At 52.5% G+C, this 230,686-nt stretch carries 213 protein-coding genes, 1 tRNA gene, 1 other RNA gene, 1 pseudogene and 1 other annotated feature (1 of these 217 running past the window's edge); of the genes and pseudogenes, 130 read left to right on the plus strand and 86 right to left on the minus strand.

Features of this window, described 5'->3' with window-relative positions:
- Positions 1-34 precede the first annotated feature (34 nt).
- On the plus strand, positions 35-751 hold the full coding sequence (locus FDW96_RS18455; protein ID WP_042310255.1) for a YebC/PmpR family DNA-binding transcriptional regulator: 717 nt from the start codon (positions 35-37) through the stop codon (positions 749-751).
- A 111-nt stretch (positions 752-862) separates the two neighbouring features.
- On the opposite strand, the gene FDW96_RS18460 is transcribed toward FDW96_RS18455, so the two are convergent.
- The gene (locus FDW96_RS18460; RefSeq protein WP_137366107.1) at positions 863-1,720 is read right to left on the minus strand and encodes an alpha/beta fold hydrolase; all 858 of its coding nucleotides are present in this window, start codon (positions 1,718-1,720) and stop codon (positions 863-865) included.
- A gap of 526 nt (positions 1,721-2,246) precedes the next feature.
- On the opposite strand from FDW96_RS18460, the gene FDW96_RS18465 reads away from it, so the two are divergent.
- Complete coding sequence (locus FDW96_RS18465) at positions 2,247-2,969, plus strand: hypothetical protein (protein ID WP_137366108.1); 723 nt, start codon at positions 2,247-2,249, stop codon at positions 2,967-2,969.
- Positions 2,970-3,090: 121 nt separating this feature from the next.
- Entirely contained in the window at positions 3,091-4,107 is a 1,017-nt protein-coding gene (locus tag FDW96_RS18470) for a hypothetical protein (protein WP_137366109.1), read from the plus strand.
- A gap of 166 nt (positions 4,108-4,273) precedes the next feature.
- Here the strand turns inward: FDW96_RS18470 and FDW96_RS18475 are convergent, their stop codons facing one another.
- Positions 4,274-5,086: a DNA-binding transcriptional regulator gene (locus FDW96_RS18475; protein ID WP_061381692.1), complete on the minus strand. Its 813-nt coding sequence runs from the start codon at positions 5,084-5,086 to the stop codon at positions 4,274-4,276.
- Positions 5,087-5,276: 190 nt separating this feature from the next.
- Here FDW96_RS18475 and FDW96_RS18480 point away from each other — a divergent pair, with 190 nt between their 5' ends.
- From FDW96_RS18480 to mmuM, 8 genes are all read left to right on the plus strand, one after another.
- The gene (locus FDW96_RS18480; RefSeq protein ID WP_137366110.1) at positions 5,277-6,941 is read left to right on the plus strand and encodes a bifunctional 3-(3-hydroxy-phenyl)propionate/3-hydroxycinnamic acid hydroxylase; all 1,665 of its coding nucleotides are present in this window, start codon (positions 5,277-5,279) and stop codon (positions 6,939-6,941) included.
- A gap of 1 nt (position 6,942) precedes the next feature.
- Complete coding sequence (mhpB, locus tag FDW96_RS18485; protein WP_038638031.1) at positions 6,943-7,887, plus strand: 2,3-dihydroxyphenylpropionate/2,3-dihydroxicinnamic acid 1,2-dioxygenase; 945 nt, start codon at positions 6,943-6,945, stop codon at positions 7,885-7,887.
- A gap of 28 nt (positions 7,888-7,915) precedes the next feature.
- Positions 7,916-8,782 carry a 2-hydroxy-6-oxonona-2,4-dienedioate hydrolase gene (gene mhpC / locus FDW96_RS18490; RefSeq protein ID WP_079225288.1) on the plus strand — a complete coding sequence of 289 codons (867 nt, stop codon included), beginning with the start codon at positions 7,916-7,918 and terminating at the stop codon, positions 8,780-8,782.
- A 9-nt stretch (positions 8,783-8,791) separates the two neighbouring features.
- On the plus strand, positions 8,792-9,601 hold the full coding sequence (gene mhpD, locus FDW96_RS18495; protein WP_137360360.1) for a 2-keto-4-pentenoate hydratase: 810 nt from the start codon (positions 8,792-8,794) through the stop codon (positions 9,599-9,601).
- On the plus strand, positions 9,598-10,548 hold the full coding sequence (gene mhpF, locus FDW96_RS18500; protein WP_137349040.1) for an acetaldehyde dehydrogenase: 951 nt from the start codon (positions 9,598-9,600) through the stop codon (positions 10,546-10,548). Before mhpD ends, mhpF begins: the two co-directional genes overlap by 4 nt.
- Positions 10,545-11,558: a 4-hydroxy-2-oxovalerate aldolase gene (gene mhpE / locus FDW96_RS18505; RefSeq protein ID WP_137366111.1), complete on the plus strand. Its 1,014-nt coding sequence runs from the start codon at positions 10,545-10,547 to the stop codon at positions 11,556-11,558. The genes mhpF and mhpE overlap by 4 nt, the downstream gene beginning before the upstream one ends.
- A gap of 68 nt (positions 11,559-11,626) precedes the next feature.
- On the plus strand, positions 11,627-12,838 hold the full coding sequence (mhpT, locus tag FDW96_RS18510; protein WP_137366112.1) for a 3-(3-hydroxy-phenyl)propionate transporter MhpT: 1,212 nt from the start codon (positions 11,627-11,629) through the stop codon (positions 12,836-12,838).
- Between the two features lie 147 nt (positions 12,839-12,985).
- Positions 12,986-13,918, plus strand: coding sequence for a homocysteine S-methyltransferase (gene mmuM / locus FDW96_RS18515; protein ID WP_137366113.1), 933 nt, complete (start codon positions 12,986-12,988; stop codon positions 13,916-13,918).
- Positions 13,919-14,026: 108 nt separating this feature from the next.
- Here the strand turns inward: mmuM and fbpC are convergent, their stop codons facing one another.
- The 6 genes from fbpC to FDW96_RS18545 form a co-directional block, all read right to left on the minus strand.
- Positions 14,027-15,073, minus strand: a complete 1,047-nt coding sequence (fbpC, locus tag FDW96_RS18520; RefSeq protein WP_042310230.1) for a ferric ABC transporter ATP-binding protein — start codon at positions 15,071-15,073, stop codon at positions 14,027-14,029.
- Positions 15,074-15,084: 11 nt separating this feature from the next.
- A complete protein-coding gene (locus FDW96_RS18525; protein ID WP_137366114.1) occupies positions 15,085-17,163 on the minus strand; it encodes an iron ABC transporter permease in 2,079 nt (692 codons plus the stop codon).
- A 67-nt stretch (positions 17,164-17,230) separates the two neighbouring features.
- Positions 17,231-18,262, minus strand: coding sequence for an ABC transporter substrate-binding protein (locus FDW96_RS18530; protein WP_137366115.1), 1,032 nt, complete (start codon positions 18,260-18,262; stop codon positions 17,231-17,233).
- Complete coding sequence (uhpC, locus tag FDW96_RS18535) at positions 18,259-19,554, minus strand: MFS transporter family glucose-6-phosphate receptor UhpC (protein ID WP_042310226.1); 1,296 nt, start codon at positions 19,552-19,554, stop codon at positions 18,259-18,261. Before uhpC ends, FDW96_RS18530 begins: the two co-directional genes overlap by 4 nt.
- A gap of 85 nt (positions 19,555-19,639) precedes the next feature.
- The gene (locus FDW96_RS18540) at positions 19,640-21,181 is read right to left on the minus strand and encodes an MASE1 domain-containing protein (RefSeq protein ID WP_042310225.1); all 1,542 of its coding nucleotides are present in this window, start codon (positions 21,179-21,181) and stop codon (positions 19,640-19,642) included.
- The gene (locus tag FDW96_RS18545; protein WP_042310514.1) at positions 21,181-21,810 is read right to left on the minus strand and encodes a response regulator transcription factor; all 630 of its coding nucleotides are present in this window, start codon (positions 21,808-21,810) and stop codon (positions 21,181-21,183) included. The genes FDW96_RS18540 and FDW96_RS18545 overlap by 1 nt, the downstream gene beginning before the upstream one ends.
- Positions 21,811-22,154: 344 nt before the next feature.
- Here FDW96_RS18545 and tauA point away from each other — a divergent pair, with 344 nt between their 5' ends.
- The 4 genes from tauA to tauD are packed head-to-tail and all read left to right on the plus strand — an operon-like array spanning position 22,155 to position 25,571.
- Positions 22,155-23,117, plus strand: a complete 963-nt coding sequence (gene tauA / locus FDW96_RS18550; RefSeq protein WP_042310224.1) for a taurine ABC transporter substrate-binding protein — start codon at positions 22,155-22,157, stop codon at positions 23,115-23,117.
- Positions 23,118-23,128: 11 nt separating this feature from the next.
- On the plus strand, positions 23,129-23,896 hold the full coding sequence (gene tauB, locus FDW96_RS18555) for a taurine ABC transporter ATP-binding subunit (RefSeq protein ID WP_069323927.1): 768 nt from the start codon (positions 23,129-23,131) through the stop codon (positions 23,894-23,896).
- The gene (tauC, locus tag FDW96_RS18560) at positions 23,893-24,723 is read left to right on the plus strand and encodes a taurine ABC transporter permease TauC (RefSeq protein ID WP_042310221.1); all 831 of its coding nucleotides are present in this window, start codon (positions 23,893-23,895) and stop codon (positions 24,721-24,723) included. Before tauB ends, tauC begins: the two co-directional genes overlap by 4 nt.
- Positions 24,720-25,571 (plus strand): taurine dioxygenase, encoded by an 852-nt coding sequence (gene tauD / locus FDW96_RS18565; protein WP_137366116.1) that lies wholly within the window; start codon positions 24,720-24,722, stop codon positions 25,569-25,571. Before tauC ends, tauD begins: the two co-directional genes overlap by 4 nt.
- Positions 25,572-25,650: 79 nt before the next feature.
- Here tauD and hemB read toward each other — a convergent pair whose 3' ends face one another.
- Positions 25,651-26,625 carry a porphobilinogen synthase gene (gene hemB, locus FDW96_RS18570; protein WP_137366117.1) on the minus strand — a complete coding sequence of 325 codons (975 nt, stop codon included), beginning with the start codon at positions 26,623-26,625 and terminating at the stop codon, positions 25,651-25,653.
- A gap of 505 nt (positions 26,626-27,130) precedes the next feature.
- Between hemB and ehaB the strand changes: the two genes are divergently transcribed.
- The gene (ehaB, locus tag FDW96_RS18575; RefSeq protein ID WP_137366118.1) at positions 27,131-30,052 is read left to right on the plus strand and encodes an autotransporter adhesin EhaB; all 2,922 of its coding nucleotides are present in this window, start codon (positions 27,131-27,133) and stop codon (positions 30,050-30,052) included.
- A gap of 87 nt (positions 30,053-30,139) precedes the next feature.
- Positions 30,140-30,763, plus strand: coding sequence for a hydrogen peroxide resistance inhibitor IprA (gene iprA, locus FDW96_RS18580; RefSeq protein ID WP_042310211.1), 624 nt, complete (start codon positions 30,140-30,142; stop codon positions 30,761-30,763).
- A 1-nt stretch (position 30,764) separates the two neighbouring features.
- Here the strand turns inward: iprA and ampH are convergent, their stop codons facing one another.
- Positions 30,765-31,922 (minus strand): D-alanyl-D-alanine-carboxypeptidase/endopeptidase AmpH, encoded by a 1,158-nt coding sequence (gene ampH / locus FDW96_RS18585; protein ID WP_042310210.1) that lies wholly within the window; start codon positions 31,920-31,922, stop codon positions 30,765-30,767.
- Between the two features lie 384 nt (positions 31,923-32,306).
- On the opposite strand from ampH, the gene sbmA reads away from it, so the two are divergent.
- Both sbmA and FDW96_RS18595 read left to right on the plus strand, forming a co-directional pair.
- On the plus strand, positions 32,307-33,527 hold the full coding sequence (sbmA, locus tag FDW96_RS18590; protein WP_042310208.1) for a peptide antibiotic transporter SbmA: 1,221 nt from the start codon (positions 32,307-32,309) through the stop codon (positions 33,525-33,527).
- A 14-nt stretch (positions 33,528-33,541) separates the two neighbouring features.
- Positions 33,542-34,645 (plus strand): DUF1615 domain-containing protein, encoded by a 1,104-nt coding sequence (locus tag FDW96_RS18595; protein WP_061381535.1) that lies wholly within the window; start codon positions 33,542-33,544, stop codon positions 34,643-34,645.
- On the opposite strand, the gene FDW96_RS18600 is transcribed toward FDW96_RS18595, so the two are convergent.
- Positions 34,630-34,953, minus strand: a complete 324-nt coding sequence (locus FDW96_RS18600) for a YaiY family protein (protein WP_061381536.1) — start codon at positions 34,951-34,953, stop codon at positions 34,630-34,632. The two genes, FDW96_RS18595 and FDW96_RS18600, sit on opposite strands and share 16 nt — an antisense overlap.
- Positions 34,954-35,215: 262 nt before the next feature.
- Here FDW96_RS18600 and FDW96_RS18605 point away from each other — a divergent pair, with 262 nt between their 5' ends.
- Positions 35,216-35,440, plus strand: coding sequence for a DUF2754 domain-containing protein (locus tag FDW96_RS18605; protein WP_038638102.1), 225 nt, complete (start codon positions 35,216-35,218; stop codon positions 35,438-35,440).
- A 21-nt stretch (positions 35,441-35,461) separates the two neighbouring features.
- On the opposite strand, the gene ddlA is transcribed toward FDW96_RS18605, so the two are convergent.
- Positions 35,462-36,556 (minus strand): D-alanine--D-alanine ligase, encoded by a 1,095-nt coding sequence (gene ddlA / locus FDW96_RS18610; RefSeq protein WP_042310511.1) that lies wholly within the window; start codon positions 36,554-36,556, stop codon positions 35,462-35,464.
- 301 nt (positions 36,557-36,857) lie between these two features.
- On the opposite strand from ddlA, the gene FDW96_RS18615 reads away from it, so the two are divergent.
- The 5 genes from FDW96_RS18615 to adrA all read left to right on the plus strand — a co-directional run bounded on the left by FDW96_RS18615 (position 36,858) and on the right by adrA (position 41,690).
- On the plus strand, positions 36,858-38,054 hold the full coding sequence (locus FDW96_RS18615) for a multidrug efflux MFS transporter (RefSeq protein WP_042310202.1): 1,197 nt from the start codon (positions 36,858-36,860) through the stop codon (positions 38,052-38,054).
- A 249-nt stretch (positions 38,055-38,303) separates the two neighbouring features.
- Positions 38,304-38,546 carry a sigma-S stabilization anti-adapter protein IraP gene (locus FDW96_RS18620; protein ID WP_079225264.1) on the plus strand — a complete coding sequence of 81 codons (243 nt, stop codon included), beginning with the start codon at positions 38,304-38,306 and terminating at the stop codon, positions 38,544-38,546.
- Between the two features lie 102 nt (positions 38,547-38,648).
- Positions 38,649-40,064 carry an alkaline phosphatase gene (phoA, locus tag FDW96_RS18625; RefSeq protein WP_137366119.1) on the plus strand — a complete coding sequence of 472 codons (1,416 nt, stop codon included), beginning with the start codon at positions 38,649-38,651 and terminating at the stop codon, positions 40,062-40,064.
- A gap of 98 nt (positions 40,065-40,162) precedes the next feature.
- Positions 40,163-40,483: a phosphate starvation-inducible protein PsiF gene (gene psiF / locus FDW96_RS18630; protein WP_038638114.1), complete on the plus strand. Its 321-nt coding sequence runs from the start codon at positions 40,163-40,165 to the stop codon at positions 40,481-40,483.
- 91 nt (positions 40,484-40,574) lie between these two features.
- Positions 40,575-41,690 carry a diguanylate cyclase AdrA gene (gene adrA / locus FDW96_RS18635; protein ID WP_061381538.1) on the plus strand — a complete coding sequence of 372 codons (1,116 nt, stop codon included), beginning with the start codon at positions 40,575-40,577 and terminating at the stop codon, positions 41,688-41,690.
- Between the two features lie 17 nt (positions 41,691-41,707).
- Here adrA and proC read toward each other — a convergent pair whose 3' ends face one another.
- Positions 41,708-42,517 carry a pyrroline-5-carboxylate reductase gene (proC, locus tag FDW96_RS18640; protein WP_038638118.1) on the minus strand — a complete coding sequence of 270 codons (810 nt, stop codon included), beginning with the start codon at positions 42,515-42,517 and terminating at the stop codon, positions 41,708-41,710.
- A 273-nt stretch (positions 42,518-42,790) separates the two neighbouring features.
- On the opposite strand from proC, the gene FDW96_RS18645 reads away from it, so the two are divergent.
- From FDW96_RS18645 to ppnP, 5 genes are all read left to right on the plus strand, one after another.
- Positions 42,791-43,246 (plus strand): YaiI/YqxD family protein, encoded by a 456-nt coding sequence (locus tag FDW96_RS18645; protein WP_137349013.1) that lies wholly within the window; start codon positions 42,791-42,793, stop codon positions 43,244-43,246.
- 185 nt (positions 43,247-43,431) lie between these two features.
- On the plus strand, positions 43,432-43,977 hold the full coding sequence (gene aroL, locus FDW96_RS18650; RefSeq protein WP_042310192.1) for a shikimate kinase AroL: 546 nt from the start codon (positions 43,432-43,434) through the stop codon (positions 43,975-43,977).
- A gap of 26 nt (positions 43,978-44,003) precedes the next feature.
- Complete coding sequence (gene yaiA / locus FDW96_RS18655; protein WP_042310190.1) at positions 44,004-44,195, plus strand: protein YaiA; 192 nt, start codon at positions 44,004-44,006, stop codon at positions 44,193-44,195.
- Between the two features lie 247 nt (positions 44,196-44,442).
- On the plus strand, positions 44,443-45,120 hold the full coding sequence (locus FDW96_RS18660; protein WP_061381539.1) for an AroM family protein: 678 nt from the start codon (positions 44,443-44,445) through the stop codon (positions 45,118-45,120).
- Positions 45,121-45,191: 71 nt separating this feature from the next.
- On the plus strand, positions 45,192-45,476 hold the full coding sequence (ppnP, locus tag FDW96_RS18665; RefSeq protein ID WP_038638136.1) for a pyrimidine/purine nucleoside phosphorylase: 285 nt from the start codon (positions 45,192-45,194) through the stop codon (positions 45,474-45,476).
- A gap of 50 nt (positions 45,477-45,526) precedes the next feature.
- Here ppnP and rdgC read toward each other — a convergent pair whose 3' ends face one another.
- Positions 45,527-46,438: a recombination-associated protein RdgC gene (gene rdgC / locus FDW96_RS18670; protein WP_003021479.1), complete on the minus strand. Its 912-nt coding sequence runs from the start codon at positions 46,436-46,438 to the stop codon at positions 45,527-45,529.
- A 91-nt stretch (positions 46,439-46,529) separates the two neighbouring features.
- Between rdgC and mak the strand changes: the two genes are divergently transcribed.
- Positions 46,530-47,438 (plus strand): fructokinase, encoded by a 909-nt coding sequence (gene mak, locus FDW96_RS18675; protein WP_061381540.1) that lies wholly within the window; start codon positions 46,530-46,532, stop codon positions 47,436-47,438.
- Between the two features lie 6 nt (positions 47,439-47,444).
- Here the strand turns inward: mak and araJ are convergent, their stop codons facing one another.
- The 3 genes from araJ to sbcD all read right to left on the minus strand — a co-directional run bounded on the left by araJ (position 47,445) and on the right by sbcD (position 53,133).
- A complete protein-coding gene (gene araJ, locus FDW96_RS18680; protein ID WP_137366120.1) occupies positions 47,445-48,614 on the minus strand; it encodes an MFS transporter AraJ in 1,170 nt (389 codons plus the stop codon).
- Positions 48,615-48,787: 173 nt separating this feature from the next.
- Complete coding sequence (gene sbcC, locus FDW96_RS18685; RefSeq protein WP_137366121.1) at positions 48,788-51,934, minus strand: exonuclease subunit SbcC; 3,147 nt, start codon at positions 51,932-51,934, stop codon at positions 48,788-48,790.
- Positions 51,931-53,133, minus strand: a complete 1,203-nt coding sequence (sbcD, locus tag FDW96_RS18690) for an exonuclease subunit SbcD (protein WP_137349009.1) — start codon at positions 53,131-53,133, stop codon at positions 51,931-51,933. The genes sbcC and sbcD overlap by 4 nt, the downstream gene beginning before the upstream one ends.
- A gap of 190 nt (positions 53,134-53,323) precedes the next feature.
- On the opposite strand from sbcD, the gene phoB reads away from it, so the two are divergent.
- The 5 genes from phoB (at position 53,324) to malZ (ending at position 60,750) form a co-directional block, all read left to right on the plus strand.
- Positions 53,324-54,013 carry a phosphate response regulator transcription factor PhoB gene (phoB, locus tag FDW96_RS18695; RefSeq protein WP_003021496.1) on the plus strand — a complete coding sequence of 230 codons (690 nt, stop codon included), beginning with the start codon at positions 53,324-53,326 and terminating at the stop codon, positions 54,011-54,013.
- Positions 54,014-54,063: 50 nt separating this feature from the next.
- Complete coding sequence (gene phoR, locus FDW96_RS18700) at positions 54,064-55,359, plus strand: phosphate regulon sensor histidine kinase PhoR (protein WP_137366122.1); 1,296 nt, start codon at positions 54,064-54,066, stop codon at positions 55,357-55,359.
- Between the two features lie 664 nt (positions 55,360-56,023).
- On the plus strand, positions 56,024-57,343 hold the full coding sequence (gene brnQ / locus FDW96_RS18710; protein WP_038638153.1) for a branched-chain amino acid transporter carrier protein BrnQ: 1,320 nt from the start codon (positions 56,024-56,026) through the stop codon (positions 57,341-57,343).
- A gap of 79 nt (positions 57,344-57,422) precedes the next feature.
- Positions 57,423-58,796: a proline-specific permease ProY gene (gene proY, locus FDW96_RS18715; protein WP_042310145.1), complete on the plus strand. Its 1,374-nt coding sequence runs from the start codon at positions 57,423-57,425 to the stop codon at positions 58,794-58,796.
- 139 nt (positions 58,797-58,935) lie between these two features.
- Positions 58,936-60,750 (plus strand): maltodextrin glucosidase, encoded by a 1,815-nt coding sequence (gene malZ / locus FDW96_RS18720; protein WP_042310143.1) that lies wholly within the window; start codon positions 58,936-58,938, stop codon positions 60,748-60,750.
- Here malZ and FDW96_RS18725 read toward each other — a convergent pair.
- On the minus strand, positions 60,744-61,646 hold the full coding sequence (locus tag FDW96_RS18725; RefSeq protein ID WP_137366123.1) for a LysR family transcriptional regulator: 903 nt from the start codon (positions 61,644-61,646) through the stop codon (positions 60,744-60,746). The genes malZ and FDW96_RS18725 overlap by 7 nt on opposite strands.
- A gap of 273 nt (positions 61,647-61,919) precedes the next feature.
- On the opposite strand from FDW96_RS18725, the gene FDW96_RS18730 reads away from it, so the two are divergent.
- From FDW96_RS18730 to FDW96_RS18750, 5 genes are all read left to right on the plus strand, one after another.
- Positions 61,920-62,561, plus strand: coding sequence for a hydrolase (locus FDW96_RS18730; protein WP_042310138.1), 642 nt, complete (start codon positions 61,920-61,922; stop codon positions 62,559-62,561).
- Positions 62,562-62,664: 103 nt separating this feature from the next.
- On the plus strand, positions 62,665-63,210 hold the full coding sequence (locus tag FDW96_RS18735; RefSeq protein WP_079225253.1) for an antibiotic biosynthesis monooxygenase: 546 nt from the start codon (positions 62,665-62,667) through the stop codon (positions 63,208-63,210).
- 21 nt (positions 63,211-63,231) lie between these two features.
- Positions 63,232-65,100: an amidohydrolase gene (locus tag FDW96_RS18740; RefSeq protein WP_137366124.1), complete on the plus strand. Its 1,869-nt coding sequence runs from the start codon at positions 63,232-63,234 to the stop codon at positions 65,098-65,100.
- Between the two features lie 136 nt (positions 65,101-65,236).
- Positions 65,237-67,894 carry a DUF2339 domain-containing protein gene (locus FDW96_RS18745; RefSeq protein WP_137366125.1) on the plus strand — a complete coding sequence of 886 codons (2,658 nt, stop codon included), beginning with the start codon at positions 65,237-65,239 and terminating at the stop codon, positions 67,892-67,894.
- Positions 67,891-69,288 carry a DUF3999 domain-containing protein gene (locus tag FDW96_RS18750; protein ID WP_137366126.1) on the plus strand — a complete coding sequence of 466 codons (1,398 nt, stop codon included), beginning with the start codon at positions 67,891-67,893 and terminating at the stop codon, positions 69,286-69,288. The genes FDW96_RS18745 and FDW96_RS18750 overlap by 4 nt, the downstream gene beginning before the upstream one ends.
- A 52-nt stretch (positions 69,289-69,340) precedes the next feature.
- Here the strand turns inward: FDW96_RS18750 and FDW96_RS18755 are convergent, their stop codons facing one another.
- Positions 69,341-69,943 carry a peroxiredoxin gene (locus tag FDW96_RS18755; protein ID WP_003021524.1) on the minus strand — a complete coding sequence of 201 codons (603 nt, stop codon included), beginning with the start codon at positions 69,941-69,943 and terminating at the stop codon, positions 69,341-69,343.
- A 168-nt stretch (positions 69,944-70,111) separates the two neighbouring features.
- Positions 70,112-70,693, minus strand: a complete 582-nt coding sequence (gene acpH / locus FDW96_RS18760; protein WP_042310128.1) for an ACP phosphodiesterase — start codon at positions 70,691-70,693, stop codon at positions 70,112-70,114.
- Positions 70,694-70,783: 90 nt separating this feature from the next.
- Here acpH and queA point away from each other — a divergent pair, with 90 nt between their 5' ends.
- The 7 genes from queA to FDW96_RS18795 all read left to right on the plus strand — a co-directional run bounded on the left by queA (position 70,784) and on the right by FDW96_RS18795 (position 77,507).
- On the plus strand, positions 70,784-71,854 hold the full coding sequence (gene queA, locus FDW96_RS18765; protein ID WP_038638182.1) for a tRNA preQ1(34) S-adenosylmethionine ribosyltransferase-isomerase QueA: 1,071 nt from the start codon (positions 70,784-70,786) through the stop codon (positions 71,852-71,854).
- Positions 71,855-71,907: 53 nt separating this feature from the next.
- On the plus strand, positions 71,908-73,035 hold the full coding sequence (tgt, locus tag FDW96_RS18770; protein ID WP_003021535.1) for a tRNA guanosine(34) transglycosylase Tgt: 1,128 nt from the start codon (positions 71,908-71,910) through the stop codon (positions 73,033-73,035).
- A gap of 22 nt (positions 73,036-73,057) precedes the next feature.
- Complete coding sequence (gene yajC / locus FDW96_RS18775; RefSeq protein WP_003021544.1) at positions 73,058-73,390, plus strand: preprotein translocase subunit YajC; 333 nt, start codon at positions 73,058-73,060, stop codon at positions 73,388-73,390.
- A 27-nt stretch (positions 73,391-73,417) separates the two neighbouring features.
- A complete protein-coding gene (gene secD / locus FDW96_RS18780) occupies positions 73,418-75,265 on the plus strand; it encodes a protein translocase subunit SecD (RefSeq protein WP_071888113.1) in 1,848 nt (615 codons plus the stop codon).
- Positions 75,266-75,275: 10 nt separating this feature from the next.
- Positions 75,276-76,247: a protein translocase subunit SecF gene (gene secF, locus FDW96_RS18785; RefSeq protein WP_038638190.1), complete on the plus strand. Its 972-nt coding sequence runs from the start codon at positions 75,276-75,278 to the stop codon at positions 76,245-76,247.
- A gap of 178 nt (positions 76,248-76,425) precedes the next feature.
- On the plus strand, positions 76,426-76,791 hold the full coding sequence (locus tag FDW96_RS18790; protein WP_079225242.1) for a VOC family protein: 366 nt from the start codon (positions 76,426-76,428) through the stop codon (positions 76,789-76,791).
- Positions 76,792-76,814: 23 nt separating this feature from the next.
- Positions 76,815-77,507, plus strand: a complete 693-nt coding sequence (locus FDW96_RS18795; RefSeq protein ID WP_061381554.1) for a YafY family protein — start codon at positions 76,815-76,817, stop codon at positions 77,505-77,507.
- A gap of 45 nt (positions 77,508-77,552) precedes the next feature.
- Here the strand turns inward: FDW96_RS18795 and FDW96_RS18800 are convergent, their stop codons facing one another.
- Together FDW96_RS18800 and FDW96_RS18805 are read right to left on the minus strand one after the other, a co-directional pair.
- The gene (locus FDW96_RS18800) at positions 77,553-78,416 is read right to left on the minus strand and encodes a nucleoside-specific channel-forming protein Tsx (protein ID WP_003021561.1); all 864 of its coding nucleotides are present in this window, start codon (positions 78,414-78,416) and stop codon (positions 77,553-77,555) included.
- A 298-nt stretch (positions 78,417-78,714) separates the two neighbouring features.
- Positions 78,715-79,254 carry a DUF3251 domain-containing protein gene (locus FDW96_RS18805; protein ID WP_042310122.1) on the minus strand — a complete coding sequence of 180 codons (540 nt, stop codon included), beginning with the start codon at positions 79,252-79,254 and terminating at the stop codon, positions 78,715-78,717.
- Positions 79,255-79,408: 154 nt separating this feature from the next.
- Between FDW96_RS18805 and nrdR the strand changes: the two genes are divergently transcribed.
- The 6 genes from nrdR (at position 79,409) to pgpA (ending at position 83,514) form a co-directional block, all read left to right on the plus strand.
- Complete coding sequence (gene nrdR / locus FDW96_RS18810) at positions 79,409-79,858, plus strand: transcriptional regulator NrdR (protein WP_016152032.1); 450 nt, start codon at positions 79,409-79,411, stop codon at positions 79,856-79,858.
- A 3-nt stretch (positions 79,859-79,861) separates the two neighbouring features.
- Positions 79,862-80,965 carry a bifunctional diaminohydroxyphosphoribosylaminopyrimidine deaminase/5-amino-6-(5-phosphoribosylamino)uracil reductase RibD gene (gene ribD / locus FDW96_RS18815; RefSeq protein ID WP_061381555.1) on the plus strand — a complete coding sequence of 368 codons (1,104 nt, stop codon included), beginning with the start codon at positions 79,862-79,864 and terminating at the stop codon, positions 80,963-80,965.
- Between the two features lie 90 nt (positions 80,966-81,055).
- Positions 81,056-81,526, plus strand: coding sequence for a 6,7-dimethyl-8-ribityllumazine synthase (gene ribE, locus FDW96_RS18820; RefSeq protein ID WP_003021575.1), 471 nt, complete (start codon positions 81,056-81,058; stop codon positions 81,524-81,526).
- 19 nt (positions 81,527-81,545) lie between these two features.
- Positions 81,546-81,965, plus strand: a complete 420-nt coding sequence (gene nusB / locus FDW96_RS18825) for a transcription antitermination factor NusB (RefSeq protein ID WP_000801129.1) — start codon at positions 81,546-81,548, stop codon at positions 81,963-81,965.
- 75 nt (positions 81,966-82,040) lie between these two features.
- On the plus strand, positions 82,041-83,018 hold the full coding sequence (gene thiL / locus FDW96_RS18830; protein ID WP_061381556.1) for a thiamine-phosphate kinase: 978 nt from the start codon (positions 82,041-82,043) through the stop codon (positions 83,016-83,018).
- Entirely contained in the window at positions 82,996-83,514 is a 519-nt protein-coding gene (gene pgpA, locus FDW96_RS18835; protein ID WP_042310116.1) for a phosphatidylglycerophosphatase A, read from the plus strand. Before thiL ends, pgpA begins: the two co-directional genes overlap by 23 nt.
- Positions 83,515-83,571: 57 nt before the next feature.
- Here the strand turns inward: pgpA and yajO are convergent, their stop codons facing one another.
- From yajO to xseB, 4 genes are read right to left on the minus strand one after another with little or no spacing between them, the layout of a single operon-like run.
- Entirely contained in the window at positions 83,572-84,546 is a 975-nt protein-coding gene (gene yajO, locus FDW96_RS18840; protein ID WP_137349002.1) for a 1-deoxyxylulose-5-phosphate synthase YajO, read from the minus strand.
- Between the two features lie 56 nt (positions 84,547-84,602).
- Positions 84,603-86,465: a 1-deoxy-D-xylulose-5-phosphate synthase gene (gene dxs / locus FDW96_RS18845; RefSeq protein WP_137349001.1), complete on the minus strand. Its 1,863-nt coding sequence runs from the start codon at positions 86,463-86,465 to the stop codon at positions 84,603-84,605.
- A gap of 24 nt (positions 86,466-86,489) precedes the next feature.
- On the minus strand, positions 86,490-87,389 hold the full coding sequence (gene ispA, locus FDW96_RS18850; protein ID WP_137360403.1) for a (2E,6E)-farnesyl diphosphate synthase: 900 nt from the start codon (positions 87,387-87,389) through the stop codon (positions 86,490-86,492).
- Positions 87,390-87,632, minus strand: coding sequence for an exodeoxyribonuclease VII small subunit (xseB, locus tag FDW96_RS18855; protein WP_038638224.1), 243 nt, complete (start codon positions 87,630-87,632; stop codon positions 87,390-87,392).
- Positions 87,633-87,840: 208 nt separating this feature from the next.
- Here xseB and thiI point away from each other — a divergent pair, with 208 nt between their 5' ends.
- The gene (thiI, locus tag FDW96_RS18860) at positions 87,841-89,289 is read left to right on the plus strand and encodes a tRNA uracil 4-sulfurtransferase ThiI (protein ID WP_038638226.1); all 1,449 of its coding nucleotides are present in this window, start codon (positions 87,841-87,843) and stop codon (positions 89,287-89,289) included.
- 96 nt (positions 89,290-89,385) lie between these two features.
- Here the strand turns inward: thiI and yajL are convergent, their stop codons facing one another.
- Positions 89,386-89,976: a protein deglycase YajL gene (gene yajL, locus FDW96_RS18870; protein ID WP_042310107.1), complete on the minus strand. Its 591-nt coding sequence runs from the start codon at positions 89,974-89,976 to the stop codon at positions 89,386-89,388.
- A complete protein-coding gene (gene panE, locus FDW96_RS18875) occupies positions 89,939-90,850 on the minus strand; it encodes a 2-dehydropantoate 2-reductase (protein ID WP_038638233.1) in 912 nt (303 codons plus the stop codon). Before panE ends, yajL begins: the two co-directional genes overlap by 38 nt.
- Before the next feature lie 174 nt (positions 90,851-91,024).
- Between panE and FDW96_RS18880 the strand changes: the two genes are divergently transcribed.
- The gene (locus FDW96_RS18880) at positions 91,025-91,516 is read left to right on the plus strand and encodes a YajQ family cyclic di-GMP-binding protein (RefSeq protein ID WP_003831002.1); all 492 of its coding nucleotides are present in this window, start codon (positions 91,025-91,027) and stop codon (positions 91,514-91,516) included.
- A 79-nt stretch (positions 91,517-91,595) separates the two neighbouring features.
- Here the strand turns inward: FDW96_RS18880 and FDW96_RS18885 are convergent, their stop codons facing one another.
- The 8 genes from FDW96_RS18885 to FDW96_RS18920 form a co-directional block, all read right to left on the minus strand.
- Entirely contained in the window at positions 91,596-92,960 is a 1,365-nt protein-coding gene (locus FDW96_RS18885) for an MFS transporter (RefSeq protein ID WP_061381559.1), read from the minus strand.
- Between the two features lie 157 nt (positions 92,961-93,117).
- Positions 93,118-94,008, minus strand: coding sequence for a heme o synthase (gene cyoE / locus FDW96_RS18890; protein WP_003831005.1), 891 nt, complete (start codon positions 94,006-94,008; stop codon positions 93,118-93,120).
- A gap of 11 nt (positions 94,009-94,019) precedes the next feature.
- On the minus strand, positions 94,020-94,349 hold the full coding sequence (locus FDW96_RS18895; RefSeq protein WP_003831006.1) for a cytochrome o ubiquinol oxidase subunit IV: 330 nt from the start codon (positions 94,347-94,349) through the stop codon (positions 94,020-94,022).
- Positions 94,349-94,963 carry a cytochrome o ubiquinol oxidase subunit III gene (locus FDW96_RS18900; RefSeq protein WP_003831007.1) on the minus strand — a complete coding sequence of 205 codons (615 nt, stop codon included), beginning with the start codon at positions 94,961-94,963 and terminating at the stop codon, positions 94,349-94,351. Before FDW96_RS18900 ends, FDW96_RS18895 begins: the two co-directional genes overlap by 1 nt.
- A complete protein-coding gene (gene cyoB, locus FDW96_RS18905) occupies positions 94,953-96,944 on the minus strand; it encodes a cytochrome o ubiquinol oxidase subunit I (protein WP_042310102.1) in 1,992 nt (663 codons plus the stop codon). The genes FDW96_RS18900 and cyoB overlap by 11 nt, the downstream gene beginning before the upstream one ends.
- A gap of 10 nt (positions 96,945-96,954) precedes the next feature.
- Complete coding sequence (cyoA, locus tag FDW96_RS18910; protein ID WP_042310101.1) at positions 96,955-97,911, minus strand: cytochrome o ubiquinol oxidase subunit II; 957 nt, start codon at positions 97,909-97,911, stop codon at positions 96,955-96,957.
- A gap of 459 nt (positions 97,912-98,370) precedes the next feature.
- Positions 98,371-99,846 carry a muropeptide MFS transporter AmpG gene (ampG, locus tag FDW96_RS18915; RefSeq protein ID WP_061381560.1) on the minus strand — a complete coding sequence of 492 codons (1,476 nt, stop codon included), beginning with the start codon at positions 99,844-99,846 and terminating at the stop codon, positions 98,371-98,373.
- A gap of 44 nt (positions 99,847-99,890) precedes the next feature.
- Positions 99,891-100,469 (minus strand): lipoprotein, encoded by a 579-nt coding sequence (locus FDW96_RS18920; RefSeq protein WP_003021617.1) that lies wholly within the window; start codon positions 100,467-100,469, stop codon positions 99,891-99,893.
- Between the two features lie 306 nt (positions 100,470-100,775).
- Between FDW96_RS18920 and bolA the strand changes: the two genes are divergently transcribed.
- From bolA to fadM, 9 genes are all read left to right on the plus strand, one after another.
- A complete protein-coding gene (gene bolA, locus FDW96_RS18925) occupies positions 100,776-101,093 on the plus strand; it encodes a transcriptional regulator BolA (RefSeq protein ID WP_042310099.1) in 318 nt (105 codons plus the stop codon).
- A 346-nt stretch (positions 101,094-101,439) separates the two neighbouring features.
- Positions 101,440-102,738, plus strand: a complete 1,299-nt coding sequence (gene tig, locus FDW96_RS18935) for a trigger factor (RefSeq protein WP_003021622.1) — start codon at positions 101,440-101,442, stop codon at positions 102,736-102,738.
- Positions 102,739-102,984: 246 nt separating this feature from the next.
- The gene (clpP, locus tag FDW96_RS18940) at positions 102,985-103,608 is read left to right on the plus strand and encodes an ATP-dependent Clp endopeptidase proteolytic subunit ClpP (RefSeq protein ID WP_032939995.1); all 624 of its coding nucleotides are present in this window, start codon (positions 102,985-102,987) and stop codon (positions 103,606-103,608) included.
- 126 nt (positions 103,609-103,734) lie between these two features.
- On the plus strand, positions 103,735-105,009 hold the full coding sequence (gene clpX / locus FDW96_RS18945) for an ATP-dependent protease ATP-binding subunit ClpX (protein WP_003831013.1): 1,275 nt from the start codon (positions 103,735-103,737) through the stop codon (positions 105,007-105,009).
- A 184-nt stretch (positions 105,010-105,193) separates the two neighbouring features.
- Positions 105,194-107,548, plus strand: coding sequence for an endopeptidase La (lon, locus tag FDW96_RS18950; protein ID WP_038638272.1), 2,355 nt, complete (start codon positions 105,194-105,196; stop codon positions 107,546-107,548).
- 209 nt (positions 107,549-107,757) lie between these two features.
- On the plus strand, positions 107,758-108,030 hold the full coding sequence (hupB, locus tag FDW96_RS18955) for a nucleoid-associated protein HU-beta (RefSeq protein ID WP_003021629.1): 273 nt from the start codon (positions 107,758-107,760) through the stop codon (positions 108,028-108,030).
- A gap of 267 nt (positions 108,031-108,297) precedes the next feature.
- Positions 108,298-110,172, plus strand: coding sequence for a peptidylprolyl isomerase (gene ppiD, locus FDW96_RS18960; protein ID WP_137366127.1), 1,875 nt, complete (start codon positions 108,298-108,300; stop codon positions 110,170-110,172).
- Between the two features lie 146 nt (positions 110,173-110,318).
- On the plus strand, positions 110,319-110,693 hold the full coding sequence (locus tag FDW96_RS18965) for a helix-hairpin-helix domain-containing protein (RefSeq protein ID WP_042310096.1): 375 nt from the start codon (positions 110,319-110,321) through the stop codon (positions 110,691-110,693).
- 102 nt (positions 110,694-110,795) lie between these two features.
- Positions 110,796-111,194 (plus strand): long-chain acyl-CoA thioesterase FadM, encoded by a 399-nt coding sequence (gene fadM, locus FDW96_RS18970; protein ID WP_042310094.1) that lies wholly within the window; start codon positions 110,796-110,798, stop codon positions 111,192-111,194.
- 103 nt (positions 111,195-111,297) lie between these two features.
- On the opposite strand, the gene queC is transcribed toward fadM, so the two are convergent.
- Positions 111,298-111,993, minus strand: a complete 696-nt coding sequence (gene queC / locus FDW96_RS18975; protein ID WP_003021638.1) for a 7-cyano-7-deazaguanine synthase QueC — start codon at positions 111,991-111,993, stop codon at positions 111,298-111,300.
- Between the two features lie 64 nt (positions 111,994-112,057).
- Positions 112,058-113,758 (minus strand): SgrR family transcriptional regulator, encoded by a 1,701-nt coding sequence (locus FDW96_RS18980; RefSeq protein WP_137366128.1) that lies wholly within the window; start codon positions 113,756-113,758, stop codon positions 112,058-112,060.
- Positions 113,759-113,858: 100 nt separating this feature from the next.
- Here FDW96_RS18980 and cof point away from each other — a divergent pair, with 100 nt between their 5' ends.
- On the plus strand, positions 113,859-114,677 hold the full coding sequence (gene cof, locus FDW96_RS18985; protein ID WP_137366129.1) for an HMP-PP phosphatase: 819 nt from the start codon (positions 113,859-113,861) through the stop codon (positions 114,675-114,677).
- A gap of 50 nt (positions 114,678-114,727) precedes the next feature.
- Here the strand turns inward: cof and FDW96_RS18990 are convergent, their stop codons facing one another.
- Complete coding sequence (locus tag FDW96_RS18990) at positions 114,728-115,783, minus strand: PLP-dependent cysteine synthase family protein (RefSeq protein ID WP_137366130.1); 1,056 nt, start codon at positions 115,781-115,783, stop codon at positions 114,728-114,730.
- A 116-nt stretch (positions 115,784-115,899) separates the two neighbouring features.
- Here FDW96_RS18990 and decR point away from each other — a divergent pair, with 116 nt between their 5' ends.
- The 5 genes from decR to amtB all read left to right on the plus strand — a co-directional run bounded on the left by decR (position 115,900) and on the right by amtB (position 121,821).
- The gene (gene decR, locus FDW96_RS18995; RefSeq protein ID WP_003831023.1) at positions 115,900-116,358 is read left to right on the plus strand and encodes a DNA-binding transcriptional regulator DecR; all 459 of its coding nucleotides are present in this window, start codon (positions 115,900-115,902) and stop codon (positions 116,356-116,358) included.
- Positions 116,359-116,402: 44 nt separating this feature from the next.
- Positions 116,403-118,175 carry a SmdA family multidrug ABC transporter permease/ATP-binding protein gene (locus tag FDW96_RS19000; RefSeq protein WP_137366131.1) on the plus strand — a complete coding sequence of 591 codons (1,773 nt, stop codon included), beginning with the start codon at positions 116,403-116,405 and terminating at the stop codon, positions 118,173-118,175.
- The gene (locus FDW96_RS19005) at positions 118,168-119,946 is read left to right on the plus strand and encodes a SmdB family multidrug efflux ABC transporter permease/ATP-binding protein (protein ID WP_137348994.1); all 1,779 of its coding nucleotides are present in this window, start codon (positions 118,168-118,170) and stop codon (positions 119,944-119,946) included. The genes FDW96_RS19000 and FDW96_RS19005 overlap by 8 nt, the downstream gene beginning before the upstream one ends.
- 218 nt (positions 119,947-120,164) lie before the next feature.
- Complete coding sequence (glnK, locus tag FDW96_RS19015) at positions 120,165-120,503, plus strand: P-II family nitrogen regulator (RefSeq protein WP_006685697.1); 339 nt, start codon at positions 120,165-120,167, stop codon at positions 120,501-120,503.
- 31 nt (positions 120,504-120,534) lie between these two features.
- Positions 120,535-121,821 carry an ammonium transporter AmtB gene (gene amtB, locus FDW96_RS19020; protein ID WP_042310082.1) on the plus strand — a complete coding sequence of 429 codons (1,287 nt, stop codon included), beginning with the start codon at positions 120,535-120,537 and terminating at the stop codon, positions 121,819-121,821.
- Between the two features lie 72 nt (positions 121,822-121,893).
- Here amtB and tesB read toward each other — a convergent pair whose 3' ends face one another.
- Positions 121,894-122,754, minus strand: a complete 861-nt coding sequence (gene tesB, locus FDW96_RS19025) for an acyl-CoA thioesterase II (RefSeq protein WP_137366132.1) — start codon at positions 122,752-122,754, stop codon at positions 121,894-121,896.
- A 211-nt stretch (positions 122,755-122,965) separates the two neighbouring features.
- On the opposite strand from tesB, the gene FDW96_RS19030 reads away from it, so the two are divergent.
- A complete protein-coding gene (locus tag FDW96_RS19030; protein ID WP_042310078.1) occupies positions 122,966-123,535 on the plus strand; it encodes a YbaY family lipoprotein in 570 nt (189 codons plus the stop codon).
- 31 nt (positions 123,536-123,566) lie between these two features.
- Here FDW96_RS19030 and FDW96_RS19035 read toward each other — a convergent pair.
- Positions 123,567-123,956 (minus strand): annotated as a pseudogene (locus FDW96_RS19035) (MGMT family protein).
- Between the two features lie 84 nt (positions 123,957-124,040).
- Between FDW96_RS19035 and ffs the strand changes: the two are divergent.
- The 3 genes from ffs (at position 124,041) to FDW96_RS19050 (ending at position 124,758) form a co-directional block, all read left to right on the plus strand.
- An RNA gene (ffs, locus tag FDW96_RS19040) (signal recognition particle sRNA small type) lies at positions 124,041-124,137 on the plus strand.
- Positions 124,138-124,291: 154 nt separating this feature from the next.
- Positions 124,292-124,543, plus strand: coding sequence for a hypothetical protein (locus tag FDW96_RS19045; protein ID WP_038638313.1), 252 nt, complete (start codon positions 124,292-124,294; stop codon positions 124,541-124,543).
- Complete coding sequence (locus FDW96_RS19050) at positions 124,540-124,758, plus strand: hypothetical protein (RefSeq protein WP_042310063.1); 219 nt, start codon at positions 124,540-124,542, stop codon at positions 124,756-124,758. The genes FDW96_RS19045 and FDW96_RS19050 overlap by 4 nt, the downstream gene beginning before the upstream one ends.
- 59 nt (positions 124,759-124,817) lie before the next feature.
- Here the strand turns inward: FDW96_RS19050 and FDW96_RS19055 are convergent, their stop codons facing one another.
- Entirely contained in the window at positions 124,818-126,245 is a 1,428-nt protein-coding gene (locus FDW96_RS19055; RefSeq protein ID WP_042310062.1) for a PLP-dependent aminotransferase family protein, read from the minus strand.
- A gap of 87 nt (positions 126,246-126,332) precedes the next feature.
- Here FDW96_RS19055 and FDW96_RS19060 point away from each other — a divergent pair, with 87 nt between their 5' ends.
- On the plus strand, positions 126,333-126,962 hold the full coding sequence (locus tag FDW96_RS19060) for a YitT family protein (RefSeq protein ID WP_137366133.1): 630 nt from the start codon (positions 126,333-126,335) through the stop codon (positions 126,960-126,962).
- Between the two features lie 64 nt (positions 126,963-127,026).
- A complete protein-coding gene (locus FDW96_RS19065) occupies positions 127,027-127,380 on the plus strand; it encodes a DUF1428 domain-containing protein (protein WP_042310059.1) in 354 nt (117 codons plus the stop codon).
- Between the two features lie 51 nt (positions 127,381-127,431).
- Here FDW96_RS19065 and FDW96_RS19070 read toward each other — a convergent pair whose 3' ends face one another.
- On the minus strand, positions 127,432-128,985 hold the full coding sequence (locus tag FDW96_RS19070) for an EAL domain-containing protein (RefSeq protein ID WP_137366134.1): 1,554 nt from the start codon (positions 128,983-128,985) through the stop codon (positions 127,432-127,434).
- Between the two features lie 187 nt (positions 128,986-129,172).
- On the opposite strand from FDW96_RS19070, the gene FDW96_RS19075 reads away from it, so the two are divergent.
- Together FDW96_RS19075 and ykgO are read left to right on the plus strand one after the other, a co-directional pair.
- Positions 129,173-129,433 (plus strand): type B 50S ribosomal protein L31, encoded by a 261-nt coding sequence (locus tag FDW96_RS19075; RefSeq protein ID WP_038638331.1) that lies wholly within the window; start codon positions 129,173-129,175, stop codon positions 129,431-129,433.
- 1 nt (position 129,434) lies between these two features.
- A complete protein-coding gene (gene ykgO, locus FDW96_RS19080) occupies positions 129,435-129,575 on the plus strand; it encodes a type B 50S ribosomal protein L36 (RefSeq protein ID WP_005125190.1) in 141 nt (46 codons plus the stop codon).
- A gap of 73 nt (positions 129,576-129,648) precedes the next feature.
- Here ykgO and FDW96_RS19085 read toward each other — a convergent pair whose 3' ends face one another.
- From FDW96_RS19085 to acrA, 6 genes are all read right to left on the minus strand, one after another.
- The gene (locus FDW96_RS19085) at positions 129,649-130,119 is read right to left on the minus strand and encodes a YlaC family protein (RefSeq protein ID WP_042310054.1); all 471 of its coding nucleotides are present in this window, start codon (positions 130,117-130,119) and stop codon (positions 129,649-129,651) included.
- 116 nt (positions 130,120-130,235) lie between these two features.
- On the minus strand, positions 130,236-130,787 hold the full coding sequence (maa, locus tag FDW96_RS19090; protein WP_042310052.1) for a maltose O-acetyltransferase: 552 nt from the start codon (positions 130,785-130,787) through the stop codon (positions 130,236-130,238).
- Between the two features lie 181 nt (positions 130,788-130,968).
- Entirely contained in the window at positions 130,969-131,187 is a 219-nt protein-coding gene (locus FDW96_RS19095) for an HHA domain-containing protein (protein WP_002892050.1), read from the minus strand.
- Between the two features lie 27 nt (positions 131,188-131,214).
- Complete coding sequence (tomB, locus tag FDW96_RS19100; protein ID WP_003021733.1) at positions 131,215-131,589, minus strand: Hha toxicity modulator TomB; 375 nt, start codon at positions 131,587-131,589, stop codon at positions 131,215-131,217.
- Positions 131,590-132,076: 487 nt separating this feature from the next.
- On the minus strand, positions 132,077-135,226 hold the full coding sequence (gene acrB, locus FDW96_RS19105; RefSeq protein WP_038638345.1) for an efflux RND transporter permease AcrB: 3,150 nt from the start codon (positions 135,224-135,226) through the stop codon (positions 132,077-132,079).
- A 22-nt stretch (positions 135,227-135,248) separates the two neighbouring features.
- Positions 135,249-136,442: a multidrug efflux RND transporter periplasmic adaptor subunit AcrA gene (gene acrA, locus FDW96_RS19110; protein WP_038638348.1), complete on the minus strand. Its 1,194-nt coding sequence runs from the start codon at positions 136,440-136,442 to the stop codon at positions 135,249-135,251.
- Positions 136,443-136,583: 141 nt separating this feature from the next.
- Here acrA and acrR point away from each other — a divergent pair, with 141 nt between their 5' ends.
- Together acrR and mscK are read left to right on the plus strand one after the other, a co-directional pair.
- Complete coding sequence (gene acrR / locus FDW96_RS19115; RefSeq protein WP_042310049.1) at positions 136,584-137,234, plus strand: multidrug efflux transporter transcriptional repressor AcrR; 651 nt, start codon at positions 136,584-136,586, stop codon at positions 137,232-137,234.
- Positions 137,235-137,361: 127 nt separating this feature from the next.
- Positions 137,362-140,727, plus strand: coding sequence for a mechanosensitive channel MscK (mscK, locus tag FDW96_RS19120; protein ID WP_137366135.1), 3,366 nt, complete (start codon positions 137,362-137,364; stop codon positions 140,725-140,727).
- A 39-nt stretch (positions 140,728-140,766) separates the two neighbouring features.
- On the opposite strand, the gene FDW96_RS19125 is transcribed toward mscK, so the two are convergent.
- The 3 genes from FDW96_RS19125 to priC all read right to left on the minus strand — a co-directional run bounded on the left by FDW96_RS19125 (position 140,767) and on the right by priC (position 142,469).
- Positions 140,767-141,690: an Rpn family recombination-promoting nuclease/putative transposase gene (locus tag FDW96_RS19125; RefSeq protein WP_137366136.1), complete on the minus strand. Its 924-nt coding sequence runs from the start codon at positions 141,688-141,690 to the stop codon at positions 140,767-140,769.
- 69 nt (positions 141,691-141,759) lie between these two features.
- Complete coding sequence (rsmS, locus tag FDW96_RS19130; protein ID WP_137366137.1) at positions 141,760-141,927, minus strand: pleiotropic regulatory protein RsmS; 168 nt, start codon at positions 141,925-141,927, stop codon at positions 141,760-141,762.
- Positions 141,928-141,941: 14 nt separating this feature from the next.
- Positions 141,942-142,469, minus strand: a complete 528-nt coding sequence (gene priC, locus FDW96_RS19135) for a primosomal replication protein N'' (RefSeq protein ID WP_042310045.1) — start codon at positions 142,467-142,469, stop codon at positions 141,942-141,944.
- 69 nt (positions 142,470-142,538) lie between these two features.
- Here priC and FDW96_RS19140 point away from each other — a divergent pair, with 69 nt between their 5' ends.
- The 8 genes from FDW96_RS19140 (at position 142,539) to hemH (ending at position 150,706) form a co-directional block, all read left to right on the plus strand.
- The gene (locus FDW96_RS19140; RefSeq protein WP_061381574.1) at positions 142,539-142,916 is read left to right on the plus strand and encodes a DUF454 family protein; all 378 of its coding nucleotides are present in this window, start codon (positions 142,539-142,541) and stop codon (positions 142,914-142,916) included.
- 194 nt (positions 142,917-143,110) lie between these two features.
- Positions 143,111-143,662: an adenine phosphoribosyltransferase gene (gene apt / locus FDW96_RS19145; RefSeq protein WP_061381575.1), complete on the plus strand. Its 552-nt coding sequence runs from the start codon at positions 143,111-143,113 to the stop codon at positions 143,660-143,662.
- A 117-nt stretch (positions 143,663-143,779) separates the two neighbouring features.
- On the plus strand, positions 143,780-145,708 hold the full coding sequence (dnaX, locus tag FDW96_RS19150; protein WP_137366138.1) for a DNA polymerase III subunit gamma/tau: 1,929 nt from the start codon (positions 143,780-143,782) through the stop codon (positions 145,706-145,708).
- Positions 145,041-145,105, plus strand: a sequence feature (DnaX frameshifting element). (Overlaps the previous gene by 65 nt.)
- A 57-nt stretch (positions 145,709-145,765) precedes the next feature.
- Positions 145,766-146,095 carry a YbaB/EbfC family nucleoid-associated protein gene (locus FDW96_RS19155; RefSeq protein ID WP_003021764.1) on the plus strand — a complete coding sequence of 110 codons (330 nt, stop codon included), beginning with the start codon at positions 145,766-145,768 and terminating at the stop codon, positions 146,093-146,095.
- Positions 146,095-146,700, plus strand: a complete 606-nt coding sequence (gene recR, locus FDW96_RS19160) for a recombination mediator RecR (protein WP_003021767.1) — start codon at positions 146,095-146,097, stop codon at positions 146,698-146,700. The genes FDW96_RS19155 and recR overlap by 1 nt, the downstream gene beginning before the upstream one ends.
- 110 nt (positions 146,701-146,810) lie before the next feature.
- Entirely contained in the window at positions 146,811-148,685 is a 1,875-nt protein-coding gene (gene htpG, locus FDW96_RS19165; RefSeq protein ID WP_137366139.1) for a molecular chaperone HtpG, read from the plus strand.
- 232 nt (positions 148,686-148,917) lie between these two features.
- Positions 148,918-149,562, plus strand: a complete 645-nt coding sequence (gene adk, locus FDW96_RS19170) for an adenylate kinase (RefSeq protein WP_003021773.1) — start codon at positions 148,918-148,920, stop codon at positions 149,560-149,562.
- Between the two features lie 181 nt (positions 149,563-149,743).
- On the plus strand, positions 149,744-150,706 hold the full coding sequence (gene hemH / locus FDW96_RS19180) for a ferrochelatase (protein ID WP_137366140.1): 963 nt from the start codon (positions 149,744-149,746) through the stop codon (positions 150,704-150,706).
- Here hemH and aes read toward each other — a convergent pair.
- Positions 150,703-151,662: an acetyl esterase gene (gene aes / locus FDW96_RS19185; RefSeq protein ID WP_137366141.1), complete on the minus strand. Its 960-nt coding sequence runs from the start codon at positions 151,660-151,662 to the stop codon at positions 150,703-150,705. The genes hemH and aes overlap by 4 nt on opposite strands.
- 151 nt (positions 151,663-151,813) lie before the next feature.
- On the opposite strand from aes, the gene gsk reads away from it, so the two are divergent.
- Positions 151,814-153,118, plus strand: a complete 1,305-nt coding sequence (gsk, locus tag FDW96_RS19190; RefSeq protein WP_079225179.1) for an inosine/guanosine kinase — start codon at positions 151,814-151,816, stop codon at positions 153,116-153,118.
- Between the two features lie 89 nt (positions 153,119-153,207).
- On the opposite strand, the gene ybaL is transcribed toward gsk, so the two are convergent.
- Complete coding sequence (ybaL, locus tag FDW96_RS19195) at positions 153,208-154,887, minus strand: YbaL family putative K(+) efflux transporter (RefSeq protein ID WP_042310032.1); 1,680 nt, start codon at positions 154,885-154,887, stop codon at positions 153,208-153,210.
- A 225-nt stretch (positions 154,888-155,112) separates the two neighbouring features.
- Positions 155,113-156,333 carry a fosmidomycin MFS transporter gene (gene fsr, locus FDW96_RS19200; RefSeq protein ID WP_042310030.1) on the minus strand — a complete coding sequence of 407 codons (1,221 nt, stop codon included), beginning with the start codon at positions 156,331-156,333 and terminating at the stop codon, positions 155,113-155,115.
- Positions 156,334-156,507: 174 nt separating this feature from the next.
- On the opposite strand from fsr, the gene ushA reads away from it, so the two are divergent.
- Entirely contained in the window at positions 156,508-158,160 is a 1,653-nt protein-coding gene (gene ushA, locus FDW96_RS19205; RefSeq protein WP_042310029.1) for a bifunctional UDP-sugar hydrolase/5'-nucleotidase UshA, read from the plus strand.
- A gap of 113 nt (positions 158,161-158,273) precedes the next feature.
- Here ushA and ybaK read toward each other — a convergent pair whose 3' ends face one another.
- The 3 genes from ybaK to copA form a co-directional block, all read right to left on the minus strand.
- Positions 158,274-158,753: a Cys-tRNA(Pro)/Cys-tRNA(Cys) deacylase YbaK gene (gene ybaK / locus FDW96_RS19210; protein ID WP_042310028.1), complete on the minus strand. Its 480-nt coding sequence runs from the start codon at positions 158,751-158,753 to the stop codon at positions 158,274-158,276.
- Between the two features lie 201 nt (positions 158,754-158,954).
- Positions 158,955-159,749 carry a TraB/GumN family protein gene (locus FDW96_RS19215; RefSeq protein ID WP_042310027.1) on the minus strand — a complete coding sequence of 265 codons (795 nt, stop codon included), beginning with the start codon at positions 159,747-159,749 and terminating at the stop codon, positions 158,955-158,957.
- Between the two features lie 100 nt (positions 159,750-159,849).
- Positions 159,850-162,351, minus strand: coding sequence for a copper-exporting P-type ATPase CopA (gene copA / locus FDW96_RS19220; RefSeq protein ID WP_137348984.1), 2,502 nt, complete (start codon positions 162,349-162,351; stop codon positions 159,850-159,852).
- Between the two features lie 429 nt (positions 162,352-162,780).
- On the opposite strand from copA, the gene argH reads away from it, so the two are divergent.
- Both argH and FDW96_RS19230 read left to right on the plus strand, forming a co-directional pair.
- Entirely contained in the window at positions 162,781-164,157 is a 1,377-nt protein-coding gene (gene argH, locus FDW96_RS19225; RefSeq protein ID WP_042310024.1) for an argininosuccinate lyase, read from the plus strand.
- Between the two features lie 64 nt (positions 164,158-164,221).
- Positions 164,222-165,538, plus strand: a complete 1,317-nt coding sequence (locus FDW96_RS19230) for an anaerobic C4-dicarboxylate transporter family protein (RefSeq protein WP_061381577.1) — start codon at positions 164,222-164,224, stop codon at positions 165,536-165,538.
- Between the two features lie 100 nt (positions 165,539-165,638).
- On the opposite strand, the gene FDW96_RS19235 is transcribed toward FDW96_RS19230, so the two are convergent.
- Entirely contained in the window at positions 165,639-166,952 is a 1,314-nt protein-coding gene (locus tag FDW96_RS19235; protein WP_042310021.1) for an anaerobic C4-dicarboxylate transporter family protein, read from the minus strand.
- Positions 166,953-167,096: 144 nt separating this feature from the next.
- Between FDW96_RS19235 and FDW96_RS19240 the strand changes: the two genes are divergently transcribed.
- Complete coding sequence (locus tag FDW96_RS19240; protein ID WP_061381578.1) at positions 167,097-167,753, plus strand: FadR/GntR family transcriptional regulator; 657 nt, start codon at positions 167,097-167,099, stop codon at positions 167,751-167,753.
- A gap of 171 nt (positions 167,754-167,924) precedes the next feature.
- A complete protein-coding gene (gene cueR, locus FDW96_RS19245) occupies positions 167,925-168,335 on the plus strand; it encodes a Cu(I)-responsive transcriptional regulator (protein WP_006685661.1) in 411 nt (136 codons plus the stop codon).
- Here the strand turns inward: cueR and FDW96_RS19250 are convergent.
- The 4 genes from FDW96_RS19250 to FDW96_RS19265 are packed head-to-tail and all read right to left on the minus strand — an operon-like array spanning position 168,332 to position 172,555.
- Entirely contained in the window at positions 168,332-169,048 is a 717-nt protein-coding gene (locus FDW96_RS19250) for a DUF3142 domain-containing protein (protein WP_137366142.1), read from the minus strand. The genes cueR and FDW96_RS19250 overlap by 4 nt on opposite strands.
- Complete coding sequence (locus FDW96_RS19255; RefSeq protein ID WP_137366143.1) at positions 169,018-171,162, minus strand: hypothetical protein; 2,145 nt, start codon at positions 171,160-171,162, stop codon at positions 169,018-169,020. Before FDW96_RS19255 ends, FDW96_RS19250 begins: the two co-directional genes overlap by 31 nt.
- A 20-nt stretch (positions 171,163-171,182) precedes the next feature.
- Positions 171,183-171,641, minus strand: coding sequence for an NfeD family protein (locus tag FDW96_RS19260; protein ID WP_042310014.1), 459 nt, complete (start codon positions 171,639-171,641; stop codon positions 171,183-171,185).
- The gene (locus FDW96_RS19265) at positions 171,638-172,555 is read right to left on the minus strand and encodes an SPFH domain-containing protein (RefSeq protein WP_003831073.1); all 918 of its coding nucleotides are present in this window, start codon (positions 172,553-172,555) and stop codon (positions 171,638-171,640) included. Before FDW96_RS19265 ends, FDW96_RS19260 begins: the two co-directional genes overlap by 4 nt.
- 123 nt (positions 172,556-172,678) lie before the next feature.
- On the opposite strand from FDW96_RS19265, the gene fetA reads away from it, so the two are divergent.
- The gene (gene fetA, locus FDW96_RS19270) at positions 172,679-173,350 is read left to right on the plus strand and encodes an iron ABC transporter ATP-binding protein FetA (protein WP_042310012.1); all 672 of its coding nucleotides are present in this window, start codon (positions 172,679-172,681) and stop codon (positions 173,348-173,350) included.
- Positions 173,343-174,122 (plus strand): iron export ABC transporter permease subunit FetB, encoded by a 780-nt coding sequence (gene fetB / locus FDW96_RS19275; protein ID WP_137366144.1) that lies wholly within the window; start codon positions 173,343-173,345, stop codon positions 174,120-174,122. Before fetA ends, fetB begins: the two co-directional genes overlap by 8 nt.
- 78 nt (positions 174,123-174,200) lie before the next feature.
- Here fetB and FDW96_RS19280 read toward each other — a convergent pair whose 3' ends face one another.
- The 3 genes from FDW96_RS19280 to tesA are packed head-to-tail and all read right to left on the minus strand — an operon-like array spanning position 174,201 to position 176,539.
- On the minus strand, positions 174,201-175,055 hold the full coding sequence (locus FDW96_RS19280) for a co-chaperone YbbN (RefSeq protein WP_042310010.1): 855 nt from the start codon (positions 175,053-175,055) through the stop codon (positions 174,201-174,203).
- A 58-nt stretch (positions 175,056-175,113) separates the two neighbouring features.
- The gene (locus FDW96_RS19285; protein ID WP_137366145.1) at positions 175,114-175,884 is read right to left on the minus strand and encodes an SDR family oxidoreductase; all 771 of its coding nucleotides are present in this window, start codon (positions 175,882-175,884) and stop codon (positions 175,114-175,116) included.
- Between the two features lie 28 nt (positions 175,885-175,912).
- A complete protein-coding gene (gene tesA / locus FDW96_RS19290) occupies positions 175,913-176,539 on the minus strand; it encodes a multifunctional acyl-CoA thioesterase I/protease I/lysophospholipase L1 (RefSeq protein ID WP_003021850.1) in 627 nt (208 codons plus the stop codon).
- Between tesA and ybbA the strand changes: the two genes are divergently transcribed.
- The 6 genes from ybbA to FDW96_RS19320 all read left to right on the plus strand — a co-directional run bounded on the left by ybbA (position 176,507) and on the right by FDW96_RS19320 (position 183,733).
- Positions 176,507-177,193: a putative ABC transporter ATP-binding protein YbbA gene (ybbA, locus tag FDW96_RS19295; RefSeq protein WP_038638411.1), complete on the plus strand. Its 687-nt coding sequence runs from the start codon at positions 176,507-176,509 to the stop codon at positions 177,191-177,193. The genes tesA and ybbA overlap by 33 nt on opposite strands.
- Complete coding sequence (gene ybbP, locus FDW96_RS19300) at positions 177,190-179,604, plus strand: putative ABC transporter permease subunit YbbP (protein ID WP_137366146.1); 2,415 nt, start codon at positions 177,190-177,192, stop codon at positions 179,602-179,604. Before ybbA ends, ybbP begins: the two co-directional genes overlap by 4 nt.
- Positions 179,605-179,790: 186 nt before the next feature.
- Entirely contained in the window at positions 179,791-180,924 is a 1,134-nt protein-coding gene (locus tag FDW96_RS19305; RefSeq protein ID WP_042310002.1) for a porin, read from the plus strand.
- Positions 180,925-181,170: 246 nt separating this feature from the next.
- Positions 181,171-182,001 (plus strand): MetQ/NlpA family ABC transporter substrate-binding protein, encoded by an 831-nt coding sequence (locus FDW96_RS19310; protein ID WP_038638419.1) that lies wholly within the window; start codon positions 181,171-181,173, stop codon positions 181,999-182,001.
- Positions 182,002-182,064: 63 nt separating this feature from the next.
- Positions 182,065-183,081, plus strand: coding sequence for a virulence-associated ABC transporter ATP-binding protein SfbB (sfbB, locus tag FDW96_RS19315; protein ID WP_137366147.1), 1,017 nt, complete (start codon positions 182,065-182,067; stop codon positions 183,079-183,081).
- Complete coding sequence (locus FDW96_RS19320) at positions 183,074-183,733, plus strand: methionine ABC transporter permease (RefSeq protein WP_003831085.1); 660 nt, start codon at positions 183,074-183,076, stop codon at positions 183,731-183,733. The genes sfbB and FDW96_RS19320 overlap by 8 nt, the downstream gene beginning before the upstream one ends.
- Before the next feature lie 3 nt (positions 183,734-183,736).
- On the opposite strand, the gene mnmH is transcribed toward FDW96_RS19320, so the two are convergent.
- The gene (gene mnmH, locus FDW96_RS19325; protein ID WP_137366148.1) at positions 183,737-184,828 is read right to left on the minus strand and encodes a tRNA 2-selenouridine(34) synthase MnmH; all 1,092 of its coding nucleotides are present in this window, start codon (positions 184,826-184,828) and stop codon (positions 183,737-183,739) included.
- 69 nt (positions 184,829-184,897) lie between these two features.
- Positions 184,898-185,824, minus strand: a complete 927-nt coding sequence (allS, locus tag FDW96_RS19330) for an HTH-type transcriptional activator AllS (protein ID WP_042309997.1) — start codon at positions 185,822-185,824, stop codon at positions 184,898-184,900.
- Positions 185,825-186,051: 227 nt separating this feature from the next.
- On the opposite strand from allS, the gene allA reads away from it, so the two are divergent.
- The 10 genes from allA to glxK all read left to right on the plus strand — a co-directional run bounded on the left by allA (position 186,052) and on the right by glxK (position 197,903).
- Complete coding sequence (gene allA / locus FDW96_RS19335) at positions 186,052-186,534, plus strand: ureidoglycolate lyase (RefSeq protein ID WP_042309995.1); 483 nt, start codon at positions 186,052-186,054, stop codon at positions 186,532-186,534.
- A gap of 45 nt (positions 186,535-186,579) precedes the next feature.
- Positions 186,580-187,431: an HTH-type transcriptional repressor AllR gene (allR, locus tag FDW96_RS19340; RefSeq protein ID WP_042309993.1), complete on the plus strand. Its 852-nt coding sequence runs from the start codon at positions 186,580-186,582 to the stop codon at positions 187,429-187,431.
- 84 nt (positions 187,432-187,515) lie between these two features.
- Positions 187,516-189,297 carry a glyoxylate carboligase gene (gene gcl, locus FDW96_RS19345; protein WP_042309991.1) on the plus strand — a complete coding sequence of 594 codons (1,782 nt, stop codon included), beginning with the start codon at positions 187,516-187,518 and terminating at the stop codon, positions 189,295-189,297.
- A gap of 12 nt (positions 189,298-189,309) precedes the next feature.
- Positions 189,310-190,086 carry a hydroxypyruvate isomerase gene (gene hyi / locus FDW96_RS19350; RefSeq protein WP_137366149.1) on the plus strand — a complete coding sequence of 259 codons (777 nt, stop codon included), beginning with the start codon at positions 189,310-189,312 and terminating at the stop codon, positions 190,084-190,086.
- A gap of 100 nt (positions 190,087-190,186) precedes the next feature.
- A complete protein-coding gene (gene glxR, locus FDW96_RS19355) occupies positions 190,187-191,065 on the plus strand; it encodes a 2-hydroxy-3-oxopropionate reductase (protein ID WP_079225148.1) in 879 nt (292 codons plus the stop codon).
- A gap of 67 nt (positions 191,066-191,132) precedes the next feature.
- Positions 191,133-192,383, plus strand: coding sequence for an MFS transporter (locus tag FDW96_RS19360; RefSeq protein WP_042309985.1), 1,251 nt, complete (start codon positions 191,133-191,135; stop codon positions 192,381-192,383).
- A gap of 98 nt (positions 192,384-192,481) precedes the next feature.
- Positions 192,482-193,942 (plus strand): putative allantoin permease, encoded by a 1,461-nt coding sequence (locus FDW96_RS19365; RefSeq protein WP_042309984.1) that lies wholly within the window; start codon positions 192,482-192,484, stop codon positions 193,940-193,942.
- Between the two features lie 72 nt (positions 193,943-194,014).
- A complete protein-coding gene (gene allB, locus FDW96_RS19370) occupies positions 194,015-195,376 on the plus strand; it encodes an allantoinase AllB (RefSeq protein ID WP_042309982.1) in 1,362 nt (453 codons plus the stop codon).
- 58 nt (positions 195,377-195,434) lie between these two features.
- On the plus strand, positions 195,435-196,733 hold the full coding sequence (locus FDW96_RS19375) for a uracil/xanthine transporter (protein WP_137366150.1): 1,299 nt from the start codon (positions 195,435-195,437) through the stop codon (positions 196,731-196,733).
- Positions 196,734-196,754: 21 nt separating this feature from the next.
- Positions 196,755-197,903: a glycerate 3-kinase gene (gene glxK / locus FDW96_RS19380; protein ID WP_042309979.1), complete on the plus strand. Its 1,149-nt coding sequence runs from the start codon at positions 196,755-196,757 to the stop codon at positions 197,901-197,903.
- A 79-nt stretch (positions 197,904-197,982) separates the two neighbouring features.
- Here the strand turns inward: glxK and allE are convergent, their stop codons facing one another.
- From allE to allD, 3 genes are read right to left on the minus strand one after another with little or no spacing between them, the layout of a single operon-like run.
- Positions 197,983-198,768 carry a (S)-ureidoglycine aminohydrolase gene (allE, locus tag FDW96_RS19385; protein WP_042309976.1) on the minus strand — a complete coding sequence of 262 codons (786 nt, stop codon included), beginning with the start codon at positions 198,766-198,768 and terminating at the stop codon, positions 197,983-197,985.
- A 10-nt stretch (positions 198,769-198,778) separates the two neighbouring features.
- Positions 198,779-200,014: an allantoate deiminase gene (gene allC / locus FDW96_RS19390; protein WP_042309974.1), complete on the minus strand. Its 1,236-nt coding sequence runs from the start codon at positions 200,012-200,014 to the stop codon at positions 198,779-198,781.
- Between the two features lie 21 nt (positions 200,015-200,035).
- Positions 200,036-201,085 carry an ureidoglycolate dehydrogenase gene (allD, locus tag FDW96_RS19395; protein ID WP_042309971.1) on the minus strand — a complete coding sequence of 350 codons (1,050 nt, stop codon included), beginning with the start codon at positions 201,083-201,085 and terminating at the stop codon, positions 200,036-200,038.
- A gap of 316 nt (positions 201,086-201,401) precedes the next feature.
- Between allD and FDW96_RS19400 the strand changes: the two genes are divergently transcribed.
- The 4 genes from FDW96_RS19400 to FDW96_RS19415 are packed head-to-tail and all read left to right on the plus strand — an operon-like array spanning position 201,402 to position 206,056.
- Positions 201,402-203,069, plus strand: a complete 1,668-nt coding sequence (locus tag FDW96_RS19400) for an acyl-CoA synthetase FdrA (protein WP_137366151.1) — start codon at positions 201,402-201,404, stop codon at positions 203,067-203,069.
- Between the two features lie 9 nt (positions 203,070-203,078).
- Complete coding sequence (locus tag FDW96_RS19405) at positions 203,079-204,338, plus strand: DUF1116 domain-containing protein (RefSeq protein ID WP_042309967.1); 1,260 nt, start codon at positions 203,079-203,081, stop codon at positions 204,336-204,338.
- A gap of 11 nt (positions 204,339-204,349) precedes the next feature.
- Positions 204,350-205,159 carry a DUF2877 domain-containing protein gene (locus FDW96_RS19410; RefSeq protein WP_061381599.1) on the plus strand — a complete coding sequence of 270 codons (810 nt, stop codon included), beginning with the start codon at positions 204,350-204,352 and terminating at the stop codon, positions 205,157-205,159.
- 3 nt (positions 205,160-205,162) lie between these two features.
- Entirely contained in the window at positions 205,163-206,056 is an 894-nt protein-coding gene (locus FDW96_RS19415; RefSeq protein WP_137366152.1) for a carbamate kinase, read from the plus strand.
- Positions 206,057-206,097: 41 nt separating this feature from the next.
- Here the strand turns inward: FDW96_RS19415 and purK are convergent, their stop codons facing one another.
- The 4 genes from purK to ppiB form a co-directional block, all read right to left on the minus strand.
- Positions 206,098-207,165, minus strand: coding sequence for a 5-(carboxyamino)imidazole ribonucleotide synthase (purK, locus tag FDW96_RS19420; RefSeq protein WP_061381600.1), 1,068 nt, complete (start codon positions 207,163-207,165; stop codon positions 206,098-206,100).
- Complete coding sequence (gene purE, locus FDW96_RS19425; RefSeq protein WP_042309959.1) at positions 207,162-207,671, minus strand: 5-(carboxyamino)imidazole ribonucleotide mutase; 510 nt, start codon at positions 207,669-207,671, stop codon at positions 207,162-207,164. The genes purK and purE overlap by 4 nt, the downstream gene beginning before the upstream one ends.
- Before the next feature lie 118 nt (positions 207,672-207,789).
- The gene (lpxH, locus tag FDW96_RS19430; RefSeq protein ID WP_042309956.1) at positions 207,790-208,512 is read right to left on the minus strand and encodes a UDP-2,3-diacylglucosamine diphosphatase; all 723 of its coding nucleotides are present in this window, start codon (positions 208,510-208,512) and stop codon (positions 207,790-207,792) included.
- A gap of 2 nt (positions 208,513-208,514) precedes the next feature.
- Positions 208,515-209,009 (minus strand): peptidylprolyl isomerase B, encoded by a 495-nt coding sequence (gene ppiB / locus FDW96_RS19435; protein ID WP_003021875.1) that lies wholly within the window; start codon positions 209,007-209,009, stop codon positions 208,515-208,517.
- 173 nt (positions 209,010-209,182) lie between these two features.
- Here ppiB and cysS point away from each other — a divergent pair, with 173 nt between their 5' ends.
- A complete protein-coding gene (gene cysS, locus FDW96_RS19440) occupies positions 209,183-210,568 on the plus strand; it encodes a cysteine--tRNA ligase (protein WP_042309953.1) in 1,386 nt (461 codons plus the stop codon).
- An 89-nt stretch (positions 210,569-210,657) separates the two neighbouring features.
- Here cysS and FDW96_RS19445 read toward each other — a convergent pair whose 3' ends face one another.
- The 3 genes from FDW96_RS19445 to folD form a co-directional block, all read right to left on the minus strand.
- Complete coding sequence (locus FDW96_RS19445; RefSeq protein WP_042309952.1) at positions 210,658-211,182, minus strand: metal-dependent hydrolase; 525 nt, start codon at positions 211,180-211,182, stop codon at positions 210,658-210,660.
- Between the two features lie 125 nt (positions 211,183-211,307).
- Entirely contained in the window at positions 211,308-211,520 is a 213-nt protein-coding gene (gene ybcJ, locus FDW96_RS19450) for a ribosome-associated protein YbcJ (RefSeq protein WP_137366153.1), read from the minus strand.
- Position 211,521: 1 nt separating this feature from the next.
- A complete protein-coding gene (gene folD, locus FDW96_RS19455) occupies positions 211,522-212,388 on the minus strand; it encodes a bifunctional methylenetetrahydrofolate dehydrogenase/methenyltetrahydrofolate cyclohydrolase FolD (RefSeq protein WP_003021887.1) in 867 nt (288 codons plus the stop codon).
- A gap of 575 nt (positions 212,389-212,963) precedes the next feature.
- Between folD and fimA the strand changes: the two genes are divergently transcribed.
- The 6 genes from fimA (at position 212,964) to sfmF (ending at position 219,033) form a co-directional block, all read left to right on the plus strand.
- The gene (fimA, locus tag FDW96_RS19460) at positions 212,964-213,518 is read left to right on the plus strand and encodes a type 1 fimbrial major subunit FimA (protein WP_042309949.1); all 555 of its coding nucleotides are present in this window, start codon (positions 212,964-212,966) and stop codon (positions 213,516-213,518) included.
- A gap of 77 nt (positions 213,519-213,595) precedes the next feature.
- Complete coding sequence (gene fimI / locus FDW96_RS19465) at positions 213,596-214,129, plus strand: type 1 fimbrial protein subunit FimI (RefSeq protein WP_042309947.1); 534 nt, start codon at positions 213,596-213,598, stop codon at positions 214,127-214,129.
- Between the two features lie 41 nt (positions 214,130-214,170).
- Entirely contained in the window at positions 214,171-214,863 is a 693-nt protein-coding gene (gene fimC, locus FDW96_RS19470) for a type 1 fimbria chaperone FimC (RefSeq protein ID WP_079225127.1), read from the plus strand.
- Positions 214,864-214,870: 7 nt separating this feature from the next.
- Positions 214,871-217,492, plus strand: a complete 2,622-nt coding sequence (locus FDW96_RS19475) for a fimbrial biogenesis usher protein (RefSeq protein ID WP_042309942.1) — start codon at positions 214,871-214,873, stop codon at positions 217,490-217,492.
- Positions 217,493-217,496: 4 nt separating this feature from the next.
- The gene (gene fimH / locus FDW96_RS19480; RefSeq protein WP_038638504.1) at positions 217,497-218,504 is read left to right on the plus strand and encodes a type 1 fimbria D-mannose specific adhesin FimH; all 1,008 of its coding nucleotides are present in this window, start codon (positions 217,497-217,499) and stop codon (positions 218,502-218,504) included.
- Between the two features lie 37 nt (positions 218,505-218,541).
- Positions 218,542-219,033: a fimbria assembly protein gene (gene sfmF, locus FDW96_RS19485; protein ID WP_137366314.1), complete on the plus strand. Its 492-nt coding sequence runs from the start codon at positions 218,542-218,544 to the stop codon at positions 219,031-219,033.
- A gap of 49 nt (positions 219,034-219,082) precedes the next feature.
- Here sfmF and fimZ read toward each other — a convergent pair whose 3' ends face one another.
- From fimZ to fimW, 3 genes are all read right to left on the minus strand, one after another.
- Positions 219,083-219,715: a fimbria biosynthesis transcriptional regulator FimZ gene (fimZ, locus tag FDW96_RS19490; protein ID WP_038638509.1), complete on the minus strand. Its 633-nt coding sequence runs from the start codon at positions 219,713-219,715 to the stop codon at positions 219,083-219,085.
- A 586-nt stretch (positions 219,716-220,301) separates the two neighbouring features.
- On the minus strand, positions 220,302-221,024 hold the full coding sequence (locus FDW96_RS19495) for a fimbriae Y protein (RefSeq protein ID WP_137366315.1): 723 nt from the start codon (positions 221,022-221,024) through the stop codon (positions 220,302-220,304).
- 386 nt (positions 221,025-221,410) lie between these two features.
- On the minus strand, positions 221,411-222,004 hold the full coding sequence (gene fimW, locus FDW96_RS19500) for a fimbria biosynthesis transcriptional regulator FimW (RefSeq protein ID WP_061381606.1): 594 nt from the start codon (positions 222,002-222,004) through the stop codon (positions 221,411-221,413).
- A 37-nt stretch (positions 222,005-222,041) separates the two neighbouring features.
- Between fimW and FDW96_RS19505 the strand changes: the two genes are divergently transcribed.
- Together FDW96_RS19505 and FDW96_RS19510 are read left to right on the plus strand one after the other, a co-directional pair.
- Complete coding sequence (locus FDW96_RS19505; RefSeq protein WP_042309935.1) at positions 222,042-222,221, plus strand: hypothetical protein; 180 nt, start codon at positions 222,042-222,044, stop codon at positions 222,219-222,221.
- 38 nt (positions 222,222-222,259) lie between these two features.
- A tRNA-Arg gene (locus FDW96_RS19510) sits at positions 222,260-222,336 on the plus strand.
- 205 nt (positions 222,337-222,541) lie between these two features.
- Here FDW96_RS19510 and uspF read toward each other — a convergent pair.
- The 5 genes from uspF to cusR all read right to left on the minus strand — a co-directional run bounded on the left by uspF (position 222,542) and on the right by cusR (position 226,475).
- Positions 222,542-222,970 carry a universal stress protein UspF gene (gene uspF / locus FDW96_RS19515; protein ID WP_038638520.1) on the minus strand — a complete coding sequence of 143 codons (429 nt, stop codon included), beginning with the start codon at positions 222,968-222,970 and terminating at the stop codon, positions 222,542-222,544.
- Positions 222,971-223,133: 163 nt separating this feature from the next.
- Positions 223,134-223,937: an MBL fold metallo-hydrolase gene (locus FDW96_RS19520; protein WP_137366154.1), complete on the minus strand. Its 804-nt coding sequence runs from the start codon at positions 223,935-223,937 to the stop codon at positions 223,134-223,136.
- Positions 223,938-224,020: 83 nt separating this feature from the next.
- Complete coding sequence (locus FDW96_RS19525) at positions 224,021-224,230, minus strand: hypothetical protein (protein WP_137366316.1); 210 nt, start codon at positions 224,228-224,230, stop codon at positions 224,021-224,023.
- A gap of 120 nt (positions 224,231-224,350) precedes the next feature.
- Complete coding sequence (locus FDW96_RS19530; protein WP_137366155.1) at positions 224,351-225,802, minus strand: Cu(+)/Ag(+) sensor histidine kinase; 1,452 nt, start codon at positions 225,800-225,802, stop codon at positions 224,351-224,353.
- Positions 225,792-226,475, minus strand: a complete 684-nt coding sequence (gene cusR, locus FDW96_RS19535; protein WP_038638530.1) for a copper response regulator transcription factor CusR — start codon at positions 226,473-226,475, stop codon at positions 225,792-225,794. Before cusR ends, FDW96_RS19530 begins: the two co-directional genes overlap by 11 nt.
- A gap of 195 nt (positions 226,476-226,670) precedes the next feature.
- Between cusR and FDW96_RS19540 the strand changes: the two genes are divergently transcribed.
- The 4 genes from FDW96_RS19540 to FDW96_RS19555 form a co-directional block, all read left to right on the plus strand.
- Entirely contained in the window at positions 226,671-228,053 is a 1,383-nt protein-coding gene (locus FDW96_RS19540) for an efflux transporter outer membrane subunit (RefSeq protein ID WP_137366156.1), read from the plus strand.
- Between the two features lie 32 nt (positions 228,054-228,085).
- Positions 228,086-228,433: a cation efflux system protein CusF gene (cusF, locus tag FDW96_RS19545; protein ID WP_042309919.1), complete on the plus strand. Its 348-nt coding sequence runs from the start codon at positions 228,086-228,088 to the stop codon at positions 228,431-228,433.
- A gap of 76 nt (positions 228,434-228,509) precedes the next feature.
- The gene (locus FDW96_RS19550; protein ID WP_137366157.1) at positions 228,510-229,802 is read left to right on the plus strand and encodes an efflux RND transporter periplasmic adaptor subunit; all 1,293 of its coding nucleotides are present in this window, start codon (positions 228,510-228,512) and stop codon (positions 229,800-229,802) included.
- Between the two features lie 11 nt (positions 229,803-229,813).
- A protein-coding gene (locus FDW96_RS19555; protein WP_042309917.1) for a CusA/CzcA family heavy metal efflux RND transporter crosses the window boundary here: on the plus strand, positions 229,814-230,686 show its start. It continues 2,271 nt past the right edge of the window; only the first 873 of its 3,144 coding nucleotides appear in the window; it begins with the start codon at positions 229,814-229,816; the stop codon falls past the right edge of the window.

Here is a 230,686-nt window from a genome sequence, read left to right on the forward strand (position 1 = left end):
GTAATGTAAATAAATTTTCGGGGAGTGCATTCCAGTGGGACGTAAATGGGCCAATATTGTTGGTAAAAAAACGGCTAAAGACGGTGCAACGTCTAAAGTATATTCAAAATTCGGTGTGGAAATCTATGCTGCTGCTAAACAAGGTGATCCAGACCCAGAATTAAACACTGCTTTAAAATTCGTTATTGAACGTGCGAAACAAGCCCAGGTTCCCAAGCACGTTATTGATAAAGCGATTGATAAAGCCAAAGGTGGCAGCGACGAAACGTTCATGCAAGGGCGTTATGAAGGCTTTGGTCCAAGTGGTTCCATGATTATCGCTGAAACCCTGACTTCAAACGTTAACCGCACAATTGCTAATATTCGTTCAATCTTCAATAAAAAAGGCGGGAATATCGGGGCGGCAGGTTCTGTCAGCTACATGTTTGACAATACTGGTGTGATCGTATTTAAAGGCACTGATCCTGACCACATTTTTGAAACTTTGCTTGAAGCTGAAGTCGATGTTCGTGATGTCACCGAAGATGAAGGCAATATCATTATTTATACTGAGTCTACCGACCTTCATAAAGGCATTGCAGCGTTAAAAGCAGCGGGAATTACAGAGTTCTCAACAACAGAATTAGAAATGATTGCTCAATCAGAAATTGAACTGTCGGCAGAAGATTTAGAAATCTTTGCAGGGCTTGTTGATGCCCTTGAAGATGACGATGATGTTCAAAAAGTATATCATAACGTTGCAAATCTCTAATTCTAAATTAAAGAAATCTGTCATTGTGGCAGATTTTTTTAACGAATAGATTTGTTATAAAAAGTATATCTGGCCAGACAGTACGGCAGAAAAAAGTAAATATCTGCTGGCTCAATTTTGGCTCTGTCTCGCCAGCCACTGACCGACGATAGGCCATAATTTCTCCGCACTTCGCGTCCGAAAAAAGCCCATGTGTCCCACGGAAGAAAGACCAAAATCTGCGTGCCGAATTTCGCGATGTTCGATTTTTGCGTTTTGCACTGGCTCCATCAGGGATGCAATGGCTTCAGGGTTAGCCCACGGATCGTCATCAAAACCCATCACCAGTAAAGGTAAGGTTATCTTACTTGCCCGTTGACGTGCATCCCAGTCTGGATCGTCGTAGAAATAACCCGGCATTGCGCTCCAGCGTCCCCACTGAAGCATCACGGGAGCAGGCAAATCTTCGCCCAGTCCAAGGCGCCTGGCAGGCATATACCCGAAGATACGGCAAAGAACCGGGGCCAGAACACGCAGCAGGCACCAGACCCGCACCTTCTCTGCCGTTTGTTTTATTGTGCTCGTCACCCCGGCATGGGAGGCCACAATGACGGCCGCGTGCAGGGCGGAGGTGGCCGCGGAAAGCAGAACAGCATGTCCGCCGACACTGTGTCCTACCGCCAGCAGGTTAAGTCCGGGGAAATGCGTTTTAGCCCAGGCAGTAATGCAGCCTACATCCTGCTCGATCCAGTCTGACATCGAGATGCTGTAGCTACGGAGCTTCCCGGATTTTGAGCGGCCCATTCCACGGTAATCGTAAGTGATGACACTGAATCCCTGATTAAAAAGGTACTCTGCGAATCCCTTATAAAACGCCTGTACCACCGCCGTGGCTGGGTGGAGAATAACGATCGCTTTGGCATCGCTTCTTTCCCAGATCGTGGCAGACAGAAATCCGCCTTCATTGACGGGTATTAATATTGAATTCATTCGTAGAGCCTTATCTTTGTGGTCATACCAGTGAGTTCTGAATTCAATGTAGCTTTAACTACCAAATTTAGCGATTTTTTTTGTTCTGTATCCCGGCCTCGTTAAAGGAGACCGTGAATAGTGTAAGGCTATTTTAGCTTTCCTCTCAGCGCTTCATAGACCTCAAGCGCTTTCTGCACATTCGTCTCATTCAACGATATCTCCGAGATGTCGATAAACCAGGTTCCTGAGCTATTGGTGATCTATCTAAAATCTAATAATCAGGATAATCCTGTTAATTTTACAGAATATGTAGTTATATTATGTAAATGCGTTTCGTTAATCGCCAAATGATTCCAAATAACTCCAAATATTAACCATATTTAGTAGCAATCCATAGCCACTTGAAAACAACAAACTGTTGTAAAAAAATAATAGTAAAGTAACATATGACTAATCAAAGAGGATGATCATGTCTGTTACTCTGCAGTGGAAAAATACAAGCATTCATCCATCAAAACTATAATGCCGGGATGAATAAATAAAAATGGGTAGAAATAATAAACGAAAGGCTCCGCAATCTAATCCGTCAAAAAAAAAGCCAAAGGATAAGAATGTGCCTAAACCTTTTCTCAAAAAAATTAGTAGTTTTATTTTATGGCTCTCCGCTACTGGTGGACTTACATTTGCTGTTACCTATGTTTTCGATTTTTTGACTGGAGATGTAGAGGTCAGGTACGTTAAATCTTCTGGAAGAAGTTATGAATTTAACTTGACGAATAAAAGTTCTACCGACCAGATTATTGAGACTTTCAGAATAGTTCCTGATTTTGAACAAAAGGTAATATATAAAATAACAAAAGATATCACCGGTGTTTTTACTAAGGATGGTGTGTCAATTCCTGGTGGAAATATATCTTCTATGCCTGCGTATGAGTATAAAGAGATGAATGGCTATGTATTGGCAGCGAAGTCTGATGTGAATTTCTTTGTTCCACCTTTGGTTGCGAGGAATTATGTAGAGCCGGAGTATGTTGTAGTATTTGCTGAATATAGAACGAAGTCAAATAATAAATACATGGCAAAACTTGAATCTGCGTTAATAAAACTAAAGCTTAGAGATGGTGTTAAACGTCAAAAATATTTAATTGTTAATAATTTCTGGACTCCAATAAGCAATAGCAATTTTATCGATGCAGTAAAAATCGCTTGCCGAGATGATGACGTCTTTGCAAAAACGGAAGAATGTAAAAAATATATTAATAATTGATTTTTTGTTTTTTTGTGAGAAGGGTTTGGTGGTTGTTACTCTGAACTTCTGGTCTCTGTATATTATATGTATGTATTAAAGTGACATCAAAAAATAGGAAATTTTCAAGCCTGGAGGTAAGATGAAAAATTTAATATTTATTGTAGATGAAGATCTTCAAGATGAACCCTCGACCGAAGAAATAATCACGACGCTAATTTCTGATGGCGAAGAAATACCTCTCGAAAATACAGTAAAAAAAGGAAAGTCATTTACCTCTTCTAAAGGAAACTGCGAGACAGAAAATAGTGATCGTAAAATGATAAATCCTTTAGTGGCCAATATTGCGCTTGAAATGGCTGCGAGATTGTTACCATTACCTGTTGCAGTTCTTGTGAACGCAGCACCTGCCGCTTATTCTTTATATCAATTATTTTCAAAGAAAGATGAAGAAGATGTTTCTGTTGCCAGCTTGAAGCAATCTGCAAGTTCTTTTGATAAATATTTAAAGCGTATAAGTATGACTATCGATATGACCTCAAAGGAAAATTACCGTTTTCAACCTGGTCATCCTCAGATAAATCAAGCTTACATCAGACACCCTCTGTCAGAGGATAATGACTCTAAAAAGGATCTTTATATCCTCAGTGATAGCTTAGATGATATCCTGCTTCAGGAACGAGAGGCTGAGATGATAAGAGTATTTGTAAGTCTGGGGGCGACGAAAATAGAATTTCGCAAAGAAAATAAATCGAATTTATTAAGTGATGCTAAAGCAGAAATTGATACTGCATTACCTGTTAGTTCAGCTGAGACTAGCATGAAATTAAATTCCGCGACCACGGATATCGGTAGCGCTAAACGAGTTATTACTTTAGCTGGTTGTGAATGGAAAAAAGGTAGGGAACTTGATAGATCAGCATTTAGTTGGTTACCGTATGAACCATCATGGGAAAGCATTGTATTTGCAAGGGAAAAGGGTGGTTGCCTTAGTGCAGAACTGGAATTAAAAAAGAAGAGCGTATTCTCATCGACTAAAGAGGGACGCTTAGGATTTGGCATGAATGCGTTCACAGGTTCAGTAGGCGCAAGCGTGGATCTCAATCGAGAGCAAGATGAGAACTATACTGTTTATGTTGAGTTTAATCAGCCAGTGTAATATGCCATTTTAATTTCAATCTTGTTGGCAATTGTCGATTGCTTAATCGATGATTGCCATTTATGTGCGACAATATAGTGTAAACTAACCTAAATGACATGAAGTCGCTATTTGCCCCTGCCATCCTCAAGCCTGACGCTCCGATACCTAACAAATGTGATCTACTTCACCTCCCGGCAACCAAAATCTCCTGTGACTCAACGCCGTCCTCTATCTGTTTCGCCACTTTTTGTAAGGCCGGAAGATGCTTTTCCGCTGCCTGTTCAATGGTCATGGCGCTGGCTATATACACCAGGTTCAGACAACCGATAACCCGCTGTTCGCTGCGGATGGGAACGGCGATGGAGGCGATTTTTTCTTCCTGATCCCACCCGCGATAGTTCTGTCCAAAGCCGTCTTTACGTGCGCGGGCCAGAATAGCGTCGAGTTTCAGCGGTTCGCGGGCTAACTGGAACTCTTCTCCCGGTCTTGAGGCCAGCATTTCAATCAGTTCCTGACGTTCATTCTCCGGGCAAAATGCCAGCCAGGTCAGGCCGGAGGCGGTTTTCAGCAGCGGTAATCGACGTCCGACCATCGCCCGGTGAAATGACAGACGGCTGAAGCGGTGGGTGGTTTCACGTACTACCATCGCGTCAACGTCCAGTGTGGACACGTCGGTCGGCCAGATGACTTCGCGCAGCAAATCCCCCAACAGCGGGGCGGCGAGCGCAGAAATCCACTGCTCGTCACGAAATCCCTCGCTGAGCTGACGGACTTTAATGGTTAAGCGAAAGCTGTCATCGGACAGGCTGCGCCGGACGTACCCCTCATCCTGCAACGTTTCCAGCAGACGTCTGACCGTGGTGCGGTGCAGGCCGCTTAGCTCGGCAAGCAGGGCAACGCTGGCCCCACCGTCAAGCCGATTTAACATATTTAATAACATTAACCCGCGCGTTAATCCGCGCACGGTTTTGTATTCAGTACCGTTGTCACTTTTCATATTCATTGACAAATCTACATATAAAACAACGTTGTGCACTTAGTGCACATCCAGGCATGTTTTGATTGTAGCGCAAAAACTCACTTCTATACTGACCGCACAATAAAAATTATTCACATATTTTTAACAAAACAAATTGCGCCTCACCAGGGCCTGCAATTGCGTTTTGTCCGAGTAGTGAGGTTCTGAAATGACAACTATAAATCCTGATATCCAACCCGCAGTGCAGCACACCGTGCAGGTAGCGATTGCTGGAGCCGGCCCGGTAGGGCTGATGATGGCGAATTATCTTGGTCAGATGGGTATTGAGGTGCTGGTGGTAGAGAAGCTCGACACGCTGATCGACTATCCCCGCGCCATCGGTATTGACGATGAAGCGCTGCGCACCATGCAGTCCGTTGGTCTGGTCGAGAACGTTTTGCCACACACCACGCCGTGGCACGCGATGCGCTTTCTTACCCCGAAAGGCCGCTGCTTTGCCGATATCCAGCCGATGACCGACGAATTTGGCTGGTCGCGCCGCAATGCGTTCATTCAGCCGCAGGTAGATGTGGTGATGCTGGAAGGGCTGTCACGTTTTCCCAACGTGCGTTGCCTGTTTTCTCGCGAACTGGAAGCCTTCAGCCAGCAAAATGGCAAAGTGACGCTGAACCTGAAAGCGCCGGACGGTCAGCGGGAAACGGTGAAGGCCCAGTGGCTGGTGGCCTGCGACGGTGGCGCCAGCAACGTCAGGCGCTCGCTGAATGTGCCATTTGAAGGTAAAACCGCGCCGAATCAGTGGATTGTAGTGGATATCGCCAACGATCCGCTGAGTACGCCGCATGTGTACCTGTGCTGCGATCCGGTGCGCCCGTATGTTTCTGCCGCGCTGCCGCATGCGGTGCGCCGCTTTGAATTTATGGTGATGCCGGGAGAAACCGAAGCCCAGCTTAGCGAGCCGCAGAATATGCGCCAACTCTTGAGCAAAGTGCTGCCGAACCCGGATAACGTCGAGCTGATCCGCCAGCGCGTGTACACCCATAACGCCCGGCTGGCCGAACGCTTTCGTATTGACCGTGTGTTGCTGGCGGGCGACGCGGCGCACATTATGCCGGTCTGGCAGGGGCAGGGGTACAACAGCGGTATGCGCGATGCCTTCAATCTGGCGTGGAAACTGGCGCTGGTGATTAATGGCAAAGCCGGTGATGCGTTGCTGGATACCTACCAGCAGGAGCGCCGCGATCACGCCAAAGCGATGATCGATTTGTCGGTTACCGCTGGCAACGTGCTGGCGCCGCCAAAACGCTGGCACGGCGCGGTACGCGACGGAGTTTCCTGGCTGCTGAACTACATCCCACCGGTAAAACGTTACTTCCTTGAAATGCGCTTTAAGCCGATGCCGCAGTACCACATCGGGGCGTTGGTGCGTGAAGGTGACGCGAAAACCTCGCCAGTCGGCAAGATGTTTATCCAGCCGAAGGTCACGCTGGAAACCGGCGAAGTGACGTTGCTCGACAACGTCATCGGCCCGAATTTCGCGGTGATTGGCTGGGGCTGTAATCCGCTGTGGGGCATGAGTGAAGTGCAGATCCAACAGTGGCAGGCGCTGGGGACGCGGTTTATCCAGGTGGTGCCGGATACGCAGATACATACCGATCAGGATAACCATGACGGCGTTATCCGCATTGGCGATACGCAAAACCGTCTGCGCGCGTGGTTTGCCCAACACAATGCCGCACTGGTGGTGATGCGCCCGGACCGCTTCGTGGCCGCCATCGCTATTCCGCAAACCCTGGGCAACACCCTGAATAAACTGGCGTCGGTGATGACGCTTACCCGCGTAAATACCGATCTTCATGTTGAAAAGGTAGCCTGATATGCACGCTTATCTTCACTGTCTTTCCCACTCGCCGCTGGTGGGCTATGTCGACCCGGCGCAGGCCGTGCTTGATGAAGTTAACGGCGTGATCGCCAGCGCCCGCGCACGTATTGCGGCGTTCGACCCTGAGCTGGTGGTGCTGTTTGCCCCCGATCACTACAACGGTTTTTTCTACGATGTGATGCCGCCGTTCTGTTTAGGCGTAGGAGCCACCGCAATCGGCGATTTCGGCAGCGCTGCTGGGGAACTGCCGGTGCCGACCGATCTCGCTGAAGCCTGCGCCCATGCGGTGATGAAAAGCGGTATCGATCTTGCCGTGTCCTACAACATGCAGGTCGATCACGGCTTTGCGCAGCCGCTGGAGTTTTTGCTCGGTGGCCTGGATAAGGTCCCGGTGTTACCGGTGTTTATTAACGGCGTCGCCACGCCGCTGCCGGGCTTTCAGCGTACCCGCATGCTCGGTGAAGCCATTGGTCGTTTTGCCAGTTCGCTGAATAAACGCGTGCTGTTTTTAGGTTCTGGTGGACTGTCGCATCAGCCACCGGTGCCGGAGCTGGCGAAGGCCGATGCCCATATGCGCGACCGTCTGCTCGGCAGCGGCAAACAGTTACCCGAGAACGAGCGTGAATTGCGCCAGCAGCGAGTGATCAGCGCCGCCGAAAAATTTGTGCAAGACCAGCACACACTGCATCCGCTTAACCCCGTCTGGGATAACCGCTTTATGACCCTGCTTGAGCAGGGACGTTTGCAGGAACTGGACGCGGTCAGCAATGAAGAGCTATCCGCGATGGCGGGCAAATCAACGCACGAAGTGAAAACCTGGGTTGCCGCTTTCGCTGCCATTTCTGCCTTTGGCAACTGGCGCAGCGAAGGTCGTTACTATCGCCCGATCCCGGAGTGGATCGCCGGATTCGGCTCCCTGAGCGCCACCACACAGAACTGAAACAGAACTGAATATGCAGGAGAAAATCATGACTTACCAACCGCAAACCGAAGCCGCCACCAGCCGTTTTCTGGAGGTGCAGGAGGCAGGCGAAACCCTGCGCGTACATTTCAATGACTGTGGGCAGGGCGAAGAGACCGTGGTGCTACTGCACGGCTCAGGTCCTGGCGCGACGGGCTGGGCGAACTTCAGCCGCAACATCGATCCGCTGGTTGAAGCCGGATACCGGGTGATCCTGCTGGATTGCCCTGGCTGGGGGAAAAGCGATGGGATCGTTAACCGTGGTTCGCGATCCGATCTCAACGCCCGCATTCTGAAAAGCGTAGTCGATCAGTTGGATATTCAGAAAATCCACCTGCTGGGTAACTCAATGGGCGGACACAGTGCAGTGGCGTTTACTCTCACCTGGCCGGAGCGCGTGGGCAAGCTGGTACTGATGGGCGGTGGAACGGGCGGCATGAGCCTGTTTACCCCGATGCCGACCGAAGGCATCAAGCGTCTGAATCAGCTGTATCGTGAGCCGACCATCGAAAATCTGAAGCTAATGATGGAGATTTTTGTCTTCGATACCAGTGACCTGACTGAAGCGCTGTTTGAGGCGCGCCTGAATAACATGCTGTCGCGCCGCGATCACCTGGAAAACTTTGTCCAGAGCCTGGAAGCCAATCCGAAACAGTTCCCGGATTTCAGTCCGCGGCTGGGTGAAATCAAGGCGCAGACCCTGATTGTCTGGGGCCGCAACGACCGGTTCGTGCCGATGGACGCCGGTCTGCGCCTGCTCTCCGGGATTGCCGGTTCTGAACTGCACATCTACCGCGACTGCGGGCACTGGGCGCAATGGGAACATGCGGATGCATTTAACCAACTGGTGCTGAACTTCCTCGCACGCCCTTAAGGAACTGACATGACGAATCTTAATCTTGAGCAGTTAGCTGCTGATTTACGCCAGGCAGAGGAAAAAGGGGAAGCTATCGCCCCGCTGCGCGAATTGATTGGCGTGGACAATGCCGACGCGGCCTATGCCATTCAGCGCATCAACGTGCAGGACAGTGTGGCGCGCGGGCGGCGCGTGGTTGGGCGAAAAGTGGGGCTTACGCACCCGAAAGTGCAACAGCAATTGGGTGTCGATCAGCCAGACTTCGGCACGCTGTTTGCCGACATGTGCTACGGCGATAACGACACCATTCCGTTTTCGCGTGTACTGCAACCGCGTATTGAAGCGGAAATTGCGCTGGTGCTGAACCGCGATCTGCCCAATGCCGACACCACTTTTGATGAGCTGTATAACGCCATCGAGTGGGTGCTGCCCGCGCTGGAAGTGGTTGGCAGCCGTATCCGCGACTGGTCAATAAAGTTTGTCGATACCGTGGCGGATAACGCCTCCTGCGGCGTGTATGTGGTCGGCGGCCCGGCGCAGCGTCCGGCAGGGTTAGATCTGAAAAACTGCGCGATGAAAATGACGCGCAATCACGAAGAGGTCTCCAGCGGGCGCGGCAGCGAATGTCTGGGGCATCCGATCAACGCCGCCGTCTGGCTGGCGCGCAAAATGGCCAGCCTCGGCGAGCCGCTGCGTGCGGGGGACATCATTCTCACCGGGGCGTTAGGCCCGATGGTAGCAGTGAACGCGGGCGATCGTTTTGAAGCCCATATCGACGGTATTGGTTCAGTTGCCGCCACTTTTTCAGCGGCGGTTACAAAAGGAAGTCAGTCATGAGTAAGCGTAAAGTCGCCATTATCGGCTCCGGTAACATCGGCACCGATTTGATGATTAAAATTCTGCGCCACGGCGTGCATCTGGAGATGGCGGTGATGGTGGGGATTGACCCGCAATCCGATGGTCTGGCGCGCGCCGGACGTATGGGCGTTGCCACCACCCATGAAGGGGTGACCGGGCTTATCGCCATGCCGGAATTTGCCGATATCGACATAGTGTTTGACGCCACCAGCGCGGGCGCACATGTGAAGAACGACGCCCTGCTTCGCGCCGTTAAACCGGGGATCCGCCTGATCGACCTGACGCCCGCGGCGATCGGTCCATACTGCGTGCCGGTGGTGAATCTGGAGGCTAACGTTGACCAGCAGAACGTCAATATGGTGACCTGCGGCGGGCAGGCGACTATCCCGATGGTGGCGGCAGTCTCGCGCGTGGCAAAAGTCCATTACGCCGAAATTATTGCCTCGATCGCCAGTAAATCTGCGGGGCCGGGCACTCGCGCCAATATTGATGAGTTCACCGAAACCACCTCAAAGGCGATTGAAGTGGTCGGCGGCGCCGAAAAAGGTAAAGCCATCATTGTGCTTAACCCGGCCGAACCGCCGCTGATGATGCGCGACACGGTGTATGTACTGAGTGAAGCGGCCTCCGAGATTGAAGTTGAGGCGTCTATCAACGAGATGGCGGCGGCGGTACAGGCCTATGTGCCGGGTTATCGCCTGAAACAGCGCGTGCAGTTTGAAGTCATTCCACAGGATAAACCGGTGAATCTGCCGGGTATCGGCCAGTTCTCCGGGCTGAAAACCGCAGTGTATCTGGAAGTCGAAGGTGCGGCGCACTACCTGCCAGCTTATGCGGGCAACCTCGACATTATGACCTCCAGCGCGCTGGCAACCGCTGAGAAGATGGCGCAGTCACTCACCCGTCAGGCAGGAGAAGCAGCATGAACGGTAAAAAACTCTATATCTCTGACGTGACCCTGCGTGACGGTATGCACGCCATTCGTCACCAGTATTCGCTGGAAAACGTGCGCCAGATTGCGAAAGCGCTGGATGATGCGCGGGTCGATTCTATTGAAGTGGCGCATGGTGATGGTTTACAAGGTTCCAGCTTTAACTACGGCTTTGGCGCGCACAGCGATCTCGAGTGGATTGAAGCGGCGGCGGACGTGGTGCAGCACGCTAAGATCGCCACGCTGTTACTGCCGGGGATCGGTACTATTCACGACCTGAAAAATGCGTATCAGGCCGGGGCGCGGGTAGTACGCGTGGCGACCCACTGCACCGAAGCGGACGTGTCGGCCCAGCATATTCAATATGCACGCGAATTGGGTATGGATACCGTCGGCTTTCTGATGATGAGCCACATGACCACGCCGGAAAATCTGGCGCAGCAGGCGAAGCTGATGGAAACCTACGGCGCGACTTGTATCTACGTGGTCGATTCCGGCGGGGCGATGAACATGAGCGATATTCGCGCCCGCTTCCGCGCCCTGAAAGCGGTGCTGAAGCCGGAGACGGAAACCGGAATGCATGCGCACCACAACCTCAGTCTCGGCGTGGCGAACTCGATTGCCGCGGTGGAAGAGGGCTGCGATCGTATCGACGCCAGCCTGGCGGGGATGGGCGCAGGCGCGGGCAATGCGCCGCTGGAAGTGTTTATTGCTGCTGCGGATAAGCTCGGCTGGCAGCACGGCACCGATCTGTATGCGCTGATGGATGCCGCCGACGATCTGGTGCGTCCGCTGCAGGACCGCCCGGTGCGGGTGGATCGCGAAACGCTGGCGCTGGGCTACGCTGGGGTGTACTCCAGCTTCCTGCGTCATTGCGAAGTGGCGGCGGCGCGTTATGGCCTGAGCGCGGTCGATATTCTGGTTGAACTGGGCAAGCGCCGAATGGTGGGCGGCCAGGAAGATATGATCGTCGACGTGGCGCTGGATCTGCGTAACAGCAAATAAAAATGATTACGCGGCTGGCAATGTATCAGCCGCGATTCACCTGCATCGTGACCTCAGAGGTACATCTTATGACTACCCGTCCCCCCGCATCCTGGCACCTGACGTTGACCGTCGGGCTGTGTTTTTTAGTCGCGCTGATGGAAGGGCTGGATCTCCAGGCCGCCGGGATCGCTGCCGTCGGTATCGCTCATGCGTTTGCGCTGGATAAAATGCAGATGGGCTGGATCTTCAGCGCGGGCATTCTCGGCCTGCTGCCCGGCGCGTTGGTCGGCGGTATACTGGCCGATCGCTATGGCCGCAAGCGTATTCTCATTGCCTCCGTGGCGCTGTTCGGCCTGTTCTCGCTGGCGACGGCGATTTCCTGGGATTTCTCGTCGCTGGTAGTTGCCCGTCTGATGACCGGCGTGGGGCTGGGCGCGGCATTGCCGAATCTGATTGCGCTGACCTCCGAAGCGGCGGGTCCACGTTTTCGCGGCACAGCGGTTAGCCTGATGTATTGCGGCGTACCGATTGGCGCGGCGCTGGCGGCGGCGCTTGGGTTTAGCGGGCTCGCCTCCGCCTGGCAAACGGTGTTCTGGGTTGGTGGGGTGATCCCGCTGCTGCTGGTTCCGTTGTTGATGCGCTGGCTGCCGGAATCGCAGGTTTATACCCAACAAACGCAGGTGGCTGCCGCGCCGTTGCGCGCCCTGTTTGCGCCAGTGACGGCGAGCGCTACGCTGCTGCTTTGGCTGTGCTATTTCTTCACCCTGCTGGTGGTGTATATGCTGATCAACTGGCTACCGATGCTGCTGGTGGAGCAGGGATTTCAGCCCTCGCAGGCAGCAGGCGTGATGTTTGCTCTACAAATCGGCGCGGCCAGCGGGACGTTAATTCTCGGGGCGTTGATGGACAAACTGCGTCCGGTGGTGATGTCGCTGCTGATCTACACCGGGATGTTGGCTTCGCTACTGGCGCTGGGGACGGTGTCGACATTCAGCGGCATGCTGATGGCGGGATTTGTCGCGGGGATGTTTGCCACCGGTGGGCAAAGCGTGCTGTATGCGCTGGCGCCGTTATTTTACAACACGCAGATCCGCGCCACCGGCGTGGGCACCGCCGTCGCCGTCGGACGTTTGGGAGCGATGAGCGGCCCGCTGCTGGCCGGGAAAATGTTAGCGCTGGGCACCGGAACGGTGGGCGTGATGGCGGCGTCTGCGCCGGGGATTTTGCTGGCGGGCCTGGCGGTATTTATTCTGATGAGCCGTAAATCGCAGATGCCGATCCCGGCTAACGGTGCTTAAGCGATCGTCCGGAGTGGAGTGCCCGACGCGGGCATCTGCGTCTGGAGCAGGGTAGACACATCGCCATAATTGCGGGTGAGCGCGGAGCCTTGCGGGTATGTCTGTGATAGTGTGAGGGCTTATTTCCGTCAAAACAGGAGCCAGAACATGTCGCAGAATAATCCGTTAAGCGCCATCCTCGACAAACAGGATTTCCTGTTACTGGATGGTGCGATGGCGACGGAGCTGGAAGCGCGCGGTTGTGATTTAGCTGACAGCCTGTGGTCAGCCAAAGTGCTGGTCGAAAACCCGCAGCTTATCCGCGAAGTACATCTTGATTATTACCGGGCGGGGGCGCAATGCGCGATCACCGCCAGCTATCAGGCCACGCCAGCAGGTTTTGCCGCGCGCGGCCTGGATGAAGCGCAGTCGAAAGCGCTGATTGGCAAAAGCGTGGAGTTGGCACGTAAAGCGCGTGAAGCCTGGCTGGCTGAGAACCCGCAGGCGGGTACGCTGCTGGTGGCAGGATCCGTCGGGCCTTATGGCGCGTATCTGGCGGATGGATCAGAGTATCGTGGCGATTACCAACGTAGCGTTGAGGAATTTCAGGCATTTCACCGTCCGCGCGTGGAAGCGTTGCTGGATGCCGGGGCCGATCTGCTGGCCTGTGAAACCCTGCCGAATTTTACCGAGATTGGTGCGCTGGCTGAGCTGTTGACCGCGTATCCGCGGGCTCGCGCGTGGTTCTCCTTTACCCTGCGCGACAGCGAACACCTGAGCGACGGTACCCCGCTGCACGACGTGGTGGCGTTGCTGGCGGGTTATCCGCAGGTGGTGGCGTTAGGCATTAACTGTATTGCGCTGGAAAAGACCACTGCCGCATTGCAGCATCTGCACGGCTTAACGGCGCTGCCGCTGGCGGTGTATCCAAACTCAGGCGAGCATTATGATGCGGCAAGCAAAACCTGGCATCATCACGGTGAACATTGTGCGCAGTTGGCGGATTATTTGCCGCAGTGGCAGGCCGCTGGCGCACGGTTGATCGGCGGGTGCTGTCGCACCACGCCGAAGGATATTGCTGAGCTGAACGCGCAGCGCTGAGAGTTTATCGGGCCTACATCGTTCACTGTAGGCCTGATAAGCTCAGCGCATCAGGCATTGCCGGATGGCGGTACAAGCGCCTTATCCGGCCTACAAAGCAACAAAGCGTTATGCCGCATCCGCCAGCACAAACATGCCGTACGGGTGGATTTCGAGGTAATACTGCTCGCCGATGTCTGGCTGCAGGCGCGTGGCGTTGACCTGCAATAAAATCTCTTGCCCGTGCCACTCCACCGTGACCTCATATTGAGGGCCCATATAGGCGACGTGGCGGATCGCGCAGCGCTGGCTCTCCTCGCCGCGATCGCTGAGCGTGATCGCTTCGGGACGTACGCCGACCATCCCTTCCCCATGATCGTTAAAGTGCGGCGGGCGCGGCAAACGATAGCCGTAGATATCAACGTATCCTGCGCTGAAGGTGGCTGGGAACAGGTTGGCATCGCCCATAAAGCTCGCCATAAAACGTGAGGCCGGCTGACGATAAAGATCCTGCGGCGTACCGATCTGCATGATGTGTCCTTTATTCATCACCAGGACGGTATCGGAAACCGCAAAGGCTTCGCTCTGATCGTGGGTAACGTACAGCGAGGTGATATCAAACTGCTTTTGTAGCTCGCGGATCTTGTCGCGCATGCTGCGACGCAGGTTGGCATCCAGGTTGCTCAGCGGCTCATCAAACAGCAGCACCTTCGGTTTGAGGATCAACGCGCGGGCCAGCGCCACGCGCTGCTGCTGACCGCCGGAGATCTGATCGACATAGCGATCTTCGAAACCCTCCAGATCCACCATCGCCAGCGCTTCTTTCACTCGCGCCTTCACTTCGCTGCGTGACACGCCGAGCATCTTCAGGCCATAGCCGACGTTCTCCCCCAGCGACATGTGCGGAAACAGAGCATACGACTGAAACACCATGCAGATATCGCGCTGCTGAATGGAACGATGGGTGACATCTTCGCCATCAATAAAAATCTGGCCTTCACTCGGTTTTTCCAGCCCGGCGACCAGGCGCAAAATGGTGGTTTTGCCACAGCCGGAGGGGCCGAGCAGCGTCACCATTTGCCCCTGCGGAATGGTGAGGTTAATGTTGTCGATAACTGTGTTGCTGCCAAATCGTTTAGTGACGTTGCGCAGTTCAACGAAATTTTTCTGAGTCATAGTGCGCTCCATTACGCCTGGTTTTTAGCTTTTGAACGGGAGGTACGTGATTCGCCGATCAGCCAGTCAAAGATGAAAATAATCGCCAGCATCACCACGATCAGAATCGAACCGTAGGCAATCGCCACCCCGTACTCACCGTCTTCCACGCGGTTGAGGATGTAGGCCGTCGCCACGCGGGTATCCGGCGTCACAAGGAACACAATGGCGCTGACGGTGGTAATGGCGCGCACAAAGCTATAGATCAGCGCCGAGAGGATCGCCGGGCGCAGCAGCGGTAGCAGGATATGCGTAATGGTCCGCAGGGAACCGGCACGCAGGCTAAGCGAGGCTTCATCCAGCGATTTATCGATTTGGCCTAAGCCCGCGATGCCCGCCCGAATTCCGACCGGCACGTTACGCATCACCATTGAGATAATGACGATGGCGGCGGTGCCGGTGAGGTACACCGGGGCGCTGTTAAAGGCCAGAATGTACGACACGCCCGCCACGGTGCCAGGAACGGCAAAGCACAGCATGGTGGTGAACTCGATGGTTTTTTTACCTTTAAACTGCTGGCGCACCACAATCCACGCGATCAGCAGACCAAAGATCGCGGTGATCGGCGCGGCAATCCCGGCGTAGAGCAGAGTGTCGAGCAGTGAAGGCCACGCGCCGTCGCTCATCCCCTGACCGAACAGTTTGATAAAGTTCGCCAGCGTCAGGGTGTAGTCCACGCCCCAGTTAACGGTGAAACTGCCGTAGAAAATGCTGCCGTAGAGCAGGGCGTTAAAGGCAATCCACACCGCCAGCAGCACAACCACGATCCACACCAGCGTCACTGGCAGCGGCTGGACGTCGCCCCGGTAGGATTTACCGGAGACAGTCACGTAGGAGCGCTTGCCGATCCACATGTACTGCACACAGAATACCAGTAGCGAGAACAGCAGCAGGAACGCGCCCAGCGTGCTGGCGGCCTGATAATCGAGCTGCGAGCCGGTGATGTAGAAGTAAATTTGCGTTGCCAGCACGTCGAAGTTACCGCCTAGCACCAGCGGGTTACTGAAGTCGGCCAGCGACTGTACCACCACAATCAAAAAGGCGTTCGCCAGCGCCGGTTTCAGTAGCGGGACAAACACGCCGTTAAAGGTCTGCCAGCGGCTGGCGCGCAGGGTGTATGACGCTTCTTCCAAAGATGGATGAATGGTCTTGATCGCCCCGTCGAGGATCATAAACGCCATCGGCGTAAAGGCCAGCACCTGCGCCAGCCAGATGCCGGTAAAACCGTACAGCCAGTTGGTGTTGGTTAAGCCGAACCAGTCGACCATAAATTCGGTGATGTAACCGGAGCGACCCATCATCAGCGTAACGCCTAAACCGACGACAAACGGCGGGGTGACGATCGGCAGAATCGAGAAGATACGTCCGATGATGGCGCTACGTCTGGCGATACGGGTCGTGTAGATAGCCAGTACCAGGCCGAAGAAGGTACAGCCGACGCCGACGGCAATCGACAGCATAATCGAGTTGAGGATCACCTGAATGATATGCGCCTGTGACAGCACATTCATAAACGCCAGCGGAGCAAATTCCCCGGCGTCGTTGGTGAACATCGGAATGAAAATGGCGATGCTCGGCCAGACGATAAAAATACCGATCAGCGCGACAATTGCGGTCAGCGAGCCGATGACGAAACGGTCGCCACCCAGCCATTCCAGACGGGTAAGCGCCAGGGTCATAATTGCGCCCAGCGCCACAAAAAGCACGATGGTGGCATAGCCTAAGCCGCGACCTTCAAGCGTGGCGCTGGCGACGATAAAGGCCATGCAGAAGAATGCCCAGCCTGCGTCAAGATAATGGCGGCCGCGCTGTTCGCGTCTGGCTTCATGGAACGGGCGCACCAGCAGCAGGCTCGGTAGCAGATACCATAACCAACTGATATTGAATTGTGACCAGCCGTAGGCGGCGAGTATTTCCTCGCCCGTCGACTCCAGCAGACCGTAGTCCAGGCTCCAGCTTGGCAGCAGGGCAAACGCCAGCCAGCCGAGCAAAACCCAAAGAAATATCGCATCCCGTTTTTTCACGGGATGGAGTGCAAGTGTGTGTGACATAGCGGTTCCGGTATTTCAGGCCGGGCGGGCGCTTACGCCGCGCCCGGCAAATGAACGCAACGTGGGCTTATTTACCCATCTTAACTTCGCTAACCCACTTATTGATCAGGGCTTTACGTACGTCGGTCGAGCCGTACTTATCCATGTCGTAATTGATAAGCTTCAGGTCGTCGAGCTTCAGCGAGTTCGGCGAGGTCTCGGCGGTGGTGTTGGTCAGGATCTGATAGGATTTACCTTTCTTCCATGCCAGCTCCTGGGCGTCTTTCGACAGCACCCAGTCAACGAACAGTTTGGCGTTGTCGAGGTTACGCGCGCCTTTCAGGATGCTGACGCCGCCAATTTCATAGCCGGTGCCTTCGCACGGGGAGATCAGCTCCAGCGGGGCGCCCTGTTCTTTTTCCAGCGAGTAGTCGTGCAGGAAGCCAATGCCGATCGCCGTTTCGCCACGGGCGGCATTACGCGCCGGAGCAATGCCGGATTTGGTGTACTGGGAGACGTTGGCGTTGAGCTGTTTCAGGTAATCAAAAGCCTGATCCTCACCCCACAGCTGGGCGAAGGTCGCCAGCGCAGTGTAGGCGGTGCCTGAACTCTGTGGGTCAGCAATCTGGATTTCCCCTTTGTATTCTGGTTTGGTCAGATCCTTCCAGCATTTCGGCACTGGCAGGTTTTTCTCTTTCAGGCGCTGAGTATTAACGCCAAAGCCCAGAATACCGACATACACCGCCGAGGAGAGGTTACCTTTTACTTTCGCCGGATCGCGGAACTTCTCCATGATCTGCGCGAGGTTAGGCGATTTGTACGGCTGCAGCAGGCCCATTTCACCGGCCTGGGATTGTGGATCCAGCGTACCGCCGTACCACACATCCGCCTGCGGGTTTTTCTTCTCGGCATCGACCTTCGCCAGCGTGCTGCCGGAGCCGTTACGAATAAATGAGGTTTTCACATCATATTTGTCGCCGAAGGCTTTGGTTTCGGTTTCGCACATCTCGTTGGTGGCGCTGCAATACACCACCAGACGTCCTTGAGCTTGTGCCGTACTGCTGAAGGCCGCCAGCGTCAGAGCAGAGGCAATCAGGGTAGAGGTAAGCGTCAGTTTCATTGTTTTATCCTTTGACTGAGAGAAGGGGTAATGCCCGCAATGAGCAATGGCATCAGCAATAAACCCATAAAAACAGCGGCAACCGAGAGCAAACTGAACATTCCCGACCAGCCGTAGTGTTCTATGACCAGCGACAGCGGCCAACCCGCCAGCGCGGCCCCCAGATAGGCGAACAGCCCGAGAAAACCGGTGATTGAACCTGCCGCAGCTTTGTGTCCGCATTCGACAGCAGCCAGACCAATCAACATCTGCGGGCCAAACACAAAAAAGCCCACGGTAAAGAAACAGACTGCCAGCAGCGCATAGTGGTGCACCGGGGCCAGCCACAGCGCGGCGACGGAAACCATCAGCCCCAGCGTGAACAGCAGTATCATTGGCGCGCGCTGACCGCTGAACAGCAGATCCGAGCCCCATCCGGCAAACAGCGCGCCGAGCAAGCCGCCGACTTCAAACAACATCACCGTGGCATTGGCGCTGAGCAGATTCACGCCGTGGCTTTCCGTCAGCCAGATGTTGCCCCAGTCGTTGAGCGCAATGCGGATCAAATAGACCAGTACATACGACACGCCAAGCAGCCAGATCATCGGGTTCTTCAGCATGGTGGTGCGTAACATTTGCCACAGCCCCATCGGCGGGCTTTGCTGCTCCTGACGTAGCTCCAGCGGATCGTGCCGCCACTCTCCCACCGTCGGTAATCCCTCTTCCTGGGGCGTGCCTTTCAGTTGTAGGGTGAGCCAGATGCCTAACGCCATGCTGATTATCCCTGGTGCCAGCATCGCTGCCTGCCAGCCCCACCAGAGGGCGGCAAAGGCGCTAATCAGCGGGATGATGGCCCCGCCAATGTTGATTGACATATTCCAGCAGCCCCACCAGAAGCCGCGTTCGTTGCGCGAGTACCAGTGGGTCAGCAGGCGGGCGCAGGGCGGCCAGCCCCAGCCCTGAAAAAATCCGTTCAGCGTCCAGACCGCCAGCAGCAGCGTCAGCGATTCACCAAAGGCGAACACCACGTTCAAAACACCAGTGGCAAACAGGCCGATCCCCATGAATGCACGCTGCCCATGGCTGTCGTGCCACAATCCGGCAGCGAATTTCGAAAGGCCGTAGGTCAGATAAAACAGCGATCCCAGCAGACCGATATCGCCTTTATCCAGCCCCAGATCTGTTTGCAGCGCCGGGAGTACATAGTTGACGCTTTTGCGCGTCAGATAAAACGCGGCGTAGCCAATCACCATACACATCAGCAGGCGGGGACGTAACGTCCGGTATTGTTGGTCTGTTTCGCGTGCGTGCATGGCGGTCTCCGTTTGTGCTGACTATAGGAAAGTGAAAGCAAAAGGGGATGAGAGAAAGTCCGCAGTGACTAAGACTTTTTCCTGGTTAGCGGCTGGTTTGTTGCAAATTTGTGGGCAGGTTAACAATTACCCGCGTGCCGTGGTTCGATTCCAGCGTGAGTTCGCCACCGAGGGCGCTTACCCGCTCACGCATCCCCTGGATACCGAAACCGGGGATTTTTTCCGGGAGGATACCCACGCCGTTGTCATCGACCTCCAGTGACAGGCGGTGTTCCCGTTGGCGTAGCGTAATCGATACCTCGCTGGCATCGGCATGCTTACAGATGTTATTGAGCAGTTCTTGCATCAGGCGGTACAGCGTGAAGCGCACCGTTTCATTTTCTGGCGTATTTTCCAGATGGTAATTAAATCGGCAGCGGATTCCCCGTTCGGCAAAGGCAAATTCATTCACCAGATGATGCAGCGCATCTTTGAAAGACAGTTCATCGAGCGCGGGCGGGCGCAGCTGGCGCAGAAGCTGACGGGTGGAGTGGTGAATGCGCCGGGCAAGATCGTTGATCTGATTCGCCGCCTCAAGCGTTTGCTCGCGACCTGGCGCACGTTTGACCAGTTGCGTCTGAATCTGGATGGCGGTGATGTTCTGGCCTATTTCGTCATGTAGTTCGCGCGCTAAACTTTTTCGCGTGTCTTCCTCGGTACGAATCAGTTGTTCGGTCAGCGCACGGCGTGCCGTCAGTTCGGCTTCCAGACGCTGGCGATAATGGTGCAAGTTTTGCGCCAGATGCTGCTGGCGGCTGATGGCGATCCCCAGCCCTATACCCAGTAGCGCCTGGGTGGCGAGGAAAATCTCCAGTTCAAGCAGATTGCTGAACCCCACGCCTATCTGCCGGGCGATGGTGATCATCATACTGCCGAGCAATCCGGACAACACGCCGCCCTGCCAGCCAAATTTCCATGCCATCACCACGTTTGGTAAAAACACCACGATCAGCAGCAGGCGCTCGATATCCGGCGACAGCACCATCTGTGTGCCAATGCCAATAATAAAAAACAGGCTGCACCAGATGATAAGCGAGGTGCGCAGTGGGGGATTGGTAGTATCCAACCCGAGCAAATGATAACGGTGCTGCTGGCGCAGAAATTCATAGATCAGATAGACAAATGGCGTCAGCAGCACGCCGCCGGTAAACGACGCCAGGCCAATTAACGTTGCCGGGCTTGCGATAAACGGTGACAGCAGGGCGGTATTAAGCAATGACGTGACGGTGACGGCGGTCAGCAACAGCGTCAAGCGTTGCCAGTACAGTGGGAAGCGGTGCCAGTATGACTGACCGATGCTCGCTGGAAGAAGGCTTATGAATGGGGCTACCAGCAAAATATAGCCATTCAATAATTGCTCGCTGTGCAGCCAGAACAGCATCAGTACCGGCGGCAGCACCAACGCGGGCCAGTAGCGGCGAGAAAGCAGAATCAACAGTGCAAGATAGACCCCGTGTGGCAGGAATAATGCCGCCTGTTGACCGTTGTGGGTCAGGTAAAATCCCAGCGTCCACAGCATCAACCAGCCCGATCCCCAGGCCAGCAGAATAAACAGGGAGATTACCCAATGACGAAGGTTACGCGACATTAATGCCCCGTCAGTAGCTGGTGGTCGAGGGCAAAATGCACCAGCTCGATAGTGCTGTGGCATTGCAGTTTGCCCAGCACGTTCGCGCGGTGGACGTGTACTGTTTTGTGGCTAAGGTCGAGCTTAAAGGCAATTTCTTTCACGCTGTCGCCTTTGACCAATAGATCAAACACTTCGCGCTCGCGCGGGGTCAGTACCTCCAGGACCTGCGCGGGCTGTTCGCCGCCGCGTAAGGCTCGCAGCGCATCGGCGCACAGATAATGCCCGCCCATACCTACCGAACGTACCGCCTGCACCAGTTCTTCCGGTCCGCAGCGCTTGGTCAGATAGCCGCTGGCGCCAGCATCCAGTGCGCTTTGTACAAACGTTGGCGAGTCATAAATGCTAAGAATAATGGCGCGAAAACCGGGCTTCTGCGCCCGCAGTCGTTTTAGCAGGCTCAGGCCATTTTCATCCGGCATGGCGATGTCCATCACCGCAACGCTGACGTCGTCATGCAGTAATGCAGGCCAGGCCTGGGCCGCGCTGCTGAACTGGCCGATGACGTTGAGATCATCTTCGAGACTGAGTAATTGCGCAAAGCCGGAACGCACCACCACATGGTCATCCACCAGCACAACATGAATCATGATATTGCTCTCTTGCCTGACAATAGCGTCTATGATGCCTGCCAGCGCAGCGCTGGCAATCATCCAGGCGCAGTTATGTAACGAATGTAACAAAATCGCAATACACTTCATCCTTCAAGCTGCCTCTTTGTTGGCTGCACTCAGAAACCCCAGTCACATAGTTATCTATGCTCCTGGGGATTTCTTCCCTTGCCGCCTCGACGCATCTTGAATGATTTTGTGTATAAGCATTGCCGGTTTTTTTCTAAAAACGCTTTGTTCTTAGCCAGAATTTTTAATTCCTTTATCAAAGTGGGCCGCAACGAAATACTGCCTCCTATAACAAGACTGGGGAGCAGACAATCATGGCTAATTCATCGCGTAACACACTTCTTGCCGCACTGGCATTCATCGCATTTCAGGCGCAGGCGGTGAACGTCACCGTCGCGTATCAAACTTCCGCCGAACCCGCCAAAGTGGCGCAGGCGGATAATACCTTTGCTAAAGAGAGTGGAGCCACCGTTGACTGGCGCAAGTTTGACAGCGGCGCGAGTATTGTCCGCGCGTTGGCATCCGGCGACGTACAGATCGGTAACCTCGGCTCCAGCCCGCTGGCGGTAGCGGCCAGTCAGCAGGTGCCGATTGAGGTTTTCCTGCTGGCATCAAAGCTCGGCAATTCTGAAGCGCTGGTGGTGAAGAAAAACATCAGTAAACCGGAAGATTTGATTGGTAAGCGCATTGCCGTGCCGTTTATTTCCACCACCCATTACAGCCTGCTGGCAGCGCTGAAACATTGGGGGATTAAACCCGGCCAGGTAGAGATTGTGAACCTTCAGCCACCGGCGATTATTGCCGCCTGGCAGCGCGGAGATATTGACGGCGCGTACGTCTGGGCGCCTGCAGTCAATGCGCTGGAAAAAGACGGCAAGGTACTGACTGACTCGGAAAAAGTCGGTGAATGGGGGGCGCCAACGCTGGACGTGTGGGTGGTACGCAAAGATTTTGCCGAGAAATACCCTGAGGTAGTGAAAGCATTTGCGAAAAGCGCCATCGATGCGCAGCAGCCCTATATCGCCAACCCGGATGCCTGGCTCAAACAACCGGAGAATATCAGCAAGCTGGCGCGCTTAAGCGGTGTGCCAGAGGCGGATGTGCCGGGGCTGGTGAAAGGTAACACCTATCTGACTCCGCAGCAGCAAACCGCCGAGTTAACCGGGCCGGTGAACAAAGCGATTATCGACACCGCGCAGTTCCTTAAAGAGCAGGGCAAAGTGCCCGCCGTAGCGACGGATTATAGCCAGTACGTGACCGATCGTTTCGTGCAATAAAGGGGACGCTGATGCTGCAAATCTCTCATCTTAATGCCAGTTACGGCGGCAAACCGGTGCTTGAGGATATCAACCTGACGCTCGATAGCGGTGAACTGCTGGTGGTGCTGGGACCTTCCGGTTGTGGGAAAACCACATTGTTAAATCTGATTGCCGGATTTGTACCGTATCAACACGGCAGCATTATGCTGGCGGGCAGTAAGGTCGAAGGACCTGGCGCAGAACGTGGAGTGGTGTTTCAGAATGAAGGTCTGTTGCCCTGGCGCAACGTGCAGGACAACGTCACCTTCGGTCTGCAACTGACGGGCATGGAGAAGCCGCAGCGTCAGCGTATTGCTCAGGAAATGTTGCAGAAAGTGGGGCTGGAGGGCGCGGAAAAACGCTTTATCTGGCAGCTTTCCGGTGGGCAGCGTCAGCGCGTCGGCATTGCCCGGGCGCTGGCGGCCAACCCGCAGTTGTTGCTACTCGATGAGCCGTTTGGCGCGCTCGACGCCTTTACCCGCGAGCAGATGCAAACCCTGCTGCTGAAACTTTGGCATGAAACGGGGAAACAGGTGCTGTTGATTACCCATGATATCGAAGAAGCGGTGTTTATGGCCACGGAACTGGTATTGCTGTCGCCAGGCCCTGGCCGGGTGCTGGAACGACTGCCGCTTAATTTCGCCCGGCGTTTTGTGGCCGGAGAGGCGAGTCGCAGCATTAAGTCCGATCCGCAGTTTATCGCCATGCGCGAGTATGTGTTAAGTCGTGTCTTTGAACAACGGGAGGCCTTCTCATGAGCGTGGTGATTAATGACAAACCTCGCCGCCCGCGGGCACTGAACTGGCGCTGGCCGTTCTCGCGCCAGATGACTTTAAGCCTCGGTACGCTGGCCGCCATTTTGGCGCTGTGGTGGACGGTGGCGGCGCTGCAGTTAATCAGCCCGTTGTTTCTGCCGCCGCCGGGCCAGGTTTTGCAAAAACTCATCAGTATTGCCGGGCCGCAGGGGTTTATGGATGCCACGCTGTGGCAGCATCTGGCGGCCAGTTTGACGCGTATTGTTATCGCGCTGCTGGCGGCGGTGCTGTTGGGGATTCCGGTCGGTATCGCCATGGGGCTGAGTCCGACGATTCGCGGCATTCTCGATCCAATCATTGAATTGTATCGTCCGGTTCCGCCATTGGCCTATTTGCCGCTGATGGTTATCTGGTTTGGTATTGGTGAAACCTCCAAGATCCTGCTGATTTACCTGGCGATTTTCGCCCCTGTGGCGATGTCGGCGCTGGCGGGCGTAAAAAGTGCGCAGCAGGTGAGAATCCGGGCCGCGCAGTCGCTGGGGGCCAGCCGTGCGCAGGTGCTGTGGTTTGTGATTTTACCGGGTGCCTTGCCGGAGATTTTGACCGGACTACGTATTGGGCTGGGAGTGGGGTGGTCAACCCTGGTGGCGGCGGAGCTGATTGCAGCGACGAGAGGTTTAGGATTTATGGTGCAATCAGCCGGTGAGTTTCTGGCAACGGATGTGGTGCTGGCAGGGATCGCGGTAATTGCTGTTATCGCGTTTATTTTAGAGCTGGGTCTGCGCGCGCTTCAGCGCCGTCTGACACCCTGGCATGGAGAAGTACAATGAGTGAACGTTTGAGCATTACCCCGCTGGGGCCGTACATTGGTGCACAAATTACCGGCGCGGATTTAACGCGTCCATTAAGCGATAACCAGTTTGAACAGCTTTATCATGCTGTATTGCGCCACCAGGTGGTGTTCCTGCGTGAGCAGATTATTACGCCACAGCAGCAGCGCGCGCTGGCGCTACGTTTTGGCGACCTGCATATTCACCCGGTCTACCCACACGCCGAAGGGGTGGACGAAATAATCGTGCTGGATACGCACAACGATAATCCGCCCGATAACGACAATTGGCACACTGATGTGACGTTTATCGACACGCCGCCAGCGGGCGCGATTCTGGCGGCGAAAGAGCTGCCATCGACCGGGGGAGATACGCTGTGGACCAGCGGGATTGCCGCTTATGATGCTCTCTCACAGCCGTTTCGCCAGCTCCTGAGCGGCCTGCGTGCAGAGCATGATTTTCGTAAATCGTTTCAGGAATATAAATATCGCCAGACGCCAGAGGAGCATCTGCGCTGGCTGGAGGCTGTCGCCAAACATCCACCGTTGCTGCATCCGGTGGTGCGCACCCATCCGGTAACGGGTAAGCAGGCGCTGTTTGTGAATGAAGGATTTACCACACGAATTGTTGATGTAACGGAAAAAGAGAGCGAGGCGCTGCTGGGATTCCTGTTTGCACACATCACCAAACCGGAGTTCCAGGTGCGCTGGCGCTGGCAGCCTAACGATGTGGCGATTTGGGATAATCGCGTGACGCAGCACTACGCCAATGCGGATTATCTGCCGCAGAGGCGCATTATGCACCGGGCGACGATTCTGGGGGACAAACCTTTTTATCGGGCGGGATAAATGGCGCTGGCGCTTCGCTGACCGGACCTACAGTAGAGCAGGCCCGATAAGGCGAAGCCGCCATCCGGCACAAGGTAAATTAACGCAGAATTTTTTTCTCAGCCAGATCCAGCGCAAAGTAGCTGAAGATCAGATCCGCGCCCGCGCGTTTGATCGACCCTAAGCTTTCCAGCACCACTTTCTCTTCATCGATAGCACCCGCCATCGCCGCGAACTTGATCATCGCGTATTCACCGCTGACCTGATAAGCGCCAATTGGCAGTTCGGTGCGTTCGCGGATATCGCGCAGAATATCGAGGTACGCGCCGGCCGGTTTCACCATCAGGCAGTCTGCGCCCTGGGTTTCATCCAGCAGTGATTCGCGAATCGCCTCGCGGCGGTTCATCGGGTTCATCTGATAGGTTTTACGATCGCCCTTCAGCGCCGTACCTGCTGCTTCACGGAACGGGCCATAGAAAGAAGAGGCAAACTTAGTGGAGTAGGACATGATCGCGGTATCGGTGAAGCCCGCAGCATCCAGCGCCTGGCGAATCGCCTGCACCTGACCGTCCATTGCGGCGGAAGGCGCGATAAAATCTGCACCCGCAGCGGCAGCAACGACTGCCTGTTTGCCGAGGTTGGCAAGGGTTAAATCATTATCAACGCCATGATCGCACAACACACCGCAGTGACCATGCGAGGTGTATTCACAGAAGCAAGTGTCGGACATGACGATCATTTCCGGTACGGTCTGCTTACAGATACGCGACATGCGCGCCACCAGACCATCTTCTTTCCATGCGTCGCTGCCGGTGTCGTCGGTGTGGTGGGAAATACCGAAGGTCATGACCGAACGGATACCTGCATTGGCAATGCGTTCAATCTCGCGGGCCAGGTGTTTCTCTGGAATGCGCATCACGCCTGGCATGGCGTCGATAGCTTTGTAATCGTCGAGTTCTTCTTCAACAAAGATCGGCAACACCAGGTCATTTAAGCTGAGTGTTGTCTCTTCAAACATAGCGCGTAGCGCAGGAGATTTGCGCAGGCGGCGAGGGCGTTGGATTAGGTCTGTCATGGTATGCCTGATGTTTGTGGAATCGAAGGCCGTAGTATACCCGAACCTGATGGCGGGTGGTTTACGAAAGTTGGCGTTATGTGGGGATGGTGGGCTCTCTTTGCTACCTCTTAATCTATCTATTATTTGCATTTTTGTGATTGTAATTATTTTTTATATTGATAAATTTCAACGTGGATTTAGTTTTATTTAATTTTATTTTAACTAAAAGGTATTGGTTAGCTATTTATTGCTCTCATATCTGTTTTGTTTTTATTTATAATTGGAACGTATTTATTATGCAGTTTTATTAATGTTAATTGATTAAAAAATAAAGTGATTTTATAAATTACTGGCGTTTTTGTTTCGAAGCTTTTATTGCCCGTCCGGATTCGGACTTAAGACAAAGAATAATTGAACCTTTCGGCTATGACATCGCATAATCCTCCCTGCGAAACATAAAATGTTTTCTATGCATTGATAATTGATGGATCAACTATATTACGTCCCTGAGGAGGGATGACAAATGCACACTTGGAAAAAGAAACTCGTAGTCTCACAATTAGCATTAGCCTGCACTTTGGCAATCACTTCTCAGGCGAATGCTTCAACTGATATCTCTGGGACCACCTATACCACTTTTACCCATTATAATGACGCCTCCTATTCTGATGGCGTTTACTACGATGGATATGTGGGTTGGAACAACTACGACACTGATAGTATTTATAACGGTGATATTTATCCGGTAATTAATAACGCCACTGTCAACGGCGTGATTTCAACTTATTATCTGGATGATGGACTCTCTACTAACACCAATAACAACAGCCTGACGATCAAAAACAGTACCATTCACGGTATGGTGACATCCGAGTGCATGACAACGGATTGTACTAACCGTACGGGTACAGACTATTACTACGATCGCCTGGCGATGAACGTTATTAATTCAACTATCGATGACAACTACGAGCATTATACCTACAACGGTACCTATAATGACGCAGCCGATACGCACGTTGTAGACGTTTATAACCTGGGCACTGCTATCACTCTGGATCAAGAAGTTGATCTGTCTATCTCCGCCAACTCTCACGTCGCTGGCATTACCCTGACGCAGGGTTACGAGTGGGCAGATATTGACGATAATACCGTCAGCACCGGCGTAAACAGCAGTGAAGTATTTAACAACACCATCGCTGTTACTGACTCTACTCTGACCTCTGGTTCATGGACTGACGAAGGCACTACCGGCTGGTTTGGTAACACCAGCAATGCAAGCGACTACAGCGGCACTTACACTGCAGACGATATTGCATTAGCAGCTATTGCAAATCCGAATGCAGATAACGCGATGCAGACCACCGCAACGTTTAACAATTCCACGCTGATGGGTGACGTGCTGTTCTCCAGCAACTTCGATGAGAACTTCTTCCCGAACGGTGCTGACTCTTATCGTGATACCGATGCCGATCTGGATACCAACGGTTGGGACGGTACTGACCGTCTGGATCTGACCCTGAACAATGGTAGTAAGTGGGTTGGTGCGGCAATGTCTGTGCATCAGGTTGACACCGATGGTGACGGTGTTTACGACAGCTACGCTGCGGGCACTGAAGCCACCGCAACGCTGATCGATATCGCCGCTAACAGCCTGTGGCCTGATTCAACCTACGGCATCGATAGCGACACGACCTCTTATGACGAAAATGGCCACGTAGTGGGTAATGCGGTCTATCAGAGCGGTCTGTTCAACGTCACGCTGAACGGCGCGTCACAGTGGGATACCACTAAAACGTCTCTGATTGATACCCTGAGCATCAACAGCGGTTCCGTCGTCAACGTGGGTGATTCTGAGCTGGTTGCTGACTCTATCTCTCTGACCGGTGCTTCTGCACTGAACATCAACGAAGATGGTCATGTTGCAACTGATACTCTGTCTATCGACAACAGTACTGTAACGATTGCTGACGACGTATCTGCTGGTTGGAATGTGCTGGATGCTGCGCTGTATGCAAACACCATTAACGTTACTAACAACGGTGTTCTGGATGTTGGCAACAGTACTGGTGATGCGCTGCAGGTTGATACCCTGAACCTGACCAGCTACACCGATGCATACAACAATGTTAATGCAGGCGTTTTCGACATCAACAGCAGCAACTATGTGCTGAATGCTGACCTGACTAACGACCGCACTAACGACAAAACCCAGGCTAACTACGGTTATGGCGTAATCGCAATGAACTCTGATGGTCACCTGACTATCAACGGTAATGGCGATGCTGACACCTCCGGCGATCAGTCTGAAGTTGACAACTATGGCGACCATGTAGCTGCTGCAACCGGTAACTATAAAGTTCGTATTGATAACGCCACTGGCGCAGGTTCTGTTGCTGATTACAAAGGCAACGAGCTGATCTACGTTAACGATACCAACAGCAATGCGACCTTCTCTGCAGCTAACAAAGCGGACCTCGGCGCATACACCTATCAGGCGCAGCAGCAGGGTAACACTGTTGTTCTGCAGCAGATGGAGCTGACTGACTACGCGAACATGGCGCTGAGCATCCCGTCTGCTAACACCAATATCTGGAACCTGGAACAAGATACCGTTGGTACTCGTCTGACTAACGCACGTCATGGTCTGGTTGATAACGGTGGTGCATGGGTAAGCTACTTCGGTGGTAGCTTCGATGCGGATAACGGCACTATTAACTATGATCAGGATGTTAACGGCATTATGGTCGGTGTTGATTCCAAAATTGATGGTAACAACGCTAAGTGGATTGTCGGTGCCGCAGCAGGCTTCGCGAAAGGCGATATGAGCGACCGTACCGGTCAGGTGGATCAAGACAGCCAGACTGCCTACATCTACTCTTCTGCTCACTTTGCCAACAACATCTTTGTTGACGGCAACTTAAGCTACTCTCACTTCAACAACGATCTGTCTGCCAACATGAGCAACGGTCAGTATGTTGATGGCAGCACCTCTTCTGATGCCTGGGGCTTTGGCTTGAAACTGGGTTATGACCTGAAGCTGGGTGACGCAGGTTACGTAACGCCTTACGGCAGCGTATCCGGTCTGTTCCAGTCTGGTGATGACTATAAGCTGAGCAACGACATGAAAGTTGACGGTCAGTCTTATGACAGCATGCGTTATGAACTGGGTGTAGATGCAGGTTATACCTTCGCGTACAGCGATGACCAGGCTCTGACTCCTTACTTCAAACTGGCCTACGTTTACGATGACTCTAACAACGATTCTAACGTAAACGGCGATTCTATCGACAATGGCGTAGAAGGTTCTGCGGTACGTGTTGGACTGGGTACTCAGTTCAGCTTTACCAAAAACTTCAGCGCGTACACCGATGCTAATTATCTCGGTGGTGGTGATGTCGATCAAGACTGGTCTGCAAACGTGGGTGTTAAATATACCTGGTAATAATTTTCTCGCAAAGAAAGTAAAGGTAATTTAATCTGGAAAATGCCCGTCACGGATTTGACGGGCATTTATTGCAAGGAACGCGCAATGTTATCTACTAATAAACCTCTTCCTGAATTTAGTAAGCTGGATAAATGTTTATCAAAATATGGTAAACACTTTGAATGTGATAAAGATAAAGAAATTATATATTCCAGTGATATAAATAGCGATGACACCTTTATTATTTTAAGCGGTATAGTTTCCCTGAGACGCGGGGAGAATGTACTGGTCGGCATCGCGCAGGCACCATTTATTATGGGGCTTTCAGATGGTGTGATGAAAACCGATGTACAATACAGATTAATAACCGAAAGTAATTGTACGGGATATCATCTTCCTGCCTCACAAACGATTAATTTAATTGAACAATGCCAACTTTGGCGCGAAGCTTTTTGCTGGTTGGCCTGGCAGAACTGCATGCTTGAAATGCGCGATCTCCAGTTGATCGGCAATAACTCCTATGATCAGATTCGCGCGACGTTGATATCCATGACGAAATGGGACGACGTCCTGCGCTCGCGTGTCGGTGTGATGAACTATATTCACCAGCGCACACGAATTTCACGCTCAGTAGTCGCTGAGGTCCTCGCGGCATTGCGTAAAGGTGGTTACATTGAAATGAATAAAGGCAAACTGGTGAGCATTAACCGTTTGCCTTTTGAGTATTGAATCAGGATGCGGGAATAACCTGCGGTTTGTTCCCGCTCAACTCTGCGACCAAATCGTTGATACCGTCGCTCATATTGGTAAAGCGGGTCAGCGGAGAACGGGTCACCACGACAAACGCCCCGACATTTTGCTGCGGGATCATCGCCATATAGGTAATGAAACCGCCACCACCACCGGTTTTTTGAATAATTCCCGGACGACCATTCTTCGGTGCCATATACACCCAGCCCAAACCAAGCGCATCGGCTTTGCCCGGAACGTCCATCCCTATCACTTTGGTTAACTGTGTACGCTGATAAATCAGCGTCTGCATACGGTCGGCTTGCTGGCTACGATGATAAAAATCAGAAGAGAGATACTGCTGCATCCAGCGCATCATATCGCCAGGCGTTGAATAGACGCCGCCGCTGCCCATCGCCGCCAGGGTATTGTTACAAGGGCTGGCGCCTTTTTCCGCGACCATCAGGCGTCTGCACTGATCGGGGGATGGGGTAAAGGTGGTGTCTTTCATCCCCAGCGGTCGGGTAATTTTTTCTTCAAAGAGTTGCGGATAAGGCTTACCGGCAGCAGCTCCCAGCGCATCGGCCAGCAGGTCGAATGCCAGATTTGAATAAGAAGCTTGCGATCCTGGAGCTGCTTTAAGCGTAGCGGTTGAGAGATAGTTCCAGCGCTGCTCGCGGGTTGGCCAGACAAACACCGGGCGCTTTGCCGCGCCGCCAGGCTGTTCGCGCGGCAGCGCGCTGGTATGCGTCGCCAGATTCACCAGCGTGATTGGCGTTCCCTGATAAGTCGGCACGCGTGCGCCAGGTGGTGCATATTTACTCAATGGATCGTTGAGTTTAACTGTGCCCTGATCGAGTAATTTCACCAGCACTTCGCTGGTCATTAATTTGGTGATAGAGGCAATGCGAATCACGGAATCCAGTTGTGGATGAACATTATTGCCGGGGCGCGTTTCGCCGAAGCTTCGAAATACGCGTTGATTACCATCAATCACCACGAGCGCCATCCCCGTAGCACCACTGCCGTAAAATATATGGTCGGCATAACGATCGACGATATCAGAGGCGAAGACCGGATCGGTTATAGGCTGTGCCGCCTGGACAGATGTCAATGACGCCGCACACAGCGCGGCAGAAAAAAGCAGACTACGTTTCAACGGTGGTGTCCATGAGTTAGAAAAAATGAAAAAGGATGTCGTGCGTATGCGTATTTATACTACTCAACGGCGTATTGCAAAGCGCTTATCAGCCAATGATAGTGTGAAAAACGTAACGATGAGTAAACGTGAGCGTTTCCCGGATTGTGGATGTTCGCTTTTGTGATCTCACGCTGTGATAATCTGCACATGCTGGAACGTTATCGAGTGTGAAAACCACAGAAACAATTCTTCATCACCGGGGGGCGAACTATGTGCCGCGGTTCTGGTCACAATTGTCGGTTTCAGCTTGTGTTTTTGGGCGTAAGCCGTCTCGCCACCGCACTTCACGGAGGCAAATGCACAGCAGTCGTCATAACGATAAGAAGTTAGCAGGAGAGCATTATGTTTAAGTCTTTTTTCCCAAAGCCGGGACCATTCTTTATTTCGGCATTTATTTGGGCACTGGTCGCTGTTGTATTCTGGCAAGCAGGTGGGGGAGCCTGGGTTGCACGCATTACCGGCGCGTCGGGGGATGTACCGATTAGCGCAGCGCGTTTCTGGTCGCTGGATTACCTGATTTTTTATGCTTACTACATTCTTTGTGTCGGGATGTTCGCGCTATTCTGGTTTCTCTACAGCCCGCACCGCTGGCAGTATTGGTCCATTCTGGGTACCTCACTGATAATTTTTGTAACCTGGTTTCTGGTTGAGGTTGGCGTTGCCGTCAACGCCTGGTATGCGCCATTCTACGATCTCATTCAAACCGCGCTCAGCGCACCGCATAAGGTGAAAATTGAGCAGTTCTATAATGAAGTGGGTATCTTTCTCGGTATTGCGCTGATTGCCGTGGTCATTGGCGTGATGAACAATTTCTTCGTCAGCCACTATGTGTTTCGCTGGCGCACAGCGATGAACGAACACTATATGGCGCACTGGCAGCATCTGCGACATATCGAAGGCGCAGCACAGCGTGTGCAGGAAGACACCATGCGTTTTGCCTCCACGCTGGAGAATATGGGCGTTAGCTTTATCAACGCGATTATGACGCTGATTGCCTTCTTACCGGTGCTGGTTACGCTGTCGGCGCATGTTCCTGATCTGCCGATTATCGGACATGTCCCTTATGGGCTGGTGATTGCCGCGATTGTCTGGTCGCTGATGGGAACCGGCTTGCTGGCGGTAGTCGGGATCAAACTTCCGGGCCTGGAGTTTAAAAACCAGCGCGTGGAGGCGGCTTACCGTAAGGAACTGGTATACGGTGAAGATGATGCCAGTCGTGCGACGCCGCCGACGGTGCGTGAACTGTTCCATGCGGTACGGCAAAACTATTTCCGTCTCTATTTCCACTATATGTATTTTAACATCGCCCGTATTCTGTACCTGCAGGTTGATAACGTTTTCGGTTTGTTCCTGCTGTTTCCGTCGATTGTTGCCGGTACGATAACGCTCGGTTTGATGACGCAAATTACCAATGTATTTGGCCAGGTGCGCGGCTCGTTCCAGTATCTGATTAACTCCTGGACAACGTTAGTTGAACTGATGTCTATTTATAAGCGTCTGCGCAGCTTTGAACGCGAGCTTGATGGCCAGGATATTCAGCAAGTGACCCATACTCTTAGTTAACAAAAGGAGATGTTATGTCGACGGTTTCCCGTCTTTACCCCTTGTCTGGGCTGGCCGCATTGGTGTTGGTGGGATGTAGTAGCCAACCCGCGCAGCCGTTAAAAAAAGGGGAGAAAGCCGTCGATGTGGCGAGCGTGGTGCGCCAGAAAATGCCCGCCAGCGTGAAAGACCGGGATGCGTGGGCGCAGGATCTGGCGAAGACGTTTGAAAGTCAGAAGCTGGCGCCGACGGTTGAAAACATCTGTTCGGTGCTGGCGGTCGCGCAACAGGAGTCAAACTACCAGGCCGATCCGGCGGTTCCTGGCTTAAGTAAAATCGCCTGGAAAGAGATCGACCGTCGCGCCGAGCGCATGCATATTCCTCTGTTTGTGGTGCACACTGCGCTGAAGATTAACTCCCCAACGGGGAAAAGCTACAGTGAGCGTCTGGATACGGTGAAGACGGAAAAACAGCTTAGTGCCATCTTTGATGATTTCATCAATATGGTACCGATGGGGCAGACGCTGTTTGGTTCACTGAATCCGGTGCATACCGGCGGACCGATGCAGGTCAGCATTGCGTTTGCCGAGCAGCACGCCAGCGGCTATCCATGGAAAATGGCAGGGACGGTCCGTCAGGAAGTGTTCAGCCGACGTGGCGGACTGTGGTTTGGCACTTATCATCTGCTCAATTATCCGGCGAATTACAGTGCGCCAATTTTCCGCTTTGCAGATTTTAATGCCGGCTGGTACGCCAGCCGCAATGCGGCTTTTCAGAATGCAGTCAGTAAAGCCAGCGGAGTGAAGCTGGCGCTGGACGGGGATTTAATTCTCTATGGCAGCAGCGAGCCGGGCAAAACGGAGCTGGCGGTACGCAAGCTGGCCGGGAAGTTGGAGATGAGCGAGAGTGAGATCCACCGGCAACTGCAAAAGGGCGATAGCCTGGCCTTTGAAGAGACTGCGCTGTACGAGAAGGTCTATAAGCTGGCGGAAGCGAAGAGCGGTAAATCACTACCGCGTGAAATGCTGCCTGGTATTCAGTTGGAAAGCCCGAAGATCACGCGTAATCTGACGACCGCGTGGTTTGCTAAACGCGTGGACGATCGTCGGGCGAAGTGTATGGCTCAGTCATCGTTATGATGACGGCGGCGCCAGCGGATAATTATCGCGACGGCGCCAAGAATCAGGCTCCCGACCAGGAAGGGGATCAGCCCAAACAGGGTACCGACGCCTAAACCAATTTCAACCCGTGGGCGCCCTGTCTCTTGCATTTGCAACTGCATCAACTGCTCATAGATGCCGGGTGCGTGGGCCAGCAGATTTAAAATCTGCGCGCCTGCCCAAAAGCAAAACAGCACAAATACGGCATACGCAATGTTGCCGGGCAGGGAGGAGGTATCCCGATGCTTGCCCTTAAACAGGGATTTTGAGAGCGTAAAATCAGCCATAAAGACCTCCGGAAATAACCTGCTTTTTGGCGTAATGCCTGTAACTGACTGTGAGTCTGACAGGTGATTAGGATTGTCAATATCAGAATGTTGGTAATTTCAGGTGGAGATTATTCCTGGATTTCGGTTATTTGTGGTGCGTCACAATTATTTAACCTTAAGTGAAATTAAGTTACATTTCAGAAATTCCGCATATGCTACAGACGACCACGGGGAAATGTGCGAGGATGCTTTTTCATGTTGTATATCCACCGGAGCCGTTATGAACCTGCCTGTAAAAATCCGCCGAGACTGGCACTACTATGCCTTCGCTATTGGGCTTATCTTTATTCTGAATGGCGTGGTGGGGTTATTAGGTTTTGAAGCGCAGGGATGGCAAACCTATGCGGTGGGGCTGGTTACCTGGATAATTAGCTTTTGGCTGGCCGGGTTAATTATCCGTCGCCGTGTGGAAAATGAAGATGATGAAGCGAAGGATGCCCAATAGTTATCAGGCATCCTTGCGGGTTTACATACTGGTTTTCAGCGCGCTATCCGCAGCGTGGCGTTCCAACGCCAGTTCGATCAGGCGAGTGATCAAATCGGTGTAGCCTAAGCCGCTCGCCTGCCACAGTTTTGGATACATACTGATGTTAGTGAAGCCCGGCAGCGTGTTGATCTCATTGATCACAACGTCGTTTTCTGCGGTTAGGAATACATCTACGCGCGCCATGCCGGCACATCCTAACGTCTGGTACGCTTGAATGGCGATCTCGCGGATCTTGTCGTTAATTTCTGGTGCGATCGCTGCTGGAACAACGACTTTGGCACCGTTATCGTCAATGTATTTAGTGTCGTAAGCGTAAAAATCACTGTTCAACACGATCTCACCACAGGTACTGGCCTGCGGATGATCGTTGCCCAGTACTGCACATTCGATCTCGCGACCTTTGATCCCTTGCTCCACCACGACTTTATGATCGAATTCAAATGCCAGCGCGACGGCCTGGTTGTATTGCGCTTCACTGGTCACTTTGCTAACGCCAACGGACGACCCCTGGTTGGCGGGTTTTACAAACAGCGGCAGGCCCAGGCGGGATTCCACCTCAGCAAAGCTAATGTTGTTACGATTGGCGCGAGTAAGTGTAATAAATGGCGCGATATTTAATCCGGCATCGCGCAACAGACGTTTGGTCACGTCTTTATCCATACAGGCCGCAGATCCCAGGACATCAGAACCGACGAACGGCAGATTCGCCACGCGCAGCATACCCTGCAAAGAGCCATCTTCACCCAGCGTACCGTGTACGATCGGAAAAATAACATCGACCGTTGGCAGCGGCTGACCGTTTTGCGCATCGATCAACTGGTGCTCTTGTTTACCCGGAACCTGAGCCAGGCTGGTCGTGGAAGGACGCAGCGCAATGTGCGCCGGATCGTCTGAATTGAGCAGATAGTTACTGGCATCGCTAACGTGCCATTGCCCTTGTTTATCAATACCTAACAGCACAACGTCAAAGCGAGTCTTGTCGATGGCATCGACAATATTTTTTGCCGATTGCAATGACACTTCATGTTCCGCTGATTTACCACCAAATACGATTCCTACCCGCAACTTTGCCATCTTAAAAACCCATTCCTTGAATGCAAAGCACATACATTACCACGACAAAACGCAGGTTTCCTCGGCTTCTGGCAGATTGTTTCGCTGGGCAACAGGGGAAGAGATAAGCGCAAACGCGCAGATCTTGCATGAAGCATAATTCCCTGCGTGTATTGTGGGTTTGGTGTGAGGCGTATCACAAATATGATGAGCGGGAAGATAAAATTCTAAACTGTGATACATCGCACCTGTTGACCCTTATTTGGCTAAGTAATTTGTTAAGCTGCTCGCAGTTTTCAGCTACTTATCGTTATGAGTCCCTATGGAATCCTGGAGAGTAAACCTTATTTCCGTCTGGTTCGGATGCTTTTTTACCGGGCTGGCGATTAGCCAAATCCTGCCTTTTTTACCGCTCTACATCTCCCAATTGGGCGTCACCTCGCATGAAGCTCTCTCAATGTGGTCCGGATTAACGTTCAGCGTCACCTTCCTTATTTCAGCTATTGTTTCTCCGATGTGGGGCAGTTTAGCCGATCGTAAAGGACGCAAACTGATGCTGTTACGAGCCTCGCTGGGGATGGCGATTGCGATTTTACTGCAGGCATTTGCCACTAACGTCTGGCAGCTTTTTCTGCTGCGCGGGGTGATGGGGTTAACCTCAGGCTATATTCCGAACGCAATGGCGTTGGTAGCGTCACAGGTTCCGCGTGAACGCAGCGGATGGGCATTGAGCACGCTTTCTACGGCGCAAATTAGTGGCGTTATTGGCGGACCGTTAATGGGAGGCTTTATTGCCGACCATATTGGGTTACGGGCGGTATTCTGTATTACCGCGGCTTTGTTGGTGGTTAGTTTCCTTGTCACGCTGTTTTTGATCAAAGAGGGCGTGCGCCCGACCACCAAAAAAAGCGAACGCCTGAGCGGGAAGGCCGTCTTTGCCTCCTTGCCTTATCCGGCGCTGGTGATCAGCCTGTTTTTTACGACGATGGTAATTCAACTGTGTAACGGCTCTATCGGTCCTATTCTGGCGTTATTTATCAAATCAATGGTGCCAGACAGCAGCAATATTGCCTTTCTCAGCGGGTTGATTGCCTCAGTACCTGGCATCTCGGCCCTGATTTCCGCGCCGCGGCTTGGCAAATTAGGTGACCGTATTGGTACTGAGCGGATTTTAATGGCGACGTTAATCTTTGCCGTCGTGCTGTTTTTCGCTATGTCGTGGGTCACCACGCCATTGCAGTTGGGGATATTACGTTTCCTGCTCGGCTTTGCCGACGGCGCGATGTTGCCGGCGGTACAGACGCTGCTGGTGAAATACTCCAGCGATCAGATAACCGGGCGTATCTTTGGTTATAACCAGTCATTTATGTACCTTGGCAACGTCGCCGGGCCATTAATGGGAGCAACGGTATCTGCCATGGCGGGGTTCCGCTGGGTCTTCATCGCTACGGCGAGTATTGTACTGATTAACATCTGGCAGTTGGCCATCGCATTGCGACGTCGGCGTCACGCGCGCTGACTGTCTGATAAACAACGCTGCCCGTCGGCGTTGTTTATCTATAATTTTGCATTATATCTCTATGTGATTATTCATCATTTTACCTTTTTATATTGAAGGATTTTGTTTTAAGGCTCATCTCTCCCTTATTTTTTGATGTGATTGTTTTCGCAAATAGTTTAATTTCTTCTAAAAATAAAACTTTTATCACCTAGGCAGTAGTGAGCCTTAATGTTAACGTGGCTTATATTTTGTTAAGGGAATACGCAAATGAAAAATCTCGTCACTGAGTTGTTGCTTAAGCTCGCCCAAAAAGAAGAAGAGTCACAAAACCTGGCGGCGCAGGTCGAAACGTTAGAGCAGGTAATCACCGAAATGCTGCGCAATATGGCGTGGAGCGATCGGCAAATAGTGCTGCGTCAAATTGAAGGTGCTCTGGCAGGCGTAAACCGTGTGCCAACGTTTATGACGACCCTCCATAACGCTGGCGAGAGCGTGCCAAAAGCGTTTTGAGTAATCCGAGGGTGCGCCCACAAATTATCATAAAAGTGTCACATCAAATACTTATAGTCGCTTTGTTTTAATTTTACCGTATTTATACATGGAGAAAATAAAGTGAAACAAAGCGCACTCGTGATTGCCCTGTTACCTTTGCTGTTTACCCCGATTATTAATGCAGAAACATCTACCGTAGCGGTTATGGATAATCGTGCCGCTCAGGGTGATATCACCACGCCAGGCGGTGCCCGCCGATTGTCAACCGATCAAACGGCAGCGCTGCGTGAATCTCTGAACGATAAGCCTGCTAAAAATATAATTTTATTGATTGGCGATGGCATGGGTGATTCAGAAATAACGGCCGCACGAAATTATGCCGAAGGCGCGGGCGGTTTTTTTAAAGGTATTGATGCTTTACCGTTGACCGGGCAATACACGCACTATGCGTTAGATAAGAAAACGGGCAAGCCGGATTATGTGACGGACTCTGCGGCCTCAGCGACGGCATGGACCACCGGGGTTAAAACTTATAATGGTGCCCTGGGCGTTGATATCCATGAAAAAGATCATGCAACAATTTTGGAAATGGCAAAAGCGGCAGGTCTGGCGACGGGCAACGTTTCTACCGCTGAATTGCAGGATGCTACCCCAGCAGCGCTGGTTGCTCATGTCACTTCGCGTAAGTGCTATGGTCCAGGCGTGACCCGTGAAAAATGCCCAACCAATGCGCTGGAAAAAGGTGGCAAGGGGTCAATTACAGAACAGTTGCTGAATGCCCGGCCTGACGTCACGTTGGGCGGTGGGGCAAAAACGTTTGCTGAAACCGCTGCGGCAGGGGAGTGGCAGGGTAAAACGTTGCGGGAACAAGCCCAGGCGCGCGGTTATCAGATAGTAAGTGATGCCGAGACGCTGGCAGCGATTACCGAAGCTAACCAGGATAAGCCGTTGCTGGGCCTGTTCTCCGACGGTAATATGCCGGTGCGCTGGGAAGGTCCGAAAGCGTCCTATCATGGCAATCTGGATAAACCGGTGGTGACCTGTACGCCAAATCCAAAGCGTGATGACACTGTGCCGACGCTGGCGCAGATGACGGATAAAGCGATTGAGCTATTAAGCAAAAATGAGAAAGGTTTCTTCCTGCAAGTGGAAGGAGCATCCATCGATAAACAGGACCACGCCGCCAACCCGTGTGGACAGATTGGCGAAACGGTTGATCTAGACGAAGCGGTGCAGCGTGCGCTTGCCTTTGCGAAGCAAGATGGCAACACCCTGGTGGTGGTAACCGCTGACCACGCACATGCCAGCCAGATTGTCGCACCTGATACCAAAGCACCTGGTCTGACTCAGGCGTTGAACACCAAAGATGGCGCGGTGATGGTCATCAGCTACGGCAATTCTGAAGAGGAATCTCAGGAGCACACCGGTAGCCAGTTGCGCATCGCCGCTTATGGCCCGCATGCGGCGAATGTAGTCGGCCTGACCGATCAAACTGACCTGTTTTACACTATGAAAGCGGCGTTAGGTCTGAAGTAACCCTGCCCCCCGGTGACAATAGTTTTGCCGCCGGGTGGTATTTTTATTGTTAGCAGCCAAACTTACCTGTGTGTCGTCGTTCAGAAAAGGATGGTGCTATGAAAATTACATTATTAATGACGCTGCTCTTTGGACTGGTTTTTTTAACTACCGTCGGTGCTGCCGAGAAGACGTTAACCCCGCAACAACAGCGTATGACCACCTGCAATCAGCAGGCAACGGCGCAGGCCTTAAAAGGGGATGCGCGTAAGACGTATATGAGTGATTGCCTGAAAAACAGCAAATCTGCGCCTGAGGAAAAGAGTTTAACCCCACAGCAGCAGAAGATGCGTGAATGCAACGTCAAGGCGACGGAGCAGTCACTGAAAGGCGATGATCGTAACAAGTTTATGAGCGCTTGCCTGAAAAAAGCTGCGTAGCACTTACGGGTGAGCAGGTAAAAACGCTCACCCGAAATTTCATACTCCCGCCAGCAGACCCCTACCTATAATTTGGGAAATTTGTTTCAGAATGTTCCCAAATACGATGAATGATGAAAACTTTTTCCAAAAGAAGGTCGTCGCGGATGAAGCGTTTATATCACTTCATCAAAACGACCACCAACGTTCCGGTCTGCGATTTGCCCGACGGATCAGGCTGCCGCGAGCGGTGGGATTGGGGGGAATGTTTTTCCCTATCGCGTCGGTATTAGTTTCCCAGCCCATTACCGGAGGCTGGTGGCTGTTGCTGGTGGGATGGGCATTCGTCTGGCCACATCTGGCCTGGCAGTTGGCAAGTAAAGCAGACGATCCTCTGCATAGTGAATTTACCAATTTAAAAGCCGATGCCATCCTCGCCGGGATGTGGCTGGGAATTATGGGGGCAAACCTGTTGCCGTCGACGGCGCTGCTCATGATTACTTGCATCAACCTGATGGGCGCTGGGGGAATGCGAGTATTCCTCGCGGGCGTCGTGTTGATGGCGGTGTCATGTCTGGTGACGTTACAGTTAACCGATATTCCCGTCGCTGTTAGCAGCGGTCAACTGAGCGTGGTGTTATCACTGCCGGTACTGGTGATGTATCCGCTGCTGTTTGCCTGGGTCAGCTATCAGACGGTCATCAAGCTGGCGGAACATAAACGCCGCTTACAGGTGATGAGTACGCGAGATGGGATGACCGGCGTTTATAACCGACGTCACTGGGAGCTGTTGCTACGTAATGAATTTGATAATTGCCGCCGCTACCAGCGTGACGCCACGTTGCTTATTATTGATATCGACCATTTTAAGAGCATCAATGATACCTGGGGTCATGACGTCGGGGATCAGGCCATTGTCGCGCTGACCCGTCAGCTGCAGATGACTTTACGCGGCAGCGATGTGATCGGGCGCTTTGGTGGTGATGAGTTTGCGGTGATTATGTGCGGCACGCCGGCAACCAGCGCAATTGCGGCCATGTCGCGAGTGCATGAACGACTTAGTCAGTTGCGTTTATCCTGCGCTCCGCAGGTTGCCTTGCGTATTAGCGTTGGCGTAGCGCCGCTGACTTCTGAAACTGAGCATTATCGGGAATGGTTAAAATCAGCAGATATGGCGCTTTACAAAGCAAAGAATTCCGGACGTAACCGCACTGAAGCGGCGGCCTGACGTCCGGTGATATTAACTCAGGATCGGCTGAGTTTTTCTGACTGTTCCATGCACTTAACCATCGCTTCAATCACTGATGAACGGAAACCACGTTCTTCCAGGACACGCACCGCTTCGATAGTGGTTCCGCCTGGCGAGCACACCATATCCTTCAGTTCCCCTGGATGTTTACCCGTTTCCAGCACCATTTTTGCCGAGCCCATTACCGCTTGCGCTGCGAATTTATAAGCCTGCGCACGGGGCATTCCCCCCTGAACGGCAGCATCCGCCATCGCTTCGATAAACATAAAGACATAGGCCGGTGCAGAACCGCTGACGCCGACCACCGGGTGAATCATTGATTCTGCAATCACTTCGGCTTCGCCAAAGCAGCGGAAGATATTCAGTACGTCGGCCGTATCTTCCGGCGTTACTAAGGCGTTCGGCGTGACGGAGGTCATTCCGGCATTAACCAGTGACGGGGTATTTGGCATTGCGCGAATGATTTTGCGGTCATGACCCAGTGCGCGGGCGAGCTGATCGAGGGTAACGCCAGCGGCAATCGAGACAACCAGAGAGTCTTTGTTCAGGCTGGAGGTGATTTCACTCAGCACCTTAATCATGATGCCTGGTTTTACGGCACCAAAAACAATGTCGGCGATTTGGGCAACTTCTTGCGCAGACTGCGCTGCATTAATACCATACTGGTCGTGCAACGCAGCGACCTTATCAGGGGAAGGGGTATAGACCCAGATTTGTCCCGGGAGAACCTGGCCGCTGGCGATCATGCCGCCAAGAATTGCTTTGCCCATATTACCGCAGCCGATAAAACCAATTTTTTTGTCCATCTTGTCACTCCCTATGGATGATATTCATTGTTTTATACCCGTCATACTTCAAGTTGCATGTGCGTTGGCTGCGTTCGCTCACCCGAATCACTTACCAGAGTAAGCTCATCGGGAGTCACTCTCTTGCCGCCTGCCTGCAACCCGAATTATTTAGGGTAAATCTGGGAAAGCTAAGCTTAGCGCGGAATGAATATGTGCAGAAGGAGAAACAGCACTTTGCCTGCAAGTAAAAGCACGAGACAATGCGCGATTACACACGAGTGGGGAGAGATTATGACAATATGGGTGGATGCCGACGCGTGTCCGAACGTGATTAAAGAAATTTTATACCGCGCCTCTGAGCGCATGCAGATGCCGCTTATTCTGGTGGCGAACCAGAGTTTGCGCGTCCCGTCTTCGCGTTTTATCCGTACATTACGCGTTCCCGCCGGGTTTGACGTCGCTGATAACGAGATTGTGCGACAATGTAGCGCCGGTGATTTAGTGATAACGGCGGATATTCCACTGGCTGCTGAAGCCATTGGAAAAGGGGCAGCAGCGCTTAATCCACGCGGCGAACGTTATACCGAAGCGACGATCCGCGAACGTCTGATGATGCGTGATTTTATGGATACGCTACGTGCCAGCGGCATCCAGACCGGGGGACCAGATAGCCTTTCTCCCCGCGACCGGCAGCATTTTGCGGCTGAGCTGGATAAGTGGTGGCTGGAAGTTCAGCGCAGAAAATAACACCTGTAATTTATTTCTTACACTTTCATCCCTGTGAATTCTTGTTATAGTAGGGTCTAATTGACGACATCACTCTTTCTGTAATTTTTTCTTTACGTTTTGGTGGTGTACTAGTTTGATGATATGATTATATCTTTAATAGCATCAGATCCCGCTTGTCGGCGGCTCTCTGGGGAAATTCTGTGATGACGCAACCTCTTTTTCTTGTTGGCCCCCGGGGGTGTGGTAAAACGACAACCGGTATGGCGCTGGCGAAGGCTATCGATTACCAGTTTGTTGATACCGATCGCTGGTTGCAATCGCACGTGCAGATGACCGTGGCGGAAATTGTCGAAAGAGAAGGATGGGAAGGGTTTCGTGCCCAGGAAACAGCCGCTCTGCAGGCCGTCACGGCTCCGACAACGGTTGTCGCGACCGGTGGCGGTATCATTCTCACCGAATTTAATCGTCACTACATGCGTAGCCACGGTGTGGTTATCTATTTAAGCGCGCCGGTATCGGTACTGGTAGATCGCCTGGAGGCCACACCTGAAGAGGGGTTGCGCCCAACCTTAACCGGCAAGCCGTTGACCGAAGAAGTAGAGGAAGTGCTTGCCCAGCGCGATGTTCTGTACCGTGAGGCCGCGCATTATATTATTGATGCGACCAATCCGCCTTCGCAGGTGGTGGACGACATTCTTGGGATACTGTCGCAGGCAGCGCCACGGTTACAGGGTGGTGTCTATACTTAAAGCTCATTCAGACAAAAGGAAGAGCTATGCCGACAAAACCACCTTATCCGCGTCAGGCGACCATTGTAACGGTTGAAAAGGGGACGCCAGGCCAGACGGTAACCTGGTATCAACTTCGTGCCGATCACCCAGAACCGAATTCGTTGATCAGTGAGCATCCTTCCGCTCAGGAAGCCATGGATGCTAAAAAGCGCTATGAGGATCCCGACAAAACCTGATGTCGGATACCGCCCGGGCAGGTGTCTGAAAAGGCCCAGTACGGGCGTACATCACATTTTTTTAAATATCGCGATATACAGTAAAAATCGAAAATTAAACAATAACAATACAGTACTGGAATGATTTGGAATCTTTACAAAATAGACCGCCGATCTGCTGCTACGCTTTTGAGCGTTTGTAGCACAGGTCAGCGCCCGGCAATGATTCGGGAATTCACAGCAAAGTAAGAAGACGGTGGAGCAAAAAATGGGTACGTCGTTGGCTATCCTCACGATTGGCGTGGTGCCGATGAGTGAGGTGTTACCGCTCCTGACGGAATATATTGATGAGCAGCACATTACTCACCACAGTCTGCTGGGACAGATGCGGCGAGAGGATGTGATGGCTGAGTACGGGGTCTCTCCCGGTGACGAGCCGCTCTTAACGCTGCTCTGCGACCATCAACTTGCCCATGTTTCGCGCCAGAAAGTGGAACGCTCACTGCAGGGTATTGTAGAAGTGCTCGACAATCAGGGCTTTGACGTGATCCTGCTGATGAGTACGGCTTCAATTGCCCGCCTGACCGCCCGCAAGAGTATGCTGCTGGAACCTTTACGTATCATTCCTCCGCTGGTCGCCTCGATTGTGGAAGGGCATCAGGTTGGGGTTATTGTCCCCGTCACGGAATTGCTCAAAGCCCAGACGCAAAAATGGCAGGTGTTACAAACGCCGCCAGTGTATGCCGTGGCGAATCCGATTCACGGTTCCGAACAACAACTGATTGATGCCGGTAAAGAATTGCTTGAGCAAGGCGCAGATGTGATCATGCTGGATTGTCTGGGCTTTAATCAACGTCATCGCGATTTACTGCAAAAATCGCTGGATGTCCCGGTTCTGCTGTCCAATGTGCTGATCGCCCGACTGGCTTCGGAATTGCTCGCGTAATTTTGCGTGACAGGTGGAACACCTGCCCCCTATATTGGTTGTTAACTTAATCACAAGATAGGGCCAGTTGTATGCTTCAAAGTAATGAATACTTTTCCGGCAAAGTAAAATCCATCGGTTTTACCAGCAGCAGTACTGGCCGTGCCAGTGTTGGCGTGATGGCCGAAGGTGAATACACCTTTGGTACTGCGGCGCCTGAAGAGATGACGGTCGTCAGCGGCGCACTTAACGTGCTGTTGCCGGGGGAAACTGAGTGGAAAGTCTATGCCGCAGGGGACGTGTTTAACGTACCAGGCAGTAGCGAGTTTCATCTGCAGGTGGCAGAGCCAACATCCTATCTTTGCCGCTACCTGTAAGCGTAAAAATGACGAATGGCGACATTGAGCCGCCATTCGGTAAACACGGTTTAACGTTGTGCTTCGCCGCCTAATCCTTCCACCAGACTTTTAATCAGCGCCGCCAGTTCCCCCGTCATCAGGATGAAATCGGCATCAAAACGCTGAGCGTAGTCCTCGCGGTCGATATCTTCGTTTTGATCGCGCAACTCGTCGCTAAACTTCAGACGCTTAATCGAGCCGTCGTCGCACATCACGAACTGAATGCGCTGCTGCCAGTCGAGCGCCAGCTTGGTGACCAGTTTGCCCGCTTCGATATGTACGGCGATTTCGTCGCAGACCAGATCCTGTTTTTTCGCGCGGATCACGCCGCCGTCTTCAAGGATCGCTTTCAGTTCGGCTTCATCCAGCAACTGGAAGCCCTGTGCCGTTGTACCGGAGCGAACCCATTCGGTCAGCGTCAGCTCAATCGGGTTTTCCATCGTCAGCGGAACAACCGGCAGCGAGCCAAGGCTCTTACGCAGCAGCGCCAGCGTATCTTCCGCTTTCTTCGCGCTCGCACAATCAACCATGATCAGATCGTTAACGGTGTCGATCCACATCATCGTTTGGCTGAAGCGGCTAAAAGCGCGCGGCAGCAATGAGTGCAGAACTTCATCTTTCAGCGAGTCTTTTTCGGTCTTCTTAAGCTTACGACCTTGCTCAGCTTCCAGTTTGAATATTTTGGCTTCCAGCGCCTGTTTGATAACCGGCGACGGCAGAATTTTTTCTTCTTTGCGGGCACAGATAATAATTTGGCCATTGGCGGTATGCGTTAATGCATCGCTGTGCGATCCCATCGGCGGAACCCAGCCCATTTTTGCCATATCCTGGCTACCGCAGGGAGTGAACGTCATTGATGCCAGCTGTTTTTCCATCTCTTCGGCACGCAAAGAAACATCGCGGCTAAGACGGTAAACCATTAAATTTTTGAACCACAGCATGATAATTTCCACGGCCTTGTCGTTAAATCCAGCGGGCATGATAGCGAATTGTCGCTATGCTTGCATTGTTAATCGGGAAGAGGAGCAAACAGTGCGTATAGGTATCGATTTGGGCGGTACAAAAACGGAAGTTATTGCGCTTGGCGATGCAGGCGAGCAGCTTTTTCGCCATCGCCTGCCCACACCGCGTGAGGATTATCGGCAAACGATAGAAACCATTGCCGCGCTGGTGGAGATGGCGGAGCTGGCTACCGGGCAAACGGGAACCGTGGGGATGGGGATCCCCGGTTCAATTTCGCCTTACACTGGGGTAGTCAAGAATGCCAACTCAACCTGGCTTAACGGGCAACCCTTTGATAAAGACTTAAGTATGCGTTTGAAGCGTGAAGTGCGCCTGGCGAATGATGCCAATTGCCTGGCGGTTTCTGAAGCGGTGGATGGCGCGGCGGCAGGGGCGCAAACCGTGTTTGCGGTAATTATTGGCACTGGATGCGGCGCGGGTGTGGCGTTGAATGGTCGGGCGCACACGGGTGGCAACGGTACCGCGGGCGAGTGGGGGCATAATCCGCTGCCGTGGATGGACGAAGATGAGCTGCGTTATCGCCAGGAAGTACCCTGCTATTGCGGCAAGCAAGGCTGCATTGAAACCTTTATTTCCGGGACCGGTTTTGCCACCGACTACCAGCGTCTGAGCGGTAAGTCGCTCAAGGGCAGCGACATTATCGATCTGGTTAACGTGCGGGATGCTGTGGCGGAGCAGGCTTTGAGCCGCTATGAGCTGCGTCTGGCAAAATCGCTGGCGCATGTGGTGAATATTCTCGATCCGGACGTCATTGTTCTGGGTGGGGGAATGAGTAATGTCGACAGGCTATATCAAAACGTTCCAACATTGATGAAGCAGTTTGTCTTTGGCGGCGAGTGCGAAACGCCCCTACGTAAGGCGATGCACGGTGACTCCAGCGGCGTACGTGGTGCGGCCTGGCTGTGGCCGCAGGCGTAATCTGTTTTACGTCACGGGTGCAATTTGTTGCACGCCGCGCTTCAGGTAACCGTAAATCAGCAGCGATGACATGGCGGAGAAAGACAGCAACGCAGCCGGCAGCGTCACATAGTTGTAGGCAAAGCCCAGCGTCAGCATCATACCGCCGCACCAGGCGCCAATTGCGCTACCGAGGTTAAAGGCAATTTGCCCGCCTGCCGCGCCCAGTAGCTCACCTCCTTTGGCATTTTGCAGCAGCAAAATTTGTAGCGGTGCCGACAGAGCAAACAGGCCCGCGCAGCAAATAAAGGCGAAGGTCAGCGATGCGGCTTTGATACCGCCAAAGACAAAAAGCAGCAGCAGAACCAGCACAATGATGAAGTCGGTTATTACCGCAATGCGCAGCGGCGTATAGCGGCCAGATAGCCGACCGCTCAACAGATTCCCTAATACCATCCCCAATCCCACCAGCATCATGATGAAGGTCATCAGCGTTTCGGAAAAACCGGAGATGTACATCATGTACGGCTTAACGTAGCTGAACCAGGCGAAAACCCCGGCGTTGCCAAACATGGTGGCGGAAAAGATCAGCCACGGGGCGGGGCTTTTCAAAAAGTGAAATTGTTCGCGCAGATTCCCTTTCGCTTCATCGCTGATGTTGGGCACCCAAAAAGCTATCGAGACAATAACGGCGATATTAAAGACGGCTATCAACAGGAACGTATAGCGCCAGCTAAATTCCTGGCTAAGCCAGGTACCGACGGGAATGCCAATCAGATTGGCAACGGTCATCCCTGAAACCATGCCCGCGACGGCGGCGGTGACTTTTCCTGGGCGTGCCAGTTTCGACAGAATAATTGCCCCAACGCCAAAAAATGCGCCGTGCGGGAAGCCGGAAACCAGCCTGCCCACCGCCAGCATTAAATACGAGGAGGAGAGGGTGAAGATGGCGTTGCCAATCACGCATAGCGTGACCAAAAACAGCAGAATATGTTTTAGCGAAAAGCGGCTGGAAAAGAGCGCAATAATCGGCGCGCCCAGCACTACGCCAAAGGCGTAAAACGAAATCATATGACCCGCGGCCGGGATGGAAATGCCCACGTCCCGCGCCAGCTCGGTGAGTACTCCCATGATGCCGAACTCGGCCATGCCCAGCCCAAATGTCCCCAGCGCTAACGAGAAAACGACTTTTTTCATACCACCTGCCAACAAGAAAGACGCCGGATGTGCGTCATAGCGGCGAACGTTCTCCGCAAATAGGGATAGCTTGCGGATAAGCGAAGTGGAATGCCATTTCATATCCGTCTTTGAGTATGCAATATTGTGCTACATATTCGTGCCGAATGGCGCCGATCCGGCTTGTGAAGCTATCAGGCATCAACTGCAAATATTTTGTCGAGTTTGCTGTACCCCAGACCGTTGATTTTTTTAACCTTGATCTGCACCGGAATACGTTCTTTCATCGCTTCAACGTGGCTGATCACTCCAATGGTTTTGCCGGTGGCGTTCAGCGCATCGAGCGCGTCCAGCGCGGTATCGAGCGTTTCGCTGTCCAGCGTGCCGAAACCTTCATCGAGGAACAGAGAGTCAATTCGCGTTTTGTGGCTGACCAGATCGGATAACGCCAGCGCCAGCGCCAGACTCACGAGGAAACTCTCGCCGCCGGAAAGCGTACGGGTGTCGCGCACGGCATCGGCCTGCCAGGTATCAACCACTTCCAGCTCCAGCGCTTCGCTGGCCTTACGCTGTAACAGATAGCGACCATGCAGACGAGTGAGTTGGTTGTTGGCAAGCCACACCAGGTTATCCAGCGTCAGCCCCTGGGCAAACTTGCGGAATTTATCTCCCTCTTTCGAGCCGATCAACGCATTCAGATAGCCCCAGTCATCAACCTGCTGCGTGACCTTTTCAATCTCCTGCATCAGCGCCTGTTGCTGCTGACGATGTTCAGCATCCTGTTTGAGCTGCTGGCGAATTTCACCCTGGCGAGTGGTATTTTCCCGTAGCTGCTGGGTGAGCTGCGCCAGCGCGTCGCGAAGATGTTGTGCTGTGAGCGTGAGATCCGCCCCGGTTGGCAACTGCTGGTGATGGCTCGCCAGCGCCTGCTGAGCCTGATTAAGCAGCGTTTGTGCCTGCTGTTGCTGGTTTTCCAGCGATTGCTTTAACTGCTCCAGACGGCTAAAGGTCTCTTCATCCAGCAGAGCGGCAACAAAGGCGTCACGATCGGCAAAGAGGCTGGCCTGCAGTGCGGCATCAAACTGTGCCTGAATTTCTGCGGCGCGCTGTACGTCCTGCGTCTCCTGCTGTTGCAAGGTTTGCCACTGGCCCTGTAAAGACAGGCAATCGTCATGGACCTGTCGCCAGTTTTCCAGCGACAGACTCTCAGTACCTGCAGAAAGTGTATCGCTCTCAGGCAGCGTTTCCAGCAACGGCGTGAGCTGAGCTATCTGCGCCTGTAACTCGGTGAGTTCGTTCTGGCGCTGCTGCCACATTTGCGCTTCTCTCGCCCGCTCGCTCAGCCACGAAGCGACTTCATCCTCTGCCGGAAGGGATAGTCCATGGCGGGCTAGCTCGGCGGTTAACGTCGCCTGGCGCTGGTCAATTTGCTGCTGGAGCTGGGTAATCTGCTCGGTATGCGCCGTGATTTGCGCCTGCAGGGTATGACGCAAGCTTAACTGGTGAAGCTGTTGTTCGTGTTCTTCCTGGGCGGCAAGCCACGGGGCAATGTCATCCTGCGGTTGTAGCGATACGTTGAGGCTGGCGGTAACGGTCAGCCACTCTTGAGTAAGTGCTTGCTCCTCTTGAGAAAGCGTCTGTGCTTCGCGTTCATCCCGTTGAAGTTGCTGGGTTATTGCCTCAAGCTGACCGCGTAACGTTGAACCCTCATCAGCCAGGGTTTTAACCTCTTTTTCCAGCGCTTCACGTCGTGCCTGATTTACGCTCAGCTCAAGCGTCTGGTAACGCTCGATAGCCGGATGTGTAGTAGAGCCACAAAGCGGACAAGGTTTGCCGGATTCCAGTAATGCCCGATGGCTTTCCAGATCTTTGATGCGGGCTTCCTGCTCGCAAATGATCCTCACATCGGTAAGTTGCTGATTTTTATCTTTATAGCGCTGACGTTTTTCGGCAAGCACTGCGTTGCGCTGAGTCAGCTCTTGTTGACGCTGCACAAGCGTGGCGCGTAACTGCGCCAGCTGCTTTTGCTTCGGGGCGATTTGCCCATGCAGATTGCTCAGACGCTGGCGTAACGGACGGAGCTGCGCATGTTGCGCCAGCGCCGCCGTGACCTCCTGTGGCGAAAGAGTCAGCGTGGGAAGCGCCAGCGCATCCAGTTTACGCGTGTCGTTTTCCCGTAATTGCTGCCACTGGCGTAGTTGGGCGCTGGCGTCGGACTGTTGCGCCAGCAGGGCCTTCCAGCCAGCCAGTTCGCTGCCCCACAATCGGAAGCGATCGTGTTCGTTCAGCCAGTCGGTTAACGTCTGCTGTCCAGCGAGCAAGGAGGTCGACTGCGTGTGCGCCTGCTGACGGATGCGCCCGCGCAGCGCTAAGCTGCTTTGTAAGCGAGCATTCACTTCCTGAATCTTCTGCCGCGTACGCGCTATCGTAGCCGTTTGTTCCTGGATTCGCTCCCAGTGTGGGCGTAACGCTCTGGCCGGTTGCGCCAGACTCAGCGCCGCCAGCTGTGGCTGTGCGTCTTCCTGCGCTTGTTTAGCGGCCTGTAACGTCTGTTGGTGACGGTTGATTTCTGCCTGTAGCTCATTTTGCCGAATGAGCCAGTTGAGATGCTGTTGCTGAGTCTGCTGGCTGGCAAGGTATTGTTTTTCCTCGTCAGTAAGTACCTGCAAACGCTCTGTCAGGGACTGCACCTGCTCCGCAGCGAGCAGAGCCACGCCGCTGGCCTGCGCTTGCAGTTTTTCCAGCTCCGTACGCGCTGCTTTATGTTTTTCAAACACCATGGCGGAAATTTGGCCGTAGATCTCAGTCCCCGTCAGCTCTTCCAGCAGTTCGGCACGCTCTTTCGGTTTGGCATTGAGAAATGCGGCAAATTGCCCCTGAGACAGCAGCATCGAACGGGTGAAACGACCGTAATCCAGTCCGGTAAGTTCGGCGGTCATTTCCAGCTTGTCTTTGACTTTATCGGCAAGAATTTTACCGTCGGCGCAGCGGGCAAGTTCTACGCGCGGCGCCTGTAGATTGCCTTCAGGCTGATTGCGCGCGCGGTTCTGGCTCCAGAATGCGCGATAGGCTTCGCCCCGGACCTCGAACTCGACCTCGGCCAGACACTCGGCGGTGTCGCGGGTCATCAGATCGTTTTGCGACTGCGACACGGTATTGAGCCGCGGCGTTTCGTGATACAGCGCGAGACAAATGGCGTCCAGCAGGGTGGTTTTTCCCGCGCCCGTTGGACCAGTGATGGCGAACAGCCCATTGCTGGCAAAGGGCTCAGCCGTGAAATCGATTTTCCATTCTCCTTTCAGAGAATTGAGGTTTTTCAAACGCAGGCTGAGAATTTTCATGCTTCGGTCTCCCCGGCAAGCGTGTGTAAGGTGGTGCCAAACAGTTGATTCAGGCGCTCGCGTTGCGGTTCTTCGAGTTCTTCCAGCGCCAGGCGGCGGTCAAAAACGTCCGTCACGCTCAGCTCGCTTAGCGTTTCACGTCGTTCATTCGCCATAATACGTTCGCGCTGTTCCCGGCTACGGCGCACCAATAACACCTCTACCGGTAAATCTTCGGTTAATGTCTGAATCTTACGCTGCATGTCGTGCAGATAGTCATCGGTGGTGATTTCGATATCTAACCAGACTGGCGGTTCCTGCTGCACACCGCGCCACTGCTCTAGTTGGGCGGTAATCGCGGCTAAATCACCTTTCAGCACTGCCAACGGCTGGGTGACCGGTACGGTGAGGTGTTCAACAGCGCTCAGCTTGCCGTTTTCGAAGCTCACCAGATGGACGCATTTGCTTTTGCCGCACTCGTCAAAACTGAGCGCAATTGGCGAACCGCAGTAGCGAATATGCTCGGTCCCGCCGATAACCTGCGCCCGGTGAATATGTCCCAGCGCGATGTAATCGGCTGGTGGAAAGTTTTGCGCCGGAAAGGCGTCCAGCGTACCAATATAAATGTCACGTACAGCGTCACTTTTACTGGCGCCAACGGTGGTCAGATGCCCGGTCGCAATGATGGGTAGATTTTGGTTGCCACGCAGCGTACAGGCGTCCTGATATTGCTGCTGATAATAGTCGGTAATAGCTGATAGCAAATGCTGCTGTTTCTCTTGTCCGGTCAGCCCTGCCTGGCTGGTAATGATGTCGCGCGGGCGTAAAAAAGGAACCGGGCACAGGATCGCACCCGGCGTGCCGTCGCGTTGCGACAGCACCTGCGGCGCATGGCCTGCGCTGGCGATCACTGTGGTGTTGAGAAACGCCAGAATATCGCGGGATTCGTTGAGCGTGGCGACGGAGTCGTGGTTACCGGCCAGTACCACCAGATGACAGCCGGTTTGCTGCAGATTAACGACAAAACGGTTATACAGCTCACGGGCATAGCTTGGCGGTGAGCCGGTATCGAAAATATCGCCCGCCACAATAATGGCATCCACCTGCTGGGATTGTGCGGTTTCCAGCAGCCAGTCGAGAAAGGCCTGGTGTTCAGCGGCACGGCTCTTGCTGTAGAAATTTTGGCCCAGATGCCAGTCAGACGTGTGAAGGATGCGCATAAGAGTTCCATGACGATAAAACAGTGGCGGGGATTATAACCCTGCAAGGACGGTAATATCTTGTTTTAGGGCTGTCATAATTCGCGGGGCTGCGTTAAACCTGGACTATCTTTTCATAAATCTGTCATAAAACTGACGCATAATGGCACCGTATTGATGGCAAACGATTTAATTATAAACAGGGCAAATCATGGCGAGACGTATTCTGGTCGTAGAAGATGAAGCTCCAATTCGTGAAATGGTCTGCTTCGTGCTCGAGCAAAACGGTTTTCAACCCGTAGAAGCCGAAGACTATGACAGTGCTGTGAACCAACTCAATGAACCCTGGCCGGATCTCGTCCTGCTTGACTGGATGCTACCCGGCGGCTCGGGCCTACAGTTTATTAAACATCTCAAGCGCGAAGCGATGACGCGGGATATTCCCGTCATGATGCTGACGGCAAGGGGAGAAGAGGAAGATCGCGTCCGGGGTCTGGAAACGGGTGCGGATGATTATATTACTAAGCCGTTTTCTCCCAAGGAGCTGGTGGCGCGTATTAAAGCGGTTCTGCGTCGTATTTCCCCCATGGCGGTGGAAGAAGTTATTGAGATGCAGGGGCTGAGCCTTGACCCAACCTCGCATCGCGTGATGACCGGCGAGGATCCGTTGGATATGGGGCCGACAGAATTCAAACTGTTGCACTTCTTTATGACCCACCCTGAACGCGTCTATAGTCGTGAGCAATTACTCAATCATGTCTGGGGTACCAATGTGTACGTGGAAGACCGGACAGTGGATGTGCATATCCGCCGCTTGCGTAAAGCGCTGGAGCACAGTGGACACGATCGTATGGTGCAGACGGTTCGTGGGACGGGATATCGTTTTTCGACCCGCTTCTGACTGACATGAATATAGGCCTGATGGATTAGGCTGTTAATGGAGTAAGACGTTTGCTAGAACGATTGTCATGGAAAAGGCTGGTACTGGAGCTGATCCTCTGCTGCATTCCGGCGTTTATCCTTAGCGCTTTTTTTGGTTACCTGCCCTGGTTTTTGCTGGCGTCGGTAACCGGCCTGCTTGTCTGGCATTTCTGGAATTTATTACGCTTGTCCTGGTGGTTATGGGTCGACAGAAGCATGACCCCGCCGCCGGGGCGCGGAAGTTGGGAGCCGTTGCTGTACGGGCTGCACCAAATGCAGCTGCGCAACAAAAAGCGCCGCCGGGAACTGGGTAATCTGATCAAACGTTTTCGCAGTGGGGCGGAATCGCTACCCGATGCGGTGGTGTTGACGACTGAAGAGGGCGGCATTTTCTGGTGTAACGGCCTGGCCCAGCAGGTTCTGGGACTGCGCTGGCCGGACGATAGCGGGCAAAATATTCTTAACCTGCTGCGCTACCCGGAATTCACGCAATATCTGAAAACGCGTGATTTTAGTCGGCCAATCAATCTGGTGCTCAATACCGGGCGGCATCTGGAAATTCGCGTGATGCCCTATACCGATAAGCAATTGCTGATGGTCGCGCGCGATGTTACCCAGATGCACCAACTGGAAGGTTCGCGGCGTAACTTTTTTGCCAACGCCAGCCATGAGTTGCGTACGCCGCTGACGGTGCTACAAGGTTACCTGGAAATGATGCAGGAGCATCCACTGGAAGGAACGACGCGCGAAAAAGCGCTGCATACCATGCGTGAGCAAACGTACCGCATGGAAGGGCTGGTGAAGCAGTTACTGACGCTGTCGAAAATAGAGGCCGCGCCAGCGCTGCTGCTCAATGAGACGGTGGACGTGCCGATGATGCTGCGCGTGGTTGAACACGAGGCGCAAACGCTGAGTCAGAATAATCATACGTTTACTTTTGATATTGATAGCCGCCTGAGTGTGCGTGGAAATGAGGATCAACTGCGTAGCGCTATTTCGAATCTTGTGTATAACGCGGTGAATCATACCCCCGCGGGTACGCACATCACCGTGCGCTGGCAGCATATTGCCTCCGGGGCGGAATTTAGCGTCGAGGACAATGGGCCAGGTATCGCTGCGGAGCATATTCCTCGTTTGACCGAACGCTTCTATCGTGTGGACAAAGCGCGATCCCGACAAACGGGCGGGAGTGGACTGGGTCTGGCTATCGTGAAACATGCCCTGCAACATCACGATAGCCGCCTGAATATCGAAAGTATGCCGGGCAAAGGGACGCGATTTAGTTTCGTCATCCCGGAACGTTTAATGACCAAAAGTAACGATTAACCCGTATTCGTAAGATAATCTTTCCAAAAGCCAGCGCGAGTTAAATTCCGTTCCGTTAAGCATGTATGGAGAATGTTTTGCCCTGAATAAGTTTCCGTTCACCTTATGTGCATTGCTTCTCTGATATCGCTATACCTGTGAACGTGTAAAGGGCGTTCTCCGCCACGCCCTTTACACGTTCACAGGAACCGGTGTTTCAGAGAAAAGATGAACATAAGGTGAACGGAACCCTTGCTCTGAGAGTGCACAAGTTGATGCTTTCTGAAACTGAGGCGTTCACGGAGCAGCACTATGCGCGAGCTGATTTTTTTATGTGGTCAATAGTTACATCCTGAATTTTGCGACGTTTGATTGTTTTTTGTTCGAACTATTACCCATACCTTTTTCCATGAAATGGTGTTTTGTGCTAACCAGAATTTTCATATCGCTATATTGTTCTGGTTTTTGGATCCCACCTTGCTTTAAAACGTTATAAGCGTTTAAATTGCGCTCCAGATGCTGTCATACCGACTGCATTTACGCGGTAAATCGAAAAACTATTCTTCGCCGCGCCAGGTCGGGAGTGTTTCCCGCTGGAATTGAGCAAAAATGCCGCTGTATTGTCCCCCAGGGAAAGGCAAAAATTTATTGTTTTCAACACCACATCCACAGGCAGTAAGACTTTATGACCCATCAGTTAAAATCGCGCGATATTATCGCTTTGGGATTTATGACATTTGCACTGTTCGTTGGTGCAGGTAACATCATCTTCCCTCCAATGGTTGGTTTGCAGGCAGGCGAACACGTCTGGACTGCGGCTTTTGGCTTTTTGATTACCGCCGTTGGTTTGCCGGTACTTACCGTTGTCGCGCTGGCGAAAGTCGGTGGCGGTGTGGACAGCCTGAGTACGCCTATCGGTAAGGTTGCTGGGTTGCTGCTGGCTACCGTTTGCTATCTGGCGGTTGGTCCATTGTTTGCGACGCCGCGTACCGCAACGGTCTCTTTCGAAGTCGGAATTGCGCCGCTGACCGGTGATTCCGCGCTGCCGCTGTTCATCTACAGCGTGGTCTATTTTGCGATTGTTATTCTGGTGTCTCTGTATCCGGGCAAACTGCTGGATACCGTCGGCAACTTCCTTGCTCCGCTGAAAATTCTCGCGCTGGTAGTACTGTCTGTCGCCGCGATTGTCTGGCCGGCAGGCCCGATCAGCAATGCGATGGAAGCCTATCAAACCGCAGCATTTTCGAATGGTTTCGTAAATGGCTATCTGACCATGGATACGCTGGGCGCAATGGTGTTTGGTATTGTTATCGTTAACGCCGCCCGCTCGCGTGGCGTTACCGAGTCGCGTCTGCTGACCCGTTACACCGTTTGGGCAGGTTTGATGGCGGGTGTGGGCTTAACGCTGCTGTACCTTGCGTTGTTCCGTCTGGGTTCCGATAGTGCGATTCTGGTCGATCAGTCAGCTAACGGCGCGGCGATTCTGCATGCGTATGTTCAGCACACCTTTGGTGGCGCAGGAAGCTTCCTGCTGGCGGCGCTGATTTTCATCGCCTGTCTGGTGACTGCGGTTGGCCTGACCTGTGCGTGCGCAGAGTTCTTTGCCCAGTACGTTCCTCTGTCTTATCGTACGCTGGTATTTATCCTCGGCGGCTTCTCGATGGTGGTCTCTAATCTGGGGCTGAGCCATCTGATTCAGATCTCTATTCCGGTGCTGACGGCTATCTATCCGCCATGTATCGCACTGGTTGTATTAAGTTTTACCCGCTCATGGTGGCATAATTCTTCCCGCGTCATTGCACCTGCGATGTTTATCAGCCTGATTTTTGGTATCCTTGATGGCATTAAAGCTTCTGCAATTGGCGACGTGTTACCGGCCTGGACCCAGCGTTTACCGCTGGCGGAACAAGGGCTGGCGTGGTTGATGCCAACAGTCGTGATGGTGATCCTGGCAATTATCTGGGATCGCGCCGCGGGTCGACAAGTGACCTCCAGCGCGCACTAATCACTGACAATAAGTTTTAACCACGGGGCTATTAATATGGCCCCGTGGTTTTTTTATTGTGTTAACAGGTTAGGAATCGATGGAAAGTAATAACAAGCTAAAGCGTGGGCTGAGCACCCGGCACATTCGCTTTATGGCATTAGGCTCGGCAATTGGCACCGGGCTGTTTTACGGCTCGGCCGACGCGATCAAAATGGCGGGGCCGAGCGTGTTGCTGGCCTATATTATCGGCGGCGCTGCTGCATATATCATCATGCGCGCGCTGGGCGAAATGTCTGTGCATAATCCCGCAGCCAGCTCTTTCTCGCGCTACGCGCAGGAAAACCTCGGGCCGTTGGCGGGTTACATTACCGGCTGGACCTACTGTTTTGAAATCCTGATTGTCGCCATTGCCGACGTTACTGCCTTCGGCATTTACATGGGGGTCTGGTTCCCTGCCGTTCCGCACTGGATTTGGGTCCTCAGCGTGGTGCTGATTATTTGCGCCATCAACCTGATGAGTGTGAAGGTGTTTGGCGAGCTGGAGTTCTGGTTCTCGTTCTTTAAGGTTGCCACCATTATCATCATGATTGTCGCCGGGTTCGGCATCATCATTTGGGGTATTGGCAACGGCGGACAACCTACCGGTATCCATAACCTGTGGAGCAACGGCGGTTTCTTCAGCAACGGCTGGCTCGGCATGGTGATGTCGCTACAAATGGTGATGTTCGCCTACGGTGGGATTGAGATTATCGGGATTACCGCAGGTGAAGCGAAAGACCCGGAAAAATCTATTCCGCGCGCTATCAATTCCGTACCGATGCGTATCCTCGTGTTTTACGTGGGGACGCTGTTTGTCATTATGTCTATCTACCCGTGGAACCAGGTTGGCACCGACGGGAGTCCGTTCGTCCTGACGTTCCAGCATATGGGCATTACCTTTGCCGCCGGGATCCTCAACTTTGTCGTATTGACCGCATCGCTGTCGGCTATCAACTCTGACGTCTTCGGCGTGGGGCGTATGCTGCACGGTATGGCAGAGCAGGGGAGCGCACCGAAAATGTTCGCTAAGACCTCGCGCCGTGGCGTGCCGTGGGTCACGGTGATGGTGATGACTATCGCGCTGCTGTTTGCGGTTTATCTTAACTACATTATGCCGGAAAACGTTTTCCTGGTGATCGCCTCACTGGCGACCTTCGCCACGGTATGGGTGTGGATTATGATCCTGCTGTCGCAGATTGCCTTCCGCCGTCGTCTGCCGCCGGAAGAGGTCAAGGCGCTGAAATTTAAAGTACCTGGGGGGGTGACAACGACCGTTGTTGGCCTGATTTTCCTCGTCTTTATCATCGCGCTTATCGGCTACCATCCGGATACCCGCATTTCACTGTACGTTGGTTTCGCGTGGATTGCCCTGCTGCTGGTGGGCTGGGTATTTAAACGCCGCCGCGAGCGTCAACTGGCTGAAGTACAGTAATTTTTTGCCGGGTAACGCGTTGCGTCGCCCGGCAATTTTCTCCTCCCCCGAACTCCTCCCCCAATAAACGTTAAGATGATGAGTGATCCTGCTCTTTGCTATGGCAAGGTGGCTTCATTTTCATCAAAGGGGATACGTGATGTTGAACGCCTGGCACCTTCCGGTTGCCCCATTTGTTAAGCAAAACAAAGATCAACTGTCGATTACATTATGGCTGGCGGGGGAAAATCCACCTCAGCGGGTGACGCTACGTGCAGAAAACGATAACGAAGAAATTTCGCTGGGTATGCACAAGCTGCGCAGCCAGCCGCAGCCGGGCGTAACCGCGTGGCGGGCGGCGATCGATCTTGCCAGCGGCCAACCTCGTCGGCGCTATAGTTTTAAATTATTGTGGCCCGATCGTCAGCTGTGGTTTACCCCGCAGGGATTCAGTCGTTTTCCACCTGCGCGTCTGGAGCAGTTTGCTGTTGATGTGCCGGATAACGGTCCGCAGTGGGTAGCTGACCAGATTTTCTATCAGATTTTCCCGGACCGCTTTGCCCGCAGCCAGTCGAGTGAGTCGGCTCAAAACGTCTATTATCACCACGCAGCCGGGCATGACATCGTGCGTCGCGAGTGGGATGAACCACTGACCGCTCAGGCCGGAGGATCGACATTTTATGGCGGCGATTTGGACGGCATCAGCGAAAAGCTGCCGTATCTGAAAACGTTAGGGGTTACGGCGCTGTATCTGAACCCGGTGTTTACCGCGCCGAGCGTGCATAAATACGATACCGAAGATTACCGTCATGTTGATCCACAGTTTGGCGGCGACAACGCGCTGCTGCGCTTGCGCCACAACACGCAACAGCAGGGCATGCGTCTGATTCTGGACGGTGTCTTTAACCATAGCGGCGATTCACACCCCTGGTTTGATCGGCATAACCGTGGGACGGATGGGGCGTGTTACAACCCGCACTCCCCCTGGCGTGACTGGTATCATTTCTCTGCCGACGGTGTGGCGCTGGACTGGCTGGGCTATGCCAGCCTACCCAAGCTGGATTTTTGTTCGCAAAGCCTGATCAATGAAATTTATCGCGGGGAAGACAGTATCGTTCGTCACTGGCTGAAAGCGCCGTGGAGTATGGACGGCTGGCGTCTTGATGTCGTGCATATGCTGGGAGAGGGCGGCGGGGCGCGCAACAACCTGCACCATGTGGCGGGGATTACGCAGGCGGCAAAAGAAACCCAGCCTGAAGCGTATGTGGTGGGTGAACATTTTGGTGATGCGCGTCAGTGGTTGCAGGCGGATGCGGAAGATGCCGCCATGAACTATCGCGGTTTTACTTTCCCCATCTGGGGATTTCTGGCCAATACTGATATCTCGTACGACCCGCAATCTATTGATGCCCAAACCTGTATGGCGTGGATGGATAACTACCGCGCGGGTCTGTCGCATCAGCAGCAACTGCGGATGTTCAATCAACTCGACAGCCACGATACCGCCCGTTTTAAATCGTTGCTTGGCAAAGACGTGGCGCGTTTACCGCTGGCGGTGGTGTGGCTGTTTACCTGGCCTGGCGTGCCGTGTATTTATTATGGTGATGAGGTGGGGCTGGACGGCAATAACGATCCGTTCTGTCGTAAGCCGTTCCCGTGGCAAGCTGAAAAACAGGACACTACCTTGCTGGCGCTGTATCAGCGGCTGGCTAAATTACGCCATCAAAGCCAGGCGTTACGCCATGGCGGTTGTCAGGTGATTTACGCCGAGGATAACGTGGTCGTGTTTGTGCGGGTACTCAACCGCCAGCGCGTGCTGGTGGCGATTAACCGTGGCCACGCCTGCGAAGTGGTCCTGCCAGTCTCGCCACTACTGCGTGTCGCTCAATGGCAGCACCAAGAGGGTAACGGCCTGCTCGCTGACGATATCCTGACGCTGCCGGCGATCTCCGCCTCGGTGTGGATGGGTCATTGATACAAGCGTGCAATCTCCGGGCTTGCCAGCAGCGTTTCTCGCCACCAGCGCTGCGCCAGCCCATCGCGGCTGTTGCGCCATGCCATGTAGGCCACATCTTTTTGGCGAAATGAGATGACCGTTTTTTCCACCAGTTCGCCTGTGGCAAGCCACGGGCTGGCAATGTGGCGGGGAAGAAATCCGCAGCCCATGCCGGCTCGCAGTAACATCACTTTACTGTGGAAGTCATCGACGCGAATCTGCGCCTGCTCTTCCATCAGATTGGTTTGTAGCGGATGGCAAAAGCGGGCGCTGTCGCTGATAACAATGGCCCGATGCAGGCACAGCTGTTCGTTTGTCAGGCCGTCCGGCGCGGCGGCCAGCGGATGTTCGGGTGCCACGACAAATACATTATCCAGCGTGCCGAGCATTTTGTAGGACCAGGCCGCTGACGTTGGCGGTTCATTAATCGCCCCCAGAATGATGTCTGCGCCATTATGGGTCAGCTCCTCCCAGGAGCCCGCCAGCGTATGGTGGGTAAAACTCAGACGGGTTTGCTTATTCAGCGCGTGAAATTCATCAATAATGGGCAGCAGCGTGGAGAAAGGAAAAGAGTCGTCCAGCGCAATCGCCAGCTCTTTTTCCCAGCCTGAACTCAGCTGTACCGCCTGCTTTTCGAGATCTTTGGCCGCACTCAGCAGCAAACGTCCCTTTTCCAGCATCATCAGCCCGGTGTCGGTAAATTTCGCCCGGTGCCCGGAGCGGTCAAGCAGCTCGATATTCAAATCGCTTTCCAGCTTTTGAATCATATAGCTGAGTGCCGCAGGGGTTTTAAACAGCGATTCGGCTGCTGCGGCAAATGAACCCTGTTTGTCGAGTGCGTCGAGGATTAGCAAAACATCCAGATTGATGCGCATAAGCAGAAAATATCCTGAAAAATAAACTACTCTGTTGTACCTAATGAAGAAAAACAATGCCAGTGAATAAATTAGATGAGTCATGCGCATTTTTTTGATGTTGTTTAGGATATATCGCAACACAGAATTAATAGTTTCACAGGATGGTTAGTTTTCTTTAATAACTCGTTAGAAATTTCCCGCTATACTCAACAAGCTTTCTGATTCAGGATCCTGCTGCTGACGGCAGATACAGACCGTTGCCTTTTAACTCATTGATTAAGAAGGTGTGTTATGTCTATTCGGGAACTGATTGATCCTCAAAACTCTACGCTGATTTTTATTGATCATCAGCCGCAAATGTCATTTGGTGTGGCAAATATTGATCGCCAGACTTTGAAAAATAATACCGTGGCATTAGCGAAAGCCGGCAAAATATTTAATGTTCCGGTGATATATACCTCTGTGGAAACAAAAAGTTTTAGCGGCTATATCTGGCCGGAATTGTTAGCGGTTCACCCTGATGTTAAACCTATTGAACGCACGTCTATGAACTCCTGGGAAGATGCGGCGTTTGTGAAAGCCGTGGAAGCGGCCGGACGCAAGAAATTGATTATCTCCGCGCTGTGGACCGAAGTCTGCCTGACTTTCCCGGCGTTGATGGCACTGGAAGCGGGTTATGAAGTGTATGTGGTGACCGATACTTCCGGCGGCACGTCTGTGGATGCCCACGAGCGTTCCATCGACCGGATGGTGCAGGCGGGCGCAGTCCCCGTAACCTGGCAACAGGTTCTTCTTGAGTACCAGCGCGACTGGTCCCGCAAAGAAACCTACGACGCCGTAATGGATTTGGTACGCGAGCATAGCGGCGCCTACGGTATGGGCGTGGATTACGCCTATACCATGGTGCACGGCGCGCCGGAACGTAAAGCCTGAATACACGGCATCCTTCATGCTGCCTGAATGCATCGTTATAGATCTCGTGTATTGATATTGATGGCGGGCTATCCCGCCATTCTCCTTCAACAAGGAATCCTTCATGGCGCAGAACAAACATGTTACGTTGGTGATTACCCATACCCTGCAGCCTGAGCAGGCGCAGCGGTATGAGCAATGGCTGGGGAAAATCATGCCGGTGGCGGCCGAGTTTCCCGGTCATCTCGGAGCGAATGTGATTCGCCCTGCGGATGGCGAGAATCTGTGGAACATTATTATCCGCTTCGACACGCTGGAGCATCTGTACAACTGGACCCAGTCCGATACGCGTCGTGTGCTGGTGGAAGAGATAGCTCCGCTGCTGGCAGAAGGTGATAAAACCGAAATTCGTACCGAAGCGGCGTTTTGGTTTACGCCGCCCGCGCCCCATGTACGCCAGCCCAGGCGCTGGAAACAGTTCCTGATCACTCTGCTGGTGATTTTTCCCAGCACTAACCTGGTGCCGTGGTTGACCGGCATTGTGCTGCCTGCAATGAAGGGCTCGTTACTCCTGCATCTTATCAATGATGCGTGTGTGGTTGCGCTGGTGGTCTGGTTCTGGATGCCCATCGTAACCCGTCTGTTTGCCGGATGGCTGAAAAAAGCCTGACCGGTTTTTCAGGAGATTGTTATGTCGCAAACTGCCACACTGATTCTGACTCACGGAAAAATTCATACTCTCGACAAACAAAGCCCACAGGTCGAGGCGGTAGCGATCGCCAACGGGAAGATCCTGGCGACCGGTAACCACGATCGGATCATGAGCTTGGCCGCCGAAGGGACGCAGATTGTCGATCTGCAAGGACATACGGTGATCCCCGGCTTACATGATTCACACCTGCATCTGATTCGCGGTGGTCTGAATTACAACCTGGAACTGCGTTGGGAAGGTGTACCGTCGCTGGCGGATGCCCTACGCATGCTCAAAGAGCAGGCTGACAGAACACCGTCGCCACAATGGGTGCGCGTGGTGGGGGGCTGGAGCGAATTCCAGTTTGCCGAACGGCGCATGCCAACTCTGGAAGAACTGAATGAAGCCGCGCCAGATACGCCGGTATTTGTTCTGCATCTCTACGACAGAGCGTTGCTGAATCGCGCCGCATTGAAAGCCGTCGGCTACACCAAAGCGACGCCGGATCCGGCAGGTGGTGAGATTGTGCGTGATAGCAACGGCAACCCGACTGGAATGCTGATCGCCAAACCCAACGCTATGATCCTTTATTCGACGCTGGCGAAAGGGCCAAAGCTGCCGCTGGAAATGCAGGTCAATTCGACCCGCCAGTTTATGCGCGAGCTGAACCGCCTGGGACTGACCAGCGCCATCGATGCGGGTGGCGGCTTCCAGAACTACCCGGAAGATTATGAGATCATTGAGCAGTTGCACGCCAACAAGCAGATGACGGTGCGCATCGCCTATAACTTGTTTACTCAGCGTCCGAAGCAGGAGCTGGAGGACTTTGAACGCTGGACTGATATGCTCAAGCCTGGACAGGGCACCGACTTCTACCGTGCTAATGGCGCAGGGGAAATGCTGGTCTTCTCGGCCGCTGATTTTGAAGACTTCCTGCAACCACGCCCGGATCTGCCGGAAGGTATGGAAGATGAGCTGGAGCGCGTGGTTCGCCACCTGGTGGAGCACCGCTGGCCGTTCCGTCTGCATGCCACCTATGATGAATCCATTAGCCGCATGCTGGATGTGTTCGAGAAGGTGAATCGCGATATCCCGTTCAATGGTCTGCACTGGTTCTTCGATCACGCCGAAACGATTACCGAACGCAATATCGAGCGCGTAAAAGCGCTGGGCGGCGGGATAGCGGTTCAGCACCGTATGGCGTTCCAGGGCGAATATTTTGTCGATCGCTATGGCAAAGACGCGGTCAAACATACGCCGCCGGTGGCGAAAATGCTGGCGGCTGATGTTCCGGTAGGGCTGGGGACTGACGCCACACGCGTGGCCAGCTACAACCCGTGGACCGCGCTGTACTGGCTGGTTTCTGGCCGTACCGTTGGTGGTATGGCGATGTATGATGATAACAATCGCCTGCCGCGCGATGTGGCGCTGGAACTGTGGACGGCCGGTAGCGCCTGGTTCTCCAGCGAACAGGGTAAGAAAGGGCGTATCGAGAAAGATCAACTGGCCGACTTGGTGGTGCTGTCTAAAGATTACTTCAGCGTGCCGGAAGAAGAGATCAAAGGCATCGAGTCGGTGATGACTATTGTCGATGGTAAAGTCGTGTACGCAGCCGGGCATTTCACTCCGCTGGCGCCGCCAGCCATTCCGATTGTGCCGGACTGGTCGCCGGTGGTGAAGGTGCCGGGGCACTATCGCTCAGCGCCGCCTGCTGCGGCGAAAATTGGCGCAATGGTACAGATGCACCAGTGCTGCGGCAGCTGCGGTGTACACGGTCATCAGCATGATATCGCGCGTAAGTCGGGGATTCCGGTGTCAGATGATCGGGCTTTCTGGGGCGCGCTGGGGTGTTCCTGCTTCGCGTTTTAATCCCTCCTCACAGCCCCTGGCCAAACGCAGGGGCTGATTGTATTTTCTGAAAAGCGGGTCATAGTGTTAACAGATATGGCACAGCTGCAACAATTTGTGTCATTCTGGTCTGTCTTTACACAGTGAAGGTGGAAACATGGATGAGCTGCTAACCCTTGGCTGCATTGTTTTATTCTTTGCGTTGGTAGTGGTTCCTGGTCTCGCTATCGTGGCATACAAACGCAGTGCGGCGGTACGTTCTGAGCTGGCGGCCTTGCGCCGTCGGGTAGAGGAACTTGAGCTGCGCGGTGTGGCGCCGGAGTCTGTGGTACAGGCCATCGCCGATGCGCCAACGGCTGCAACAAAGAGTCTTCCTGTCGATGCGAAAACGGCTGCGATTAGCAGCGTGGCGCCGGAACCAGACACTGAACCGACCCTTGAACCCGTTAGCCCGTGGTCTTTACAGCAGACGCCGGATAAAGCGGTAATTTCCACGCCCAGCGTCGAGCGACCTTCTGCTTTTGGCGGGGTGATATCATCGCTGGTGCGCTGGTTTATGCAGGGCAACCCGTTGGCAAAGCTCGGCATATTGCTCCTGTTCCTGGGGCTTTCTTTCCTGCTGCGTTACACCGTCGAACATTCTCTGTTCCCGCTTGAGCTGCGCCTGGTGGCGACCGCGCTGTTTGCTATTGTCCTGTTGGCGCTGGGCTGGCGGTTACGGCATAAGCAACCGGTCTATGCGCTGATCCTACAGGGCGGGGCTACGGGGGCACTCTATCTCACCGTCTTTGGCGCGTTCCGGCTGTGGCAAATGCTGCCCATGACGCTGGCATTTGCGCTACTGGTGGCGATTTGCGCGGCGAGCGTGGGTCTGGCTATTTTGCAAAAGGCACTCAGCCTGGCGATGCTGGCCAGCCTTGGCGGCTATCTCGCGCCGCTGCTGCTTTCCTCCGGCGGCGGCAGTCATGTCGCGCTCTTCTCTTTCTATCTTCTGCTTTCGGTCGGTATTCTCGCTATTAGCATCTGGCAGCACTGGCGGGAGCTGAATCTGCTCGGCCTGTTGTTTACCTTTGGCGTTGGCGGTTTGTGGGGGCTGGAGGACTATCGACCTGAGTATTATCTGAGCTGCCAACTGTTCCTGATCGCCAACACCATTATTTTTGGCGTGCTGAGCGTGGCGCTGTCCCTTCGGGCGCAGGAAAAAGGCAAACAGATTATTGATGGCGTGCTGCTGTTTGCCCCTCCGCTGGTAGGTTTTGGCATGCAGTATGCCATTACCCGGCATATGGCATATGGTCCGGCGCTCAGCGCGCTGGGCTACGGTGGTTTCTATCTGGTGTTGGCGACGCTTGCGTTGCGGCGCTCATCTTCTCTGGGAAGACCGCTGGTATTGTCCGCCCTGGCGCTTGGCGGCGCATTTACCACCCTGGCTATCCCGCTGGCGCTTTCAGCCCGTTGGACGGCGATGGCCTGGTCGCTGGAGGGACTTGGGATCCTCTGGCTGGGTATCCAACAGCAGCAACGACGCATGAGTTATAGCGGTACGGCGCTGCTCGTGCTGGCCGTGGGCAGCGCGCTATGGGCGCTGGCGAACGGCATAACTGCGCTCTCAGTGATGCTGATATTTGCCGTGCTTAGCCTCAGTTGGCTGGCTGCCGCATGGCTATGGCGCAACATTCGGATACAGAGTAGTTGGGGGCTACTCGCTGGCGGTTTGCTTTTCTGGATTATTGCACTCGTTGCAGTTTCGCAGCTCATCCTGAAGCAGGAGCGGTGGGTGCTCTCTGGCGTGTTGGCATTAATGGCGGTATCGGTCTGGGGCTGGCGAACGATTGCTGGTCGCCTGGCATGGTGGGAGCTGGATGCCAGTAAATGGCTGTTGTGGCCGACGATGCTGGTGATGCTGATGTATCAGATCTCTTTGCAGCAGATTTTTGCCGCGGGCTGGCCGAATCTGGCCTGGTGTGCGGCGCTAATTGTTGCAGTGGCGCTGCTCTGGCGTGACGCACCGATATTACCGCCAACGCTTTCCCGGCTGGCACATTTGTCGTTCTTCTGGATGATTGTACTGGCGCTGGCGGTTGAGCTGTTCTGGTTCGCCCAGGCGCTACCGTGGGGGCGAACCGCGTGGGGAAGCGGCCTGATGATGGCGGCTGGCGGATTGCTGATTTTCCTGGTTTATCAAGCTGTTCAACGCAGGCTCTGGCCATTTCGTATCTGGCCGGCCTTATATTCTGTTCAGGCGATGGTTCCTGTTGCGTTGGTGCTGGTCGGTCTGCTCGTGCTGACGAATTTACAGGATGGCGTGGTTTATCGTCAGACATATCTGCCGTTGCTCAACCCGCTGGAAGAGGGCGCAGCTTTTGCCCTGCTAGGGTTGGTCGTGTTTTATCGCGTGTCTGAACGCTATTTCCCGGTGCTGCTTTCGGTGTGCCGCCCATGGCCGGTTGTGGCGCTGATGGCGCTCGGTTTTTGGTGGCTTAATGGACTGCTACTGCGCGCATTGTCCTGGTATGGCGAAGTTGCGTGGAATGTACACGCCCTGTGGGATTCGCGGCTGATTCAAACCTGTTTTGCTCTGTTCTGGATGCTGGCGGCATTGGTGGTGATGCTGCAGGCAACCCGGCGTCGCTCGCGGCAGGAATGGTTGTGTGGCGCCGTTTTGCTGGGGATAGTCATAATTAAACTGATGTTGGTGGATAGCGCGGGAGGCGGTGGTCTGGCGCGTGCGGTCGCGTTTATCGGCGTCGCCATTCTGGTGCTGATTATCGGGTATTTTTCACCTTTACCGCCCAAAGCTGGAGAAGAAAAATGAAATGGATTAAAGCGGTTCTCTGGAGTGCTCTGTTAGGAGCAACCAGCGCGGCGTGGGGCAGTAATACGGCTACGGATGCGCCAGCAGACTACGCGAAGGGCGTGAAGCTCTTAACGCCGGGTTCAGAGCAATGGTATAGCCTCCCTCTGCCATTAGAAGTATATCACGAGGCGGTCTGGCCGGACTTACGTGATATCAGAGTGTTCAACCGCCAGGGCGATGTGGTGCCTTTCACTCTACTGGCAGAAAAAGCGCAGGCAACGTCCCCGAGAACGATTCCTCTGCGCCTTTTTCCGTTTGATTCTACGGTGCAACAGGTGACGCCAAAGCAAGATGATGAAAGACCCGCGGTCCTGCTTCGTGCTAAAAATGGCATCGAAATTCGCTTCGAAAGTGAAAACCTGCAATCCATCGGGCAGAGTTATTTAATCGCCTTGCCAGACGATGTCAAAGAGACGCCATCGCTGTCCCAGTTGCGTTTAAACTGGGATGCGCCTGCGAAAAACTGGCAGGGAACGGCATCGCTTTATTACAGCCGAGATTTACGTGACTGGAGGTTGATGACAGGAAATGCGCCGCTGATGGATCTGACGCATAGCGACGACCGGTTGAAAATGGACACCTTAGGCGTCGATGATTTGCGCATGTCTGCTGATGGCGTCCCCTGGCTGTTGCTGATTCTTGATTCGCAAAGTCCTGCGTTAAATCTGACCGGAGTGAGTGCGATAACCCGTGAGGAGCCTCTGCTTACCCGGCCTGTTTCGATGGATGCTGAAGCGGAGAAAATTGTCCAAAACCAGGCGATTTGGCGCTGGTCCAGGCCGCAACCGTTGACCTCATTAAAGATTTCACTGGATAACGAAGGCGTATTGCCGGTTGAACTTGAATGGCGTAAGGGAGAAAAAGACGCCTGGCAGCCTTTAACCCGAACGGTTCTCTACAATCTGGAAAATCAGTATTCGGATAATATTCCGCTCTCCGGTGAGTTAGTTGAGGCGGTCCGGATGACGACGCTTCAGGCGCGTTTGCCTGACACTTTACCCGTACTGAGAGGGGAGCGCGACAGCTATAAAGTGATTTTTAACGCACAAGGCCAAAGCCCGTTTATCCTGGCATGGGGGAACAAAGCGGCGGAACCCGCGAGCGTCAGTCTGGCGATGCTGATCCCAGAGGCGTTACGTAAGCACAACGATCCTGACAAAATGCCTCAGGCTTTGGAGGATGAACCAGTTACTCTGGGCGGTGAGGGGCGGCTGACGGCAACCTCAGTAGCTGAGCAACAAAGCCAGTGGAAAACGCTGTTGGTATGGGGGGCGTTAATTCTTGGCGTCGCCGTCCTGGCGCTGATGGCGTGGCGAATCTGGCGTGAAGTGAAAAAAGGTAATCCGACATAAACCAATAAAAAAGGCCCGCATTACGGGCCTTTTTTCGATCGATTCATGCCAATTACAGGCTGGAAACGTTCTCGGTCAGGTATTTTGCCACGCCGTCCGGAGACGCGTTCATACCTTCTTTCCCTTTTTCCCACTGTGCCGGGCAAACGTCGCCGTGCTCTTCGTGGAACTGCAGCGCGTCAACCATACGCAGCATTTCGTCGATGTTACGACCCAGCGGCAGATCGTTAACCACCTGGTGACGAACAACGCCGTTAGCGTCGATCAGGAAAGAACCACGCAGAGCAACGCCTGCTTCCGGGTGCTCAATGCCGTAGGCTTTCTGGATTTCGCGTTTGATGTCAGCAACCATTGCGTATTTCACCGCACCGATGCCGCCTTTGTCGACAGGGGTGTTACGCCATGCGTTGTGGACAAATTCTGAGTCGAAAGAAACGCCAACAACTTCAACGCCGCGCTTCTGGAATTCTTCGTAACGTTTGTCGAATGCGATCAGTTCAGACGGGCAAACGAAGGTGAAGTCCATCGGCCAGAAGAACAGAACGGTGGTTTTACCGTTGGTATGCTGTTTGAAGTTGAAGTTTTCAACGATCTCACCGCTACCCAGTACCGCAGCTGCTGTGAAATCCGGAGCCTGACGAGTTACCAGTACCATATAATTCTCCTGCAATGTTAAGGGTTTTTTGGAACGCAACGCGGGCCAGTATAGAGAGTGTTTGAGAATAAGACAAAGAGGCGCTGGCAATCAATGAGACAGGTTTTGTCTATCAATCTGTTGCTGGATGACCGCTACTGCTTATCCGGCGCATTATGCGGGTTACCATCAAAGGGTTTTATGTCGCGCCTGTTCCATCATTTGCGGATAAAACTGCCAGAAACGCTCTTCTAACGCATCATAATGCGTATCCAGGTCATACCATGAGTCGCGCAGGGCATCGAGACGCGGACGGCGGCTGGCCATGCCGTTCAGGACGTTCTGGATAAAATCCATGTCACGATAGCGCTCAAGCCATTTTTCTGACCACATATAGTTGTTTAAGTTAATAAAGCGCGGCGGCGATTCCGGCAAAATCGTGGTCACCTGGGTGCGGGCATAGCGCACAAATTCCGCTAATGGGAAGTCTGGGGAGATTTCCGACCAGTTGCGCGACAGAAAGTGATCCCACATCACGTCCAGCGTAATTGGCGCGACGCGGCGCGTTTCGCTACGAAACCACTCTTTGGCTTCACGCACCTGCGGCAGGTTATCGGTCATCACGTCGATACGACGGTGCATGAAGATGCCTTCCACCACGTCAGGGGGAAAACTGGCTGCCGGGTTACCGCGAACAAAATCGGCCAGCAGATTGCCGGAAAGCGAGCTGTCGGCAAGATGAGCGAGATGCAAATGTGCAAGAAAATTCATAGTTAAACGTTTATCCAGAGGGGTAAAGGTTGCAGGGAGAACGCCCCGGCACTAGACTACCCGCCTCTTATTTTAGTCTGAGTCAGTGTCATGCGCGTTACCGATTTCACCTTTGAACTACCCGAATCCCTGATTGCCCACTATCCGCAAGCTGAGCGCAGTAGCTGCCGCTTGCTGTCTTTGGACGGGCCGACGGGCGCGCTGACGCACGGTACTTTCACCGATTTGCTCGATAAGCTCAACCCTGGCGATTTGCTGGTCTTTAACAATACCCGCGTTATTCCTGCGCGTCTGTTTGGCCGTAAAGCCAGCGGCGGCAAGATTGAAGTGCTGGTCGAACGCATGCTGGATGATAAACGTATTCTGGCGCATATTCGCGCCTCGAAAGCGCCGAAGCCGGGTGCCGAGCTGCTATTGGGCGACGATGAAAGTATCAAAGCGACGATGGTCGCCCGTCACGACGCGCTGTTTGAAGTGGCGTTTGACGACGAACGCAGCGTGCTTGATATCCTCAACGCCATCGGCCATATGCCGTTGCCGCCGTATATTGACCGCCCGGACGAAGACGCCGACCGCGAGCTGTACCAGACCGTATATAGTGAAAAACCGGGGGCCGTCGCTGCGCCGACCGCAGGGCTGCACTTTGACGAGCCGCTGCTGGCGAAACTGCGCGATAAAGGCATTGAAATGGCGTTCGTTACGTTGCACGTCGGCGCGGGTACCTTCCAGCCGGTGCGCGTAGACACCATCGAAGACCACATTATGCACTCTGAATATGCGGAAGTGCCGCAGGATGTGGTTGACGCGGTGCTGGCGGCGAAAGCGCGTGGCAACCGCGTGATAGCCGTGGGCACAACGTCCGTTCGCTCACTGGAAAGCGCGGCGCAGGCTGCCAAAAACGATCTCATTGCGCCGTTCTTCGGCGATACGCAGATATTTATTTATCCAGGCTATAAATACCAGGTGATTGATGCCCTGGTCACCAACTTCCACCTGCCGGAATCGACGCTGATCATGCTGGTTTCTGCGTTTGCTGGTTATAAAAACACCATGCACGCCTATCATGAAGCGGTAAAAGCGGAATATCGCTTTTTTAGTTACGGAGATGCGATGTTTATCACGTACAATCCGCAGGCTATTTCTGAGCGTGTCGGGGAATAAATTTCCGGCATGAGTATTTAACGTCGGACTGTTTTTCTGACGCAGGAGTTAAGATGAAATTTGAACTGGACACCACAGACGGTCGCGCGCGTCGCGGCCGCCTGGTTTTTGATCGTGGCGTAGTGGAAACGCCTGCATTTATGCCGGTCGGTACTTACGGCACAGTAAAAGGCATGACGCCGGAAGAAGTTGAAGCCACCGGCGCGCAGATTATTCTCGGCAACACTTTCCACCTGTGGCTACGCCCGGGTCAGGAAATCATGAAGCTGCACGGCGATCTGCACGATTTCATGCAGTGGAAAGGGCCAATCCTTACCGATTCCGGCGGCTTCCAGGTTTTCAGTCTGGGCGATATCCGCAAGATTACCGAGCAGGGCGTGCATTTCCGCAACCCGATCAACGGCGATCCGATTTTCCTCGATCCTGAGAAGTCAATGGAGATTCAATACGATCTCGGTTCCGATATCGTGATGATCTTCGACGAATGTACTCCGTACCCAGCCGACTGGGACTATGCTAAACGCTCAATGGAGATGTCTCTGCGTTGGGCGAAGCGCAGTCGCGACCGTTTTGACAGTCTCGGCAACAAAAATGCGCTTTTTGGCATCATTCAGGGCAGCGTTTACGAAGATTTACGTGATATCTCCGTCAAAGGTCTGGTAGATATCGGCTTTGATGGCTACGCTGTCGGCGGTTTGGCTGTCGGTGAGCCGAAGGAAGATATGCACCGCATTCTGGAGCATGTTTGCCCACAGATTCCGGCAGATAAACCGCGTTACCTGATGGGCGTCGGCAAACCAGAAGATCTGGTTGAAGGTGTGCGTCGTGGTATCGATATGTTTGACTGCGTGATGCCAACGCGAAATGCCCGTAATGGTCATTTGTTTGTGACTGACGGCGTGGTAAAAATTCGTAACGCGAAACATAAAAGCGACACCAGTCCGCTCGATGCTGAGTGTGATTGCTACACCTGTCGCAATTATTCGCGCGCTTACTTGCATCATCTCGACCGTTGCAACGAAATATTGGGCGCGCGTCTCAACACGATTCATAACCTTCGCTACTACCAGCGTTTGATGGCGGGTTTACGCAAGGCTATTGAAGAGGGTAAATTAGAGAGCTTCGTGACCGATTTTTACCAACGTCAGGGTCGACCAGTTCCACCTGTGAACGTTGATTAATTTTAATAATGAGGGAATTTGAATGAGCTTTTTTATTTCTGATGCGGTAGCGGCAACAGGTGCTCCGGCGCAGGGCAGCCCGATGTCTCTGATTCTGATGCTGGTGGTGTTTGGTCTGATTTTCTACTTCATGATCCTGCGCCCACAGCAAAAGCGTACCAAAGAACACAAGAACCTGATGAACTCCATTGCGAAAGGCGATGAAGTCCTGACCAACGGTGGTCTGGTGGGTCGCGTGACCAAAGTAGCAGAATCTGGCTACATCGCTATCGCGCTGAACGACACCACTGAAGTGGTTATTAAACGTGATTTCGTAGCTGCCGTTCTGCCGAAAGGCACCATGAAGGCGCTGTAATTTATTGTTTTCCCAAAGGGAACTGCCGTGTTAAACCGTTATCCTTTGTGGAAGTACATTATGCTGGTCGTCGTCATTGTCGTCGGCCTGCTTTACGCACTTCCCAACCTGTATGGTGAGGATCCGGCTGTTCAAATCACTGGCGTGCGCGGTGCCGCCGCCAGTGAGCAAACGCTGATCCAGGTCCAGAAAACGTTACAAGAAGATAAAATCACACCTAAGTCTGTGGCTCTGGAAGAGGGGGCTATTCTTGCGCGCTTCGACTCCACTGATACCCAACTGCGCGCACGTGAAGTACTGATGGGCGTGCTGGGCGATCAATACGTCGTGGCGCTTAACCTTGCTCCGGCAACACCGCGCTGGCTGGCAGCCATTCACGCAGAACCGATGAAACTCGGTCTTGACCTGCGTGGCGGCGTTCACTTCCTGATGGAAGTGGATATGGACACCGCGCTGAGTAAGTTGCAGGAACAAAATATCGATAGCCTGCGCAGCGATCTGCGTGAAAAAGGCATTCCTTATACTACCGTTCGTAAAGAAGATAACTACGGCCTGAGCATCACCTTCCGTGACAGCAGCGCCCGTGATGAAGCTATCTCTTATCTGAGCAAGCGTCACCAGGATCTGGTTATTTCCAGCCAGGGCAGTAATGCTCTGCGTGCGGTGATGACCGATGCGCGCCTGAGCGAAGCCCGTGAATATGCGGTACAGCAGAACATCAATATTCTGCGTAATCGTGTGAACCAGTTGGGTGTTGCTGAGCCGGTGGTACAACGTCAGGGCGCTGACCGTATTGTCGTCGAACTGCCGGGTATTCAGGATACCGCGCGTGCGAAAGAAATTTTGGGCGCAACCGCGACGCTGGAATTCCGTCTGGTAAATACCAACGTTGACCAGTCTGCTGCGGCGTCCGGGCGCGTGCCGGGTGATTCGGAAGTGAAACAGTCTCGTGAAGGTCAGCCGGTTGTGCTGTACAAACGCGTGATCCTGACCGGTGACCATATCACCGATTCCACTTCCAGCCAGGACGAATACAATCAGCCGCAGGTTAACATCTCGCTGGATAGCGCGGGTGGTAACATCATGTCCAACTTCACCAAGGACAACATCGGTAAGCCGATGGCGACCTTGTTTGTGGAGTACAAAGACAGCGGTAAGAAAGATGCCAACGGTCGCGCCGTGCTGGTGAAACAGGAAGAGGTGATTAACATCGCCAACATCCAGTCTCGCCTGGGTAACAGCTTCCGTATCACCGGTATCAACAACCCGAACGAAGCGCGTCAGCTTTCTCTGCTGTTACGTGCCGGTGCGCTAATCGCGCCGATTCAGATTGTTGAAGAACGTACCATCGGCCCAACCCTGGGTATGCAGAACATCAAACAGGGTCTGGAAGCCTGTCTGGCCGGTCTGGTGGTGTCTATCCTGTTCATGATCTTCTTCTATAAGAAGTTCGGTCTGATTGCGACCAGTGCGCTGATCGCTAACCTGGTGCTGATTGTCGGCATTATGTCGCTGTTGCCGGGAGCCACGCTGAGTATGCCGGGGATTGCGGGGATCGTCTTAACCCTTGCCGTCGCGGTCGATGCTAACGTACTGATCAACGAACGTATCAAAGAAGAGTTGAGTAACGGTCGTTCGGTGCAGCAGGCCATCAATGAAGGTTATGCCGGCGCATTTAGCTCCATCTTCGATGCGAACATTACGACGCTGATTAAGGTCATTATCCTGTACGCAGTCGGCACTGGGGCAATTAAAGGGTTCGCGATTACTACCGGTATTGGGGTAGCGACGTCGATGTTTACCGCAATTGTCGGTACACGTGCCATCGTAAACCTGTTGTATGGCGGCAAGCGCGTCAAAAAGCTGTCAATCTGAGGAGTGCGAAGTGGCACAGGAATATACTGTTGAACAATTGAACCACGGCCGTAAAGTCTGGGACTTTATGCGCTGGGACTACTGGGCTTTCGGCATTTCAGGTTTTCTGCTGATCGCGGCCATCGTGATTATGGGCGTGCGCGGCTTTAACTGGGGTCTCGATTTCACCGGTGGTACGGTCATTGAAATCACGCTGGAAAAACCAGCGGAAATGGACGTGATGCGCGATGCGCTGGAGAAGGCGGGCTTTGTTGACCCGCTGCTGCAGAACTTCGGCAGCAGCCACGACATTATGGTGCGTATGCCGCCAACTGAAGGCGCTGACGGCGGTCAGGTGCTGGGTAGCAAAGTGTTGAGTGTGATTAACGAATCCACCAACCAAAACGCTGCGGTGAAGCGAATTGAATTCGTGGGGCCGAGTGTAGGCGCAGACCTGGCGCAAACCGGTGCGATGGCGCTGATGGCGGCGCTGATCTCCATCCTGGTGTATGTCGGTTTCCGCTTTGAGTGGAGACTGGCGGCAGGGGTAGTTATCGCGCTGGCGCACGACGTAATCATCACACTTGGGATCCTGTCGTTGTTCCATATCGAGATTGACCTGACTATCGTTGCATCGCTGATGTCGGTAATCGGTTACTCGCTGAACGATAGTATCGTCGTCTCTGACCGTATTCGTGAAAACTTCCGCAAAATTCGTCGCGGTACGCCTTACGAAATCTTTAACGTGTCATTGACTCAGACGCTGCACCGTACGTTGATTACCTCCGGTACGACGTTGATGGTTATTCTGATGCTGTTCCTGTTCGGTGGTCCGGTACTGGAAGGCTTCTCGCTGACCATGCTTATCGGTGTTTCCATCGGTACCGCGTCTTCTATCTACGTGGCATCGGCGCTGGCGCTGAAGCTGGGTATGAAGCGTGAGCACATGCTGCAGCAGAAGGTCGAGAAAGAAGGGGCGGATCAACCGTCGATTCTGCCTTAAGCGACGCAGAGCGTGTGAAGCGTAAGAACTGGAATCCCGATCGCAAGGTCGGGATTTTTTTTGCTTGTGCTTTAGCGACTGAGCATTATCTTTTTCTGTCGCCACACTACTGACAGTATGCTGTCAGTAGCCCTGTCTTATAGTCCTTCTGAGATTACCCACACAGGCAGGAGGAAGTATGAACAACGTAATTAACTGGTTTGAAATCCCCGTGGTACAAATGGATCGCGCCATCGCTTTTTATGAGCCAGTGATGCAGGTTTCGTTGCGTCGGGAGAATATGGACTGCGCCGAGCTGGCCGTATTCCCGCATCAGGATCCTGCTCCCGGCGGGGCGCTGGCTAAATTTGACGGTATTTCGCCTTCAGCGCAGGGCGCTATTATTTATCTGCATACGGACAATTTGGCTGCCACGCTTGAACGTGTTGCCACAGCTGGTGGTCAATGCGTGTTTGGCCCGCTCGAACTGGGGCAGGACATTGGTACGATTGCGCTATTTACTGACAGTGAAGGCAATCGTGTTGGTTTACATCAACCCGCGTAATATTTTCAGGACTGAGGATTAAAATGACCCGACGCGCCGACCGCTTGTTTCAGATCGTACAAATCCTGCGGGGCAGACGAGTGACAACGGCGGCGCTGCTGGCAGAACGTCTTGAAGTTTCTGAACGGACGATTTATCGCGATATCCGCGATCTCTCTTTATCCGGCGTGCCCATTGAAGGCGAAGTGGGCAGCGGATACCGCTTAATGGCCGGGTTTGATCTGCCACCGTTGATGTTAACGCATCACGAATCAGAAGCATTGATGGTCGCGATTCGGTTGCTGAAAACATGGGGCGGGGATTCACTTTCACAGGCACTGGAGTCGGCGCAGGAAAAAGTGCTGGCGATATTGCCGCCAGAGAGTCGCCGCAGGGCCGAGCAAACGCGGATTTTTGCGCCAGATTTTGGTAATCAGCCACATTCACGCAGTGCCTTCGATCTCATACATCGCGCGGTTTCGGCGCAACAAGTACTGGCGCTGCATTATCGCGACGAGTCCGGGAATCTCTCCTGGCGTGACGTTCAGCCACTGGGATTATTTTTCTGGGGCGAGCACTGGTTACTGGTTGCCTGGTGCGAGAAGCGTGACGATTATCGCTGCTTTCGCGTTGATCGCTGTCTGAAGATCACGCCGCTCGACAGGCACTTTCGCGAATCGGCGGATCGCTCGCTAAGTGACTTTTTACGTAAAGTACGCTGTGAAGACCAGCCGTAAAAAAGCCAGCGGTTAAGCTGGCTTGTCTGCGATAAATTGTCTGGATTAGAAGTTGTAACCTACGACCAGGTAACCACCCCAACCGGTTGATTTCGCGCTGAAGTCACCTTCGCCCCAGTTCAGGGTATCCCCACCTTTCCACTGGCCGCCGTTATGGAAATAACGCGCGACTACGGAGTAGTGCCAGTGATCGTAGTTCAGCGCCAGCACGTGGCTGGAAGCGATAGAGTTGCTGGTGCGGTTCGGATCATCACCCAAATCTGAGCCCCAGTCGAAGTTGGTGAAGCCGATGTAGGTCAACTGACCGCCCCAAACCTGGGTGATCGGCACAAAGTATTTCACTTTGAAACGGTAACCATCCCACTCGTTTTCGTTGGATGCGCCATAGTTCTGCCACTGGTATTTAGCATACACGTTCAGGGACAGACCCATCGGCAGACCGGTGTCGATATCGGTACCCAGACCCATATACCAGGTGCTCTGGCGGCTGGCTTTGTTGTCACCCATATCGTAGATGTAGTTGTTGGCGAAGTACCATTCTTTGAACGGTCCAAAGCTCAGGTCAGCACCGGTCAGCTTGTCGATGGAGAAACGTGGTTCGATTTCCATAAACAGCGGGGAACCGTCAGACCAGATACCTTTATCGTTGCCGTTACCCCAGTCAAAGGTTTTCGGAATATCGATGTAGCCATAGAAGTCGAACCAGTCTTTTTTGGCAAACGCTTCGTATTCCAGATACACGTCGTTGTTCAGTTTCGGGGAGAAACGGGTGTGGTAGCTGCCCACCACGTTGACGCTTTGGTGCCACCAGTCGGACAGATATTGCGGTTTGTCATTTTCTGCTGCGTTGGCAGTAAAAGACGAGGAGAGCGCCAGCACCGCACCGGCTGCAAGTAATGTTTTTTTCATATGTATGCCACTGTTTGAAATCCCTTTCGGGAGTGAAAAATGCGCAAATTGCGTTTCTAAATATTTCGTAATTCTTCGGAGCCTATTATAAAAATCATTGTTCACAAAAATATGTCTTGTTTCACAGTTCTATCATTTACGTAATCGATTGCGTTCACGTTTGCGTACTTTAGGCGGCGAATTGTACTGGCTCCCATGAATGTTGCCAAGTTTTAACAGAAATATTGGTTATGTCAGGGGAGTAACAAAATGGAGCGGAGTGATGTTGCGGAACGCACAAAACGTTCCGCAAAAAAGTTTATTGGCTAACAGGCTGGACGTCGTGGATGCGAACAAATCCCAACTGGTCGGGGGAGAGACCAGTTATCTGCAACGGAATGTCTACGTCGCTAGGGGCAAGAATACTTGCCGGGGCGTTGACCAGTTGGTTTTGAACGTTCACTTCCTGATAATTCTCCGTGGTGCCCTGAATTTGCCCGTACTCTACGGTGGCGCTAAAGGCGGGCAAGGGCGTATTGGACTCGCCCTGAATACGTAGCGTTAACCTTGTGCCATCGGCGTTCGGCGCAATATTCACCAAAGACATACGTAACGTGCCGATCTGGCTCTCCAGCCGGGCAGGGGTTTTGGAGCCCGGCAACAGATAGGCGCCACTGGTCGACTTGGCATTCAACATATTTTGTTGCGTAATTTTTACCGTTTCCTGATTAAGCTGCGTCATCTCTTTATTTAGCGTGCTTACGCTTTGATGCATCTGGCGTACTTCGCTTTGCTGCGCGCAGGCGCTAAGACTAAAGAGGCTTCCCACCAGGAGAATTCTTAGGTAACGTCTTGTCATTGTGATTACTTCCTTCATTGTCGCGATAGCATAATGGTAGTGTGCACAGAGCACGAAGGCATCGATCCTTTGTCTCAAAAGCGCTGCGCCTTTGTTGTCACGCCAGTTCAGGGTAAAATAGATTGCTGTTAACCACTGAGGTACAGGACGCCGTATGCATTGCCCATTCTGTTTCGCCGTAGACACTAAGGTAATTGACTCTCGTCTTGTAGGCGAGGGCTCCTCAGTACGCCGCCGTCGGCAGTGTCTGGTCTGTAACGAACGTTTCACCACTTTTGAAGTGGCTGAACTTGTCATGCCGCGTGTTGTGAAGAGCAACGATGTGCGTGAACCCTTTAATGAAGATAAGCTGCGCAGCGGCATGCTCAGAGCGCTGGAGAAACGTCCGGTCAGCTCAGATGACGTCGAAATGGCGTTAAACCATATCAAATCACAACTGCGAGCGACTGGCGAGCGTGAGGTGCCGAGTAAGATGATCGGCAACCTGGTAATGGAGCAGCTGAAAAAGCTCGATAAAGTCGCTTACATCCGCTTTGCGTCGGTTTACCGCAGTTTTGAAGATATCAAAGAATTTGGCGAAGAGATTGCTCGCCTACAGGACTAAGCCATGCAGGATGAATTGTACATGGCGCGCGCGCTGAAGCTTGCTGCGCGCGGACGTTTCACTACTCACCCAAATCCCAACGTCGGCTGCGTGATTGTTAAGGATGGGGAGATCGTCGGTGAAGGATATCATCACCGCGCGGGCGAGCCGCATGCCGAAGTCCATGCCCTGCGCATGGCCGGAGAAAAAGCGCAAGGGGCAACCGCCTACGTGACGCTTGAGCCCTGCAGTCATCATGGGCGTACGCCGCCGTGCTGCGATGCGTTGATTGCGGCGGGCGTAGCACGCGTTGTTGCCGCGATGCAGGATCCCAATCCGCAGGTAGCAGGTCGTGGCCTCTATCGCTTGCAGCAGGCGGGCATTGACGTCAGTCACGGGTTGATGATGAGCGAGGTTGAGCAGCTTAATAAAGGCTTTCTCAAGCGCATGCGTACAGGTTTCCCATATCTGCAGCTTAAGCTTGGCGCATCGCTCGATGGTCGTACGGCGATGGCCAGCGGGGAAAGCCAGTGGATCACTTCGCCGCAGGCGCGCCGCGATGTGCAACGGCTGCGCGCGCAAAGCCATGCCATTTTAACCAGCAGCGCGACGGTACTGGCCGACGATCCTCAGCTTACCGTGCGCTGGTCGGAGCTTGGGGAGTCAACTCAGGCGAGTTACCCGCAGGAAAATCTGCGCCAGCCGATCCGCATTGTCCTTGATAGCCAGAATCAGGTCACGCCGGAGCACCGTATTGTGCAACAGCCGGGAGAAACCTGGATTATCCGAACGAAAGACGATACCCGCAGTTGGCCGGAGTCAGTTCGCAGTATTAAGGTACCGGAACATAACGGGCATCTGGATTTGGTCGTGTTGATGATGCAACTGGGCAAACAGCAAATTAACAGTATTTGGGTGGAAGCTGGCCCAACGCTTGCGGGCGCGTTATTACAGGCCGGTTTGGTGGATGAGCTAATCGTGTATGTTGCGCCTAAACTGTTAGGCAGTGATGCGCGAGGATTATGTGTGCTGCCAGGGCTTGAGAAACTGGCCGACGCCCCCCATTTCAAATTCAACGAGATACGCCAGGTGGGCCCGGACGTTTGCCTGCATTTAACCACTGCGTGAGGCTTTCTGAATTAGAGGAAGCAGCGCCCAGAATATTATGATAAAATCCGCCCCCCTTACGGGGCCATAAATCGAACCCGAAGGAAGAATATGAACATTATTGAAGCTAACGTTGCTACTCCGGACGCTCGCGTCGCCATCACCATTGCGCGTTTCAACAACTTTATCAATGATAGCCTGCTGGAAGGTGCGATCGACGCCCTGAAACGTATTGGCCAGGTTAAAGATGAAAACATTACCGTCGTTTGGGTTCCAGGCGCATATGAGCTGCCGCTGGCGGCTGACGCACTGGCGAAAACCGGTAAATACGATGCTGTGATTGCGCTCGGTACAGTGATCCGTGGTGGTACCGCGCACTTCGAATATGTGGCTGGCGGTGCAAGCAATGGCCTGGCGCATGTCGCTCAGGACAGTGGCATTCCGGTAGCCTTCGGTGTTCTGACCACCGAAAGTATTGAACAAGCCATCGAACGTGCTGGCACGAAAGCCGGCAACAAAGGCGCAGAAGCTGCACTGACTGCGCTTGAAATGATTAATGTATTGAAAGCCATTAAGGCCTGATTTTTGTAAGGGGAAATCCGTGAAACCTGCTGCTCGTCGCCGCGCCCGTGAGTGTGCCGTCCAGGCGCTCTACTCCTGGCAGTTGTCCCAGAACGACATCGCTGATGTTGAATACCAGTTCCTGGCGGAACAGGACGTTAAAGATGTCGACGTTCTGTATTTCCGTGAACTGCTGTCCGGGGTGGCGACTAACAGCGCGTACCTGGATGGATTAATGAAGCCTTACCTGTCTCGTCTGCTGGAAGAGCTGGGTCAGGTTGAAAAAGCCGTACTGCGTATTGCGCTGTTTGAACTGTCTAAGCGTAGCGATGTGCCGTACAAAGTGGCCATCAACGAAGCGATTGAACTGGCGAAAACCTTCGGTGCCGAAGACAGCCATAAATTCGTTAACGGCGTACTGGATAAAGCAGCACCTGTGATTCGCCCCAACAAAAAGTAATCCCGAGGCCGGCGGAGAGTGGAACGTGTTTCCGCTGTCCCCGGCTTTTTCTTTTTTTCTGCTGAGGCATAACGTATGGCATGCGGCGAATTTTCCCTGATTGCCCGTTATTTTGATCGCGTAAGAACGTCTCGTCTTGATGTCGAAACCGGTATTGGCGACGATTGCGCACTCCTGAACATCCCTGAAAAACAGACATTGGCGATCAGTACCGATACGCTGGTGGCAGGCAATCACTTCCTCCCCGACATTGATCCTACCGATCTGGCCTGGAAAGCCCTGGCGGTGAATTTGAGCGATCTGGCGGCGATGGGTGCCGATCCTGCGTGGTTGACGCTGGCACTGACGTTACCTGACGTTGATGAAGCCTGGCTTGAAGCTTTCAGCGATGGCCTGTTTGAACTCCTTAATTACTACGATATGCAGCTGATTGGCGGTGATACCACGCGTGGACCGCTGTCGATGACGTTGGGTATTCATGGCTACGTTCCCGTTGGGCGTGCTTTAAAACGTTCCGGGGCAAAACCGGGAGACTGGATTTATGTGACCGGCACGCCGGGCGATAGTGCGGCGGGGCTGGCGATTTTGCAGGACCGCTTGCAGGTGACTGATCCAAAAGACGCGGAGTATCTACTGCAACGCCATCTGCGCCCAACCCCGCGTATTTTACAGGGACAAGCTCTGCGCGATCTGGCCAGTGCGGCTATCGATCTTTCCGACGGCCTGATTTCCGATCTGGGGCATATCGTCAATGCCAGCGGCTGCGGCGCACGGGTTAACGTCGACGCGCTGCCTTATTCCACGGCATTCGCCCAACACGTTGAGCCGGAACAGGCGCTGCGCTGGGCGCTCTCGGGTGGTGAAGATTATGAGTTATGCTTTACCGTACCGGAAATCAACCGTGGCGCGCTGGACGTCGCGCTGGCACACCTCGGGACCTCGTTTACCTGCATCGGTCAGATGAGTGCGGATGTAGAAGGCGTTCACTTTACGCGCGATGGAAAACCCGTCACGTTCGACTGGAAAGGATATGACCATTTTGCCGCGCCTTAAAAAAGATGTCGCCAAAAGCCGCCTGAGTATGCGTAATCCGTGGCACCTGTTGGCCACCGGTTTTGGTAGCGGGCTGAGTCCAATTATTCCTGGCACCATGGGATCGCTGGCGGCGATCCCTTTTTGGTATTTAATGACATTTCTGCCATGGCAGCTGTATTCGCTGGTGGTCATGCTGTCTATCTGTATCGGCGTTTATCTGTGTCATCAAACGGCGAAAGACATGGGCGTGCACGATCACGGCAGCATTGTCTGGGACGAATTTGTCGGTATGTGGATAACCCTGATGGCGCTACCGACCCTCGACTGGCAATGGGTTGCCGCCGGATTTGTGATTTTCCGTATTCTGGATATGTGGAAGCCGTGGCCGATTCGTTGGTTCGATCGCAATGTGCATGGCGGGACGGGGATCATGATCGACGATATTGTCGCCGGGATACTGTCTGCCGGAATTTTGTATTTTATCGGCCATCACTGGCCGATAGGTATCATTTAACGGGTTTGCCGGATGGCGGCGTAAACGCCTTATCCGGCTTACAATCTACAATCGCGCTTATTTAAATCCCACCACCGGATGTTGTTTGTACGGTGTTTCGAGTTCGGCAATTTGCTCCGGCTTCAGCGTTAAATCCACCGCATTGAGCAATTCATCCAGCTGTTCTTCGCGCGATGTACCGATAATGGGCGCCGCCACGCCTGGTTTGCTCAGCAGCCATGCCAGCGCGACCTGCGCCCGCGTAACGCCCAGTTCCTCACTGATGCCAGCCAACCGCGCGGCAATTTGCGCGTCGTTTTCATCGCTCTCGTTATATAAATTTTTACCGACTTCATCGGAAACCAGACGTGCGGTCGTTTCTCCCCACGGGCGGGTCAGGCGACCACGCGCCAGCGGACTCCACGGGATCACCGCGACACCTTCCTGATAGCAGAGCGGCAGCATTTCGCGTTCTTCTTCGCGGTAGATCAGGTTGTAGTGATCCTGCATGCTGACGAACTGCGCCCAGCCGTGTTGCTTCTGTAAGGCCAGCGCCTGAGCAAACTGCGAAGCATGCATCGACGAGGCACCGATATAGCGAGCTTTACCGGCTTTTACTACGTCGTTGAGGGCTTCCAGCGTTTCCTCGATTGGCGTGTTGTAATCCCAGCGGTGAATTTGCAGGATATCTACATAGTCCATGCCCAGGCGTCTGAGGCTGTCGTCGATTGAGCGCAGGATTTGTGCACGGGATAAGCCTTCCGGCAGATCGTCAACCTGATGGAACACTTTTGTCGCCACCACCACCTCATCACGACGGGCGAAATCACGCAGCGCGCGGCCGACAATCTCTTCGCTGCTGCCAGCGGAGTAGCTGTTGGCGGTATCGAAAAAGTTAATGCCGCCTTCAAGGGCGTGTTTGATTATCGGGCGGCTGCTCTCTTCAGGCAGTGTCCAGGCGTGATTACCGCGATTGGGTTCGCCAAACGTCATGCAGCCCAGGCAAAGGCGGGAGACCCGGAGGTCGGTTTTTCCTAAAGTGTTGTATTGCATTCATTCGCTCCTGCTTAGCGTGTTATTCATTAAGCATAGCAGGAGCGGGGAGGGGATTATGCCAGCCAGGCCTTGATTTTGGCCTCAATGCCAGCGGCATCAAGACCCAGATCGGCGCGAGCCTCATCCTGAGTGCCTTGCGGGATGAAGAAGTCAGGCAGGCCAATGTTCAGCACCGGAACGGGCTTGCGATGGGCCATCAGCACTTCGTTTACGCCACTGCCTGCGCCGCCCATAATGGCGTTTTCTTCAATGGTAACCAGCACGTCGTGTTGGGCTGCCATTTCGAGGATCAACGTCTCATCCAGCGGTTTCACAAAGCGCATGTCGACCAGCGTGGCGTTCAACGACTCTGCGACCTGAGCGGCTTCCGGCATCAGGGTACCAAAGTTAAGAATTGCCACTTTTTCCCCGTGACGCTTCACGATGCCTTTACCGATTGGCAGCTGTTCCAGCGGCGTCAGCTCGACGCCCACCGCATTACCGCGTGGATAGCGCACGACCGATGGCCCGTTGTTGTAGTGATAGCCGGTAAACAACATCTGGCGGCATTCGTTCTCATCGCTCGGGGTCATGATGACCATTTCCGGGATGCAGCGCAGGAAGGAGAGATCGAACGCCCCCTGGTGGGTTTGCCCATCAGCGCCAACAATACCAGCCCGGTCAACGGCGAACAGGACCGGCAGTTTCTGGATGGCCACATCATGCAGCACCTGATCGTAGGCGCGTTGCAGGAAGGTAGAGTAAATAGCCACGACCGGCTTGTAGCCGCCAATCGCCAGACCTGCTGCAAAGGTCACTGCGTGCTGCTCGGCAATCGCCACATCGAAGTAGCGGTCCGGGAACTTACGTGAGAATTCCACCATACCGGAGCCTTCGCGCATCGCCGGGGTGATCGCCATCAGCTTATTGTCTTTCGCTGCGGTCTCACACAACCAGTCCCCGAAAATTTTTGAATAGCTCGGCAGGCCGCCGCTGCTTTTCGGCAGACAGCCGCTGGATGGATCGAATTTGGGTACAGCATGGAATGTGATCGGGTCTTTTTCCGCTGGCTCATAGCCACGACCTTTTTTGGTCATGATGTGCAGGAACTGTGGACCTTTAAGATCGCGCATGTTCTTCAGCGTGGTGATGAGTCCCAGCACGTCGTGCCCGTCCACCGGGCCGATATAGTTAAAGCCCAGCTCTTCAAACAGCGTGCCCGGCACGACCATGCCTTTAATGTGTTCTTCGGTACGTTTGAGCAGTTCTTTAATCGGTGGTACGCCGGAGAAGACTTTCTTCCCGCCTTCGCGCAGCGAGGAGTAGAGTTTGCCAGAGAGCAGTTGCGCCAGGTGATTGTTCAGCGCGCCGACGTTCTCTGAAATCGACATTTCGTTGTCGTTGAGGATAACCAGCATATCGGGCTTAATATCACCCGCATGGTTCATCGCTTCAAACGCCATCCCGGCGGTGATAGCGCCGTCGCCAATCACACAAACGGTACGACGATCTTTGCCTTCTTTCTCGGCGGCAACCGCAATACCAATGCCAGCGCTAATAGACGTTGAAGAGTGCCCAACGCTCAGTACGTCATACTCGCTCTCACCGCGCCACGGGAACGGATGTAAACCGCCTTTCTGACGAATGGTGCCGATTTTATCGCGGCGTCCGGTCAGAATTTTGTGCGGATAAGCCTGATGTCCCACATCCCAGATTAACTGGTCAAACGGGGTGTTATAGACGTAATGCAGCGCGACGGTAAGTTCCACCGTGCCCAGACCAGAGGCGAAGTGCCCGCTGGAACGGCTCACGCTGTCGAGCAAATAGCGGCGCAGTTCGTCGCAAAGCTTTGGCAGGCTCTCTTTTGGCAGTAGGCGTAACTCCTGGGTGGAGTCGACCAGCGCCAGGGTCGGGTATTTGGCTATATCAAAACTCATCGCAAGCTCATGGGATATGTTGGTTTATTTATCACGCTGGATTATGTAGTCCGCTAGCGCTTCCAGTGCCGAGGTATCGAGTGACTGCGCAGCCAGCAAATTTAGCGACTGGCGGGCATCCTCGATTAAATCCCGGGCTTTATTCCGGGCTTGCTCAAGACCCAGAAGTGCAGGATAGGTACTTTTGCCAAGCTGCTGGTCAGCACCCTGACGTTTACCCAATGTTGCAGTATCGCCTACCACATCCAGTATGTCATCCTGAACCTGGAAGGCCAGACCGATGCTTTCTGCGTATTTGTCGAGAATTGGCAGGCATTCTCGCCCTTTATCGCCTGCGCTTAATGCCCCCAGACGCACGGCGGCGCGAATCAACGCCCCGGTTTTATGGCGGTGAATACGCTCCAGCGCATCCAGCGCAACCTGCTGACCTTCCGCTTCCAGATCCAGCGCCTGGCCACCGCACATACCGGCGATACCGCTGGCCCGTGCCAGTTCAGAGATCATCGCGATGCGGTCACGGTCAGATACTTCCGGCATCGGGGCGTCGCTGATAATAGAAAACGCCAGCGTTTGCAGCGCATCTCCGGCCAGAATCGCGTTTGCCTCGCCAAATTTTACGTGGCAGGTTGGCAGACCGCGGCGCAGGTCATCGTCGTCCATCGCGGGTAAATCATCATGCATCAGCGAATAGGCATGGATGCACTCGACGGCGGCAGCGGGAGCATCAAGCGTACTCAGGCTGACGCCAAACATCTGGCCGGTGGCATACACCAGGAATGGGCGCAGACGTTTACCGCCTAATAATGCGCCATATTGCATGGTTTCGACCACGGGAGTGTTCTGAAAGGGCAGTGGCGCGATAAAACGGCTCAGTGCCTGGTTGGCCTGCTCAACGCAAGCCTGTAGCTGCTGCGTAAAATCCATTTACTCATTATCCGGTGTAAAAGGCGTAAGGGCGGCGTCTTCGGTATCTGACAGCAGGATTTGTACGCGCTGTTCAGCCTGTTGCAATTTGACTTGTCCCTGACGCGCCAGCTGTACGCCACGTTCGAATTCGTTCAGCGCTTCTTCCAGCGGCAGGTCGCCGCTTTCCAGGCGGGTAACAATCTGTTCCAGCTCGCTCAGCGCTGTTTCAAAACTGGCTGGCGCTTCATTTTTCTTCGGCATAATGAATGTCTGACTCTCTGTATTGGCAGCACAAGACTATGGTAACGGACTCGCACTGATAAGCAAATAACGCGCAATGGTAAGGCGATGTGCACAGGATGACCATGATAGTGGTATACTTGCGCGCCTGGATGCAGCCGCAGGGTATGGGCTGCTGTATTTTTTTCCATTACAAGTCATTCAGACTTGCCAAAGAACCATTGCCGCCATGAAGTTTATCATTAAATTGTTCCCAGAAATCACCATCAAAAGCCAATCTGTGCGTTTGCGCTTTATAAAAATTCTGACAGGGAACATTCGTAACGTTTTAAAGCACTACGATGAAGACCTTGCCGTTGTCCGTCACTGGGATCACGTTGAGGTTCGCGCTAAAGATGAAAGCCAGCGCCTGGATATTCGCGACGCGCTGACCCGTATTCCGGGTATTCACCATATTCTCGAAGTAGAAGACGTGCCGTTTACCGACATGCACGATATTTTCGAGAAAGCGCTGGTGCAGTATCGCGATCAACTGGAAGGAAAAACCTTCTGTGTACGTGTTAAGCGTCGCGGTAAGCATGAGTTTAGCTCCATTGAGGTGGAACGTTATGTTGGCGGCGGGTTGAACCAGCATATTGAATCCGCGCGCGTGAAGCTGACGAAACCGGATGTTACGGTAAATCTTGAAATCGAAAATGATCGTCTGCTGCTGGTTAAAGGCCGCTATGAAGGTATTGGCGGTTTCCCGATTGGTACGCAGGAAGACGTCCTGTCGCTGATCTCCGGTGGTTTCGACTCCGGGGTGTCCAGCTACATGCTGATGCGTCGCGGCTGCCGCGTACACTATTGCTTCTTTAACCTCGGCGGCGCCGCGCATGAAATCGGCGTTCGTCAGGTGGCGCATTATCTGTGGAACCGCTACGGTAGCTCGCATCGCGTGCGTTTTGTCGCGATCAACTTTGAGCCGGTGGTGGGTGAGATCCTGGAGAAAGTCGACGACGGCCAGATGGGCGTGGTCCTCAAGCGTATGATGGTACGCGCGGCGTCGAAAGTCGCTGAGCGCTACGGCGTACAGGCACTGGTAACCGGTGAAGCGTTGGGCCAGGTATCCAGCCAGACGCTGACCAACCTGCGCCTGATTGATAACGTTTCGGATACCCTGATCCTGCGCCCGCTTATCTCCCATGATAAAGAGCACATCATCAACCTGGCGCGTGAAATTGGTACCGAGGACTTTGCGCGTACCATGCCGGAATACTGCGGCGTAATTTCAAAAAGCCCAACGGTGAAGGCGATTAAAGCGAAGATTGAGGCCGAAGAAGAAAACTTCGATTTCTCTATCCTCGATAAAGTGGTCGAAGAAGCGAACAATATCGATATTCGCGATATCGCCCAGCAGACTCAGCAGACCGTGGTGGAAGTGGAAACCGTGAGTGGTTTCGGCTCAAACGACGTGATTCTGGATATCCGTTCTGTGGATGAACAGGATGACAAACCGCTGAAGGTGGAAGGTGTGGACGTGGTTTCACTGCCGTTCTACAAGCTGAGCACCAAATTCGGCGATTTAGACCAGAGTAAAACCTGGCTGCTGTGGTGTGAACGCGGGGTGATGAGCCGCCTGCAGGCGCTGTATCTGCGCGAGCAGGGCTTTGAAAACGTGAAGGTGTATCGCCCGTAGTTCCTTTGCCGGATGGCGCTGCCGCTTATCCGGCCTACAGACTGTATCATTTTGTAGGCCGGATAAGATGTTTTCGCCGCCATCCGGCAATCATTCTTACTCGTAGTAGTTATAAATTCCCGCCGCAATTACCAGCTGTGACGCCACTTCATGAGCCTTTTCGCGGCTTACCAGTAGATCAATGATTTTTAAACCAAAATCAATCGATGTTCCCGGTCCCTGGCTGGTAAGCAGGTTGACGCGCGGATCCCACACGACACGCTTGTCTTGCCATTGTTCTGCGGGGATTTTGTCTTTCAACGCCGGGAAACCCGTCATATTTCCGATGGGGAAGATATCGTGTGGGACAAGTACGGTGGCGGCAGTGGCGCAAATGGCTGCGACAATACGTCCGGAACGATGAAACTGCTTCACGGTTTCGATAAGCAGAGGGCTGTCGCGAAAACACTCCGCGCCTTTAATTCCGCCGGGCAATACGATGATGTCGAAATCGCCGTCAGCAACTTCAACCAACGGTGCGTCAGCCAGCAGTTTCACTCCGCGTGAGCACACAATCGTCAGGCAGCCATCGCTGGCGACGCTTGCAGTAGTGACCTTAATTCCGCCGCGAACCAGCAGATCGATAGTGGTGACTGCTTCGGTCTCTTCACTACCAGGGGCGAGACAAACCAGTGCTTGAGCGCTCATACTCACTTTCCTTTCTCTTTACCATTTCAAACAGGTGGGCATTTTCCGGGACGGCGATGCCGTGTGCACGGGCGCGTTTTAACAGGTAACCGGTAATATAGTCGATCTCTGTATGGCGCATGGCACGAATATCCTGCAGCATTGATGAGATATTTTCTGCCGTACTGTCAATGACTTGCTCGACATAATAGCGTAAATCATCCGCTGATGTGTGGTGGCCTTCGCGTTCAATAACCGCTGCTACTTCCTCACAGATTAGCGCTATTTTTTCCGGATGCTGACGCAGTTCGCCGTTTGGGCAGTCCCAGAGCGCCGTCAGCGGATTAATGACGCAGTTTACGGCCAGTTTGCGCCACAGTTCGGCACGAATATTATTATGCCAGGCGACATCCGGTAGTACTTCTTGCAGTGTTTCAGCCAGATAGCTGAAATCACCGTCCTGCTCACGCGCCGGACCGATGCGCGTTGTGCCCTGAGCGACATGAATGATGACATTTCCGTCGCGACGTGCCGCGTGGGTAGTGGTGCCCATCAGCAGAGGCTGTTTAATGTTTTGCAGCTCTTCAATCGTCCCCATACCGTTGTGAATCAGCAAAATGGGGGTAGTTTCAGGCAGAATTGCGGCCAGACCTTTTACCGCATCAGAAACCTGCCAGGCTTTAAGTGTAACCAGTAACAGGTCGCTTTTTGCCAAAAAGTCGGGGTCGTTTGCCGTCAGGGATTCATTAAAAACTGATCCATCCGTGTCGATCAGGTTCACGCTGCAGTAGGGCTGTGGTACGCGTAGCCACCCTTGCACCTCATGTCCATGTTTGCACAGCGTGGTAAGCCACAGCTGTCCTAACGCTCCACATCCCAGTACGGTAATTTTCATTCTTCCTCCTCACCTGCAACAGCACCAGGTGTTAATCCATATCGGCCGTACCCCTTTATTGTTCGCAGGTAACAGTTCCGCGTACAATTAAAGGATACAGCCTAGTATAGCGCTGTCTGTTGGGTAACTTTGCAGGTATTATGCTTCGCATCAAAAATGAAGGGAGAGGAAAAGATGCCATCTTTCGATATTGTCTCTGAAGTTGATCTTCAGGAAGCCCGTAACGCGGTGGATAACGCCAGCCGCGAAGTAGAGTCACGCTTTGATTTTCGTGGCGTTGAAGCGACTTTTGAGCTGAATGAGTCAAATAAGACGATTAAGGTGCTGAGCGAGTCTGATTTCCAGGTCAATCAACTGCTGGATATTTTGCGTGCCAAGCTACTGAAACGCGGTATTGAAGGCACGTCGCTGGACGTACCGGAAACCTTCGTGCACAGCGGTAAAACCTGGTTTGTGGAAGCGAAGCTGAAGCAGGGCATCGAAAGCGCGGTGCAAAAGAAAATCGTTAAGCTGATTAAAGACAGCAAACTGAAGGTACAGGCGCAGATTCAGGGTGAAGAAATCCGTGTAACCGGTAAAGCACGTGACGATCTGCAATCCGTCATGGCGTTGGTTCGTGGGGGCGACCTCGGCCAACCGTTCCAGTTTAAGAACTTCCGCGATTAAGTCGTAATGCCCGCTTATCTGGCCTACAGGTAGCACACGCTATTTGTAGGCCGGATCAGACGTCGCCATCCTGCAATCTTCACGCCTGACTGATCGCCTGCTCAACTTCGAATCGATTGGTCACTTTGCTGTCGATTTTTACGTAAGCCGAATGCTCTTGCGCCACAATTAATACTTCGCTTATCCCTTCTTTAGCCAGAAGACGCTGCTTCAGGGTGTCATCCGCGGCAATCTCCGGTGGGATTTCCACGCGCAGGCTGCTAACGTACGGCGGTTCTTTCATTGTGCTGGCCACCAACAACCACACTGCCGCCAGAAGCGCGCCGGCCAGGAATACCGCCTGACCATCAAACATGTCGACTACCCAACCGCCCAGCGAGCCGCCAATTGCCACGCCAAGAAACTGGCTGGTGGAGTAAACGCCCATCGCCGTACCTTTATAGCCCGCCGGAGATTCTTTACTGATAAGCGAGGGGAGTAGGGCTTCCATCAGGTTGAAGGCGAGGAAGAATATCTGCACGCCCGCAATCAGCCCCCAAAAACGAATGTTTGCGCTCCACAATACAATTTCGGCGACAAGAATCAGTAACACGCAGGCGAGGAACACGCGTTTCATCCGGCGTTTCACTTCGGCGTAAATGATGAACGGCACCACGGAAACAAAGGACAGCAGCATCGTCACCAGATAAATTTTCCAGTGTTCGGCGGCGGGGAAGCCCGCTTTCGCCAACTGACCTGGCAAGGCGACGAAAGTAGACATCAGTAAAATGTGCAGACACATGATGCCGAAGTTGAGCTTCAGCAGTTTTGGTTCCGCCAGCACTTTGCTGAAGCTGCCTTTTACCATGCCTGATTCGCGGTTCAGTACGTGGGTCGTGCTATTGGGAACGACCCAAATAGTCAGCACGATACCTGTGGTCGCAAGGCCCGCGATCATCCAGAACAGCGCGTGTAGCCCCAGCGCGTGGGTAACGATCGGCCCCAGTACCATCGCAATGGCGAAGGTGATACCAAAGCTGACGCCAATAAACGCCATTGCTTTGGTTCGGTTTTGCTCGCGGGTTAAGTCGGACAGCAGCGCCATTACGGCGGCGGCAATCGCGCCAGAGCCCTGGAGGGCCCGACCGAGAATAATTCCCCAGATTGAATCTGAGAGGGCGGCAATCACGCTACCGACAACAAATACCGCTAGTCCGCCGACAATAAGCGGCTTACGGCCGATGCGGTCTGAAAGCAGACCAAAGGGGATCTGGAAGATGGCTTGCGCCAGGCCATAAATACCGATAGCAAGTCCGATCAATGCTTCGCTGGCACCCTGTAGTGCCATACCATACGTGGTCAGAACCGGCAGGACCATAAACATGCCAAGCATGCGCAACGAAAATACGGTCCCTAAACCCCAGGTGGCGCGCAACTCACCGGGCGTCATTTTGTAATCGTTCATTCCCACCTCTGTATTAATTTCGCGCCTAGTGTAAAGCGGGAAGAGGGCCGGGTAAATATGCGCTTCATTAACAAATGTTGTGAGTGTGAGGAGAGGGGGGAAGCAAAACAACAAATAAAAAAGGGTGCCAGAGCACCCTTTTCATATAAGCAGATTCTTACCAAACGTAAGTCAGCAGGTTCTGCGAGTTTGGCACCATAAAGTCGACGGACATCATCACGGAAAGTGCGGTAATGGCGATGATGGAGAAGCCGAACAGCTTGCGCGCCCAGACTCTGTCATCTTCCACTTTATAACCGCGCAGCGCCATGCCCAACCACCAGACGCTCACCGCCGCAGCAACAATCAGGTATTTATAACCTGCATAGCCGCCCAGGGTTAGCATCAGCGTGGCGATAGCAAATGCCACAATATACAGCGTGATATGGTTCTTCGCGACCGAAATGCCTTTTACCACCGGCAGTACCGGGATATTGGCAGCCTGATAATCCTTAAAGCGGAAAATCGCAATCGCGTAAGAGTGCGGCATTTGCCACAGGCTGAAAATAGCCAGCAGAATCAGCGCACCGCTATCGAACTCACCGGTTACGGCGCAGTAGCCAATCACCGGCGGCGCAGCGCCGGAGAGTGAGCCAATCAGCGTCCCGTAAACGGAATGGCGCTTCATATACAGGCTATAGACGCCCACATATACCACGAAGCCCATCACCCCCAGCCAGCAGGCCAGAGGGTTGGCGCCAAACCACAGCAGCATAAAGCCAGCGATACCCAGCAAGGTGGCGTATACCAGCGAGACGGCAGGAGAAATCAGACCTTTAACCAGCACGCGGTTTTTGGTCCTCTCCATCTTCCTGTCGATATCCCTGTCGATATAGTTGTTAAATACACAACCCGACGCCACAACCAGTGACACCCCAACCAGCGTGTAGATAAACAGGGGATAGTCGATGCTGCCTTTCGAGGCCAGCAGGAACCCCCCAATCACCGAGATCAGGTTGCCAAAGATGATTCCTGGTTTCGTAACTTGCAGGTATTGCTTAAACATCATAATCGCCGCTCTTAGTGCATCATCATGTTGTAGTTAAGGTTCCACATAATCCAGATGGAACCCACAACCAGAATGGCGATGATTAGCACAGTAAAGACAAAGGCCGTCATGTTCCAACCTTCATCAGATTTGCTATTCATGTGCAAGAAGCACACCAGGTGCACCAGAATCTGTACCACTGCCATTGCCAGAATAGTTCCCAGAATGACGGCCGGAGAGGCAGAACCTGTCATTACCATCCAGAACGGAATGACCGTCAGGATGATCGACAGGATAAAACCTGTCATGTAGGTTTTTACGCTGCCATGGGATGCGCCGCCGCTCTCGTTAGAATGACTCATTACATCGCCCCCATCAGATAAACAACAGTGAACACACAGATCCACACCACATCCAGGAAGTGCCAGAACAGGCTCAGGCACATGATGCGGGTACGGTTAGTACTGGTCAGGCCGCGACGGGCAACTTGCACCATCAGCACCGCCATCCAGATAAGACCGGAGGTGACGTGCAGACCGTGCGTGCCGACCAGCGCGAAGAACGCAGACAGGAAGCCGCTGCGATCCGGGCCCATACCGTTAACAATCAGGTGATGGAATTCATAGAGTTCCATCCCGATGAATCCGGCACCGAACAAGAAAGTCAACGCCAGCCAGGAGATGACCTGGCTCTTGTTGTTCTTATACATGGCGATCGCCGCCATGCCATAGGTAATGGAGCTAAATAACAGCAGGAATGTTTCAACCAGAACGAACGGCAGTTCAAAAATGTCCTTACCTGTCGGGCCACCTGCGGTGCCGTTCACCAGAACGGCATAGGTTGCAAACAGAATTGAGAACAGAATGCAGTCGCTCATCAGGTAGACCCAGAATCCGAAGATCTTGGTCTGGCCTGCATCGTGGTGCCCGTGTTCGTGCGCGTGGGCAGTCGCGTGCGTTAAAGTATCAGTTGCCATTTTTCAGCCCTGCCTTAGTAATCTCATCGAAATGCTGGTTTTCCAGTTTTTCGACTTCCGGGACCGGCACGTAGTAATCCACGTCTTCATCAAAGCTTTTCACAATCCAGCTAATGATCATGCCTGCGAAGCTTGCAATCGCCAGCCACCAGATATGCCAGATCATGGCGAAACCAAACAGTGTTGCGAAGGCGGTAATGACGATACCGGCACCGCTGTTCTTCGGCATATGAATCTCTTCATAGTGCGCAGGCTGCTTGTACGCTTCACCTTTTTCTTTCATTTCCCAGAAGGCATCACGCTCGTGAACGTGCGGCACAACGGCAAAGTTATAGAACGGAGGCGGGGAAGAGGTTGCCCACTCCAGCGTACGACCACCCCATGGGTCACCGGTCAGGTCACGGTTCTGCTCGCGGTCGCGAATAGACACGTACATCTGAATGAACTGGCACAGGATACCCAGTGCAATCAGCGCGGCGCCGCAGGCGGCAACAACCAGCATCGGATGGAACTGCGGGTCAATCTGCTGGCTGAGGCGACGGGTCATACCCATAAAGCCCAGCACGTACAGCGGCATAAATGCCACGAAGAAGCCGATGATCCAGAACCAGAATGCGCGTTTACCCCAGGTTTCGTTCAGCGTGAAGCCAAACGCTTTCGGCCACCAGTAGGTCATACCCGCGAAGCAACCAAATACCACGCCGCCGATGATAACGTTATGGAAGTGCGCAATCAGGAACAGACTGTTGTGCAGTACGAAGTCGGCACCCGGAACCGCCAGCAGTACGCCGGTCATGCCGCCGACTGAGAAGGTGACGATAAAGCCAATCGTCCACAGCATTGCTGAGTGGAATACGATACGGCCCTGATACATGGTGAACAGCCAGTTGAAGATCTTCACCCCGGTCGGGATGGCGATAATCATGGTGGTAATACCGAAGAAGGCGTTTACGTTTGCGCCTGCACCCATGGTGAAGAAGTGGTGCAGCCAAACAATGAACGACAGAACGGTGATACACACGGTTGCCCACACCAGCGAGGTGTAACCAAACAGACGCTTACGCGAGAAGGTTGCTGCGACTTCGGAGAATACCCCGAATACTGGCAGGATCAGAATGTACACTTCCGGATGGCCCCAGGCCCAAATCAGGTTGATGTACATCATCATGTTGCCGCCCATATCGTTGGTAAAGAAATGGGTGCCCAGATAGCGATCCAGGGTCAGCAACGCGACGGTAACCGTCAGAATTGGGAACGAAGCGATAATCAGGATGTTAGCGCACAGAGATGCCCAGCTAAATACCGGCATCTTGAACATGGTCATTCCTGGCGCACGCATCTTAATGATGGTCACAAAGAAGTTGATACCGGTCAGGGTTGTACCAATACCGGACAACTGGACTGCCCATATCCAATAATCGACCCCGACGCTTGGACTGTACTCTATCCCCGAAAGAGGCGGATACGCCAGCCAACCGGTCTGCGCGAATTCACCGACGCCCAGAGACAGGTTAACCAGGATTACGCCAACAACGGTGAACCAGAAGCTCAGGTTGTTCAGGAACGGGAATGCAACGTCACGTGCGCCAATCTGCAGTGGAACCACGAGGTTCATCAGACCGATAACAAATGGCATTGCCACGAAGAAGATCATAATCACGCCGTGAGCCGTGAAGATCTGGTCGTAGTGGTGAGGTGGCAGGAAACCCGCTTCACCTGCAGAAGCCAGCGCTTGCTGACTACGCATCATTACGGCATCGGCAAAGCCACGAATCAACATCACGATTGCGACGATGACATACATGATGCCAAGGCGTTTGTGGTCAACCGAAGTCAGCCACTCTTTCCACAGGTAGGTCCACTTACCGAAGTAAGTGATAAGGCCGAGTAAGGCCGCACCACCGATGATAATGGCAGCGATCGTAACCATGACGATTGGTTCATGGAACGGAACTGCATCAAGTGTCAATTTTCCGAACATCGTATTCTTCTCAACCCCTTGAGTTGGCGGATTCCGCGTGGCTCATGTCCATGCCTTCCATACCTTCGTGTGCGCTGTGCTCACCTTCTGGTTGGGTCATGTCCATGCTCTTACCGTGAGCCATAAATTTGTTAATAACATCTTTAAACAAATCAGGTTTCACGTTGGAGAAGTATTCCACCTGGTTGTATTCGCTTGGCACAGCCACTTTTTCGAACGCTGCCATGTCGTTCATGGTGTTCGGAGACTGTTTAGCTTTAGCAACCCATTGGTCGAATTCGGCGCGGTCCTTTGTTGCAATAGCCTTGAATTTCATACCGGAGAAGCCTGGTCCGCTATAGCTTGCGGAGATACCATCATAAGTACCGACTTCGTTGGCGATCAGATGCAGTCGAGTCTGCATACCGGCCATGGCATAAATCTGGCTACCCAGACGCGGGATAAAGAAGGAGTTCATCACGGAGTTGGACGTCACTTTGAATTCGACCGGAGTATTCGCCGGGAAGGCGATTTCATTCACGGTAGCGATACCCTGTTCCGGATAGATGAAGAACCATTTCCAGTCCATGGAAACCACTTCGATGGTAATGGGCTTCTCGTCATGCGCCAGCGGTTTGCTTGGCTCAAGAGCGTGAGTGGTTTTCCAGGTCAGCACGGCAAGGAAAATGATGATTAAGATCGGCACCGTCCAGACCACAGCTTCCACTTTATTGGAGTGTGACCAGTTCGGGCTGTACTTCGCATCTTTATTGCTTGCACGATACTTCCAGGCAAAACCAACAGCCATCAAGATGGCAGGAATAACGACGATCAACATCAGGCCAAATGCCGTCAGTATCAATGACCGTTGTTCCAGTCCAATCTGTCCTTTAGGGTCAAGCAGCGCAGAATTACAGCCACTGAGCAACGCAGTGCCTGCAATTAATGACAACCATCCCAAACTTTTATTGTATTTCCTGAGTCTCATTTAACGACCTCAATTCCACGGGACCGGGTGGCGTTTAAAGTGTGAGGTCATTTTACGGGAAGGTTACATTACTGTAAACATCATTGGATCTGTGTTACTGGGTTCTGCCGAGCGTGTCACATATGTTGCAATATATGTCGGGTTGGCTTTAAGAACCTGTTGCAACATCACGTTATAACGAAAGCAGGCGGGCGAGGGACATGTAGAGGGCAATTGGTATAACCAATACGAAAATAAAACAATTAATTAACAATTGATTATCAATAGCAGGACAATTTCAAAACAAATAATAAATTTTTCATGGCTGAATCGAGTAAGGAAAATAGCATGTATAAAAAGCGTCAATAATTTCCAAATTCTATGGCGCACAAAATAACAAATAATATTTTTATCAGTTGTTGTTTATTTAGCCGTTATAATTACGCAGGGTGATTACAACGGCAAAATTAATGTGAAAAATCACGCCAGACGGGTTTTGCGCAATGCCAGATAATCCAGCAATCCGCCGAATACCACTCCGCAGACCGCGACTACCACCGAGACTTCAAGCAGTTCCGGCAGGAAGGAGAAATTGGTGTAGTCCAGTGCATTCAGGGTCAGCAACAATAGCCAAACTGCCAGCAAACAGCAGCCCACGACCAGCGTCATTAATGCCAGACCGTACGCACCACGAAATTCCGTGCGCGGAATAAAGCTTTCATTTTGCCAGCTATGTTCCAGCGTCTGGCGGCAAACCAGCAGCAGCAGGAGTCCGGGCAGTGCGGCAAACACGGAGAACAGATAAAACGTTGGCCACCCGTGCGCTTCGACAAACCAACCCGCTACCGGACCTACGTACACGCGGCCAACCGCTGAAAGCGCGGAGAGCAGGGCGAACTGAGTCGCTGAGAAGGACTTATTGCATAGCGTCATTAATAAGGCGACAAACGCCGCGGTGCCCATCCCGCCACACAGGTTTTCAAAGAAAACGGCGGCGGCCATACTGAACATGTGTTTGTCAGTGACGGACAGCAGCCAGTAACCTGCGTTTGATGCCCCTTGCAGAATACCGAAAATCAACAATGCGCGGAACAGCGAGAGACGCTGCATCAGGATCCCGCCGTACAGCGCGCCAACTATGGTTGCCAGCAGCCCCAGCGTTTTATTCACCACGCCGACTTCACCCGCATCAAATCCAACACCGCGGATTAAAAAAGTGGTGGTCAGACTCATCGCGAAGGCATCACCGAGTTTATACAGCACGATCAGGAGCAGAATCAGCCAGGCATTGTTCCGGCCAAAAAAGTCTCGCAGCGGAGCCGCAACTGCCTGTTCCAGCGATTTAGGCACCGGAATAGCATCTGTCGGTTCTGGCGCTAATAGGGTCGCGATGATGCAAGGGATCAGCAGCGCCGCCATCAGCCAATACATTCCCTGCCAGCCGAGCCAGCGGTCGGCCATCCACAGGGCCAGCCCACCGGAAACCAGCATCCCTAAACGGTAACCAAGCACGCTGATTGCTGCACCTGCACCACGCTCTTCGGTGGGCAATACGTCGGTTTTCCAGGCGTCAAAGACGATATCCTGCGATGCCGAACAAAACGCGATCACCACCGCCAGCGCGGCCATCCAGCGTAGCTGCGTACCCGGCTCCAGAAAGCCCATCGCGGCGATAGAAATCAATAGCAGTACCTGGGTCGCCAGTAGCCAACCGCGACGTCGGCCCAAAAACGGCGGCGTGTAGCGGTCCATCAATGGAGACCAGAGGAACTTAAATACGTAGGCCTGGCCGACCAGAGAAAAGAAACCGATGGTTTTAAGATCGATATTCTCGACCGTCATCCACGCCTGGAGCGTACCGGATGTCAGTGCGAGCGGTAATCCGGAGGCGAACCCCAAAATGAGCAGGATAGCTGAACGTGGTTGCTGAAAAATACGTAAGTAATGACTGGACATGGGCTTCTATAGGCCCGACGAACGCCGGGCCATAAGGGCAGAAATTAACGAGCGTTCTGCTTGATGAAATCGTGAACGCTGGTGTCCTGAGACATATCAGCGATAGTGTCGGTCAGGACGCTGTTAACGGCATCAGCAATATTTTTGTTGGAGGCCTGCAGCGCGCCTTCAACAGAGTAGCTTGCACGGTAGTTTTTGGTCATCTTATTACCGTTAGCGGCGGTCGCGATAATGGCGATGTCTGCTTTGGTGGCGATGTTGTAACGCACGCTACCCTGAGACACGTCCGCATACAGCTGGCTAACGATGATTTGCAGGTTTACTGCACCGTTCGGACCAATCATATAACCACGCGCGGTCATCTGTTTTTCCAGCACTTCTTGCAGCAGGAAACGCAGATCGCGAGAAGCAGTCAGGGTAACCAGCTGGTTGTCGCGGGTGACTTTTGCCAGCGCCTGATCCTGACGCTGGTCGGCGCCGTTGATACTCACGGTCACGCCCATCAGGCTCGGATCCTGCTGCGGCAGGGTGATTTTGGGGGAGACTTCAATGGTGGTTGGCGGCGTTGCGCATCCTGCCAACATAAACATTGCAACTAACGGGAAGAGGATTTTTTTAAACATGCCAGGGCTCTCAGCGAATCTAAATTGTGTGGTTAGAGAAAATTCCCGCCATCATAACATCGCCAACGATGAGGGGAAGTGGGTAACGCATGTAAATTCATTGTGTTGTCCGTTTTATGACTTTATGAAGACCATAAACGGACTTTTTGCCATAAATCGAAGTGAGGATTTAGTGAACTTCATCCATTTGGCTGAGAAAATCAGATAAGCGCTAATTTTTTGTTGCTAAGGTGTAATGAAAACGGTAAAAGCGGCTAGTATTTAAAGGGATGGGTGACATCTCAGCGTTGTCGGAGGAAAAATTTCATGATGATTCGTGAGCAAATAGAAGAAAAATTAAGGGCAGCGTTCGAACCCGTATTCCTCGAAGTTGTGGATGAAAGCTATCGTCACAATGTCCCGGCTGGTTCTGAAAGCCACTTTAAGGTTGTGCTGGTTAGCGATCGCTTTACAGGTGAACGTTTTCTTAATCGTCATCGGATGATTTACGGCACGTTAACGGCGGAACTCTCCACTACCGTACATGCGTTAGCCCTGCATACCTATACCATTAAGGAGTGGGAAGCGTTGCAGGACACGATCTTTGCGTCGCCTCCTTGTCGTGGAGCCGGGAGCATCGCGTAGAAAAACGGATTTGCAACAACCGACGCTTTTCCAGTATGTTGCTACAGAATATGTGAAAACGGCCTGCGGGCCGTTTTGTTTTGTCTGAATTCTGGGGCTGTCGTACAGTATTCAGACAAAAATTAGCCGGGAATTGTGAAAAAAGCCGCAGCAACGCGCGATAACCGTTCTCGACTCATAAAAGTGATGCCGCTATAATGCGCGTCTTATTTTTCGGAATGTCTTCGGGATGATTCTGACGACAGGGAATGTGATTGCTTATGAGAACATCCCAGTTCCGCGAAGCCAACAACCTGTGCTTGCGGAGAAGAGTTGACCGAGCACTGTGATTTTTTGAGGTAACAAGATGCAAGTTTCAGTTGAAACCACTCAAGGCCTTGGCCGCCGTGTAACGATTACTATCGCTGCTGACAGCATCGAGACCGCTGTGAAAAGCGAGCTGGTCAACGTAGCGAAGAAAGTGCGTATTGACGGTTTCCGCAAAGGAAAAGTACCGATGAATGTTGTTGCTCAGCGTTATGGCGCTTCCGTGCGTCAGGACGTGCTGGGCGACCTGATGAGCCGCAACTTCGTTGACGCGATCATCAAAGAAAAAATCAATCCGGCTGGCGCACCGAACTACGTTCCGGGTGAATACAAGCTGGGTGAAGATTTTACTTACGCGGTAGAGTTCGAAGTTTACCCGGAAGTTGAGCTGACTGGCCTGGAAGCAATCGAAGTTGAAAAACCGGTTGTTGAAGTCACCGACGCTGACGTTGATGTAATGCTGGACACCCTGCGTAAGCAGCAGGCTACCTGGAAAGACAAAGACGGCGCTGCTGATGCAGAAGATCGTGTAACCATCGACTTCACCGGTTCTGTAGACGGCGAAGAGTTCGAAGGCGGCAAAGCGTCTGACTTCGTACTGGCGATGGGCCAGGGTCGTATGATCCCGGGCTTTGAAGAAGGCGTTAAAGGCCACAAAGCTGGCGAAGAGTTCACTATCGACGTGACCTTCCCGGAAGAGTACCACGCTGAAAACCTGAAGGGTAAAGCAGCTAAGTTCGTTATCAACCTGAAGAAAGTTGAAGAACGCGAACTGCCGGAACTGACTGAAGAATTCATCAAGCGTTTCGGCGTTGAAGATGGTTCCGTAGCTGGTCTGCGCGCTGAAGTACGTAAAAACATGGAACGCGAGCTGAAAGGCGCAGTGCGTAACCGCGTTAAGTCTCAGGCGATCGAAGGTCTGGTAAAAGCTAACGACATCGACGTACCGGCTGCTCTGATCGACAGCGAAATCGACGTTCTGCGTCGTCAGGCTGCTCAGCGTTTTGGCGGTAACGAAAAACAAGCTCTGGAACTGCCGCGTGAACTGTTCGAAGAACAGGCTAAGCGTCGCGTAGTTGTGGGCCTGCTGCTGGGCGAAGTCATTCGTACCAACGAGCTGAAAGCTGACGAAGATCGCGTTAAAGGCCTGATCGAAGAGATGGCTTCTGCTTACGAAGATCCGAAAGAAGTTGTTGAGTTCTACAGCAAAAACAAAGAGCTGATGGACAACATGCGTAACGTCGCTCTGGAAGAACAAGCTGTTGAAGCCGTTCTGGCGAAAGCGAAAGTGACTGAAAAAGCCACTTCCTTCAACGAGCTGATGAACCAGCAGGCGTAATTCGTCGCTTTTTAGCGCGAATTTCGTACGCAAGCCCGTCACCTTTTGGTGGCGGGTTTTTTTTTGTCACGCATTTTGCATGGGAAGAGTGCGAAAACAGCGTTTCAGTGTTAGCGTTACAACAAAAGATTGTTATGCTTGAATTATGGCGATGTCGTACCCATTACTGAGGGACTAGCTGATAATCCGTCCATAAGGTTACAATCAGCACAGCAGGTTTTTTCAAATTTTATCCAGGAGACGGAAATGTCATACAGCGGCGAACGAGATAACTTTGCACCCCATATGGCGCTGGTGCCGATGGTCATTGAACAGACCTCACGTGGTGAGCGCTCTTTTGATATCTATTCTCGTCTACTTAAGGAACGCGTCATTTTTATGACTGGCCAGGTCGAAGACCATATGGCTAACCTGATTGTGGCGCAGATGCTGTTCCTGGAAGCAGAAAACCCGGAAAAAGATATCTACCTGTACATCAACTCCCCTGGTGGGGTGATCACTGCCGGGATGTCTATCTATGACACCATGCAGTTTATTAAGCCGGACGTTAGCACCATTTGTATGGGCCAGGCGGCCTCAATGGGCGCGTTCCTGCTGACTGCCGGGGCGAAAGGCAAACGTTTTTGCCTACCTAACTCTCGCGTCATGATCCATCAGCCTCTGGGCGGTTACCAGGGCCAGGCAACGGATATTGAAATTCATGCCCGCGAAATCCTGAAGGTAAAAGGGCGCATGAACGAACTTATGGCGCATCATACGGGTCAATCTCTTGAGCAGATTGAACGTGATACCGAGCGCGATCGCTTCCTCTCCGCTTCTGAAGCGGTAGAGTACGGTCTGGTCGACTCGATTTTGACCCATCGTAATTAATGCCCAGTGCGCAGGTGTGCCGCTATAATTACCTGGAGCGGCACAACGCTGACTAGCGTCTTGCGCCTGAGAATGGCATTTGCGTCGTCGTGTGCGGCACAAAGAACAAAGAAGAGGTTTTGACCCATGACAGATAAACGCAAAGATGGCTCGGGCAAATTGTTGTACTGCTCTTTTTGCGGCAAAAGCCAGCATGAAGTGCGGAAGCTGATTGCCGGTCCATCCGTGTATATCTGCGACGAATGTGTCGATTTGTGTAACGACATCATTCGCGAAGAGATTAAGGAAGTAGCACCGCACCGTGAACGCAGTGCGCTGCCGACGCCACATGAAATTCGCAATCACCTGGACGATTACGTTATCGGTCAGGAACAGGCGAAGAAAGTGTTGGCGGTCGCGGTATACAACCATTACAAACGTCTGCGCAACGGCGACACCAGCAATGGCGTCGAGTTGGGCAAAAGTAACATCCTGCTGATTGGCCCGACGGGTTCCGGTAAAACGCTGCTGGCTGAAACGCTGGCGCGCCTGCTGGACGTTCCGTTCACCATGGCCGATGCCACCACGCTGACCGAAGCCGGTTATGTGGGTGAAGATGTTGAAAATATTATTCAGAAGCTGCTGCAGAAGTGCGATTACGACGTGCAGAAAGCACAGCGCGGGATCGTCTATATCGATGAAATCGACAAGATTTCTCGTAAGTCTGACAACCCGTCCATTACCCGCGACGTTTCCGGCGAAGGCGTACAGCAGGCCCTGCTGAAGCTGATTGAAGGCACCGTGGCGGCCGTTCCGCCACAGGGCGGGCGTAAACATCCGCAGCAGGAGTTCTTGCAGGTTGATACCTCTAAGATCCTGTTTATCTGCGGCGGCGCGTTCGCTGGTCTGGACAAAGTGATTGCTAACCGTGTTGAAACCGGCTCAGGCATTGGTTTTGGCGCGACGGTAAAAGCGCAGTCTGATAAAGCCAGCGAAGGTGAGCTGCTGTCGCAGGTGGAGCCGGAAGATCTGATCAAATTTGGTCTGATCCCTGAGTTCATCGGTCGTCTGCCGGTGGTGGCAACGCTGAGCGAACTGAGTGAAGAAGCGCTGATCCAGATCCTGAAAGAGCCGAAAAACGCCCTGACCAAGCAGTACCAGGCGCTGTTCAACCTTGAAGGTGTCGATCTGGAGTTCCGTGAGGAAGCGCTGGATGCTATCGCCAAGAAAGCGATGGCGCGTAAAACCGGTGCCCGTGGTCTGCGTTCTATCGTTGAAGCCGCGCTGCTCGACACCATGTACGATCTGCCTTCTATGGAAGATGTCGAAAAAGTGGTGATCGATGAGTCGGTGATTGGCGGTCAGAGCAAGCCATTGCTGATTTACGGTAAGCCGGAAGCACAGCAGGCATCTGGCGAATAATTCATCAATTCATACAGACATTTAATTAAAAAGGGGGGATTTTATCTCCCCTTTTATTTTTCCGTAAACATGGCGTTGAATGTGTGGGAAACATCCCCATATACTGACATACATGTTAAAGGTGGTGTGAAGCACAGTCGTACCACCTGATTACCTGGCGGACACTAAACTAAGAGAGAGCTCTATGAATCCTGAGCGTTCTGAACGCATTGAAATCCCCGTATTGCCGTTGCGCGATGTGGTGGTTTATCCGCACATGGTCATACCCTTATTTGTAGGGCGGGAAAAATCTATCCGTTGTCTGGAAGCGGCTATGGACCATGATAAAAAAATCATGCTGGTCGCACAGAAAGAAGCGTCAACGGATGAGCCGGGTGTAAACGATCTTTTCACCGTCGGGACCGTGGCCTCTATTTTGCAGATGCTGAAACTGCCTGACGGTACCGTAAAAGTGCTGGTCGAGGGGTTACAGCGCGCGCGTATTTCTGCGCTGTCTGACAACGGCGAGCATTTCTCTGCGAAAGCGGAGTACCTTGACTCGCCAGCCATTGATGAGCGCGAACAGGAAGTGCTGGTGCGTACCGCTATCAGCCAGTTCGAAGGCTATATCAAGCTGAACAAGAAAATCCCACCAGAAGTGCTGACGTCGCTGAACAGCATTGACGATCCTGCGCGTCTGGCGGACACCATCGCTGCACACATGCCGCTGAAGCTTGCTGACAAGCAGTCCGTGCTGGAGATGTCCGACGTTAACGAACGTCTGGAATATCTGATGGCGATGATGGAATCCGAAATCGATCTGCTGCAGGTTGAGAAACGCATTCGCAACCGCGTGAAGAAGCAGATGGAAAAATCCCAGCGTGAGTACTATCTGAACGAGCAGATGAAAGCCATTCAGAAAGAACTCGGCGAGATGGACGACGCGCCGGACGAAAACGAAGCGCTGAAACGTAAAATCGACGCGGCGAAAATGCCGAAAGAGGCAAAAGAGAAAGCGGAAGCAGAGCTGCAGAAGCTGAAAATGATGTCTCCGATGTCGGCGGAAGCGACCGTGGTGCGTGGCTACATCGACTGGATGGTACAGGTACCGTGGAATGCGCGTAGCAAGGTCAAAAAAGACCTGCGTCAGGCGCAGGAAATCCTCGATACTGACCATTACGGTCTGGAACGTGTCAAAGACCGTATCCTTGAGTATCTCGCGGTTCAAAGCCGTGTGAACAAAATCAAGGGGCCAATCCTGTGTCTGGTTGGGCCGCCGGGGGTAGGTAAAACCTCTCTGGGGCAGTCCATCGCCAAAGCGACCGGACGTAAATACATCCGTATGGCGCTGGGCGGCGTGCGTGATGAGGCTGAAATTCGCGGTCACCGCCGGACCTATATTGGTTCAATGCCGGGTAAACTGATTCAGAAAATGGCCAAAGTGGGCGTTAAAAACCCGCTGTTCCTGCTCGATGAGATCGACAAAATGTCTTCCGACATGCGAGGCGATCCGGCTTCCGCACTGCTTGAGGTGCTGGATCCAGAGCAGAACGTGGCGTTCAGCGATCACTACCTGGAAGTGGATTACGATCTCAGCGACGTAATGTTTGTTGCGACCTCGAACTCCATGAATATTCCGGCGCCGTTGCTGGATCGTATGGAAGTGATCCGTCTGTCTGGTTATACCGAAGACGAGAAGCTGAACATTGCTAAACGTCACCTGTTGCCGAAACAGATTGAGCGTAACGCGCTGAAAAAAGGCGAGCTGACGGTCGACGATAGCGCCATTGTGGGCATTATTCGTTACTACACCCGTGAAGCTGGCGTGCGTAGCCTGGAGCGCGAAATCTCCAAGCTGTGCCGTAAAGCGGTAAAGCAGCTGCTGCTCGACAAGTCACTGAAACATATTGTGATCAATGGCGACAACCTGCACGACTACCTGGGCGTACAGCGCTTTGACTATGGCCGCGCGGACAACGAAAACCGCGTTGGTCAGGTGACCGGTCTGGCGTGGACGGAAGTGGGCGGCGATTTGCTGACCATCGAAACCGCCTGCGTACCGGGTAAAGGCAAGCTGACCTACACCGGTTCTTTGGGTGAGGTAATGCAGGAGTCTATTCAGGCTGCACTGACCGTGGTGCGCGCGCGAGCGGAAAAACTGGGTATTAATCCGGACTTTTACGAAAAACGCGACATCCACGTTCACGTACCTGAAGGGGCGACGCCGAAAGATGGTCCAAGTGCCGGTATTGCCATGTGTACCGCGCTGGTTTCTTGTCTGACCGGTAACCCGGTACGCGCCGATGTGGCGATGACCGGCGAGATCACCCTGCGTGGTCAGGTTCTGCCAATCGGTGGTTTGAAAGAAAAACTGCTGGCGGCGCACCGTGGCGGCATTAAGACGGTCTTAATTCCAGATGAAAACAAACGTGACCTGGAAGAGATTCCGGACAACGTGATTGCCGATCTGGACATCCATCCGGTGAAACGCATCGAGGAGGTTTTGACTCTTGCGTTGCAAAATGAACCGTCTGGAATGCAGGTTGTGACCGCAAAATAGTGACCTCGCGCAAAGAGCACTAATAAAAACAGGGCTGGCAGACCATTTCGGACTTGCCAGCCTTTTTTTGTATAGCTAATTTAGATGACGGATTAGGCTTGCCATCATTAACGGGTGTTGTAAGGGCATGGCAGGCCTGATATAACTGCTGCGCGGTCGTACTTTGAAGGATTCAGGTGCGATATAAATTATAAAAGAGGAAGAGAAGAGTGAATAAATCTCAACTGATCGACAAAATTGCTGCAGGGGCTGATATCTCTAAAGCTGCGGCTGGACGTGCGTTAGATGCAATTATTGCTTCTGTTACCGAATCCCTGAAGGAAGGTGATGACGTAGCGCTGGTAGGTTTTGGTACTTTTGCCGTTAAAGAGCGTGCTGCCCGTACTGGTCGCAACCCGCAAACAGGTAAAGAGATCACCATTGCCGCGGCTAAAGTACCGGGCTTCCGTGCAGGTAAAGCACTGAAAGACGCGGTAAACTAAGTGATTTCCCCTTTGGGGATGTGACGAAGTACAAGGGCGCATCAACTGATGTGCCTTTTTTATTTGTGATTCCGGTACTTTCTACGCGTTGTGGGCTGACAATTGCCCCATTTTCTTGTCACAATAGACCTTTGTGCGCAGCGTTCAGGAAACGCTATGCTGCGTGAAGCATATATACTCAACATCCTTGCCGCCGTGGTTGTAACAACGCGCAGGCGGCTTGAAGGATAACGCGTATAGTCATCTACAGCGGAGTGTGGTTACACCATGATGGACAGCTTACGCACGGCTGCTAACAGTCTCGTGCTCAAGATTATTTTCGGTATCATTATCGTGTCGTTCATTTTGACCGGCGTGAGTGGTTACCTGATTGGCGGGGGCAACAATTACGCCGCCAAAGTGAATGGCCAGGAGATCAGCCGCGGGCAATTCGAGAATGCGTTCAATAGCGAACGTAACCGCATGCAGCAGCAGTTGGGCGATCAATACTCTGAGCTGGCGGCGAATGAAGGCTATATGAAAACGCTGCGTCAGCAGGTGCTGAATCGTCTTGTAGACGAAGCGCTGCTGGATCAGTACTCCCGCGAGCTGAAGCTCAATATCAGCGACGATCAGATTAAACAGGCTATTTTCGCCACGCCTGCTTTCCAGGTGGACGGCAAATTTGATAACAACCGCTACAACGCGATTGTGAATCAAATGGGAATGACCGCCGACCAGTACGCTCAGGCATTACGTAACCAGCTCACTACTCAGCAGTTGATCAATGGCGTTGCCGGTACGGACTTCATGCTGAAAGGCGAAACCGACGAGCTGGCGGCGCTGGTCGCACAGCAGCGTATCGTTCGCGAGGCGACGATTGACGTTAACGCGCTTGCCGCGAAGCAATCCGTTACCGAGCAGGAAGTTGCCAGCTACTACGAGCAGAATAAAAACAACTTTATGACGCCGGAACAGTTCCGCGTGAGCTACATCATGCTGGACGCTGCTGCACTGCAGGAGACGGCCAGCGATGCTGATATTCAGTCTTACTATGACCAGCATCAGGACCAGTTCACTCAGCCGCAGCGTAACCGCTACAGCATCATTCAGACTAAAACGGAAGATGAAGCCAAAGCGGTACTGGATGAGCTGAGCAAAGGCGCTGATTTCGCTGCGCTGGCGAAAGAAAAATCAGCCGACATCATCTCTGCCCGTAAAGGTGGCGATATGGGCTGGCTGGAAGATTCCACCACTCCGGATGAGCTGAAAAATGCTGGCCTGAAAGACAAAGGTCAGCTGTCCGGTGTGATTAAATCTTCCGTTGGTTTCCTCGTTGCGCGTCTTGACGACGTACAGCCTGCGCAGGTTAAACCGCTGAGCGAAGCCCGTGACGACATTGCGGCGAAAGTGAAGCAGGAAAAAGCGCTGGATGCGTACTATGCGCTGCAGCAGAAAGTGAGCGATGCAGCCAGCAACGATAACGAATCTCTGGCGGGTGCGGAGCAGGCTGCTGGTATGAAAGCGGTTGAAACGGGCTGGTTTAGCCGTGACAGCCTGCCGGAAGAGCTGAACTTCAAACCGGTCGCTGACATCATTTTCAATGGTGGTCTGGTTGGCGAGAACGGTACGCCTGGCAGTAACTCGGACATCATTACTGTGGATGGCGATCGCGCATTTGTGCTGCGTATTGCAGAGCACAAAGCCGAAGCCGTTAAGCCACTGGCTGAAGTGAAAGAGCAGGTTACTGCGCTTGTTAAGCACAATAAAGCAGAGCAACAGGCGAAGCTGGATGCCGATAAACTGCTGGCAGACCTGAAAGCCGGTAAAGGCGATGAAGCGATGAAAGCAGCAGGTCTGAGCTTTGGTGAGGCGAAAACGCTGAGCCGCACGGGTCAGGATCCTCTGAGCCAGGCAGCTTTTGGTCTGAGCCTGCCAGCAAAAGACAAACCGAGTTACGGCGTGGCAAACGATATGCAGGGCAACGTTGTTCTGCTTGCGCTGGACGAAGTGAAAGCGGGTTCTATGCCTGAAGCGCAGAAGAAAGCGATGGTTCAGGGGATTACTCAGAACAACGCGCAAATTACCTTTGAAGCGCTGATGAGCAATCTGCGTAAAGCCGCAAAAATTAAAATCGGTGACGCGCTGGAACAGCAGCAATAACCGAGGCAGCTCGCATAAAATTGCAAAAAGTTGTATTAACCAAAGGCCGCTTTCGCGGCCTTTTCCATTTCTGATATTTGCCGTTTGTCTGCTGTTCTGCACCTCGCTATCGTGATTCCACTGTTAACAAACACGGAGAAAACAGTATGAAACATGGAATCAAAGCCCTGCTTATCACCCTTTCATTGACCTGCGCCGGTATGGCCCAAAGCGCATTGGCTGCAGAGCCTGTTGCCAAAAGCCACGCGACTCAAACCAAAGCGGATGCCTCAGGGGCGGCGCAAAGCAAGGCTACGCAACCCGCTAAAGCAAGCGATGATGAAGGCACCAGGGTAAGCATCAATAGCGCTTCTGCGGAGGATTTAGCGCGAGTGATGAATGGGGTCGGACTGAAAAAAGCCCAGGCGATTGTCAGCTATCGTGAGGAGTATGGGCCATTTAAAACGGTCGATGATTTAAAGCAGGTGCCGGGGATGGGCAGTTCTTTGGTAGAGCGTAATTTGGCAGTTTTAACACTTTAATAACTTGCGCAGTGGCCAATATTTGCCACACTAGAGAGGTCATACCAGTTATGGCCTCACTACCCTGAATATATTCCTATAAAAATGTAAGGTTCCTGCGCTATGCAAACACAAATCAAAGTTCGTGGTTTTCATCTTGATGTCTATCAGCACGTCAACAATGCTCGTTATCTTGAGTTTCTGGAAGAAGCACGCTGGGATGGACTGGAAAACAGCGACAGTTTTCAGTGGATGACCGCTCACAACATCGCTTTTGTGGTTGTGAATATTAATATCAACTATCGTCGTCCGGCGGTGCTGAGCGACCTGCTGACTATTACCAGTCAGGTGCAGCAATTAAATGGCAAAAGCGGCGTGTTGAACCAGACTATCACCCTGGAGCCGGAAGGACAGGTGGTGGCAGATGCGTTGATAACCTTCGTCTGTATTGATTTGAAAACGCAAAAAGCACTACCGCTGGAAGGGGAGTTGCGCGAAAAACTGGAGCTGATGGTGAAGTAGCGGAAAATGCCCGGTGGTACTTGCGCTTACCGGGCCTACAATGGTGGTCAGTCCCGTAGGCCGGATAAGCCCCCCGCGTCGCCATCCGGCAAAACCTAACGTATTACTTAAGACCGGTTTTCTGCTTCATCGCCGCCATTACCGCCGGTTTATCCGCCAGATAATGGTTCAGACCGTTGGCGCGCAGATTACAGGCCGCGCAGTGACCACAACCGTCACCTTTGATGCCGTTATAGCAGGTCAGCGTTTCTTCGCGTACCAGGTCCAGCTTGCCCCAGTAATCGGCCAGCGCCCAGGTTTCGGCTTTATCGATCCACATCAACGGAGTTTCAAAGCGGATATCTTTTGCCATCCCCAGGCTCACGGCATGGTTCAGGGCCTTGACGAACTCATCGCGACAGTCCGGATATCCAGAGAAGTCGGTTTCGCAAACGCCGGTAATGACCGCCTCCGCTTGCACCTGATACGCGTAAATCGCCGCCAGCGTTAAAAACAGAATATTGCGCCCGGGCACAAAGGTATTGGGAATGCCGTTCGCATCCGGTTCGTAATCCGGCACCGGAATGTTATCGCGGGTCAGGCTGCTGACGGCCAGTTCGCTAAGCAGCGTGACATCAAGCACTTTGTGCGCACGCGCGCCGAGTTTTAAGGCCAGATCACGTGCGACATCAATCTCAGCGCGATGACGCTGACCATAATCAAAGGTCACGCAGTGCACTTCATCATACTGATGTAGCGCTTGCGCCAGACAGGTCGTGGAGTCCTGACCTCCACTGAATACAACAACGGCACGTTTCATGGCTTTTCCTGACAGATAACGAAACCCATATGGTAGCGCCTGGACGTGGTGTCCACCAGCTTCTTCATGCTGAAGGGGGCGGTAACCAGGCTTCGGTGAACTCAAACCAGCCGCGAGGATTCAGACGCACGCCGTTCACGCCCGGTGGCGCGCTAATACGATAGTGATAATTGAACAGCGGAGTCAGCGTGGCGTCGTGCATCAGCGTGGCGAACACTTGCTGTAACGCTGCGTGACGATCTTCTTCATTGGCCTGGACTTGCAGGGCATCCAGAGTGGTCTGCAAATGTGTGTATTCAGGGGCATTCAAGACATGTGACCAGAGTTGATCGCAGCGTAACCACTGTTCGAGAGTATATTCAGGCGCTTCGCCAATCAGCCTGTCACCCATCATCAGGTCGGCCTGCGCTAAAGGATGATTACCGTCCCAGTTTTTTGCATTATGAAATATAAGCGTTAATTCACAGCCGAGTAGCGCCAGCGCCTGGCGAAGCTGTTCAGCCATGGCATGTAGTTCAACCGGCAGGTGATATGCCAGCGTCAGTTTTTCCGGTAGCGCTACCTCGTCCAGTTCATCCCATTGTGGGATCGTCCATCCAGGCAGCAGCGCATTGCTCGGGGTTATCAGATTTTCATCTACCTCAAGCGTTTGTAGCAGGGAAGATCGGTGGATAATATTGACCAGTCGGCGGGCCTGCAGGGTATTCAGGCGTGCGCTTTTTCTGAGCGTGAGATAGCAAAAACCGAGGCTTATTCCGCTGCTCACCTGGCTGAGCATGGGCAATTCTTCAGGTTTACCAATCGCAATTTGCACCGGATGGCGACAGCTGGTGCCCAAATCCTGGGAGAAGAGTTGCGGAGTTATCCAGTATTCAATCGCTTTCAGGAGTGGATGACTCAGGTGGTAGTGATCGTGACTCTCGATACGCACCAGCTCAGGGGTAAACAGCGTCAACCGGAACGGGCCGGTACCCACAAACGGGTGCTCAGGATGCGCCAAATGGCTGCTGTAGCTTGCCAGACGATGCGCCAGCCAGAAGTCGGGACGATGCAGAATAAAGGTCAGACACTGGGGATGCGTCACCTCAATGCGCTTTACGCTGATAAACAGCTTATTCAGCGCGGGCAGCTCAAGTAGCCTCAACAGTTGTTGATGTAACTGCGTGCTGCTGACGGCATCGCCGTTATGCCAGTACAGGGTGGAGCGAATATAGAAATCCCAACGCAGGCCGTCGGCGGAGATATTCCAGTGGTGAGCTAAATCACCGCAGGGGCGTTGCGTATACGTGTCAAACCGGGTCAGGCCAGAAAATACCTGCCCGGCGAGATGTTGCTCTGCGCGGCCAGGGAGAAATCCGGGGTGCAAAGGGTCGAGCTGGCGGTAATAGGGAATACGCAGAGTTGGCGTGTCGTTTTGCCACTGGCCGCCCATAAACGGCTGTAGCAGGGTTCTTAATTCACCCGGCGCCAGTTGGGCCAGCTCCAGCACGTTAAGCTGTTCCCCCTTTTGCAGCGCCTGCTCCATCATGGTATTACGTAGCGATTCTGGCGTAACCAAAAAACATAGCTGCCCGCGTTTACCCCGCCCTGACTGGGCGTGCCACTCCAGCCAGCCTGCATCCTGCGCTTGTTTTAACAGGGTTCGCACGTGGCGCTCGCTGCAAAAACAGCGCTCAGCCAGTTCGCCCACGGTCACAGACTGTGGTTCGCCGTTCGACGGTTGCCACAGGCGTTGGTATTGATTAAGCCGATTCAGTAGCCTCATAGAAACCCGGAATAATTCATTTTATCTATTCACTATTACTTCCGTATATCTCAGGTGATACTGAATCACAAGTTAACCGCCTCACAGTGTGGAGAAAGAGATGGCTCGTCTGGCTGCATTTGATATGGATGGCACCCTTTTGATGCCGAATCACCATTTAGGTGATGAAACGCTTTCAACGCTGGCGCGCCTGCGTGAACGTGATATCACTCTGACATTTGCCACCGGTCGTCATGTGCTGGAGATGCGCCATATTCTGGGTTCCATTTCGCTGGACGCCTTTTTGATCACCGGTAACGGTACGCGTATTCACACGATCGAGGGCGATGTGTTGCACCGCCAGGATCTGGATCCGAATGTTGCAGATACTGTGTTGCACCAGAAGTGGGACACCACGGCCAGCATGCATGTCTTTAATGACAACGGTTGGTTCACTGGACAAGAAATTCCAGAGCTGCTTCAGGCACATGTGTATAGCGGATTTCGTTATCAGATCGTGGATGTGAAACGTATTCCTGCCCACCAGGTCACGAAGATCTGTTTCTGCGGCGATCATGACTCGCTGATCCGTCTGCGTATTCAACTCAATGAGGCGCTGGGTGAGCAGGCGAATCTCTGTTTCTCCGCAGTTGATTGCCTCGAGGTACTGCCGCTGGGTTGTAATAAAGGTTCTGCGCTGGCGGTATTAAGCAACCACTTAGGTTATTCAATGGCTGAGTGTATGGCGTTTGGCGATGCCATGAACGATCGCGAAATGTTAGGCAGCGTAGGGCGCGGCCTGATTATGGGTAACGCGATGCCGCAACTGATTGCTGAACTGCCTCATCTATCGGTGATTGGGCATTGCCGCAATCAGGCAGTATCACACTTTTTGACGCATTGGCTGGACAATCCGCATCTACCTTATTCCCCCGAATGAGAGATCCCTTCCAGCAAGCCAGACTTCGCGTCTGGCTTTTTTTTGTCTGATTAGTGGGTATTCAGGAGTTGAGCCAGCTCCGCTTTCCACGGCGTTAAATCACCGATGTGCGTGTCGACCCACTGCGGGTTGTAATAGGTTTCCAGATAACGTTCGCCGCTGTCGCACAGCAGCGTCACCAGCGATCCCGTTTCTCCTGCGTCGCGCATACGGGCGGCAAGTTGTAATGATCCCCACATGTTGGTACCGGTTGAGGCACCAACTTTACGGCCCAGCTGTGTTTCCAGCCAGTGCGCGGTAGCCACGCTTGCGGCATCCGGCACGCGCAGCATTTCATCGACCACATCAGGAATAAAAGACGGTTCTACGCGTGGGCGACCGATACCTTCGATTTTGCTACCTACCGGGCTGCGTAATGTTGCATCGCGATTTTGCCAGAAGGGCAGAAAGACCGAGTTTTCCGGATCCACCACCATCAAACGAGTATCGTAGCCCTGACAACGAATATAGCGGCCAATGGTTGCCGAGGTGCCGCCGGTTCCGGCGCTCATTACGATATGCCGGGGAACAGGATTGGGCTCGCATTGCATCTGACGAAAGATACTGTCGGCAATATTGTTGTTACCACGCCAGTCGGTGGCACGCTCTGCGTAAGTGAACTGATCCATGTAATGGCCGTTCAGCTCACGAGCCAAATGTTCAGAAGCCGCATAAATTTCGCAGGCGCTTTCCACAAAATGACAACGCCCACCGTAAAACTCAATCTGTTCAATTTTACGTTTCGCAGTACACGAAGGCATAACGGCGATAAACGGTAAGCCTAACAGACGGGCGAAATAAGCTTCGGAGACCGCCGTTGAGCCGGATGATGACTCGATGATGGTGGTGCCTTCTTTGATCCAGCCATTGCACAGTCCATACAGAAACAGTGAGCGCGCCAGACGATGTTTCAGGCTCCCGGTCGGATGTGTGCTCTCATCTTTTAAATAGAGCTGAATGCCCGGAAACGCCGGGAGCGACAGACGAATGAGATGCGTATCCGCAGAACGCTGATAATCCGCGTTGATTTCATTGATGGCGTTTTTAACCCAGGAGCTATTCATCATTAAAAGATATCCATTTGTCATTTTGTGCCCAGAATAGCGAAAAGCACGGAAAAAATTGTTGCCATTTAGCCTTTAAAATAGAATGTAAGGAGAAAATTCTTCTCTGTGGAGTGGATATGTTAGACAAAATTGACCGTAAGCTGCTCGGCTTACTGCAACAGGACTGCACCCTTTCTTTGCAGGCGTTAGCAGATGCCGTTAATCTGACGACCACCCCTTGCTGGAAACGCCTCAAACGGCTTGAAGATGATGGTATCCTGCTGGGGCGAGTCGCCCTGCTGGATCCGGAAAAACTGGGGCTGGGCTTAACCGCGTTTGTGTTGATCAAAACTCAGCACCACAGCAGCGAATGGTATTGCCGCTTTGTCACCGAAGTCACCGGAATGCCGGAAGTTCTGGGATTCTGGCGTATGGCAGGGGAGTATGACTACCTGATGCGGGTCCAGGTCGCCGATATGAAAAGCTACGATGAATTTTATAAGCGCCTGGTGAACAGCGTACCGGGCCTGTCTGATGTTACCTCCAGCTTTGCGATGGAACAGATTAAATACACAACTGCTCTACCGATTGAATAATTCTTCCGGCGCTCATTGCCGGAAATCTTGTCAGGACATAACGCGTGCGATTATTTGCTCAATTAAGCTGGTACTTCCGCCGGGAGTGGCGTCGCTACCTCGGGGCAGTGGCCTTGCTTATCATCATCGCTATCCTTCAGCTTATTCCGCCGAAAGTGGTCGGGATCATTGTGGATGGCGTGACGACTCAACACTTCACCACCGAGCGGCTGCTGATGTGGGTGGGGACAATTGCCCTGATTGCCGTGGTGGTTTATTTGCTGCGTTATGTCTGGCGCGTGCTGCTGTTTGGCGCATCCTACCAACTGGCGGTTGAGCTGCGGGAAGATTATTACCGTCAGTTGAGTCGCCAGCATCCAGAATTTTATCTGCGGCACCGTACGGGCGATCTGATGGCGCGGGCAACCAACGATGTCGATCGCGTCGTATTTGCCGCCGGAGAAGGGGTGCTGACGCTGGTGGATTCGCTGGTAATGGGGTGTGCGGTGCTGATCGTGATGTCAACGCAGATAAGCTGGCAACTGACGCTCATTGCGCTGCTGCCGATGCCGGTGATGGCGTTGATGATCAAACGTTACGGCGATCGACTCCATAACCGTTTTAAGCTGGCGCAGGCGGCGTTTTCCAGTCTCAACGATCGTACTCAGGAAAGCCTGACCAGTATTCGTATGATCAAGGCCTTTGGGCTGGAGGATCGGCAGTCGGCATTATTTGCCGCAGATGCTGAAGATACCGGTAAGAAAAACCTGCGCGTGGCGCGCATTGACGCCCGCTTTGATCCTACGATTTATATCGCCATTGGGATGGCTAACCTGCTGGCGATTGCCGGGGGAAGCTGGATGGTGGTTCACGGTTCGCTGACGCTCGGCCAACTGACCAGCTTTATGATGTATCTCGGACTAATGATTTGGCCGATGCTGGCGCTGGCCTGGATGTTTAACATCGTCGAACGTGGCAGCGCCGCGTATAGCCGAATTCGCGCCATGCTGGCAGAAGCGCCGGTGGTGGATGACGGTACTGAACCGGTGCCGGAAGGACGCGGCGAGCTGGCGGTGGCGATTCGCGAGTTTTGCTACCCACAAACCACCCACCCGGCGCTGGAAAATGTGAATTTCCAGCTTAAACCTGGACAGATGCTGGGCATCTGTGGTCCGACTGGCGCGGGAAAAAGTACGGTGCTGTCGCTAATCCAGCGTCATTTTGATATCACCCAGGGCGATGTGCGCTTTCATGATATCCCGTTAACGCGCTTACAGCTGGATAGCTGGCGCAGCCGACTGGCGGTGGTTAGCCAGACGCCATTCCTGTTTTCAGATACCGTCGCCAATAACATCGCCTTAGGACGCCCGCAGGCCACGCAGGAAGAGATCGAACATGTGGCGCGCCTTGCCAGCGTTCATGAGGATATTTTACGTCTTCCTCAGGGCTATGACACCGAGGTGGGTGAACGCGGGGTGATGCTGTCCGGTGGGCAAAAACAGCGAATCTCTATTGCCCGTGCGCTGCTGTTGAACGCTGAAATTCTGATTCTGGATGATGCGCTGTCGGCAGTAGATGGTCGTACCGAGCATCAGATCCTGCATAACCTGCGCCAGTGGGGCGAAGGCAGAACCGTGATTATCAGCGCTCACCGTTTATCGGCTTTGACGGAAGCCAGCGAGATTATCGTGATGCAGCATGGGCATATTGCTCAGCGCGGTGAACATGAATCGTTAGTGCAGCAGCCTGGCTGGTATCGCGATATGTACCGTTATCAGCAGCTGGAAGCGGCGCTGTCCGATGCGCCAGAGATAAACGGGGAGGCGGCTAATGCGTAGTTTTGGGCAACTATGGCCGACCCTGAAAAGGCTGCTGAAGTACGGTTCGCCATGGCGAAAACCGCTGGCGATTGCGGTAGTCATGCTGTGGGTGGCGGCTGCGGCGGAAGTCAGCGGCCCGCTGCTGATTAGCTATTTTATCGATAACATGGTGGCGAAAAACAACCTGCCGCTGGCGATGGTCGCCGGGCTGGTTGCGGCGTATGTGGGATTGCAACTGCTGGCGGCGGGTCTGCATTATGCGCAGTCACTGTTATTTAATCAGGCGGCGGTTGGCGTGGTGCAACAGTTGCGCACTGATGTCATGGACGCTGCGCTGCGCCAGCCGCTCAGCGCCTTTGATACTCAGCCCGTCGGGCAGCTTATCTCACGTGTGACCAATGACACGGAAGTGATTCGTGACCTGTATGTGACGGTTGTGGCAACGGTTCTGCGCAGTGCGGCCTTGATCGGCGCGATGCTGGTGGCGATGTTCAGCCTGGAGTGGCGCATGGCGCTGGTCGCGATGATCATTTTCCCGGCGGTGCTGGTGGTGATGGTGATTTATCAACGTTACAGCACCCCGATTGTGCGCCGGGTGCGCGCTTATCTGGCGGATATTAACGATGGGTTTAACGAAGTCATCAACGGCATGAGTGTTATCCAACAGTTCCGCCAGCAGGCGCGATTTGGCGAAAGAATGGGCGAGGCCAGCCGTTCGCACTATATGGCGCGGATGCAGACCCTACGCCTGGATGGCTTTTTGCTGCGTCCGCTGCTTAGCCTTTTCTCGGCGCTGATCCTCTGCGGTTTATTGATGCTGTTCAGCTTTACCTCTGGCAGCTCCATCGAGGTTGGTGTGCTGTATGCGTTTATTAGCTATCTCGGGCGGTTGAACGAGCCGCTTATCGAGCTGACAACCCAGCAGTCAATGCTGCAGCAGGCGGTTGTCGCTGGTGAGCGAGTGTTCGAACTGATGGACGGGCCTCGTCAGCGCTATGGTGAAGACGATCGCCCGCTCAAAAGCGGAGACATTGAGGTGGATAACGTTTCATTTGCCTATCGTGACGACAATCTGGTGCTGCAAAACATCAGTCTGTCCGTGCCTTCGCGTAGCTTTGTGGCCCTGGTCGGGCACACCGGCAGCGGCAAAAGTACGCTGGCAAGTCTGCTGATGGGGTACTACCCGCTGACGCAGGGGGAAATCCGCCTTGATGGGAGACCGCTGTCTTCGCTGAGCCACGGTGTATTACGTCAGGGCATCGCGATGGTGCAGCAGGATCCGGTGGTGATGGCGGATACCTTCCTGGCAAATGTCACGCTGGGCCGCGATATTTCAGAAGCACGGGTATGGCAGGCGCTGGAGACCGTGCAACTGGCAGAACTGGCGCGCGGCCTGAGCGAGGGGATTCATACCCGGCTGGGCGAGCAGGGCAATAATCTCTCCGTTGGGCAAAAACAGCTGCTGGCGCTGGCGCGAGTGTTGGTTGAAACGCCGCAGGTACTGATCCTCGACGAAGCCACGGCCAGTATTGACTCCGGCACGGAACAGGCGATTCAGCAAGCGCTGGCGGCGGTACGGGAACACACCACGCTGGTGGTGATTGCGCATCGCTTATCGACGATTGTCGATGCGGACACCATTCTGGTGCTGCACCGTGGACAGGCGGTTGAGCGAGGTACGCACCAGCAATTACTGGCGGCACAAGGCCGTTACTGGCAGATGTATCAACTGCAGCTGGCGGGCGAAGAGCTGGCAGCCAGTACGCAAGAGGATTCCATTATTGCCTGATAGCTGAGACCAACCCGGTATCGTAGGCCGGACGGCAATCAACAATCTGGTGCAAAAATGTAACGCACTATGCACCGTTATAGTGCGTTTTTTCTTTTTCTTCCCCAACACCCCTCGGTTAGCCCGAACCATCCTGCCATTTTCATTCCTGGCACACCCCTTGCAGTATTCATCTGGTGTATCTGCAGCCACTACTGAATTCTGACTGGAGGGGATCTATGAAGCTGGTTACCGTGGTAATCAAACCGTTCAAACTGGAAGACGTCCGCGAAGCCTTGTCGTCTATTGGTATTCAGGGGCTGACCGTCACCGAAGTGAAGGGGTTTGGCCGACAGAAAGGTCATGCCGAGCTGTACCGTGGGGCTGAATATAGCGTCAATTTTTTGCCCAAGGTGAAGATTGATGTGGCGATTGCCGATGACCAACTGGATGAAGTGATCGATGTCATCAGCAAGGCGGCCTACACCGGAAAAATTGGCGACGGCAAAATCTTTGTCGCCGAGCTGCAACGCGTGATTCGTATTCGTACCGGCGAAACTGACGAAGCCGCACTGTAACGTCTGGCACACAGTGATAGGAAACCAAAAAATGAAGATAGCAACGATGAAAACAGGTATTGCTTCACTGGCGCTGTTGCCGGGACTGGCGATGGCGGCACCGGCGGTCGCGGACAAAGCGGATAACGCTTTTATGATGATCTGTACCGCGCTGGTGCTGTTTATGACCATTCCTGGCATTGCGCTGTTTTACGGCGGTTTGATTCGCGGTAAGAACGTGTTGTCGATGCTGACTCAGGTGACGGTGACATTTGCCCTGGTCTGTATTTTATGGGTGGTTTATGGCTACTCACTGGCCTTTGGCGAAGGGAATAATTTCTTCGGCAACTTCAACTGGGTATTGCTGAAGAACATCGCGTTGACGGCGGTCACGGGGAGCTTCTACCAGTACATTCACGTTGCTTTTCAGGGCTCTTTCGCCTGTATCACCGTTGGGCTTATCGTTGGGGCGCTGGCTGAGCGTATTCGCTTCTCGGCGGTACTGATTTTTGTGGTGGTGTGGTTAACGCTGTCTTACATCCCAATAGCCCATATGGTCTGGGGCGGCGGTTTGCTGGCTTCTCACGGCGCACTGGATTTTGCCGGCGGGACGGTTGTACATATCAACGCAGCGATTGCCGGTCTGGTGGGTGCTTATCTGATTGGTAAACGCGTCGGTTTTGGTAAAGAAGCCTTTAAACCGCATAACCTGCCGATGGTCTTCACCGGCACCGCCATTCTCTACATTGGCTGGTTTGGCTTTAACGCCGGTTCTGCGGGCATGGCGAATGAAATCGCTGCGCTGGCTTTCGTCAATACCGTGGTCGCCACCGCTGCCGCCATCCTCGGGTGGATCTTCGGGGAATGGGCGCTGCGCGGGAAGCCGTCTTTGCTGGGGGCCTGTTCTGGGGCCGTTGCGGGTCTGGTTGGCGTCACGCCTGCCTGTGGCTATATCGGTGTCGGCGGGGCGTTGATTATTGGCGTGGTAGCCGGTCTGGCGGGCCTGTGGGGAGTGACGATGTTGAAGCGTTTTCTGCGCGTGGACGATCCGTGTGACGTGTTTGGTGTTCATGGCGTATGCGGCATTGTCGGCTGTATCCTGACCGGGGTTTTTGCCGCCAGCTCGCTGGGGGGCGTGGGGTTTGCTGAGGGAGTGACCATGGGGCATCAGCTGCTGGTGCAACTGGAAAGCGTGGCGATTACCATCGTCTGGTCCGGAGTGGTGGCCTTCATTGGTTATAAGCTGGCGGATATGACGGTGGGTCTGCGCGTACCAGAAGAGCAGGAACGCGAAGGTCTGGATGTGAACAGTCACGGCGAGAACGCCTACAACGCCTGATTTCTCAATATGCCGGATGGCACTAACGTTTATCCGGCCTACAACGATGTAGTCTGTAGGCCGGATAAGGCATCAATTGCGATTACGCATTACCCCTTCCTGTACGGTAGAAGCGACCAGCACGCCATCCTGGGTATAGAATTCCCCGCGCACAAAGCCCCTGGCACCGGAGGCGGAAGTACTTTCGACGTTATACAGCAGCCATTCATTGATATTGAACGGACGATGGAACCACATTGAGTGGTCAATGGTGGCGATCTGAATCCCTTTTTCCAGGAAACCAATCCCGTACGGTTGCAACGCGACGGGCAGGAAGTTCAGGTCAGAGGCATAACCCAGAAGATACTGATGGACGCGCAGATCGTCTTGCAACTGACCGTTGGCGCGGATCCATACCTGGCGTGCCGGAGGTGCGACATGACCTTTTAAGGGGTTATGAAACTCTACCGGGCGGACTTCTAACGGACGGTCGTTGATAAACTTTTCTTTCAATAGTGGCGGCAGAAGATGCGCCACTGAGCGTGCAATTTCTGTTTCTGACTTCAACTCATCGGGACCCGGCGCATCCGGCATGGTTTTCTGATGTTCAAATCCGTCTTCCGGTGCCTGAAAAGAGGCGGTCATATAAAAAATGGGTTTACCATTCTGGATCGCGGCAACGCGGCGTGCGCTGAAGCTGTTACCATCACGCAGGACTTCTACATCATAAATGATGGGTTTTTGGCTATCGCCGGGGCGTAAAAAGTAGCTGTGAAAGGAGTGCACCAGACGTTCTTCCGGGACAGTTTCTTTCGCGGCATATAGCGCCTGACCGACAACCTGTCCGCCAAAAACCTGACGTAATCCTAAGTCTTCACTTTGGCCGCGAAAGAGTCCTTCTTCTATTTTTTCCAGATTTAACAATGTCAGCAAATTTTTCAGTGCCAGACTCATACGTGCTCTCCAGGTGATATCGATGTCGCGCGAGGTAGGCAGAGTATAACGCAATTTTGAAAGTGGTCCGATGGGTGCAATTGTCTGAATTACGGGCCTATTACAGGCAAAAACAGCTGTCTTGTGCCACACTTAATCACGTTATGTTTTTGTTAACCACTCTTCTGGCGAGGAAAGTTCTCGCTGGTGCATAGATGATAAGGAGAATTTAATGAAACTCGTGCACATGGTAAGTGGTTTAGCGGTTGCAGTCTCTCTGGCAGCCTGCGCCGATAAAAGTGCAGATATTCAGACACCTGCGCCAAGCCCTAATACGTCAATTTCTGACACACAGTCTAAAATTCAACAGCCCAATGTCTCTGGTACGGTATGGATCCGCCAGAAAGTGGCTCTGCCACCGGATGCGGTGCTGACCGTCACGCTGTCGGATGCGTCGCTGGCCGATGCGCCGTCAAAAGTGCTGTCGCAAAAAGCGGTGCGTACTGAAGGTAAGCAAGCGCCATTCAGCTTCGTATTACCGTTTAACCCGGCAGATATTCAGCCCAACGCGCGTATTCTGCTGAGTGCGGCAATTACGGTGAATGGCAAACTGGTCTTTATTACCGATACCGTTCAGACGGTTATCAATCAGGGCGGGACGAAAGCCGACCTGACTTTGGTTCCCGTGCAGCAGACCGCAGTCCCGCTTAATGCTGGCGGCGGGGCAACCACCACGGTGCCTTCGACCTCACCAACCCAGGTGACCCCGTCTTCTGCCGTTCCTGCTCCCACGCAGTATTAAGGCAGTCGCAACCCTCTCCATGAGGAGAGGGTTAGTACACCCAGCGATAGCGCTGTAAATCGATTTGCCCGCTGCCGGAAACGACAATGCCTTCTGCCAGCAACGCCTGACGTTGTCGTTGCAGATCGGGGCCCGTCAGTGAAATAGCACCGTGGCGATTGACGACCCGATGCCAGGGCAGGGAACTACCTTCGGGGAGACGCTTAAGCACGCCGCCCACCTGGCGCGCAGCGCGCGGCGATCCGGCAAGTCTGGCGACATCGCCATATGTGGTGACGAATCCTTCGGGGATTGACGCGACAATTTGCCAGACGCGTTGGGGGAAAGTGTCTTGTATATCCATCATTTATTCCTGCGCTAATCCTTCAGCATAATCCTGAATGGCGAGTGAGTGAAGCCGCATTGCGCAAGAAAACAGCATCCGATGCTGGATGGGTTGCATTTACAGGGTGCAGCAGTGATAATGCGCCTGCGCGTTGGTTAACAACGCTCTCAATGGGGGCTCTGTTGGTTCTCCCGCAACACTACTCTGTTTACCAGGTCAGGTCCGGAAGGAAGCAGCCAAGGCAGATGACGTGTGTGCCGGGATGTAGCTGGCAGGGCCCCCACCCAATTCTGCCGTCCGGCAATTTCCTTTCTGTTTATCTTCTTTTCTTTGTCACCGTATCGTCATTTTATTGTCATCAAATGCTGTCAATGTGTTTCGGGGATGTTGTTTGACGCTTTTACCGTCGCCGATCACAAGGATTTTTTACAATGTCGACTGCTGTACTGAATGTCAAAATTGATGAAGCGCTGAAAGAAAAACTTCGTCATTACGCCGAAGTGCATAATGAAAATTTAAGTGTCGCGACGGAAAAGCTGCTGCTGATAGCATTTTCCGCCGTTGAAGAGGCGGGAGTCTCCGCTGAGGATATCGACAGCCAGCATACGGAAGAATCCGTCGTTGACGCACTGACTCCTAAAGAAATCAAAGCATTGCGCAGATTACTGAAGAAGAAAAAATGAAACAACAATCGCTCTCAACCGCCTGTAATTACGGCGAAGCCTGTGAATTGCTGCGTTCCGGCTATGTGAAACATGTTCGCCTGAGCTGGAATGTCGGTAGCGATGAGTTCTTCCGTATTGCTTCCGACTGGTGTGATGCCGGGGCAAAAATTAAGAAGGACGGTGAGAATTTTGTGATTTCCCTGAAAGGTTTTCCGGTTCCTCCGCAGTTGTAATATTGCCCGGACTTCCTTGTCCGTTACGGCATACAAGGGCGAGTCCTTTGGCTCGTCGCTTAAATTATTTTGCGCATTTTCCCGCTGCTGGCCTGCAAACGTAGGTTATCCCAAATGGGTTGCAACACCCTGAAGGCGGCGCGTGCTGTATCATCCGGCAATGTGAAGGGCATGCGCAAAAAACGATCGAATGCGCCATCGAGGCCGAAGCGCGTACCGGTTCCTAACTGAATCCCCGCGCTTTCGGCGCGCGTGGCAAAGAGAGTCGCCAGCGTATCGGGCAGTTCGACCCAGAAAGAGAGTCCTCCTTGTGGTTGGGTAAACTGCCATTCCGGGAAATGTGTATGCATCAGACTGGAACACAGGTCGCGCTGCGATGTCAGCAACCGTCTTCTGTCAGGCAGAAAGCGCTCAGCGTTATCCAACAACCAACGGGTGGCGAGTTGTTCAAGTACCGGAGAGCCCAAATCGAAGGTGTCGCGGGTTTGTACCAGGGCGGCAATCGTTCGTGACGAGGCCCGAATCCAACCCAAACGTAATCCACCCCAAAAACTTTTCCCTGCCGATCCCAGCAAAATGATCGGAGCATCACGATTGAATGCGGCAAGCGGCGGTGGGGGTGGGGCGTCGTACCACAGGTTCACCATCGTCTCATCGACTACCAACGTGGTACGCGTTCTTTCGGCAATATCTGCGACAACCTGGCGTGTTGCGGCGTCCATGCAGCGCCCGGTCGGGTTATGAAAGTCTGGCATCAGATAGGCCATTCTGGGCGCCGTTTGCGCGATGGTGGCGACCAGACCGGCCGTATCCCAACCCTGCTCGGGTAGCGACACGCCAACAGGCCGACAGGACGCGCCCTGAATAGCGGCAATCGCCAGCGGATAAGTGGGGTGATCAACGACGACGCGATCGCCAGGACCTGTCAGCAAACGCAGGATCAGCGCCAGACCGCTGACCGCGCCATTCACCACCATTATTTCATCGGGCTGCGTGGGGAGTCCGCGCTCGCAATAATGCCGGGCGATGGATTCACGTAAAGCTGCCAGCCCCTGCGGCAGATACCCGGAACTCAGCAGATGCTGCGGCATCGCGAACAACGCTTGCTGATAAGCCTGATGAATTTCGGGACCGGCACTGAGCGCTGCCGTGGACAAATCAAGCGCAGTGCCAGCGCTGGTTCGCGTTGGCACATGGCGAATGTGTTCCGGCAGAATAACCCGTGAACCGCTCCCATGACGGCTCTCCAGATAGCCTTCCTCACGCAGTTGCGCCATAGCACTGGCAACGGTGGTTCGGCTCACTTCCAGAACGGCAGCGAGTTCACGCTCGCCGGGCAAGCGGCTATCCAGCGCCAGACGACCATCGAGAATCAATAGACGTAGCGCTTCTGCCAGCTGTCGCCAGAGGGGCGTTCGCGAAGGGCTTTCCTGCCAGTGGCCGAGCAGGCGCTGCAAAGACTGACTTCCATAACGGCGAGATGACATAGCAGTCCACTTTTTGAAAACTGGACATTAATCATAGTGCCAATTACGGGGAAGATGAAAGCTATCTGAGAGTGAGAGGGAAAAAGCATGCTGCGTCGTTTACTTCAGCTGTATATCGGTCTGGCGCTGTACGGTGTGTCGACGGCCATGTTTGTTCGTGCCGATTTAGGGGCCGATCCGTGGAACGTATTTCATCTGGGCGTGGCCAATTTACTGTCGATGAATATCGGCGTGGTGATTATTGTCGTAGGCGTGTTGGTGCTGCTGGCGTGGATACCGCTACGCCAGCGTCCCGGATTTGGCACCCTGAGCAATGTCATTATGATTGGGCTGGCTGCAGATGCCGCGCTGGTGGTGATCCCGGGATTTGAATCCCTGCTGACGCGCAGCGGCCTGCTGGTGACGGCGGTGATACTGAATGCATTAGCCACCAGTTTATACATTGGCGCTGGTTTTGGTGCGGGCCCACGGGACGGTCTGATGACCGGTATTCACGCACGTACCGGATGGCCCGTACGACGCATTCGCACCGCCATTGAAGTGTCAGTGTTGCTTATCGGTTGGCTGTTGGGGGGAACCGTGGGGGTTGGCACGGTATTGTATGCGCTGGCTATTGGGCCGTTAATTCAGATTTGCCTGCCGTGGTTTCGCCACCAGCCACAGTCGCGCATCCGTATCAGGAGTGAGTCTGGGGCACGATCGTCCGCTGGCGACTAAACTTAACCTCGACTGACGCGGCCAGAATCGGCTTGCCGCGCAGTAAACTTCGGAGGTTTTTCTCATGAAGTATGTTGATGGTTTTGTGGTTGCCGTACCCGCTGAAAATAAGGAGGCGTACATTGCGATGGCGGCAAAAGCAGCTCCGCTTTTCAAGGAGTTCGGCGCATTACGCGTGGTGGAGTGCTGGGCTGATGATGTCCCCGACGGCAAATTGACCGATTTTCGCATGGCAGTGAAAGCGCAGGATCATGAAGAGGTGGTATTCAGCTGGATTGAATACCCATCCAAAGAGGTCCGCGATGCGGCGAATCAGAAGATGATGTCCGATCCCCGTATGAAGGAATTCGGTGAATCTATGCCATTTGATGGCAAGCGAATGATCTACGGTGGATTTGCGCCCATTATGGACGAGTGATGTGACTGGCTGTGCGGCGTGCCGCCAGCCATCTCAACATCAACAGCCCTGTTAAAGCCGTTTTTCAGCCCACAGAATAAATTCCGCTTTTGGCAGTGCCTTACTGTAAAGCCAGCCCTGACCATACTGCACGCCATGTTGTCGTAGCCAGGCTTCCTGATTTTCAGTTTCGATACCTTCTGCCACCATTTCCAGCTTCAGCGTTTTGGCAATCTCAATGATATGCGGCGTCACGTTGTTGTACTCCAGGGCATCAACAAAGGATTTATCTATCTTCAGGATGTCCACATCCAGATCCTGTAAATAGCTCAGGCTGGAATAGCCGGTCCCAAAGTCATCGATGTATATCGAGTGTCCCGCCTGACGATATTTAGCAATAAACGGCGCGCTGTTTTTCGGATCGGCAAACTCGCGTTCGGTCAGTTCCAGCGCGATTTGCGCAGGCTTAAGCTGCCAGTGCTTTACCTTCTGGCCTAACAGAGCGGGAAGCGTTTCAGAAGCCAGATCGGCTGACTCAAGGTTAATGGAGATATGCTGATCTGGATGTTGACGCAGCCATTTTCCTAAATCGTCAAATACGCTTTCAATTATCAAACGCGTGAGGGGTTTTGTCAGTCCGGTCTCCTGCGCCATCGCGACAAAAATTTCGGGCGACAAATAGCTCCCATCGGCCTGCTGCCAACGGGCCAGCGCTTCTGCCCCGACCACTTTTCCCGTTTTGAGTGAGATAATCGGCTGGTAATGGACCTTGATATCCCGATTCTGGATGGCATCCTGCAACTGGTGATGGGGGGACTGTAAGCGGCGCAAAATGCGCAGAATAAAGGCGGCGGTAAGCAGGCCGATGATAATCCCTGCCGGGACCCAGATCAGGGCCTGTCGGTGCCAGGTTTTTTGTAAGGGTAGGGTAGATGCCCAGGTGACGATCGTGATGCCCAGTTCGGGGAAGGGGCGAGCATTAAAAATACTGCTACCTTTCTGAAAATGAGTGATCGAATGTTCTTGTTTCACGTGTTGCAAAACGTCTGATGGCAGCGCGGCGCTACTGGCAACCACCACGTTGCGCGCGGTGCCAATGATTGTGACTTCTATCGGCCATGAGCCAAACGGGATGACGTCAATAAAGGAGCCCGGATCGACCATCACAACATAATGCTCGCTACCTAAAGCTGCCATAAAACGCTTGATGCCCAAATCATTTTGCGTAGTAAGCCATGCGCGATATCCATCCGGCGTGACTTTCATTGCTGGTGGAAATGCGGCAGCCTGGCTGTTTTTTTCCAGAGATGAACATTGCGGAACATTGTCTTTGAGATACAGCACTTCCTGAATATAGCGATAGCTATATGACAAGCGACGCATTTCCAGCAGATGCTCGTCACTACAAGGCACCCCATGAAAGGATTCTATGTGGCGTAATGCTTTCCTGGCCTGCTCGCCGACGCGTTCCGTGCGCAATGCGACTCGTGTTGAGAACATATCGAGTTCATCGATAAATTTTGTTTCGACCTGACGATGTGCCAGCCACAAGCTTAAACCTACGGGCGCGAGAATAGAAAGAAACAGCACCCCGGTTACCAGGCTTATCAGATGTCGTGTTGTCACAATGATATCCTTATTAACACAGCGTAAGGAAAGTATATCTGAAAGCCGAAAAAGCTATTCGATTGGCATCATATATTTAGGGCCACTTATCATCCCGTTTGTTTGTCCGTAGCGTAAATCAGGTTGTGATTTAAACAAGAGTGGTGTATTTTTATGGTTATGTTATAACGTAACAATTGAGGTTGCCATGAAACCGGATATCCATCCTTTTTATCGTACCGTGGTGTTTCACGATACCAGTGCCAATGAATATTTTAAGGTCGGTTCGACCATCAAAACCGAACGTGAGATTGAGTTCGAGGGGAAAACGTACCCGTATGTGACTCTCGATATCTCATCTAAGTCACATCCGTACTACACCGGAAAACAAAAGACCTTTGATAACGAAGGTAGCGCAGCGCGCTTCCAGAAACGTTTTGGTCATTTTATTGGCGCTAAGCGAGGTTAAAATGCAGGTACTCAATTCGCTTCGCAGCGCAAAACAGCGGCACCCTGACTGCCAGATAGTGAAACGCAAAGGGCGCTTGTATGTTATCTGTAAAACGAATCCGCGATTTAAAGCGGTACAGGGCCGTAAAAAAAGACGTTAGTTTCATTGCCAGCATTCAGGGATTAAAGTGCGTTTCCTTCACAGTGACGCACTTTTTTATGGTAACGGCGAAATTACTGGCTGGCCTGCGGGCGGGTGAGCGTAAACACATCGTAGAACGAGAGTTCGCCTTTACGTGAAATCATCTTTTGCAGCTGTGCTTTATGTTCGCTATCAACTGAAGGGGAGTGCAAAATAGAGTCGATCAGTGAGGAGGGAACAAAACGCGTGTTGTACCATTCACCGTTATAGCAAACTCTGAAATCCAGGACATCGATGTCTTCATAGCGATAGCGCGGCGCCACGTCGAAAAAGAAAAAGCCGTTAAGTATGACAAACAGCACTACCAGCAGCCATACCGAATCGACCAGCGTTTCTGACTGTAGCATTACCGCCAGCGTAGCAAACCACGCCACATACATACCGATAAACAGCCCCGGATGTTTGCGAATAAAGCTGATGCTAAAGCGCGGTTTGTTGTCGCGCTTCTCGCGAATATTTAAGTCGTCGATTGTTTCGGTAAGCAGGCGCTGTATTTCTGTCATCTCTTGCCTTCGTGATATCTGCAAAATTCAGGAGGGATCGCCCTATTTTAAAAGGGGACACCTTCTGAAGAAAGTAACAGATTAACCACAATTTAGCATAACAGTTACATTTAAGATCACAGTGTTTTGATGATCCTCGCGGGATTACCGCCGACTACGCTGTTTGCCGGAACACTTTTCGTCACCACCGCGCCAGATGCTACAACGACATTATCTCCGAGCGTTACGCCTGGATTTATTACTGCACGTCCGCCTATCCAGACGTTGTTGCCAATAGTGACGGGTTTTCCCAGCTCCAGACCGCTGTTGCGTTCGGTCGCATCCAGCGGATGCGTGGCTGTGTAGATATGGACGCCGGGTGCCAGCATGCAGTTATCGCCAATATGGATTGGACAGACATCAAGCATGACGCAGTCGAAGTTGGCGTAAAATTCTTTACCGAGGTAGATGTTATAACCGTAATCACAGCGGAAAGAGGGTTCAATATACGCGCCCTCGCTTTGACCCAACAGATCATGCAGGATGGCCTGACGCTCACTTTTTGCGTCTGGCGCAGTAAGATTATAGCGATGGGTCAACTGACGAGCGCGTAGTCGGTCGTCGCGCAACGTTTCATCCGCCGGGCGATAGAGTTCACCGGCGATCATTTTCTGCTTTTCTTTACTCATTACGAATTCCCTGTGTACTGATGAACATTTCAGCACAGTAAAACGCAATGCAAATAAAGGGAACGTTCCCGTTGCTTCACTGTGATCGTAGTCACGTGATTTGAATTAAATAACCATTGTAAATGCGAAAATGGTCAGTCAGACAAATGTACCGCTATACCTGACTTAACCTTGAGAACAATTAGCGAATGAATTTCCAAACGGAAGTTGGAATCTTGTCGTAGAGCTTATTCATGGTCAATTCAGCAAGGCGGTGATCCGCTGCTGAGTAAAATACAGCCAGTTCGTTGTCGGACAATTCATATTTATTTTTTTCAATAACGCGCTCAAGCGTGTCAATTGTCTGGCAGCGTCGCAGGCGCATCAAATAATCTGTTTTAGTTAATGGTTTATCAGACATAACTCTTACCTATGATTGTAATAATTTTTAACAAGACAAACTAACAGGATTAGCCCTGGTGGCATTGACAAAACAGCGAAACAGTCGATTACCTGATTTCCGCCATTTCTGCAGATCCTGCGTATTAATACCATAACTGCTGAACAACATAAAAGTGTCATCCAGGTATTCATCTATCTGCGCAATCAGCTTATTGTCCTCATTGTACTTAATTTTATAATTAAGTGCGAAGGTTGCAATATGCTCTATCAGTTCATTGAGCTGTAAGCTGGTTGCAGAGGTAGGGTCGTTAACCCAGCCATGGTTACTTTGTTCAAGGTTTGCAAGACAGTCATGATACAGAGTTTCGCAGAGAAATTTAAGCTGCGCGATATCATGTCTTTTGGGTGAGTATTCATCCATAACGCATCCCCTTCTTCGTGGCTTAAACTAACCGAACACCTTCGGGATGGATACAACAAACTACCTGGAACTTGCCCGCGACTCCTGATGATTTAACTATAATCTACTCTAAAAAAGATTTCATCGTCATATCACGAAAAATTACAATTATGCAAAATTATGATGTAGCGTCATTTTTACATTTTAACAGATAAATGCAGTTATTCGAAATCGGACAAATTCTTTATTCTTCGGGCAATCATCGGGTTATCTTGATTAGCTATAGCAACAACAGGCAACAACCGACAAGATCGACCGATAGCCAGGAATAATCTTAATATTTATTAACGTAAATAAGAACTCTCAAAACTTTTTAAGAATAGCCTTTAAGGCTACAGGGATTATATCGCTTATTTAAGCTGGAGCAAATAAACAGAATCGCAATAAGTGAATTTTATGATTTTTCCAGAAAAAAGGCCGCTTGCGCGGCCTTATCTTTAGAGAGGTATCAATGATGATCGACTGAGTGGCTATGCTCAATATCTTCATTTTTGCGGCTAAAGCGGCGGCGTACCACCACAAAGAACACCGGAACAAAGAAGATAGCCAACACGGTTGCCGTCACCATCCCGCCCATTACGCCAGTACCAACGGCGTTCTGCGCGCCGGAACCTGCGCCGGAACTGATTACCAGCGGCATTACGCCCAGAATAAAGGCCAGTGACGTCATCAGGATCGGACGTAAACGCATGCGGACCGCGTCCAGCGTTGCCTCAATCAGTCCTTTGCCCTCTTTATCCATCAAGTCCTTGGCGAATTCGACGATAAGTATCGCGTTCTTCGCCGACAACCCAATGGTTGTGAGCAGACCTACCTGGAAGTAAACGTCGTTAGTCAGGCCACGGAACGTTGCCGCCAGCAATGCGCCGATAACCCCCAACGGTACTACCAGCATAACGGAGAACGGAATAGACCAGCTCTCGTACAATGCCGCCAGGCACAGGAAGACGACGATCAGTGAAATGGCATACAGAGCAGGGGCCTGGTTGCCAGACAGTCGTTCCTGATAGGACATACCTGTCCAGTCATAACCGATACCGGATGGCAGTTTGCTGGCCAGTTGCTCCATCATTGCCATCGCTTCACCGGTACTTTTACCCGGTGCGGCCTGGCCTAAGATCTCCATGGAAGGCAGACCGTTATAGCGTTCCAGACGCGGTGAACCATATTCCCAACGTGAGGTAGAGAAGGCGGAGAATGGGACCATCTGTCCATCGCTGCCGCGGACGTACCAGTTGCCAATATCTTCCGGTAACATACGGTATTTCGCTTCAGACATGACGTAAACTTTCTTCACACGACCACGGTCGATGAAGTCATTCACGTAGCTTCCGCCCCATGCTGCACCCAGCGTTGTATTAATATCACTAATGGAAACACCCAGAGCCTGCGCTTTTTCCTGATCGATATCGATCTTGAACTGCGGCGTATCTTCCAGACCGTTAGGACGTACGCCGACTAACAGGTCAGGATGTTTCGCAACTTCACCAAACAGCTGGTTACGTGCCTGGGTCAGTTTTTCATGGCCCAAACCTGCCTGGTCAATCAACTGGAAGTCAAAACCGGTGGCGGTACCTAACTCCACAATCGCTGGCAGGTTGAAGGCAAAGACCATTGCATCTTTAATCTGCGAGAATGCGCCCATCGCACGCTCGGTAATCGCCTCAACTTTATTCTCTTTACCTGGGCGTTCGCTCCAGTCTTTCAGCGAGACGAACGCGATACCGGTGTTCTGACCACGACCCGCAAAACCGAAGCCGTTAACGGCGAATACCGATTCAACGTTCGCTTTTTCTTTCGTCAGATAGTAATCCGTCATTTCGTCCAGCACCTTCTGGGTACGCTCTTGCGTTGCACCCGCTGGCAGCTGAGCCATAGACAGGAATACCCCCTGGTCTTCATCTGGCAGGAACGAACTTGGCAGACGAACGAACAGATAGGCCATGCCCACGACGATGATCAGATACAGCGCCAGATAACGACCGGTACTGCGCAGAATACCGCCCACGCTGTCGGTGTAATGGTGCGTGCTCTTATCGAACATGCGGTTAAACCAGCCGAAGAAGCCTTTTTTACCTTCTCCGTGATCGCCTTTAGCAATCGGTTTGAGCATGGTCGCACACAGAGCAGGGGTCAGAATCAATGCCACCAGTACTGACAACGCCATCGCGGAAACAATGGTGATGGAGAACTGACGGTAAATTGCACCGGTAGACCCCCCGAAGAATGCCATCGGGATAAATACCGCTGACAGCACCATCGCGATACCCACCAGCGCGCCCTGAATCTGGCCCATTGATTTACGTGTCGCTTCCTTCGGCGGTAGTCCTTCTTCCGCCATAACACGCTCAACGTTCTCGACCACCACGATGGCGTCATCCACCAACAGGCCGATGGCGAGCACCATCCCGAACATCGTCAGGGTGTTTATCGAGAAGCCGAAAATCGCAAGGACGGCAAACGTACCCAACAGCACTACCGGTACGGCGATAGTCGGAATCAACGTCGCGCGGAAGTTCTGCAGGAACAGATACATGACCAGGAACACGAGGATGATCGCTTCCGCCAGCGTTTTCACCACTTCGTGAATAGAGATTTTCACGAACGGTGTGGTGTCATATGGGTAAACGATCTTCAGACCTGACGGGAAGAACGGTTCCATCTTCTTCAGTTCGTCGCGGATAGCATTTGCCGTGTCCAGGGCGTTAGCGCCTGTCGCCAGCTTGATACCCAGACCGGATGCTGGTTTACCGTTGAACTTCGCAATGATGTCGTAGTTCTCGCCGCCCAGCTCTACTTTCGCCACGTCACGCAAACGAACCTGGGAACCATCCTGATTTACTTTCAGCAGAATTTTGCTGAACTCATCGGCGGAGGTCAGACGGGTCTGCGCGATGATCGACGCGTTAAGCTGCTGGCCTTTCACCGGCGGCGTACCACCTAACTGACCGGCTGCAACCTGGGCGTTTTGCGCTTTGATTGCGTTGATGACATCAACCGGTGTCAGCTGGAAATTGTTCAGTTTGTTTGGATCCATCCAGATACGCATTGCGTACTGCGAACCGAACAGCTGAACGTCGCCCACGCCTGATGTACGGCTAATGGCATCCTTCATGTTGGCGCCAACGTAGTCGGAAATATCCTCCTGCGTCATGGTGCCATTGGTGTTGATAACACCGACGACCATCAGGAAGCTGCTGGATGATTTCTCAACGCTAACCCCTTGCTGCTGTACTTCCTGCGGCAGTAACGGCATAGCCAGCTGCAGTTTGTTCTGCACCTGTACCTGCGCAATGTCCGCATCAGTACCAGACTGGAAGGTTAGGGTGATCTGCACGGTACCCGTGGAGTCACTGTTTGAGGACATGTACATCAGGTTATCGATACCGTTCATATTCTGTTCGATAACCTGCGTAACAGTATCCTGTACTGTTTTGGCATCAGCGCCAGGGTAGGTCGCGGAGATCGTCACTGCTGGCGGTGCAATAGTCGGATATTGCGCTACCGGCAATTTGAGGATCGCGAGCCCCCCTGCCAACATGATGATAATGGCGATCACCCACGCAAATATTGGGCGATCGATAAAGAAATTAGGCATGTCTTAACGGCTCCTGTTTAAGTTAAGACTTGGACTGTTCAGGTTGGCTACCGCTTGCGGCTTGCTGGTTATTATCCGCGGTAATCTCCTGGGCTTTTACCTGCGCGCCAGGACGTACTTTTTGCAACCCAGTGACAATCACGCGGTCGCCCGGCTTAAGTCCATCAGTGACTAACCATTTATCGCCAATCGCTTGTGCGGCGACAATTTGACGCATTTCAACTTTGTTATCTGCACCGATAACCAAGGCACTGGCATCACCACGCGGTGTGCGGGTAACGCCTTGCTGCGGAACCAGTAATGCAGTTGGGTTAGTCCCTTCTTCCAGACGAGCACGGACGAACATTCCCGGCAGTAAGGTGTGATCCGGGTTAGGGAAGATTGCGCGTAACGTAATCGAACCGGTGGTTTGATCTACCGTAACATCGGAAAATTCCAGCGTACCGGCCTGCGGGAACTTAATGCCGTCATTGGTCACCAGCTCGACTTTCGCTTTACCGTTCTCTTGCTTCAGCGTGCCGTTGGCCAACTCTTGTTTCAGGCGCAGGAAGTCGTTACTTGACTGCGTCACGTCCACATAGATAGGGTCCAACTGCTGAACGGTAGCCAGTGCGGTCGCCTGACCGTTTTGCACCAGAGCACCTTCCGTAACGGATGACTTACCAATGCGGCCGCTGATCGGCGACGTCACTTTGGTATAGGCCAGATTGATGCGTGCAGTTTCTACTGCGGCTTTCGCGGCGACGACGGCGGCGTTCGCCTGCTGTGCGTCTGCCAGCGCGCTATCGTAATCCTGTTGACTGATGTACTTAGTACCCAACAGTTTCTGATAACGTTTAACCGTCAGTTGAGCGATATTTGCTGCGGCTTGTGCTTTGGCCAGATCGCCTTTTGCGCTCTCATAAGCGGCCTGATAAGTCGCAGGATCAATCTGATAGAGAGATACACCCGCTTCGATGTCACCACCTTCCGTGAAATTACGTTTCAGGATGATGCCGCTAACCTGAGGACGAACTTCAGCAATGCGATACGCACTGGTGCGACCCGGGAGTTCGGTTGTTATCTGTAGAGGTTCAGTTTTGAGCGTAACAACTCCAACCTCTGGCATCTGCTGGCCCCCTTGTTGGGCCTGTTTGTCGTCACATCCTGTTAGCGCTAAGCTGCCTGAGAGCATCAGAACGACTGCCAGAGGCGTTAACCCTCTGTTTTTGTTCATATGTAAACCTCGAGTGTCCGATTTCAAATTGATCAATGGCTTAAAGCCCATAAACCCATTGCTGCGTTTATATTATCGTCGTGCTATGGTACATACATTCACAAATGTATGTAAATCTAACACCTGTAAATTCACTGACCTATGGCACGAAAAACCAAACAACAAGCACAGGAAACACGACAGCACATTCTCGATGTTGCTCTGCGTTTGTTTTCGCAACAAGGGGTATCATCCACCTCGCTTGCGGAGATCGCAAAAGCCGCTGGTGTCACGCGCGGCGCAATCTATTGGCATTTCAAAAACAAATCGGATTTATTCAGTGAAATTTGGGAGCTAGCAAAACCTAACATTGATGAGTTAGAGACTGAGTATCAAGCAAAATTCCCCGACGATCCACTATCAGTATTAAGAGAAATTTTAATTTACGTTCTTGAAGCTACCGTGACAGAAGAACGCAGACGTTTGTTGTTGGAAATTATATTCCACAAATGCGAATTTGTCGGGGAAATGGCCACTGTTCAGCTAGCTCAACGCAGTCTGTGTATTGAGAATTACGACCGTATCGAACAAACATTGCGGCACTGCATGAATGCCAACATGCTGCCGGAAAATCTGAACACGCGTCGCGTGGCGGTGCTGCTGCGTAGCTATGTTACCGGAATTATAGAGAACTGGTTATTTGCCCCTGAATCTTTTGATCTGAAAAAAGAAGCGCGTGAATACGTCGCAGTGCTGTTGGAGATGTGTCTTCTCTGCCCAAGCCTGCGGGTTAATGTGGCGAAATCCTGCTAACTTTTGAGGTCTTAACCAGGAATTATCCTGGTCGTTTTGCCTGCTGCTATTCTGCCGCTCACAGCCGTGATATTCTTGCCGCTTGACTATTTCCGGTCACTTTTCCGGTTCAGAAACGTTCATTCTCATGACTATGTTGCAGCTCTATAAACGTTCACAGCATCTTATTGCTATTACCTTTCTTTTCTTCATTCTATTGCTTTCTTGCCAGTCGTCAGCATTTGCACGGGCGCAACAGAGTGGAGATCTGCCGACGAAAGCGGATATTCAGAGCCAACTGGACGCGCTGAATAAACAAAAAGATCTCTCCGCGCAGGATAAGCTGGTTCAGCAGGATCTGACCGATACCATCGCCACGCTGGATAAAATCGATCGCGTGAAAGATGAGACCGTACAGCTTCGGCAGAAAGTTGCCGAGGCGCCGGAAAAAATGCGTCAGGCAATGGATGCGTTAAATTCGCTCAGCGATGTTGATAATGACGATGAAACGCGAAAAACGCTGAGTACGCTCTCCTTACGCCAGCTGGAGTCGCGCGTGGCGCAGGTATTGGATGACCTGCAAAGCGCGCAAAACGATTTGGCCGCTTATAACAGCCAACTGGTATCACTGCAGACTCAGCCAGAGCGCGTGCAAAATGCGATGTACACCGCGTCGCAGCAAATGCAGCAAATCCGCAATCGGCTTGATGGTAATAACGTGGGTGAGGCGGCGTTGCGCCCCAGCCAGCAGGTCCTGCTGCAGGCACAGCAGGCGCTCCTGAACGCGCAGATCGATCAACAACGTAAAAGCCTTGAAGGTAATACGATTTTGCAGGACACCTTGCAAAAACAACGCGATTACGTGACGGCAAACAGCAATCGTCTTGAACACCAGCTTCAGCTCCTGCAAGAAGCGGTAAACAGCAAACGACTGACGTTAACCGAAAAGACGGCGCAGGAAGCGGTATCGCCTGACGAAGCTGAGCGTATTCAGTCTAATCCGTTAGTGAAGCAGGAACTGGACGTCAACCATCAGCTTAGCCAGCGTCTGATCGCCGCGACCGAAAACGGCAATAACCTGATGCAGCAAAACATTAAGGTCAAAAACTGGCTCGATCGCGCGCTGCAATCCGAACGCAATATTAAAGAGCAGATCGCTGTCCTGAAAGGCAGTCTGCTGCTGTCACGTATTCTGTACCAGCAGCAACAAACGCTGCCGTCGGCAGATGAGCTTGCCGATATGACCAACCGGATCGCCGATTTGCGTCTGGAGCAGTTCGAGGTCAATCAGCAACGTGACGCCCTGTTCCAGAATGATGCGTTTGTCGCCAAACTGGAAGAAGGGCACAGCAGCGAAGTCAACGGTGAAGTTCATGATGCCCTGCTGCAGGTCGTGGATATGCGCCGGGAGCTATTGGATCAACTGAATAAGCAACTGGGTAACCAGTTGATGATGGCGATTAACCTGCAAATCAACCAGCAGCAGTTGATGAGCGTGTCGAAAAATCTGAAAGGGATCCTCACCCAGCAAATTTTTTGGGTTAACAGTAACCGCCCAATGGACTGGGACTGGATCAAAGCCTTCCCGCAAACGCTGAAAGACCAGTTTAAGTCGATGAAAATCACCGTGAACTGGGAAAAAGCCTGGCCAGCGGTATTTATTGCATTCCTCGCAGGGTTGCCCCTGCTGCTCATCGCCGGGTTAATCCGCTGGCGTTTGAAATGGCTGAAAGAATATCAGGCGAAATTAGCCGCTGCGGTAGGCAACCTGCGTAATGACAGTCAGCTCAATACGCCAAAAGCGATACTAATCGATCTCATCAGAGCGCTGCCGGCCTGTCTGATTATCCTCGCCGTGGGTCTGATTCTGCTTACCATGCAGCTGAATATCAGCGACCTGCTGTGGGCGTTCAGTAAGAAGATGACCGTCTTCTGGCTGGTGTTTGGTCTGTGCTGGAAGGTGCTGGAAAAAGATGGCGTGGCGATACGCCATTTTGGCATGCCTGCAAAGCAAACCAGCCACTGGCGTCGCCAGATTGTGCGTATTAGCCTGGCGTTGTTACCGCTTAACTTCTGGTCGGTTGTTGCTGAACTGTCACCGCTCAATTTGATGGATGATGTGCTTGGTCAGTCCGTCATTTTCCTCAACCTGTTGCTGATCGCCTTCCTGGTATGGCCAATGTGCCGTGAAAGCTGGCGTGACAAAGAGTCGCATGGTCTGCGTCTGGTCACCATTACCGTGCTGTCTATTATCCCTATCGCATTGATGGTGCTGACGGCGACAGGGTATTTCTATACCACGCTGCGCTTGTCGGGGCGCTGGATTGAAACGGTTTATCTGGTTATTGTCTGGAACTTGTTGTATCAGACGGTACTTCGCGGGTTGAGCGTAGCGGCGCGGCGCATCGCCTGGCGTCGTGCGTTAGCGCGTCGTCAGAACCTGGTGAAAGAAGGGGCTGAAGGCGCAGAACCGCAAGAAGAGCCGACCATTGCGCTGGAGCAGGTTAACCAGCAAACCTTGCGTATCACCATGCTGGTGATGGTTGCCCTGTTTGGTGTTCTGTTCTGGGCAATTTGGTCCGATTTGATCACCGTGTTCAGTTACCTCGACAGCATTACGCTCTGGCATTATAACGCTACAGAAGCGGGGGCCGCAGTGGTGAAAAGCGTCACCATGGGCAGCCTGCTGTTTGCGATTATTGCGTCAATGGTCGCATGGGCGCTGATCCGCAACTTACCCGGCTTGTTGGAAGTGCTGGTACTCTCGCGACTGAAAATGCGCCAGGGGGCGTCGTATGCGATTACCACCATTCTTAACTATGCGATCATCGCTATCGGTGCGATGACGGTCTTCGGTTCGCTCGGCGTCTCGTGGGATAAACTACAGTGGCTGGCCGCAGCTTTGTCGGTTGGTCTTGGTTTTGGTTTGCAGGAGATTTTCGGTAACTTTGTTTCCGGTCTGATTATTCTGTTTGAGCGCCCGGTACGTATCGGCGATACCGTGACCATCGGAACATTCTCGGGAACGGTCAGCAAGATCCGTATCCGTGCCACCACCATTACCGACTTTGATCGCAAAGAGGTGATCATCCCGAACAAAGCCTTTGTGACGGAGCGTTTGATCAACTGGTCGCTTTCCGATACCACTACGCGTCTGGTGATCCGCATTGGTGTGGCCTACGGTTCGGATCTGGAGAAAGTGAAGAAAGTGCTGCTGCAGGCGGCGATGGAACATCCGAAAGTGATGCACGATCCGGAGCCAGCGGTGTTCTTTACCGCCTTTGGTGCCAGCACGTTGGATCATGAGCTGCGTTTATACGTGCGTGAACTGCGCGATCGTAGCCATACGGTTGACGAACTTAACCGTGCGGTCGATCGTTTGTGCCGTGAAAATGACATTGATATCGCCTTTAACCAGCTCGAAGTGCACCTGCATAATGCGAAAGGGGACACCGTGACCGAGGTTAAGCGTGACATCGTCAAGGGTGACGATCCGACGCCTTCGGTAGGTTAAGTTGCAATCAGGGCGGCCAGTTTGCCGCCCTGATTGTATTTAGTGAGTCAGCGCTGTCAGTTCTTCCTGCGTCAAGCCCGTAATGTGTGTAATCAGATCCGGTTCCAGGCCGCGGGCGAGCATTTTTTGTGCGATATCACGCGCTTCTGCCTGCCGACCTTCTTCTAACCCTTTTTCCAGCCCTTGCTGCATGCCTTCCGCTCTACCTTTTTCTTCTAACCATTCAGCAATTGTCATCAGCTGTTCCTTGTACTGTGGCGCACTCTGCGCCAGTTGGCGGACAAGTACGCCGGGTTCCGTGGTATTTCCTGCTTTCAGCATGTAATTAATCAAAACGTCGAGCTGATATTCTGTCAGGCGATCCTGCGTTAAGAGCGTAATGAGTTGATCCAATAACTCGCTCAGATCGCGTTGCCGAATATGTTTTTGCAGGAGTTCCAGCATCGCTACCCGTTGATGCTGCATGATCTGATTATCTGGCATAATGGTCAGGTCTACCAGTGCAAATTCATTGCTATAAAGCGCTTTCGCAAGCTGTGGCTCGCTAAACAACTGATGCCAGTTGAGAGTATAGGGCCACGGGCTTTCCGTACCATGATAAAACAGTACAGGTACCACCAGAGGTAAGGTTTTATGCCCGGCGTTAAGGTGATGCTGCATAGCAGCAACAGCGTAGCGCATCAGGCGAAAGGCCATTAATTTATCGGGTTTACTCTGATGCTCAATCAGCGCATAAACATAGCCGGGTCCATGTGTTGTTTGCAGGGAATAGAGGATATCTGAATAGCAGGTGCGTAAATCGTCCTCAATAAAGCTGCCTGATTCCAGCGTCAATGTTTCCATATCGCATATATTGAGAAACGCTTGAGGCAAATGGATCTGCAAAAAATCTCGGGCGACCTCTTTTTGCGTCAGCATTTGCCGAAAGACCGCATCGTGCGGCGTGGTGGGGAGCCGTTCCATGATCTGTCCGTTATCGTCGTGATGTTGCGACGACTCTGACACCGAAGCCAATGGCAGACCAGAGGGCAGTTAATCAGTTTGCGAGGCGCCTTCCGCACTTTTAAGCTTATTTTCATAATCACGCATAACGATCTCCAGCGCGCGTAGCACTGTGCATGCTGGAAGCTGATTTTCCTCAAGTAAAACAATCAAATCGACGGCCAGTTTGACCTCGTCCGGGGCGTTCTCTAATGACATAAATTCTCCGGGTATTAACGGGTTAAACGCGCCAGCACATTTTCTATTCTTGCCAGTGCATGACGACAGCGCGCGAGTCGCGCTTCGAATGCTTCTACTTCACGATGCAGTTTTTGCTGTTCTTCAAAGCCAGTAGCCTGAGCCAGGCGCTCTTTGCGTTCACGCGTCATTTCAACCAGCCGGCGTTCAAACTCCTGGTGTTGAACCCGCTTGCGCTGCCAACGCGCCAGACCGGGAGAGGCGCAGTCCCACTCTCTGAGCGACCAGCTGGTGGTTTCGCGTGAAATCGCCTCTAACTGTGAGGCAAGATGTTCCGCAAGCCAGCTAATTTGTGGTAGTTGTTGCTGATCAACCGCGCGGCGTAGGGCCTTAAGATTTTCTTCTGCTTCATCCAGACAAGCCTGCAGTAACGTACTGCGAGTGTGAAACAGATGCCTGTCAAAACGGGCGCTAAGCGTTGTATGATGCGCCAACGGGGCACAACGCTGTCGCAGGCGGTTAAGCTGGTTTTCGAGCGTCTGTAGCAGCATGACGGTTTTCACGACAACACTCCGATGAAAATGAGAACTGTTATGCTAAAGTAGCGATTCTCTGTGTTAAGTACTCATATTATGCAACGCATTATTCTAATCATCATTGGCTGGCTAGCGGTAGTATTAGGAACGTTGGGCGTTGTATTGCCGCTATTGCCCACGACGCCGTTTATCCTGCTGGCTGCCTGGTGTTTTGCCCGCTCATCGCCGCGTTTTCACGACTGGCTGCTGTATCGTTCGTGGTTCGGCGGGTATCTGCGCCATTGGCAAAAACACCGTGCGATGCCGCCGGGAGCAAAGCCGCGCGCTATTTTGTTGATATTGATTACGTTTGGTATTTCACTGTGGCTGGTCAATATGATGTGGGTACGCGTCCTGCTGCTGGTTATTCTCGCCTGTTTACTGATTTTTATGTGGCGGATCCCGGTGATTGATGAAAAACAACAAAAGCAGTAAAGCGCAATAATCGCTGTTGCAATTGTCTCTCACAGCCAGTAAATTCGACCGTTTTCGAGCACAGGCGCAGGTGGTCAAAGGTTAAGCAAATGTAACCCTGGCCCTTAATATAGACACAAAATCATTCAAGACACGTCGAGGATGAAGTGTATAGTGCGCCGTGAAGTAATACCGAATTAATCAGGCACAAACTTATGACCGCGACTGCACAGCAGCTTGAGTTTCTCAAAAATAGCATCAAAAGCATCCACGACTACCCGAAACCGGGCATTCTTTTTCGCGATGTCACCAGCTTACTGGAAGACCCGAAAGCCTACGCCCTCAGCATTAAATTGCTGGTTGAACGCTACAAAAATGCGGGTATCACTAAAGTGGTTGGCACCGAAGCGCGTGGCTTCCTGTTTGGCGCGCCGGTAGCATTGGGTCTGGGCGTCGGCTTTGTTCCGGTACGTAAACCCCGCAAGCTTCCGCGTGAAGTGATCGCCGAGAGCTATGAGCTGGAATACGGCACCGATCAGCTGGAAATCCACGTTGATGCCATCAAACCGGGCGATAAGGTACTGGTTGTGGACGACCTGCTGGCAACCGGCGGCACGATTGAAGCCACCGTGAAACTGATCCGCCGTCTGGGTGGCGAAGTGACCGATGCTGCTTTTATCATTAACCTGTTTGACCTGGGCGGCGAACAGCGCCTGGAAAAACAGGGGCTGACCTGTTATAGCCTGGTTCCGTTCCCGGGCCACTAAGTCGGCTATCTCATCTCGGCTGAAGTAATACCGAGACACACAACCTCGCCGTCGCTGCGAGGTTGTGTTAGCATTATCCTCCTGTGAATCCACCCTCCAGCCTTTCAGAGCCTGCCAATGAGTTATCAGGTCTTAGCCCGAAAATGGCGCCCCCAAACCTTTGCTGACGTCGTCGGCCAGGAACATGTGCTGACGGCACTGGCGAACGGCTTGTCGTTAGGGCGTATTCATCATGCTTATCTGTTTTCCGGCACCCGTGGCGTCGGGAAAACCTCTATCGCCCGTTTGCTGGCGAAGGGACTAAACTGTGAAACCGGCATCACCGCCACGCCGTGCGGCGTGTGCGATAACTGCCGTGAAATCGAGCAGGGGCGTTTTGTCGATCTGATTGAAATCGATGCCGCCTCACGCACCAAAGTCGAAGACACCCGCGATCTGCTGGATAACGTTCAGTACGCGCCCGCACGCGGTCGCTTCAAGGTCTATTTGATCGACGAAGTGCACATGCTGTCGCGCCACAGCTTTAACGCCTTACTGAAAACGCTCGAAGAGCCACCTGCGCACGTTAAATTCCTGCTGGCGACCACCGATCCGCAGAAGCTGCCGGTGACTATCCTGTCGCGCTGTCTGCAATTCCATCTTAAAGCGTTGGATGTTGAACAGATTCGCCATCAGCTTGAGCATATCCTCAAAGAAGAGCATATCGCCCATGAGCCACGCGCCTTGCAACTGCTGGCCCGCGCCGCGGACGGCAGCCTGCGCGATGCGCTGAGTCTGACCGATCAGGCGATTGCCAGCGGCGATGGTCAGGTGTCGACCGACGCAGTGAGCACCATGCTCGGCACATTGGACGATGACCAGGCACTCTCGCTTGTTGAAGCGGTTGTTGCGGCTGACGGCGAACGCGTTATGACGTTGGTGAACGATGCCGCCGCACGGGGTATTGAATGGGAAGCGCTGCTGGTTGAGATGTCGGCTTTGCTGCATCGCATTGCTATGGTACAACTTTCGCCCGCTGCGCTCGGCAGCGATATGGCCGCCATTGAACAGCGTATGCGCGAACTGGCGCGAATCGTCCCGCCAACCGATATACAGCTTTACTATCAAACCCTATTAATTGGGCGCAAAGAACTGCCGTATGCGCCGGACAGACGAATGGGTGTCGAAATGACGCTACTGCGTGCGCTGGCTTTTCATCCGCGCATGCCGCTGCCGGAGCCTGAAGTCCCACGCCAGTCGTTTGCCCCCGTCGCGCCCACTGCGGTGATGACCCCGACGCAGATATCACAGCAGCCTGCGCCAGCGCAGCAGCAACAGAATGTGCCGCTCTCTGATGCCACCAGCCAGGTGCTGGCGGCGCGCAGCCAGCTGCAACGTGCTCAGGGAGCAACCAAACCAAAAAAGAGTGAACCGGCAGCCGCTTCCCGCGCGCGGCCGGTGAATAATGCTGCGCTGGAAAGACTGGCTTCGGTGTCGGAACGCGTTCAGGCGCGCCCTGCAGTTTCTGCGCTGGAAAAAGCGCCAGCGAAGAAGGAAGCGTATCGCTGGAAAACGACCAATCCCGTAGCCGAAGTCAAAGAAGTCGTTGCCACGCCGAAAGCGCTGAAAAAAGCGCTTGAGCATGAAAAAACGCCGGAACTGGCGGCAAAACTGGCGGCAGAAGCCATTGAGCGTGATCCCTGGGCTGCTCAGGTGAGCCAGCTTTCGCTGCCTAAACTGGTGGAGCAGGTGGCGCTTAATGCCTGGAAAGAAGAGAATGGCAACGTGGTTTGCCTGCACCTGCGTTCCACACAACGGCACCTTAATTCCAGCGGCGCGCAGCAAAAACTGGCCGAAGCATTGAGTACCTTAACGGGGTCAACGGTTGAATTGACCATCGTTGAAGATGATAATCCAGCGGTGCGCACGCCGCTGGAGTGGCGTCAGGCCATTTATGAAGAGAAACTCGCGCAGGCGCGTGAGTCGATTATTGCGGATAATAACATTCAGACGTTGCGTCGTTTTTTCGATGCAGACCTGGACGAAGAGAGTATTCGCCCCATTTGATCGTCAGCCTGATGGTTGGACGGTCGTCATCCCTTAACGTGATTGAGAGAGAAGCCTATGTTTGGTAAAGGCGGTCTGGGTAACCTGATGAAACAGGCCCAGCAGATGCAGGAAAAAATGCAGCAGATGCAGGAAGAAGTCGCCAAGCTGGAAGTGACCGGCGAATCTGGAGCGGGTCTGGTAAAAGTGACTATCAACGGCGCGCACAACTGCCGTCGCGTGGAGATCGATCCAAGCCTGCTGGAAGACGACAAAGAGATGCTGGAAGACCTGGTTGCTGCGGCATTCAACGACGCGGCGCGTCGCATTGAAGAGACGCAGAAAGAGAAGATGGCTTCTGTTTCTTCCGGAATGCAGCTGCCGCCTGGCTTTAAGATGCCGTTCTGATGCAAACCAGCCCGCTGTTAACTCAGCTTATGGAAGCACTGCGCTGTCTGCCGGGCGTTGGCCCGAAGTCTGCGCAGCGCATGGCGTTCACGCTACTTCAGCGCGATCGCAGCGGCGGGATGCGTCTGGCGCAGGCGTTAACGAAGGCGATGTCGGAAATCGGCCACTGTGCCGATTGCCGCACCTTCACAGAGCAGGACGTCTGTAACATCTGTTCGAACCCGCGTCGTCAGGAAAATGGTCAGATTTGCGTGGTGGAGAGTCCGGCGGACATCTATGCCATTGAGCAAACCGGCCAATTTTCTGGACGTTACTTCGTGCTGATGGGGCACCTGTCGCCGCTGGACGGTATTGGCCCTGATGATATCGGGCTGGATCGCCTTGAACAGCGACTGGCGTCTGAGCAAATCAACGAACTGATCCTCGCGACCAATCCCACGGTCGAAGGAGAGGCGACCGCCAACTATATTGCTGAGCTTTGCATGCAGTATGGCGTTGAAGCCAGCCGTATCGCCCATGGCGTACCGGTCGGCGGCGAGCTGGAAATGGTCGACGGCACCACGCTGTCGCACTCTCTGGCCGGGCGTCACAAGATTAAATTCTGAACAAACGGAGGCCGCGACGGCGGCTTCCGCTTGAAATCTTTCCCGCTTGTCCCCATTTCACCCTCAACGTGTTTTTACCATTGAAAATGGCATTGTTGAGGTAGATCTACATGAAAGGACAAGAAACTCGTGGTTTTCAGTCAGAAGTAAAACAGCTTCTGCACCTGATGATCCATTCTCTGTATTCCAATAAAGAAATCTTCCTGCGTGAGCTTATCTCTAACGCCTCAGATGCAGCAGACAAGCTGCGTTTCCGTGCACTGTCTAACCCGGATCTGTACGAGGGTGACGGTGAACTGCGCGTGCGTGTTTCCTTCGATAAAGATAAGCGTACGTTGACCATTGCTGATAACGGCGTGGGGATGAACCGTGATGACGTCATCGATCATCTGGGGACCATTGCGAAATCCGGTACCAAATCTTTCCTCGAATCCATGGGTTCCGATCAGGCGAAAGACAGCCAGTTGATCGGTCAGTTCGGGGTTGGCTTCTACTCGGCGTTTATCGTGGCTGATAAAGTGACCGTACGTACCCGCGCGGCGGGCGACAAGCCTGAGAAAGGCGTGTTCTGGGAATCTGCGGGTGAAGGCGAGTACACCGTTGCCGATATCACCAAAGACGATCGCGGCACCGAAATCACTTTGCATCTGCGCGAAGGTGAAGACGAGTTCCTGGATGACTGGCGCGTACGTTCCATCATCAGCAAATATTCCGACCATATCGCGCTGCCGGTAGAGATCGAAAAATCCGAAGAGAAAGACGGCGAGACCGTGGTTTCCTGGGAAAAGATCAACAAGGCGCAGGCGCTGTGGACGCGTAACAAGTCGGAAATCAAAGACGACGAGTACAACGAATTCTACAAGCATATCGCCCACGACTTTACTGACCCGCTGACCTGGAGCCACAACCGTGTGGAAGGTAAGCAGGAGTACACCAGCCTGCTGTACATCCCGTCGCAGGCGCCGTGGGATATGTGGAACCGCGATCACAAGCATGGTCTGAAACTGTACGTTCAGCGTGTGTTCATCATGGACGACGCCGAGCAGTTTATGCCGAACTATCTGCGCTTTGTGCGCGGTCTGATAGATTCCAACGATTTACCGCTGAACGTTTCCCGCGAGATCCTGCAGGACAGCACCGTCACCCGTAACCTGCGCAGTGCGCTGACCAAACGCGTGTTGCAGATGCTGGAAAAACTGGCGAAAGATGACGCCGAAAAATACCAGACCTTCTGGAAACAGTTCGGCCTGGTGCTGAAAGAAGGTCCGGCGGAAGACCACGCCAATCAGGAAACTATCGCTAAGCTGATGCGCTTCGCGTCTACGCACACAGACTCCTCCGCACAGACCGTGTCGCTGGAAGACTATATCTCCCGCATGAAAGAAGGGCAGGAGAAAATCTACTACATCACTGCAGACAGCTACGCGGCGGCGAAGAGCAGCCCGCACCTGGAACTGCTGCGTAAGAAAGGCATTGAAGTCCTGCTGCTTTCTGACCGCATCGATGAGTGGATGATGAACTACCTGACCGAGTTCGACGGCAAGCCGTTCCAGTCCGTTGCGAAAGCCGACGAGTCCATCGATAAACTGGCGGATGAAGTGGACGAGAGCGCGAAAGAAGCGGAAAAAGCGCTGACGCCGTTCGTTGAACGCGTGAAAACCTTGCTGGGCGATCGCGTCAAAGAAGTGCGTCTGACCCACCGTCTGACTGACACGCCGGCCATCGTCACCACCGATGCGGACGAAATGAGCACCCAGATGGCGAAACTGTTCGCTGCTGCGGGTCAGGCCGTACCGGACGTGAAATATATCTTTGAACTTAACCCGGACCACGTGCTGGTAAAACGCACGGCGGATACCCAGGACGAAACGCAGTTTAAAGAGTGGGTTGAACTGCTGCTGGATCAGGCTCTCTTCGCCGAACGCGGCACGTTGGAAGATCCTAACCAGTTCATCCGTCGTATGAACCAGCTGCTGGTGTCCTGATCGCCATCATCTAATGCCGGATAGCGCTAACGCTTATCCGGCCTACGATTAAAAAGATATTGTAGGCCGGATGAGGTGTTTACACCGCCATCCGGCAATTTCACTCCTTATTTTCAATTTTCCCTCCATTAACCGTTTCAGCGTCGGGCGTCTTCCTTGAGCCAATTGCGTGATGGTGGTATCGTTTAGCGCTTTTTAAAAAATATCGACAACCTTTAAGGGGATTTTCGTAATGCGTATCATTCTGCTTGGCGCTCCGGGCGCGGGTAAAGGAACTCAGGCTCAGTTCATCATGGAGAAGTATGGTATTCCGCAAATCTCCACCGGTGATATGCTGCGTGCCGCCGTGAAATCTGGCTCCGAGCTGGGCAAACAAGCGAAAGACATCATGGACGCCGGTAAGCTGGTGACTGATGAGCTGGTGATCGCGCTGGTAAAAGAGCGTATTGCTCAGGAAGACTGCCGTAATGGTTTCCTGCTGGATGGCTTCCCGCGTACTATTCCGCAGGCTGACGCCATGAAAGAAGCAGGTATCAACGTGGACTACGTTCTGGAGTTTGACGTACCTGACGAGCTGATCGTTGACCGTATCGTGGGCCGTCGCGTACACGCTGCTTCTGGCCGCGTTTACCACATCAAATTCAACCCGCCTAAGGTTGAAGGTAAAGACGACGTGACTGGCGAAGAACTGACTACCCGTAAAGACGATCAGGAAGAGACCGTGCGTAAGCGCCTGGTGGAATACCATCAGATGACCGCGCCGCTGATCGGCTACTACTCTAAAGAAGCGCAGGCGGGTAACACCAAATACGCGAAAGTTGATGGCACTCAGGCCGTGGCTGACGTGCGCGCAGCGCTGGAAAAAATCCTCGGTTAAGTTTTAGCGCAGTCTATGCCGGATGGCGGTGTAAACACCTTATCCGGCCTATGATTTTTTTGTAGGCCAGATAAGCGCAGCGCCATCAGGCAAATTCACGTCTTACCTCTCGCAGCAATTAGTTCTTCTTCATCACTTTTCCGCTACAATTATCAACAATTTGAATCGATAAGAGGCGGTAATGCGTCAGACGAAAACCGGTATCCTGCTGGCAAACCTCGGCACCCCCGATGCCCCCACTCCTGAAGCTGTTAAACGCTACCTGCGCCAGTTTTTAAGCGATCAACGTGTAGTCGATACTTCCCGCCTGCTGTGGTGGCCGTTGCTGCGTGGGGTGATCCTGCCGCTGCGTGCGCCACGCGTGGCAAAGCTGTACCAGTCAATCTGGATGGAAGACGGTTCGCCGCTGATGGTCTACAGCAAGGCACAACAGCAGGCGCTGGCACAACGCCTGCCCAATACGCCTGTTGCGTTGGGCATGAGCTACGGCTCGCCTTCGCTTGAAAGCGCGGTCGACGAACTGCTGGCAAGTGGCGTTGACCATATTGTCGTGTTACCGCTGTACCCGCAATATTCCTGTTCGACGGTGGCAGCGGTGTGGGATGAACTCGCGCGCATTCTGGCGCGTAAACGCAGTATTCCCGGCGTCTCCTTTATTCGTGATTACGCCGATGACAGTGCCTATATTGACGCGCTGGCAAAAAGTGCCCGTGACTCCTTTGCCAAACACGGCGAACCCGATTTACTGCTGCTCTCCTACCATGGGATTCCACAACGTTACGCCGACGAAGGCGATGACTACCCTCAGCGCTGTCGCGACACGACTCGTGAGCTGGTCTCTGCGCTTGGCCTGCCACCGGAAAAAGTGATGATGACGTTCCAGTCGCGTTTTGGTCGCGAACCGTGGCTGACGCCGTATACCGACGAAACGTTAAAAATGCTGGCGGAGAAAGGGACCCGACATATCCAGGTTATGTGTCCGGGCTTTGCGGCAGATTGTCTTGAAACGCTGGAAGAGATCGCGGTGCAAAACCGGGAGATTTTCCTCGAGGCTGGCGGCCAGCAATATGAGTATATTCCGGCGCTGAATGCCACACCGGAACATATTGAAATGATGGTCAAACTGACCGCTGCCTATCGTTAAAGTTGTGCTTTGAAGTAACGTGCGCCCTCCCGCAACGCATCGTCGGCGGTTTTCATCATCCGCGAGTAGTGCAGGAAGGCGTGCAGCGTGCCGGGGTACATTTTGTACTGGCAGGGCTGCTGATGCGTCTGTAGCGTCTGAAATAATAAACGGCTGTCGTCAATCAACGGATCGAACTCCGCGCCGGCGATAAAACATGGCGGCACGTCGCGCGTCAGGTCGTTATTGAATAAGCAATAATACGGCGACTCGCGATCGTCGGCGCTACGCAGGTACGCGTTTTCGTACATCTGCAGATCCTCCCGCGATAAACCATCCCATGCTCCGCCCATCAGCCGTCGGCTGGGCGAATCCTGCAGGCCGTAAAGTCCATACCACAGCAGTACGCCTGCGACTTTGCCGCAGGCAATCTGTTTGTCCCGCAGCCACAACGCGCTGGCAAGCGCCAGCATCGCGCCAGCGGAATCACCGGCAAAACCAATATGATCCACATTCAGAGAATAGTCGCCCGCGTGCTGGTGATAATACTGACAGACGGCGACAATCTCCTCGATGGCTTGCGGGAAACGAGCCTCCGGCGAGAGCGAATAGTCGATGCCAATTACCGTGCACTGCGTGTAAAGCGCCAGTAAGCGCATAATGCGATCGTGAGTATCCAGATTACCAAGAATGAAACCGCCGCCGTGCAGATAATACATCGTGGCCTGACTATGGGGTTGCGGAGAATAAATTCGCGTGGCAACGGGGCCGCGCGCGGTAGAAATGACGCATTCCCGGGTATTCATCTGCGGGGCATCGGCATTCCACAATTGCCGTTCGTGGATATAGTGTTGGCGTTGGGCCACGATGTCATCGGTGGCGGGCCAGGGCGGCAGATCGTCGCGATGAAAATTCACCACGGTTTTCATTTCGTCTGAAATTCTGTCGAGTACGGGGATCTTATTTTCCGGCTTCATAAACGCTCCTTGTGAAGGTGATTTATTGTAGAAATTACCCCCGTATAAACTGCGATCCCATCGTCCGATATTGAAACTCAGCGCCGCATCGCATGCGAAGCAGGGAATGTGCTACCATGCACCGCTCAGCTAATCACCCGTAAAATCGACCATGAAATTTCCCGGTAAACGTAAATCCAAACACTATTTTCCTGTCAGCGCGCGCGATCCATTGCTGCAACAGATTCAGCCTGAAAATGAAACCAGCGCAGCCTGGGTGGTGGGTATCGACCAGACGCTGGTAGATATTGAAGCCAAAGTTGATGATGACTTTGTAAAACGTTATGGATTAAGCGCCGGGCACTCTCTGGTGATTGCAGACGATGTTGCCGAAGCGCTCTACCAGGAGCTGGTACGTGACAATTTGATCACCCATCAGTTTGCCGGTGGAACTATCGGTAACACGATGCACAACTACTCCGTGCTGGCGGATGACCGCTCGGTACTGTTGGGTGTGATGTGCAGCAATATCGAGATTGGTAGCTACGCGTACCGTTATTTATGTAATACCTCCAGCCGTACCGATCTGAACTACCTGCAGGGCGTTAATGGACCGATTGGCCGCTGCTTTACGCTGATTGGCGAATCCGGTGAGCGCACGTTCGCTATCAGCCCCGGACATATGAATAAGCTGCGGGCGGATAGCATCCCCGAGGCAGTTATTGCCGGGGCCTCCGCGCTGGTGCTGACCTCCTATCTGGTGCGTTGCGAACCGGGCGAGCCGATGCCGGAAGCGACCATGAAGGCGATCGAATATGCCAAAAAACACAATGTGCCGGTGGTTCTGACGCTGGGTACCAAATTCGTTATTGCCGATAACCCGCAGTGGTGGCAGGCATTCCTGAAAGAGCATGTCTCTATTCTGGCGATGAATGAAGAAGAGGCCGAAGCGCTGACCGGCGAGAGCGATCCGCTGCTGGCCTCCGACAAAGCGCTGGATTGGGTGGATCTGGTGCTGTGCACTGCGGGTCCGGCGGGTCTGTATATGGCGGGCTTTACGGAAGAAGAAGCCAAACGTAAAACTCAACATCCGCTGCTGCCGGGGGCTATTGCCGAATTCAACCAGTACGAATTCAGCCGCGCCATGCGCCATAAAGACTGTACTAATCCGCTACGCGTGTATTCGCACATCGCACCGTATATGGGCGGGCCTGAAAAGATCATGAACACCAACGGCGCTGGCGACGGTGCGCTGGCGGCATTGCTGCATGATATTACCGCCAACAGCTACCACCGCAGCAACGTGCCTAACTCCAGCAAGCACAAGTTCACCTGGCTGACCTATTCATCGTTAGCCCAGGTGTGTAAATATGCTAATCGCGTGAGTTATCAGGTGCTGAATCAACATTCACCACGCCTGACGCGCGGTTTGCCAGAGCGTGAAGATAGTCTCGAAGAGTCGTACTGGGACCGCTGAGTTCTTGCCCGATGGCGCTGCGCTTATCGGGCCTACTCTGGTGTGGGAATACGTAGGTCGGATGGCGTAGCGCCATCCGGCACGTAATATTAACTGGCAGTAGCAACGTCACCGGCAGGTGGCGTTTCAATCAGCTCCAGCATAGTGCGGGCGATTTCACGCTCGCCCATGACGACCTGATTGGCACCGCGGTCGGTAATATATTCCACTTCATCGTCATAATGCGCGCGGGCGATAATCTCAATCGACGGGCACTTTTCGCGAGCGGAAGCGACGATTTCACCGGCTTCATAGCCATTTGGAATCGTCAGTAGCAGCCAGCGTGCGCAATCCAGATGCGCCAGATTCATAATCTCTTCGTTGGCGGCATTTCCCAGCACCGCGCGGATCCCGCGCTCACGCAGTTCATCCACCCGCGTACGTGAGGTTTCGATAACCACCAGCGGAATCCCGGCAGCCATCAATTTTTCACCCAGCAGACTGCCGACGCGGCCAAAGCCTACCAGCAGGGCGTGATTGCAGATATCCACCGGAATTTGTTTCTCTTCTTCGATGGCTTCTTCCAGCGTCTGTTCTTCCAGCGTTTCGGTTTTCGCGAGATATTTTTCTAACACCGCGAACAGTACCGGATTGAGCATAATGGACAGAATAGCCCCCGCCAGCACCAGATTTTGCCCGGCCTGCGGTAGCAGGTTTAGCGCCATTCCCAGACCCGCCAGGATGAAGGCAAACTCACCAATCTGCGCCAGGCTGGTGGCAATGGTGAGCGCTGTACGTTGGGAGTGACCAAACAGGCGCACGAGGAAATAGGCGGCAACGGATTTACCAAAGACGATAATCGCCAGCGTACCCAGTACCGCCAGCGGCTGCTGGATCAAAATTAACGGATCAAACAGCATACCAACAGATACAAAGAACAATACGGCGAACGCATCGCGCAGCGGCAGGGTGTCATGCGCCGCACGGTGGCTCAGTTCGGATTCATTCAGCACCATGCCAGCAAAGAACGCGCCCAGAGCAAAGGAGACATCGAATAATTCCACTGCGCCAAACGCGATACCTAATGCCAGGGCAAGGACTGACAGAGTAAACAGCTCTCGTGAACCGGTTGCGGCGCTACGCGCCATGATCCACGGCACCAGGCGACGGCCAACCAGCATCATAATGGCGATAAACGCCACCACTTTACCGATGGTAATGCCCATATCGACGGCCAGCGAGGCAAAGCCGACATCTTCTTTTTCCAGCATGCCGGCGACGGCGGGCAGGAGAACCAGCGTCAGCACCATCATCAGATCTTCAACAATCAGCCAGCCTATAGCGATTTGCCCGCGCTGGCTGTCAATAAGCTGCCGTTCTTCAAGCGCACGCAGTAGCACTACGGTACTGGCGGTTGAAAGACACAGTCCAAAGACGATACCCACCATTAGCGACCAGCCCATCACCGCTGAAAGCGCCATACCCAGTAGCGTCGCCACAGCTATCTGGGCAATCGCGCCGGGAATGGCGATGGACTTTACCGCCATCAAATCCTTCAAGGAAAAGTGCAGCCCCACGCCGAACATCAGCAGGATTACGCCAAGCTCCGCCAGTTCAGGCGCGAGTTTGGTATCAGCAACAAAACCAGGTGTAAATGGACCGGCCAGAACGCCCGCTAACAGATATCCCACCAGAGGAGAAATACGTAGTTTATTGGCAATCATGCCTAATATAAAAGCGAGCACAAGGCCGCCGACAATGGTGGTGATAAGCGGGGTGGCGTGATGCATTCCGTCTCCTTTGGTTGCTGTGATGATCCTGAAAACCTAAATTCCGAGTAATAGTTTATGACAATTTTAATGTTTATGTTTATGAATAATTATTGAATTTTGATGAAAACGGGATTTTAGGCGTAAAAAAGCACGGATCGGAAAACTACAGGGGTATGCGGGGAGTAAAGGCTGATGGTCTCTGTAACTGAAGACGGCCAAAGTTTACTTTTGGCCGTCAGAAAATCAGGCTTTATGTCGGTTATCAGGTAAGAATATAGTGAGTATCCCCAGAAGTGGCAGGAAAGCACATATTTTATAGACCAAATCAATACTGGTATGGTCAGCAATCAGCCCTAATACCGCGGCTCCCAAGCCGCCCATGCCAAAGGCAAACCCGAAAAATAGCCCAGAAACCATGCCGATACGACCCGGAAGCAGCTCCTGTGCATAGACCAGAATGGCAGAAAAGGCAGATGCGAGGATAAAACCAATGATCACGGTTAAAATCCCGGTCCATTCCAGCGTTGCATAGGGTAAAACAAGGGTAAATGGCGCTACACCGAGGATAGAGCCCCAAATAACATATTTTCTGCCAATCTTATCACCTAACGGTCCACCAATTACGGTCCCGGCCGCAACGGCAAACAGGAAGGCAAACAGGTGAAACTGGGCGTTTTGTACCGATAATCCGAATTTTTGCATCAGATAAAAGGTGTAATAGCTGCTGATACTCGCCATATAGAAGTATTTGGAGAAAATCAGCACCAGCAGAATGCTAACCGCCAGTACCACTTTATTACGCGGTAATGGATTAACGATCGTGACTTTCGGTTTTCCTTTGCTCATCCGATGCTGCGCGGCATACCAACGACTGATTTGTGCCAGAACCACAATCGCTAATAACGCGGCCAACACAAACCAGGCCACATTACCTTTACCATATGGCGCGATGATGACAGCCGCCAGCAAGGGCCCGAGAGAGCTGCCGAAGTTGCCGCCAACCTGGAAAATTGACTGGGCGAGGCCATGACGACCGCCGGAAGCCATACGCGCCACGCGGGATGACTCTGGGTGAAACACCGATGAGCCCGTACCGACCAGCGCCGCCGCGAGTAATACCATATGGAAACTGCCTGCCATGGCCAGCAGCACTAGCCCGCTTAGCGTGAAGCACATACCAATGGGCAGCGACCACGGCATCGGATATTTGTCCGTCCAGTAGCCGACAACCGGCTGAAGCAGCGAGGAGGCGAGCTGGAAGGTTAGCGTAATCATCCCGATCTGCATAAACGTCAGCGAGAACTCTGACTGCAATAGCGGATAAATCGCCAGGATCAGCGACTGGATCATATCGTTTAGCAGATGAGAGAGACTGATCGCCCCTAAAATGCCAAATGAGGTGCGCGCTTTAGCAACCGACGCTGACGCGCCAGCCACTGGCGGGGTTGGTTCACTTATTGCCATAGAAAGTCACTTCTGTTTGGGTTGCGATTATGAGGGTAGTCTATTTTGTTATTATTACCTGACTAACATACCTGCGGAAGGTGTTTGAAGGAAGTCTCATTTCTGAAAACATTTTCGACTATTATTTCATATCATTGTAATTTCAGTCGTTGATTTTGGCTCAGGGAGAGAAATATGAAGTTTTTAAAACGGGGCGTGGCGCTGGCGTTATTCGCCGCATTTGCGCTGGCAGCTCAGCCTGCGCAGGCGTACGAAAAAGATAAAACCTACAAAATTACCATTCTGCATACCAACGATCATCACGGTCACTTCTGGCGCAGCGAATATGGGGAATATGGGCTGGCGGCGCAAAAAACGCTGGTGGATGGTATTCGTAAAGAGGTGGCGGAAGAAGGGGGAAGCGTACTGCTGCTTTCCGGCGGCGATATTAACACCGGCGTCCCAGAATCCGATCTTCAGGATGCGGAACCTGATTTTCGCGGCATGAACTTGATTGGCTATGACGCGATGGCGGTTGGCAATCACGAATTTGATAACCCGCTAACCGTGCTGCGCCAGCAGGAAAAATGGTCCAAATTCCCGTTTCTCTCAGCCAATATCTACCAGAAAAGCACGGGCGAACGTTTATTCAAGCCGTGGGCCATCTTTAAGCGTCAGGATTTAAAAATTGCCGTACTTGGTTTAACCACTGACGATACTGCGAAAATTGGTAATCCGGAGTTCTTTACCGATATCGAATTCCGTAAACCTGCCGATGAAGCCAAACTGGTCATCCAGGAACTGAATATGGGTGAAAAGCCAGACATCATTATTGCGACCACCCATATGGGTCATTATGACAACGGCAATCACGGCTCGAACGCGCCTGGCGACGTAGAAATGGCGCGTAGCCTGCCGGCGGGTTCGCTGGCGATGATTGTGGGTGGTCACTCACAGGATCCGGTGTGTATGGCCTCGGAAAACAAGAAGCAGGTTGATTACGTACCGGGTACGCCGTGCGCGCCAGATAAGCAAAATGGCATCTGGATTGTGCAAGCGCATGAGTGGGGGAAATACGTGGGCCGGGCGGACTTTGAGTTCCGTAACGGCGAAATGAAAATGGTTAACTACCAGCTTATCCCCGTCAACCTGAAGAAAAAAGTGACCTGGGACAACGGGAAAAGTGAGCGCGTACTCTACACCCCGGAAATTGCTGAGAATCAGCAAATGCTCTCGCTGCTGACGCCATTCCAGAATAAAGGTAAAGCGCAACTGGACGTGAAGATTGGCAGCGTCAATGCGCGCCTCGAAGGTGACCGTAGCAAAGTTCGTTTTGTACAGACCAATATGGGGCACCTGCTGTTGGCTGCGCAAATGGCGCGGACCAGCGCTGACTTTGGCGTGATGAGCGGTGGCGGTATTCGTGATTCCATTGAAGGCGGCGATATTACCTATAAGAGCGTGCTGAAGGTGCAGCCGTTCGGCAATATTGTGGTGTATGCCGACATGAGCGGGAAAGAGGTGATTGACTATCTGACCGCCGTGGCGCAAATGAAGCCGGACTCCGGGGCCTATCCGCAGTTTGCCAACGTCAGCTTTGTGGCGAAAGACGGTAAACTTAACGATCTGAAAATCAAAGGCGAACCGGTTGACCCGTCTAAAACCTATCGTATGGCAACGCTGAGTTTCAATGCCACCGGCGGCGATGGCTATCCGCGAATTGATAACAAGCCAGGTTATGTGAATACCGGGTTTATCGATGCGGAAGTGCTGAAAGAGTACGTGCAGAAAAACTCACCGTTGGATGCCAGTGCGTATGAGCCGAAGGGCGAGGTGAGCTGGCAGTAACAGGGCGAAGTGCCGGATGGCGGTGCTGGCACCCTATCCGGCCTGCTGACTGTAAGAGTCTTCGGTTGTAGGCCTTAAAGCTGCGCGCCATCAGGCATTCATTCTACAACCGCTTAATCACGGCGTGCGATGTCGGCGAATTTCGCATCCAGAATTTTCGCCAGATCGCCGGCAGCGAGTTCGATATCCAGCCCGCGTTTGCCACCGGATACATAAATGGTGTCAAACGTCTGGGCGGGGGCGTCAATTAGCGTCGGCAATCTTTTTTTCTGTCCCAGCGGGCTGATACCGCCCACCAGATACCCCGTAGTTCGCTGTGCAACCAGCGGATCGGCCATATCGACCTTTTTGGCCCCTAACGCTTTGGCGACTTTTTTAAGATCCAATTGACCCGCCACCGGCGTGACGGCAACGGCCAGCTGCTTCATATCGCCATTCACGGCAACCAGCAGCGTTTTATAAACCTGGTCCGCATTCAGACCTAACTTGCGCACCACTTCATCACCAAAGTTTGTTTCGGACGGATCGTGATCGTAGGTGTGGATCTGGAAAGAAATTTTGTTTTTTTCGAGTAATTTAACGGCGGGTGTCATAGCAATTTTTCCTGGCCCAGACAAAATACGACACAAGCATACGCCTGATGGCGGTCTAAAAAATAGTACCATCTTGCGCAATAGTATTGGCAGGATGATGACTTTGAGCGACAATCGACCTACACCGATGCTTTAAGCATCGGGATTATAATAATGATGAAATTCCTCTTTGACGGGCCAATAGAAATATTGGCCATTTTTTTACCGTAACATCTCCGGCAAATTACCTTCTCCGTACAGATGCAGTGCGCCTACGGCCACCACATAATGGCCAGCTGGCATCGCCCTGAGTCGATCGCGCCAGGCTACATTGCGCTGATGCATCAAGACGTCATATAACGACTGGCTGAAAGTATTAGGAAGCGTCAATTCGCTATCGCGCGGCGGCGTTTTAAGCCACCAGCCCATCATTTGTTGTAGCAACCTGGCGTTGGTATGCCAGTGCGTCAGGGTATCATCCAGAAGAGCCTGACCATTATCGGGTAACTGACATAGCAGCTCGATTTGACTGGATGAACCTTCCAGCTCGATCACCGGTTTGTGTGCTTGTTTTGCCGCTTTCAGCAGTTGGTAATCAATCCCGTATTCCGCCCGCAACCCCAGCTGTTGTGCCTGTGTCGCCTGTAATACCATGGCTATTTGCCACAAAGGTTGTGTTGATAACAGGGAAGGGGAAATGCCCAATTCGTTGGTGACTTTACGCAGATTATCTAATTGCTCTTCACTGATGCGTTCTTCCAGGGCGGCAAAGGTCGGAAGATTAGCAAATGGCGCGTCATCGCCGGAAACATCGGCTTCGACAATCAGCGCATCAGCACGGTTGAGCTTTTTGAGTAATTTGGCAGGCAGAGGCGCCATATCGCGGCTACCCATGTGAATACTGCCAATCAGATGAAAATGGCGGTTGCCGGGTAAAGAGATATCAATGGCGGGCCAGGTATAGTGGTTGCCGCGCAGTGCAGACCATAATGTTTTTACCCGGTACAACAAATCCATACGACCTCCCTAAGTGGACTTCCATGCTAGCGCGTGGTCCGGGAAGGTGCAATGCGTGAATTGCCGGATAGCGCGGTTGATAGCGCCATCCGGCAAAGGCTTACTCTTTCGGTTTGAAGCGCAGCAGACGGTTAGCGTTGCTTACCACGGTAATGGAGGAGAGAGCCATCGCCGCGCCGGCAACCACCGGGTTGAGCAGCGTTCCGGTGAACGGCCACAGGATCCCGGCAGCAACGGGGATACCGATGCTGTTATAGATAAACGCGCCGAGCAGGTTCTGCTTCATATTGCGCAGCGTTGCCCGTGAGATAGACAGCGCATCCGCAACGCCCATCAGGCTATGACGCATCAGCGTAATCGCGGCGGTTTCAATCGCCACATCGCTGCCGCCACCCATGGCAATCCCTACATCGGCCTGCGCCAGCGCAGGCGCATCGTTGATACCGTCACCAACCATGGCAACCTGACGTCCCTGGCTTTGCAGACGCTTAATCGCCTCGGCTTTACCGTCCGGCAGAACGCCCGCAATCACCTCATCAATACCAGCCTCTTTAGCAATGGCGTTGGCGGTCGTTGGGTTATCACCGGTGAGCATCACCAGACGATACCCGGCGCGATGCAGACGCTGCAGGGCCGCCACGCTGTCACTACGCAATGGATCGCGCACTGCTAACAGGGCCGCGGCTTTACCGTCAATCGCCAGCAGGACTGGAGTTGTCCCTTGAGAGGCTTGAGCGGTAATCTCAGCTTCCATTTGAGTGGTATCTACCTGCTGTTCATTGAGCAGCGCCTGGTTTCCCAGCAACAGCGTATGGCCTTCCGTTTCACCACTGACGCCCAAACCGCGCAGCGTACGGAACCCGTTGACCTGCGGCAGCGTGACATCACCGGCTTTGTCCAGAATCGCCCTGGCCAGCGGGTGGCTGGAACCCTGTTCAAGGGCCGCAGCCAGACGAATCGCCAGCGCTTCATCGGTATTGCCAAACGTTTTGATGGCGACAACCTGTGGCTTACCTTCAGTCAGCGTCCCGGTTTTATCAAATACGACGGTATCAAGCGTGCTGGCGCGCTGCAGCGCATCGGCATCGCGTACCAGTACCCCGAACTCAGCGGCGCGACCAACACCGGAAATAATCGACATCGGCGTCGCCAGGCCCAGTGCACAAGGGCAAGCAATAATCAGAACAGTGGTGGCAATCACCAGCGTATAGACAATTTGTGGCGCCGGTCCGAAGAAATACCAGATAGCTGCGCTAACCAGCGCAATAACGACCACCACCGGAACGAATACCGAGGAGATGCGGTCAGCCAGTTTGCCAATCTCCGGTTTACTGCTTTGCGCCTGGCGCACCATGCGAATAATGCGCGACAGCGTGGTATGGCTGCCTACGGCGCTGGCGCGGAACAGCACGCTGCCGTCCTGTACGACCGTACCGGCGTGGACACTATCGCCTTCGCCTTTTTGTTGCGGAATCGGCTCCCCGGTTAGCATGGCTTCATCCAGCCAGGCTTCGCCCTGAGTGATTTCGCCATCGACCGGAACGCGGTCGCCGGTGGTCAGGCGCAGCAACATTCCTGCCTGAACATCTGCCAGCGGCACATTTTTTTCACCTTCATCGGTGACGACGCGTGCGGTTGGTGGCGTCAGATCGAGCAGTTTTTCCAGCGCTTTGGACGAGCGTTGGCGAGCCCGCGCTTCCAGCATATGTCCGAGGTTAATCAAACCGATAATCATCGCGCTGGCTTCATAATAAAGGTGTCGTGCTTCCATTGGGAACCATTGCGGCCAGAGGTTGACGCTCATGGAATAGAGCCATGCCACCCCCGTACCCAGCGCCACCAGCGTATCCATGGTCGCGGTGCCATTCATCAGGCTTTTCCACGCATTGCGGTAAAAGTGACCGCCCGCGAAAACCATCACGGCAAGCGTTGCCAGACCAATCGCCAGCCACAGGCTACGGTTGTCGTCACTCACCATCATGTTATCGCCAATCATTCCCCACACCATGACCGGTATACCCAGCAGCAGCGCGACGGCTGCCTGCCAGCGAAAACGTTTCATGGTCGCGACGGCGGTTTCCTGCTGGCGCTCGCGGCGCTTCGCATCATCTTCTATGGCTTCAGCACCGTAGCCCGCTTTTTCTACCGCCTGCACTAAATCTGCGGCGGACGCACTGCCCATTACCAGCGCAGTACGTTCCGCCAGGTTTACCCGTGCCTGAGTGACGCCCGGTACGCTTTGCAGGGCATTTTGTACGCGGGTCACACAGCTGGCGCAGCTCATGCCGTTTAACAGCAACTGTTGGCTGTCATCATCAGCCGTAGCTGCCGGAAGCTCGGAAGGGACCGCTGCCAGTGCTTCCGACGGGATTGATGACTCCGTCAGCGGTTTAGCCTTTGGGTGGCTTAACTCCGCGCCGTAACCGGCTTGTTTGATGGTTTCAATCAGTGCTTCAGCACTGGCGCTCCCGGTGATGTGCGCTTCAGTCACGGTGACATCCGCTTGTTCAACGTCCGGGCGTTGTTCCAGACTCTCTTTAACGCGTTTTACGCAGTGACCACAGGACAGGCCGTCCAGGGTTAGATCGATTGTTTGAGACATAACCAACTCCTTTATTGCAGGATTTACTGACTGTGATAAAGGGTAAACCTTCCATCTGGGGGAAGGTCAAGCCCGGAATCCGCATTTGTATATGGGATCTCAAGCCATTCACCGTGCTGATGAATGTTTCTTGATTTTTATCAAATAATTGTCGCTGTTTTCTTCTGGTTAGCTGACTGTATTTTGACACCTCTAAATATGCTGAATGTATTTCTCTTCAGATGGCCTTTTAAATGTGATGAAGGTCTCTTTATTTAGCTTAAAGTATTAGTAAGCATAATGATTTAATAAATGTAATTAATTTTTGTATAAGTCGATTTAATGGCTTCATTTGTTGACAATTAAAGGCGCGATTTTGTACTCTGAAACTGAACTCAAACCGATTATCTGGCAATTTGACTATTCTGTAACAATTAAGCTGGAGGCTTTATGTCTACAAAGTTATGGGGCGGGCGTTTTGATATGCCAACAAATAAATTAGTTGAATCCTATAATGCAACTATTATGTTGGAGCAACGGTTATGCCCTTTTGATATTAAGGGAAGTATTGCTCATGCCACCATGTTGGGGCGTCAGGGGATTATTACGCAAGATGAAGCAAATGCCATTATTGGCGGATTAACACAGGTAAATAAAGAAATTGAAGCAGGTCAATTCATTTTCGATACTGTCGATGAAGATATTCATATGGCTATTGAAAGAAGAATGACTGAAATCATTGGCCCTGTCGGGGGGAAACTACATACCGGTCGCAGCCGTAATGATCAGACCACCGTAGATTCTAAAATGCATATGCGAGCCACTATTCGCGAAATTCAACAGGACATTGTTAATCTACAAGAAATTATAGTAAATAAAGCAGAAAATAATATTGATGCGATAATGCCGGGCTACACGCATTTACAAACCGGTCAGCCCATTCTTTTATCGCACTGGATTATGGCTTATTATTGGATGTTACGTCGTGACTGGACCCGATTTGAAGACCTGTATCACCGTATGGGAGAGTGTCCTTTAGGCGCGGCAGCTCTCGCAGGAACAACTTTTCCTATTGACCGTGACTTCACTGCCCGTGAGCTTGGTTTTGATAAGCCGACTGAAAACAGTATTGATTCTGTCAGCGATCGTGATCATATGGTTGAATTCACCGCAGCTGCAGCGATGTGCTTTATGCACCTAACTCGTCTTTCAGAGGAACTGGTTTTATTCTCCAGCCAGGATTTTAAATTTATAGAGCTTTCTGATGATTTTTGTACGGGCTCCAGCATTATGCCGCAAAAGAAAAACCCCGATGTAGCTGAAAAAATGCGCGGAAAGGGGGGGCGTATGTACGGAAATCTAATGGCCATGCTGACTATCATGAAAGGAATACCGCTCGCTTATAATACGGATATGAGCGAGGATAAAGAGCAGGTCTATGATTCAATGGATACGTTACAGGCCAGTCTGAAAATTATGGCCCCGATGCTCGATAAAATGGTCATTCTTGCAGAGAATACCCGTGGCGCGGCGGCCAGAGGGTTCTCGAATGCGACTGATATGGCAGATTACCTTGTGCGTAAAGGTATTCCTTTCAGAGAGGCGCACCATGTAGTAGGTAGTGCGGTTAATTACTGTATTAAGCATAAAAAAATGTTAGAAGAACTTTCTATGGATGAGTTCCGCTCATTTGATAATAAAATTGAAAATGACATCTATGAGAATATTTCTTTGGAGGCATGTATTAAAGCCAGAATGTCCTATGGTGGAACCGGACCGGATGCTGTTAGAAAACAGATTGATATAGCCAGAAAATATTTAAAATAATTCTGAATATAATAATCAATATCTCCCGGATGCAATGTCCGGGAGCTTCTTTAAGGTGAAAAAAATGGACGTTTTATTCTTTATACAATTATTTATTGTACTCGCCTGTATTGGAATTGGCGGAAGGTATGGCGGAATGGGACTTGGTGCTGGTGGGGGATTAGGGGTCGCAATACTCGTTTTGGGTTTTGGGCTCAAACCCTCCTCACCATCCATTACGGCAATGTTAATTATTATTTGTGTTATTGGCGCTGTTAGTATATTGCAGGCTGCCGGTGGGTTAGATTATCTGGTCAGAGTAGCTGAAAAGTTACTTCGTAAAAAACCGCAGGCGATTACGTTTTTTGCGCCAATATTAACGTCGGTATTTACGTTATTCTGCGGAACCACTTATGTTGCATTTTCCCTGTATCCTGTTATCGCAGAGGTTGCCGCTGAAGCCAAAGTGCGTCCCGAACGAGCATTATCCGCAACGGTCATCGCGGCCAGCGTCGCGGTTGCTGCCAGCCCAATGAGCGCGGCAACCGCCGGGATGCTGGCTATCCTGCATGAATATGCTGGGATCACACTGGGACAAATATTATCCATCGCCCTCCCTTCATTTTTTATGGCGGCAATCGTCACAAGCTTTTCAGTCTACAAGCGTGGGAAAGAGCTGGAAGACGATCCTGAATTTCAGCGGCGTGTTGCCGCTGGTGAGTATGAGTTCATGCATTCCGAGCAGAAAAAGGAATATGTTGCGTCACCTGGCGCCAAAAAAGGTGTGGCCATCTTTGCAATCGGGGTCGTGCTGGTACTCATTTTGGGATCTTTTACAGAACTACTTCCTTCCTGGGATGGAAAGCGACTTTCAACCCCAATGGTTATTCAGATGATCATGCTAACCGCTGCATTATTCATCATGATTGTCGGCAGGGTTCCCAGCAGTACTCTGAATAGTGGGTCGGTATTTCGTGCCGGTTTGATGGGGGTCGTGGCAATACTCGGTGTGTCCTGGATGACAGCAACTTTTTTTGATGCTTACCAGTCAGAACTGATCAACGTTTTTGGCGGTCTCGTGAATGGGGCGCCAATGCTGTTTGGTATTGTGGTATTCCTGTTCTCCTTGGTCATCATGAGTCCGGCTGCGACGGTAGCGGCAATCATGCCCTTAGGCGTCACGCTGGGTATTCCCGCTCCGTATCTCATCGCTATATTTGCCTGTACCTGCGGTGATTTTATTATCCCTGGGGCGAATCAGATTGGTTGCGTGGCGTTTGACAGAACGGGTACAACCAAAATTGGACGTTTTGTGGTTAACCATAGCTATATTCGTCCTGGTTTCGTCATGGTTATCTCACAGGTAATTTTTGCCTACCTGATTGCGCAGGTTGTTCTTTAGTTGCAGGTGAAGAGAGATACAGTGATTGTGCTTTGACCTAAATGAGCGGCATCCCCTCTGTTTTATGCAGCAGGGGATGTCACAGGATGATATTTCGGCACTATATGATTTTGGCAAAGAGGAAGCAGAAAAGGGTCGACGCCACAACGGTGACCAGACCTGGTAACATATAACTGTGATTTACCACATACTTACCAATACGGGTTGTTCCGGTCCTGTCAAACGCCACGCATCCAATCTGTGCCCCACCTGGAATAATAAACGATCCACACGTGACCGGAAGTAATGCTATCAGCGTTTCAGCCGGGTATCCCATTAATACGCCAGCAGGTAATAACGCCACCGCAGTTGCTGCAGGGCTATAAATCACGGCGGAAAGACCAAACACAATTATGCCGAATAGCACGGGGTTGTGAAAACCATGAAAAGCCGTATTAAATAGTTCGTGCCAGGCTTCAAAGAAAGAGTTCATCATCCATGACAGACCAAATATGGCAACGACACCGACCAGGCCCGCTTTAAAAACGGAACCTGAATCAAGTTTCGAAGGAGAAATTCGACATACCATCATAATAATACACGCCGTTGTTAGCATGATTATTTGCAGCGCGGTTGGGATGCTCATGCGCTCTATGCCGGAACCAGTGTTCCATACTGGTCGTAATTGAGGAATAGATCCCATAACAACAACCAAAATGATGCCGGTAAGAAAAATCAGCAATCCTCTCTTCGCTTCTTTGGTCACGATGTTTGCTGTACGATCTTCAGCTTTTACTGACTCAAATTCACCTTCAGCAACCCGGCGTTGAAATTCTGGATCATTTTCAAGCTCATGGCCTCTTTTAAAGACAAAAAGACAGCCAACCAGGCAGCCAAGAAACGTTCCGGGAACGGTCACTAATAAAATATCTAAAGCAGAAATATGTAACCCGGCAAGGACGGCAATTGTTCCTGTTACGACGGCACTCACCGGGCTGGCAATGAGTCCAAAATTGGCGGCAATAACTGACATCGACATTGCTCGTTCCGGCCGTACTCTGGCATCTGCTGCTATTTCTGCAATCACCGGGTAAACGGAAAAGGCAACATATCCTGTTCCGCATATAGCTGTAAAAAGATAAGCGACTGCTGGCCCCAGAAAAGTGATTGCTCCAGGCCACTTTCTCAGAATTCTTTCAGCCATTGTAACGAAGAGATCCAGACCACCTGCCGCCTGAAGGATAGTGATACAAGTGATAACTGCAAGAATAATAGAAATGACCGTAATAGGGGGAGAGTCAGGAGGGAGGCCAAATCCAAAGGTCAGAATAGCGAGCCCTAATCCGCCAGCGGCGCCTAAGCCAATTCCCCCAAAGCGCCCCCCTATACCAATACATGTAAGAACTATCGCAAACTGAATTACGAATAACACCATAATTAATTCCTTTTTGTTAACAAATATTTTAATATTATTCTAATAATGATGGGTTATAATTTTATCACGATGGTATATAAAGTAACCTAATTTATTATATTATTTATACTTATGAATGCAGTCACACTGTAATCAGAGAACGTTATGGATAAAAAAAACGAACTGTTTGAAAGTATTAAAGATTATCTACTTGATGATGCTAACCGTAAAGCCGACGGACGTATTGAAACAGAAACTGAACTCGCGGCTCGTTTTAATACATCTCGCTATAAAGTCCGTCAGGCGCTCAGCACTCTGGTACAGATGGGGATGCTTGAACGCGCCCCTCGCCGAGGCAGCGTGTTGAAAAATGTGGGACAAAGCAGCATTAACAACCAACTGCTGATGCAGTTCGATCTGTCTGGTTTTGACATTACGGAATTTACAGAGGCCAGGATCCTGATTGAATGTGCGATCATTCCCCTGGCAACCCGGCGAATCTTTCCGGCCATGCTCTCGAAACTCGAAAATGAACTGAGGCTTATAGAAGAAAACGCAGACAATCCGCAAGAAGCTGATCAACACGATCGGGATTTTCATCTGCTCCTGCTGCAGGCAAGCGGCAACCGTGTTCTGCAGGTTTTCTCTGATGTGTTAATTACTTATTTTGAGAAAACAAGAGAGTCGTTACCGGCAAATGATCGCCAATATTTCCTGGATACCGCGACAAAACAAAGGGAAATCCTGTCATACATTAGAAAAGGTGATGCTCAAATGGCTTCAGAACTGATGCGCACCCATCTGCTCGAGAAGAAAATATAAGATATTGATGTTGCTAAAACCGGGGAGCGGGTTTGAGCATTTCTTTATTTATCGCCCCGTTCTCCAGTGGCTTTCCTGCTGCGTGGTGGGTCTGGATCGTTTCGGATCTATAAGAGAGAAGGATGTGCGTTATAATGAGATTCGGCTCTTCAATGATCTGATGGGGGAAATGTGAATATTAGCGATGTAGCGAAAAAAACCGGTTTAACCAGCAAAGCGATACGCTTTTATGAAGAAAAAGGGCTAGTGACGCCGCCGCTGCGTAGCGAAAATGGCTATCGCACATACAACCAACAGCATCTGAATGAACTGACGCTGCTGCGCCAGGCGCGGCAGGTTGGTTTTAACCTGGAAGAGTGCGGCGAGCTGGTAAATCTGTTTAACGATCCGGCGCGTCACAGCGCGGACGTAAAAAAACGCACATTAGAGAAAGTCGCGGACATTGAGCGGCATATCAGCGAGCTGCAGGCCATGCGGTTGCATTTGCTGGCGCTGGCGGAGAGTTGCCCCGGCGATGACAGCGCCGAATGCCCGATCATGGATAATCTTTCTGGCTGCTGTCATCACAAAGCGAAGGCTTAACGGCGTGGGGGATTAAGCATAAACACCACCGTGCCGCGGTACCACGGGGATTTCTCCAGCTGCGCTTCTGCCTGCAAATCCCGGCTGCCGTTTTGCACCAGTCCCAGCTTAAATGGAATACGCAGGCGGCTGAGTGCGGGCAGATACGCCTGGTAATTCGTCACCGTGCGCCGCCCCTGATAGCTCTGCACTACCAGTTCATCAACCGCCAGCGCGTTCAGTGTGGCGACATCGCCTGTTTTTGCCCAATCCAGTAGTCCGGTAACGCCAAGCGCAAACTCGGCCGGTAGCTGTTGGCGTAGCTGCTGTAGAAAACGGGCGTAATCGGTTAGCTGGTGGGTCGCCGCGTCAAAATCAACCTGCAGGCCGACGACGTGGTTGCCAGCGTTCTGCCAGCGTTGCATCAGCCGTATGATACGGGCAGGAATCACCTCCGGTACGTCGAGCGTGGTAAAGCGTACGGTCAGCCAGATTGAGGGAAAAGTCAGTCGACTGACCGGCAGTCCCAAGCGCTGGAAAACCACGTTACCCGACCGAATCAGTACCTCGCCCTGATGCAGATAGACCGTTTGCGCGTTTTTCAGCTCGTCACTGGCCTTCACCCCAGACCATAGCCAGAAGGCCGGATGTTCACGGGCGGCAACAACATCCGCCGCCTGTGCCTGGCCCATCAGTAGCGCGGTTACCAGTAATATTTGAGTTTTTGCGCCCACGGACTTCCCGGATACTGCGTTTTCAGTTGGGTGAACCAGCCCTTACGCTGCACTTTATCCACGTCCTCACCGCCGCATTCGTTAGAGCCTGAAGGCGCATAGCACATGATGGCGCGGTACAGCGCGAAGCTCTTATCTTCGACTTCGGCGGTGGGCGAGGTGATTACCTGCTGATAGTAGCTTTGTCTGTCGAACTGGCCAAACGGCTCCTTACGAGAAATGGCTGCTTCAAGCACGTCGTTGCCAGCGCTGTTTTTCCACAGATCAACATGCGTTTGCGTGGTACGGAAAAATTCGCCTAAACAGTTCAGCGCGTGGGCATCATCCGCTTTTTTACTCAATACCGTTACCGTTTCATTGAGGCTGCGGCAGGTATACCCGGCCTGAGCCGTATCGCCGTTCCAGTCAAAAGTGCTCAGGTTCACGTCATTAAACGCCTCGCCAATGACCGGCGGTGCGATTTCGCTGACAAGCTTTTTATCTTTCAACCAGTCGCCAAAACGATTCTCGGTAAGATCCCGTACCAGCAGCGTATGCAGGGCGATGGTACGTTCTTCGTTATTCGGTCCATGGATGGCCTGCTGACGCAGTTGTTCAAGTGTGGCCTGTGTTTTCAGCACCTGCGAACGAAAACGCAGGTTAGTCACCGCGCTATCCGGAGCGAAAACCGCAGCCACGTCACCGCTATAAACCAGTGTGGCGGCGAGCTTAGCCTGCACATACTGCCGCTGTTCGTTGTCCTGGCTGAGTTTCAGCAACTGCTGCCAGAAATCGCGTGCCGCGGTCCAATTCTTCTGGCCCATCAGCGCTTCGCCGTACAGCACCTGTTCGCTGAAAGCCAGCGTATCGCGCGGTGCAAGTTTATGCGCTGGCGTTACCGCCTGGATAATCGCCGCATAGTTGCCTGTCGCCATCCACAAATTCAGTTGCAGATCGTGCCACAGTGGCATTTTTTGGCTTTGCTCAAACACCGGCTTGCTGGCATCGAGTTGCGCCTGGGTCAGCGTGGGGTTGTTATTGCTATCCAGACGTAACGCGCGTAGCAGTTCGATGTAGCTGACTCGCGGCGCATCGGGGAAGGCTTCCAGCACGGATTGATCGTAGAACGCCATGCCGTAGACATTATCGTATTCGATGACGGTTTCACGCAGCTGCTGTGCGTCAGCCGACTGCTGGAGCGTCTGCTCATACAACCTGGCCAGCTGCGGCCACGCCTGTAAATACCAGTTAATTCGGCGCAACATGCCGCGCGTGGAGTCGGCGTATTGCCCCTGCGGAAAGCGTTGCAGATAAGCTTGCGCCAGCGTTTGAGCCTGAGTGGCGTCCTCGCGGTTAATTTTAGCGATATCAAAATCGCCATATTCGCCCACGCTGTTCTGACTGCTCTTGTTCAGCGCCGTACGCATCAGCATGTATTGCGCGGTCTCCGCCAGCCACGGGCGATCGCTTTTAGCGAGCTGAGTGAAATCCCGTTCGGCGCTGGCATAATCACCCGCATAGAAGCTGGCGGCTGCCGCGAGGTAACTTTTGTACTGTTGAGCTGGCGAATCCGCCGGGAGAGTGGCGAGAGATGACTCAATCTGTTCACTGGTCGCGTCAGAGAACAGCCCCATACGCGCTTGCGCTAAGGCCTGGCGTTGCTCTGCTGTTAACGCGGTATCGGCCAGCAGTGCGGCAAAAAACTGGCTGACGCTGGCGGTATTATTCGAAACATGACGGTTCTCATGCTCGGCGTCGTTGAGGTTGGCTTCATCCGCATTAATGTTCAGCTCGGCCATCTGTCGGGAGAGGGGGCTATCTTCAGCGGATACCGGGGCAGAGGCTGGCTGCGGGGCTGTTTCATCCCACTGCGGGTGATACGCAAAATAGAAATCGCGGGAGCGGGTGATATCTTCAGGCATCGACTGCACGGGCAGATCAAATGCTTTTTCCTGGCTCAGCAGTCGCAGCAGGTTGTCGCGGCTGTCGTTTGCCGGGTTAAAGGTCGGCGTACCTTTCAGCAGGCAGCTGTCGTCGCTCCATTTGCAGTCTTCCATATCGAAGGAGGCGAAAGCCTGAGGCGCGCCAGCCAGCAAAGAATAAAGGGCAACGGCGAGAGACGTCTTCCTGATCATAGTCTGAATTCCTGTCTATTTTAGTGTGGTACCGCTTTGATAATCAGGGTAATTCCCTCAACGGCAATGACTTCAACCTGCGTTCCCGCGCTCAAATCGTCGCGGGCGCTGACGGGCCACGAACTGTCGCCGACGCGCATATGTCCGCGACCATTGACCAGGGCGCTTTCCAGAATAAATCGACGGCCAACCAACTGCTGACCGCGCTGGTTAAGATGGCTGTCGGCTGGTTTCTGCTCTTTCACGCGTTTTGCCAGCCACTTCCACCACAGCCAGGCCGCCAGCAGCGTGAGTACAGCGAACATCGCTCCCTGCCACGCCCAGTCGAGCGGGAGGAGCCAAACCACCAGTCCGGTTATCACCGCTGCCACGCCGCTCCATAGCAAATAACCGTTACCGCCCAGCATCTCGGCGGCGAGCAACAGACCGCCGAGGCTGAGCCAGAAGATGTGCGGATGGACCAGAATCATCGCTATCATGATTTTTTCCGCTCGCTGGCGCTGTCCTTAACCAGTTCGGCGATCCCGGCTATGGAACCCATCAGGCTGCTGGCATCCAGCGGCATCATCACTACTTTGCTGTTATTCGACGAACCGATATGCTGCAAGGCTTCGGTGTATTTCTGCGCCACGAAGTAGTTCACGGCCTGGATATCTCCGGCGGCAATGGCTTCAGAAACCATCTGCGTTGCGCGGGCTTCTGCTTCTGCGGAACGTTCACGCGCTTCAGCCTGTAAAAACGCGGACTGACGTTCACCTTCCGCTATCAGGATTTTCGACTGCTTCTCACCCTCGGCCTTGACGATTTCCGCCTGGCGGATGCCTTCGGCTTCCAGAATGTAGGCGCGCTTGGTACGTTCGGCTTTCATTTGCGCGTTCATGGCGTCAATCAGTTCCGCCGGTGGACGCACGTCACGAATCTCAATACGGGTGATTTTGATGCCCCAGGGATTGGTGGCCTCATCAACAATATGCAGCAGGCGCGTGTTGATGTTGTCACGCTGGGAGAGCATTTCATCAAGCTCCATTGAACCGAGAACGGTACGAATGTTGGTCATGGTCAGGTTGATGATTGCCAGTTCGAGGTTACTGACTTCATATGCCGCTTTCGGCGCGTCGATCACCTGAATAAAACACACAGCATCAATCGAGACGTTGGCGTTATCTTTGGAGATGACTTCCTGAGAAGGGATATCAAGCACTTGTTCCATCATGTTGATCTTACGACCTATACGATCCATGAAAGGCACAACAAGGCTTAACCCAGGTTGCAGAGTTTTGGTGTAACGCCCGAAACGCTCCACCGTCCACTGGTATCCCTGTGGGACGATTTTGACGCCTGCGCCGACGATGACCAGCGCGACAAAAATAAGAATAGGAATAAAAATGAGCATTGATGAAACCTCCTGTTGTGCTGTCCTTTACTGCCTCATTAGTCAAATTATACCCGATGGGCTCCCCTATAATAAATTACAGGAATAGACTGTCTGCACGAAAGAGGTAAAAAAGGATCGATAATGGAAGAAAGCAGCATTTTGCTTCAGTTGAAAAATGTCGCCTGGCAGGCGGGGGCGACGCAGGTTCTCAATAACATCTGTTTTAATCTCCATGCCGGAGAATTTAAGCTGATTACCGGCCAGTCCGGCTGCGGTAAAAGTACGTTACTGAAAATTGTGGCGTCGTTAATTAGTCCGAGTTCCGGTGAAATCCTTTTTGAGGGCAAGGAGATATCAACGCTTAAGCCTGAAGCTTATCGCCAGCAGGTCTCTTATTGCGCGCAAACGCCCGCTTTGTTCGGTGATACCGTCTACGACAACCTCATTTTCCCCTGGCAAATTCGCGATAAACGCCCGGAACCGGAGGTATTTCTGGAAGATCTGGCCCGTTTTGAGCTGCCCGAGAGCATCCTCAAAAAAGGGATCAATGAACTGTCTGGCGGCGAAAAGCAGCGCGTCTCGTTAATTCGTAATTTACAGTTTCTGCCAAAAATCCTGCTGCTTGATGAAATCACCAGCGCGCTGGATGAGTCCAACAAACGTAACGTGAATGAATTAATTCACCACTATGTTCGCGATAAGAATATTGCCGTGCTGTGGGTGACGCACGACAAAGATGAGATTAATCATGCGGATAATGTCATAACGCTTCAACCGCACGCCGGAGAAATGCAGGAAGTCAGCAATGAATGAGCATAATATTACCAATGAATCACTGGCGTTAGCGATGATGCTGGTGGTGGTCGCCATACTGATCAGTAACAAAGAAAAACTGGCGCTGGAAAAAGATATTCTCTGGAGCGTTTGCCGGGCGGTGGTTCAGCTTATTATCGTCGGCTATGTACTGAAATATATTTTCGGCGTCAATCACAGCATTCTGACCTTATTGATGGTGCTGTTTATCTGTTTTAACGCCGCCTATAACGCGCAGAAACGCAGTAAATATATTGATAACGCTTTTCTCTCGTCGTTTATTGCCATTACGCTTGGGGCGGGGTTGACGCTGTCGGTACTGGTGTTGTCCGGCTCTATTGAGTTCACGCCGATGCAGGTGATCCCGATTTCCGGGATGATTGCAGGTAATGCAATGGTGGCGGTGGGGTTGTGTTACAACAATCTGGGGCAGCGGTTTAACAGTGAACAGCAGCAAATCCAGGAAAAGCTCAGCCTCGGTGCGACGCCGAAGGTTGCCTCCGCGCCGCTGATTCGCGACAGCATTCGCGCCTCGCTGATCCCGACGATCGATTCAGCGAAGACCGTGGGGTTGGTGAGTTTACCGGGGATGATGTCCGGATTGATCTTTGCAGGTATTGATCCGGTAAAAGCGATTAAGTATCAGATTATGGTGACGTTTATGCTGCTTTCGACCGCCAGCCTGTCAACCATTATTGCCTGCTACCTGACCTATCGGAAGTTCTATAATTCACGCCACCAATTAGTCGTAACGCATTTGAAGAAGACGTGATGTGATGCCGGAGGGAGCGGTATTTGTTGAATTTCCAGGCCCGATAAGCGCAAGCACCATCGGGCCAAATCAAACGGATTAGTACAGCAGCGCGTACAGCTGGCGGCGGTATTTCGAAGCCAGCGCATCGCCGGTTCCCAGTGCGGCAAGGATCTCCTGGAAGGTCTTACGCGCCTGACCGTCGGCAGCCGTAAGATCTTTCTTCAGGTGGCTGAACAGCAATTCCAGCGATTCTTCGTTACGTCCAACCTGATGGAGTTGGATGGCTAATTGCGTGGCCAGCGCAGCATCCTGCGGGTTGCTGGCAACCTGTTGCTGCAACTGTTGGATTTCCGGCGTATCCGCCGCCTGCTTCAGCAGTTCAATCTGTGCCACCAGCCCCTGATAACGGGTATCCTGATCCTGCAATGGAATTGTTTTCAGCACAGCTTCGGCATCGTCAGAACGATTGAGGGCGATTTGCGTTTCCGCCAGCAGCAGGCCGATTTCGCTACTCTGGTTGGAGAGTTGCCAGGCTTCTTTCAGCAGCGGCAACGCATCCGCGTGATTACCGGCTTCGATAAACTCGATAGCCTGGCGTGCTTTCAGCTCTTCTTCGCTCGGCAGCACTTTCTCCAGCAGCGCACGAATAACCTCTTCCGGCTGCGGACCCTGGAAACCATCTACCGGCTGACCGTTCTGGAACAGATAAACCGTAGGGATCGCGCGCAGACCAAACTGGGAGGCGATCATCTGTTCGGCGTCGCAGTCGAGTTTAGCGAGAATAAACTGACCATTATACTGGGCGGCAAGGCTCTCCAGCACCGGCGTTAATTGCAGACAATGCTGGCTGCGCTCAGACCAAAAATAGAACAGGACCGGCGTGGTCATCGACTGTTCAAGGGTCTGCTGCAGGTTCGATTCATTAATATTAACAATATTCTGTGTGGACATGGAGTTACTCTCTTTTGTCGATTTCTTGTTACATGGGGGCTGACGCGCGAGCTTCAACTCAACCCTGTAAAATTTTGTCCATTATGCGGCCTGGCAGCAGGCGTTTAAGCAGCATAACTGCCCAGGTCACCAGCGTAACCGGATAACGTAGCTTCGGTTTGTCGCTCTCAAATGCGTGACGCACTTTGGCGACAACCGCTTGTGGTTCCAGCGTAAATCGCGCGGCAATGCCGGGGTTTTCGACGGGGGCATCGCTCTGCGTCTGGTTAACGTTTTCGGTAAAGCGGGTGCGGATGGGGCCAGGTTCAATCAGGCTGACCTTAATCCCACTGTGACGCAGCTCCATACGCAGCGCGTCGGACCAGGCTTCCAGCGCATATTTACTGGCGGCATAGGCACCACGTCCCGGCGTTGAGATCAATCCCATTACCGAGGAGGTCATCACGATGCGCCCTTCGCCGTGAGGTTGCATGGCGGGCAACAGGCGCATGGTAAGCTGATGTGCGCCAAAGAAGTTGGCGGAAAACTGCTGCTCCATCTGCTCACGGCTAATCGTGGGCAGTGGGCCGTAGACGCCGTATCCGGCGTTGTTAAAGATCCCATATAAACGATTATCGGTCAGGGCGATCACCTCATCGGCGGCGCGAGCCACGCTTTCGGGTGAATCCAGATCCAGCAATACGCCGGTGAATCCCATGCTGTTCATACGCGCGACATCGTCAGGTTTGCGGCAGCCAGCCAGAATTTGAAAACCCTGGCGCTTTAGCTCAAGTGCGCTTTCCAGGCCGATTCCGCTGGAACATCCTGTTATTAAGACCGATTTTTGCATAACTTTACCTGTCGGGATCTCCGTTGAATTACGAGTCGTGATTTACTAGAGGAGTGAGATGTTGCGCCATCCAGTCGGCAATAAACGGCTGGGCGTCACGATTAGGATGAATACCATCATCCTGCATCCACTGGGGTTTCAGATAAACCTCTTCCATAAAAAAGGGCAGCAGAGGGATATCAAACTCTTTGGCGAGCTTTGGATAAATCGCGCTAAAGGTTTCATTATAACGGCGACCGTAGTTTGCCGGCAGACGAATTTGCATTAATAGCGGTTCGGCATTTGCCGCTTTCACGTCCTGCAAAATCGTGCGCAGGGTTTGTTCGGTTTGCGCAGGCGCAAAGCCGCGCAGGCCATCGTTGCCGCCAAGTTCGACCAGTACCCAACGCGGCTGGTGCTGCTTGAGTAATGCAGGCAGACGGGCCAGGCCCTGCTGCGAGGTGTCGCCGCTGATGCTGGCATTCACCACTGGCGTTTTGGTTTGCCATTTATCATTAAGTAGCGCAGGCCACGCGGCGCTGGCGGACATACGGTATCCGGCGCTCAGGCTGTCACCCAGAATTAATAACGTGTCCGCAGCGGCGGCGCGGAAAGTTAACAGGACCAGGAACAGGAAAGGCCAATGCCAGCGGAAAACATTGTTGAAGTTCATCATCTTAAGAAATCCGTCGGTCAGGGTGATCATGAGCTATCCATCCTTACCGGAGTTGAACTGGTTGTCAAACGCGCCGAGACCATTGCGCTGATTGGCGAGTCGGGTTCGGGGAAATCCACGTTGCTGGCGATCCTCGCCGGACTGGACGATGGTTCCAGCGGTGAAGTGAGTCTGGTGGGGCAGGCGCTACACACCATGGATGAAGAAGCCCGGGCGCAGCTGCGGGCAAAACATGTGGGATTCGTTTTCCAGTCATTCATGCTAATCCCGACCCTGAACGCGCTGGAAAACGTCGAACTGCCCGCGCTGTTGCGTGGTGAAAACAGCGGAAAAAGTCGCGACGGGGCCAAAACGCTGCTCGAGCAACTTGGGCTGGGAAAACGTCTGGATCATCTTCCGGCCCAGCTTTCCGGCGGGGAACAGCAGCGCGTGGCGCTGGCGCGGGCATTTAACGGGCGTCCGGATGTGCTGTTTGCCGATGAGCCGACAGGCAACCTCGATCGCCAGACCGGAGACAAAATAGCCGACCTGTTGTTTTCTCTGAACCGGGAACACGGCACCACCCTGATTCTGGTGACGCATGACCCGCAGTTGGCGGCGCGTTGCGACAGGCGCTTACGTCTGGTGAATGGACAGTTGCAGGAGGAGGCATGATTGCACGCTGGTTCTGGCGCGAATGGCGCTCGCCTTCACTACTGATTGTCTGGCTGGCGCTGAGCCTGGCGGTGGCCTGCGTTCTGGCGCTGGGGAATATCAGCGACCGTATGGAAAAAGGGTTGAGCCAGCAAAGCCGCGAGTTTATGGCGGGCGATCGGTCGTTGCAAAGTTCGCGTACCGTGCCGAAAGCATGGATTGACGAGGCGCGGCAGCGGGGTTTGAAAGTCGGCGAGCAACTGACTTTTGCGACCATGACTTTTGCCCGTGATACACCGCAGCTGGCGAATGTCAAAGCGGTGGATGACGTGTATCCGATGTACGGCACGTTACAAACTAATCCACCGGGGTTGAAACCACAGCCGGGCATGGTGTTGCTGGCCCCGCGCCTGATGGCGCTGCTCAATCTAAAAATCGGTGATTCTATTGACGTCGGTGATGCCACGCTGCACATCGCCGGAGAGGTGGTGCAGGAGCCGGACTCCGGTTTTAATCCATTCCAGATAGCACCGCGCCTGATGATGAGCATGGCGGATGTCGAAAAAACGGCGGCGGTCCAGCCGGGAAGCCGCGTGACCTGGCGCTATAAATTTGGCGGAACGCCGCAGCAACTGGACGCGTACGAAAAATGGCTGTTGCCGCAGCTAAAGCCTGAACAGCGCTGGTACGGGCTGGAGCAGGATGAAGGCGCGCTGGGGAAATCTCTGGAGCGTTCGCAACAGTTCCTGCTGCTGTCGGCGCTGTTAACGCTGCTGCTGGCGGTCGCTGCGGTTGCTGTGGCGATGAGCCATTATTGCCGCAGCCGTTACGATCTGGTGGCTATACTGAAAACCCTCGGCGCGGGCAGAGCGCAACTGCGTAGGTTGATTGTTGGTCAATGGCTGATGGTGCTGGCGCTGTCTGGTATTACCGGTGGGCTTTTTGGGCTGTTGTTTGAGCACGCACTGGTGGTGTTACTCAAGCCGGTCCTGCCCGGCGAGCTGCCGCCCGCCAGCCCCTGGCCGTGGCTGTGGGCCTTAGGCACTATGACGGTAATTTCGCTGTTGGTCGGGTTGCGTCCTTATCGGCTACTGCTGGCGACGCAGCCGCTACGTGTGTTACGCCGTGACGTGGTGGCAAACGTCTGGCCGCTGAAGTTTTATTTGCCGGTAGTATTGGTCGTTGTGGTCGTCCTCCTCGCTGGACTGATGGGGGGAAGCCTGCTGTTATGGGCCGTGCTGGCCGGGGCGGTGGTACTGGCGCTGGTGTGCGGCGTGCTTGGCTGGATGCTGCTCAACGTGCTGCGTGGTCTGACGCTCACCTCGCTGCCGTTACGTTTGGCGGTCAGTCGACTGTTGCGCCAGCCGTGGTCAACGCTCAGCCAGCTGTCGGCATTTTCACTTTCCTTTATGCTGCTGGCGTTGCTGCTGGTGCTGCGTGGCGATCTGCTCGACCGTTGGCAGCAGCAAATGCCGCCAGAAAGTCCCAATTATTTCTTGATCAACATTGCCAGTGAGCAGGTTGTACCGCTGAAGTCATTCTTGTCGGAACATCAGGTGATCCCGGAATCGTTCTATCCGATTGTACGGGCGCGTCTGACAGCCATTAACGATAAGCCGACCGAAGGCAATCAGGATGAGGCGCTTAACCGTGAGCTTAATCTGACCTGGCAGGATACCCGACCAGATCATAACCCGATAACTGCCGGAAGCTGGCCGCCAAAAGCGGGTGAAGTATCGATGGAAGAAGGGTTGGCGAAGCGGTTAAACGTGAAGCTCGGCGATCGGGTGACCTTTATGGGCGATACTCAGGATTTCAGCGCCACGGTCAGCAGCCTGCGTAAAGTGGACTGGGAAAGCCTGCGGCCTAACTTCTTCTTTATTTTCCCTTCCGGGGCGCTGGACGATCAGCCCCAGAGCTGGTTAACCAGCTTTCGTTGGGAGAACGGCAACGGCATGTTGACGCAGCTTAACCGCGAATTCCCGACCATCAGCCTGCTGGATATAGGCGCCATCCTCAAACAGGTGGGCCAGGTGCTGGAGCAGGTAAGTAGGGCGCTGGAGGTGATGGTGGTGCTGGTTACCGCCTGCGGCATGTTGTTGCTGTTGGCGCAGGTTCAGGTGGGGATGCGTCAACGTCATCAGGAACTGGTGGTCTGGCGCACGCTGGGAGCAGGCAAGAAATTGCTGCGTACTACGCTGTGGTGCGAGTTCGCCATGCTCGGGATGGTCGCCGGGCTGGTGGCGGCCATCGGTGCGGAAACCGCGCTGGCGGTATTGCAAACCCGCGTATTTGATTTCCCGTGGGAGCCAGACTGGCGGCTGTGGGTTGTGTTGCCGCTTTGTGGGGCATTGCTCCTCTCTCTATGCGGCGGATGGCTCGGTTCACGTCTGCTAAAAGGTAAAGCGCTGTTCCGTCAGTTCAGTAGTTAATTCCTGTCAGTGATGATTACGCACCGGTTTTTAAATCGGTGCGTTTTTTTATCTATGTAGCACAAATTGATAACTCCTTGATATTTAACAGCACAGAACAATAAAAACCCGACAACACGAGTGTATTAATAAACGTTAATATTTGTATGCTGAATAATTGGCAGGCTATCTATCAAGGTACAAATAATGACTATAAAAAAAACGGCGCTGGCGGTATCGATCGGCGCAGCAGTGGCATTAACGACTTTCGCTTCCCAGGCGGAAATCACGGTCCTGAAACAAGATCCGCAGGCGGGCGATCCGCTCAGCCGTCTTAACTTCACCGTCGGCGGTAGTATTCGTCCGCAGTTCCAGAATATGGCCGGTGACGATGGTAAGAATGGCTACAAACGTAATGGTTTCGACGGCGGGACCCGTTTCCGCTTCGCCGCAGACTACTATCTGTTTGATGACATCAGTTGGGTGAGCTACTACGAGCTGGGCGTTAACTTCCCGGCCATGTTCAACTGGGATAATCACTACGCTGACGGCGCCAACGACACCACGCGTCGTATGCTGTACACCGGTCTGAAGAGCGCGACCTGGGGTACGCTGACCTTCGGTCAACAGAACAGCATTTACTATGACGTGGTCGGGGCGAAAACGGATATCTGGGACTACGATATGATCGGTCAGGCGCCAGGTAACGGTATCAATGGCGACTATGACGGTTCCTATCGTACACGTAAATCGCTGAAGTATAAGAAAACGGTGGGTGATGTTGATCTCTATGCATCTTATTTGTTCAGCGATGATTACAACCCGAACAACGGCCTGCGCTACAAGCGTAAAGGCGGCGGCTCGTTGGGTGTGGATTATCACATCACCGATGACCTGACCTGGGGCACCGCGTGGAACTATACCCGTGCGGAAATGCGCGGCGACGGCAACAAAACCTACGATCAAAACATCGTCGGTACCGCACTGAGCTGGAAACCGGATAACTGGACCTTCTCAATGGGCGGCGGCTGGTATCAAAACTTCATGACCACCAAAAAAGTTTCGGTTAATGACTACTTTGCCGGTGATGCGTGGGGTCTGGAATACTTCGCAGGTTACACCTTCCCGGTTGGTCAGTATGCGCTGAAATCTGTTCAGCCTTACTTTATGGGAGATCGCATCGAGTACGTGAATGGTCGTAACTATCTGCGTACCGACAACGGTGTGGGTATCAGCTTCCAGCTGGATTACGGTTTCCGTGTGGATTACGAACACGTCTTTACCTCCAGCACCGACAACCTGGGCGATATGAACCTGGTGCGTCTGCGTTACGACTTCTAAGTCAATTTCCCTTCCAAAGCCGGGTAACCAGGGCGTTATCCGGTTTTTTTACTCTCCCTTGCCGAAAAACGCATAAGCACCTTCCTTGCACATTCAACGACATACTTCGCAACATCATGAAATAATTTCAAGGACAGCGGGTTGTGATCTGTGTCATGTTAGAAATCTGCCTGTTATCAGGCCAACGAGAACAACGCCGCATGAACGGCGTGAGACATGACACCACAACGTTAAAATGGAGAAAATATGGGATTGCGTCAGAGTTTACGCGTTGCGACCGGGGCGCTGTTACTGGCCTGCGGTTTACAATTTGCTCATGCGAACAGTGACCCGCATACCATCGTGTTTGGCGTCGCGCCTGGGCCGTACGGCGATATGGTGAAACAGGCCATTGCCCCTACGCTGAAAGAGAAAGGTTACAAGGTGGTGGTGCGCGAATTCAGCGACTACGTGCAGCCGAATATGGCGCTTTCCAACGGCAGCATTGATGCCAACCTGTTCCAGCACTCGCTCTATTTTGACAAATTCACCGCCGATAAAGGGCTAAAGCTGAGCAAGCTGATTGTGGTCCCGACGGCCGGGATGGGGTTTTACTCGCACAAAATCAAAAGCCTGGATGAGTTGAAAAAAGGGGATGTGATCACGCTGTCCAACGATCCGACCAACCTGGCCCGCGGTCTGCGTTTCCTGCAATCCATTGGCCTTATCACCATCAAAGACAATATCGATCCTACGAAAGCCTCCGAGCGCGATATCGCCAGCAACCCGAAAGGGCTGGTGTTTAAACCCCTGGAAGCGGCACAACTACCGCGCACTTTGGACGGTGTGACCGGCGCGCTGGTCAACGGTAACTTTGCCGTGGCGGCAAAACTGGATCTTTCCAGCGCCATCAAGCAAGAGCATCTGGACGAAAATCTGAAAAATATCATTGCGGTACGCAGTGAAGATGCGGATAAACCGTTCGCGAAAGATATTGTTGAAGCGGTGAAGTCGCCGGCGTATCGCGCGGTGATCGACGATCCGCAAAACATCTACAGCGCCTTCCAGAAACCGGAATGGATGTCGGCAGCCCAATAATCGCTGCATGCAAGGGTTAACAGGGGCAGCGGCGACTGCCCTTTTCGCATTTCTGAGGTGGATATGATTGAGATAGAAAAGGTTTGCGTGGATTTTACCGCAGGCCGTGGACCCTCAACCCGGGCGGTTGATGATGTCAGCTTGCACATTGGCGCGGGCGAGATATTTGGTATTGTCGGAACCAGCGGCGCGGGGAAAAGTACGCTACTGCGCACCTTGAACGCCTTAACCCGTCCGAGCCAGGGAAGCGTGAAGGTGAACGGCGTAGAAATTTCTGCGCTGGAAGGCACTCAGTTACGTAAAGCGCGCCAGCGTATTGGCATGATTTTCCAGCACTTTAATCTGATGCATACCCGCACTGTGGCGCAAAACGTCGCCTTTAGTCTGAAAGCTGCCGGATGGGAACGCAGCAAGATTGCTCCACGCGTCACGGAGATTCTGGCGCTGGTCGGACTGTCTGATAAGGCGAACCGTTTTCCGGTTCAGCTCAGCGGTGGTCAGAAGCAGCGCGTGGGCATTGCCCGTGCGATTGCCAATCATCCGGATGTGTTGCTGTGTGATGAACCCACTTCCGCGTTAGATCTCGAAACCTCGGCCACGATTCTGGCGTTGCTTAAGCAGATCAATCAACAGTTGGGGATCACGATCGTGCTGATCACTCACGAGATGAACGTGATCAAATCGATTTGCGATCGCGTGGCGGTGATGTCAGGCGGCAAGGTGGTGGAGTCCGGTGAGGTGTTTGACGTTTTTGCTCACCCGCAGCACGCCTTTACTCAACAACTGGTGTCGCATACCCTCAATCTGACGCTACCTGAACGTCTGCGCCAGCATCTGCCCGGCCAGTTGCTGAAAATTCTTTTTATCGGCGATTCGGCGGAACAGCCTGTGCTGTCAGAAGTTGCGGTTAAGTTTGGCGTGGCGGTGAACATTCTGCACGGCAAAATTGAATATATCGGCGAACGCGCGCTGGGGATTCTGGTGGTGCAACTGACCGCGCCGCATAACCCTTCTGCGGTGGATATCGCCGTGGAACATATTCGTCAACGTACTGATCAAGTGGAGGTGATTCGTGGATGATTTATTGCCTGATTTGACGCTGGCGTTTAATGAAACCTTCCAGATGTTGAGCATCTCAACTGTGCTGGCGATTATTGGCGGTTTGCCGCTCGGTTTTCTTATTTTCGTCACCGACCGGCATTTATTCTGGCAGAACCGTTTTGTGTATCTGCTCAGCTCCGTGCTGGTGAATATTATCCGCTCGGTACCGTTTGTGATCCTGCTGGTGCTGCTGCTACCGCTCACCCAGTTTTTGCTCGGGAACACCATCGGGCCGATTGCGGCATCGGTCCCGCTCTCGGTGGCGGCGATCGCTTTTTATGCCCGGCTGGTGGATAGCGCGCTACGTGAAGTGGATAAAGGCATTATTGAGGCGGCGGAAGCTTTTGGCGCCAGCCCGATGCGCATCATTTGCACCGTTCTGTTACCTGAGGCGAGCGCGGGACTGCTGCGTGGGCTGACGATCACGCTGGTGAGCCTGATCGGTTACTCCGCGATGGCCGGGATTGTCGGCGGCGGCGGGGTAGGTGACCTGGCGATTCGCTTTGGTTATTACCGCTATGAAACCCAGGTCATGATCGTCACCGTTGTCGCGCTGATTATTCTGGTGCAGGTCGTCCAGGTGCTGGGCGACTGGCTGGCAAAACGCGCGGATAAGCGCGACAGACATTGATCACTACGCGTTAAGCCATCCGGCAACGTCGTGCCATGTGCCGCGAAAGACGATTTTCGCGGCTTTCTTTTCCAGTTGATAGCGATACATCGGATCATAATACTCGTTGAGTAACGGCACCAGCCAGCCCATGTGAGCGTCGGTACTGCCCGTCGACTGCTGTTCGCGCAGAGCCACGTCAAGCAGGGCGGTCAGCTCGGCAAAACGCTGTAATCCCAGACGACGGCGAATAGCGAACAGGCCGTGGTGCAGATACTCACTGTATTCCTCCCAGCCCTGGCTCTCACCATAAGCCTGGGTAAAATCGTGGTGCATGCGCACGAAATACTCCTCGCGCAGGCGCTCCAGACGAAGCTCAAAAGGATCGTCCACCACTGCAATGGATGCCTCGGTCATGCGCTCGCGCAGGCATTCGGGCAGATGGTTAGCACCGATCATCCGGCCTTCATCTTCCAGCACCCACTGGCGCAAATCCTGTCGGCTGTCCGTTTTGAGCATTTCGACCGCCAGCAGGTTTTCAAAACTCGCCTGGCTTAGCTGCGGTTCCACGGTACGTCCAAACGAGGAACCACGATGGTGCGCCAGTCCTTCGAGATCCACGCCGTTCGGCTGCTGTTGTACCAGTTGCGTTTTACCGTTCCCGGTACAGCCGCCAATTAAGACGATCGGTTTTTGCACCAATTCTTCCGTTATCCGTATGACCGCCTGGCGCAGAGCCTTATAACCGCCCTGTATCAGCGGATAGTCAACGCCGGACTCGTGCAGCCATTGCTGCACAATATGTGAACGCTGACCGCCTCGCGCGCAGCATAAATATCCTTTTGGGTGTTGACGACAGGCATCCTGCCAGGCGTTCATGCGCTGTTGGCGGGTTTCACCCGAGACCAGTTGATGGCCCAATTCGAGCGCAGCCTCAGGCCCCTGACGTTTATAGCAGGTACCGACTGCGGCGCGTTCGTCATCGTTCATTAAGGGGAGATTGACCGCGCCCGGCATCGCGCCTTGTTGAAATTCGACGGGGGCGCGTACATCGATAATAGGCGTACCGGCGAGCAGAATCGCGCGATAGTTCTGTGCTGTTTGTGTGTCTTGCATAGTAAAAAACGAAACCTCAAATCATCTTGCGTATCATTTTACGCGCCAAAGAGCAGGATGACTTGATTTTCAATCGCGTGCATTGTTGAAAATTGCTAAAAATCCGGCGATTTCTGGTTTTCGTTGCGTAAATAACGTCACAATATCTTCCACAGCCTTACCTGCGCCAAACTTATGCCAGGCGAGACTTAAGGGCGAAGGGGGGCGCATGGTAGGAATAATGCTACTGACCAGTTGCCCATTATCAAGCAATGGCTGGCACAGCGGTTGCGGAACAAAGCCGATACCCACCCCAGCAAGATGCGCCGCAATCTTGGTTTCCATGTCCGGGACAATAATCTCTTTTTGACCGGGAAGCCGCCACGCGACCCGTTTGGTCAGGGTGCGCGCACTGTCTTCAATGTTGATCGCCGGAAAACGGCGCAACTGCGCTTCCGTTAATGGACCACTGACGCCTGCCAATGGATGATTCGCCGACATAACAAACCGCCACTGAACAGACCCCAAAGGATCGAGGGTAAAGGTGTTGGCCATTGGTTCAGTACCCGTGACGCCGATGGCCAAAGAGAATCCTTCATATAGCAGTGAATCCCAGACGCCCATATAGATTTGCCGGGAAAAGTGAAACTGAGTAAAGGGATAGCGGGCGTTAAGCCAGGATAACAGGCGAGCGACGGCTTGCGGGCTATACAGCAGGTTGTTGACCACGATATTCACCTGCCGCTCTACGCCGTCATTCACTTGCTGTAATTCGCTGGGCATGCTGTCCAGCCAGGCGAGCCAGTCTTTTGCCTGAGAAAGAAGATGCGAGCCCGCGGCGGTTAACGTAACGCTGCGGGTGGTGCGAAAGAACAGAGCAACCCCGGTATTTTCTTCCAGAAGCTTAATGCGATAGCTGATGGTGGCCGTGGTTTTACACAAGCGATCCGCCGCCCTGGAGAAGCTCCCTGTTTCGGCTACGCCAATAAAAGTACGCAGTGTTTCTGGATCAAACATCGTCAGCTACTCCCTGAATGCTCTTCCGCAAGCCTGATTTCTTGTTCTCTGATTTATAAGTATTTTTACATAATGGCCTTGTTTAAATTGTGGTCTAAATCGAATTTTGGAAAAATATTCCAACTTTTGTGTTGATGTTAAATCCCGAAGGTTTTAGATTGCATGATATTGAAGCCGCTAAGAGTTCTGGCTGCGGTTCAGAGGAATTCAGTTACAAGGAAAAGATGATGAAACTTGAGGTATTACCATTAAATCAGCACACGTTCAGCGCCTATGGCGATGTCATAGAAACCCATAAACGTGATTTTTTTCATATCAATGATGGGTTGGTTGAACGTTATCACGATCTGGCTAATGTGGAGATCCTTGAGCAGGACCGGACGCTCATCAGCATTAACCGCGCGCAACCGGCAACGATGCCTATTATTGTGCATGAACTGGAGCGCCACCCGCTGGGCACCCAGGCATTTATGCCCATGAAGGGCGAAGCGTTTGTGGTGATTGTCGCGCTTGGTGAGGACAAACCCGATCTTTCCACCTTAAAAGCCTTTATCACCAATGGTCAACAGGGGGTGAATTACCATCGAAACGTCTGGCATCACCCGCTGTTTGCCTGGCAAACCGTGACCGATTTTCTGACGGTCGATCGTGGTGGTAGCGATAATTGCGATGTTGAACGTATCCCGGCACATGAACTCTGTTTTGCGTGACGCTATTGGCCTTCTTGCTTAATATGAGCATATTGTTCATTGTTTATGCTCATATTTTGGGCCGGAGTAAATGTAGTGGAGACGGAAGTAAGACGGCGCGGCAGGCCTGGACAGACGGAGCCGGTTGCGCAGAAAGGCGCTCAGGCGCTCGAAAGAGGCATTGCGATTTTGCAGTATCTCGAAAGAAGTGGGGGGAGTTCGTCAGTCAGCGATATTTCCGGCAGTCTGGATTTACCGCTCTCCACGACTTTTCGCCTGCTAAAGGTTTTACAGGGTGCTGATTTTGTCTATCAGGACAGTCAGTTAGGTTGGTGGCACATCGGTTTAGGCGTCTTCAATGTGGGCTCCGCGTATATTCATAATCGCGACGTCCTGTCGGTAGCCGGACCGTTTATGCACCGATTAATGCTGCTGTCAGGCGAAACGGTGAATGTCGCGATTCGTAATGGCACTGAAGCGGTGCTGATTGGCCAGAAGGAGTGCAAATCGATGGTCAGGATGTGTGCACCTTTGGGCAGCCGTATGCCGTTGCATGCTTCCGGCGCGGGGAAAGCACTGCTTTATCCGCTGATGGAAGAAGAGTTAATGGACATTGTCGTGAAAACGGGTTTGCAGCAGTTTACGCCGAATACGTTGGTGGATTTTCCTACTCTGCTGCGTAATCTGGAACAGGCGCGCGAGAATGGCTATATCGTTGATCACGAAGAACATGTTGTTGGATTGAATTGCATCGCTTCGGCTATCTATGACGATGCAGGCAGTGTAGTGGCTGCCATCTCTATTTCGGGGCCCGCATCCAGACTGACGGAAGATCGTTTTATTAGTCAGGGGGAGCTGGTACGGGATACAGCACGAGATATCAGTACGGCGCTTGGGTTAAAAGCACCCGTAGCTTAAGTCGCAACCCGCTCAGAGGAGCGGGACTTTTTTGGATTTTTTCAAAGTTGGAAAAATTTTCCAATAAATAGAGGTAGAAAGAAAATGGCAAAAATGAGAGCCGTTGACGCGGCAATGTATGTGCTGGAAAAAGAAGGTATCACCACCGCATTTGGCGTGCCTGGAGCGGCAATCAACCCGTTCTATTCCGCAATGCGTAATCACGGCGGCATCCGTCACATTCTGGCTCGCCACGTTGAAGGCGCCTCCCATATGGCGGAAGGTTATACGCGTGCCACAGCAGGCAACATTGGCGTCTGCCTTGGCACTTCTGGCCCGGCAGGAACTGACATGATCACTGCACTGTATTCCGCCTCTGCCGACTCTATTCCTATTTTATGTATCACTGGTCAGGCGCCTCGTGCCCGCCTGCATAAGGAAGATTTTCAGGCTGTCGATATTGAATCTATCGCTAAACCAGTCAGCAAAATGGCGGTAACGGTACGTGAAGCGGCACTGCTGCCTCGGGTTTTACAGCAGGCATTCCATGTCATGCGCTCAGGTCGCCCTGGCCCGGTGCTGATCGATTTGCCTTTTGATGTCCAGGTTGAAGAAATCGAATTCGATCCCGACATGTATGAGCCTTTGCCGGTGTACAAACCAGCCGCCAGCCGCAAGCAAATTGAGAGAGCGCTGGAAATGCTGATCCAGGCGGAACGTCCGGTCATCGTCGCAGGGGGCGGGGTGATTAATGCTGATGCTTCCGCACTGCTGCAACGTTTTGCGGAGCTGACCCATGTACCGGTTATCCCCACGTTGATGGGCTGGGGATGTATCCCTGACGATCATGAGTTAATGGCCGGCATGGTAGGGCTACAAACCGCACACCGCTACGGAAATGCCACGCTGCTTGCTTCTGATATGGTGTTCGGTATTGGTAACCGTTTTGCTAACCGTCACACTGGCTCCGTCTCGAAGTACACTGAAGGGCGAAAAATCATTCATATCGACATTGAACCGACGCAAATTGGCCGTGTTCTGTGCCCGGATTTAGGTATTGTTTCTGATGCCAAAGCCGCGCTGACCTTGTTGATTGACGTCGCTCAGGAAATGCAGAAAGCCGGACGTTTACCTTGCCGGAATACCTGGGTTGCTGAATGCCAACAGCGTAAGCGGACGTTACTGCGTAAAACCCACTTCGACAATGTCCCGGTGAAACCGCAGCGTGTCTACGAAGAGATGAATAAAGCCTTTGGTCGCGACGTTTGCTACGTCACCACCATCGGATTATCACAAATTGCCGCTGCGCAAATGCTGCATGTGTTCAAAGAGCGTCACTGGATCAACTGCGGTCAGGCTGGCCCTCTCGGCTGGACGCTGCCTGCTGCATTAGGGGTTTGTGTTGCCGATCCAACACGCAACGTCGTCGGGATTTCGGGGGATTTTGACTTCCAGTTCCTGATTGAAGAACTGGCGGTGGGCGCGCAATTCAACATTCCTTACATCCATGTGCTGGTCAACAACGCCTATCTGGGCCTGATTCGTCAATCGCAGCGTGCTTTTGATATGGATTACTGCGTCCAACTGGCGTTTGAAAATATCAACTCCAGCGAAGTAAACGGCTATGGCGTCGATCACGTCAAAGTGGCAGAAGGATTAGGTTGTAAGGCCATTCGCGTCTTCAAACCTGAAGATCTCGCTCCGGCGTTTGAACAAGCCAAAGTCCTGATGGCGCAGTATCGCGTTCCGGTTGTTGTCGAAGTGATCCTTGAGCGAGTGACCAATATCTCGATGGGTAGCGAACTGGATAACGTGACCGAGTTTGAAGAGGTTGCAGACGGTGCAGTTGATGCGCCAACCGAAACCTGTTTTATGAAATATGAATAGAGGAGGTGACAGATGTTACGGTTCTCAGCCAATCTTTCCATGCTGTTTCTGGAATACAGTTTTCTTGAGCGTTTCGACAAAGCGGCGCAAGCGGGGTTTCGTGGCGTAGAGTTTATGTTTCCCTACGATTACGACATTGACGTATTAAAAGAAAAACTGCAGACCAATAAGCTGGAGCATACGTTGCATAATCTCCCCGCCGGAGATTGGGCGGCGGGTGAACGTGGTATCGCCTGTATTCCGGGTCGCGAAGAAGAATTTCGTGATGGTGTAGCGGCGGCTATTCGCTATGCAAAGGGGCTAGGTAATAGAAAAATCAATTGCCTGGTAGGTAAAACACCGGCGGGTTTTTCGGCTGAACAGATCCAGCAAACGCTGGTGGAAAATCTGCGCTATGCGGCCAACATGTTAGCGCAAGAAGATATTTTATTGCTGATTGAGCCGATCAACCATTTTGATATTCCTGGCTTCTATCTCACCGGTACGCATCAGGCGTTAGCGTTAATTGATAGCGTCGGTTGCGATAATATCAAAATTCAGTATGACATTTATCATATGCAGCGCATGGAAGGGGAGTTAACCCAGACCATGACCACGTGGGCAAATAAAATAGGTCATTTGCAAATTGCAGATAATCCTCGTCGCGGAGAGCCAGGGACCGGGGAAATCAATTATGACTTTATTTTTAAGTTTATTGATAAATCAGGTTATGACGGGTGGGTAGGTTGCGAATATAAGCCACTGACGACCACCGAAGCGGGATTATCGTGGATTGATCAGTATCGATAATTGGTAAGTAATTTCAGGCAACACTATTTTTTCCACTCTGTTGGAAGGAGATCGTTTTGCCTGAATTCAGGAATACCGACAGATATAAAAGAGGTTGCAAATGAAACTGGGATTTATTGGCCTGGGTATTATGGGATCGCCAATGGCGATTAATTTGGCTCGCGCTGGACATCAATTACATGTCACGACCATTGGACCGGTGGCTGAAGAGTTGCTGTCACTGGGGGCGGTTAATGTTGAAACTGCGCGTCAGGTAACTGATTTCGCAGATATTATCTTCATCATGGTGCCGGATACGCCGCAGGTTGAAGAAGTGCTTTTTGGTGAACACGGATGCGCTAAAACCGCATTGCAGGGAAAAACCATTGTCGATATGAGTTCTATTTCTCCAATAGAAACTAAGCGTTTTGCTCAGCAGGTTAATGAACTCGGCGGGGATTACCTGGATGCGCCCGTGTCCGGTGGGGAAATTGGCGCTCGCGAAGGGACGCTGTCCATTATGGTTGGCGGTGAACCTGATGTATTTGAACGCGTTAAACCGCTCTTTGATATTCTGGGAAAAAATATCACCCTGGTGGGCGGAAATGGTGATGGCCAAACCTGTAAAGTTGCTAACCAAATTATCGTTGCCTTAAATATTGAAGCCGTTTCTGAAGCGCTGGTATTTGCTTCTAAAGCGGGTGCGGATCCGGTTCGCGTGCGTCAGGCATTAATGGGCGGATTTGCCTCATCTCGTATTCTGGAAGTACATGGTGAGCGCATGATTAAGCGCACTTTTGATCCCGGTTTCAAAATTGCATTGCATCAAAAAGATCTCAACCTTGCATTGCAAAGTGCCAAGGCGCTCTCGTTGAATTTGCCTAATACGGCAACCTGTCAGGAGTTATTTAATACCTGTGCCGCGAATGGTGGAAGTCAGTTGGATCACTCGGCAATGGTTCAGGCTCTGGAATTAATGGCTAATCATAAATTGTCATGATCGTTGGTATCGCTGCAATCCTGCAGCGATACATTCTAATCAGACACACTTTGGAAAGGTGCATGTCATGAGTGAAAAAAATACATCCGGTATTGAATACTGGAAGAAGATCGTCGTCGTAATGAGTCTGGGTTGGGTAGCGATATGGATTTATCGCACCGTATTAACCCCTATTTATCCTGAGATTCAGGCTTCCCTGGGCAATGTCAGCAATGCTGAAATTGGCGCCATCGCCAGTTTCTATTTTTTCGCCTATTGCAGCATGCAAATTCCCTGCGGAATTTTGGTCGATAAGCTTGGCCAGAAAATTATGCTGATGTGTGGGTTTACGCTCTTTATTATTGGTACGCTCAGTATCGCAAAAGCCACTGGACTGGTGATGATCTATGCCGGTTCGCTGATGGCAGGAGCGGGCTGCGCCTCTTTCTTTAGTTCTGCGTATTCTCTCTCTTCGGCAAATGTCCCACAGGCTCGCCGGGCACTGGCAAACGCCATCATTAATAGCGGCTCTGCGATTGGGATGGGGATAGGTTTAATCGGCTCCAGCGTGTTGGTTAAAAGTATGAGCATGGCCTGGCAAAACGTGTTGTTTCTGGTTGCGGCTGTGTTGGTGGTGATGCTGTGCGTATTTACTTTGGTTATCCGCGGTAAGGCAAAAAGCGAAACGGCGGCGTCAGACCAAAAAACGCAGACGGCAACGATGACAGAAGAGAAAAGTCCGCCGCTGTTTTCGGGTTTGTTATGCAGCGTCTACTTCCTCTATTTCTGTACCTGTTATGGCTATTACCTGATTGTGACCTGGCTTCCGTCTTATCTGCAGACTGAAAGGGGATTTGATGGTGGCGCGATTGGCGTTGCCTCGGCTTTGGTCGCCGTGGTGGGGGTTCCCGGTGCGTTGTTCTTCAGTCATCTGTCCGATAAATTCCGTAACAGCAAAGTCAAAGTCATTCTTGGGCTGGAAATTATGGCCGCCGCAATGCTGGTGTTTACGGTGTTATCGCCGAATACCACGATGTTGATGGTCAGCCTGACCCTGTACGGTTTATTGGGAAAAATGGCGGTGGATCCCATCCTGATCTCCTTCGTGTCTGAGCAGGCGTCGGCGAAAACGCTGGGCAGAGCATTTAGCCTGTTTAACTTCTTTGGTATGAGTTCAGCCGTTATTGCGCCAACGTTAACCGGATTTATTTCCGATTTGACTGGCTCAAAAGAGATAAGCTTTGTCATCTCTGCTTGTCTGGTTGTTACCGGAACGCTTATTTTTGCCGGCGTGACGTTATATAAAAAGAAAGCAACACCAGTTACTGCTTCAGCATAAAAATATAATTAAAACTATTTGCATTACTTTATATATTGTTTTTGTTCCGCATAGCTAAACCCATTACAACGTTATCCGATACGTGACAAGAGGGATTTATGGAACATCAAAGAGATCTATACCAACAACGTGGTTATAGTGACGACTTATTACCAAAAACGGCAGCACAACGAAACTGGAAAACATTTAACTATTTTACTTTATGGATGGGGTCAGTACATAACGTACCTAATTACGTTATGGTTGGCGGGTTCTTCATTCTCGGGCTGTCCACATTCAGTATTATGTTGGCTATTATTATTAGTGCATTGTTTATTGCATTAGTCATGGTTATGAACGGCGCCGCCGGAAGTAAATACGGTGTACCTTTTGCAATGATTCTGCGTGGCTCGTATGGCGTACGTGGCGCGCTTTTCCCGGGATTATTAAGAGGCGGGATTGCTGCAATTATGTGGTTCGGTCTGCAATGTTATGCCGGATCGCTGGCTTTTCTTATTCTGATTGGCAAGATATGGCCTGGTTTTTTAACGCTGGGCGGTGATTTTACATTACTGGGGTTGTCCCTGCCGGGGTTAATCACATTTCTTATCTTTTGGCTGATTAACGTTGGTATCGGTTTTGGCGGCGGTAAAGTATTAAATAAATTTACTGCGATCCTGAATCCTTGCATTTATATCGTTTTTGGCGGAATGGCTATCTGGGCGATATCCCTGGTAGGGATTGGCCCCATTCTGGACTACATTCCGGGCGGTGTGCAAAAAGCGGGAAACAGCGGATTCCTGTTCCTGGTAGTGATTAACGCCGTGGTTGCGGTATGGGCCGCTCCGGCGGTGAGCGCCTCGGACTTTACGCAAAATGCCCACTCATTTCGTGAACAGGCGTTAGGCCAGACGCTGGGTCTTATTGTCGCGTACGTGTTATTTGCGATTGCCAGCGTGTGTATTATTGCCGGTGCCAGTATTCATTATGGAACGGATACCTGGAATGTGCTGGATATCGTACAGCGTTGGGACAGTCTGTTTGCCTCCTTCTTCGCGGTTTTGGTTATTCTGATGACCACAATCTCAACAAACGCTACGGGTAATATAATCCCGGCTGGTTATCAGATTGCCGCAATTGCGCCAACAAAACTAACATATAAAAATGGTGTATTGATTGCCAGTATTATTAGCTTACTGATTTGTCCATGGAAACTCATGGAAAATCAGAGCAGTATTTATCTGTTTCTGGATATCATTGGCGGTATGCTCGGTCCTGTTATTGGTGTTATGTTAGCGCACTATTTTGTCGTTATGCGTGGCAAGATTAATCTTGATGAATTATATACCGCTAGTGGTAATTACCAATATTATGATAATGGATTTAACCTGACGGCATTCTCCGTAACGTTAGTGGCGGTAATTCTTTCACTGGGTGGAAAGTTTATTCCATTGCTTGAGCCGTTATCGCGAGTGTCGTGGTTTGTTGGGGTTATTGTCGCATTTGTGGCATATGCCTTACTGAAAAAAAGAACGGTTGGACAACCTGCCGCAGTAGAAAAAGCAACAGGTCAGTTGTAATGAAATCAGTAAACGTAGGTGTAAGCGTGCGTTATTTATAAAAACTATCTGTATCCATACAAGGAGTTCGTTATGTCTTTTGATTTAATTATTAAGAACGGTACTGTTATTTTAGAAAATGAAGCTCGTATTGTTGATATTGCCGTCCAGGCAGGAAAAATCGCCGCCATTGGCGAGAATCTGGGTGAGGCAAAGCAGGTAATGGATGCGACAGGTCTGGTGGTTTCACCGGGCATGGTTGATGCGCATACCCATATCTCTGAGCCGGGACGTACACATTGGGAGGGCTATGAGACCGGAACGCGTGCCGCGGCAAAAGGCGGTATCACCACAATGATCGAAATGCCTCTCAACCAGCTGCCCGCGACGGTAGATCGTGAAACCATCGAACTTAAATTTGATGCGGCAAAAGGTAAATTGACCATTGATGCCGCGCAGCTTGGCGGTCTGGTTTCTTACAACCTTGATCGTCTGCACGAGCTGGATGAGGTCGGTGTCGTCGGTTTCAAATGCTTTGTTGCTACCTGTGGCGATCGCGGAATCGACAATGACTTCCGTGACGTTAACGACTGGCAGTTCTACAAAGGCGCGCAGAAGTTAGCAGAAATGGACCAGACGGTGCTGGTGCATTGCGAAAATGCGCTCATTTGCGACGAGCTTGGCGAGGAAGCTAAACGCGAAGGCCGTGTGACGGCACATGATTATGTGGCTTCACGTCCGGTTTTCACTGAGGTGGAAGCTATTCGCCGCGTGCTGTATCTGGCGAAAGTCGCCGGTTGCCGCCTGCACGTTTGCCATATCAGCAGCCCGGAAGGCGTGGAAGAAGTGACCCGTGCCCGTCAGGAAGGCCAGGATGTGACCTGCGAATCCTGCCCGCATTATTTTGTGCTGGATACCGATCAGTTTGAAGAGATTGGCACGCTGGCAAAATGTTCTCCGCCGATCCGCGATCGACAGAATCAACAAGGCATGTGGGAAAAACTGTTCAATGGTGAGATTGACTGCCTGGTTTCCGACCACTCGCCATGCCCACCAGAAATGAAGGCTGGCAATATCATGCAGGCGTGGGGCGGCATTGCCGGGCTGCAGAGCTGTATGGACGTCATGTTTGATGAGGCCGTGCAAAAACGCGGTATGTCACTGCCGCTATTCGCTAAATTGATGGCAACCAACGCCGCAGATATTTTCGGCCTGAAGCAGAAAGGACGTATTGCCCCGGGTAAAGATGCTGACTTCGTCTTTATTCAACCGGACAGCAAATACGTTCTGAAAAACGAAGACCTGGAATATCGCCACAAGGTCAGTCCGTATGTTGGCCGGACGATTGGCGCGCGCATTACGAAAACTATTCTTCGCGGGGATGTTATCTATGACATCGAGCAGGGGTTCCCGGTAGCGCCAAAAGGTCAATTTATCCTTAAACATCAACAATAATGTGATGTGAATTAATGCCCGTCATGCTGGCGGGCATTCTCTATTTTAAGGTATGAATATGCTTCCTGTTATTAACCGCGAAAGTTTGCTATCTGGCTTTCAGTGGTTTTTCTTTATTTTTTGCAATACGGTCGTGGTCCCCCCAACGCTGGTTTCTGCTTTTCATCTCCCCGCGAGCAATCTGTTAATGCTCACGCAATACGCTTTTTTCACGACATCGCTGGCCTGCCTTGCGCAGGTTATTTGTGGCCATCGTCGCGCCATTATGGAAGGTCCGACCGGTTTATGGTGGGGCACCATTTTGACAATTACCCTGGCTGAGGCGTCACGCGGGACACCGCTCAATGATATCGCCACCAGTCTGAGCGTCGGGATTGTCATTTCCGCTGTGCTGACGATGATTATCGGCTTTAGCGGCTTAGGACACCGGTTGGCCCGGCTATTTACCCCAACGGTGATGGTCTTTTTTATGCTGCTGTTGGGCGCTCAGCTCACCACTATCTTTTTTAAGGGCATGTTGGGATTGCCTTTTGGCATTGCTGACACCAGCGTCAAAATTCAACTGGCGCCTTTTAGCCTGGCGGTTGGCGTGATGTGCTTCATCCTTGCGATGATCATTTTTTTACCGCAGCGGATCTCCCGTTACGCCCTGCTGGTGGGGGCGGTAGTGGGATGGGGACTCTGGCGGTTGTGCTTTCCATCAACGTCTTTGCCGTCTGGGGAATTAAGCTGGCAGTGGTTCCCGTTAGGCAGTCATGGCAGGCTGTTACCCGGTATTATCCTGACGGCGGTTATCACCGGTCTGGTGAATATCAGTAATACCTATGGCGCGGTGCGCGGCACGGACATCTTTTACACGCATCAAGGCTCCAGCAGCTCGCGTTATCGTCGTAGCTTTATCATTTCCGGTTTTATGACGCTGGTGACAGTGCCTTTTGCCGTGATTCCATTTTCACCTTTTGTCTCTTCTATCGGGCTGTTAACACAAACTGGCGACAGTTCGCGAAAATCATTTATTTATGGCAGCGTATTATGTTTATTGGTGGCGATAGTGACGCCGCTAACCCGCTTATTCTACGCCATTCCACTGGCAATCAGCAGTGCCGTTATGTTGGTATCTTATCTGCCGTTGCTCTATTCCGGTCTGGTTTTCAGCCAGCAAATCACATTTACCGCACGAAATATTTATCGGCTGGCACTCCCGCTGTTTGTGGGGATTTTTTTGATGGGGCTGCCTCCGGTTTATTTACAAGATCTTCCACTGACTATTCGGCCATTACTGAGTAATGGCTTATTGGTGGGGATTTTACTGGCAGTGCTTATGGAAAACCTCATTCCATGGGAACGCATTAAATAACAGGATGAAAAAGGATTAATGATGAAAATTGTAATTGCGCCAGATTCGTTTAAAGAGAGCTTAAGCGCCGACCAATGCTGCCAGGCAATTAAAGCTGGATTTTCAGCCATATTCCCGGATGCAGAATACATTTGTTTACCAATTGCAGATGGCGGGGAGGGGACCGTGGATGCCATGGTGGCGGCGACAGGTGGAAAAGTGGTCTCGCTGGAGGTCTGTGGGCCGATGGGGGAAAAGGTCATGGGATTTTATGGCCTGACCGGTGATGGAAAGACCGCCATTATTGAAATGGCCGCGGCGAGTGGACTGATGTTGGTCGAACCGCAGGCGCGTAATCCACTGCTGGCATCAAGTTACGGGACTGGCGAACTGATTCGGCATGCGCTGGATGCCGGTATTCGTCATATTATCCTCGGTATCGGCGGGAGTGCGACAGTTGATGGCGGCATGGGGATGGCTCAGGCGCTAGGCGTGCGGTTCCTTGATGTGCAAGGGACATCATTGAGGGCGGGAGGTGGTAGCTTATCTCGCCTCGCGAGCATTGACCTGCAACAGTGCGATCCGCGGCTGACAGCATGTCGGATCGAAGTTGCCTGTGATGTGGATAACCCATTGGTTGGCCCGCGTGGCGCGGCAAGAGTATTCGGTCCGCAGAAAGGGGCGACGCCGGAAATGGTTGAGAAACTGGAAGAAGGATTACTCAACTACGCGCATGTGCTGCGAACGTTGACCGGTGAGGATGTATCTCAGGTTGCGGGCGGTGGGGCGGCGGGTGGAATGGGCATCGCTGCGGCTATCTTTCTGCAGGCCATCATGAAACCAGGGATTGAGATTGTGCTGCAGGCCGTTCAACTGGAGCAGTCCATCAAAGATGCATCGCTGGTCATCACCGGCGAGGGACGTATTGATTCGCAAACGGTCGGGGGAAAAGCGCCAATCGGTGTTGCTTCTGTTGCTATGCAGCATCATGTTCCGGTTATTGGTATCGCCGGGGTGCTGGGGGAAGGTGTGGAGGTGGTTCACGATCATGGTATTGATGCGGTATTCAGTATTTTGCCGCGACTCGCGCCATTGGCGGAAGTGCTGGCGAGTGGTGAAACCAACCTTTATCACTGTGCGCGTAATATTGCTTGCGCGATGAAGCTCGGTCAGGCGATTAATCTGCGTTAAGCATAAAAAAAGCCACGGTGTTAACCGTGGCAAAACCCAACATAGCTAAATAAAAAATTATCAGGCGGGCTGTTCGCCGTTAAATCTCAACATCCCGGTTGCAATCTTTGGAATAGATATAGCTGAACGCTTCACCACGCCCCACGCCGTAACCCGCCTGCAGGGAGTACGCGCCCATAAAGATGTAGTCGCCTTTTTTCACCGGGATCCATTGGTTATCGAGGTTATAAACGCCCTGACCTGAGAGAATATAAGCCCCATGTTCCTGTACATGCGTTTCGATATAACCATGACTGGCGCCGGGTTCGAATGACAGAATATGCATATTCATATCGAAGCCTAATTCTTTAGGCAGGAAATCCAGCAGGATTACGTCATCCATGCCTTCATAATGAATACGTTCTAACTGGTTGGCATTACCGGAGACCAGCCATGGTGAATGGCCTGCCACCGGCGTATAACGGCGTTTGTATAAAAACAGTTGGCTGTCTTCTGTCTGGGCATTATTAAAGGTGAGCAGTTCACCTGGCGGGCAATACAGATATCCGCCCTGGGTTAAAGCAAAGGTTTTACCTTCCGCTTTCGCCTCAATTTTGCCGGAAATAACATACACGAACGTTTCAATACCTTCGCCGCCAAAACCGCTGTGGTGGCCGCCGTTCTGGCGTAGGGTCACCAGATAGTCAACAAATGACGCGCCCAGTTTTGGCGTTGAGAGGATGGTGACGTCACAGTTTTCAAAACCCGGAATGATATTTTTAACCAGTCCGTCCGGGGTTAGCAGGGCAAAGTTACCGTGTTTTACAATTGCGCGATTAGCCAATAAATCATCGCGATACCCCGTGACGTTATTCAGATATCCCATGGGTGACTCCTTATTTCTGCCAGGCAAGTTGATGAAGCATTAATGCCAGAGTTTTGACCCCTTCGGCAAGGTCGTTAATGTTTGTGCGTTCAGCGGGGTTGTGGCTGATACCGTTAATGCTGGGAATGAAAATCATGCAGGTCGGTACGCGGGGAGCGAAAATTTGCGCATCATGGCCTGCGCCACTGTGCATGACACGGTAGTTCAGCTGTTCTTTTTCACACAGTTCGGTAAGGGTAGAGACCAGTTTACTGTCCATCGGGACCGGCGTTTCATCCATCCACAAATCGATATCAATGCCGATATCCATTTCATCGCAGATGGCGCGCATGTCGTTTTCCAGTTGTTGAGTAAAATCACGCAATACGTCGGCATCGGTATGACGGCAATCGATTGTGAAGGTCGTTTTGCCTGGCACCACGTTGACGGTGTTCGGCTGCGGCTCTACCTTACCAAAGGTCAGTACCAGAGGATCGCCATGCTTTTTGGCTTTCTCGATAGACTGGCTGCAGATGCGACTGAAAGCGTATACGGTATCGCGACGGTAGCTCAGCGGCGTTGTCCCCGCATGGTTGGATTCACCGTTCAGCGTTACCGTATAGCGACGTTGGCCGACAATCGCGCTGACGACGCCTATCGACTGGCCATTACTTTCAAGCACACAACCTTGTTCGATGTGTAATTCAACGAAGGCTTTGATGTCATTACGGGCATGAAGCGGCTCTGCGGGGAGGGTAAAGCCGCAGGCGTTCATTGCGTCAACAAAACGGGTGCCTTTCGCGTCCTGGATATTACGGACGTCATCGGGATTTGCCAGTCCAAAAATGTTTTTGCTGCCCCAGAAGACATACGGGAAACGGCTGCCTTCCTCTTCCGCCATGGAAACGACTTCGACCGTTTTCAGCGGTGCGCCATAGGTGCTCTTGAGCCAGTCAACCGCGAGCCATGCCGCCAGCGCGCCAAACTGGCCGTCAAGATTGCCGCCGTTGACGACGGTATCAATATGCGAGCCGCTTAAAATGACCTGTTCCGGCGATTCGTTCCCAAGCAGACGACCGTATAAGTTGCCCACTTCATCAAAGCGAGTTTCCAGGCCGCTGGCGTCCATGCGTTTTTTGAATTGCTGTTGTGTTTCAAGCCATTCTGGCGAATACAGCAAGCGCGTCATCCCACCGGTAGGATCCGCGCCAAAGGAAGAGAGCCAGGGAAGGGTTTCTTCAATTGCGTGACGAAAATGGTTGATCATATGAAATTCCTGTTTCAATAATTATTGTGCAAAGGGATTCTTTGTTTCGTATGACTTGAGATAGAGGGCATCGGAAATCAGGTATTGATAAATATCGTCAACAATGTCGATACCATGGACCGCGGCATTGCGTTGATTAATATCTTGATCCTGTCCGGGGTAATAAACTTGTTTAAAGCCGGGTGCAGGAGTAACGTTATTTAACTCTTGCATGGTCTGGCTGAGGTGCTGGCGGAATAATTGGCTGGAGGAGAAAAAGTCGGGATTAATAACCAAATGCAGTTGGCCTAAATTCCGACCGGCATGTAAATCCTCATACATTGAACTGACCTGACGACCAAACGGTAATCCCAATAAAATGCCGGATAACACATCGATCATCATCATCAGGCCATAGCCTTTAGGCCCAGCCGCAGGTAGCAACGCATTGACAGCAAATGGATCGGAAGTTGGCGCGCCGTTTTTATCGACTGCCCAGGTATTCGGAATCGGCTCGTTGCGGGAGCGGGCATCCAGAACTTTTCCCCATGCCTGCACCGTTGTCGCCATATCAAACGTCATGATGTCGTCGCCTTCTCCTGGCGCAGCGAAGGCTAACGGATTGGTACCGTAGTAAATATCTGCGCCGCCGAACGGTACCACCATCGGGTCGGACTGGCACACGGAGAGGCCGATCAGACCAGCGCGAGCGGCTTGCTGCACAAAGTAAGAAATGGCACCGCTGTGCCCCATTCGGCTAATGCCAACGACGGCGACACCATTTTTTTTAGCAATTTTAATGGCATGCTCCATACCCATCTTTGCTGCGACTTGCCCGGCGGCATTATCGGCATGCAAAATCGCTGTACAGGGACCGGTATCTTCAAAACGAAATGTGGGTTCGCGGTTGGTACCGCCTTTTGAAATGCGCTCAGCATAGTATTCAACGCGTACGGCGCCATGAGAGTGAATGCCTCTGGCATCGGCGTAAACCAATACCTCAGCAACCGTTGTGGCGTGCTCACGTTTTAGTCCGGCCTTGCAAAGCTTATTCTCGATAAGCTGGTGGAGTGTTTCCCGACTGATTTTCATCTGTCTTCCTTTTTAACGACGGTGTGAAGCATGACTGCCGTTAACATACCGGGAATAAAAATTGATTATGTGATCCAGACACACAAAAAAATATAGTTAGAATTTATTTGATAATCAGTGTTGATTTGCCCTTTCTTTTTAAATAAACAATGCCGTTAAAAAATAATGTTTAATACTCTGGTGGTTGTTAAATTTATTTTGTTAATAATTCCAGTGTGATGCCAGTCACTCTATTTGGGATTCCAGATATATACCTTGAGCTACACATTAACACTACTCGTGCAATTGCCATGGGTGCAATTATTAAGGGGTTGTTATGATCCACGCCTTTATTAAAAAAGGGTGTTTTCAGGACTCTGTCAGTTTAATGATTATTTCACGCAAGCTGAGTGAGTCCGAAAATGTAGACGATGTATCGGTCATGATGGGAACGCCAGCAAATAAATCATTGCTGGAAACGACCGGGTTTTGGCATGACGATTTTAATAATGCGACGCCAAACGATATTTGTGTGGCGATTCGCACTGAAACGGCTGATGAAAGTATTACGCAGGCCATTCTGCAACAACTGGATGAGTCGTTGCAGCAGCTGGCGCAGGCCACTGGCGGTAGCCAAACGCTCCTGCAGGTCAGACGCTGGGAAAGCGCGTGCCAGAAACTGCCTGAGGCGAATATGACGCTCATTTCCGTCGCCGGTGAATACGCGGCGGAGCTGGCGAACCAGGCGTTGGATCGCAACCTGAATGTCATGATGTTCTCCGATAACGTGACCCTGGAAGATGAAATCACCCTCAAGCGCCGTGCGCAGGATAAAGGTCTGCTGGTGATGGGACCGGACTGCGGAACCGCCATGATTGCGGGCACGCCGCTGGCTTTTGCCAACGTGATGCCGGAAGGCAATATCGGTGTGCTGGGCGCCTCCGGCACAGGGATTCAGGAGCTCTGTTCACAGATAGCGCTGGCCGGGGAAGGCATCACTCACGCCATCGGTCTGGGCGGACGGGACCTGAGCGCCGAGGTAGGGGGGATTAGCGCGCTTACCGCGCTGGAGATGCTTGGCGCAGACGACAAAAGCCAGGTGTTGGCTTTTGTGTCGAAACCACCGGCGGAGGCTGTTCGCCAGCATATCGTGACGGCGATGAAGGCCACCGGCAAACCCGTGGTAGCCCTGTTTTTAGGTTACACCTCCGCGGTCGCCCGCGACGAAAACGTCTGGTTTGCCGCGACGTTGGACGATGCGGCCCGTCTGGCCTGTTTACTGGCGAGAGTCGCGGCGCGACGCAGCTCGCTTTCAACCACAGGAGACGGTGTGATCCGAGGGTTATACACCGGAGGTACGCTGGCCGCCGAAGCCGCTGGGCTGCTGGCCGCCCACCTGAATGTCACCGCGGATGCACAACATCATCATGGCATGATGCTGGATGCCGCCGGGCACCAGATTATCGATCTGGGGGATGATTTTTACACCGTCGGGCGGCCGCATCCGATGATTGACCCTGCCTTACGTAATCAACTGATTACGGATCTGGGGACGCAGCCGCAGGTACGCGTACTGTTAGTTGATGTCGTGATTGGTTACGGCGCGACGGCAGATCCGGCCGCATCGTTGGTTCAGGCCTGGCAGAAGGCGTGCGCTGCGCGAGGCCATGAGCAACCGCTGTATGCGATTGCGACGGTGACAGGTACAGAACGCGATCCGCAGTGTCGCTCACTGCAGATTGCCACACTGGAAGATGCCGGCATTGCCGTAGTGAGTTCACTGCCTGAGGCAACGCTGCTTGCCGCCGAACTGATTCGTCCATCTCAACCGTTATCTGACAAATCCACACCTCCGCTACTGGAAAAAGTGGCGGTCATCAATGCCGGGTTACGCAGTTTTGCACTGGATTTACAGGCGGCAGAAATGCCTGTGGTGCATTACCAGTGGGCACCTGTCGCTGGCGGTAATAAGAAACTGGCTCGTTTATTAGAACGTTTGCAATAAGGGGTTCCAATGTTTACATCAGTGGCGCAAGCCAATGCTGCAGTAATCGAACAAATTCGTCGTGCGCGTCCGCACTGGCTGGATGTGCAACCAGCCTCCTCATTAATTCGCGAGCTCAATGAAGGGAAAACGTTGCTGCATGCGGGACCGCCAATGCGTTGGCAAGAGATGACTGGTCCGATGAAAGGGGCCTGTATTGGTGCATGTCTGTTTGAAGGGTGGGCCAATGATGAGATGAGCGCGCTGGCTTTACTGGAGCAGGGCAAAGTCCGGTTCGTACCTTGCCACCATGTTAATGCTGTGGGGCCAATGGGGGGAATCACCTCTGCCAGCATGCCGATGCTGGTGGTGGAAAATATCACCGACGGTAACCGGGCTTACTGCAATCTCAACGAAGGGATTGGCAAAGTGATGCGCTTCGGCGCGTATGGCGAAGATGTCCAGCAGCGTCTACGTTGGATGCGCGATGTCCTGATGCCTGTTTTAAGCGCGGCGCTGGCCAATCTGGAACAGGGTATTGATCTGACCGCCATGATGGCGCAGGGCATTACGATGGGCGATGAGTTCCATCAGCGCAACATTGCCTCTTCAGCTCTGCTGATGCGAACTCTGGCACCGCAAATTGCCCGTCTGGAACATGATAAGCAGCAGATTGCTGAGGTGATGGATTTTCTCAGTGTGACCGACCAGTTCTTCTTGAACCTGGCGATGGCTTACTGCAAAGCGGCAATGGATGCCGGAGCAATGGTGCGTTCCGGCAGTATTGTGACCGCAATGACCCGTAATGGCGATATGTTCGGTATCAGGGTGAGCGGACTTGGCGATCGCTGGTTTACTGCGCCGGTTAACACACCGCAGGGGCTGTTCTTTACCGGCTTCTCGCAGGAACAAGCTAACCCGGATATGGGCGATAGTGCCATCACCGAAACCTTTGGGATTGGCGGCGCCGCGATGATCGCTGCCCCTGGCGTAACGCGTTTTGTCGGTGCCGGAGGGATGGAGGCCGCGAAGTCCGTTTCCGAGGAGATGGCTGAAATCTATCTGGAACGCAATATGCAGTTGCAGATCCCTGGCTGGGATTTCCAGGGGGCTTGCCTTGGTCTTGATATCCGTCGCGTCGTGGAAACAGGTATTACGCCGCTGATCAACACGGGTATTGCCCATAAAGAAGCCGGTATTGGTCAGATCGGCGCGGGCACAGTTCGTGCGCCGTTGGCCTGCTTTGAGCTGGCTCTGGAAGCGCTGGCTGAAAGTATGGGCATTAGCTAAGAGAGCCGCGCATGATGATCATCCGTCCTCTGATGGGCAGTCAGCAGTCTCCGGATTTTCGCCAGTCATGGCAGCTATCCGGGATCTGGCGGCGCTCGATTAACCTTGTGGCCGAAGGAGGCGCACTGTTAACGCTGCACCGCCAGGGCAGTGGTTTTAGCCCGGGAGGATGGGTGATCCGTGCGCCTGATTTTGATGCGCTGCGTATGGCGTTAAGCGGTAGTGAAACCCCTCAGGCTGTCCCCGAGGGGATTGTGTTGGGACCGTTTCTGTTGCGCCAACCGCAGCGTTATTGTTCGTTGAAAATAACGTCCCGCCCACATGCTCCACGCCTTGCATCCGCCTGGATGGAGCGCGGCGAGGAAACGGGATTATTCGGGCCGTTAATGCTGGCGGCAAATTTGCCTTTGTGCCCCGAGTTACGTCAGTTCCGCCATTGCTTTTTCTCGGCGCTGGCTGGCTTATCGACAGACTGGCGGCAGTGGTTAGGTAAGGGGCCAGGTTTAACGCCCAGCCATGATGATACGTTGACCGGAATGCTTCTGGCCGCCTGGTATTTTGGCGCGCTGAATAAGGATTCCGGCCATCGTTTCTTTGAATATTCCGGCAATCTTGAACTGGCGACGACCGTGGTTAGCGTGAGCTACTTACGCTACGCGGCATTAGGATACTTCGCTTCACCTTTGCTCCACTTCACTCATGCTTTGGGCCGACACCAAAGGATGGACGCGGCGATAAATTCGCTGCTAGCGCTCGGGCATACCTCCGGCGCAGACACCCTGTTGGGGTTCTGGCTTGGGCAACAAATCATAGAAGGATAGGGAATGAAAACGCTGGTTGTTGCTCTTGGTGGCAACGCATTATTGCAGCGCGGCGAGGCGCTGACGGCAGAAAATCAATATCGTAATATTGCCAGCGCCGTACCTGCCCTGGCGCGTCTGGCGCGTTCGTACCGCCTGGCCATCGTACATGGCAATGGGCCGCAGGTTGGTTTGTTATCGTTACAGAATCTTGCCTGGAAGGAGGTTGAACCTTACCCGCTGGATGTGCTGGTGGCAGAGACTCAGGGCATGATTGGTTATATGTTGGCGCAAAGTCTGACCGCTGAACCGGAGATGCCGCCGGTGACCACAGTGTTAACGCGAATTGTGGTGTCTGAAGACGATCCCGCATTTATGGTGCCGGAAAAATTTATCGGCCCGGTGTATTCGCCTGCAGATCAAACGCAGCTGGAAGCCACCTACGGCTGGCATATGAAACGTGACGGCAAATACCTGCGTCGTGTTGTCGCCTCGCCTGAGCCTCGCCAGATCGTCGAAAGCGATGCTATTAAGCTCTTGCTCAAAGAAGGCCATGTGGTGATTTGTAGCGGCGGTGGCGGCGTGCCGGTTACCGGGGAAGGGGTTGGGTCTGAAGCGGTCATTGATAAGGATCTGGCGGCGGCATTGCTGGCTGAACAGATCGATGCCGACGGTCTGGTTATCCTCACCGATGCTGATGCGGTCTATGAGAACTGGGGCACACCAGAGCAACGTGCGATTCGACAAGCCTCTCCTGATGAACTGGCACCGTTTGCTAAAGCTGATGGTTCGATGGGGCCAAAGGTGACAGCCGTAAGCGGATACGTGAAGCGACGTGGAAAACCCGCGTGGATTGGCGCGCTGTCTCGCATTGAAGACACGTTGGCGGGGAAAGCCGGAACCTGCATTCGTCTGTAAAAGTAACGGGAGGCGTGCGCAGGCACACCTCCCGTATCGGTTTATTTCAGCTTTGACTGCGCCCAGATGATACCGCTGGCATATTCCGGCGGCAGCAGGGGAATGAGCGCTTCCAGCGTGGCGCTAAGGCGCGCGGTATCGCTGTCGCTCAGGTTCAGGTGTCCCACCTTACGCCCTTCGCGTACCTCTTTGTCATACCAGTGCAGATGCACCAGCGGCAGCTTCAGCCAGTCGTAGTTCAGGTCGCTGCCGATCAGGTTTACCATCACCGAAGGATTGTTCACCACCGGCGTCGGCAGCGGCAGGCCGGTAATGGCGCGCAGATGCAGTTCAAACTGGCTGATGCTGGCGCCGTTTTGCGTCCAGTGCCCGCTGTTGTGCACGCGCGGAGCCAGTTCATTAATCAGCAGACCTTCCGGGGTGATGAAACACTCCATCGCCATCACACCGACATAGCCCAGCTCCTGCATGATGGCAGAGAGCATCGCTTCGGCCTGCGCCTGTTGTTTAGCGTTAGCCTGCGGAAATACCACGCTGGTGCGCAGAATGCCGTCCTGATGAAGGTTATGGGTCAGCGGATAGAAGACGGTGCTGCCGTCGTGCGCACGCGCGCCAATCAGTGAGACTTCACCGGAGAAGTTGATTCCTCGCTCGACGATGCACTCGCCGTAGCAGTCGTCTGGCAGTTGTTCGGTTTCATTCGCGCGTAAACGCCACTGTCCACGACCGTCGTAGCCGCCGACGCGACGCTTCACAATTGCCAACTCGCCGAGTTTGTCAAACACCGCAGACCATTCGCTTTTATCCGCCAGCAGTTGCCATGGCGCGGTCGCCAGGTTGAGTTTGTCAAAAAGCTGTTTTTGCGTCAGACGGTCAGCAATAATCGGGAAGACGTCGCGGTTAACAAACGCCGGGTGACGTGCCAGTTCGCGGGTGAGCGCCGTTTCCGGCCAGCGCTCAATCTCAGCGGTGATCACGCTTTGTTGAAAAGGAACGGCGGCGGGTTCGGCGTCCAGCCCGACGGGCCAGACCGCAATCCCCAGCGGCTCACCGGCCTGACGCAACATGCGTCCTAGCTGACCATTGCCGAGTACGCAGACCTGCTTCATGCTACACCTCGCGGGTCCGGGTTCTCCAGCACCTCGTCGGTTTGCGCTTTACGCCACTCAGCCAGACGCTGATGCAATTCTTTGTCGTGTGTTGCCAGAATTTGCGCGGCCAGCAGGGCCGCATTGGCCGCGCCCGCTTTGCCGATCGCCAGCGTGCCCACCGGAATACCGCGAGGCATTTGAACGATGGAATAAAGGCTATCTACGCCGCTCAACGCTGCGCTTTGTACCGGAACGCCTAAAACAGGCACCAGCGTTTTCGCCGCAATCATACCAGGCAAATGTGCAGCACCACCGGCACCGGCAATAATCACCTGATAACCGTTCTCTTCAGCGCCTTCGGCGAAACTGAACAGTTTGTCTGGGGTACGGTGAGCAGAGACGACCTCAACATGATGTGGAACGTCCAACATTTCGAAGATTTCGGCGGCGAACTGCATGGTAGCCCAGTCGCTTTTGGACCCCATCACGATGGCGACACGCGCCGGATTATTGCGGGAAGACATGCGTCTGAAAACTCCTGTGGTGCACTACACTCGACTTTTGAGGCCACAGAGAATAGCATAATTCACCGTCAAGGAAAACGATTGCGTAGCCTGTGTAGCAAGCGTTTTGACGGGGGAGTTAAAATGGAAATGCGATCAGTTCAACGTCGTGTGGTGTGACTTTGATCATCGAACCTTCGCTGTGCCAGGCGCCTAATACTACGCGGAAGGCGGGTTGCCCATTGGCCGTAAGTTCGTGTACTGCCGGACGGTGGGTATGACCGTGAATTAACCACTGGACCTGATGATTTTCCAGCTCGGCAATAACGGCCTGCTGATTCACATCCATGATCTCCAGCGACTTACTGCTGTTGGCTGCTTTGCTGTTGGCGCGCATTTTCGCGGCAATACGTTGGCGAATGAACAATGGCAGGGCGAGGAATAGTTTTTGTAACCAGGATTGATGCACTTTGGCGCGAAACGCCTGATAGCCAGCATCGTCGGTGCATAACGTGTCGCCATGCATGATCAGTACCTTGCGACCATACAGATCGAGCATTTTCTCTTCGGGCAGTAAAGTCATGCCGCTCTCACGGGCAAAACGTTTGCCGAGCAGAAAATCACGGTTGCCGTGAATAAAAAAGCAGGGAACGCCGGAATCAACCAGTGATTTTATCGCCGCGGCTATTTGATGATGCAGCGGATTAGGGTCGTCGTCGCCAATCCAGGCTTCGAACAGGTCGCCGAGAATGTACAGCGCATCGGCTTGTCGCGCATCACCGGCTAAAAAACGCAGAAAACCGGCGGTGATCGCCGGTTCTTCTGTGCAGAGGTGAAGATCTGCAATAAACAGTGTCGCCACGATTACTCGCTGACGGTCACGTTTTCAATGATGACGTCTTCTTTAGGCACATCCTGATGCATACCGCTGCGACCAGTGGAAACGCCTTTGATTTTATCAACCACGTCCATGCCTTCAACAACTTCAGCAAACACGCAGTAACCCCAACCCTGCATGCTTTCGCCGGAGAAGTTCAGGAAGTCATTGTCAGCAACGTTGATGAAGAACTGTGCGGTTGCGGAGTGCGGAGCCTGAGTACGCGCCATTGCCAGCGTACCACGGGTGTTTTTCAGACCGTTGTTCGCTTCGTTTTTGATCGCTTCTTTCGTGGCTTTTTGCTTCATGCCTGGCTCGAAACCACCGCCCTGGATCATGAAACCGTTAATAACACGGTGGAAAATGGTGTTGTTATAAAAACCTTCGCGGCAGTAGTCCAGGAAGTTTTTAACTGTTTCAGGCGCTTTATCATCAAACGTTTTGATTACGATATCGCCGTGATTAGTGTGGAAAGTAACCATTTTTGCATCCTGTTCCGATAGATTGGTGCTTCGACCCTGTCAAGGGTCAGAGTTAGGGGTGTGTTATAGCATAACCGCAAGCTGCGATCACCTCGCAAAGTGTGCTGCTTCCGGTCTAAATTATGGGTATTATACAGACTTTACTATCCACACACGTCTACACGGAATCTTCGATGTTAAAAATCTTTAATACACTGACGCGCCAAAAAGAGGAATTCAAACCTATTCATGCCGGGGAAGTCGGCATGTACGTGTGTGGTATTACCGTTTACGATCTCTGTCATATTGGCCACGGACGTACTTTTGTTTCTTTCGACGTCGTTGCGCGTTATCTGCGTTTCCTCGGCTATAAGCTGAAGTATGTGCGCAACATTACCGATATCGACGACAAAATCATCAAGCGCGCAAATGAAAACGGCGAGAGCTTTGTCGCGCTGGTTGATCGTATGATTGCGGAAATGCATAGCGATTTCGATGCGCTGAATATTCTGCGCCCGGACCTGGAACCTCGCGCTACGCACCATATCGCCGAGATTATTGAGATCACCGAACAGCTGATTGCCAAAGGTCACGCTTATGTTGCCGATAACGGCGACGTGATGTTCGACGTTCCGACTGACCCGAACTACGGTCAGCTGTCACGCCAGGCTCTGGATCAGTTGCAGGCGGGCGCTCGCGTTGACGTGGTTGACGTGAAGCGCAACCCGATGGACTTTGTGCTGTGGAAAATGTCCAAAGAGGGCGAACCTAGCTGGCCGTCTCCATGGGGCGCAGGTCGTCCGGGCTGGCATATCGAGTGTTCGGCGATGAACTGCAAACAGTTGGGCAACCATTTCGATATTCATGGCGGTGGCTCCGACCTGATGTTCCCGCACCATGAAAACGAAATCGCGCAGTCCACCTGTGCGCACGATGGCGAATACGTGAACTACTGGATGCACTCCGGGATGGTGATGGTTGACCGCGAGAAAATGTCCAAATCGCTGGGCAACTTCTTTACCGTACGCGACGTGCTGAAATACTACGACGCCGAAACCATTCGCTACTTCCTGATGTCGGGTCATTACCGTAGCCAGTTGAACTACAGCGAAGAGAACCTGAAACAGGCGCGTTCTGCGCTGGAACGTCTGTACACCGCGCTGCGTGGTACCGACAAATCCGTTGCCCCTGCGGGTGGCGAGGACTTTGAAGCGCGTTTCATTGAAGCGATGGACGATGACTTCAACACGCCGGAAGCTTACTCCGTGCTGTTTGATATGGCGCGTGAAGTTAACCGCCTGAAGGGTGAAGATATGGCGGCGGCTAACGGTATGGCTGCGCATCTGCGCAAGCTCTCCAGCGTGCTGGGCCTGCTGGAACAGGATCCGGAAGCGTTCCTGCAAAGCGGCGCGCAGGCGGATGACGGTGAAGTTGCTGAAATTGAAGCGTTAATTCAGCAGCGTCTGGACGCGCGTAAAGCCAAAGACTGGGCGGCAGCTGACGCCGCGCGTGACCGTCTCAACGAGATGGGCATCGTGCTGGAAGATGGCCCGCAGGGCACCACCTGGCGCCGTAAGTAACTCTCTATTGCCGGATGGCGTCTAACGCCTTATCCGGCCTACGATGTAATGATCGGTAGGCCTGATAAGCATAGCGCCATCAGGCACTATTAATGACGTCTGTACCACCACAGCACACCCATCATCATCACTCCCGGTAGCCACACCCATAATAATTCCGAAATAATAACCTGATGCCCGTAAGGGGTCGCGTAGCGTGACAGCGCGAACGGCGCGACTTTAATCACCTGCCACGGCGCGAAAAAGCGTTCATCCGACCACGGCCACAGCCAGCCGACGCCTTTGCCGCCGGTGGTGACAGAATCCAGCAGACTGTGCGACAGCAGTGAAAGCGTCAGGAATAGCCAGCAGCGAATCAATCCGGCTTTAAACCATCGTCGGCCAATCAATACGCAAAGTAGCGGCACGACAAAGGCGAACAGCAGTGAGTGGGTAAAGCCACGATGACCAAACACGTTGCCGTAGGCGACGCCAAGCTTAAACGACAGCACGTCGGCATCCGGCAGCATAGCCAGAATGACGCCGGTAAACAGTAATCGCGGGGGAATGACTTTAAGTCCGAGACCTAATCCTAAACAGAGTGGAACGGCCGCGTGAGTAATGATGGTTGGCATGATGTTCGCTTCGTGTGGAAAAACAACATGCTAGCCGTTCACTGTGAAGTAGGGATGAAGTCATTATCTGAAAATGAGATGGGGAAGTGGCCGGACGCGGTGTTAACCTCATCCGGCACTCGGGGTCACGCCACGACGTTAATGCTGTGGCCTTCAAAGCTGACGGTCTGTCCGGCAACGATTTTACAGCGTTTGCGCGTTTCAACAGCGCCATCGACCTTCACTAAACCTTCGCCAATAGCAATCTTTGCCTGGGCGCCGCTTTCGCTCCAGCCTTCCAGCTTCAGCAAATCGCAGAGTTCAACGTGAGGGTGTTTACCCAGTGAAAATATGGCCATCTTAAACGTCCTTTACATCATGGTATTCAACACACGCCTGTAGCGTGTTTTCGATAAGTGTGGCGACAGTCATTGGGCCTACGCCGCCCGGTACCGGCGTGATATATGACGCACGCGCGGCAGCATCTTCAAAGACCACATCGCCAACAACCTTACCATTCTCCAGACGGTTGATGCCGACATCAATCACAATCGCACCTTCTTTGATCCACTCGCCGGGAATAAAGCCAGGTTTGCCGACAGCAACAATCAGCAGGTCCGCATGTTCTACGTGGCGACGCAGATCTTTGGTGAATCGGTGGGTGACCGTGGTGGTGCAGCCAGCCAGCAGCAGCTCCATGCTCATCGGGCGTCCGACAATATTTGAGGCGCCAATCACTACGGCATTCAGACCATAGGTATCGATGTTATAACGCTCAAGCAGAGTGACAATCCCGCGCGGAGTACATGGACGCAGACGCGGCGCGCGTTGACACAGACGACCAACGTTATACGGGTGGAAACCGTCTACGTCTTTATCCGGTGCAATACGCTCCAGCACTTTAACGTTGTCGATACCTGCCGGTAATGGCAGTTGTACCAGGATACCGTCGATGGTGGTATCTGCATTGAGCGTATCGATCAGCTCAAGAAGCTCCGCCTCGCTGGTGGTTTCAGGCAGGTCATAAGAGCGGGAGACAAACCCCACTTCATCACAGGCTTTGCGTTTACTCGCGACATAAATCTGCGAAGCCGGGTTGCTACCTACCAGCACAACAGCCAGGCCTGGGGCGCGTAATCCAGCCGCTAAACGCGCCTGAACTTTTTGAGCAACCTCAGAGCGCACCTGCTGCGCAATCGTTTTACCGTCAATAATCTTTGCTGCCATCAGAGAGAGGATTCCGTCTGTTACGTTAAATCGAAGGGGATGTCACTATTTTGTCAGAAGCAGAACGTGCTGTCAGTTTTCGTTTGCGTTTTTACGTGCGATTGCGGGGAACGCGGTCAGCGGGCAGGGTCGGTTCAGACGCTGAGACCGTTCACATAACTCATGATCATGCTAATTAAATTTAACGTCAATGAAACAACTCATCACCCTGGTGTTTTCAAGGTTAATGCACCATAAACCAGTCTGTTACGTCTGATTATGGTGTCTTTTACCTCATTTTTACCCAGAATTTTCCTGGATCCCAATAAGAATTAGCCAGGAGCATTAAAAGGATTTGCAGGTATTTTTCATTAATTGAAATGTTTAATTTAACGCTGTGACGAATAGTCATATTCGCGAAGATTAATTAGTGAATCAAATACTCAGGAGAGTAGGGGTAAAAAGTTAACTAATTCTCTTGCGATATATATCTTTACAGGATGCAGAGATAATTAGCCTGACATTTAATGTCGATAATGATTCAAACGGATCCCGCAGGACGCCGGAGCCGGATGTATGTAATTCAAGGGAAATCCATGAAACGTAAATTAATGACCTCTTCTGTTATTGCCAGCCTGATGTTAGTTGCGGGCGCAGCGGTTGCGGCCGATCCGGTAAGCGTTAGCGGTGGTACCGTGCATTTTGAAGGTGAACTGGTCAATGCAGCCTGTGCAGTCAGCACTCAGTCATCCGATCAGGTTGTTACGTTAGGCCAATATCGTACCGCCAGTTTTGCTGCAGTAGGCGACACGACGGCACAAATTCCGTTCACTATCGTACTGAACGACTGTGACCCGAAAGTGGCTGCGACCGCCGCGGTTGCTTTCTCTGGTCAGACTGACCTCATTAACAATAACCTGCTGGCCGTTTCCTCCTCGGATAACAGCACTACCGCGGGCGGTGTAGGGATTGAAATTCTGGACAATACGTCCACCGCGCTGAAGCCGGATGGAGCAACCTTCTCTACCGCTCAGGCGCTGGTAGAAGGGACCAACACCCTGCGTTTCTCTGCCCGTTATAAAGCGACCGCGACCAGCGCTACGCCGGGTCAGGCGAATGCCGACGCGACGTTTATCATGAAGTACGAATAAGCCGTTTAGATTCGCGCAAGGATGATGTTCGCCTCATTGGATGAGGCAATATCCGGGGATGAAAAAGGATGCGGCAGATGATAGGGAAAGGCGTGGCGCTGGCGGGAATGCTGTGCGTAATGCCTGCGCTTGCTCATACGGTAATACTGGAAAGCGGGCGCCTCCACTTACGAGGGCAGCTCGTTAACGGCGCCTGTACGGTCGCCACCGACAGCCAGAATTTGCGGGTGCAAATGGGGCAATATCGTACCAATGCCTTCTCCGGAACGGGAAGCTTTGCCTCTACCAGCGTACCGTTTTCACTGCGATTAACGTCGTGTAGTTCTGATGTTTATGACCACGTCGGGATTGCGTTTGCCGGTGTGACGCCAGCGGAAGATCCGCAGGTATTTCTGGCCAGCGGCGATGCGTCTGCATCTTCGGGGGTTGGTCTGGCGCTATTTGACGAGCGACAACAGCAAATAATTCCGAATGCTCTACCGCTTCATTACGCGCCGATTATCACCCAAGAGATGACGTTTCATTTCACTGCTCGCTATCGGGCCGTCTCGGAAAATATCACACCGGGAATACTTCGTTCAGACGTGTGGTTTACGTTGGTTTATCCCTGATTTATTTCCCAACGATAATCGCATCAAAGGTATTTGTAGCTATGTTTAATAATCTAAAATCAGGTTTTATCCTTTTACTGGCCTTATTTTCTGCTGCCAGTGTGCAGGCAGCCGGAGGCATTGCATTAGGCGCTACCCGTGTTATTTATCCAGCTGATGCCAAACAAACTTCGCTGTCTATTAGCAATAGCGATACCAAAGAACGTTACCTGGTAAATTCATGGATCGAGAATAGCGCAGGGGTTAAAGAAAAATCGTTTGTCGTGACGCCTCCGTTGTTTGTCAGTGAGGCTAAAAGCGAAAACACATTGCGTATCATCTACGCAGGTGCGCCACTGCCCAAAGATCGTGAGTCGCTGTTCTGGATGAACGTGAAAGCCATTCCGTCAGTCAATAAGAACAGCCTTGAGGGTAAAAACGTTTTGCAACTGGCGATTTTGTCGCGCATTAAACTTTTTGTCCGCCCAAATAATCTGCCGCACATCCCGGAAGATGCTCCCGGCATGCTGCAGTTTTCCCGTTCCGGCAACCACCTGAAAATCAACAATCCGTCTGCGTATTACGTCACGTTGGTCAACCTTAATGTGGGGAAAACGAAGATCGATAACGTCATGGTTGCACCGAAAAGCGATACGCAGGTACTGCTGCCAACGGGCGTACAGGGCAACGTTACCTTCCAGACGGTCAATGATTATGGCGCGGTGACCACCGCCAAAACGGTAAGCGTGCGTTGAGATAACGATGAATAAGACAACGTATTTTCCTGACCTGTTACCGGGGGTTACGCCACCGCTGGCGGGGGTGGCGTTGTCCACGCTGGCGGCGCTCTTTCCCTCTTTAAGCCATGGGGAAAGCTATTTTAATCCGGCATTTTTATCTGCGGATACCGCAACCGTGGCGGATTTATCACGTTTTGAAAAAGGTAATCATCAGCCTGAAGGCGTTTATCGTGTGGATATCTGGCGCAATGATGAATTCGTTGCTACCCAGGACATTCGTTTTGTCAGCAGTGCGGGAAAAGCCGGGGAGAAGTCTGGCGGACTGATGCCGTGCTTTGGACTCGACTGGGTGAAGCGCCTGGGCGTTAATATTGCCGCGTTTCCGGCACTCAGTAAGGATCCGAACGCGACCTGTATCAATTTGCCTGAGGCGATTCCTGGCAGTGAAATTGCTTTTGATTTTTCTACTTTGCGCTTAAACATCAGTCTGCCGCAGGCGTCGATGTTAAACAGCGCGCGCGGCTACATTCCACCGGACGAGTGGGATGAAGGGATCCCGGCCGCGCTGGTTAACTATAACTTTACCGGTAGCCGTGGGAGCGATACTGACAGCTATTTCCTGAGCATGTTGAGTGGCCTGAACTATGGTCCCTGGAGACTGAGGAACAACGGCGCGTGGAGCTATTCCAAAGGCGACGGATACCATTCACAAAGCTGGAAAAACATCGGTACATGGCTTCAGCGCGCGGTTATCCCGCTGAAGGGTGAACTGGTGATGGGCGACAGCAATACCGGAAATGACGTTTTTGACAGCGTCGGTTTTCGTGGCGCGCGACTTTATTCCTCAGACAGCATGTATCCCGACAGCTTGCAAGGCTATGCGCCTACCGTGCGGGGCATTGCGCGTACCGCAGCGAAACTGACTATTCGTCAGAATGGCTACGTGATTTATCAAAGCTATGTTTCACCTGGCGCTTTTGCAATAACCGATCTTAACCCGACCTCCTCCAGCGGTGACCTTGAGGTGACGGTGGATGAGAAAGACGGTAGCCAGCAGCGCTATACGGTGCCGTACTCCACGGTTCCGTTGTTACAGCGAGAAGGGCGTTTCAAGTATGACGTGGTTGCCGGGGATTTTCGCAGCGGCAATAGCCAGCAATCCTCACCGTTCTTTTTCCAGGGAACATTAATCGCCGGGTTACCAGCGGGTTATACCGCTTATGGTGGTACACAGTTAGCCTCACGTTACACCGCGCTGGTTTTAGGTACCGGGCGAAATCTGGGGGATTGGGGGGCCGTTTCCGTCGATTTAACCCATGCGCGCAGCCAACTGGCGGATGACAGTACGCACCAGGGGCAGTCTTTGCGTTTCCTGTATGCGAAGTCATTGAACAATTTTGGCACTAACTTTCAGCTTCTGGGCTATCGCTACTCTACCCGTGGCTTCTATACCCTCGACGATGTCGCGTATCGCAGTATGGAAGGCTATGAGTACGAATACGACAGTGAAGGCAATCGCCACGACGTGCCAGATGTGAAGAGTTACCACAATCTGAGCTACAGCAAGAAAGGCCGTTTCCAGATCAACATTTCGCAGAATCTGGGGGATTACGGATCGCTGTATATTTCGGGTAGCCAGCAAACGTACTGGAATACTTCTGACACCAATACCTGGTATCAACTGGGCTATGCCAGCGGTTGGCAGGGGATTAGCTATTCACTCTCCTGGTCGTGGAATGAATCGGTCGGCATCTCCGATACTGACCGCATCCTGGCATTCAATATGTCAATCCCGTTCAGCTTGCTGAGCGGGCGGCGGTACTCGCGTGATAATGCCTTCGATCGCACCTACGCCACCTTTAATGCCAACCGCAATAGCAACGGACAAAATAGCTGGCAGAGCGGGATCGGCGGTACGTTGCTGGATGGCCGTAACCTGAGCTATAGCGTGAATCAGGGTCACAGCAGTACTAATGGTTACAGCGGAAACGCCAGCGCTAACTGGCAGGCGGCCTATGGCACGCTTGGCGTGGGATACAACTACGACCGCGACCAGCATGACTACAACTGGCAGCTTTCCGGCGGCGTGGTAGGACATGCGGATGGCATTACGCTTAGTCAGCCGCTCGGCGATACCAATGTGTTGATCAAAGCGCCAGGCGCTCAGGGCGTGCGGATAGAAAACCAGACCGGCGTGCAGACCGACTGGCGTGGATACGCGGTGATGCCGTATGCCACCGTCTATCGCTATAACCGCGTCGCGTTAGACACCAATTCAATGAATAACAATACCGATGTGGAAAACAACGTCAGCAGCGTCGTGCCAACGCAAGGGGCATTGGTGCGAGCGGCGTTTGATACACGTATCGGGGTGCGGGCGTTGATGACGGCGAAATATGCCGGTAAAGCTGTGCCATTTGGCTCCGTTGTGCGTGAAAACACCAGCGGCGTGACCAGTATGGTGGGTGAAGACGGGCAAATTTACCTGAGCGGCCTACCGCTTAAAGGCGAGTTGCTGATCCAATGGGGGGAAGGCGCAAACGCTCGTTGCGTGGCGCATTATGCCTTGCCTGAAGAGAGCCTGAAACAGGCGGTGACGCTCACGAATGTGACGTGCGAATCGCCAGCGGCACGACAGGAATAATACGATGAAACGACAAACAGGTTTGTTACTGGCAAGCGCGTTACTGCTTATGGCACAACCGTCCTGGGCAACGGTCTGCCAAAATTCGAATGGCACACCAACGGATGTTTTTTACGATCTGTCGAATGTCTTTAACAGCAGCAACAACCAACCGGGACAGGTGGTGACGTTGCCGGAAAAATCAGGCTGGATTGGCGTCAATGCCACCTGTCCGGCAGGGACGACGGTGGATTACACCTATCGAAGCTATGTCACTGAACTTCCGGTTCAAAGCACCGAGGGCGGTTTTCAGTACCTGAAACTTAATGACTACCTGCTGGGGGCTATGAGCATCACCGACAGTTACGCCGGGTTGTTTTATCCCCCGCGTAACTATATCCGCATGGGGACTCACCCTAACGTGCCTAAGCAGCAACCTTTTGGCGTAATGGATTCAAAGCTGGTGTTTAAACTCAAAGTGATCCGCTCATTTATTAACATGGTGCCCATTCCCCGGCAGACAATGTTCAGAGTCTATGTCACCACCAGTACCGGAGATGCGCTGAGTACGCCGGTTTACACCATTAGCTACAGCGGTAAGGTGGAGGTTCCACAAAACTGCGAAGTGAACGCCGGACAGATTGTCGAGTTTGATTTTGGCGATATTGGCGCATCGCTGTTTAGCAAGGCGGGCGCGGGCAACAAGCCCGAAGGTATTAATCCGCAGACTAAAACGGTGGCCATAAAATGCACCAACGTTGCCGCTCAGGCCTACTTAACCATGCGGGTAGAAGCGGAGAAAGCCTCCGGGCAAATGATGGTTTCAAACAACCCGGATTTAGGTTTCATTGTTGCCGACAGCAGCGGTAATCCGCTAACGCCTAACAATCTGTCCAGCACTATTCCATTTCAACTGGACGACAACGCCGCGGCGAGTGTTGGGATCCGGACATGGCCGGTCAGCGTGACGGGCAATAAACCTACGGAAGGGCCTTTTACTGCCCGTGGCTATCTGCGAGTGGACTATGACTAATAAGCAAACGCCCGCCGCATGGGCATTTCTGACGATTATGCCGATGCTGGCATTCAGCGTTTTATGCCAGGCCGCCTCGTCGCTGGGGGAAATCAATATTGAACTGCGCGGTAACGTGGTGGATTTTACCTGCGCGGTGATTGCCAGCGACAGCAATAAGTCGGTTGATTTAGGCACCTGGCCGACAAAGCAGTTACAGACCAGCGGCGACACCACCCAACCGGTCTCGTTTACGCTGAAGCTTGAAGGCTGCCCGCCGGGATCCGCGTCGATAACGTTTTCCGGGACCCCGGCCCCAGGCACTACGCTACTGGCGCTCGATAATGCGCTTATGGCGCAAAAGGTGGCGATTGAGCTGCGCGATAGCGACCGGACGCGATTGCCGCTTGAGCAGGCCAGCCAGACCGTCGGTATTGATGAGAATGGCAATGCCACGCTGACTTTTTTTGCCAACTATATCGCGCTGGCTGATGGGGTGCAGCCCGGTGTTGCCAGGGCCGATGCCACATTTATGATTAACTATAACTAATCATTGCGCTGACAAAACACTCCCGAACGACATCTCGCCGGGAGTGTTGTTACATTAATTCATGCATTTTGGCGTAGTCGATCAGTTCAACGATGGTATGTAAACCGAGCTTGGAGTAGATATTAGCCTTGTGTGCGCTAATCGTTTTATTACTGAGTAGCAACTGCTCAGCAATTTCCTTATTGGATAGCCCGTTTGCCAGATAACGCAAAACCGTCACCTCGCGGTTAGAGAGCGGCATATCATTTAATACACCTTTTTGCACATTTACATTGTTAATAAAGTTCAGTGTATCCGAAGGGAAAAAAGAATATCCTGATAAAATCATTTTTACCGCATTGTAGATATCATTGAGATCCTTTCGTTTACTGACAAAACCATTTGCCCCAGCGCGAATAGCGCGCCCGGCATAAAAAGACTCAGATTTTGAAGACAGAAATAGCACCCGAGTATTCTCCTGCAATGATTTTATTCTCTTGAGTAATGTAAAGCCATCAGAGCCAGGCAGTTCAATATCCAGGATGACAAGATCGACAGGGTATGTGCGTAGATGTTCTATTGCCGCGCGGCTGTCATCGGTTTTCAGCACAACCTGAATATTACTGTTTTTTTCGAGGAGTACTTCTATCGACATTCTGACAATAGGGTGTTCGTCCATAATGATAACGGATGCTGGTTTCATTGTTGTATGCCTCAAACTGTTTGCGTATCTTGCGAATTTGATAAAACATCAGGCGTTATAATATTGTCAAATAGCCAAGAGTTGTTCTGAGGAGAACCGAATAAATACTATTTCGTCCTTGTTTATTCGGTTGTTCTTCTACAGAACAATGAATTTGTGGAACATCCATTTCTCACTGGAAAAACTAACAATTAATCAGGAAACAGTGAGGATTATACCTGCTCCGCTCTTTCGGAAAAGACTTACAACATCCCGATTGTTAATGGCAGTTAGGATGTTCTGAAAGATCCAGATGTGTTAATGACTATTGGCATTATTTATCTGTGGTTCGAATTATGGCAGATTGAAAATTTATTTTAAATAGTAAAAACGATACAATAAGCTAATTGTTTAGGTTTTGTTAAGTCAGCGGGAACACTATTTTCGATCGATGTACGCAGAAACAGTAAGGTTAAGTGTGGAAGAGGTGGTATCTATAATACCAGGAATAGTTGTAAATATTAAATATTTGTGAAAATTGGATCAATTTTCTCATGTAAAAATAAGTAATTTCTTAAAAAATCTTACTGTACATGGAGTTATGGTGTTAAATTAAATGATGAGAGGTAACGTTGAGACGATGTATCAGATGCAAAAAGCGCTGCCGGTTTGGTAATCCCAGGCGGGTAATCAACTGGTTCAGGCGATAGATGATGCGGTGGTAGGGTTGTGTCTGTAACTGCGCAATCTTTTTTAAGGAGTTACCTTGTAAAAGTAAGGTCACCATATCCCAATCGACCTGCTTTATGCGCCTCGAATGAATATAATTTAGCACCGGGGATAATAACGCCTGACGCATCTCTGGGAGGTGTAGACTGCGTGATAAGATATAAAAGGGGCCAGACAGTGATATAAAGGTTTTAAGATCTTCATCATGACTGGAAAGCAATATGAAGATTTGGATATCATTCCGCTGTTTAAGTAGTTGGCGCAGGCACTGAAGAATATCGAAGTAAGAGCTTGTTAAGCCTTCTATATCAACCACTAACTGACTAATGACCGACTTTTGCAGGCAGACCAGCGCCGATTCAATGGACCGGAAGATCGCGGTGCGCGTGCCTGAGAATAAATGGCGGCTCAGTGTATAGGCAAGATAATAGTCCACTGTAATAATCGCCTGAGATATAGTATCGCCCGGTATGGTGTATTCGATTTTTTGCGCCAGATACTCGATTTGGTCGAATACTTGTGAGGTACAGTGGGGATATTGATGGGTACAGTTAGTGTTTCGTATACGGCGATGTCGTTCCCGGCGTTTTGCGCTGTGCATCCGTTTCCATTCCATTTCTGTTGCGGCAGGTCTGGATAAATTGCTGACAACAAACATCCCTGACCCAAATTTTTCCAGCGCGACGGTGAGTTCCCTTGTGCCGTTGGGTTTCAATGTCTTCAACAATCACCAGACTGGCAATTGAGTATCCCATCAGAATAATCTGCCGGAAGTTTTCTGATGTCTTACTCAATGCCCAAAAGATCGTTTTATCCAGTGCAACCTCTCTCTGGGATTAGTTAAAATATTACCGGGTGTGCCTTTCGGTTACCTCATGAATAGTATGACTGGATTATTCTGGCAGTCAGTTGCCAGGTACAGTAGGAGCCGATACTTAATTGATGGTGAGATATTTCTCAATAAAAAATTAGGCGGAGAGGTTCCACCTAATTTTGTAGAAAGTTCAGATGCGCCCGGATGTATCTTAAGAATTGCTGATCGTTTTTCACGTGCAGCTTTTTCATAATGCTGCGACGGGTTGCTTTGGCATGGATATCGCTGATTGAGAGCAGGTGAGCGGTTTCGGCTAACGTATATCCGCTGGCAAGAAACATTAAGAACTGGCGCTCTGCGATAGAAAAGTTGCGGGTGGTGCAGTAATGGCAGATAGTCGCCGGTACGCTGTTGCGTAACGCGCGTTTTTGCAAGATGAGGACTAATTTTTTGGTGATCTCGTCAACGTCATCTTCCCGATAGATCAGCGGCAACATGTACAGGCAGGGCCGGAACATCAGCTTATCTTTATCGTTTCTGTTGCAGATCACCACCCGGTGTTGGCGCCTGGTGTGAACCGGAACCTGATAGCATTCAGCGCTGAGCCAATCTTCATCCAGTGAGATAAACGCGATGTCGGCGCGATCGATCTCCTCGACAGGCAAAAAACTAATCTCCTGATGCCACTGATTTGCCAGATGGGAAATAATGATTTTCAGCCCGTGTTCAAAGTGACTATTTTCTTCCTTGATGGCGATACTTAACATTGAAGAGTTCCTGAACCGCTGGAAAGAGGGTAGGGGAATGTTAAGCAAAATCATAAATATTCTAAATACATGTATCCTTAAATCTGGCGCTATGTGGGCTGAGTTGTTACCAGGTGATTTCCTGGATACCCTTGAACGGCCAGAAAAAATCAACATTCGTACACTTCGCCAGCAACTGAAACAAAAGGCATTGACTCAGCAAGCGCTGACCGTATAATTCACGCGTTTCTCTGCATGAAGTTATCACTTCACAATGCGCCCTTAGCTCAGTTGGATAGAGCAACGGCCTTCTAAGCCGTAGGTCGTAGGTTCGAATCCTACAGGGCGTACCATTTCAAAGTAAGCCCCAATTCTTAGCTTCTGCGTATCGCTACGAACCTTCCTTCTCCAGCCATATTTCTACTTCATTAAGACTGCGTTGCACACATCTTGCTGGCTGAGCGCATTTGCGTGCTGGATAATCAGCACTGAGTGCTGACCTCAGTCGGAATAAAAACGGGCGAAAATTTACGCCCGTTTTTATTGTGTTAGCCAGTGTCAACGTACAACCAGCACCGGACATTTTGCATGGCGAACTACGGCAGAAGCCGTTGAACCCAGCAGGTAAGTGCTAAAACCAGGCTTATGCGAGGCGATGACGATAAGTTCGGCGTCAACCGCTTCCGCCAGTTTGAGGATCTGATCCTTCGGTGGGCCGTAAACAACGTGGATTTGACTCCTGCCAGCAGGAATATTGAATTGCTTAACAATCTCTTCGAGTTTTTCGCTGGCCTTGGCCTGTAGACCACTGCGGTCCGGGAATTCGCTAGAGTAGGCCAGTCCCAGCGAGGCATAGAACGGAACGGTAGGAATAACGGCCAGAAAATGGACCTTGGCGGTTTTGGCATGCGCCTGAACCTGCGGCACAACATGGCGGGTTAAATCGGCTTCAGAGATATCAATGGGCACCAGAATTGAGCGATACATATTCACTACCTCCTGTTTGTTTACCTCTACCCCGAGTGTACCCAAGGTTGTCTCTGTATAATAAGTGACCAGATCAAGGTTACGTGCATAATTGTCGTTAATGATAAACGGGGAACGTAAGTTCCCGTTTTCTAATGCAGATGTGGGTCACGTTTTACCGCCTTTAGTTCGCCAGCACGATGACATCCCCCGTTGCCGGGGCTTTTGTTCCCGGTAGCCACATTCGTCCCCACGAACCGGTACAATGACAGCCGAGCAGTTTTTCCGGTTGCTGCTGCTTAATAAATTGCCGCGTCCGCCACAGCTTAGCGGGAGAGGCGGCGCGTAAATGGAACCCACCGATGAGGGCGTGAATTTTGCCAATGCCGGTGATGTTCTGGCAATGGCGGACGATATTTTCTATTCCCCGGTGCCCGCAGCCGGTAATGATCACCAGCCCACGGTCAGATTTATAGATCAATACGCCTTCATCGCTGATGTAATCCGGTTGAGGTGTTTTCTCGCGAATAATGCCGTAGGCTTGCGGTGTGGGTACGCTAATTTCCCCGGACCACAAAAAACGATCGCTTATCGCCAACGGTTCGCGGGTGTATTCCATATTCAGACGAGAGTAGTCGTTATCGCGGGAGAGTTTTTTAATTTGTCGTGGCTTTCCCGCAAGCGTTATCGACGCGTAACGCTCACAGGCTATTTGAGGATGGCAAATAATACGGCTGTTATCGGCAAGCCAGGGGACACCGCCACAATGATCGTAATGACCGTGTGACAACACCACGGCGGTTAATTGCGTCAGGTCGATCCCCATTTGCGCAGCGTTTAGTATGAAGCTGTCATCCGGCCCGGTATCAAACAGTATGGTGGTGGTTTCATCCTGAATTAACAGACTTAATCCAGGCTTTGCCCGTAATGATTTATCTGCACCAGCAGCGCGCCGATTTTCAAGCAATACCGTGAGGGTTAAAGCCATGCCTGACTCCAGTATTAAAACGGCATACTGTAGCGCACAGCTTTTGAGAGCGCTGTGATCGCAGCGCCCTTTGGCGTTATCCGTTATTGTGCAGAGTTTGCCTGCGCACGGTGTTTTTCCGCCTGTTGCTCATGGGCATAGGAATGACCATTATTTGTCGACTGATGTACTACCATCGCTTTTTCATGTTCATTCATTTGTGAAAATGATTGTGCATGGGGTGACGTTTCTGCCGCATTAACGCCCGCTGAGATAAAAAACGCGATAGCTAAAAAAGAGGACATCTTATTCATCATATTTCTCCTGTGTGGGTTTACGGAAGAAATTATAATTAGCGCACGCTGTCAGTGACGTGACAGGAATATGACGGTTAAGTCAGAGAACAGGAATGACTTAACCGTTATTACCAGAGATTAAATTGCATGCCGGGGCAGCGTCAGAATAAAGCAGGTGGCATGTGAATCGGATGTCACCGCAACTTTTCCCTGATGGGCAATGACTATCGATTTCACGATCGCAAGGCCAATACCGCTGCCTTCTCCCTTACGTTGCCGGGAAGGATCTACCCGATAGAAGCGGTCAAACAGCCGCGGAAGATGTTGCGGAGGAATTGGCGGGCCGGGGTTCTCAACGACTATCTGCACCTGTTCATCGGCCTCTTTCACCCGCACGGTCACTGACTCGCCTTTTGGCGTGTAGCGCATGGCGTTTGAAAGCAGATTACTCATTGCCCTGCGTAACATTAACGGATCGCCCGATACCCAGCATTCGCGCCCCTCAAAGCGTAAACTAACCTCACGCTCTTCTGCCCAGGCTTCGAAAAAGTCGAACACTTTACTGACCTCATCAGCCAGATTGAGCGCGGTTTTTTCCGGGATCAGTTGATTGTTGTCCGCTTGCGCCAGAAACAGCATGTCACTCACCATCTTCGACATCCGGCCAAATTCTTCGAGATTGGAATACAGCACGTCCTCCAGCTCTTTTTGGCTACGGGTCTGGCTCAGTGCAATTTCTGTTTGCGTGACCAGGTTAGTGATTGGGGTGCGGATCTCATGGGCAATATCCGCTGAGAAATTCGACTGACGTTTAAAAACATCCTCGATGCGTTCGATCATGTGATTAAACGAACTTACCAGCTGTTCCAGTTCAATAGGCACGGCTTGCGGGTCGAGGCGTACGTCGAGATCTTTCGAGGTGATATTTTGGATGCGGCGACTGACATTACGGATAGGCTCATGGCCTTTATAAACGGCGAACAGCACGATAAAAACAATCATCATACTAATCAGCGATGCTGTCATAATCAGTTTGTTTTTCAGGTCATTAATATAGTGCAGATGAAAATCGATCGATAACGCCAGGTACAGCGTATATGCCGGTTTTCCATTGGCAAGCTGTCCGACAGGCAAACGAATCATGCGCCAGTTTGATGATGTCATCTGCCCGTGCGTATGTTTGGGCGTTTGCAGCATGGGACCAGATATAATAAAGACATCGCGGGCATGGGCATTTTTATCCGGCCTTGCACTGGCAATAAATTGCCGGAGATCCGGGGTGCCAGGTGAATGAAAAATAGCCTTCTGATTGCTATCTTCCAGAGAAATAATGACGTTCGAGTAACCCGCCACGACGTTTTTTAGCGTTTCCAGTCGGCGTGATTCAGGTTCGTTCGGTTGATTAAGAATACGCTCCAGCGTGGCGCTGATCTCTTGTAAATCATTGATGTCCTGCTCGGCGAAATGCACTTTTACTGAGTGGATCATTATCCATGCGAAGGCGAAAAATGAAGCGATAGTCGCCAGACTGATAAAAAAGGTCAGTCGCGTCGCCAGGGAAAAAGGGCGTTGCCATCGTTTACTGGCCATCAGGAACCTCAAGCATATATCCCACACCGCGCACGGTCTGAATCAGTTTCGGCTCAAAGTCATTATCGATTTTGGCGCGCAGACGCTTAACGGCGACGTCGATGGCGTTGGTATCGCTGTCAAAATTCATATCCCAGACCTGAGAGGCAATCAGCGAGCGGGGTAAAACTTCTCCCTGGTGGCGCAGGAAAAACTCAAGCAGCGTAAACTCTTTGCTGGTCAGGGTGATGCGCGCCCCGCTGCGGGTGACTTTTCTACTCACCAGATCAACCATTAAATCTGCGACCTGAAACTGACTTTCGACAATCACCGCCGCGCCCCGGCGTAATAGCGTTCTGACCCGCGCCAACAGTTCGGCAAAGGCAAACGGTTTGACCAGATAATCGTCAGCGCCTAATTCCAGACCTTTAACCCGATGTTCAATAGTACCCAGCGCGGTGAGGAGAAGAATGGGCATGCCTTTGTTGGCGCTACGCAGCATGCGTACGATATCCCAGCCGTTTACATCCGGCAGCATGATGTCGAGTATGAGCAGATCGTAATCGCCGGTCATCGCCAGGTGGTACCCGTTCAGGCCGTTGTCCGCCAAATCCACGACAAAACCTGCTTCCGTCAGGCCTTTTGTCAGATATTCACCGGTTTTTTTCTCATCTTCGACTATCAAAATCTTCATCGCATTCTCCTTCTCGCACTGCTTGTGCGGACTTTCAATTCTAGGGAAGCGGGATCGGATAGCAATCGGTTATTGGGAAAATGACAGTTTTGTCATTTTCCTGTCACCGGTTAAACAGAGTCACTTCGTTAAAGTACAACCCTATAAATTCCTGCATATTTTAGGGTCATCAGTCCGGTCAGGACGAGAAGAACTATGAGCAAATTTAAGCTTCTTACCCTCAGCGCGATATTCGTTCTCGCCGGTTGTTCATTAGCGCCGGACTATCAGCGCCCGGCTTTACCGGTGCCACAGCAATTCTCCTTAAGCCAGAATGCGCTGGTGTCAGCCTCTGGGAATTATCAGGACACCGGTTGGCGGACCTTCTTCGTTGACGACCAGGTTAAGATGCTGATTGGTGAGGCGCTGGTCAATAACCGCGATTTGCGTATGGCAGTGCTGAAGGTTCAGGAGGCGCGAGCGCAATATGGCGTCACGGACGCTGACCGCTATCCGCAAATTACGGCAGGCTCCAGCGGTACCTACAGCGGTAAATTAAAAGGCGACAGCGGCACCGATCGCGAATTCGAGGCCGGGCTGAATCTCAGTTTCGATTTGGATTTTTTTGGTCGGCTGAAAAATATGAGTGAAGCCGATCGACAGAATTTCTTTGCCAGTGAAGAGGCGCGTCGGGCGGTACATATCTCATTAATCTCTAACGTGTCGCAAAGTTATTTCAATCAACGTCTGGCTTATGCACAACTGCAAATTGCCGAAGAAACGCTGCAAAACTATCAGCGTTCCTACGCCTTTGTTGAAAAACAACTGGTCACCGGTAGCACTAACGTACTGGCGCTGGAACAGGCGCGGGGCGTGATTGAAAGTACGCGCAGCGAAATCGCGAAGCGTAAAGGTGAACTGGCGCAGGCGAACAACGCGCTGCAACTGTTGCTGGGTACCTACGGAAAATTACCCGAGGATCGGGCGCTCAGTCGCGGAGATATTAAACCGGTTACGCTGCCGCCATCACTCTCGTCGCAGATACTGTTGCAGCGCCCGGATATTATGGAAGCTGAGCACGGATTAATGGCGGCGAATGCCAATATCGGCGCCGCGCGGGCGGCATTTTTCCCGTCGATTACCCTGACCAGCTCCGTGTCCAGTAGCAGCAGCGATCTCTCCAGCTTATTTAATGCTGCCAGCGGCATGTGGAATTTTGTCCCCAAAATAGATATTCCCATTTTTAACGCCGGACGTAATCAGTCCAATCTCGATCTGGCTGAAATTCGCCAACAGCAGTCGGTGGTGAATTACGAACAAAAAATTCAGGGCGCATTTAAAGAGGTGGCGGATGCGCTGGCGTTGCGCCAAAGCATTGCCGAGCAAATTAGCGGCCAGCAGCGCTACCTGGCGTCATTGCAAATCACCCTACAACGTGCCAGAGCGCTGTATCAGAATGGCGCGGTTAGCTATATCGAAGTTCTGGACGCCGAACGTTCTTTATTTGCCACGCAGCAATCGCTGCTCGATCTTAATTACGCCCAGCAGGTTAATGAAATTAAGCTGTTTGCTGCCTTAGGCGGCGGTTGGGTGGAGTAATCCTTAATATTAACTTTTCAGGAGCATCAATTATGAATACTACCGCCAAAGCCGTGCTGTTAAGCCTTTTCTCTGTGGTCATATTTAACGCTCAGGCCAATGAGCATCAACATAGCGAGATGATGAATATGCAGCCGGCGGCTCAGCAGGAACAACGCATTAGCGCTACCGGGGTGATTGAAGCTGTTGATATGGAGAGTAAAAAAGTCACGATTAAACATGATCCTATTCCGGCGGTGAACTGGCCGGCCATGACGATGCGTTTTACGCTGGTGGCCGATACCAGGGCTGACGATATTAAGCCAGGTGATAAGGTCGCGTTTACGTTTGTTCAGCAGGGAAATATCTCTGTTTTACGCGATATTCACATCAGTAAATAACGTTCTCGCTGGTCTCTTTAATTCTTGCCCGGGTTCTTGCGAGCGCGGGTGAGATTATCGCGCAATGGAAATCATTATGGCGTCTTTAAATATTAAAAATACCGCGCTTATTCTCGCTGGCATGATTGCAGGCGGAATTATTTCTGTCGGTGTTTATACTTATTATTCATCCGCAAAAGTATCGACCGAAACCGGACAGGCTTCGCCAAAAGAAGCCAGAAAAGTTCTGTTCTGGTATGACCCCATGTATCCGAATACGCGTTTTGACAAGCCGGGCAAATCGCCGTTCATGGATATGGATTTAATCCCGAAATATGCCGATGAAGAGACCGCAAGCGCGTCAGCACCTGGTGTGCGCATCGATCCCACTCAGACCCAGAATCTGGGGCTAAAAACGGAACCCGTGCGTCGGGGACCACTGCACTATGCGCAAACTTTCCCGGCTAACGTGAGCTATAACGAATACCAGTTTGTTATTGTCCAGGCACGCTCCGCTGGCTTTATCGAGAAGGTTTACCCGCTCACTGTGGGTGACAAAATCAAGAAGGGTTCTCCGCTCATTGACCTGACGATTCCTGACTGGGTTGAGGCGCAGAGCGAATATTTGCTGCTGCGCGAGACCGGCGGCAGCGCGACGCAGGTAGAAGGGATTCTGGAGCGATTACGCCTTGCCGGTATGCCGGAAGCGGATATCCAGCGTTTAAAGTCGACGCGTAAAATTCAGACCCGCTTTACCCTGAAAGCCCCCATTGATGGGGTGATCACCGCATTCGATTTGCGTACCGGCATGAATATTTCCAAAGACAATGTGGTCGCGAAAATTCAGGGAATGGATCCGGTATGGGTCAGCGCGTCGGTCCCGGAATCTATTGCCTGGCTGATTAAAGACGCCTCGCAATTTCGCATCACGGTTCCTGCCTGGCCGGATAAGCCATTCACCATCAGTAAGTGGAGTATTTTGCCAAGCGTTGATGCCACCACGCGTACCCTCCAGCTGCGTTTGCAGGTTGATAACCCCGACGAAGCGCTCAAGCCTGGAATGAATGCTTACCTGCAATTGAAAACGCAAAGCGAGCCGATGCTGCTGATCCCGTCTAAAGCGTTAATTGATACGGGTACCGAACAGCGGGTGATTACCGTTGTTCAGGAAGGTCGATTTGTGCCGAAGCAGGTGGCTGTTTTCCATGAATCTCAGGGGCAGACGGCTATTCGCTCAGGCCTGACTGAAGGTGAAAAAGTGGTGTCCAGCGGTCTGTTCCTGATTGACTCCGAGGCGAATATTTCTGGTGCCCTTGACCGTATGCGCGCCCAGAACAGTGGTGCGCAAGACGCAGGCGCGATGCCGGCCCAGGCGACCCATTCACATTGAGGATATGATAAATGATTGAATGGATTATCCGCCGTTCAGTGGCAAACCGTTTCCTGGTGATGATGGGGGCGCTGTTTCTCAGCATCTGGGGAACCTGGACCATCATTAACACGCCGGTTGATGCGCTGCCCGATCTCTCTGATGTCCAGGTGATAGTCAAAACCAGCTACCCCGGACAGGCCCCGCAAATCGTTGAGAATCAGGTCACTTATCCGCTGACCACCACCATGCTGTCGGTACCCGGCGCGAAAACGGTGCGTGGCTTCTCGCAGTTTGGCGATTCCTACGTCTACGTCATTTTCGAGGATGGTACCGATCCTTACTGGGCGCGCTCGCGCGTACTGGAATATCTCAACCAGGTGCAGGGAAAATTACCGGCAGGCGTTAGTGCTGAAATGGGGCCGGACGCCACGGGCGTCGGCTGGATCTTTGAATATGCGCTGGTGGATCGCAGCGGAAAACATGACCTCGCGGAATTACGTTCTCTTCAGGACTGGTTCTTAAAATATGAGTTAAAAACGATTCCTAACGTGGCGGAAGTGGCCTCGGTGGGCGGCGTGGTTAAACAGTACCAGGTGGTTATCGACCCGATGAAGCTGACGCAATATGGCATCAGCCTGGCGGAGGTGAAATCTGCGCTGGATACGTCAAATCAGGAAGCGGGCGGCTCGTCTGTGGAGATGGCCGAAGCCGAATATATGGTTCGTGCCAGTGGCTATCTGCAAACGCTTGATGATTTTAATAACATCGTCCTGAAAACCGGGGCCGACGGTGTACCGGTTTATCTGCGCGATGTGGCACGCGTCCAGATTGGGCCGGAAATGCGCCGTGGGATCGCCGAACTCAATGGCGAAGGCGAAGTCGCGGGTGGCGTGGTTATTCTA

Origin of the sequence: Citrobacter sp. TBCS-15 (genome assembly GCF_005280815.1) — a bacterium.
In the GTDB taxonomy this organism is placed as follows: Bacteria; Pseudomonadota; Gammaproteobacteria; order Enterobacterales; family Enterobacteriaceae; genus Citrobacter; species Citrobacter werkmanii.

Coding starts and splice junctions, on each gene's coding strand:
- queA (WP_038638182.1), top strand. CDS start 70,784: ATGCGCGTTACCGATTTCACCTTTGAACTACCCGAATCCCTGATTGCC.
- FDW96_RS18475 (WP_061381692.1), bottom strand. CDS start 5,086: ATGAAAAGTGACAACGGTACTGAATACAAAACCGTGCGCGGATTAACG.
- FDW96_RS19285 (WP_137366145.1), bottom strand. CDS start 175,884: ATGCAAAAATCGGTCTTAATAACAGGATGTTCCAGCGGAATCGGCCTG.
- malZ (WP_042310143.1), top strand. CDS start 58,936: ATGTTGAACGCCTGGCACCTTCCGGTTGCCCCATTTGTTAAGCAAAAC.
- FDW96_RS19260 (WP_042310014.1), bottom strand. CDS start 171,641: ATGATAGCGATGATTCTGGTCCATCCGCACATCTTCTGGCTCAGCCTC.
- FDW96_RS18795 (WP_061381554.1), top strand. CDS start 76,815: ATGACCCGACGCGCCGACCGCTTGTTTCAGATCGTACAAATCCTGCGG.
- tgt (WP_003021535.1), top strand. CDS start 71,908: ATGAAATTTGAACTGGACACCACAGACGGTCGCGCGCGTCGCGGCCGC.
- mhpE (WP_137366111.1), top strand. CDS start 10,545: ATGAACGGTAAAAAACTCTATATCTCTGACGTGACCCTGCGTGACGGT.
- FDW96_RS18595 (WP_061381535.1), top strand. CDS start 33,542: ATGTCGACGGTTTCCCGTCTTTACCCCTTGTCTGGGCTGGCCGCATTG.
- FDW96_RS18545 (WP_042310514.1), bottom strand. CDS start 21,810: ATGATTCATGTTGTGCTGGTGGATGACCATGTGGTGGTGCGTTCCGGC.
- yajC (WP_003021544.1), top strand. CDS start 73,058: ATGAGCTTTTTTATTTCTGATGCGGTAGCGGCAACAGGTGCTCCGGCG.
- uhpC (WP_042310226.1), bottom strand. CDS start 19,554: ATGCACGCACGCGAAACAGACCAACAATACCGGACGTTACGTCCCCGC.
- FDW96_RS18900 (WP_003831007.1), bottom strand. CDS start 94,963: ATGGCAACTGATACTTTAACGCACGCGACTGCCCACGCGCACGAACAC.
- FDW96_RS18790 (WP_079225242.1), top strand. CDS start 76,426: ATGAACAACGTAATTAACTGGTTTGAAATCCCCGTGGTACAAATGGAT.
- FDW96_RS19125 (WP_137366136.1), bottom strand. CDS start 141,690: ATGGAACGGCTCCCCACCACGCCGCACGATGCGGTCTTTCGGCAAATG.
- ykgO (WP_005125190.1), top strand. CDS start 129,435: ATGCAGGTACTCAATTCGCTTCGCAGCGCAAAACAGCGGCACCCTGAC.
- gsk (WP_079225179.1), top strand. CDS start 151,814: ATGAAATTTCCCGGTAAACGTAAATCCAAACACTATTTTCCTGTCAGC.
- FDW96_RS18525 (WP_137366114.1), bottom strand. CDS start 17,163: ATGTCACACACACTTGCACTCCATCCCGTGAAAAAACGGGATGCGATA.
- fimH (WP_038638504.1), top strand. CDS start 217,497: ATGAAACGACAAACAGGTTTGTTACTGGCAAGCGCGTTACTGCTTATG.
- adk (WP_003021773.1), top strand. CDS start 148,918: ATGCGTATCATTCTGCTTGGCGCTCCGGGCGCGGGTAAAGGAACTCAG.
- FDW96_RS18645 (WP_137349013.1), top strand. CDS start 42,791: ATGACAATATGGGTGGATGCCGACGCGTGTCCGAACGTGATTAAAGAA.
- FDW96_RS18980 (WP_137366128.1), bottom strand. CDS start 113,758: ATGAGGCTACTGAATCGGCTTAATCAATACCAACGCCTGTGGCAACCG.
- cyoB (WP_042310102.1), bottom strand. CDS start 96,944: ATGTTCGGAAAATTGACACTTGATGCAGTTCCGTTCCATGAACCAATC.
- ddlA (WP_042310511.1), bottom strand. CDS start 36,556: ATGGCAAAGTTGCGGGTAGGAATCGTATTTGGTGGTAAATCAGCGGAA.
- FDW96_RS18880 (WP_003831002.1), top strand. CDS start 91,025: ATGCCATCTTTCGATATTGTCTCTGAAGTTGATCTTCAGGAAGCCCGT.
- FDW96_RS18615 (WP_042310202.1), top strand. CDS start 36,858: ATGGAATCCTGGAGAGTAAACCTTATTTCCGTCTGGTTCGGATGCTTT.
- lon (WP_038638272.1), top strand. CDS start 105,194: ATGAATCCTGAGCGTTCTGAACGCATTGAAATCCCCGTATTGCCGTTG.
- FDW96_RS18885 (WP_061381559.1), bottom strand. CDS start 92,960: ATGAACGATTACAAAATGACGCCCGGTGAGTTGCGCGCCACCTGGGGT.
- FDW96_RS19085 (WP_042310054.1), bottom strand. CDS start 130,119: ATGACAGAAATACAGCGCCTGCTTACCGAAACAATCGACGACTTAAAT.
- FDW96_RS18480 (WP_137366110.1), top strand. CDS start 5,277: ATGACAACTATAAATCCTGATATCCAACCCGCAGTGCAGCACACCGTG.
- FDW96_RS19060 (WP_137366133.1), top strand. CDS start 126,333: ATGCTGCGTCGTTTACTTCAGCTGTATATCGGTCTGGCGCTGTACGGT.
- FDW96_RS19550 (WP_137366157.1), top strand. CDS start 228,510: ATGGCGTCTTTAAATATTAAAAATACCGCGCTTATTCTCGCTGGCATG.
- tauB (WP_069323927.1), top strand. CDS start 23,129: ATGCTGCAAATCTCTCATCTTAATGCCAGTTACGGCGGCAAACCGGTG.
- cusR (WP_038638530.1), bottom strand. CDS start 226,475: ATGAAGATTTTGATAGTCGAAGATGAGAAAAAAACCGGTGAATATCTG.
- FDW96_RS18470 (WP_137366109.1), top strand. CDS start 3,091: ATGAAAAATTTAATATTTATTGTAGATGAAGATCTTCAAGATGAACCC.
- aroL (WP_042310192.1), top strand. CDS start 43,432: ATGACGCAACCTCTTTTTCTTGTTGGCCCCCGGGGGTGTGGTAAAACG.
- FDW96_RS18620 (WP_079225264.1), top strand. CDS start 38,304: ATGAAAAATCTCGTCACTGAGTTGTTGCTTAAGCTCGCCCAAAAAGAA.
- acrR (WP_042310049.1), top strand. CDS start 136,584: ATGGCACGAAAAACCAAACAACAAGCACAGGAAACACGACAGCACATT.
- FDW96_RS19415 (WP_137366152.1), top strand. CDS start 205,163: ATGAAAACGCTGGTTGTTGCTCTTGGTGGCAACGCATTATTGCAGCGC.
- FDW96_RS18530 (WP_137366115.1), bottom strand. CDS start 18,262: ATGAAACTGACGCTTACCTCTACCCTGATTGCCTCTGCTCTGACGCTG.
- adrA (WP_061381538.1), top strand. CDS start 40,575: ATGTTCCCAAATACGATGAATGATGAAAACTTTTTCCAAAAGAAGGTC.
- phoB (WP_003021496.1), top strand. CDS start 53,324: ATGGCGAGACGTATTCTGGTCGTAGAAGATGAAGCTCCAATTCGTGAA.
- ybaL (WP_042310032.1), bottom strand. CDS start 154,887: ATGCATCACGCCACCCCGCTTATCACCACCATTGTCGGCGGCCTTGTG.
- thiI (WP_038638226.1), top strand. CDS start 87,841: ATGAAGTTTATCATTAAATTGTTCCCAGAAATCACCATCAAAAGCCAA.
- purE (WP_042309959.1), bottom strand. CDS start 207,671: ATGTCTTCCCGCAATAATCCGGCGCGTGTCGCCATCGTGATGGGGTCC.
- htpG (WP_137366139.1), top strand. CDS start 146,811: ATGAAAGGACAAGAAACTCGTGGTTTTCAGTCAGAAGTAAAACAGCTT.
- purK (WP_061381600.1), bottom strand. CDS start 207,165: ATGAAGCAGGTCTGCGTACTCGGCAATGGTCAGCTAGGACGCATGTTG.
- ribE (WP_003021575.1), top strand. CDS start 81,056: ATGAACATTATTGAAGCTAACGTTGCTACTCCGGACGCTCGCGTCGCC.
- tig (WP_003021622.1), top strand. CDS start 101,440: ATGCAAGTTTCAGTTGAAACCACTCAAGGCCTTGGCCGCCGTGTAACG.
- ampG (WP_061381560.1), bottom strand. CDS start 99,846: ATGTCCAGTCATTACTTACGTATTTTTCAGCAACCACGTTCAGCTATC.
- mscK (WP_137366135.1), top strand. CDS start 137,362: ATGACTATGTTGCAGCTCTATAAACGTTCACAGCATCTTATTGCTATT.
- tesA (WP_003021850.1), bottom strand. CDS start 176,539: ATGATGAACTTCAACAATGTTTTCCGCTGGCATTGGCCTTTCCTGTTC.
- FDW96_RS18605 (WP_038638102.1), top strand. CDS start 35,216: ATGAACCTGCCTGTAAAAATCCGCCGAGACTGGCACTACTATGCCTTC.
- tauA (WP_042310224.1), top strand. CDS start 22,155: ATGGCTAATTCATCGCGTAACACACTTCTTGCCGCACTGGCATTCATC.
- maa (WP_042310052.1), bottom strand. CDS start 130,787: ATGAGTAAAGAAAAGCAGAAAATGATCGCCGGTGAACTCTATCGCCCG.
- folD (WP_003021887.1), bottom strand. CDS start 212,388: ATGGCAGCAAAGATTATTGACGGTAAAACGATTGCGCAGCAGGTGCGC.
- FDW96_RS19030 (WP_042310078.1), top strand. CDS start 122,966: ATGAAACTCGTGCACATGGTAAGTGGTTTAGCGGTTGCAGTCTCTCTG.
- FDW96_RS19055 (WP_042310062.1), bottom strand. CDS start 126,245: ATGTCATCTCGCCGTTATGGAAGTCAGTCTTTGCAGCGCCTGCTCGGC.
- sbmA (WP_042310208.1), top strand. CDS start 32,307: ATGTTTAAGTCTTTTTTCCCAAAGCCGGGACCATTCTTTATTTCGGCA.
- thiL (WP_061381556.1), top strand. CDS start 82,041: ATGGCATGCGGCGAATTTTCCCTGATTGCCCGTTATTTTGATCGCGTA.
- FDW96_RS18990 (WP_137366130.1), bottom strand. CDS start 115,783: ATGATGAATAGCTCCTGGGTTAAAAACGCCATCAATGAAATCAACGCG.
- FDW96_RS18540 (WP_042310225.1), bottom strand. CDS start 21,181: ATGTCGCGTAACCTTCGTCATTGGGTAATCTCCCTGTTTATTCTGCTG.
- FDW96_RS18755 (WP_003021524.1), bottom strand. CDS start 69,943: ATGGTACTGGTAACTCGTCAGGCTCCGGATTTCACAGCAGCTGCGGTA.
- FDW96_RS18895 (WP_003831006.1), bottom strand. CDS start 94,349: ATGAGTCATTCTAACGAGAGCGGCGGCGCATCCCATGGCAGCGTAAAA.
- rsmS (WP_137366137.1), bottom strand. CDS start 141,927: ATGTCATTAGAGAACGCCCCGGACGAGGTCAAACTGGCCGTCGATTTG.
- FDW96_RS19215 (WP_042310027.1), bottom strand. CDS start 159,749: ATGGATTTGTTGTACCGGGTAAAAACATTATGGTCTGCACTGCGCGGC.
- yajL (WP_042310107.1), bottom strand. CDS start 89,976: ATGAGCGCTCAAGCACTGGTTTGTCTCGCCCCTGGTAGTGAAGAGACC.
- dxs (WP_137349001.1), bottom strand. CDS start 86,465: ATGAGTTTTGATATAGCCAAATACCCGACCCTGGCGCTGGTCGACTCC.
- FDW96_RS19065 (WP_042310059.1), top strand. CDS start 127,027: ATGAAGTATGTTGATGGTTTTGTGGTTGCCGTACCCGCTGAAAATAAG.
- fimZ (WP_038638509.1), bottom strand. CDS start 219,715: ATGAAACCAGCATCCGTTATCATTATGGACGAACACCCTATTGTCAGA.
- FDW96_RS19505 (WP_042309935.1), top strand. CDS start 222,042: ATGTTAAGCAAAATCATAAATATTCTAAATACATGTATCCTTAAATCT.
- FDW96_RS19140 (WP_061381574.1), top strand. CDS start 142,539: ATGCAACGCATTATTCTAATCATCATTGGCTGGCTAGCGGTAGTATTA.
- FDW96_RS19045 (WP_038638313.1), top strand. CDS start 124,292: ATGTCGACTGCTGTACTGAATGTCAAAATTGATGAAGCGCTGAAAGAA.
- apt (WP_061381575.1), top strand. CDS start 143,111: ATGACCGCGACTGCACAGCAGCTTGAGTTTCTCAAAAATAGCATCAAA.
- mhpD (WP_137360360.1), top strand. CDS start 8,792: ATGACGAATCTTAATCTTGAGCAGTTAGCTGCTGATTTACGCCAGGCA.
- FDW96_RS19310 (WP_038638419.1), top strand. CDS start 181,171: ATGGGATTGCGTCAGAGTTTACGCGTTGCGACCGGGGCGCTGTTACTG.
- FDW96_RS19530 (WP_137366155.1), bottom strand. CDS start 225,802: ATGGCCAGTAAACGATGGCAACGCCCTTTTTCCCTGGCGACGCGACTG.
- dnaX (WP_137366138.1), top strand. CDS start 143,780: ATGAGTTATCAGGTCTTAGCCCGAAAATGGCGCCCCCAAACCTTTGCT.
- FDW96_RS19095 (WP_002892050.1), bottom strand. CDS start 131,187: ATGTCTGATAAACCATTAACTAAAACAGATTATTTGATGCGCCTGCGA.
- FDW96_RS19540 (WP_137366156.1), top strand. CDS start 226,671: ATGAGCAAATTTAAGCTTCTTACCCTCAGCGCGATATTCGTTCTCGCC.
- FDW96_RS19240 (WP_061381578.1), top strand. CDS start 167,097: ATGGATAAAAAAAACGAACTGTTTGAAAGTATTAAAGATTATCTACTT.
- fsr (WP_042310030.1), bottom strand. CDS start 156,333: ATGGCAATAAGTGAACCAACCCCGCCAGTGGCTGGCGCGTCAGCGTCG.
- FDW96_RS19405 (WP_042309967.1), top strand. CDS start 203,079: ATGTTTACATCAGTGGCGCAAGCCAATGCTGCAGTAATCGAACAAATT.
- amtB (WP_042310082.1), top strand. CDS start 120,535: ATGAAGATAGCAACGATGAAAACAGGTATTGCTTCACTGGCGCTGTTG.
- glnK (WP_006685697.1), top strand. CDS start 120,165: ATGAAGCTGGTTACCGTGGTAATCAAACCGTTCAAACTGGAAGACGTC.
- fimW (WP_061381606.1), bottom strand. CDS start 222,004: ATGTTAAGTATCGCCATCAAGGAAGAAAATAGTCACTTTGAACACGGG.
- FDW96_RS18805 (WP_042310122.1), bottom strand. CDS start 79,254: ATGACAAGACGTTACCTAAGAATTCTCCTGGTGGGAAGCCTCTTTAGT.
- fbpC (WP_042310230.1), bottom strand. CDS start 15,073: ATGACTCAGAAAAATTTCGTTGAACTGCGCAACGTCACTAAACGATTT.
- mhpC (WP_079225288.1), top strand. CDS start 7,916: ATGACTTACCAACCGCAAACCGAAGCCGCCACCAGCCGTTTTCTGGAG.
- allD (WP_042309971.1), bottom strand. CDS start 201,085: ATGAAAATCAGTCGGGAAACACTCCACCAGCTTATCGAGAATAAGCTT.
- acrB (WP_038638345.1), bottom strand. CDS start 135,226: ATGCCTAATTTCTTTATCGATCGCCCAATATTTGCGTGGGTGATCGCC.
- cyoE (WP_003831005.1), bottom strand. CDS start 94,008: ATGATGTTTAAGCAATACCTGCAAGTTACGAAACCAGGAATCATCTTT.
- sbcD (WP_137349009.1), bottom strand. CDS start 53,133: ATGCGCATCCTTCACACGTCTGACTGGCATCTGGGCCAAAATTTCTAC.
- panE (WP_038638233.1), bottom strand. CDS start 90,850: ATGAAAATTACCGTACTGGGATGTGGAGCGTTAGGACAGCTGTGGCTT.
- FDW96_RS19410 (WP_061381599.1), top strand. CDS start 204,350: ATGATGATCATCCGTCCTCTGATGGGCAGTCAGCAGTCTCCGGATTTT.
- FDW96_RS18460 (WP_137366107.1), bottom strand. CDS start 1,720: ATGAATTCAATATTAATACCCGTCAATGAAGGCGGATTTCTGTCTGCC.
- proC (WP_038638118.1), bottom strand. CDS start 42,517: ATGGACAAAAAAATTGGTTTTATCGGCTGCGGTAATATGGGCAAAGCA.
- FDW96_RS19525 (WP_137366316.1), bottom strand. CDS start 224,230: ATGAATAAGATGTCCTCTTTTTTAGCTATCGCGTTTTTTATCTCAGCG.
- FDW96_RS19400 (WP_137366151.1), top strand. CDS start 201,402: ATGATCCACGCCTTTATTAAAAAAGGGTGTTTTCAGGACTCTGTCAGT.
- cyoA (WP_042310101.1), bottom strand. CDS start 97,911: ATGAGACTCAGGAAATACAATAAAAGTTTGGGATGGTTGTCATTAATT.
- hyi (WP_137366149.1), top strand. CDS start 189,310: ATGTTACGGTTCTCAGCCAATCTTTCCATGCTGTTTCTGGAATACAGT.
- tesB (WP_137366132.1), bottom strand. CDS start 122,754: ATGAGTCTGGCACTGAAAAATTTGCTGACATTGTTAAATCTGGAAAAA.
- sfmF (WP_137366314.1), top strand. CDS start 218,542: ATGCCGATGCTGGCATTCAGCGTTTTATGCCAGGCCGCCTCGTCGCTG.
- FDW96_RS19360 (WP_042309985.1), top strand. CDS start 191,133: ATGAGTGAAAAAAATACATCCGGTATTGAATACTGGAAGAAGATCGTC.
- fimA (WP_042309949.1), top strand. CDS start 212,964: ATGAAACGTAAATTAATGACCTCTTCTGTTATTGCCAGCCTGATGTTA.
- ybbP (WP_137366146.1), top strand. CDS start 177,190: ATGATTGCACGCTGGTTCTGGCGCGAATGGCGCTCGCCTTCACTACTG.
- bolA (WP_042310099.1), top strand. CDS start 100,776: ATGATGATTCGTGAGCAAATAGAAGAAAAATTAAGGGCAGCGTTCGAA.
- mhpF (WP_137349040.1), top strand. CDS start 9,598: ATGAGTAAGCGTAAAGTCGCCATTATCGGCTCCGGTAACATCGGCACC.
- ybcJ (WP_137366153.1), bottom strand. CDS start 211,520: ATGGCCATATTTTCACTGGGTAAACACCCTCACGTTGAACTCTGCGAT.
- FDW96_RS19155 (WP_003021764.1), top strand. CDS start 145,766: ATGTTTGGTAAAGGCGGTCTGGGTAACCTGATGAAACAGGCCCAGCAG.
- argH (WP_042310024.1), top strand. CDS start 162,781: ATGTCTACAAAGTTATGGGGCGGGCGTTTTGATATGCCAACAAATAAA.
- clpP (WP_032939995.1), top strand. CDS start 102,985: ATGTCATACAGCGGCGAACGAGATAACTTTGCACCCCATATGGCGCTG.
- FDW96_RS18735 (WP_079225253.1), top strand. CDS start 62,665: ATGGCGCAGAACAAACATGTTACGTTGGTGATTACCCATACCCTGCAG.
- sfbB (WP_137366147.1), top strand. CDS start 182,065: ATGATTGAGATAGAAAAGGTTTGCGTGGATTTTACCGCAGGCCGTGGA.
- yajO (WP_137349002.1), bottom strand. CDS start 84,546: ATGCAATACAACACTTTAGGAAAAACCGACCTCCGGGTCTCCCGCCTT.
- FDW96_RS19230 (WP_061381577.1), top strand. CDS start 164,222: ATGGACGTTTTATTCTTTATACAATTATTTATTGTACTCGCCTGTATT.
- copA (WP_137348984.1), bottom strand. CDS start 162,351: ATGTCTCAAACAATCGATCTAACCCTGGACGGCCTGTCCTGTGGTCAC.
- FDW96_RS19235 (WP_042310021.1), bottom strand. CDS start 166,952: ATGGTGTTATTCGTAATTCAGTTTGCGATAGTTCTTACATGTATTGGT.
- FDW96_RS18600 (WP_061381536.1), bottom strand. CDS start 34,953: ATGGCTGATTTTACGCTCTCAAAATCCCTGTTTAAGGGCAAGCATCGG.
- glxR (WP_079225148.1), top strand. CDS start 190,187: ATGAAACTGGGATTTATTGGCCTGGGTATTATGGGATCGCCAATGGCG.
- allA (WP_042309995.1), top strand. CDS start 186,052: ATGAAACTTGAGGTATTACCATTAAATCAGCACACGTTCAGCGCCTAT.
- FDW96_RS19495 (WP_137366315.1), bottom strand. CDS start 221,024: ATGCACAGCGCAAAACGCCGGGAACGACATCGCCGTATACGAAACACT.
- queC (WP_003021638.1), bottom strand. CDS start 111,993: ATGAAACGTGCCGTTGTTGTATTCAGTGGAGGTCAGGACTCCACGACC.
- ehaB (WP_137366118.1), top strand. CDS start 27,131: ATGCACACTTGGAAAAAGAAACTCGTAGTCTCACAATTAGCATTAGCC.
- FDW96_RS18965 (WP_042310096.1), top strand. CDS start 110,319: ATGAAACATGGAATCAAAGCCCTGCTTATCACCCTTTCATTGACCTGC.
- tomB (WP_003021733.1), bottom strand. CDS start 131,589: ATGGATGAATACTCACCCAAAAGACATGATATCGCGCAGCTTAAATTT.
- yaiA (WP_042310190.1), top strand. CDS start 44,004: ATGCCGACAAAACCACCTTATCCGCGTCAGGCGACCATTGTAACGGTT.
- mmuM (WP_137366113.1), top strand. CDS start 12,986: ATGTCGCAGAATAATCCGTTAAGCGCCATCCTCGACAAACAGGATTTC.
- cusF (WP_042309919.1), top strand. CDS start 228,086: ATGAATACTACCGCCAAAGCCGTGCTGTTAAGCCTTTTCTCTGTGGTC.
- ppnP (WP_038638136.1), top strand. CDS start 45,192: ATGCTTCAAAGTAATGAATACTTTTCCGGCAAAGTAAAATCCATCGGT.
- tauC (WP_042310221.1), top strand. CDS start 23,893: ATGAGCGTGGTGATTAATGACAAACCTCGCCGCCCGCGGGCACTGAAC.
- brnQ (WP_038638153.1), top strand. CDS start 56,024: ATGACCCATCAGTTAAAATCGCGCGATATTATCGCTTTGGGATTTATG.
- FDW96_RS19365 (WP_042309984.1), top strand. CDS start 192,482: ATGGAACATCAAAGAGATCTATACCAACAACGTGGTTATAGTGACGAC.
- araJ (WP_137366120.1), bottom strand. CDS start 48,614: ATGAAAAAAGTCGTTTTCTCGTTAGCGCTGGGGACATTTGGGCTGGGC.
- allR (WP_042309993.1), top strand. CDS start 186,580: ATGCTCATATTTTGGGCCGGAGTAAATGTAGTGGAGACGGAAGTAAGA.
- psiF (WP_038638114.1), top strand. CDS start 40,163: ATGAAAATTACATTATTAATGACGCTGCTCTTTGGACTGGTTTTTTTA.
- aes (WP_137366141.1), bottom strand. CDS start 151,662: ATGAAGCCGGAAAATAAGATCCCCGTACTCGACAGAATTTCAGACGAA.
- FDW96_RS19280 (WP_042310010.1), bottom strand. CDS start 175,055: ATGTCCACACAGAATATTGTTAATATTAATGAATCGAACCTGCAGCAG.
- uspF (WP_038638520.1), bottom strand. CDS start 222,970: ATGTATCGCTCAATTCTGGTGCCCATTGATATCTCTGAAGCCGATTTA.
- tauD (WP_137366116.1), top strand. CDS start 24,720: ATGAGTGAACGTTTGAGCATTACCCCGCTGGGGCCGTACATTGGTGCA.
- allC (WP_042309974.1), bottom strand. CDS start 200,014: ATGATCAACCATTTTCGTCACGCAATTGAAGAAACCCTTCCCTGGCTC.
- cof (WP_137366129.1), top strand. CDS start 113,859: ATGGCTCGTCTGGCTGCATTTGATATGGATGGCACCCTTTTGATGCCG.
- FDW96_RS19050 (WP_042310063.1), top strand. CDS start 124,540: ATGAAACAACAATCGCTCTCAACCGCCTGTAATTACGGCGAAGCCTGT.
- ybaK (WP_042310028.1), bottom strand. CDS start 158,753: ATGACACCCGCCGTTAAATTACTCGAAAAAAACAAAATTTCTTTCCAG.
- iprA (WP_042310211.1), top strand. CDS start 30,140: ATGTTATCTACTAATAAACCTCTTCCTGAATTTAGTAAGCTGGATAAA.
- FDW96_RS19265 (WP_003831073.1), bottom strand. CDS start 172,555: ATGCTCATTTTTATTCCTATTCTTATTTTTGTCGCGCTGGTCATCGTC.
- FDW96_RS18800 (WP_003021561.1), bottom strand. CDS start 78,416: ATGAAAAAAACATTACTTGCAGCCGGTGCGGTGCTGGCGCTCTCCTCG.
- proY (WP_042310145.1), top strand. CDS start 57,423: ATGGAAAGTAATAACAAGCTAAAGCGTGGGCTGAGCACCCGGCACATT.
- fimI (WP_042309947.1), top strand. CDS start 213,596: ATGATAGGGAAAGGCGTGGCGCTGGCGGGAATGCTGTGCGTAATGCCT.
- xseB (WP_038638224.1), bottom strand. CDS start 87,632: ATGCCGAAGAAAAATGAAGCGCCAGCCAGTTTTGAAACAGCGCTGAGC.
- pgpA (WP_042310116.1), top strand. CDS start 82,996: ATGACCATTTTGCCGCGCCTTAAAAAAGATGTCGCCAAAAGCCGCCTG.
- FDW96_RS19255 (WP_137366143.1), bottom strand. CDS start 171,162: ATGATCAGGAAGACGTCTCTCGCCGTTGCCCTTTATTCTTTGCTGGCT.
- fetA (WP_042310012.1), top strand. CDS start 172,679: ATGGAAGAAAGCAGCATTTTGCTTCAGTTGAAAAATGTCGCCTGGCAG.
- acpH (WP_042310128.1), bottom strand. CDS start 70,693: ATGAATTTTCTTGCACATTTGCATCTCGCTCATCTTGCCGACAGCTCG.
- FDW96_RS18740 (WP_137366124.1), top strand. CDS start 63,232: ATGTCGCAAACTGCCACACTGATTCTGACTCACGGAAAAATTCATACT.
- FDW96_RS18750 (WP_137366126.1), top strand. CDS start 67,891: ATGAAATGGATTAAAGCGGTTCTCTGGAGTGCTCTGTTAGGAGCAACC.
- allB (WP_042309982.1), top strand. CDS start 194,015: ATGTCTTTTGATTTAATTATTAAGAACGGTACTGTTATTTTAGAAAAT.
- allE (WP_042309976.1), bottom strand. CDS start 198,768: ATGGGATATCTGAATAACGTCACGGGGTATCGCGATGATTTATTGGCT.
- nrdR (WP_016152032.1), top strand. CDS start 79,409: ATGCATTGCCCATTCTGTTTCGCCGTAGACACTAAGGTAATTGACTCT.
- FDW96_RS18725 (WP_137366123.1), bottom strand. CDS start 61,646: ATGCGCATCAATCTGGATGTTTTGCTAATCCTCGACGCACTCGACAAA.
- mhpB (WP_038638031.1), top strand. CDS start 6,943: ATGCACGCTTATCTTCACTGTCTTTCCCACTCGCCGCTGGTGGGCTAT.
- recR (WP_003021767.1), top strand. CDS start 146,095: ATGCAAACCAGCCCGCTGTTAACTCAGCTTATGGAAGCACTGCGCTGT.
- FDW96_RS18745 (WP_137366125.1), top strand. CDS start 65,237: ATGGATGAGCTGCTAACCCTTGGCTGCATTGTTTTATTCTTTGCGTTG.
- FDW96_RS19305 (WP_042310002.1), top strand. CDS start 179,791: ATGACTATAAAAAAAACGGCGCTGGCGGTATCGATCGGCGCAGCAGTG.
- fimC (WP_079225127.1), top strand. CDS start 214,171: ATGTTTAATAATCTAAAATCAGGTTTTATCCTTTTACTGGCCTTATTT.
- hemB (WP_137366117.1), bottom strand. CDS start 26,625: ATGACAGACCTAATCCAACGCCCTCGCCGCCTGCGCAAATCTCCTGCG.
- ushA (WP_042310029.1), top strand. CDS start 156,508: ATGAAGTTTTTAAAACGGGGCGTGGCGCTGGCGTTATTCGCCGCATTT.
- FDW96_RS18730 (WP_042310138.1), top strand. CDS start 61,920: ATGTCTATTCGGGAACTGATTGATCCTCAAAACTCTACGCTGATTTTT.
- hemH (WP_137366140.1), top strand. CDS start 149,744: ATGCGTCAGACGAAAACCGGTATCCTGCTGGCAAACCTCGGCACCCCC.
- FDW96_RS19375 (WP_137366150.1), top strand. CDS start 195,435: ATGCTTCCTGTTATTAACCGCGAAAGTTTGCTATCTGGCTTTCAGTGG.
- ybbA (WP_038638411.1), top strand. CDS start 176,507: ATGCCAGCGGAAAACATTGTTGAAGTTCATCATCTTAAGAAATCCGTC.
- rdgC (WP_003021479.1), bottom strand. CDS start 46,438: ATGCTGTGGTTCAAAAATTTAATGGTTTACCGTCTTAGCCGCGATGTT.
- gcl (WP_042309991.1), top strand. CDS start 187,516: ATGGCAAAAATGAGAGCCGTTGACGCGGCAATGTATGTGCTGGAAAAA.
- FDW96_RS19445 (WP_042309952.1), bottom strand. CDS start 211,182: ATGCCAACCATCATTACTCACGCGGCCGTTCCACTCTGTTTAGGATTA.
- FDW96_RS18465 (WP_137366108.1), top strand. CDS start 2,247: ATGGGTAGAAATAATAAACGAAAGGCTCCGCAATCTAATCCGTCAAAA.
- FDW96_RS19075 (WP_038638331.1), top strand. CDS start 129,173: ATGAAACCGGATATCCATCCTTTTTATCGTACCGTGGTGTTTCACGAT.
- sbcC (WP_137366121.1), bottom strand. CDS start 51,934: ATGAAAATTCTCAGCCTGCGTTTGAAAAACCTCAATTCTCTGAAAGGA.
- ribD (WP_061381555.1), top strand. CDS start 79,862: ATGCAGGATGAATTGTACATGGCGCGCGCGCTGAAGCTTGCTGCGCGC.
- cysS (WP_042309953.1), top strand. CDS start 209,183: ATGTTAAAAATCTTTAATACACTGACGCGCCAAAAAGAGGAATTCAAA.
- FDW96_RS18660 (WP_061381539.1), top strand. CDS start 44,443: ATGGGTACGTCGTTGGCTATCCTCACGATTGGCGTGGTGCCGATGAGT.
- fetB (WP_137366144.1), top strand. CDS start 173,343: ATGAATGAGCATAATATTACCAATGAATCACTGGCGTTAGCGATGATG.
- acrA (WP_038638348.1), bottom strand. CDS start 136,442: ATGAACAAAAACAGAGGGTTAACGCCTCTGGCAGTCGTTCTGATGCTC.
- FDW96_RS19520 (WP_137366154.1), bottom strand. CDS start 223,937: ATGGCTTTAACCCTCACGGTATTGCTTGAAAATCGGCGCGCTGCTGGT.
- ppiD (WP_137366127.1), top strand. CDS start 108,298: ATGATGGACAGCTTACGCACGGCTGCTAACAGTCTCGTGCTCAAGATT.
- mnmH (WP_137366148.1), bottom strand. CDS start 184,828: ATGCAAGACACACAAACAGCACAGAACTATCGCGCGATTCTGCTCGCC.
- allS (WP_042309997.1), bottom strand. CDS start 185,824: ATGTTTGATCCAGAAACACTGCGTACTTTTATTGGCGTAGCCGAAACA.
- ppiB (WP_003021875.1), bottom strand. CDS start 209,009: ATGGTTACTTTCCACACTAATCACGGCGATATCGTAATCAAAACGTTT.
- FDW96_RS18920 (WP_003021617.1), bottom strand. CDS start 100,469: ATGTTTAAAAAAATCCTCTTCCCGTTAGTTGCAATGTTTATGTTGGCA.
- fadM (WP_042310094.1), top strand. CDS start 110,796: ATGCAAACACAAATCAAAGTTCGTGGTTTTCATCTTGATGTCTATCAG.
- clpX (WP_003831013.1), top strand. CDS start 103,735: ATGACAGATAAACGCAAAGATGGCTCGGGCAAATTGTTGTACTGCTCT.
- mhpT (WP_137366112.1), top strand. CDS start 11,627: ATGACTACCCGTCCCCCCGCATCCTGGCACCTGACGTTGACCGTCGGG.
- FDW96_RS19475 (WP_042309942.1), top strand. CDS start 214,871: ATGAATAAGACAACGTATTTTCCTGACCTGTTACCGGGGGTTACGCCA.
- glxK (WP_042309979.1), top strand. CDS start 196,755: ATGAAAATTGTAATTGCGCCAGATTCGTTTAAAGAGAGCTTAAGCGCC.
- FDW96_RS19005 (WP_137348994.1), top strand. CDS start 118,168: ATGCGTAGTTTTGGGCAACTATGGCCGACCCTGAAAAGGCTGCTGAAG.
- decR (WP_003831023.1), top strand. CDS start 115,900: ATGTTAGACAAAATTGACCGTAAGCTGCTCGGCTTACTGCAACAGGAC.
- ispA (WP_137360403.1), bottom strand. CDS start 87,389: ATGGATTTTACGCAGCAGCTACAGGCTTGCGTTGAGCAGGCCAACCAG.